Below are 224,589 nucleotides of genomic sequence, written 5' to 3' on the forward strand. Positions count from 1 at the left end.
GATTCCCGCGCTGGTGGGCTTGCTGTTGCTCGTATGCAGCTGGCAAGCGAGCGTTTCCTTGCTGGGCTTGCTGGGCCTGGCGGCGGCCGGCTTGCTGTGGTGGTTGCTGCCGAAGCCGGAAGAGATCCAGGCCAGTCAGAAGAAAGCGGTCAAGCCCGTCACTGGCAGCGGCTCCAAAGCAAGCTTTCGCGCGCTGCTGGCAACGGGCACCCTGGACAGCGCCGTGCGGATGGGTTTTCTCACCTTCTTGCCGTTCTTGCTGAAAAGCAAGGGCGCGGGCACGGCCGGCATCGGCGTGGCCTTGTCGCTGCTGTTCGTGGGCGGCGCCTTCGGCAAGTTGCTGTGCGGCTACCTGGGCGCGCGCATCGGCATGATGAAGACCGTGTGGCTGACGGAATCGATGACCTCGCTGCTGATCGTCGCGGCCCTGTGGCTGCCGCTGGCTGGCATCATGGCCATGCTGCCACTGCTGGGGCTGGCGCTGAACGGCACCTCGTCCGTGCTGTACGGCGTGGTACCGGAACTGGCCGAGTCCGGCAGGCGCGAGCACGCGTTTGCCCTGTTCTACACGGGCAGCATCGGCGGCGGCGCGCTGTCGCCCGTGCTGTTCGGCGCGCTGGGCGACCATACGAGCGTGCCCACGGCCTTGCTGGCGCTGGCGGCCGTATTGCTGCTGACCTTGCCGCTGGCGTGGAAGGTGCAGCGGGGCCTGGCGCATGGCGGCGCCGCATGACAGGATGCCTCGCATGAGTCTGCCATTGCCGCGCGACAAACACGATACGGACAATGCGCAAGCCCTGACCGCCTTGCGCTGGGAAGAACTGCGTCCCGCCATGCCGCAGATCCTCGAGTGGGTGCAGGACGCCAACTGGCCCGTGGCCGCCGTCCTCCTGCCTTACCTGGCCGGCATCGGTCCGCGCCTGGCTCCGTATCTCAAGACGGTGCTGGCCAGTGACGATGAACAATGGAAATATGTTGTTCTGCTGGGCATCGTGCGCCATTCCCCCGGGCTCGCTGCCGCGGTGGACGGGCAATTGCAGCGCTTCGCCCTGTCGCCAACGGCTGCCGAGCTGGAAGAAGGCGTGGCCGAGGTGGCCCGGGAGATTTTGGCGGGCAGCGGCGCTGGTGCGGCGTGACTTGCCCGCCAGCACTTCCATCGTCTACACTCGCCGCATGAAAAATTTTGAAAAGCGGCGCGACCGCTACGATTTGTTCCGCGCGTTTGACAATCCCCTCGTCAACATCAATTTCCAGCTCGACGTGCCCGATTTCCGCCCCTGGTGCAAGGAACGGAACATTCCCGTGTTTCACTTTTTCCTGTTTTGCCTGCTCAATACGGTCAAGGACATCGACAATTTCATGTACCGCATCTGCCAGGGCGAAGTGATCCGTATCGACGATTTTCCCGCGTCCTACACCGTCATCAACAGCGACGAGAACCTCAATTACACGCGTTTTGCCATGACCGACCAGCTCGACGTATTCATCGAACGCAGCCTGGAAGCCAAGCGCATCGCCGAAGCGAGCTGCGCGCTGATCAACACGGGCGAGGGGCAAAGCGAGCGCGAGCAGCGCAACAATATCTTCATTACCTGTTTGCCATGGCTGGAGCTGGCGGCCATCGAGCACCCGGTCTGCCGCCACCGCGACGCGGATATCCCGACCTTTACCTGGGGCAAATTCGGCCCCGCGCAGCCGGACGGCCGCATGCGGATACCGTTTTCCGCGCAGGCCCACCATGGCTTTGTCGACGGCTACCATGTGCAGAAACTGGCGCAGGCGCTGGCACAGCGCATCGCCGCCATGATTGCCTAAGCTAAATAGTCGCTGGGCGCCTGCCCCAGCACGCGGCGGAAGGCGGCCGTAAAGGCGCTGGGGCTGGCATAGCCGAGATCGAGCGCCACGCGGGTGACGGCTTGCCCCTCGGCCAGCCGCGTGATGGCGGCCAGCAGGCACGCTTGCTGGCGCCATTGGGCAAAGCCCAGCCCCGTCTGGGCGCGGAATTGCCGCGTAAACGTGCGCCGGCTCATGCCTGCCTGCGCCGCCATCGCGTCGAGGCCGCTGTCCAGGCTCGGCTGTTGCAGCAACTCCATGCACAGCCGCGCCAGCCTGGCATCCTGCGGCAGGGGCGCGCTCAGGGGCAGGGGACTGGCAGCGGCGATCTCGTCAAGCAGCAAGGCCATCAACCGCCCGGCGCGCGACGCTTGCGCATACAAGGCTTCCACGGTCACGGCCTCGGCCAGCAACTGGCGCAGCAGCGGCGTGGCATCGAGCACCTGGCAGTGGCGCGGCAAGCCGGCCTCGGCGATGGCGTGCGGATCGACAAACACATTGTGCATGGTGACGGCGCCATGCATGCGCATGCCGTGCACCAGTCCGGCCGGTACCCAGCAGGCGCGTTGCGGCGGCACCAGCCAGTTGCCCTGCGGCGTGTGCACGCTGATGACGCCGCGCGCCGCATACGCGAATTGCCCGCGCGCATGGCTGTGACTGGGGAATATCTCGCCGGGGGCATAGTCGCGCGCGATGGCGATCAGTGTTCGCGGCACTTCCGTATAAAAATCATCCATGGCCCGTACTCTACAGTATTTGACCTGGCATCGAAGGCGGGCCGTTGCCTGTGCCATTACCATGCAGACTTTTCCTTCAAGGATGCATATGCACAATAGCTATCATCGCGTGGGCCATGGCCCGCACGCCGTCATCGTCCTGCACGGCTGGTTTGGCGACGCGCACGCGTTTGCGCCGATGGAAGCGGCCCTCGATGGCGACGCCTTCAGCTATGTCTTCATGGACAATCGCGGCTATGGCGGCATGCGCGGCGCGGCGGGCGAGTATTCGATGGAAGAGGTCGCCTGTGATGCACTGGCCTTGGCCGATGCGCTGGGCTTTGCCACATTCAGCGTGGTCGGTCACTCCATGGGCGGCATGGCGCTGGAACGGCTAGCCTTGCTGGCGCCCTTGCGTTTGCGCAAGCTGGTGGCCGTGGCGCCCGTGCCCAGCTGCGGCGTGGCGCTGCAGGGGCCGGCCCGGCAACTGTTTCTCGATGCCAGCGCGAACATCGATGCGCGGCGCGCCATCATCGATCGCAGCACGGGCGGGCGCTTGCCTGCAAGCTGGCTGGACTGGAAGGCGCAGTATTCGTGGGAAAGTTCGGATCAGGCCGCGTTTGCCGCCTATTTTCTCGCGTGGAGCGAAACGGATTTCAGCGGCGAAGTGCAAGGATCAGCGCCGAAACTGCCCTTGCTGGCGCTGGTGGGGGAACACGACCCCCGCTTCGATGCGGACTTGATGCGCCGCACGTATCTGGCGTGGTACCCGCAAGCCCGGCTGGAGGTGCTGGGTAATGCGGGACACTATCCGATGAATGAAGCGCCGCTGGCCCTGGCGGCCAGCATCGAGGCGTTTCTATCGGCGCAGTGACCTTATGCTGCCTTGCTGCGCAGGCGCAGCAAGCTCAGGCCCAGCAGCACGAAGGCGCCGCCCGTGATGCGGTTGAACAGCCTGGCGCGGCCCGGCGTTGCCAGCTGGGTTTTCAGCAGGCGCGCCAGGTTGGCATAGAACAGATGGGCCAGCATGGCGCAGGCGACGAACGAGGTCGTCAGCACGGTGAACTGGATGGCCACCGGCTCGCCCGGCGTGATGAATTGCGGAAACAGGGCCGAGAAGAACAAAATGGCTTTCGGATTGGTCAGCGCGACCGTCAAGCCCTGGCGGAAGAGTTTCCAGAATGAATTTGGATTCGCCGCGCCTTGCACCACGGGCGCATCGGCCACGACGCTGGTCTTGCTGCGCCATTGCTTGATGCCCAGGAACACCAGATACAGGGCGCCGGCCAGTTTCAGCAGCATGAAGGCCGTGGCCGAGGTGGCCAGCACGACGCCCATGCCGGCCATGGCCACGCCGGAAATGATGAACAAGCCAAAACCATTGCCCATGCTGCTGATCATCGCGCGGCGGGGGCCGACGGCGATGGCATTCGAGATGGCCAGCAAGACGGCCGGGCCGGGAGAAAACGTGACGAGCAGGGCGACGCTGCAGAAAAGCAGCCAGTTCGAGAGGTGCATGGATGTTCCTGGGTGGGGCCGAAGCCGGATTGGGAAGTCAAAACACGTCTATTGTACGAAGTTTTCGGCTCCCGTGTCAGCGGCCCCGGCCTGAATCCGGCTCAAGGTCAGGCAAACAGGCTTGCGACCACATGGTTGATGGCCGCGCCGCCGGCGATCAGCCAGCAGAACAGCAGGCCGGCCAGCAACAGGGGCTTGATGCCGGCGCGGCGGATGGCCGACATGTGCGTCGTCAAGCCCAGGGCCGCCATGGCCATGGCCAGCAGGGCCGTGTCGATGTCGGTGATGGTGGCCACTGTGCCCGTTGGCAACAGGCCCAGCGAATTGAAGGCCACCACGGCAATAAAAATGAAGGCAAACCAGGGGATGGCCAGCTTGGCCGCCTTGTCGTGGCCGCCATCTTTGGCCTTGCCGCGCGCCAGCAGGGCCGACAGGATGACGAGGAACGGCGCCAGCATCATTACGCGCACCATCTTGGCGATCACAGCCGCATTCGCCGCCTCCTGCCCGATCGACTTGCCGGCCGCCACCACTTGCGCCACTTCATGCACGGTCGAACCGATGTACACGCCGAAGGCCGTGGGCGTGGCGCCCAGCACTTGCCAGCCTTGATTCAGCTGGTACAGCACGGGGTACAAAAAGATGGCGATGGTGCCGAACACCACGACGGTGGAGACGGCGACGGTGACGTCCTCGCTGCGCCCCTTGACGACGGGCTCCGTCGCCATCACGGCTGCCGCGCCGCAGATCGAGCTGCCCGCGCCGATCAGGATGGCGCTGTTGCGTTCCAGCTTGAACACCCTGGTGCCCAGGAACATGGCCAGGCCAAACGTGGACGCCAGCACCAGCGCGTCGATGGCGATGCCGGCCAGGCCCACCTGGCCGATATCCTGGAATGTCAAACGGAAGCCATACAGGATGATGCCAAGACGCAATAACGTCTGCTTGGAAAAGGCCACGCCGGCGCCGCACGTGGGCGCCAGGCTGCCATACACGCTGTTGCCCAGCACAATGCCCAGCATGATGGCCAAGGTCAGGGCGCTCATGCCGTGGCTTTGCATCCATTCCAGCTTGCCCAGCGCAATGGCGCCCCAGGCGATCACGCCGCTCAACAGCAGGCCGGGCAGCAAACGGCCGTAGCGGTCGCTGAAACTTGTTGTATTGGTGCTTGAGAGGGAAGACATGCCGTACTCCATGTTTTTATGTGTATGACATGACTGTACAGTTCCTCGATTAAATGGTAAAACGGATTGTTTTTGTATGTTTAACCTGAAAAATAGGTAAATAAGATGGCTTTGACTTTGCGGCAACTGCAGATTTTCCTGGCCGTGGCGGACACGGGCAGCACCAGCGCGGCCGGCGAGCTGATTGCGCTGTCGCAATCGGCCACCAGCGCGGCCCTGAACGAGCTGGAAACCTTGTTGGGCGCGCAGCTGTTCGACCGGGTCGGCAAGCGATTGCTGCTCAACGACAATGGCCGCCTGCTGTTGCCGCAGGCGCGGCAGATGCGCGACGCGGCCGCCAGCATCGAGCGCCAGTTTGCGGGCGCCGACCCGTCCGTGCCCGTCAGCCTGCAGATCGGCGCCAGCACGACCATCGGCATCTATCTGTTGCCGCAGATCCTGGCCCAGGCGTCGCAGCAGTACGGGCGCAGCATCCCGCAGGTGACGATTGCCAACACGGCCGACATCGCCGCCGCCGTGGCGGAGTTCCGTGTCGATATCGGCCTGATCGAAGGGCCGTGCCACGAAGCGGGCTTGCTGGTGGAGCCGTGGCTGACGGACCAGATGCTGATCGTGGCCGCGCCCACGCACCCGCTGGCGCAGCTGCGCCATTTGCTCAGCTTTGCGGAGCTGAACCAGGCGGGCTGGCTGCTGCGCGAGGCGGGCTCGGGCACGCGCGAAGCCGTGGAGCAGGCGCTGGTGCCGTACCTGCACTATCTGCGCGCCGCAGGCGAGTTCAGCAATTCGGAAGCGATCAAGTATGGCGCGGCGGCCGGTCTCGGCATCGCCTGCCTGTCGCGGGTGGTGGTGGCCGATTTGCTGGCCAGCGGCCAACTGGTGGAGCTGGAAACCATGCTGCCGCCCCTGGAACGCAATTTCTATCTGATCCGCCAAGCCAAAAAGATCCTCTCGCCCCGTTTGACAGGTTTTCTGGAACTGTGCCGCCACGCCTCGCGCATGGCTTGACGTTTTTCCATATATGGAATAAATTCCCTTATATGGAAAATTCGATACTCACAGAGAGCGAGACGGAACAGCGCCTGGCCGCGCGATTAAAACAGTTGCGCGTGGAGCGGAGCTGGTCGCTGGACCAGCTGGCTCACTTGAGCCAGGTCAGCCGCGCTACCCTGTCTCGCCTGGAAAATGGCGAAGTCAGCCCGACGACAGCCGTGCTGGGCAAGCTGTGCGCCGCGTATGGCCTGGCCATGTCGCGCCTGCTGCGCATGGTCGAGGACGATTTTCCGCCCCTGCTGCTGCGGGCGGAACAAACCGTGTGGACGGACCCGGACACCGGCTTTGTCCGCCGCTCCGTCTCGCCCCCGTCGCGCGCGCTGGCCGGCGAAGCGCTCGAATGCGAGCTCGGCGCGGGCGTGACGATCAGCTATGCCGCCTCGCCCCGGCCCGGCATGGAACATCATCTGCTGCTGCAGGAGGGCAAGCTCAACGTGACGGTCGACGGCCGCTTCCACGATTTGATGCCCGGCGATTGCCTGCGCTACCAGTTGCATGGCGCCAGCGCGTTTACGACCCCGCCGGACAGCGGCGCCCGCTATTTTTTGTTCATCGTCTGAGGTTGACATGTCCGCATCGCTACGCCATTTTTCGCCCGCCGATATTCTTGTACGCCTGCAGGAACTGGGCGCCTTGCTGCAAGACTGCGTGCACGACGGCGCCAGCATCGGTTTTATCCTGCCGTTCGACGCGGCGGCCAGCCAGGCGTTCTGGACGGATAACGTCTTGCCGGCCGTGACGCGCGGCGTGCGCCTGCTGCTGGTGGCCGAAGTGGAAGGCAAGGTGGCGGGTGCCGTGCAGCTGGACTGGGATACCAATCCCAACCAGGCGCACCGGGCCGAAGTGCGCAAGCTGCTGGTCGCGCCCGCTTTCCGCCGCCACGGCATCGCCCGCCAGCTGATGCGGGCGCTGGAAGAACAGGCGCGGCAGCTGCCGTGCAGCCTGCTGACCCTGGACACGCGCAGCGGCGACCATGCGCAAGCGCTGTATTTGTCGCTCGGCTACGTGGTGGCGGGCAGCATCCCCGCCTACGCGCTGGCGCCGGCCGGCGACCGGCTGGACGCCACCACCATCCTGTACAAGCAACTGCAGCAATGACCTGGCAAAGGGAACTCATGCATTGCAAGGACCGCATGTTGCCGCTGCCAGCCAATGTCGGCTGGCTTGTTGCCAGATAAAATCACCCGTCTGATTACAGAACCGTCCTACCTCGATACCCGGCATCGTCCGACTGGCGTGTGCCGGTGCCGCGCCTACACTGTTCTTTGATAGACCCGGCGGCGGGTCCTTTCTTCTTACAGGAGGCTGATATGGCGAATATCCAGGCAGGATCGGACGGTGCGGCAAAACAGGAAATGTCGGCAAAGCGCTTGAACGTGGTGGACTGGATCTCCATGATCCTCTTGATCGTGGGCGGCTTGAACTGGGCGCTGGTGGGCCTGTTCGATATCGACATCGTGGCCCGCATCCTCGGTGCCATGACGGCGGCTTCGCGCGGCGTGTACGTGCTGGTGGGGCTGGCGGCGCTGTATTCCATTTACCTGTGCCTGCGCAAGTTCCCGGCCAAATCCTAGACGGGAGGATACATGCCTGTTGGTGCAAGCCCCAAGCGTGAACGCGAATTCAAGAAGCTGGAACGCGATTTCAAGCAGGAAGGACGTTACCCGGGCCGCGAGGAAGAGGTCGCGGCGCGCATCGTGAACAAGCAAAGGGCGCAGTCGGGTGAAACCAGGCAAGCGCAGGAGCGGAAAAAAGCCGGCGGCGCTGCCCCGGAGGCGTCACCGCCTGACTTGCCCATCGCTGGCTACCAGCAACTGACGGTGGCGCAGATCCGCGACAAGCTGGACAGCCTGTCTGCTGCCCAGCGCAAGCGGCTGCGCGCTTATGAGGCGGCACACAAGAAGCGCAAGGGCGTGCTGCAAGCGCTGGAGGCTTGAGCTGGCGTCATGAGCTGTATGCGGTGTCCGGCTTGTCCATGCATGCGTTATGGGACGGCTTGCTGCGTACGCAGGTAGGCCAGCAAGTCGGCCACTTGCTGCGCATTGCCGATGCCCCAGAAACGCATGTTATTGCCGGGAATGAAATCGCTGGGCGCCTTGAGGAAGGCGGCAAGGTTTTGCTCGGTCCAGACAATATTCGCGTTTTTCATGGCCGCCGAGTATTTGTAGTCGGTGGTGGCGCCGGCCTTGCGGCCGATCACGCCCGTCAGCTTGGGACCGAAGCCGCCGCGCGCCGATGGTCCCACCTGATGGCAGGAAGCGCATTTGCGAAATGCTGCCTTGCCCGCTTCGGCATTGCCGGTGAGGGGGGCGGGAGCGGCAGCCTGCGCTACGGCTGCTGGCGCCAGCAGCAGGGCTGGCGCCAGTAGCAAGGCTGCGGCGGCAAGAGGAGAGGACCAGCGAAAAAGAAATGGGGATGTCATCGGTGAGGCGGAAGTGCGCGATATGGCAAGTAATGACGCATTTTACAGGCGGGCATCAAAACCTGCCCGTCAGCTATGCAACCATGCCAGGCTAGCCATGCCAGGCGGCTAGGCGAGGGCACGGCGCCGCAAGCTGCGGGACAGGCTCCATACCGCTAGCGCTTGCCGCCCTGTGCACCGAGCGCCGCCATGGCCGAGGCAAACACGATGCAGGCGATGGCCAGCCACTGGGTCAGGCTCAACAGTTCTCCCAGCACGGCCATGGCCGCCAGCGCGCTGACGGCCGGCGCCGCGCTGCTGAACATGCCGAACACCCCTTGCGGCAAGCGGCGAAGGGCAAAGATTTCCAGAGAGTACGGCAGGGCGCTCGACAGCATGGCAATGGCCAGGCCCATCAAGGCAATCGACGGCGCCAGCAAGGCTGTTCCCGAGTAGGTGATGCCGATGGGCACCGTCACCATGGCCGCCACCGTCATGCCCCAGGCCACGGCTTGGCCACCTTGCAAGGTCGAGGCCCGCTTGCCGAAGATGATGTACAGCGCCCAGCACAGCGCCGCGCCCAGTGCATACGCCACGCCGACGGGGTCCAGGCTGCCCGGACTGCCTTGCAGCGGCAACAGTAAATACAAGCCAAACACGGCGCACGCGACGGCCAGCAAATCGCGTGGCCGCCGCGACGACAGCATGGCCACGGCCAGCGGCCCCGTTACCTCGATGGCGACGGCGATACCGATCGGTATCAGCGCAAACGCCCGGTAAATCAGCAAGTTCATCAACCCCAGCACGGAGCCGTAGACGAGCAAGTTCAGCACATCCTTGCGCGTCAGCCGGTAGCGCCACGGCCGGAAGATGGTCAGCAGGATCAGCGCCGAGAACCCCACGCGGTACGCCGTAATCCCCTCGACCCCGATGACGGGAAACAGATTCTTCGCAATCGCCGCCCCCAGATTGACGGAAATCTGCCCTCCCAGGACGGCCAGGGAAGGGAGCAGGATGTTGTCGGGGAGGGCGGAGGTCGAGGCGGGGGAGGTCATGGGGCGGTATTTTAATACGGCATCGGATGCACGGCTTTATTTTTAGGAAAGCTCTGATCACTGGAATTCGGGTTTGTGTGCTGAGAAATTAGTGACGCCATAAGCGATCAAGGGGCCCGCCCGCCGATAGTCCTGGCGTCCGGAACGTGTTCCGGTCAGGGATATGGCTGCTCATGCGCGACCCAAACGCGTTGCAAACCGAGGCGGTCGAGCAGTTGGTGTTTCATCTGCTCGTCGCTGAGATTGAATAGCCGTAAAATTAGCAGCACACGCACCATCCGTTTGGTTGAGAACGGTAAACAACCGACGCGTTTGCAGCTGGGGCCTGGAGCAGCGGCATCGACTGCTGCGGCTAACGCGGCGAAGTCAGCACGCTGTTCCAGCAGTCGCAGCGTATCGCCAAACTTGTTGAGCTTTGCTTTGTGCTCCTGGTCGGCAAACAGGCTGTGTTTGATCATCACAGTCGGGGAAATGGTGCCACCGGCTTCATGTCGGAGCTGGAGAGGGTTTTTGAGGCGCGCACGAGGTCAGAGAATGTCCGACTACCTCAAGCGTCACGCATGCAACGAATGCGTGACGCTTCACATAGAATATACCTGTCTAGCTGATCCCGGTTTGTTTATGCAGCTTGTGACGCTAAAACGTCGTAGGCTTCCAAGATCAGGGAGTAAATTCCGGCAGAGTTGTTATATGGGGCTGCACTAGAAAAATAGGCGGTGATACGGGAGTATTCCCCATTCACTGTTCCTGGTTTGTACCAGTCGCTATAGTGAAAATTCGACGCGCCAGCACCGCTCGCAACCTGAGGCAGGGTAAATTTGATCGTTTCGCCAGAAAACATGTTGAAAAGAATTTGCACGTTGCATTGACCACCTGCATTTTCGTCAAAATAGACTGCTTTCAGACGGTACCAGCGCGATGTACCGGGTGCCGGAGCTGGAAATGCTGCGAATGGTGCAATAATGTCTCCCGAGGGGCAAGGTAGCGGACCTGGCGCCTCTTTTGTGAGCTTTACAAACGTTTCGTTACCCTTTGGGAAAATAATTTGGCTTCCAACGATAGTCATCAATTTCTCCATTTTTTGAATTTCGAAAATTACGTTTTTTACCTACCTGCCTTGTCGATATGCAGCGTCACAAGTATGGCAGGCAATAATGACAGATAATCTATCAAATTATAACATTTGCAATATATTGCAAATTATGCATTTCCCAAATTCAACTAATGCTGAGGTACCTCGAACACACAGGGTTACGAGGCAGTGCAATAACGGCATCACCACTGTCCGCGAGCCATTGGCCCGGGCGCGTAGAAGGCGGAAATCGCGCCCGGAGGGTTTGTGGGGCAGACAGACACGATCTCATTCGTTTGCCCCTCTGGCTCAAGCAGGTGTCACGTTGCGAATGCCACTGACCCACGCTCACCGTCTCTTTTACTCCAGCTTCAACGCCTTCGCCACATCCCCCCACGCCACATACTTGAAGTTCTGCGGCCCATCGGGCAAGCGCTTGTAGCCGTCCTGGATCACCAGCATGCCTTGCGCATACGCGCCGCCCAGGTTGGCGGAGGTGACGTCGAGGCCATCCGTTTCCGAGGTGCCGTCTATGCCGGCGGGCAAGTTGAAGCCCACCTTGAAGCGGCCGCGCACCTTGTAGGGCGCTTGCGCGTCGAGCACCACGTAGCTGCTGTCGCCCTGGCTGGAGACGATCAGATAGCCCGTATTGGGCGCGCCATCGGGCTTGCGGTAGATGGCCATGCCTTCCACGTCGGCCGTCAGGTTCGCGCCCACGGGCAAGACCATGGACAGCGCGTCCGGCCTGGCGGCGTCGGCCGAGGTGGTCCAGATGCCGCGCGTTTCCTCGCCCAGGAACAGGCGGGCGTTGGCGTCGTCGGCCACGCAGCCTTCCGGTTGGGTGGCGACCTTGAAGCTGCGCAACAGAGTCGCGCTGAATTTGCCCCCTTCCAGGCCGATGCGGTATTGCTGGAAGGTGCCGTCCTTGTCGTTGATGAACGCTTGCACGCCGCCGCTGGCCGGCTGGTACAAGCACATGCCGTAGATGCTTTTCAGACCGGTCGGGAAGCGGCCCGCTTCCGCCACCTCGCCGCTGGCATTGATGGTGAACAACATCATGCTGTTGTCGTCGCGCTGGGTGGCCACGGCCAGGTCGACCTTGCTGCCGCCCAACTGGATGTTCTGCCGCACGTCGACGTTGTTCAGGCGGCCCACTTCCAGCAGCTGCGTCTGCTTGCCTTGCAGGTCGTAGACGAGCAGTCCCTGCTTCTTGTTGGTACCGAGAATGCGCGCATCGGCTGGATTCCTGGACAGCCAGATGGCCGGGTCGTCGGCCGCGTCGCCCTGGCGCGCCATCGGTTCCGTCTGCGCTTGCGGGGCGATGATGGCCACCGCAGGCTGCGTTTCCGCTTTGCCTGCCCATTTCAAGGGCCGCGCCTGCCAACCGTTCTTGCCGCGCAGCAGCAAGGCGTCCTTGTCCAGCGCCAGCTGGCTGTCGCCCTTGCGCACGTTCAAGGCGACGGACTGGGCTGGCTGTGCCGTCCATCGGCCGTCCTGGTGGGCGAACAGGTGCAGCTTGTCCGCCTTGCCGTCGAGCACGGCCACGCCGCCCGGCAGCACGGCCAGCGCACCGGCGCCGCCGTCGAGCTGGCCGTACGGCTTGCGCAGGGCCACCACTTCGCGCTTGCCCATGCCTTCGGACTCGGCGTCATACGCCCACACGCCCATGTTGGACTCGCTCACCAGCAGGCGCTGCGCGCCATCGTCGGCGCGGCAATGTTTGGCGTGCGGCGGCAGGGCCAGTTTGCGTACCAGGCTGCGCTGCTCGCCCTGCATGACCCATTGTTCCGCCTGGCCATCCTTGCCGATCAAGAACAGGTGATCGAGCTGCTGGGCGTCGCGGTACAGGCAGGACGCTTCCACGGAAAACGTCGGCACGGGAAACGGCGCCAGTTTCACCAGCTTGCCGGCCTGCACATCGACGGAGACGGGCAGCGGGCGCTGCGTGTCCGCTTCCAGGAAGACGGCCAGCACCTTGCTGCCATCGATGCGCGTGTCGAGCTGCTTGGCGCGCACGGCAATGCGTTCTTGCTCCTGGCCGGCCGCATTGAACAGACGCAAGCCGTGCTTGTCCAAAGTCAGCCAGCCGCCGCCGGGCAGGCGGGCCAGTTCCTCCGCTTCCTGCGTGAAGGAGGGGGTGGCGTTGGACGCGACGGGGGCGGCTTGCACCGTGCCGCTGATGCAGAAGGCAGCCAGCAAAGCGCTGCAGAGTACGGTTTTTTTCATGTTATTGACAATCATCAGAAGGCGCTGGCTTTCAGGCTCACTTTGAAAGTGCGGCCGTATTGTTCGTTTTGCACGTTGTATGGCTTCGTGCCCTGGTAGACATAGTATTTCTCGTTGTTCAGGTTGGCCGCCTCGAACGTCACCTGGAACTGCTTGTTGATCTGGTAGGACAGCGAGAAGTCGAGCTGTTTCTGGCTGTCCACGATACGGTCCTGGCTTTGATCGAGGATATCGCCGCCCATTTCCAGCAGGTAAGGCGACTTGTAGTTGAGGGCCAGGCGGGCGCTGACAGGCCCCGTTTCATAGCCCAGCATCAGGTTCATGACCTGGTTCGACTGGCCCGGCAGGCGGATGTCGCGGTTCATCTGCTGCTTGCTCGCCTTGTCGTAGCGGCCGATTTGCGCGCTAGACGTGCTCAAGGTGCCGTTGACGCCGACGAGAAACTTGTTGAATGGCGCCGGCAGCATGCGCAGCGGCTGCATGTAAGCCAGTTCGATGCCCTTGACTTTCGCCGCGTCGCCGTTCGCATACGAGGTGGCCGTCGTGTAGCCCGTCCAGGCTCCCGTGCCGGCCAGGTTCGTCGTGTACGTGAAATTCTTGATGTCCTTGTAGAAGCCGTAGGCCGACATCACGCCGTCGTTGCCCAGGACTCTCTCGATACCGAGGTCCAGGTTGTTGGCTTTCAAGGGTTTCAAGTCCGGGTTGCCGATCACGGCTTCCGTGTTGCTGGCCAGGCTGATGCCGGGTGCCAGCTGGCTGAAGTTGGCGCGCACCACGGCTTGCGTCCAGGCGGCCCGCACGCTGGTCTTTTGATCGACGTCATAACGGGCTTGCAGGTTCGGCAGCCAATTGGTGTACGAACGTTCGCGCGTCAAGGCGGTGGCGACGCCGGCGCTGTCCACCTGCGAACCGGCCGCTTCAAAGCTGGTGCGCTCGGCGCGCACGCCGCCCAGGATGTGCCAGGCGTCGAAATCATAGCTGTTCTGCACATACATGGCGTTGATGTCTTCATGCATGCGGTAATCGTTGATGATCGATTCCGTGGCCAGGCGCGCCTTGTCGCGGTCCAGGCCGGCGACCCTGGCGCGTATCAGCGCCGGGTCCAGCGCCACGCCGATGTTGCCCAGATCGTAATCGAGATTGTGGCCCTGCACGAAGGCGCTCATCGAGGTGGAACCGGCGCCCCAGTAATTGCCGCTGGAAGCCTTGCTGCTGTTATACGCCCATTGATCCGTGTCATTGGTTTTTTCGCGGCGGCTGACTTTGGCGCCGAATTTCAGGGTGGCGATGTCGAACTTGCGCGCCAGGTCGATGCGTGCATGGTGTTCATTGTCCTTCGAATAGCGCTTTTGCAGGGTGATGGCGTTGAGCGCGTAGCTGGCCGGATCGTACAGCGAGGCGGGGCCGCTCAACAATGGTTGCTCGGTGCCATTGAAACTGATGCCGGCGAAATTGCTGAGGCCGCGGAAACGGCCGTCGTTCAAGGATTCCGGCGTGTCTTCCGTGGCGCGGCTCAGGCCGCCTTTCACGTCCAGGGTCCAGTCGCCCGATTTCTGCTGCGTGCCCAGCACCAGCGAGCGCACTTGCTGCGTGTACTTGCGCTGGCGGATGCGGCGTTCGGCGCGCGCGCTGGCCGTCTGGCCTTCGGCCAGGCTGCCGCCGGCGATATTGCTGATGGTCAGGCGGTCGCGCACTTCATCGTCGGAAAATTCGCTCACAAAAGAGCGCAAAAACCAGCTGTTGCCCGCTTCCGGACGGTAATCGAGGTTGACGGCCAGGGCGCCGCGCTTGCGCACGGGCAGGTAGTCGCGCAATTCCAGGCCCGACAATTTGCCCTTGCTCCAGGCGCCGCCCGTTTCCACGTCATCGGAGCCGAACGAGCGCTTTTCCGCGCTCAGGCCGGCGGCCACGCCCAGCTTGCCGTCGAGGAAGCGCTGGGCCCACAGGGCGCCGCCGCTGGGGCTGGTCTTGCCCGTCTTTTCATCATGGCTGGCGGCCACGTTGGCCGACAGCAGCTTGCCCGGCAAGTCGAAGGCGGACAGAGATTTCACTTCGATGGTGGCGCCCAGCGAGTTGGCGTCCATTTCCGGCAGCAAGGTCTTCGAGACTTCCAGCGTGCGGATCAGACCGGCAGGCAGGATATCGAGCGCCACGGCGCGGCGGCCCGCTTCCGGCGACGGCACCAGCGCGCCGTTGATGGTGACGGCATTCAGGTCAGGCCCCAGGCCGCGCACCGTGATGTAGCGGCCTTCGCCCTGGTCGCGCTGGACGGACACGCCCGGCAAGCGGGCCAGCGCCTCGGCCGCGTTTTTATCGGGCAAACCGCCGATATCGTCGCTGCTGATGACGCTGATGATGTTGTCGGCTTTCTCTTGTGCGGCGATGGCGTTGCGCAGGCTGGCGCGCTGGCCGCTGACGACCACGGTGGCGGCCGGCTGGCCAGCCGCATCTTGTGCTTGCGCATGGCTTTGACCGCTGAAGACGGCCATGATGGCCAGGGACAGGGCCGTCAGGCGCAGCGGGGAGGGGAACGATGTGTGCGTGGTTTTCATGAAGAGCTCGGTTAGGGAGGAAGGAACCGGGCGGATTCTAGGCAGCAAATATGACGGTTGCGTGACAGGCAATCGATTGCCACCCTGAAAACAACGGCGGGTGAACGCTTTCCGGCCGGAAATGAACCGTGGTGAGCTGAAATGACCTGCCGGCGCAGGGCGCATGGGCAAAGGCTCGCCGTATTTGCATGGGAGTCCCTGGTAATGATGAGCCGTTTGCACCTGCCGCACGGGAGCGGGGCATGTCATCGTGCCGTCATGGGCGGGCGCTATCGTGGCGGCAGCACCACTTTTAAAGGTTTTCCCACATGCTGCCATTGCACCGTAACAGCCTGATTGCCGCCGCACTGGCCTTGCCCCTGTTCTTGTTCCTGTACGCCACATTGGGCCACGTTAAACCGTTTGCCGTCTGGAAGTGGATGGATATCGTCTGCGAAGGCGGCACGGCCGTCATGGCGGGCATCTGGTTTTTGTTTACCCTCAGCAGCCGGCCGCGTGGACGGGTGACGAGCCTGATCGCCGGCGGCCTGTGCGCCATCATGCTGGGGTCCTGGGCCGATTGCCTCGATGAATTCTTCGCCATCGACAAGCAGGAAGTATGGGATAACTGGCTGGAAGCCTTGATCCCGTTCGGCATGCTGGTGCTGACGATCGGCATGTATTACTGGCGCCAGGAACAGTTCCGCCTGAACGAACATCTGCAAAAGCGCGAACGCCTGTTCCGCGACCACCGCGCCTTCGACCGCATCACGCAGCTGGCCGACGCCAGCTACCTGCGCACGCAGATGCGCCTGGAGCAGGAACGCCGGCCCGGCCTCGATTGCGCGCTGGTCTTGCTCGACATCGACAGCTTTCACCTGATTAACCGCGAATACGGCCACCGCGAAGGCGACCGCGTGCTGCAAGCCGTGGGCCACATGCTGCTGTTGAACTTGCGCAATGACGATCTGCTGTGCCGCTATGCGGGCGACCGCTTCGCCGTGCTGATGCCGGGCGTGTCGCGCGAGGATGCGGCCGTGCGGGCACGCCACCTGTGCGTCATGGTGGGGCAGATGCGCCACCACACCAACGACAACCGCGAAATCCGCCTGAGCCTGCGGCATGCGTGCTCGCTCACCGATGGCGTGCCGGAAGTGGTGCTGGCCGAGCTGAGCCGGGCCGTGGAAACGCCGGGCCGCAGCGCCAGTCCCAGGGCCGGCAGCGCCGCGCCCGCCTGATGCCGCTGATTCAGCAGGGCGACCCCGGCATCGCGGCCCATCACCAGCCGGCGCTGGTGCTTGACTACGCGCGCAGCCGCGACCTGGCCACGGCGCCGCTGCTCAAGGGCACGGGCCTCGATGGCGGCGCGCTGCCGTCCGCGGAAAGCCAGGTGAGCGCCGCGCAATACCTGCAATTGCTGGCCAACGTGGCGCGTGGTCTCGACAGTGCCGACACCAGCTTCATGCTGGGCCAGCAAATGCTGCCCGGCCATTACGGCGCCGCCAGCCATGCCTTGCTGCAGGCGCAGAATCTGCGCCAGGCCTTGACCATCCTGTGCGATTTTCATACCTTGCTGTGTCCGCTGCTGCAGCCGCGCTTGCGCGAGGCCGGCGACATGCACGTGCTGTACTGGGTCGATGCATTCGGCGCGCCCAGCCAGCTGCCTTTTTTGGTGGAAATGCACATGACGGCACTGGCGGCCATGTGCCGCTGGCTGGCGGGAGAGTCCTTGCCATGGCGCTTCTGCTTCAACCGCGCGCGGCCCCGCCACGTGGAGCAGCACGAAGTGCACCTGGGCCAGTCCCTGCGTTTCGATTGCCAGGTGGACGCCATGCTTATCGATTCGAGCTGGCTCGACAAGCCCTGGCCGCGCGGCAATGCCACGGCGGCGGCGTTGGCCTTGCGCGCGGCGGCCCTGGCGCCCGTGCCGGCAGCCAGCCTGCTCGGTGCGCTGTACGACTACCTGCTGCTCAATATCCGCTGCGCACCGACCCTGGAGCGCACGGCGCAGGAATTCGGCGTCAGTCCCGCCACCCTGAAACGCCATTTGGCGCGCCATGGCACGCATTTCCAGGCCGAGCTGGACCAGGTGCGCGCGCACAAGGCGATTTATCTGTTCCAGGCGCATGGCTACGACAACGATGCCGTGGCCGCCTACCTCGGCTTTCATGATGCCACCAACTTCCGCCGCTCGTTCAAACGCTGGACGGGGCAAACGCCGCAATTATTGCGTCACGCGCTGGCCCTGTTCGTTGCTGGATGATCGCCGGCGTTGCGCGCCGGCGCCACGCAAGGTCGTTCCTGAGGGAACAATTGCCCGTTCTGCTACATCCATAGTACACTCGATCAGAGAGCGGACAGACGCGCTTTGAGGCGCTCCGGTACGGCGTCACGCGACGCCACAATACCGCCATCACGATGGCGGGCCGGCGGCAGACAACCGGCGTGCCGTGCCTTAACCCAGCCTGGAAACTGGCGTCACCAGTGTGGTGCGCCGGAAACCGGGCAACTTGATAATGCTCAATCGTGTATTCACAATCGCAGATCGATCCAGTCGTCAGTTTCCGCAACACCCAGGGTGAGGCGGTGCGCGGCACGATTTTCAACTTGCAGCGCAATTCGCTGGTCATGGAAATCTATAATCCATACTCGATTGTGCAGGTCAGCGAGGTGCTCAATGACGTGACCGTGCGCATGGGGGCGAAAAACGCCTACGTCGGCAAGGCCGTCGTCATCAGCAGCGTCAACACGGGCCTGACCGCCATCGTTTCCGTGACCCTGATCGACGAGTGGCGCGAGCTGAGCGATGTGGTCGTCGTCAAGGGCGCCGTGTTGAAAGAGTCGAGCGCCTTTGTCGCCGGCTGGGGCGAGCGCTTCCGCATCCGCCGCGACTACCAGATCGTCGTCAACGAAATGCGCGCCTTCCTGTCGGAAGTGGCGCGCTGGGTCGAGCAGGTCGACTTGTCCGACTCGCTGCCCAAGGAAAACGGCCGCCTGCGCCCCGATATCTTCGACGAGCTGGCCTTGCCGCTGATGGAACAGACCCAGCTTTACCTGCGCCAGCTCGAGGTGGAAGCCTCGCTGGTCGAGGAAGAGCGGGCGCCGGCCCACCGCGCCTTCGCCCAGGCGGCGCTGCACCCGCTGATCCTGCGCGCCCCGTTCGTCTTCCGCACGTTTACCAAGCCGCTCGGCTATGCGGGCGACTACCAGATGGTCAACCAGCTGCTCGACGATCCGCGCCAGGGTCCGAGCACGTACTTTCAGATTGTCAATGCGGCCTTTCTGCAGGCGGCCGTGGCGACGGCGCACCGCAACCGCATCGATATCCTGACGGAATTTTTGTCGCAAAAGGCGGCCGCGGCGCGCGCCGCCGGGCGTGTGTATAAAGTGCTCAACGTGGGCTGCGGCCCCGCCATCGAGGTGCAGCGTTTTCTGGAAACGTGCCCCGATGCGCAATGGCTGGCCTTCGAGCTGGTCGACTTCAGCAGCGAGACGCTGGACTGGACGCGCGCGCGCCTGACCACCATCATGCAGCGCACGGGGCGCGTGGTGGAGATCGATTATGTGCACGATTCCGTGCACAACCTGCTCAAGCGCCGCCACGGTTCGGGCGCCACGGGTTTGCCCGGCAGTTTCGACGCCGTGTATTGCGCCGGCCTGTTCGACTATCTGTCCGACAAGGTCTGTGCGCGCCTGCTGATGCACTTCGCCTCGCGCGTGGGTCCCGGCGGGCGTCTGCTGGTGACGAATGTGCACGCGGATAATCCGGGCAAGTTCGGCATGGAGCATTTGCTGGAATGGCATTTGATCTATCGCAATGAAGCGGGCCTGTCGGCCTTGCTGCCCGAGCATGCAAGGGACCCGAAAATCTATGTCGACGCCACTGGCGTGAATGTGTTTGCGGAAGTGAGCATTCCTTGATCATGGATACCCCAGGCCTGCACGCCGGCTACACGGCCGTTTTGCGCGATTTCCGCCTGGAATTCAGCCGCGGCGGGGCCTACACGGGCATCGTGCTGATCCTGCTGGGCATGGGCCTCGATTCAGCCCTGTATCCGGACAAGCAGTCGGCGTTCACCAGCGCCCGCATCCTCGTGTCCGTGCTGATCTTTTGCGTCGTGCTGGCCATGCGCACGCGCTGGGCGCAAGACCGCATCCAGGGACTGACCTTTGTCTGGCTGATCCTGCCGCAAATCATGATCGCCTGGATGATCGCCGTCACGGAAGGCGCCACCTCGATCTATTATGTGGGCATGACCCTGGCCATCTATTCATCGGGCATCGTGCTGGCCTTCGGCCTGTGGCAAAATATGGTCTTTGGCGCGATTTCCTGCCTGCTGTACGTGGCCGCGTGTGCCTGGCATGCGGGCGGTTTCGACTTGCCGAGCACGTTTGTCGTCAATTGCTTATTTCTCATTATGTCGGCCAGCATCAGCGCCGTATTTACCTATTTTAATGAACGCGCCCGTTTCATGCTGTTCCAGCTGAAGGCGGAAGTGGCGCAAAAGAACACGCAGCTGGAAGAAACGAATAAAAGCCTGGCCGATATCAAGGGACAGATGCTGCAGCAAGAGAAGATGGCCGCCATCGGCACCCTGGCCGCCGGCATGCTGCACGAGGTAAACAACCCCGTGAATTTCTGCATGATGGCCATCGAGGTGGCCATCGAAGACCCGGCCGCCAAGCAAAGCGCGCTGGTCAGCGAATGCCTGGCCGACGCGAAGCAGGGCATGCTGCGCGTGCAGCACATCGTGTCCGATTTGAAAACCTTTGCCTACCGCAAGAGCGGCAACCAGCTGGAAACGGGCCACTTCCAGTTCCGCAGCGCGCTCGAGGCCGCCATCCGCCTCGTGGGCCACGAAACGAAGAACGTCAGCATCAGCCACGACTTGCCGGTCGATACCCTGGTGCGCGGCGACGAGGCGGCCATCGTGGGCGTACTGATCAATTTGCTGGGCAATGCCGTGCTGTCCATGCGCAAGGGCAATGCGCCGCCGTTCGAGATCCGCATCACGGCCCACTGGGATGACAACCGCCTGCGCATCAGCGTGCGCGACAACGGCCCCGGCATCGCCCCGGAAAACCTGGCGCGCGTGTTCGAACCGTTCTTCACCACGCGCGAAGTGGGGCAGGGCCTGGGCTTGGGCCTGAGCATCAGCTATGGCGTGATCGAGCGCCACGGCGGCACCCTCTCCGCCGAAAGCGTGCTCGGCGAATGGGCCAGCATGAATTTCGACTTGCAGCGCTCCGACTGGGAGGGCCGCTAGCATGGATAACGATAGCCGCGCCAGCGTGCTGTACGTGGACGACGAAGCGCTCGCCTGCAAGTATTTTGAGCGCGCTGTCGGTCAGCGCTACCGCGTGCTGACGGCGCAGAGCGTCGATGCTGCACTGGCCTTGCTGGAAGACGAGGCCGGCCAGATCGACGTGCTCGTCACCGATTACCGCATGCCGGACCGCCTGGGCAGCGAATTGCTGCAGGAAGTGGCGCAGCGCTATCCGCACATCGTCTGCATGCTCGTCACCGCGTATGCGGACAAGGACGTGCTGCTCGAGCTGATCAACGGCGGCACCTTGTTCCGTTTGCTGGAAAAACCGCTCGACCTGGCCGCCATGCAAACGGCGCTGCAGCTGGCCGTGCAGACGGGCCGCGAGCGCGCCGCCCGCCGCCAGGGCCTGGTGGCGATGGAGGAATCGCTGGCCTTTCTCGCGCATGAATTGAACACGCCGCTGGCGGCCATCGCCAATTTTGCGCGCGGCATTGCGCGCCGCGCGCAGGCGGACGCCGCACCGCAGGCCGAGATCGGCGAAGCGGCCGCCTTGATGCACGACAATGCGCGCTATTGTTTGTCCGTGCTGGCCAGCTTTGTCGACACGGTGCGCCTGGCCAGCGCCGGGCCCGGCATGCAGGGCGGACGCCGCGCCGGCAGCGCGCGCCAGCTGCTGGATGCCTTGCTCGACAGCTATCCCTTGAGCACGGACCAGCGCGCCGCCATTACGGTGGAAGTGGGCGACGATTTCTCCATTGCCGAGTCGCCCAATTGCGTCGCGCTGATTTTATCGTCGGTGCTGGCGAATGCCTTGCGTTCGGCCGGCGAGCAAGCCCGTCCTGCGATCGGCATCCGTATCGATGCGGGCCGCATCACGGTGCGCGACAATGGCGCCGGCATCGCCCCCGAGATCGTCGCACAGCTGTTGATCGACCCCGTCAGTGCCGGTGGCGGCGAAGGCAAGGGCTGGGGCATGGTGTTTTGCCACCGCATGATGCAGTCGTTCGGCGGCAACCTCGATATCGCCACCGAATTTGACACTTCCACCACGGTAACCCTGAATTTTCCAGTACATATAAGGAACGAGCATGATTGACGCCAATCTGCGTTTACCGGCTCAGCGTGAGCCGGCGCAAGGCTTGCCGACGATACTCTATGTCGATGATGAGGCCAACGCCCTCAAATACTTCCAGCGCGCCATCGCGCCGCTGGCCGACGTGCTGACGGCCACTTCGGTCGAGGAAGGCAAGCGCATACTCGACGAGCAGGCCGACCGCATCGCCGTGCTGGTCTCCGACCAGCGCATGCCCGGCGCCTACGGCAACGAATTGCTGTCGTATTGCTGGGACCGCCATCCGCACATCGTGCGCATCCTGACCACCGCGTATTCCGAGCTCGAGCACACGGTGGAAGCCGTCAACCAGGGGCAGATCCACCGCTACATCCAGAAGCCATGGGATATCGCGGCGTTGCGCATGGAGCTCAAGCAGGCGCTGGAACTGGCGCGGCTGCGCAATGAACACGCCCAGTTGCTGCGCGAAAAGCTGATGGTGCGCCAGCGGCAAGCCGTCGCCAACCGCATCGGCACCCTGTACGCCTTGTGCGCCAGCCTGGCCGGTCCGGAACAGCAGTTGCCTGTGGAAGCGTATCTGTCGGCGGCCCTGACGGCCGGCGTCACGCCGCCCGAGCCGGACTGGCTGCTGATGGATTATGCCGACCTGGTCAGTTCGGAAGCCTTCCGCGGCACGGCCTTTGCTGCCGCCGTGCGCCAGCAGCTCGACACGCTCGAGCGCGAGCATCCGGGGCGCGGCGTGGAGCAGGCGATCGACATGCTGCTGCCCGTGTTTGGCGCGGCGCTGCAAAACCAGGGCGGCACGGCGCTGTTCCTCGATGGCCGGCTGCTGACGGAATTCCTGGAAACGCCGACCACGGCGCCCGTCTCGGCCATCCACTCGTTCTGGCTGGCCAGCTTGCTGTGGCTGGCACGGCGCGGCTGGTCATTGCAGCTCAGCAAGACGGAACTGGGCTTGCAGGGCAAGGTAGTGCAGGCTGAACCGGCGCTTACGCCGGATCACCTGGCGGCCTGGATCGAGCAGTTCTGACGGGGCCCGCAAGGGGGAGCGCCAAATAAAACAGGGCCGCGCGGGCCCTGTTGTCATGTGCTGCGAGCAGGCTTAGCGTTCCGCAGCCGCCTTCAGGTTGTTCAAGCCTTTTTCAAAATCCTTGCCGATCATCCTGTCCATGCTGACGAAGACTGTCATGACCTTGCTGACGTAAGGGCTGGGGCCGGTCATGGTCCAGTTCACCTTGGTGCCGTCGCCCTCGGGAGTCATGGTAAAGGTGGTGGTGTTGTGGCTTTCAAACGGCTTGAGGAAGTCCAGCTTGATGACGGTGCGTTCGGGCTGGGCCGCCTCCGTGATTTCCATGCGGCCCGCGCCCACCTTGTCATTGCCTTGCCATGCATACTGCGCGCCCAGGCCATTGGCCGGGCCTGTAAACGTGCGGCGCATGGCCGGATCGAGCTTTTCCCACGGCGACCAGGCGGCCCAGTAATGGAAGTCCGTGATCAGGGCGGCGATTTTCTCGGGCGGGGCCTTGATGGTGATTTCGCGCTGGACACTGAAGGTGTCGGGCTTGGTGGTGGCATAGCCGAGGATGGCGGCGACGACGACAACGATCAGCAGCAGGGTTTTTTTGATCATATGCTCTCCAAATCTTGAATGGTCGATGCGAACGAATCAAGGCAATCTTAGCAGATATGAATGGCCGTGCGCGGCCTGTTGGCCTTTATTTGCGCCGGCTTTGCGCAGGGCCGCTTGCCCGCCCGCCTGCACGCCAATTTGCCGCCCCGCACAGGCGCGCACGCCAGGCTGGTGCCGGTTTGTGGCGAGGGTCGCCGTCCGCTAGAATGCTGGCCTGCAAAGATTTCAAAGGGAAATATGATTCAAGGAACGATCGCCAGGCTGACCCTGGCGTGCGGCGTGCTGGCTTCCGCCTTTGCCGCGAACCTGGCGCATGCCGATGCCTGTCCCGCCCACTACGTCGACGGCCGCAAGCCGGAAATCACCAACCCCAAGCTGGACGTGGCAACCAAAGAGCTGTGCTACAACGTGTTTGGCGTCATGCACTCGGGTATCACGCGCACGCCGCTGTGGTCGGCCGAGCACTTGACGGCCAACAATCTGGAAGCGGCGCAGGATTTGTCGCGCGAAAACTCCTTTCACGCTGAACGCAAGCTGCCCGCCGCCCAGCGCGCCGAATTGGCCGACTACGCGCGCAGCGGCTTCGATCGTGGTCACATGGCGCCCAACGGCGACATGCCGGACCGCCAGAGCCAGCGCGACAGCTTTACCTTGGCCAATATGGTGCCGCAAGACGCGCGCAACAACCGCTATGTGTGGGCCGGCATCGAAGGCGCCGTGCGCAAGATGGCGAAGAAAGAGGGCGACCTGTACGTGATCACGGGCCCGGCTTTTATCGGCGGCAACCTGCGCAAGGTGGGAAGAGTCATTGTGCCCAGTCATCTGTACAAGGCCGTGTACAGCCCGCGCCAGCGCGCCGGCGCCGCCTACTTCATTGAAAACGTCGATACCAAGACGTATGAAGTGCTGAGCATTGCGCAACTGGAAGACAGGATAGGCATCGATCTGTTACCGTCGCTGACGCGCCAGCAGAAACTGCGCATGCTGAGTTTGCCCAAGGTGAAGAGCAAGTCCAAGAAATAACAAGACCGTCAAAAAGGAAATCCCATGTGCGCAAAAAAATTCGTCCCGTATGCCAATGAAAGCGATGTGCTGGAAATTGGCAGCCTGACCATCGAAAACCGTGTCGACCGCATCAGCATCAGCGGCGACATCGACCTGACCCTGGACAAGCCGGGCCTGGCGCTGGCCAAGCAGCTGCAAAAGCTGCTGGCCGACGTGGTGGCGCAGCTGGAAAAGCGGGAACTGCCCGACCAGCTGCCGCCGCCCGAGGTGACGTCGGTGGCCAATCCCTTCGAGTGAGTTGGCAAGCTCGGGGGCGGTTGATCGTCCCCCTTGCTTACAGTTGGCGCGGCCCCTGCGGCGTATCGATGTGGGCCACCAGGCCGGCGCCGCGTTCCCCTGTCGATGGGTGCACCGTCAGCTGACTATCCAGGCCCAGCGATAGCAGCAAGCGAGCAATGCGTTCGGGTTCGGGATGAAACAGTTCCAGCTTGATGAGGGACAGCCCATGATCCTGCAGTTTGGCCGCGGGGTGCGCCTCTGCCTGCCACTCGATGAGTGCCGGGGCGACGCCGTTCAGGGGCAACGCGCCATCATCGGGGATGGTGATCAGCCAATTCAGGGCGCCTCGGCTCATGGCTTCGATATTTCCAAGCGGCTCCGAACAAGCCGCAACGCTTGCCTGGATATCGGTGGTGCGGGCTACCCAGGTGGCGAGTGCCGGCACCGCATCGGCGGCCAGGGTGTCAAGCGCGAACCAGCGGGGCCTGGACGGCAGCGGCGCCCTGGGGTCGGGCGCGATCACCTCCAGATAGACAGCATCGCCAAGCCGCAACAGAAGGTTGTGCGTCCCCATGCGGGCATGTGCTCCGCCAGCCTGAGGTTCCACCCCCAGCGCCAGCCGCACCAGCTCCGCACCCGCTTCCAGCGTTGGCGCCGTGATGGCGATATGGTCAATGTGGCAGCGTGGCATTGCAGATCCTTCACCGTAAGATCGTTGAGATGTTCATGCCAGGTCATCCTCGGAGGTAACCTCATCCGACATTCTTCGTCAGATGAGGTTGATCCAGCACTAGCTCTTACTTCGCAAACGCCTGCGCCGCCGGCGTCACCGTGACGGCCTCCGGCTTGATGTTCAGCTGCATCGCGCCGATGACCTTGTCTTCATCGAGCAGGGCCTGCGGCTTGTTGCCGTCATACTTGATGGGAGAAAACGCGTCGCTGACGAGCTTTTCCTTCAGGCCGGCCGCATCCTTGGCAACGATCACCACGGACAGGTTCTTCGCCGACAAGTGCTGTTTGATGGCGCGGTTGACGTCTTGCACCGTCAGTTTCGACAAGCCGTCACGCATCAGCTTGGTGAACTCGGGCGTGCCATACCATTGCGAATCGAGCGCGTAACCGAGTTGCTGGTCTTGCGTCGACGTCATGACGAAGACGTTCTTCATCAGGTAATCGCGCGTGGTGGCGAAATCGTCCTGCGTCAGGCCGTTGTCGATGAGCTTGCCCAATTCCGTCAGCGCCACGCGCAGGGCGAAGTGCGCGTTGTCCGGCGCCACGGGGCGGATCCAGATTTCGAACAGCTGCGCCTTGCGGCCCAGGTTCGGATTCGGGAAGAACTGATACATGCCGCGCGGGAAAGCTTCGATGTACGCGTAATCGCCGTAGTTCATGCCGCGGATTTCACGGATGCGCTGGTACAGGTAGGAATTCGAGGCGCGGTGCTCGCCCAGCCACGTCTTCGCCAGCCACAGGGCGGGGAAGTCCGGGTGCGTGCGCGTCACCTCCAAAGGCAGGCCGAACGAGATGGCCGTGGCGCGCGTGTTCTTCTCGATGATTTCCACTTCCAGTCCCTGCGCCTTGCGGCCCGCGGGCTTGACGGTGGCCGGCAAGCCGGGGCCGGCCGGTAGCTTGCCCAGCGCCTGCGTCAGCGACGCCGTCATGGCGTCCGTCACATCGCCGGAAAGGCCCACCTTGACGGCGCCTTGCGCATACGCCGTCTTCCAGAACTGTTTCACGTCGTCCAGGGTGATGGCGTCGATGCCGGCGACCGTGCCCAGCACGGGATGGCCGTACGGCGTGCCCGCATACACATTGGTTTGCAGGCGTTCCTTGGCGAATTCCTCTTCGTTGTTGTCCTTCAGGTCCAGCAGCAGCGCGTTCTTTTGCGCATCCTTCAGGCGGCGGAAGTCGTCTTCGCGGAAACCGGGCGAGAGCAGCAGCGGCAGGGCGATGGCGTTGAACTGGGTCCAGTTATCCTTGTGGATGGAACCCGTAAACGTCGTCATTTCCTTGTCCGTCTGCTGGCTGAAACTGCCGGCGAGCGGGAACAGTGCCTGGTTGACTTCGTCGATCTTGCGCTCGGACGAGCCGCCCGACGCCACCATGGCGGCCGTCAGTGCGGCCAGGCCTTCCTTGCCCTGCGGGTCTTGCGCGGAACCGGCCGTAAATAACAGCTTGTAGCGGATTTGCGGCAGCGCGGACTTTTGCACCAGCACGTCGAATTTCGCGTTCGAGGCGGCCGGCAGCAGGCTGGCCAGCTTTGGCGTGGTGGCGATGGCGGCCGCCATCGGCTGGTGCGACAGGGTGGTCACCACCAGGCCGTCATCCGTCAGGTATTTGCGCGCGGCCGCCTGCAGGTCGGCCGGCGTGAGCGTGTCGATCAGGCGGTAGTACTGGTTGATGGTGGCATACGAGCGGTCGAAGTGCACGAAGGACGCCAGGGTGCCGGCGATCTGCTCCGTGTTGTCGAGCGAGCGGATCAAGCCGTATTTTTCGGCCGACTTGGCGTCCGCCAGGTCTTTTTCGCTCACCGGCGTGTCGCGCAGCTGCGCCACGGTGGCCAATATCGCGTCGCGCACGTAGACGGCGTCATCGATGTTTTTCACGCGCGCGCCCAGCACGGCCAGGGTCGGATCGACGCGGTCCGGCGTCATCTCGAACAACTGGTCGACCTTCTGTTCGTTCTGCACCAGGCGTTTATACAGCGGCGAGGTGCGGCCGAACGACAGCGACAGCAAGGTCGCCAGCGCCGCCTGGTCCTTGTCCTTGACGGAAAACGCGGGCGCGTGGAAGCCCACGGCTACCCACGGCAGGGTCGGCGTGGGCCAGGCCACGTGCTTGTAGACGGGGCCGCGCGGCGCGGGTTCGACGGGCACGGCCGCCTGCTGCTTGCCGCGCTGCCAGCCGCTCCAGTACTTTTCCACCAGCGCGATCGCCTGCTGCGGCTCCACGTCGCCGGCGATGATGATGGTGGTGCGCTCGGGACGGTACCAGCGGTCGAAGAACAGCTTCGAATACGCATACTGGTTCGGCATGTCTTCGATGTCCTGGATAAAACCCATCGTCGTATGCTTGTAGGTATGCGTCGTGTAGGCGCTGTCGCGCATCACTTCGAACAGTTTCGAGACGGGATTGGCGCTGTTCTTGTTGTATTCGCCCAGCACGGCCCGCGATTCCGTCTTGAACGCGTCTTCCGCATAGTCGAGGTGCTGGAAGCGGTCCGCCTCCACCTTCAGCACGGTTTCCAGGTCCTGCTTGGCGAACGTCGTGTGGTAATTGGTCAGGTCGTCGCTCGTATAGGCGTTCTGGCGCGCGCCGGCGCGGGTGATGACTTCCTGGTATTTCTCGGGCGGATAGGCCTTGGTGCCGCGGAACATCATGTGCTCGAAGAAATGCGCGAAGCCGGACTTGCCCGGTTCGACTTCATTGCGCGAACCTGTCTGCACGGGAATCTGCAGCGAGACCAGGTTCGGGAAGCCGGTCGGCACGACGATGATTTTCAAGCCGTTGGCCAGGGTTTTTTCCGTGGCCTTGAACGGCAGCAAATCGGCCTTGGCGGCGGTGGCGCCGTGGGCGGCGGCCGGTTTGACGGGCGCCGCACCCAGGTTCGACGCGGCCATGGCCGACAGGGCCAGGGCGAAAACGGGTAATAAAGCGGGCATGATTCTTGACACGGGGGCTCCTTCTTTTTTGGATGTTATGAAAGTGCAACGCCGCAGCATAGAATATTCATGCCGCCGTGCATAGGGGCAAGGCGTTTTGGCATGAAGGGGGGCGTCAGGGCAGGCAAGGCGTGCCGCAGGGACCGGTGCTCAGGTCAGCGTCGTTTCCGGCAGGCTGATGCGGTTGCGGCCCAGGTGCTTGGCGCGGTACAGGGCGCAGTCGGCCGTGTGGATCAGCTGCCCCAGTTCCGTGCCGGGACCGGGCAGGGCCGTGGCGGCGCCGATGCTGACGGTGACGCAGGCGCCGTCGGGCCGCTTGCGCGGCAGCTGCAGCCGTTCCACGCGCTGGCGGATGCGTTCGGCCACGATGGCCGCGCCCTTGAGCGACTGGTTCGGCAGGATGACGGCGAACTCTTCGCCGCCGTAGCGGGCCACCAGGTCGTTCGTGCGCATTTCGCTGGCCACGGCGCCGGCCACCTTGCGCAGGCACAGGTCGCCGCCCTGGTGGCCGTGGCTGTCGTTATATTCCTTGAAATTGTCGACGTCGACCATCAGCAGCGACAGGGGCTGCTCCTGCCGCTGCGCGCGCTGCCACTCGGCCAGGATGGTGTCGTCGAAGCAACGCCGGTTGGCCAGCCCCGTCAAGCCATCGCGCGTGGCCAGGCGTTCCAGTTCCACCTGCGCGCGTTTTTCATCGGTCATGTCGCGCAGGGTTTCGACCACGGCGATCAGTTCACCGTGATTGCCATGGATGGGACTGGCATCGACGGCCAGGTAGCGCCGCCGCCCCGTGCGCGGCATGTCGCACCAGTTTTCCGCGCACAGGTTGCTGCCCGTGCCGCTGCGATATTGTTGCTGGGCATGCAGGGCGCGCATGTCGCCGCCGCGCCCGGACAGCAGCAGGTCGGCCAGGGTGGGGCGCTCGTCGTTATAAAAGCAGCGGCCCGGCTCGCGCGCGCCCAGCACTTCGGACGCTGGCACGCCCGTCAGCTGCTCGCAGGCGCGGTTCCAGATCATCACCCTGCCATGCACATCGAGTACGAAGGTGGGCACGACCAGTAATTCCATCATCTTGACGGCGAAACCCTGGGCTTCACCATACGGCGATACGCTGGCATGTGCGTGGCTATCCGGCATGAAAGCATCCTTCTTGGGCGTGAGTGGGGGCTGGTTCGTTGGCCATGATGCAGTGTGGCGGGCCGAAGGTGTTGATATTGAGCAATATTTTCAGCGATGGGCCATCGCCTCGTCATGGCGGACCGGCAGCGGCAGCGACAGGCGCAAGGTGGTGCCGGCGCCGCTGCGGCTGGCGATGTGCAGGCTGCCGCCGGCGGCGGCCACGCGCTCATGCATGCCGGACAGGCCGCAACCGAGGCGCGGCGGCGAGCCCGGCAGCCCGATGCCGTCGTCGCGGATGCGGCACTTCACGTTGGCGCCCGCTTGCAGCAGGCACAGCCGGACATGCGTGGCGCGCGCGTGGCGGGCGATATTGGCCAGCGCTTCCTGCACCACGTGGTACAGCAAGGCGCCGTGCGCGCGGCCGGCGGCGGCGTCGAGCCGGTAATCGCAGCGGCAATCAATGCCCGTGGTGCGCCGGAAGTCGGCCAGCAGCTCTTCGCATGCTGCTTGCAGCCCGGCGTCGAGGGCGGGCGGGCGCAAGTCATGGATGACGCAGCGCAGTGCAGCGATGCTGAGGTCGACATTGCGCACGATCACGGCCAGTTGCTGCGCCAGCTGGGGTGCCGTGCCATGCGTGCTGGTCTGCAGCATGGACAGGTCGATCTTCAAGGTCAGCAGATGCTGGCCCAGGTCGTCGTGGATGTCGCGCCCGATGCGCTGGCGCTCCTGTTCGCGCGCCTGCTGCTGCCCGCTGGCCAGGCGCTCCTGCTCGGCGTCCGCGCGCAGCTGTTCCAGCGCCCGCAGGCGCAGCGCCAGGCGGTGCTGGCGCCACAGCATCAGCGCCAGCGCACCGCACAGGATGGCGCAGGCCAGCATCAGGCGCAAGGGCGTGCCGGTCTGCAGTATCGGGCCGGCGGCGTAACCGGCGTGCAGGGAAGCGAGTGCGCCGGCCGCCAGGCAAGCCAGAATGCTCAGGCGACACGGCGGGCGTAGCCAGCGTTGCATCATTTTCTCGCTCCCTAAATGTTTTCCAGCAGGCAATGTTCTTACAGAAAATATATTAACCTTGGGTTATTTATATTGTCTAAACGCAAAAGCTGCGCAGTTTTGCCGGCCGCTGTGGCTTTCTTGCTGCCGGATGCCGCGGCGCCAGACGGCAGGCACGGCATTTGCACGGGAAGTGTCGCGGCGGCATATAATAGAGGGTTGTCAATCGGCTTCACGCCCCCGGCCAGGTGTTTTGCGCCGGGCGCGCCCGCATCCATGCGCGATGTGCCGGCCAGCTCTTAGGAAATACAGTGACTTATAGCATCAAAGAGATTTTTTACACCCTGCAGGGCGAAGGTGCGCACGCGGGCCGTCCGGCCGTGTTTTGCCGCTTTTCCGGCTGCAATCTGTGGACGGGCCGCGAAAGCGACCGCGCCACGGCCGTGTGCCAGTTCTGCGACACGGATTTCGTCGGCACCGATGGCGAACTGGGCGGCAAGTTCAAGACGCCCGAGGAGCTGGCCGCGCTGATCGACAGCCTGTGGCCGGCCAGCTACGCGCCGAGCAAATACGTGGTGTTTACGGGCGGCGAACCGCTGCTGCAGCTGGACACGGCCCTGATCGACGCCATGCACGCGGTCGGCTTTACCATCGCCATCGAAACCAACGGCACCTTGCCCGTGCCGGCCGGCGTGGACTGGATCTGCGTCAGCCCGAAGATGGGTTCGACACTGGTCGTCCACAAGGGCAACGAGATCAAGGTCGTCATCCCCCAGTTCCAGCAAGACCTGGCCGCCTACGAAGGGCTCGACTTCGAGAACTTCTTCGTGCAGGCGATGGATGGCCCCCTGGCCGCGCACAACATGAAGCTGGCCATCGAGACGTGCAAAAGCAACCCGAAGTGGAAGCTGAGCCTGCAAACCCATAAACTCCTGCAAATACCTTAATAAAACAATATGCTGACTATCACACGCAAGCTCGAATTCGACGCGGGCCACCGCATTCCCGACCACAAAAGCCAGTGCCGCAACCTGCACGGCCACCGCTACACGGTGGAAATCACGCTGGTCGGCAAGGTCATCGAAGCGGAAGGCAATTCCGACAATGGCATGATCATGGATTTTTCCGACGTGAAAACCCTGGCCAAGCAGCACCTGGTCGACGTCTGGGACCACGCCTTCCTCGTCTACGAGAAAGACACGGCCGTGCGCGATTTCCTGGCCAGCCTGCCCGACCATAAAACCGTCGTCATCGACCGCATCCCGACCGTGGAAAACCTGGCGCGCATCGCCTTCGAGATCCTGAAAGCGGCGTTTACCGACCATTTCGGCACGGGCTTGCACCTGCATAAGCTGGTGCTGCATGAAACGCCAAATTGCTGGGCAGAAGTGACCGATGACTGAAACGCACGCTGGCGCGCAGGACGCGCGCTACATGCAGCTGGCCCTGGAGCAGGCCCAGCACGCGTGGGACCTGGGCGAAGTGCCCGTCGGCGCCGTCGTCGTCAAGGACGGGGAAGTCATCGCCGTCGGCTACAACCAGCCCATCGGCCGCCACGACCCCACGGCGCACGCGGAAGTGATGGCCTTGCGCGCCGCCGCCGAAAAGCTGGGCAACTACCGCTTGCCCGGCTGCGAGCTGTACGTGACCCTGGAGCCGTGCGTGATGTGCTCGGGCGCCATGCTGCATGCCCGGCTGGCGCGCGTGGTGTACGGTGCGGGCGACCCGAAGACGGGCGCCTGCGGCTCCGTGCTGAACCTGTTCGAGCAGCCCGCGCTGAACCACCAGACGGCAATCGCAGGCGGGGTGCTGGCCGACGAGTGCGGCGCCTTCCTCAAGCGTTTCTTTGCCGAGCGCCGCCGTGCGCAGGCGGAGGCGCGCAAGCTGGCCAATCCGCAGGGCTAGCATCCTGTGCAGCAGGGCAGGGCCCGATGGCCTTGTCCAGGTGATAACCATGCCAGCCATCCGGCTGGCATTTTTATAATTGTTGCGAAATAACATCTGTCTAGACCAATTGCCATTCTCAAATGAGAATGATTCGTGTTACAGTATTGTTTTCGCCAGCAAACTTTCCTTATGCATCGTTAACACTTTCGTTATCGATCCGGGTTCAAGAGCCAGCCTCCACTCTTAAACCGGACCATCATGACTACTGTGCTTCCGCAGCGCACCGCTGCACCCGTCGTATTCTCAGCTCATCTGCCTGCCCGCCGCCATAACCTGGTGCTGCGCGCCGCCTTGCTGGGCCTGTTCGCGGCGCCGATGCTGCCTGCTCTCGCGCAGACGGCCGCCATCAATGCGGGCACGGCCGCTCAGGAGCCGGCCAAGTTGCCTGTCTTCCCGGAAATCGTCGTCAACGCCAAGCAGGACTATGAGCGCCGCGCCGGCACCAAGACGGTCGTCACGGCGGACGACCTGGAGCGCCGCAATGTCACCGAGATGGGCGGCATCGTGCGCTATTTGCCCTTGATCAGTGCGCCGGCGGCGGCCTCGGGCAGCGGCAGCGTGTGGGACGGCTCCGGCAATACCGGTTACAACATCCGCGGCCTGGAAGGCAACCGGGTCAGCCTGGAACTCGACGGCATCTCGCTGCCCGACGCGGCGCCCAAGCCGGACGGCAACACCCTCAACGCTTTTGCCACGGGCCGTGATTATTTTGATCCGGAAACCTTCCGCGAAGTGCGCATCGATTCGGGCACGACGGCCGCCAGCGGCGCCAATCCCGGCCTGGGCGGCGGCGTGGCCTTCATCACCAAGTCGCCCGAGGATTACCTGGGCGAAGGCACGGACCATTACGTGGCCTATAAATACGGCCGCGCCACGGCCGACCGCAGCAATGCGCACACGCTGACGGGCGCCGCCAAGCTCGGCGCCAATCTGCAGGGCCTGGCCGTCTACGTGCACCGCGATGGCGAGCAGATGGACAGCCGCGGTACCACGCCCGTCAACCCGGACGACTGGCATTCGAACGCCTTGCTGTCCAAGCTCGTGTGGACCTTGCCTGGCGAACAGAAGCTGGACTTGACGGTCGACATGTTCGAGCGCAAGAACAAGCGCGACCTGCGCAGCAAGGTCAGCACGTATTATCCGACGGGCGTGCAGCAGGATTCCACCACCAAGCGCACGCGCGTGAGCCTGGGCCACGACGTGGTGCTCAAGGATTTTGCCCTGTTCGACCGCCTGACGTCGAAGGTCTATCTGCAGAACGCGAAAACCGAGGACAAGACGCAAGGCGTCTACACGTTCGGCAGTCCGGCCCGGCGCGCCATCGATACCAATTTCAAGAATGACAGCATCGGCCTGACGTCGGAAGCGTTCAAGCAGCTCAATGCGGACAACGCGCTGCTGTACGGCGTGCAGCTGGAACAGCTGAAAACGCGCCGTCCGTGGCGCGAAGACCGCGTCATCGTCGCCACGGGCCAGCATCAGGTCACCAACAAGAACCGCATGGCCGACATGGACACGAGCAAGCTGGCCCTGTATGTGCGCGACGATTTCAGTTTCAATCTGGCGGGCAAGAAAGCCGTGCTGACGCCGGGCTTGCGTGCCGACTACCGCAAGAACGAACCGAAAAACCTGCAAACCTATGCGATCGCCGTGCCGAACGCGGCCAAGGAAGTGCGCAAAGAGAGCGACACCTATTTCACGCCCAGCCTGAGCCTGTCCGTGGAAGTCTTGCCGCAGATGAACGCCTACGCCACTTTCACGCGCGGCACGCGCCTGCCGACGGCGGCCGAGCGCACGGGCACCTACGACTCGTTCAGCTATACGGGCACGGGGCAGGGCTATGCCGTGCTGGGCAATGCGAACTTGCGCAAGGAAACGAGCAAGGCGTATGAACTGGGCCTGAAGGGCGACGTCACCAGGGGCTTGAGCATGCACGCGTCCGTCTACCAGACGGAATACACGGACATGATCGACTATGTGGTGCAAAAAGATGATCCGGTGAACTACCCCACCATCACGCGCGGCCTGTTCCGCCCGGAAAACATCGGCAATGCGCGCACCTGGGGCGCCGAGCTGACCCTGCGCGCCGAGCTGGGCGCCTGGGCGCCGGCCATGCAGGGCTACCACGTGGACCTGGCCACGGGCGTGGCCAAGGGCCGCTCCTTCAATACCCAGACGGGCGAGAGCGGCGGCCTGAACTCGGTGGCGCCCGCCAAGTCGGCCTTGACCTTCGGCTACGACCATGCGAACCAGCTGTTCGGCCTGGCGCTGACGGCCGTGCATGCGGGCGCCAGGCAGGCACCGGAAAACCTGCTGATCGGCGATGCCGGCCCGCTGTTTACCGTGCCGTCGTACACCATCTTCGACCTGTCGACGTACTGGAACGTGCACAAGAACGCGAAGATCGTCGTCGGCGTGTACAACTTGACGGATCGCAAGTACTGGGACTACGCCGCCTCGCGCAGCCTGGCCGCCGGCACCACGGCCGCCAGCCGCGCCGAGATCGAGCGCTACGCCAAACCGGGCCGCAACGTCGCCGCCAGCCTCAGCGTCAATTTCTAAATTTTTACCGGGGAGGGGCGCCTGCCCCTCTTTTTTTCCATGTTTGATTGAATGGTCTCTCTATGAAGTTATCCAAACTCGTTCTATCCCTGCTAGGCAGCCTGCTGATTGCAAACGCATATGCGGCCCCAGCCACCCTGGCGGAACGCTGGTCCACCTTGCGCACGGAACAGCCGAAGCTGCAGATCCGCGACGCGGCGCGCGCGCTGGGCGTGTCCGAAGCGCAATTGCTGGCAACCAACATCGGCAAGGGCGTCACGCGCCTGCAGGCGGACGGCAACCAGCCGCGCGAAATCATGCGCGCCGCGCTGGACCTGGGCCTCGTGCAAGCGATCACGCGCAATGAAAACGGCGTCATCGAAACGACGGGCGTGGCCAGCAAGTTCAAGCAGGCGGGCGACAAGTCCGAGCAGGCCGACGCCAAGGACCCGGAAACGGAAGCGCGCCAGCGCAATATCGCGGGCGGCTACCTGGGCGGCCAGATCGACCTGCGTTTCCACTTTGAAAACTGGAAATACGCATTTGCCGTGGAACAGCCTGGCCGCGATGGCAAGCCGACGCGCAGCCTGCAATTTTTTGACGCCAACGGCACGGCCGTGCACAAAATCTACCTGCGCAACGAGCCTGGCGTGGCCGTCTACGATAAATTGGTGGCCACCTTCCGCGCGCCGCAGCAAAGCGCGGAACTGAACGTGCTGGCCGTGGCGCCGAAAGCGGCGGAAAAGCCGGACAGCGAAATCGACGTCAAGGAATTCCAGCTGGCCTGGAAAGACATGACGGACGTGCACCAGTTTGCGCAAATCATGCGCGAATTCCACCTGACGCGCGAACAGGCGCTGCGCCTGGCGCCGGCCGGCGTGGTCGAGCGCGTGACGCCGCAAGCGCTGCGCACCCTGCTGGAAAACGCAGCCAAGGACAAGGTCGCCATCATGGTCTTTCTGGGCAATGAAGGCTTGACGCAGATCTACAGCGGCAAGATCGAAAAAACCATGGCGGCCGGCGGCTTCTTCAATGTGCTGGACCCGGACTTCAACCTGCACATCCGCGACACGGCCCTGCGCAGCGGCTGGGTCGTCAAGCGCGGCGGCGTCACGTCCGTCGAGTTCTTCGACAACGACGGCACGCAAGTGGTCTCCTTCTTCGGCGTGCGCGAGCGGGGCAAACCGCAGCCGCAAAGCTGGGTGGATCTGGCCGATAGTCTGCCAAAGGCAAAAAAGGTTTTTGCAAGTTGATGAGTATCAGCACGTGACAGAACCGCAGCGATACGCCGTAGCTGATGTCATGTGCGACCAGAGCAACACTTCAGTGTGGGTGCCGCGTGCCGGTCTCATGTCTGAAGCACAATAGTGGTATGCTGATTGCAAGGCCGCAGCGATCGTGTCTGCGTGCTGGTTCCTGAAGAGAGGCAATCATGGCAACCATCATGGCGAACGGCCTCAACATAGCTTATGAAAGCCACGGCAACCCGGATGATCCGTGCGTGCTGCTGGTCATGGGCCTGGGCATGCAACTGATCGCCTGGCCGGCGGACTTTGTCGAAGGCATCGTCGAACAAGGTTTTCGCGTCGTGCGTTTCGATAACCGCGACAGCGGCCTGTCGAGCAAGATGGCGCAGGCGGGCAAACCGTATCTGCCGCTGGCCTACGTGAAAAACCTGCTGGGCTGGCCCCTCAAAACTTCCTACACCCTCGATGACATGGCGGACGACGCGCTGGGCTTGCTGGCGGCTCTGCGCATTGCGCAGGCGCACGTGATCGGCGTGTCGATGGGCGGCATGATCGCGCAAGTGATGGCGGCGCGCGCGCCGCTGCAAGTGCTCAGCCTGACCTCCATCATGTCGAGCAGCGGCCGGCGCGGCTTGCCCGGCCCCACGCGGGCGGCACGCAATGCGCTGTTGCAACGCCCGAAACGCAATGCCAGCCGCGCCGAACTGATGGCCCATATGGCGGCCACCGTGCGCGTCATCGGCAGTCCCGCCTATCCCGTGTCGGAAAAGCTGCTATACCAGCGCATCGAAGCGGCGTTGCAGCGCGGCAGCTGCCCGGAAGGCGTGGCGCGGCAAATGGTCGCCATTGCCGCCTCGGGCGAGCGCACGGCCTTGCTGCCCAGTATCAGCTGCCCGGCGCTGGTGATCCATGGCGCGGCCGATCCCCTGATCCCCGTCGCCTGCGGCATCGATACGGCGGCGCTGATTCCGGGCGCCACGCTCGAAGTGATCGAAGGCATGGGGCACGACATGCCGCCCCAGCTGATCGAGCGCCTGCTCGCCTTGATCGATGTGCATCTGCAAGGTAAGATGGCGCCCCAGATGCGCTCCCAGCCAGCCTAGGCGCGCCCACCACTTTTGAAGGCATGGGCATTTTGAAGACACCTGAAATTGGCATCGCCATCGTGGCGCCTGGCGGTTGCGCGCCCGATGACGCGGCCGTGGCGCGCGGCATCGCCCGCCTGCAGGCGCAAGGCGCCACCGTCCACAACTACTACGACCCCGCACACAGCTTCCAGCGTTTCGGCGGCACGGATGCGGGCCGCCTGACGCAGCTGAACGCGGCAGCCGCCGACCCCGACGTGCAGGTGGTGATCGCCTTGCGCGGCAGCTACGGCATCAGCCGCATCCTGCCCGACATCGATTTCGACCGCATGGCTGCCAGCCGCAAGCTGTTCGTCGGCTACAGTGATTTTACTGCCTTCCACATGGGCTTGATGGCGAAAACGGGCCGCGCCAGCTTTGCCGGCCCCATGGTCTGCGACGATTTCATCCGTGACGAGCCCGAGCAATTTACGCTCGATCAGCTGTGGTCGTGCCTGGAGGGACCCACGCACACGGTCACGGGCACGTCCGTTGGCAATCCACAGGTTGATGCGGTGGGGAAATTGTGGGGCGGCAACCTGGCCATGCTGGTCCACCTGCTCGGCACGCCGTATTTCCCCGAGATCGACGGCGGCATTTTGTTCCTGGAAGACGTCAACGAGCACCCGTACCGGGTCGAGCGCATGCTGCTGCAATTGCTGCATGCGGGCGTGTTCGAACGCCAGCATGCGGTCGTGCTCGGCGACTTTTCCGCCTACAAGCTGAGTCCGATGGACAAGGGCTACGATTTCGACGTCATGCTGGCCTACGTGCGCGAACGCCTGCCCGTGCCCGTGCTGACGGGACTCGAGTTCGGCCACATCCGCCGGCGGGTCACCTTGCCGTTCGGCGGCCAGGCGCGGCTGCAATCGGATGCCTCGGGTTTCAGCCTGCAGGTGAGCGATTACCCGACTCTGGCGCGGCCCTGAACTCCCTGAACGCTATTCACGCCAAACCCGGCAGGTTGCTGCAGGTCGATGTGCTGCGCGGCATCGCCGTGTTTGGCATCTTGCTGGTGAATATCTGGGGCTTTGCCTGGGGCACGCTGTCCTTGCGCTACGGCACCTTGCCGGCGCAGCCGCCCGTGCTCGACCAGCTCGTCATTTTCGGCGTGGCGGCGCTGGCGCAGTTCAAGTTCTATCCCGTCTTCGCTTTTTTGTTTGGCGCCGGTTTTGCCCTGCAAACACGTTCCCTGAAACGCCAGCTGGGCAGCTGGGAGCAGGCGCAAGCGGCGTACCGGCGCCGTTTGCGCTGGCTGCTCGTGTTCGGACTGCTGCATGGTTTCTGCATCTGGAGCGGCGACGTGCTGACCTCGTATGCGGTCGCCGGCATGCTCGTCCTGCCCCTGGCAGCGGCCAAACTGAGCCGCATACGCAACCGCGCCTGGCTGGTGGCGGCCGGTTTTCTGCTGTTCATGTGCTTGCTCATTCCCGTGGGGCAGCAGGGCGGCGCGCCGGACACGGCGCATGATTTGCAAAACTTCGCGGCCCGCTACGCCACCTATACGCAAGGCAGTGTGTGGGCCGTGGCCAGGCTGCGCGCCAACGATTTCCTCGTCTCTTTGCTGTACGCCGCCGTCATGCTGCCGCACATCATCGTGCTGTTCCTGCTGGGCATTTTGTCCGTGCGCTGCGGCTGGCTGACGCAGCCGCGGCGCCACGAGCGCCTGTGGCGCCGCGTGCGCGCCGTGGGGCTGGGCGTGGGCTTGCCGTTCAACCTGCTGGCGGCGGGGGCCGTCGCGTGGCAGGTGGCCGATCCGTATCAAACCGTGTTCGATACGGCCCTGTTCGAAGTGGGCCTGTTCGCCGGCGGTCCCGTGCTGGCGGCCGGTTATGTGGCGGCGCTGATGCTGGCCGGTCCCTTCCTGCTGCGCTGGCTCGGTGCATGGCTGGCGCCCGTGGGCCGCATGGCGCTGAGTAATTATCTCTTGCAATCCTTGCTTGGCACCTGGCTGCTGCAGGGGCCGGGCCTGGGCTGGGGCGCCACGCTGCGTCCCATCGAGATGCTGGGCCTGGCCATAGTGATCATGGCGGGGCAGGTGCTGCTCAGCCACTATTGGTTGCGGCACTTCCGCCAGGGGCCGATGGAAGCGCTGTGGCGCCGGCTGGCGCGCTTGCCCGGCTGAGTTAGTCGGCGCCCCAGTCGAAGGCGCCTTGCGGCGACACCGGCGGCGCCTTGGGTTTGGCGGACGGCACGAGCGGATTATCGACGGCATGCCACTCGAACAAGTCCACGTCGAGCATGCAGGTGCGCGCCAGGTGCAGCGCCTGCTCGGGCGTGAGCGCGGGGGCTAGCCAGCGGTGCGCGTCTTCCAGGCTGACGGCGACGGGGCGGCGGTCGTGGATATCGACCATGCCGCCCAGGCTGTCGGCCGTCACCAGCACGAAGCCCGCTTCCTCGCGGTTGAATTTGTACGGCCCGAACTGGGCCAGCGCCAGCAGGAACAGGCGCGCGCGGTCCTTGCGGTGGATGTGCCACGGCTGCTTGCGGCCTTTCTCTCCCGTCCATTCATACCAGCCATCGACGCAGACGATGCCGCGCCCCGCGCGCAGCAAGGGTTTCCAGTAGGCGCTTGCCAATTTTTCCAGCCGGGCATTGATGGCGATGGGGATTTTTTTCTTGCCGGGGGCGGGCACGGCTTGGGCGGCCCAGGCAGGGCGGTAGCCCCAGAAGACATCGTCGACCCGGTGCACACCATCCTGGATATGCAGCACGGGCCGGTATGTGCCGGGCGACACGTTCAGGTGCGGCTCGGCCTCGCTGTCGAACACCGCGTCGGTCCAGCCGAAGGATGACGCCAGCACGCGCGCCGTGTCATTTTGATCGAATCGTCCACACATGCCGAAATCATACCCGATCGCCTGTAGGCGCGAGCGCGGCGTGCATCCTTTTCGTGAGTGTGATCAAACGTACAGACTGCTGGCAGCATGTGGCGCACAGTGGAACCCAGTCAGATCCCTGACGCTTTTTTTGCATCGGAGGAATTATGTCTTTTGAAAACCCCACCATCCACAAAGGCTTTATCATCAGCGCCACGGCCAGCCAGCGCCGCGATGGCCGCTGGGTCGGTTCGTACATCAGCCAGAACCAGGCGTGCGGCGCGTATGCGGATACCTGTGATTATGATGATTGCAGCAATGAAAAAGAGGCGCAGCAAATAGCCTTGTCGGTAGGCTGGCGCCTGGCCGATGGGGTGCCGGTACGCTGAAACAGCCTTAGCGCTTGCCCCGCAGCGCCAGCAGCAAGCCTGCTAGCGGGAACAGCAGGACGGTGCCCAGCCGTACGGAGGTCAGCGACGCGGCCTCCACGCCCAGCACATGGGGCAAAGCCAGCAGCAACAGGGGAGCGGGCACGGCAATCGCGAAGAAAAACAGGTACCACGAATAGCCATTCTTTTTGGCCAGCAAGGCGATCAGCGCGCAGCCGACCAGGAAGACGAGCGGTACATTCACAAATTCCATGGTGTTGATTTTTCATCCGGGAAAGCGCGTCATTATACGCGCCACCCCGGATGGCCGGATGCGCTTGCCGGCGTCAGTTGCCGACGAAATCCGGCGGCTGCGGCGCCTGTTTTCCGGCCAGCGGCCCGTCGGCCGGCAGCAGCGCCTTGATGGCGCCGTTATAGATGAGTTCCTGGGCATACGCCGATGCCTCGATCAAGGCCGCATGCACGGACTTGAAACTGCTCGGCGTTTCTATCAGCACGGGCTTGGCGTACACCTGCAGGGTATCGCCGCGCTTGCTGATCAAAATCATGCCCCGGTAGCGCCCATCCTTCTCCAGCGCCCCCGCCACATGAAATTCATAGCCCCGGATCTGGTGTTTTTGTTGCTGATCCATGTTTGCCGCCTCCAGGCCTGATTGTCATGGGCCAGACCATGCCACGCGTATCGAACGGCAGAGTGTTTGATTTGTATCAATACGTCCCTTGAACGCATTCAACTAGCGTATCGACGCTTGTTGCAAGCGTAGCGAGCGGAGGGGATGTGTGGCTGAGAAGCGCAACCGTACATAAGTACGGTGAGCATCGCCAGCCGCAAAGCCCCCCGCGCAGTAGCTTGCGGCAAGCGTCCTCACCCAGCGCGAATGGCGCGGATCTGTTGGGCTGTTTCCTCGATCTCGCGATACGCTTCCTGAATATAGCCATGGATCGGGTGCCCATCCATCCACTCGAAATACGCGCGCTCATCGTGTTTTATGGCAAAAGGGACGTGGTGGTCGCGTATCGATTCGGCCGTTTCGCGCACCAGCGCGGCAAAAAGCAGCTCAATAGTTTCCATGATGGTCACCTTGCGAGACAGGAATGCAGAGCATTGAATGTAGCACAAAGCGCGCTGCCGTCCACGCCGGCGCTTGTGCCGTGCGCGCCCGGGCTTCAGGCCGGGTGGCCGATATGCTCGTACAAGATCACGCAGCCGATGACGATCAGTACCAGGCCGCCCACCAGTTCGGCGCGCCGGCCCGCTACCGTGCCCAGCACGCGGCCCAGCATCACGCCCAGGGTCACCATGACGAAGGTGGAAAAGCCGATGGCGGCCGCCGTGACGACGATATTGGCGCCCAGCAAGGCCAGGCCCGCACCCACGACCATGGCGTCGATGCTGGTCGCCAGGCCCGTGACGGCCAGCACCCAGAACGAGTGCGACTGGGCCGGCGCTTCTTCCTCGTCGGCGTCGGACAGGGCATTGCGTATCATCAACAGGCCGATGATGCCCAGCAGGCTGAAGGCGATCCAGTGATCCCACGCTTCCACGTAGGGCGCTGCCACGCTGCCCAGGGCCCAGCCGATGATGGGCGTGATCGCCTCGATGACGCCGAAGATCAGCCCCGTGCGCAGCGCCTCGCGCCATTGCGGCTTGTGCAGGGCTGCGCCCTTGCCGACGGCAGCCGCGAAGGCATCGGTGGACATGGCGAGGGAGAGGGCGGCGGTGGCGGCGAAATTCATCGTTGGCTTTCTGTAAAACCTGGCTGGGATGGTGAGTGGCAAATGACAAACCCGGCGATTTTACCCTACGTACAGCACCACGGCAGAGGCCAGCAGGCAATACGCGCCAAAGAAATGCCAGCGGCCCTGTTCCAGCCAGCGCGACAGCCAGCGCAGGGCCAGCAAGCCGGCCAGGAACGACAGCAGCATGCCCAGCAGGCTGGGGCCGAGCAAATGCAGCAGGCTGTTGCCGTGTTCCAGATGGTCCAGGCTGCCATTTGCCACGGCCTGGTAGAAGCGCCAGCCTTCCTTGACCAGCACGGCCGGCGTCAGCACGACGGCGAGGGCAAAGCTGAATTCCTCGGCGCGGCGCTGCGGCACGCCCATGGCGATGCCGGCGGAAATGGTGGCGCCCGAGCGGGAAAAGCCGCGGAAGGGCAGGCACAGGCCTTGCACGGCGCCGATCACCATCGCCTTGCCGATGGACAAGGTGCCATGCTGGCGCGCCTGCAGGCGCGACGACACAATGATCAGCACGCCGGCGGCGGCCAGCGCGGCGGCCATCAGTTTCGCGTTGCCAAACAGGTGCTCGATTTCAAAACCGGGTGCATCCTTGCTCATGACATGGGTGATGCCCTTGAGCAAGCCGAAGCCGACGATGCCCGTCAGGGCCGTGGCGGCCGCGAGCAGCAGCACATTGCGTCGGAAGGCGCTGGCCGAACTGAAATAGGTGGCGCGCCAGGATGCCCAGAAATACACGATGACGGCGAACATGGTGCCGGTATGCAACATCACGAGCAGCATGGTCAGTTCGGGCGACGTGGGGTCCAGCCCCATCCATTTTTCCGCCATGATGACGTGGGCGGAGCTGGACACGGGCAGCAGCTCGGCGAAGCCCTGGACGATGGAAAGGATAAATAATTGCAAAAAGTTCATGGCGGACGGGACTCAGGCGGGAAAAGCAGGGCCGCCGATTTTACCCGCCCGACCCTGCGGATGAGCCCCTCACCAGATTACAGTTTGTCCATGTCTTACTGCCTGGCCGGTTCTTGCGGCTTGAAGACGCTGCGGAAAGCCTTCAAGGCTGCGGGATGGTAGACCGTGCCATGGGTCTCTTCCGGCATCTTTTCGACGTGCCATTGCAAGCCGGGCGGCGCCTGCTTTTGCAGCACGTCGGACAGGCGCTGCACTTCGATGGCGATGCCCGCTTCGCTGCTGGACGCCAGGTACAGGCTGTGCTTGCCCGGCTTGCCCTTGGCCAGCAGCGCCGCCGCCTGACGCGGCAGCGCGCCCTGGTTCCACCACAGGCTGGGGTCGAAGGCCAGGTAATGGTCGAACAGCTGCGGTTCCAGCAGGTACGTTTCCACCACGAACAGGCCCGCCAGCGATTCGCCGACGATGGCCGTTTCGCCCGTCGTGCGGTAGCGGCGTTTGACTTCCGGCATCAGCTCGTCGCGGATGAAGGCCCGGTAGGCTGGCGAACCACCCACGACGGGAGCGATCTTGCGGTCTTGCGCATTATCGGTCGGCCCCGTCAGGTCGCGCCGGCGCTGCGTGTTTTGCATGCCGACCAGCATGAACGGGCGCATCGTGCCGTTGGCTACCGACACCTGCAGCAAGCCGGCCACGTGCAGAAAGTCTTCGGCCACGCCGCCGTCGGGCATGTACAGCACGGGCAGGGGCGCGTCGGGCGGCGTATCCCAGGCGCGCGCCACATACACATTGATGTGGCGCTGTTCCTTCAGCGCCTGCGAGTCGATCGTGAAACTTTCGCCGATGACGAGCGGCGTGGCCGCGCTGGCGGCAGCGTTAGCCATAGCGGCGGGCGCGGCAGTGGCGAGGTGGACAGAGCTGGACAGCAGCAGGGCGGCGGTGAGGTGCAGTGCAAGGCAAGAGCGGCGCATGTTTTCCCATAATAAGTAGTGGATAGATGGCATGTACTCGTATAGACATGCCATTAAGCAATTCTATCTTATCTTTGAGGCAGGCTTACTTGATCGTCAATAGCTTGCGCTCGCGCACGATTCCCGCCTTGTCGATCGTGTAGGCAACCAGCAGCGCGCCATCCTCGGCGCAGGCGTGGCAGGTGATCAGGGGCGTAGAAAATAGCACGCTCTGGCCGCCATCGGCGGTCGCCGTGCTGCCAATAAAGTCGGCGGGGGCGAACGGGACAGAGTCTGGGTGGGCGGCGGCAAACGCGCGCCAGGCCGGTGTGGCGCGGTCTTCCTCGCGCACGGAGTCCTCGTCGACGTCGATGGCGGCGCCATCGCTGCCGATCAGCAGGGTGCCTTCATTCGTGTTGGCGCGGAACGGATAGGTGACGGTGGCCAGGGCCGCCTTGCCCAGCGGTCGCCAGGCCGAGATGAAGCCCGCCTTGTTTGCCTTGACCAGCATGTTGGCGGCGGCGATGGCTTGCGGACGGGCGCCCGAGCGCTGCATGGTGCGCAGCAGGCAGACGTCGGGTGCGGTCGACGATTGTTCGCTGCGGCAAGCCGACAGCGAGCGCTCCTGCCACACGGCGCGCGCGTCGATGGGGCCCGTCTCCAGGGCATGGGCCGCCTGCATGGCGGCCAGGCCGCCGACGGCAAGGATGGCGCAGCCGGCTACGTGGCGGGAAAATCGTGTGGACATGGGGATGCCTTTCAAGAGCGGAAACAGGAGAGTCTCCGATTATAGGAGGGGGTTGGCGTCCTTGCCCACACGAAACGGCCTTGCTGGCGGGCGGCTTGCGCCTCGTTCAGCGCTTCTTTGCCGCCGCCTGGCGCAGGGCCTTGGCTTCCTGCTTGTTGGGAATGTGCGGCCGCGTGGCCAGCTCCGCCTTGACGGCGGCGATGGCGGCGCCGAACTGCTGTTCGGCCTGCGCCTGGCTGGCGCCCGCATAATCCTGCTGATTCGATTGCGCGGCACGCAGCCGGCGCAGCAGCGCCAGCAATTGCCTGGCGTGCAGGGCAGGCAAGTCTTGCGCCAGCGCTTGCGCGACCACCGCGCCTTCCACATGGTCGGGGTCGATCAAGCGCAGCAAGGCCAGGCCCTCAGGCTGTGGTACCGGTGTCAATTTTTCCATCCAGCCATTCTAAACGAGGTCGGGATTACAGGTATTCCCAGATTTCATCGAAGGTTTCGCGGGCGAAATCGTTGCGCCAGGCTTCCGAGTTCTTTTCGCGGCTGACGGCGAACACGGCGCGCCACGTCTGCTTCGGCGAACTCGTGTAGGTGGCGGCGATCTTTTGCAGGCCGGCCTTGCATTGCTCGACCTTGCAGCCGCTCTTCGCCAGTTGCTGGGCGGCGGGCGCCCATGCCACGGGCACCTTGACGACCTGGCATTCGAAGCTGACGGCAGCCGTCTGCATGCCGTTTTCCACCGTCACGGGGGCCGCCTTGGTGGCTTGGCACGCGGCGCCATTCATGGCGGCGATGACATTGGCGGCCAGCTGTTCGGCGGCCGGCGTGACGGCCGCGCGCATGGCGGCAGGGAACAGGTCGGCGATCAGCTTGCCCGTCTTTGCAGGGAATATTGCATCCGTTTCCTTCAAGCCGCTGTACGACGCATATTCGGCGGATTGCTGGCCCGCCAGGCGCGTGGGGCGCAGGTAGGCATTGAGCTGGGCGACGCTCGCTTCATCATGGTTGATGATGGTCTTGATGTACAGGTTGGCCACGTCGACGGGCGCCAGTTCCACGGCGGTTTCCGCAGCGATGGCGGGCTGGGCCAACGCCATGGCGGCGGCCAAGGCTGCCGCCAGCAGGGCAGTGCGCGATGTTGCTACTCTTTGGTGCATGTATTTTCTCCACGATTCAATGTCAGGCGCCAAAAAATGCTTTATAGCAACTATGGCGCGCGCATTATAGATGGTAAAAGTCATAACGTTGCGCACATTAGGCGTGCGTCTTGCTCGCCGCTTCCAGCAAGGCCAGCAGCAGCTCCTTGCGCCGGCCTTGCGCCTTGCGCGCCAGGGTAGCCAGTTTTTCCAGCTTGCCCCAGATGGGATACAGCATGTGCTCGACCAGATAGCCTTCCAGCCCTTGCAGTTGCTGGCAGAACAGTTCCAGTTTCTCCACCTCTTCCAGTTCCGCCTGGATCTTGACCTTTGCGTTGTCCGTGCAGGCGCGCAGGCACGCGGCCAGCACGGGGGCGGAGTCGCGCGTGACGCCATATTGCTCGGCAAAGGCCGCCGTGAACTGGTCCTGCACGGACTGGTGTTCCTCGTCGACGTAGGCCATGTAGTGCTGCACCAGCGGAAAATAACGCGCATCGAGCAGGCCCAGGCCGAACGTGGCGTAGCTGCCGGGCATGCAATTCTTTTCGCCTTCCGTGTCCGCATAGAATTCGAATTGCTCGATGGCGGCGCGCGCATACGCTTCCAGCTGCGGCTGCAGGGCGGGATAGGCGAGGGCGTTGGCAAAGAAGCGATGCGTATCGGATTTCGCCAGTCCCTTGATCGGCAGGTACTGCTTGACCTTGGACTTGAGCTTGATCTGGCAGCTTTTCGGGAAACCGTTGTTGAGCAAATGCGTGATGAAGGCCAGCGCCTGCGCATACGCCTCTTCCTCTTCCCGGACAATCGCGATGCTGATCGTGGCAAACACGTCGTTGGCGCGGCATTCCAGCTGCGCATTTTTCAGGTGGACGGCGTCGGGCGCGAAAGTGCCGCTGCCTTCCTTGAGCATGCGCACGGCCCGTTCGCTGCCCAGTTCGCGCGCGATGTCGAGGAATTTGACGCCCGTCGACTTGGCGTAGCTCGGTTCGTGGCGCAAGATCATCACGGCGCCATACAGCAGCAGGTCGATGGACGCCAGCGCCTGCTTGTCAAGCGCCGCGCCCGCCTTCAAGGTGTATTCGGTGCTGCGGTAGCTCGATTGCTGCACGTCATAGAACTGCGGCAGGAACTGTTTTTCCGCCCACGCCGACACGGCCTGGATGATATCGCTGCGGTGTTCGGCCAGCGCTTGCGGGCGCGACTTGTTCAGCTGCTCGATGCGCTCGAACTGGGCGATTGTCCAGGCGATATCGGGTTGGGGAAACAGGTGGGGATCGAGCAGGTGGCGCGCCAGGAAGAAGGTTTCCAGCTTTTTCGTCGGGCGGTTGCCATGCTCGAGCTTTTGCGTGACATACGCGCGTATGTTTTCCAGCAAGCTTGTGCGCTTGCCTGCGTTGACATACTCGAGCAGGTTCAGGTGCAGCATACCCTGCGCCGTCTGGAATTTGCCGCGAAAGCTGAAGCGGTAGTCGATCAGGGGCGTGTCGGCCAGAGTTTCCAGCTTCGCCCGCACGAGCGCTGCCAGCCGGGGCGCGATGGTGTCGCGCGCGACGGCTTCGTCGAGGCGCGAAGGCGTCCTCGGTGCGACATCATCGGCCTCGGCCAGATGGAAATCGTCGGCCGTGGTGCGTCCCGGCTTGTAGTCGAGCAGGAAATCGTTAAAAACGCCCATTTGCAAGGTGGTCCGCTTCACGGCGGCTTCCAGGTCGGTACGCTTGAGGCGCTCGGCAAACCACGCTTCGATTGCCGCCGTCATTTCTTGTGTTGCCTGCTCTACAAGATTGCTCATCTGTATCGTCGTCTTTCCCTGCATTGCACGTGACGGTGCCACCGGCTGCCGTCACGATCATGTTTAATATAAAGCACTATTTTAGGTGGTCGGGTCTGGGCGCAACAAGGGCCGCACGGTTGTCACGAGGGGGCGGTGAGGAAGCGCGCGTCGATCTCGTCGGACTGCGGTCCCACGGTGATCGTGGTGTGCCAGCCCGATGGCTTGTCGTTGCCATCAAACAAGGCGATGCGCGTGTGGACGAACAGCACGGAATACACGCCCGATTTCATGTCGCGGTTCAAGTCCCAGTGCATGAGTTCGATCGCTTCGCCCATGCGCGGCAGATGAGCGCCCGGCGGCAGCAGAATGTTCTGGTTGATGAATTCCCGGCTGGGCCCCGGTTCCTTGTGGCGCGGATCGATGTAGCGGAACGAGACGCTGGTAACGATGTTGCTCATGCATGGCTCCTGCCTGGTGATGTACCTGACGACAATAGCACAGGGGGCGGGCCGGGACGTGCGCCGCACGGCCCCAAGGCAGGCGCGCGGTTGAATATGTACGGTAACAGACGGTAGTTGACGAGCCGTCGCGCTACGCTTGCTTGTTATTGATCATTGAGATTGCCGTACACGTCATGATGCATTTATTCCTAGCAGAAAACCGCGCCGAGCTTGAGTGTCGTTGTTCGGCGATTCCGTCAGTCAGGTGGTGCCGGGGGGCGGCGGACCATACGCACAGCGGGATGCCAGCCCATGCCCTATGAAATTCTGCGCGACAGCATCGCGCTCGAGCCGGCGGGCGATGCCATTCGCTTCCATTTGTCCGTCTTCGGGGCGGAAAAGACCTGCCGCATCACCGTGACGGCCTTGCACAGCCTGGACCAGGAGCAGGGCGGCAACTTGCTGGACATCTTCGACAGCCACCGCCTGCGCATCGGCCAGCGCGCCTTCGCTTACCTGAGCCGCGATCTGCTGGTCAGCAGCGTGGTCTTGCGCGCACTTGATTTTTAGTTACTATTTCTTCTGTCTGCACCCGTGTCCTGACCAGCTATGGTATTTCCGCACAGATCGTCAAGTAAATGCAGGTATGGCTGGACGGAAATGTTACATCTCGGTATTCTGCGCATCTGATACTTATTTCTATACAGAAAAAGGTAAGAGGGCGGTTCGGGCCGGCGGCATCGCGGCGCGCACTGCCACGCAAGGTCCGGCATGCAAAGGTGAAGTCGTCCGCTTGCTGAGCGAAACGGTCATGTTTTGGCTCGCGGCGGGCAGGGAACAGTGCTGTCATCTTTAAAATAGTAGGAGAGGTTGCTCATGGATGCAGAAAAGGATGTTGTGTACGGTACAGAAGATTTGTTGATGAGTTTGTGCAACTCGGTGGTTCGGGTGCTCAACGTGGCCACGCAAAGCAAGGTCAATTATTCGGGCATGGTGCAGCGCATCACCAAAACGGGCCTCAAGCCCGACATCGGCTGCTTCGTGATGTTCGATGGCGGTTTCACGGGCCTGGTGGTGCTCAATTTCGCCGCCGATACGGCGATGGAAATCTACGAGCGCTACATGTTGCACATGGGTATGCCGAAGTCGGAGCTGGCCAGCTTCTACACGTCGGACGAAGTGTCGAATATCATGGGCGAACTGATGAACCAGATCGTCGGCGACTTCACGGGCAAGGTGCGGCGCGAGCTGCAAACGAACATCACCCAGAGCCAGCCAAAGATGCTGGTGCTGAACAAGCAGGTGATGCTCAGCGTCGATACGCCGCTGGACCGCCCGGAAATGCGCCGCGTCACTTTCTATACGGAAAAGAATAATATTTTCTATCTGGAACTGGCGATCGACCGTACCGAGTTCATCAAGCTGCACGATTTCGATTCGCGCGAAATCGACGCCGATTCGCTGATGGATAGCGAGTATGCGAACCGCGAACGCGACGCCGCCCCGGCGCCTGCGGCGGAACCGGAAGACGACGACAACGCCGACCTGCTCAAATCGCTGGGCATGTAAGCAGCGGTATCGGAGAGCGGCTGGCGGCCGGTTTGCCGCCGGCCGCTGCCGTTGACAGCCTACAAGGTCTTGCTCATGAAGATACGGCTCGTGCCTTCGGGACTGCAGGCGATGTCGCCGAAGCGGCGCCAGCCGCGGCGCTCGTAAAATTCGGGCGCCTGGAAACTGATGGTGTACAGCACCGCCGAGGCGCAGCCGCGCCGGCGTCCTTCTTCCTCGAACTGCGCCAGTACCTGGCTGCCCAGTCCCAGCCCCCGCAAGGCGGCGGGCAGATAAAACAAATCGAGGAACAGCAGGCCCAGCGAGGTCCGGCCCATGGCGCCGCCCAGCACGCGCTGGCTGTCGCGGTCGCGCACGACCACGCTCAACACCTGCCTGTCCTGGTATCCCGTGATCGCATCGTTATAGGCGTTCAAGCCGTCGAGGATGGTTTGCTCGACCTCCGCATCGATCGTGGCGCTGACGGAAATGGTGTAGGGCAAGGCGTGGTGCGGGTTGGCGGGCATGGCGGGCAGGAAAATAGCTGATAACTGTATGAATATACAGTATTCCGGCTATTTTTGCCCGTCTTGTTGCGGCAACGTCAATGTTTCCATGCGGCGCATGCCCACCATGCCGCTGTGCTGGCTGTCATCGAGCGACCAGTATTCGAGCGCATACGCATAGCTGCCATCGATGATGGTCAGCGATTCCTTCTGGCGGCCGTTGGGCGCCTTGTAATACAGGCGCCGCGCGGGCCGGCCATCGACCGTGTGCCTGAACGCCTGCGGGTTGAGGGAGGCGCGCTTGCCCGCCTTGCCCGCCATCGACATCGCCGTGATCGTCACGTAAGCGCCGTCCGGGCAGCGCGCCAGCAGGTGGGCGCCGCTCAGCACGGTGGGCTGCGCTTGATCGAGCGGCAAGCCGAACGGATGCACGCCGGCGATATCGTGGCACCCCATCTGCTGCGCCAAGGTACTCAGCACGGCCGGATCGAGCGCGCTGGTATAGTGTTTTTCGGCGGTTTGCGCCTGGCCCAGCGCCAGGCGGCGCTCCAGTTCGGCCAGCGAGATATCGCTGGGCACGGGCAGTGGCGCGGGGGCGTCGGGGTCGGCCGCGCTGGACGTTTCCGCCTGCATGCGCGAGGCAACGGAGTGGCTGCTCCCGGCTGTGCCATCGAGGCCGTGGGCCAATGGCGTGGCGCAGGCCAGGGCCATTGCCAGCGATAAAGCCGTATGTTTCAGCATGAAATTTCCTGCAATCCGAGGCAAAATGACACGCATTGTGTCTCAGATCGCCTGCGCATGCGCGTTCCTTTCCTTTAACGTGCGGCCATCGCCGACGCAATCTCGATCGAACTCAGCTTCCAGCCCCACACGCCATGGCGCTGCAGGACCAGTGCGCCGTCCTGCGCATTGCCGTCTTGTGCGCGCACGACGAAGGTGTTCAGGCCGGCATAGCCTGCGGAATACGCGGCTTTTTTCCGGGCGCCATCGGCGGGCGCGTCCGCGTCGCCTGCGGCTCCCGCTTGCGGGCTGACGGCGCTCTTGTTGACCAGCGCGACGACACCTGCCGGCGAGACCATGGCATCGACCATCTTGCCCAGCATGGCGCCGGCGATCGACTGGCCCAGCGCGGCCAGCGGGTTATCGCTGCCGGCGGTCGCTGCGATGCTGCGCGCCATGCTCGCCTCCAGCTGCGTCTTGACGCTGGCGCGCAGGGCGGGGAAGTCCACGTGTCCGGCCAGGGCGTCGGCATTGCGCTCGGCCAGGGCGGTCTTGATCTGGTGCAAGGCATAGTACGGCGACGCGTAGACGGTGGCGGCGACGGCAATGACGGCCACGGCCGCGGCGATGGTGATTTTTTTCAAGTGAAGCCTGTGAGATGGAGGGGTGGAAACGGATGCCCCGCAGCGTATCCGTTAAATTAAAATACGGCAATCATATTTTCTTGCCATTATTTCTCCACATGTGCTTCGGTCGCCCTCGGCGGACCGCTATAGAGTCATGAGGGTGGGTGCTGTATAATGGGAGAAAAGTATTTAACTAGCTGTTTTAACTGAATAAAGACCCAATATCACATGCTCTCTACAGCAAATATTACGATGCAGTTTGGCGCCAAGCCATTGTTTGAGAATATCTCCGTCAAGTTCGGCGACGGCAACCGCTATGGCTTGATCGGCGCCAACGGCTGCGGCAAGTCGACGTTCATGAAAATCCTGGGCGGCGACCTGGACCCGTCGGGCGGCAACGTCATGCTCGACACCAACGAGCGCCTGGGCAAGCTGCGCCAGGACCAGTTCGCGTTTGAAGACATGCGCGTGCTCGACGTCGTCATGATGGGCCATACGGAAATGTGGGCCGCCATCCAGCAACGCGACGCCATCTACGCGAACCCGGAAGCGACGGACGACGACTACATGCAGGCGGCCGAGCTGGAAGGCAAAGTGTCCGAATACGACGGCTACACGGCCGAATCGCGCGCCGGCGAACTGCTGCTGGGCGCCGGTGTCGCCATTGACCTGCATCAAGGCCCGATGAGCAATGTCTCGCCAGGCTGGAAGCTGCGCGTGCTGCTGGCGCAGGCGCTGTTCTCGAATCCGGACATCCTGCTGCTCGACGAGCCGACGAATAATCTGGACATCAACACGATTCGCTGGCTGGAAGACGTGCTCAACGAGCGCAACTCCACCATGATCATCATTTCCCATGATCGCCACTTCCTGAACCAGGTCTGCACCCACGTGGCCGACATGGATTACGGCACCCTGAAGATTTATCCGGGCAACTACGACGAATACATGTTCGCCTCGACGCAGGCGCGCAACCAGCAGTTGGCCAACAACGCGAAAGCGAAAGACAAGGTTGCGGAACTGCAGGAATTCGTGCGCCGCTTCGCCGCCAACAAATCGAAGGCCCGCCAGGCGACGTCGCGCGCCAAGCAGATCGAAAAGATCAAGGTCGACGACATCAAGCCATCGTCGCGCGCCTACCCGTTCGTGCGCTTCGACGGCGAAAAGAAATTGCACCGTCTGGCCGTGGAAGTCGAGAACATCTCGAAAGGTTTTGATCGCCAGCTGTTCAAGAACTTCAGCATCATGGTCGAAGCGGGCGAGCGCATCGCCATCATCGGCGCCAATGGCGCCGGCAAGACCACCATGCTGCGCTGCATCGCGGGCGACATCGCCGGCCTGCAGCCTGACCAGGGCCGCGTGAAGTGGGCGGAAAACGCCAACGTGGGCTACATGCCGCAAGACCCGACGGAAGATTTCGCCAAGGACACGAACCTGACCGACTGGATCGGCCAGTGGACGAAAGAGGGCGACGACGACCAGGCCGTGCGTTCCATCCTGGGCCGCTTGCTGTTCGGCGGCGACGATGTCAAGAAGGCCGTCAAGGTACTGTCCGGTGGTGAAAAGGGCCGCATGATGTACGGCAAGCTGATGCTGGGCCGCCACAACGTGCTGATGCTCGATGAGCCGACCAACCACATGGACATGGAATCGATCGAATCCTTGAACATCGCGCTGGAAAAATACGCGGGCACCCTGATCTTCGTGTCGCATGACCGCGAATTCGTGTCCTCGCTGGCCAACCGCATCATCGAAATCAAGGAAGATGAAGTGGTCGATTACCGCGGCAATTACGAGGATTACCTGAAGAGCCAGGGTATCGATTAATTTGTACGCTAACGTTGGGTCGGATTACGCGCTGTGCGCTAATCCGACCTACGCTAGTAGGCTGGCCATGTAGGTCGGATTAGCGTAGCGTAATCCGACAATGCCGGCCAGCTGTACCATCGGCCAGCACCACACCGACGCGCCGCGGTTCATTCGTTCCGGCGCACCTGCTTCATTGCAATCGTGCCGGTCTATCCCGTTTTTGTTTGACACAGCCATGCAAACTTTAGCCATCAAATCCGTCGAGTACGAACATCCACAAGACGGAGCCAGCTGCACTGCCCACGCCTGGGCACGCACGCCAGCGACGCCGTCCCCGGCCGAAAAAGCCGAACTGATCACGCGCATCAAGCGCCTGCTGATCGAGCGCGAAGCCGTGCTCGTTGCCCACTATTACGTAGATGCCGACCTGCAAGACCTGGCCGAAGCCACGGGCGGCTGCGTCTCCGACTCGCTGGAAATGGCCCGCTTCGGGCGCGACCATCCGGCCAAGACCCTGGTCGTGGCCGGCGTGCGCTTCATGGGTGAAACGGCGAAAATCCTCAGTCCCGAGAAAACCGTATTGATGCCCGACCTCGACGCGACTTGCTCGCTTGACCTCGGCTGCCCGGTCGATGAATTTACGGCCTTCTGCGATGCGCATCCGGACCGTACGGTCGTCGTCTACGCCAACACCAGCGCGGCAGTCAAGGCGCGCGCGGACTGGATGGTGACGTCGTCGATCGGCCTCGACATCGTGGCCCACCTGCATGCGCAGGGCAAGAAAATCCTGTGGGCGCCGGACAAGCACCTGGGTTCCTACATCCAGAAGGAAACGGGCGCCGACATGCTGCTGTGGCAAGGTAGCTGCCTCGTGCACGACGAATTCAAGGGCATCGAACTCGATTTGCTCAAGGAAGAGTATCCGCAAGCCAAGGTGCTCGTGCATCCGGAGTCGCCCGCCAACGTGGTGGCCCTGGCCGACATGGTGGGCTCGACGTCGCAAATGATTGCGGCAGCGCAAACCATGGACACGGACACGTTCATTGTCGCCACCGACAACGGCATCCTGCACAAGATGCGCGCGGCCGCGCCAGGTAAACGCTTCATCGAAGCGCCCACGGCCGGCAACAGCGCCACCTGTAAAAGCTGCGCGCATTGTCCGTGGATGGCCATGAACGGCTTGCTGAACCTGGCGCAAACGCTGGAAAACATGCACAACGAAATCCACGTCGATCCCGCCGTCGGCCAGCTGGCCGTGCGTTCGATCAATCGCATGCTCGACTTCGCCGCCGCCAAGAAGGCGGGCCTCAAGCCGGGTGCGGACCTGGCAAAAGAAACCACATTGTTCCAAGGAATCGGTCCAGCATGAGTACCCTCGTTAATTCTTTCGCTCCCTTTGACCCGGCCCTGGCGCGCGCGTTCGAGGGCAATCTGCTGGCCGCCTTGCTGGAAGACGTGGGCCAGTGCGACCTGACGGGCGAGCTGGTGCCGCCCGACCACATCGTCACGGCCCGTGTCATCGTGCGCGAAGCGGCCGTGCTGTGCGGCGCGCCGTGGTTCGAAGGCATCATGAAAAGCCTGGACCGCAGCATCGACATCGTTTGGCATTACGCCGAAGGCGACATGATGACGGCCGACAGCGTCGTCTGCACGATTGAAGCGCCGGCGCGCGCCCTGCTCACGGCCGAGCGCAGCGCCCTCAATTTCCTGCAGCTGCTGTCGGCTGTGGCCACGGCCACGCGCCGGTATGTCGATGTGATCGCCGGCACCAAGGCGTCCATCCTGGACACGCGCAAGACCTTGCCGGGCCTGCGCCTGGCGCAAAAGTATGCGGTGCGCGTGGGCGGCGGCAAGAACCAGCGCCTGGCCCTGTATGACGGCATCCTGATCAAGGAAAACCATATCGCGGCGGCCGGCGGCGTCAGCCAGGCCTTGGAAAACGCGCGCAATCTCGACGCGGGCGTGCCTGTGCAGATCGAGGTGGAAACCCTGGCGCAATTGCAGGAAGCGCTCGATGCGGGCGCCGTCTCCGTCTTGCTCGATAACTTCAGCAACGACATGATGCGCGAGGCCGTGGCCCTCACCAACGGCCGCGCCTTGCTCGAAGCGTCGGGCGGCATTAACTTCGACACCGTGCGCGCCATCGCCGAAACGGGCGTGGACCGCATCTCGATCGGCAGCCTGACGAAGGACGTGCGGGCCACCGATTACTCTTTGCGCATCGTCGGCTGATGAGAAGAGCGGGGCGGCGCCTGCTGGCCTTGGCGCTGCTGTGGCCGGCGTTTGCCGTGCCTTTGCCGGCGCCGGCGCGCGAGCTGCTGGCCGTGGGTGCGCAGTTCGAGCGCGTGTTCGAATATCAGGACAGCGGCGAATACGGCGGCCTGGGCGCGGAACTGCTGCGCGTGATGGCGGCGCGCACGGGTAACACCGTGCGTTTTCGCATGGTGCCGTGGGCGCGCGCGCAAGCCATGCTGGTGCAGGGCCAGGCCGATATCCTCATCGGTCCCTACAAGACGCCCGAGCGCATCGCCAGCATGGCGTTTTCCGACAAGCCGTTCTACCAGGACCAGATGGTCTTTTATACGCGCCAGGACGCCAGTTTCGGCTGGGATGGCGATTACGCTGCGCTGAAGAACCGCAGGGTGGTGCTGCTCAATGGCTGGGCCTATGGCGCGGACTGGGAGCGCGTGCGGCCCGGCCTGCAGGTCAGCGTGGCCAACAATGTGGAAAATGGCTTGAAGATGCTGGTGCACAGCCACGTCGACGTGTTCATCAGCAACCGCCGCAATACCGACCCCGTCATCGCCCGTCTCGGCTATGGCCGCCAGGTGAAACCGCTGCCCAGAATCATCGAACTGCAAAACGGCTATTTTGCCTATCCACGCTCACCCGCTTTCGACAGGCTGCGGCTGCAGTTCGACCAGGAACTGAATAACCTGATCGAGACGGGCGAATTGAAACGAATGGGCAAGCGCTACGACGTCAGCATACCCTGACGCTGGCTATCTTTGCCGCGCTTGACACGCCTCAAGCATGCTCCATGGCCCGGTTCTACCCTGAAAGCAGGCAGCACAATACTGCCCATCACGCCGAGGGGAATGCCATGGATACGCACCGCATCAAGCAACTGATCTGCACCGGTTTCGTCATCGCGCTGGCCGCGGCCCTGTTTGCCTGCGGCGGCGGCCATCATCACCATCCACCGGCCGTGAGCGCCTATGCGGCCACCAGCCTGGTGTCGGACACGCCCGCCGTGCCGGCCGCGCACACGGACCCCAACCTCGTCAACGCCTGGGGCGTGGCCTTCAACCCGCGCGGTTTCGTCTGGGTGGCCGTGAATGGCACGGCGAAGTCCACTTTGTACGATGGCAACGGCGTGCCGCAATCGCTGGTGGTCGGCACGCCGGCAGGGCCCACGGGCATCGTCTTCAACGGCACGCAGGACTTCAAGCTGAGCCAGAACGGCGTGACGGCACCCAGCCCCTTCATCTTCGCCAGCGAAAGCGGGACTATTTCCGCCTGGTCGCCCACGGTCAGCCCGACGACGGCCCTGGTCGTGTTCGACGGCAGCGCAGGCGGCAGCGTCTACAAGGGCCTGGCCATTTCGCGCTATGCGGGCGCCAATTACCTGTATGCGGCCGATTTCCACAACGGGCGCGTCGACGTCTTCGATGCTGGCTTCGCCAGGGTCGCCCTGCCTGGCGCATTCGGCGACCCCGCCTTGCCGGCTGGCTATGCGCCGTTCGGCATCCAGGCCATTGGCGAGCGCATCTATGTCGCCTACGCGAAGCGGGAAGCCAGCGGCGACGATGAAGAGGCCGGCGCCGGCCTCGGTATCGTGAACGTGTATGACACGGGCGGCACACTGATCAAGCGGCTGGTGAGCGGCGGCGCCCTGAATGCGCCATGGGGCATGGCACTGGCGCCCGCCGATTTCGGCACGGCCAGCAATATGTTGTTGATAGGGAATTTTGGCGATGGCAAGATCAATGCCTATGACCCCGACACGGGTACCGCCGCTGGCGTGCTGCTCAAGACCGATGGCACGCCGCTGACGATCGATGGCTTGTGGGGCATCGCCTTCGGCAATGGCCTCAACAGCCAGCCCGTCAATACGCTGTTCTATGCGGCCGGGCCGGATGACGAGACGCATGGGCAATACGGGCGCATCGATTTGAAGTAGAAGCAACTTCCCCGTGCGCGCGCAGGGCGGCACGGGGGCGATCTTTACAGCTGGCGTGCCTCGAACGTATTGCACTGGGCAATCTGGCCGCTCTCGATGCCCTTGCTGAACCAGCGCACGCGCTGCTCAGAGGTGCCGTGCGTAAATGAGTCCGGCACGACATGGCCTTGCGACTGGCGCTGCAGCGCATCATCGCCAATGGCCGTGGCCGCTTTCAGGGCCGCTTCCACGTCGCCCTGTTCCAGGATCTTGCGGTCCTGGTTCGCGTGAAATGCCCACACGCCGGCAAAGCAATCGGCCTGCAATTCCAGGCGCACGGACATGGCGTTGGCCTGGCGTTCGGAGGCCGTGCGGCGCGCATTGTCGACCTTCTCGGACAAGCCCATCAGGTTCTGCACGTGGTGGCCCACTTCATGCGCGATCACGTAGGCTTCCGCAAACTCGCCCGAGACCTTGAAGCGCTGCTGCATCAGATTGAAGAAGTCGAGGTCCAGATAGACTTTCTGGTCGCCGGGGCAATAGAAGGGCCCGCTGGCGCTCTGGCCCGTGCCGCAGGCCGTCGGGATGCTCCCGGAAAACAGCACCAGCTTGGGCTTCACATAGCTGCCGCCTTCGGCCTTGAACAGGGCGCCCCAGGTGTCTTCCGTATCGGCCAGCACGGTTTTCACGAAGCGGGCCATCTCGTCCGATTCGGGCGGCTGGCGCGCCGGGGCCTGGCTTTGCTGGGTGCTGACCTGGCCGCCACCGCCGCTGAGCAGGTTGAGCAGGGTCAGGGGATTGACGCCCAGCACATACGAGCCGACGAGGGCGATGACGATGGTGCCGATGCCGATCGAGCGCCCGCCAAAACCAAAGCCGCCCCCACCGCCGCCCCCGCCGCCATCTTCGCCACGGCGGTCTTCCACATTGTCGCTTTCGCGATTGCCTTCCCATTTCATGATATTTACTCCTGCTGTGCTTGTGCGATTGCGCTCTACGGTTGATGGATGACGCCTCAATATGCCACTGGCGACGAATCTTGTTATTATCGCAGTAAACCACGCCGCGACAGGGGCGACAATGTTACCCTTTGCAACTTTCCATCGACTTCACAACAGGTACACGCATGGCGCTTGCCAACGATACACGCATTTCGCCCACGGCGGTGGTCCAGGCGCAACTGGACGCCTACAATGCCCACGACGTGGCGGCCTTGCTGGCCATTTACGCCGATGACGCACAGCAATTCCAGCATCCCGATACCTTGCTGGCCCAAGGCAGTGCGCAGATCGGCCCCCGCTTCACGGCCCGTTTCGCCGCCAGCAAGCCCCATGCGCAGTTGCTTAACCGCATCGCCTGCGGCAAGCTGGTGATCGATCATGAAATCGTCCATGGCGACACGGACGATGGGGTGTCGGCACAGGAACTGGTGGCGACCTATGAGGTGGAGCAGGGCCGCATCCGCCGTGCCTGGTTCAGCTTTGGCGCGTTGACGCGCCTGCGCGTGGCGCTGCCGGCCGACGTGCCTGCAATGAATGCGCTGATCGCCCGTTCCGGCGTGGTGCTGAGCGCGGGATTCTATACATTGGAACAGGCCGAGGCCGTGACGCGCCACGTGTTCGGCGTCGATACGCAGCTCGTTGCCGACCGCACGTATTTCGTCATCGAACGCGACGGCGTCATGCTGGCCTGCGGCGGCTGGAGCCGGCGCGCCACCCTGTACGGTGCCGACCGCGCGAAGAGCGGGCCGGACCCGCTGCTCGATCCGGCCAGCCAGCCGGGCCGCATCCGCGCCTTCTTCGTGGAACCGGCCGCGGCGCGCCAGGGCCTGGGCAGCATGCTGATGCGCCATTGCGAACGGCAGGCGCGGGCCGCGGGTTTTAGTGCACTGGAGCTGGCCGCCACCTTGCCCGGTGTGCCGCTGTACCTGGCCAGCGGCTTTTCCGTCACGGAAGATTTTCACCTCGACTTGCCCAACGCGATCAAACTGCCGCTGGCGCGCATGCACAAGCGGCTGTAAGGCTCTTTACCAGGGCAGCGGCGCCTTTTCGCCATTGGCGTGCTCGCCGTAGTACAGCGACGGTAAAAAGCGCGACAGATAGGTAAATTCGCTGTAGCAATGGCGCAGCAAATTCAGGCCGAGCACGTCGGGCACGTCGCGCACGGGGTCCAGGCTATTGCGGCCCAGCAAGAAGCGGCTGCGCAGCACGCAGCCCGTCGGCGTGTCGCGCGTCAGGTGCAGCATTTCGCCATCGAGCGGGTCGCCCTGCGGGTCCAGTTGCACGTGCTCGCCAAAGCCGATGCGGGCACAGACGGCGGCCGACAGCGCGCCGCTGTCCCTTGCCTGCTGCAGCTGCACCGGGTCGAAGACCTCCTTTGGATCATGGAACTTCAGCTTGGCTTTCACGGGTGGAATATCGCCCAAGGACTCCACTGCCTCGATCGAGGCGCCGTAGTAACTCTCTCCCTTTTTCCACGCGCTGTTCCAGCCGTGATGGGCCACGTGGTCGTGCGGATGCCACCACTTGATGTGCTGCGTCGTCTCGAAAAACGTAAACCACCAGTCCAGCATGCGCCCGCTGCAGCCGTGCAGCTCCGTGCGCGCCGCCACCAGCAGGCAGCCATTTTCCAGGCGCGTGATGCCCGTTTCCAGGTGCAGCGGGAACGGGTCGAGCAAGTCGCCCGTACCGGTGATGCTCCATGGGAATTCAATATGCTTCGTCATGTCGTTCTCCTTTGTTTGGGTGAAGCAATTATATATTAAAGAAACGCATAATGTTTCCTAAATGTGTTTCAGTGTAAAATTGCCCATCGATCAAGCTTGGAGCCGGCATGCAGGAAGAAGAGAGCAAGGCAGAGAGCAAGGCTGTGCGTGGACGGGGCCGTCCGGCGCGTCCGCCCGAAGAAGCGCGCGAGGCGGCCGTGCAGGCGGCCACCTGGCTGCTGCTGAATGAAGGTTATGCCGCCACGACCATGGAAGCGGTGGCGCGCCATGCGGGCATGGCAAAAAAGTCGCTGTATCAGTATGCGGCCAACCGCGAGGAACTCGTGGCGCTGGTGGTGCGCGGCTGGACGGACGCCTTTTTACCGGCCATGGCGCACGATGCGGCCGCGCCCGGTGAAGTGCTGCCATTACTAAAAGAGATCTTGCAGGCGATGGCCGCGCGCGTGTTGACGGCGGACGCCGTGGGCCTGTTCCGCCTGCTGTGCACGGAGTTTCCCGCCCGCGCCGATTTGCTGGCCGTGTATCAGCGCAACGGCATCGAGCGGGGTACGGCCTTGCTGGCCCAGTGGTTGCAGCGCCAGGCCGCGCGCGGCCATCTGGTGCTGCAGGATGGGCACGATGGGCACGAACTGGCCGGCTTGCTGCTGGCCATGGTGATCGCCGAGCCGCTGCGGCAGATGGCGCTGGGCTTGCTGGCGCCCGTGCCGGCCTGGGATGCGGCACCGCGCATCGACGCGGCGCTGCGATTGCTGGGCGGTCAGTCGTTCAAGGTCGCTGGTGCTTTAGCGCTTCGCGGTAGCTAAGGGGAGAGAGCCGTTGGCGGTGCTCTGTGGCAAACGCTAGCACCTCTGTCGGGGCGTGGCGCGCGTAATCGCGCAGGGCCCAGCCGATGGCCTTGCGGATGAAAAACTCGTCTTCGTGGGCCAGCGCCAGCGCCGCGCCGAACAGCCAGGCGGCATCCGTGTCGGCGCGCCAGCCCAGCTGGTGCAGCATGGCGATGCGGCGCAGCCAGAGGTCCTCGTGGCGCAAGGCGCCATCCATGTGCGCATGGCCATCGCCGCCGCGCCGGTGCTCCGCCTGCAGCACCTCGCCCACGATGCCCGCCATGCCGTCGACGCTGTCCCACCACGCGCGCTGACGCGCCAGGCCCAGCAGGGCGGGGAGGTGTTCGACGCCCAGTTGCCGCCGGTGCAGGGCCAGCATGTCGAGCGCCACATGCTGGTATTCACGCTCTGGCTGCTGCCACAGCAGTTGCGCATGTTCCAGCAGCACCTCGGCCCCCACGCCTTTCAAGCCCGCCAGCAAGCCCCTGGCGGCCAGCCGCCGCTGTGGTGCCGCCACGCCCAGGAACACGAACTGGCCGCGCATGTAGGCCTGCATGGGCGCTGCGCGGCCCGGTTCGGCGGCCGCTTCCAGCGCGGCTTTCAATTCTGCATGTAGATTCATGGCATCTCGCTTTCTTTCAGGCGTAAAAAAAGCGCTCACCGGGAGCGCTTTTTCATGCCGATCCAATATTACTGAATCTTGGCTTTTTTCATGAGTTCATCGCGGTAGGCGGCGAGTTTTTTCTGTTGCAGCGACTCAGCCACCTGGCCCTTGACTTCTTCCAGTGCCGGCAGCTTCGTCGGACGGGTTTCTTCCAGCTTGATCACGTGGAAGCCGAATTGCGATTGCACGGGCGTTTGCGTGACCTGGCCTGGTTTCAGGGCGACCATGGCGTCGGAGAATGGCTTCACGTACGAAGCCGGGCTAGCCCAGTCCAGGTCGCCGCCATTGGCTGCGGAACCGTCTTTCGACACTTTCGCCAGTTCTTCGAACTTGGCGCCGCCTTTCAGCTTGGCGATGATGTCTTTCGCTTCCGCTTCGGTGGCCACCAGGATGTGGCGTGCATGGTATTCCTTGTCGCCCGCTTGTGCCTTGAACTTGTCGTATTCGGCCTTGATTTCAGCGTCCTTGACAGGGTTTTTCTTGACGTAGTCGGCCAGCAGAGCATTGATGATGATGCTTTGACGGGCATTGTCGATCTGCGACTTGACTTCCGGACGCGTGCCGTAGCCTTGCTTGTCGGCTTCCTGGATCAGCACTTCGCGGCCGATCAGGTCTTTCTTGATGGCTTCGCGCAATTGCGGCGAATCAGCTTGCTTGCCTTGGGCGACGACTTGCTTGACGACCTGGTCGACGCGCGACGATGGGATGGCCTTGCCATTCACGGTGGCCACGTTTTGCGCGAACGCAGGGATCGCGACGACGGCGACCAGGGCTAAGATCAGGCGGGCTGGCTTCAAAATCATGTTCATTCCTAATAAATATACTAAAAATCGATATACGCGACTGGCGCGCAGTGCGCATTCAGGCGCAGAATACACGACCGGCGCCGAAAAGGGCGCCGGGGAGGTCAGTTCTTACTGAACTTTCGCTTTTTTGATCATTTCTTCCTGATACGCTTGCAGTTTCTTTTGCTGCAGCGCTTCGGCGATCTGTGGCTTGACTTCTTCCAGGGTCGGCAGTTTTGCCGCGCGGGTGTCGTCCAGCTTGATCACGTGGAAACCGTTAGGCGTTTGCACCGGGGTGTCGGTAACCTGGCCTTTTTGCAGTTTCACGAAGGCGTCCGAGAACACTTTCGGGAACGACGACGGGGCTGCCCAGTCCAGGTCGCCGCCATTGTCGGCCGAACCGGTATCTTTCGATTGCTTGGCCAGATCTTCGAACTTGGCGCCGCCTTTCAGCTTGGCGATGATGTCTTTCGCCTCTGCTTCGGTGCCCACGAGGATGTGGCGTACGTGGTATTCCTTGTCGCCCGTCTGCGCCACGAAGCGGTCGTATTCGGCCTTGATTTCAGCGTCGTTGACCGGGTTCTTTTTCAGGTAGTCGCCGACCAGGGCGTTGATGACGATGGCTTGGCGTGCGTTCTCGATTTGCTGCTTGACGGCTGCATCTTTACCGAAACCTTTGTTTTCCGCTTCTTGCATCAGCACTTCACGGCCGATCAAGTCTTTCTTGATCATTTCGCGCAGTTGCGGCGAATCCGGTTGCTGGCCTTGGGCGACGACTTGCTTGACGACTGCATCAACGCGCGACGATGGGATAGGCTTGCCATTAACAACGGCAACATTTTGCGCAAAAACAGGTACCGCGACAACGGCGAGTAGTGCGATCAGCAAGCGGGCTGGCTTAAAAGTCATTATTAAATCCTGTTAGGGAAAGTTTCGTAAAAAACGCATGGGAAGAAAACGCGTGCATGGCGCTTGCGGCAAATGGCATACCAAGTTGCCCCGGTACGCCAAAAACGCCGTCCTTACACTACTTCGGACGGCGCCAGGGCCACAATCGCCAATGCATGTATCTCATTATGCATCATATCGTGCACGGAATCATACACCAGTCGATGACGCATGACGAGTCTGAGCCCCTCAAATTGACTAGAAATTATGCGTAGATTGTAATGGCCTCCGCCCGAGGCGGCGCCCGCATGGCCCCGGTGGCGTGCCGAGTCGTCTTCCAGCACGCATTCCAGAGGGGAAAGTGCCGTTTCCAGGCGGGTACGAATGCGCTGCATGCGCGTTTCCGGCGCGGTGTTTTCAGTGGTGGAGCTCATCATGCGTCTTCCTTGATATGTTTGGCCAGGAACAGGGTTTGCGCCACGATGAAGGCAAAGAAGATGCCCGTCGCGCCAAACGCTTTAAAACTGACCCAGGCGGCCATGTCGCCCTTGTACAGCACGAAGGCGACGAACAGGTTCAGTGCGCCGATGGCGCCGAAGAAGATGATCCATGCGGCCAGCAGCTGGTTCCAGACGGCATCGGGCAATTGCACTTGCGCTTCCATGGTCTTGCGGATCAGGTTTTTCTTGAAACCCACGTGGGCAATCAAGAGGGCCAGGCCGGACAGCCAGTAGATCAGGGTCGGCTTCCATTTCAGGAAGAAATCGTCATGCAGATAGATGCTGGCGCCGCCGAACACGACAAAGATGAACAGCGACAGCCACAGCATGCCGTCCACCTTGCGCCCGCGCAGCAGCAGATAGCTGACCTGGCAAGCCGTGGCGACGATGCCGACGAGGGTGGCAAGTATCCACGGCGCCTGGTCGGCCTTGATCAGGCCGCCAGACACGAAGCCGGACAAATATTGCTGCACGAAATCGTGCGTGGCCGCTTCATACATGCCGCCCAATTTGAAGGCGGTGAAGAAGGCAATCAGGGGGAATAGGTCGAATAGAAATTTCATGGCGAGACTTTACACTGGTCTTATTAGAATCATCTTAGGAATGGCTTAGGAGCAACGCCCAAGCCATCGCCAGATCAAGGCTGCGGATCGAAGCGCAAGGAGGCCGAATTGATGCAATAGCGCAAGCCGGTCGGCGGCGGGCCGTCCGGGAAGACGTGGCCCAGGTGGGCGTCGCAGACGGCGCAGACGATTTCCGTGCGCACCATGCCGTGGCTGCGATCGACGATTTCCGTGACATTCGCCGGGTCCAGCGCCTGGAAGTAGCTGGGCCAGCCGCAGCCGGAATCGAATTTGGTGTCCGACGCGAACAGGGGCGTGTTGCAGCAGACGCAGGTGTAGATGCCGTGTTCATGGTGGTCCCAGAACTTGCCCGTGAAGGCCCGTTCCGTGGCCGCGTGGCGCGTGACTTCGTATTGCATCGAGTCGAGCATGGCGCGCCATTCGGCGTCGGTTTTCTTGACTTTATTCGTGGTCATAATGACTCCTCAGGATGAGCAACTGACTTCAAGGTGGCTGGCCCAGTCGGGCGGCAGGGCCGCATAGTGCTGGTGTTCGGGCTGTTCGTCAAATGGCTTTTGCAAAACTTCCAGCAATGTCGCCACTTCCGTGTAGTCCTGCTGCTGGGCTTTCTCGATGGCCACTTGCGCCAGATAGTTGCGCAGCACGTATTTCGGGTTGACGCCGTTCATGGCCGCTTGCCGTTCGGCATCGACGCTGTTTTCCAGCAAGAGGCGCGCGCGGTACGTCGCCGCCCACGTATCGAAGGCGGGCCGGTCGATGAACATGTCGCGCAGCATGGTGTCATGTTCGGGCGCTGCCACCTGCAGTGTAGACAAGGCGCGGAAGAAGTTCGTGAAATCCACATGATTGGCTTGCATCAGCGCAAACATGTTGTCGAACAAGGCCGTATCGCCGTCCTGGCTCGTTTGCAAGCCCAGCTTGGCGCGCAGCAAGCTATTCATTTTCTCGGCGAACGCGCCCTGGTACGTGTCCAGCGCCGCCTGCGCCAGTTCCACTTCGCCGATCAAGGGCAGCAAAGCCTGGCCCAGCGCATAGCAGTTCCAGTGGCCCACTTGCGGCTGGTTGGCATAGGAATAGCGGCCCTGCTGGTCCGTATGGTTGCAGATGTGTTCCGCGTCAAACGCTTCCATGAAGCCGAACGGGCCATAATCGAGCGTCAGGCCCAGGATCGACATATTGTCCGTATTCATCACGCCATGCATGAAGCCGACGGCTTGCCACTGCGCGATCATGTGCGCCGTGCGCACGCAGACCTCGGCCAGCAAGGCCTGGTATGGATTTGCTGCGACGCGCAACTCGGGATAAAAACTGTCGATCACGTAATCGGCGAGGATTTTCAGTTCGTCCGGCTGCTTGCGGTAAAACCAGTGTTCGAACGAGCCGAAGCGCACAAACGTGGGCGCCATGCGCGTGACGACGGCCGCCGTTTCCACCGTTTCGCGCATGATGCCTTGCTGCGAACCCATGATGGCCAGCGCGCGCGAGGTGGGAATGCCGAGCGCCGCCATGGCTTCCGAGCACAGGAATTCGCGGATGGACGAGCGCAGCACGGCGCGCCCGTCGCCCATGCGCGAATACGGCGTGGCGCCGGCGCCTTTCAGCTGCAGCTCCATGGGGCCGCTCGCTGTGGCGATATCGCCCAGCAGGATGGCGCGGCCGTCGCCCAGCTGGCCGGCCCAGACGCCGAACTGGTGGCCCGAATACACGGCCGACAGGGGCTGCGAGCGCTCGGCAACCGCATTGCCGGCCAGCAGCGCCACGTAATCAGGCTCGGCCAGACGCGCCGCATCGAGGCCGATCAGGGCGGCGGCGGCGGCGCTGGCGGCCACGAAATATGGGGCGGGCAGGGGCGTGGGCATCAAGCGCGTATAGAACGCGGGCGGCAGGGCCGCAAAGGCGTTATCCAGTGGTAAGGTATGAGCGGTGATGGCAATTCCAGTCAAATAAGGTGGACCGGCAAGGTGCGCCAGCCTGGAATGCGATTTTACCGCACCGCGCCAAGGCGCGTGGCGCTTGCCCATGCGGCTGGAAACGGAATCAAAAATTCCATGCTGCAGCGCAATATCGAAATGCGTTGACGATTTCCGCACGACCGTACGAAACTAGGAAAAATCTGTCAATTCCAACAATAACCGAGTAGCCACCCCAGGAGACACGATGTCGGCATTCCCCTTGAGTCCAGTGATGGGCCAGATGATGAATCAGCCCCTGCTGATTTCCAGCATTATCGAGTTTGCAGCGCGTCATTATGGCGGCAGCGAAATCATTTCGCGCCGGGTGGAAGGCGATATGCACCGCTACACCTACCGCGATTGCCACCAGCGCGCGCGCCGGCTGGCCAATGCCTTGCATGGCCTCGGCGTCGGCATGGGCGACCGGGTCGCCACCCTGGCCTGGAATGGCTACCGCCACCTGGAAGCCTATTATGCCGTGTCCGGCTCGGGCGCCGTCTTGCACACGATCAATCCGCGCCTGTTTCCCGACCAGATCGCCTACATCTCAAACCACGCGGAAGACCAGGTTTTATTGTTCGATCTGACCTTTTTGCCCGTGGTGGAGAAAATCGCCGCCGACTGCACCTTTGTCCGCCATTTCGTGCTGATGTGCGACCGCGAGCGGATGCCCGCCAGCAGCACCATCCCCGACCTGCTGTGCTATGAAGACTTGATCGCCACGCATTCGGACGACTACGCATGGCCCTTGTTCGACGAGAACTCGGCCGCCACCCTGTGCTATACGTCGGGCACGACGGGCAATCCCAAGGGCGCCCTGTATTCGCACCGCTCGACCGTGCTGCACGCGTATGCGTCGGCCATGCCCAGCGCCCTGAACGTGCGCGCCTCCGACACGGTGCTGCCCGTCGTGCCCATGTTCCACGTGAATGCCTGGGGCTTGCCGTATTCCGTGCCCCTGTCCGGCGCGCGCATGGTGTTTCCCGGCGCGGCGCTGGACGGCAAGTCGCTGTATGAATTGTTCGAGGCGGAAAAAGTGACGTTCTCGGCCGGCGTGCCCACCGTCTGGCTGGGCTTGCTGAACCACGCCTTGCAGAATAACTTGACGTTTTCCACCTTCCGCCGCACGGTGATCGGCGGCGCGGCGTGCCCGCCGGCCATGATGGATACCCTGATCGACAAGTTCGACATCGAGGTCATCCACGCCTGGGGCATGACGGAAATGTCGCCGCTGGGCACGGCGGGCGGCTTGCAGACCAAGCACCTGGACTTGCCGAAGGACGAGCAGCGCAAGATACTGCAAAAGCAGGGCCATGCGATCTACGGCGTGGACATGAAGATCGTCGACGATGACGGCAAGGAATTGCCATGGGATGGCGTGGCGTATGGCCATCTGCTGGTGAAGGGGCCGTGGATCATTTCCTCGTACTACAAGAACGAGGGCGGCGAAGTGCTGCAGGATGGCTGGTTCCCCACGGGCGACGTGGCCACCATCGATGCGGACGGCTACATGCAGATCACGGACCGCAGCAAGGACGTGATCAAGTCGGGCGGCGAGTGGATCGGCACCATCGACCTTGAAAACCTGGCCATGGCCCACCCGGCCGTGCTGCAGGCGGCCTGCATCGGCGTGTTCCACCCGAAATGGGACGAGCGTCCCGTGCTCGTCGTGGTGTTGCGTCCCGGCATGACGGTCACGCGCGACGCCTTGCTGCAGTTCTTTGAGGGCAAGATCGCCAAGTGGTGGACGCCCGACGACGTGCTGTTCATCGACGCCTTGCCCATGGGCGCCACGGGCAAGATCCAGAAGAACAAGCTGCGCGAGCAGTTCAAGGGACACCAGTTGCCGGGGATGTAAGGAATCCTAGGCCGCTCGCGGCAGCGCCGTCTCCAGCTTTTCCAGCAGATGATCGCACTGGAAGACGGACAGGGTCTGGCGCTGCGCATCCGTACCGATGTCGATCATTTCATCCATTTCGCTGCGTAAGTCGTCATGCTCTCCCGTGCGGATGATTTGCGGCGCCGCAAAGCGCTGGCTGTCGGAAATGGTCATGATGTTGTCGACGTGGTCGACGAGAAAGCCGTAGCGTTCGGCGCCCCGTTCCACGATCAAGATCTTGCCGCTGCTGGCGTCCGGCAGGGCCGGCATCGCATACAGCTGGCGCAGATCGATGATGCTGATCATTTGCTGACGCAAGTTGAGCATGCCGAGCATGCAGGCCGGCATCCCCGGCGGCGTGGTGATGGCGTGGCTGAAATCGATGATTTCGCGCACTTGCCCGATTTCCACGGCGAAGCGGGTTTCCACTGTAAACGTAATGTAGACGCGGCGCCGCGCCTTGTGCGTGGCGGCGCCCATTTCCGTGTCGGCTGGGTACAGGCGCGCGTGGCCGTCGCGCATCTCGACGATCTCCGCCTGCGACAGGATGTCCTTGTGGTTCAGGAAAATGATGTCGCCCAGGCCCTCTTTCGTGATGCAGCCGGCAAACATGGCGGCGCGCGCCTTGCTCAGCAGGGGAATCGGCAACACCTGGTCGCCAAAGAAATGCACGATGCTGTCGACGGAGTCGACGAGGAAGCCCACGGTCGTGCCGTCGAGGCGCACGACGATGACGCGCTGGTCCGGCGTGGCTTCCCTGGCCGCCTTGTCGTACGCAGGCGCCTGCAGCAGGGCGCCGAAGTCGACGACGGCCACCTGGTTGCCGCGGAAATGCATGCGCCCCAGGCACAGTTCGTTGTTCAGCACGGAACTGTGCAGTTCCGGCACCTTGATGATTTCCTGGATGGCCAGCATTTCGAAGGCAAACGTGGCGCCGGCCGCATGGAAGCTGACGCATTGCCGGCGTTCGCTTTGCGCATGGTAGCGGGCCGTGCTCAGCTTGGCGCCCGTCGCCTGCAGCGCCAATACGTGGGGCACGTTTTCGATGCGCAGCAGGGCGTGCGGGTCGAGTATCTGCAGCAGGCGCGCGCCGCCATCGAGCAAAATCGTGCCGGCGATGACGGCCTGGCTGTCGCTGGCCGCATATTGCAGGGCGCTGCGCGCGCTGGCGGGCACGCGCAGGATTTCGCCCGTATCCTGGAAGACGATGCCGATCAGTACTTGCTGGAAATCGAGGATGGCGATCTTGTCCGTGCCCACGGCGCGCGGCGCATCGGCGCGGAACAAGCGCCCCAGGTTGACCACCGGAATGACGCTGCCGCGCAAGGTGAACATGCCTTCCAGATAGGCGGGCGACAGGGGCAGGGCCGTGACTTTCGCGGGGTAGTTCACCACTTCGCGGATGCAGCTGGCGGGCAGGGCGAATTCATCGCCGCCCAGGTGGAAGGAGCCGAACAGTTCGGCGGCCGTGTCGCTTGCGCCATGGGCCTGCAAGCCCGTCGCTTCATGCATATCCATATGCGCCTTCCTTGCGTGGAATCCATTCGGGTGGTGCCACCACCTCGGTGACGGCGTAGCTGTGCCGGGCGCAATCGATCAGCAGCTGGCGGCCGTGGCGGCCTCCCAGCGCGCAAAAACTGACGTGCAAGCCGCACTGGGCCAGGTATTTTTGCGCCGCTTCCGCGTTTTGCCGGCCCACCTGCAGGCGGCCGTGGACGTGGGCGGGGCCGAACATGCTGGCGCCGCCTGCCAGCACCACCTCGATATCGGCATAATCGGCCTGGCGCACGCCCATCAGGCGCAGCAGCGAGGGCACGGCCTGGCTCACATAGCGGGCGCCAAGGGCATGCTCGGCCCCGGGCGCTTCCGGCAGCAAGCAGTGGGCCAGGCCGCAGCAGGGGCCGTTTTTCCAGATGAAGCCGATGCCGATGCAGGAGCCGAGCAAGGCTTGCAGCTGCTCTCCATGCGTACCGACGCTAAGTTGCCCCATGCCAACATGTTGCGGCGCCAGGCCATGTTCGATGATGATGCTCATGCGCTGCCCGCCTTGTAAATCATGGGAAATTCGAACTGATAGCCGGTACCGAGGCGGGCGATGGTTTCCGACTCGCCCAGAATCAGCCGGCCTTCATCCTTGAGACTCAGGCGCGTCTGGCGCAGCACGGTTTCCTGGTGCACCGCGTCGAAATAAATCAGTACATTGCGCAGGAACACCAGGTCGAATTGGCGCGCCGGGCGCAGCGCTTCGAGCAGGTTATGCTGGGCAAAGATGACGTGTTGCCGCAGCTCGTCGTTGACCTTGACGCCATACGGCGCGGGCGAGAAATATTTGCGCAGCAAGTCCGGGTGCGACAATCGGATGCGCTCGACGGAGCGCCCGCTGTACTGGCCGGCCTTTGCCGCCGCGAGGATCTGCTGCGAAATGTCGCTGGCCAGGATCTGGTAGCGGAAGGCGGGCACTTGCAGCTTGAATTGCTCGCACAGCATGGCGATCGAATACAGCTCCTCGCCGCTGGCGGCGGCCGCCGACCAGATGGCGAGGCAGCCGTCGGGATGGGCGCGCGCCCAGGCGGGCAGGTAGCGGTCGCGGAAGTAGTCCCAGACCTGCGGCGTGCGGAAGAACAGGGTGTCGTTGGTGGTCACCAGGTCGATGAAATGGGCGACCTCGTCGCGGTCGCTGGCCACCCGGTCCAGGTAAGCCTGGTAGCTGTGCAGGGACAGCGCATGCAGCCGTGGCTGCAAGCGCCGTTCCAGCAAGACGCTCTTGCGCGCGGTCATGGCGATGCCCGTATGCTGGCGCACCAGGGCGATCAGGGTCGTCAGCACCTCGGGCGTCAAGGTGGCCGCGTGGCTCATGGCTTACACCACGAAGCCGGAGACAGTCTGGTTCAGGCTGCCCGCGCGCTCGTTCAAGCCATCCGTCGAGCGGGCGATGCTGTCGCAGTTGGCGGCCGACTTTTCCGTTTCCTCGGCGATGTACTGGATCGCCGTCGACACTTCGCGCGCCGTCAGCAGCTGCTCGTTGGCCGCCTTCGAGATATCGGAGATGGCCAGCGTGGTCTTGGCCACGCCCGAGACGATCTTGTCGAAGGCGTCGCTGGCCTGGCGCGAAATCTCGCTGCCGGTGGACACCCGCTTGACGGATTCGTTGATCAGCTTGGAAATTTCCTTGGTCGCCTGCGAGGAACGCTCGGCCAGCTTGCGCACTTCGTCGGCGACGACGGAAAAGCCCAGGCCGTGCTCGCCCGCGCGCGCCGCCTCGATGGCCGCATTGAAGGCCAGCATGTTGGTCTGGTTGGCGATTTCGCTGATGACCTTGACGATTTCGCCGATGTCTTCCGACGAGCGGTTGATCAGGTCCATCGCCTCGATCGATTTGGCGACGGCGCGAGCGCCCGATTCCGCTTCCTGCTGCGTGGCTTTCGCCAGCGAATCGGCGTTCGAGGTGTTTTCCGCGATGGAATTGATGGAAAACGTCAAGCCGTCGATGGAGGCGTTCATTTCTTCCACCGTGGCCCCCAGCGCCTGCGTGCCCACGGCTACGCCCGTGGCCCGTTCGGCGATCGTGTGCGAAGCCTCGGCAAAGCCGTTGGCCGCCGATACCACGTTGCCGATGACGCCACGCAAGTCGACGATCATCTTGCTGATGCCGCCGGCCAGCAAATCGATCGGTTCGCCGCCTTCGGGCACGATATGGCAGGTCAGGTCGCCTTGCGCCGCGCGCGCCACCGAGTCGAGCAGGGCATTGACCTTGCGGCTGTCGTTGGCGGCCTTGGCCTGGATGCTGTTTTCCAGGTTCACCTGGTCCGTGATGTCGATGGCGAACTTGACCACTTTATACGGCTTGCCGTTCAGGTCCAGGATGGGGTTGTAGGTCGCTTGTATCCACACCACCTTGCCATGGTTGCCCAGGCGCTTGTAGCGGCCCGCGTCGAATTCGCCCCGGTTGAGTTTTTGCCAGAATTTCTTGTACTCGGCGCTGCCCGCATACTCGGGCTCGCAGAACATGCGGTGGTGTTCGCCCTGGATATCGCTCAAGTCATAGTCCATGACGGCGAGGAAATTGCCGTTGGCATCGAGCACCTTGCCCTGCATGTCGAATTCGATCACGGCCTGTGCCTTGCCGATGGCGCTGACCTTGCCTTCGTATTCGGCATTGCGCTTTTTCAGGGCCGTCACATCGCTGGCGAACTTGACCACCTTGAAGGGGCGGCCCTCCGCGTCAAAGATGGGGTTGTACGAGGCATTGAGCCAGATTTCGCGTCCGTCCTTGGTGAGGCGCTTGTATTCGCCTGCGTCGAACTCGCCCTTGCCCAGTTTTTGCCAGAACTGCGCGTACTCCGCGCTCTTGGCGTACTCGGGCTCGCAAAACATGCGGTGGTGCTTGCCTTCGATCTCGTCGAGCGTGTAGCCGACGGACTTGAGGAAATTGTCGTTGGCGCGGATGATGGTGCCGTCGAGCCGGAACTCGATCACGGCCTGGGCCTTGCTGATGGCGTCGATCTTGCCTTCATAATCGGCGTTGCGGTGCTTGCTGGCCGTGATGTCGGTGGCGAACTTGATGACTCTATACGGTTTGCCGTCCGCGTCGAGGATGGGGTTGTAGGAAGCGTTGATCCACACTTCGCGGCCATCCCTGGCGCGGCGCTTGTATTCGCCCTGGTCGAATTCGCCGCGTGCCAGCTTGGCCCAGAAGTTGGCGTATTCGGCCGTTTTTACATACTCGGGATCGCAGAAGATGGCATGGTGCTTGCCTTGCACCTCGGCCAGGCTGTATCCGACGACACGCAGGAAATTGTCATTCGCATGCAGGATGGTGCCGTCGAGTTCGAATTCGATGACGGCCTGGACACGGTTCAATGCAGTATTTATCGCTTCTAAGTCCAGATCCTGCGTGGGGCTGACATGGCTGGCTGCGTCCATAGTATGTCCTTCGATATGAGAAGAGGAATGGGGGCGATAAGGCTGTTGTTATTATTTTTCTGCTATCCGTATAAGGAAAAAATGTCATTGCATCGGCCGTGATTTGGTGACAATCGGTGAGAATGTGCGCAATGAACTGCCGCCCATGTTTTTTCTGCGCTTGGCCTATAGGAGATAAATTGTAGAGTATTGATTTGAATCAATAATTTTATTATTCCCCAGCGTCTGTCGAAAAACAAGGGGAGGGAATAAATAATGTAAGAATTGTCGTAATTACCCCATGCCGGCATATCACAAACGCATTCCTTCGCAGAATAAAACGACGTTATTATTATTGCGGTTTTGTTATTTGAATGAATATCCAATTGATAGCTTCTGCCGGAGTTTGCTGTCGGCAGCAGAATCGATCCGCAAACGATGTTGTACCATGGCGTAGCATGCTGGCGGCCGTGCGCACTGTACAAAAATAATACGAGCGTTCTTTTATGCGGTATAGTAAAGCTTCATCCCTTGCAACCACCTCATACGTTGAGCAAAACCAATAAGGAAGAGACATGAGTGCTGAATATCAAGTGAACGGCGCCGTTGCCGTCATTACCCTGGCCAATCCGCCCGTCAATGGTCTGGGCCTGGCGACGCGCACGGCCGCCGTGACCGGCATCCGCCAGGCGCTGGCGGACGAGACCGTCAAAGCCATCGTCATCACGGGCGCCGGCAAGGCCTTTTCGGGCGGCGCCGATATCAAGGAATTCAATTCGCCCAAGGCGCTCACGGAACCGACCCTGCACACTCTGATCAACGTCGTCGAACAGTCGACCAAGCCCATCGTGGCGGCCATCCACAGCGTCTGCATGGGTGGCGGCCTGGAGCTGGCGCTCGGTTGCAACTACCGCGTGGCTGCGCCTGGCGCGCAGATGGCCTTGCCGGAAGTCAAACTCGGCATCTTGCCGGGCGCGGGCGGCACGCAGCGCCTGCCGCGTGTGCTGGGCCTGGAAATGGCCCTCAACATGATCGTCTCGGGCACGCCCGTGGCGTCCGAAAAACTGGCCGGCACGGCCCTGTTCGACGAAGTCATCGCCCCCGGCGCCGATTTGCTGGCCGCCGCCGTGGCCTTCGCCACGAAGATAGCCGACGTGCGTCCGTTGCCGAAAGTGCGCGAGCGCAAGGTCGATTACCCGAACCATGAAGCGTTCCTGCAGTTTTCGCGCAATACCGTCAAGGCCATGTCCGGCCCGTTCCCGGCGCCGCTCAAATGCGTGGACGCCGTGGCGGCCGCCGTGACGATGAAATTCGACGACGGCTTGAAATACGAGCGCGAACTGTTCATGCAACTGGTGCAGTCGCCGGAATCGAAAGCCTTGCGCCACGCCTTCTTTGCCGAACGGGTCGCCAGCAAGGTGCCCGACGTGCCTGCCGACACGCCCGTGCGCGCGATCGCCAGCGCGGCCATCGTGGGCGCCGGCACCATGGGCGGCGGCATCGCCATGAACTTCGCCAACGCGGGCATTCCCGTGATGCTGCTGGAAACGAAGCAGGAAGCGCTGGACAAAGGCCTGGCCACGATCCGCAAGAATTATGAAAACACGGTCAAGAAGGGCAAGTTGACGCAAGAGAAGGCCGAGCAGCGCATCGCGCTGGTCAGCGGCACGTTGGCGTATGCCGACATCGCGCAAGCCGACATCGTCATCGAAGCCGTGTTCGAAGAACTGGGCGTGAAGGAAACTGTGTTCAAGCAGCTCGACGCCGTCATGAAGCCGGGCGCCATCCTCGCCTCGAACACGTCCACCCTGGACCTGGACAAGATCGCCGCGTTCACCCAGCGTCCGCAGGACGTGATCGGTACGCATTTCTTCAGCCCGGCGAACGTCATGAAACTGCTGGAAATCGTGCGTGGCAAGGAAACGGGCAAGGACGTGCTGGCCACGGCGCTGGCGCTGTCGAAAAAGCTGAAGAAGACGGGCGTCGTCTCGGGCGTGTGCGACGGCTTTATCGGCAACCGCATGATCGAGCAATACAGCCGCCAGGCCGGCTTCCTGCTGGAAGAAGGCTGCTTGCCGGAGCAGGTCGACAAGGCCGTCGAGAAGTTCGGCTTCGCCATGGGCCCGTTCCGCATGGGCGACCTGGCCGGCAACGACATCGGCTGGGCCATCCGCAAGCGCCGCTACGTGGAAAAGCCGGACGTCACGTATTCGAAGACGGCCGACCTGCTGTGCGAACTGGGGCGCTACGGCCAGAAGACGGGCGCCGGCTGGTACGACTACAAGGCGGGCGACCGCAAGGCGTATCCGTCGGAACAGGTCAACGCCATGATCGTTCAGCATTCCGCCGACATCGGCGTGACGCGGCGCAAGATCGGCGACCAGGAAATCGTCGAACGGCTCGTGTATGCCCTGGTCAACGAAGGCGCGCGCATCCTGGAAGAGGGCATCGCCCTGCGCGCCTCGGATATCGACATGGTGTATTTGACGGGCTACGGCTTCCCGCTGTTCCGCGGCGGCCCGATGTTCTACGCGGACACGGTGGGCTTGCCGAACGTGCTCGATACGGTCGCCGGCTACGCCAAAGGCCGCCATGGCGAAGCGTGGACGCCGGCGCCCCTGCTGGTGAAGCTGGCGGGCGAAGGCAAGGGTTTCAATAGCTAAGCCGACGCCAACAATATTGTCGGATTACGCGCGGCTTTGCCGCGCTAATCCGACCTACCCGGCTCTTGAGCCCTCGTAGAGGCGTAGGTCGGATTAGCGGCGGCACGCCGCGTAATCCGACACCACCACGGACGCCAGCAAGCATGTTTACTTCTTCTTCGCCACCATCTTGACCGCCTCGTTGACGATGACGGGGTTGTCTTTCTGGATGTAATAGCCGGCGCCCGTGATGCGCTCGATGGCCGGCGCGCCGGACAGGCGCTGCCAATCCTTTTCCTGCGCCCGCACCACGTTTTCAAACGAGCCCATTTCCTCGATGCCGAACTTGTCGCGCACCAGCAGCATGGCGGGCACGCGCAGCGGGCTGTTCATGTCGACGTGTTGCAGACATTGCGTCTGGGCATCGAATTCGGCCGATTCCGTACTGTTGAACATGAGTTTGCGCCGCGTCTTCACGAGCATGGCGTAGGTGGACGCGTCCGTCTGCAGGCGGTTCCACTGCTGCGGGTGCGTGGGGTCGAGCAGGACCAGGCCGGCCACGTCCTGCGGGTACAGCCGGGCATACACATACTGGTACAGTCCGCCCAAGCCGTGGCCGACCAGCACATACGGCGGCTTCAGGCCCGCCTGCGCCAGCAGGGCGCGCTGCTGGGCGGCAATGGTGCAGGGATCGCGCGGCGTGGTGGTCTTCTGGCTGTCGCCATAGCCGGGACGGTCGTAGACGAGCACGCGGTGCTGCCGGGCGACTTCCGGCACGACCTTGGCCCATACATCCTTGCCGTCGCCCATGGCCGACTGGAACACGACGGGCAAGCCGTCCTGGCCGCTCAGGGTATACGCGATGCTGGCGTCGGGCAGGGCCGCAGTGGCCGGCACGCCTGGCGTGGCCGGGGCGGATGGAAACAGAGAGCAGCCGGAAAAACAGCCTGCCAGCAGCAAGCCGGCGCTGGAGAGGAGCATGGTGCGCGCGGGGCGGCCGACGAATAGATGATGCATGAATCTCCTTCTTTGTTCACGGACCGGTATGGCGTGCCAGCCATTATAGGCAAATCGTCTCGAAGTGGAAATGCCGAACAGAGCCGGATTTCCCCACCTGTCAGCCGGCCTCGGCGCGGTGGCAGACGGCTTCGATCCGGTTGCCGTCCGGATCGAACAGAAAGGCCGCGTAATAGCTGGCGTGATAGTGGCGCAGGCCGGGCGCGCCCAGGTCGATGCCGCCATGCGCCAGTCCGGCCTGCCAAAACGCTTCCACGGCCGCGCGCGAGGGGGCCTTGAAGCAGCAGTGGCGGCGCGGCGCGTCGTCGGGCTGCGGGCCCAGGCGCACGGAAAAGTAGCTGCGCTCGGGTGCTGTGCATCGCTGCGCTCGCCGTAGCCTATCCAGGCGTTGGCATGGTCGCTGCCTACCTTGGGCACGTCGAGCGCGGCAAAGACGGCGTCGTAGAAGCGCTCGGCGCGTTCCAGGTCGCTGACGGTGAGGGATACGTGATCGAGCATGGGCACTCCGCTGTAAAAAACAGGACGGCCATAGCATAGCCCGGATCAGGGCGGCCGTGGGCGGCAGTGACCGAGTGATACCGTTGCTGGTTGACTGCCGGTTAAGGGTGGCGGGCCAGCCGCGCCACGATGTTGCGGGTCATCAGCTGCACGCGGGGCGCGAACAGCATCACGGCGCAGAAGGCCACGGGCCAGGCGGCAAAGAAGGCATGGCGCCAGCGGGGCAGGAAGTCCGCCTGCAAGCCGATATTGAGCCAGGTGACCCAGGCGCTCATCAGCAGGGTCATCACCAGCGACATCAGGAAGGCAAATACGCAGCGCAGGCGCAGGGCGTCGGACATGGGACACTTTCAAAATGGTGAAGATATGCAGCGTAACAACTTGCAGCAATCTATACTAGAGCCATATTTTTAATTTCAAATTCCGAAAATGCAATCATGCTCGACGAATCATGCTTGATGATCTAGCCCTGTTTGTCGCCATCGTCGAGGCGGGCAGCCTGCATGCGGCGGCCGTCAAGGAAGACTTGCCCGCCGCCACCGTCACGCGCCGGCTGCAAAAACTGGAAAGCCAGCTCGGCTACCGTTTGCTGAACCGCAGCGCGCGCCGCCTGCAGCCGACGGCGGAAGGCTGGCAATACTACGAGCAGTGCCGTCCCCTCGTGCACGCGCTGCGGCAGGCGACGCAGCAGCTCGACGCCAGCCTGTCGGCCGTTTCGGGCAGCATCCGCGTGCTGGCGCCCGTGAACTTTGCCAGCGGCTTGCTGACGCCCGCCTGGGTCAGCTTCATGCAGCAGTATCCGGATATCCGCCTGGAACTGGAACTGTCGAACCTGCTGCAAGACCTCGTGGGCAGCGGCGCCGACCTGGCCATCCGCGTGGGCGCGCTGGATGACTCCTCGCTGATGCAGCGCCGCCTGGGCAGCGCCGCGCTGGTGATGGTGGCCGCGCCCGGCTACCTGGCGCGCGCGGGCGTGCCGCGCGACTTGCAGGACCTCGAGCGGCACGAGCTGATCGTGGCCGAACCGCTGCGCAGCTGGCGCTTGCGGCGGCCCGGCGACGGCGCCGAAATGCTGATCGAACCTCAGGCGCGCCTCCGCGTCAACGAAATGCGCCTGGCCGTGGAAATGGCCGACGCGGCCATCGGCATCCTGCTGTGTCCGCTTTTGCAGTGCCGCGACGAGGTGGCGCGCGGTTCGCTCGTGCGCGTCTTGCCCGACTGGATGCCGCAGCCGCGCCACGTGTACGCCGTGTGGACGCAGCGGCGCTACCTGCCGGCCCGCGTGCGCGTGCTGCTCGAGCACCTGGCGGCGTTTGCGGCGGCCAACCCGCTGTTGAATGAGGATGCCGGTGCTGATTGAGGATGCCGATGCTGATGAGGTGGCTGCCCTGGCGCGCGGCACGCCGGGAATCCTTTCTATTTAGTAATACCGAGCGCTTGTACTTTTCGCCAGGATCGCGTTAAGATAAAGCTGCACGCTTATCCAGCGGGCAATCTGGTGTTTTTTCGCGCAATCCGTCCCTATCCATGAGAGTAGCAATGAAATATCTGATCGTTCCCTTCTTGCTGGCCATCACTGGCTGCGAAGTACTGTATGACGCGAACCGGGACAAGATCGGCGAGTATTGCAACAGCCTCAATAATTTCGACGACCGCAACGCCTGCCGCAAGCGCAACCAGACCAGCTACCAGGAATACGTGCAGCAGCGCGACCAGCTGAAAAAGGGCAAGAGCGAAAAATAGGCTTGCCGCCGCCTGCGCCGCATGTGCTGCTTAAAAAAACAAACGCCGCTGACGAGTCAGCGGCGTTTTGCTTTGCGGGCCCCGGCCTGGCGACCGGGGCATGCATCAGATCAGTCGTCGGCGTAGATATTGTTGTCCTTGGTTTCCTTGACGAACAGGGTGCCGATCACGACAGTCGCCAGGGCGACGACGATCGGATACCACAGGCCGTAATAGATATCGCCCTTGAAGGCCACCAGCGCGAAGGCCGTGGTCGGCAGCAAGCCGCCGAACCAGCCGTTACCGATATGGTAGGGCAACGACATCGACGTGTAACGGATACGCGTCGGGAACATTTCCACCAGCATGGCGGCGATCGGGCCATACACCATGGTCACGTACAGCACCAGGATGAACAGCAGCAAGACGACCATCGGCTTGTTGATCTGGTCCGGATCGGCTTTCGCAGGGTAGCCCGCTTCCTTGATACCGGCGCCGATTTCTTTCTTCAGCGCTGCTTCATGGGCCTTGCTCTCGGCATCGAAGTTCAGGCCGTCCGGCGTCATGACGGCGTTAAACGACGTAAATTCCTTCGTGCCGATGCGTACCTTGGCGATGCTGCCCGCTGGCGCGTCTTCCTTCGTGTAGTTCACCGAGCTGTTCGACAGGAAGCCCGTGGCGATGTCGCACGACGACGGGAACTTCTTGGTGCCGGTCATGTTGAACTGGAAGTGGCAGGAAGCGGGATCGGCCACCACCACCACTGGCGAGTTCTTCAGTGCAGCTTCCAGCTGCGGATTGGCGAAGTGGGTCAGGCCGTTGAAGATCGGGAAGTAGGTCAGGGCGGCGATCAGGCAGCCGCCGAGGATGATGTACTTGCGGCCGATGCGGTCCGACAGGCTGCCGAAGAACAGGAAGAACGGCGTGGCCAGCAGCAGGGCGATGGCGACGAGCACGTTGGCCGTGGCCAGGTCCACTTTCAGGGTCTGGATCATGAAGAACAGGGCGTAGAACTGGCCCGTGTACCAGACGACGGCCTGGCCGGCGGTCAGGCCGATCAGGGCCAGGATGACGATCTTCAGGTTTTTCCACTTTCCGAACGCTTCCGTCAGCGGCGCCTTCGAGGTCTTGCCCTCGGCCTTCATCTTGGCAAATGCCGGCGATTCATTCATGGCCAGGCGGATCCACACGGAAATACCGAGCAGGATGACGGAGACGAGGAAGGGAATGCGCCAGCCCCACGCCTCGAAATCCTTCTCGCCGGTCGCCAGGCGGGTGCCCAGGATGACCATCAGCGACAGGAAGAAGCCCAGCGTTGCCGTCGTCTGTATCCACGCCGTGAACGCGCCGCGCTTGCCTTCAGGCGCGTGCTCGGCCACATAGGTGGCTGCGCCGCCGTATTCGCCGCCCAGCGCCAGGCCTTGCAGGATGCGCAGGATGACGAGGATGATCGGTGCGGCGATGCCGATGGACGCATGGCCCGGCAGCAAGCCGACGATGAAGGTGGAGCCGCCCATGATCAGAATCGTGATCAGGAAAGTGTACTTGCGGCCGATCATGTCGCCCAGGCGGCCGAAGACCAGCGCGCCGAACGGACGAACGATGAAGCCGGCGGCAAAGGCCAGCAGCGCGAAAATAAAGGTGGTGGTGGGGTCGCCGATGAAGAATTGCTTGGCGATGATCGATGCGAGCGAACCGTACAGGTAAAAATCGTACCATTCAAAAACGGTGCCGAGCGAGGATGCAAAGATGACCTTGCGTTCCTCGGGCGTGATCGGCGTTCCCTTGGTGGACATTTTCCGTACGTCGGCCGAGCCGGATGGTGATGCCATGGTTTGTCTCCCTATGTTTTATAGTGAACTGGTGCCGAGGTCTTTTTGACCATTCTTGCAACAGCTTGGGGCGAGTGTGTTCTCCGAACCTTACGTCATGCTTGCTTGAAACTTACACCAAGCTTACAAATTGCCGATCATTCCAACTTTGCGAACGACCGTACTTAAATGTGCTATTCTCATTCCGCAGACACCCCACCCAATAATATCCCCACAAGGAGACACAGCATGAATGAAGCCGTCATCGTATCGACCGCCCGCACGGGCCTGGCCAAGTCCTGGAAGGGCGCGTTCAACATGACGCATGGCGCCACCCTGGGCGGCCATGTGCTGGCGGCCGCCGTCGAGCGCGCGCGCATCGAGGCGGAAGAAGTGGAAGACGTGCTGGTCGGCTGCGCCTTCCCCGAAGGCGCGACGGGCGGCAATATCGCGCGCCAGGTGGCCTTGCGCGGCGGGTGCCCCGTCACCACGGCCGGCATGACCGTCAACCGTTTCTGTTCCTCGGGCTTGCAGGCCATCGCCCTGGCGGCGCAGCGCATCATCGCGGGCGAAGGCGATATCTATGCGGCCGGCGGCGTGGAATCGATTTCCTGCGTGCAAAATGAAATGAATACGCATATGTACAGGGAAGTCTGGCTGCAGCAGCACAAGCCGGAAGTCTACTGGCCCATGCTGCAGACGGCCGAAACCGTGGCCAAGCGCTACCAGATTTCGCGCGAGCGCCAGGATGCCTACGGTGCGCAAAGCCAGCAGCGCGCAGCAAGCGCCCAGGCGGCCGGCCTGTTCGACGCGGAAATCGTGCCGATGACCACCATCATGGGCGTGGCCGACAAGGCCAGCGGCATGCTGGTGTCGCGCGAAGTGACGATTGCCGCCGACGAAGGCATCCGTGCCGACACAACGTATGACGGCGTGGCGAAGATCCGCCCCGCCATGCCCGGCGGCGTCATCAGCGCCGGCAATGCCAGCCAGTTCTCCGACGGCGCGTCCATGGCCATCGTGATGAACGCGAAAGTGGCCGAAGCGAAAGGCCTGCAGCCGCTGGGCGTCTTCCGCGGCTTTGCCGTGGCCGGCTGCGAACCTGATGAAATGGGTATCGGCCCCGTCTACGCGATTCCGAAACTGCTGAAAAAGGCGGGCTTGACGGTGGCCGACATCGGTCTGTGGGAACTCAACGAAGCGTTTGCCGTGCAAGTGCTGTATTGCGCCGACACCCTGGGCATCCCCATGGACCGCCTGAACGTGAACGGCGGCGCGATTGCCGTCGGCCACCCATACGGCGTGTCGGGCGCGCGCCTGACGGGCCACGCTTTGATCGAAGGCAAGCGCCGCGGCGTCAAATACGTGGTGGTGACCATGTGCATCGGCGGTGGGCAGGGCGCGGCCGGGCTGTTCGAAGTGCTGTGATGCTTGCTTGACAGCCAGTCTGCGGGCGGCCTGAGTGCCGCCCGTTTTCTTTTGCCGCTCACTTTCTGCAAGGCGCGCCGATAGCGGGTACAGTAATGCTTCATTAATAAACAAGCAGCCTGCCACCATGCTCAAGCACATCGTTTTCTGGAAACTCAAAGACCACGCCGAAGGCGCCGACCGCGCCACGAATGCCCTGAAACTGAAAGCCCTGCTCGATTCCTGTTCGGATCTGGTCCCCGGCATCCTGAAATTCGAGGCAGCCGTGGCCCAGCCGGGCCTGGAAGCGACCTACGACATCGTCCTGTACAGCGAATTCGCCAGCCGCGCAGCGCTCGATGCGTACCAGAACCATCCCGAGCACGTGAAGATCAAGCCGTTTTTTGGCGCCGTGCGCGAAGCGCGGCAATGCATGGATTACGAAGTGTAAATCCGGGGTCAGACCCGCCGGGTCTGACCCCAGCTCTTGCGTTACGGGCTAAATTCTGAATTCACCCCACAAACAGGAACCCTTATGACCACCTACCAACGCATCGTCCTCGCCTCGCGTCCCACGGGAGAAGTGCAGCCGGATAACTTCCGTCTGGAAACCAAAGAAATTCCAGCCATTAAGGATGGTGAATTGCTGGTGCGTAACCAGTATCTGTCCTTGGACCCCTACATGCGGGGGCGCATGAGCACGAATAAAAGCTATGCGGCGCCGCAGGCGCTCGATGAAACCATGATCGGCGGCACGGTGGGCGTGGTGCTCGAGTCGAAGCATCCAAAGTTCGCCGTCGGCGACACGGTGGTGGGGACCCTGGGCTGGACGGAAGTGGCCGTGTCGGACGGCACGATGCTGCGCAAGGTCGATACGACGCACATCCCCGCGTCGGCCTACCTGGGCGCCGTCGGCATGCCGGGCATGACGGCATGGTATGGCTTGAACCAGATCATGGCGCCGAAAGCGGGCGAAACGGTGGTGGTATCGGCCGCCAGCGGCGCCGTGGGCAGCGTCGTGGGCCAGCTGGCGAAACTGAAAGGTTGCAGGGTCGTCGGCATCGCGGGCGGGGCGGAGAAGTGCGCGTATGTCGTCGACGAGCTGGGTTTTGATGCCTGCGTCGATTACAAGGCGGGCAACTTGGAAGCCGACCTGGCCGCAGCCACGCCGGACGGCATCGACGCCATCTTTGAAAACGTGGGCGGCGCCGTATTCGACGCGGCCCTGGCGCGCACCAACGCGTTTGGCCGCGTGGCCCTGTGCGGCTGGATCGCCGGCTACAACGGCGAACCGACGCCGCTCAACAATGCGCGCTTCATCCTCACCAACCGCCTCACCATGCGCGGTTTCATCGTTTCCGAGCAGCCGGAATTCTGGCCGCAAGGCTTGGCGGAACTGGGTACCCTGGTGGCGACGGGCAAGCTGAAATTCCGCGAATCCGTGGCCGAGGGCCTGGCCAGCGCGCCCGAAGCCTTCATCGGCCTGTTGAAAGGCCGTAACTTCGGCAAGCAGCTGGTCAAGCTCAGCTGATCTCCCTCTCGAAAGGCAGGCCGTGCGACAATAACGGCCTGTCTCTTTCTACCTTACACCATGACCAAGCACACCATCCGCCTCGGCGACTGGGCCACCCTGGGCCTTGATGCCACCGCCATCCGTTTTGAAGTCTTCGTCGATGAACAGAAAGTGCCGGCCGAGATCGAACTCGACGACATGGACGCCGTCTGCCTGCATGCCGTGGCCTATGACGACGCGGGCAACGCCGTCGGCACGGGCCGGCTATTGCCCGATGGCCACATCGGCCGCATGGCCGTGCGCCAGCCGGGCCGCGGCACCGGCGTGGGCGGCGCCATTTTGACCTTGCTGATGGACAAGGCGCGCGAACGCGGCGATGCGGCGGTGGTGCTGAACGCGCAAACCGTGGCCGCGCCATTCTATGCGCGCCACGGTTTCGTGCAGCAGGGGGAGGTGTTTGAAGAGGCGGGGATTGCGCATGTGGAGATGCGGCTGGTGTTTTAACGGTGCTTCCGGTGTTGTCGGATTACGGCCTGCGGCCTAATCCGACCTACGCCGGCCTATGGCGGCTATGGTAGGTCGGGTTAGCGCGAAGCGCGTAACCCGACACCACCAGCACCATCAGGTGTTGTCGGATTACGGCCTGCGGCCTAATCCGACCTACGCCGGCTTGTGACGGCCATGGTAGGTCGGGTTAGCGCGAAGCGCGTAACGCGACACCACCAGCACCATCAGGTGTTGTCGGATTACGGCCTGCGGCCTAATCCGACCTACGCCGGCTTGTGACGGCCATGGTAGGTCGGGTTAGTGCGAAGCACGTAACCCGACACCACCAGCACCATCAGTTCTGCGCGTGGCTCTGACGCCATTTGTCCAGGATCACGGCCAGCACGATCACGACACCTTTCGCCACATACTGCCAGAACGACGACAGCCCCAGGATCGTCAAGCCGTTGTTCATCACGCCGATGATCAGCGCGCCGATGACGGTGCCCCAGACGGAACCGACGCCGCCCATCAGGCTCGTGCCGCCGAGCACGACGGCCGCGATGGCGTCCAGCTCATAACCCGTGCCCCAGTTGCCGTTGGCCGCATACAGACGGCTGGCCGACATGGCGCCGCCCAGGCCCGCGAACAGGCCGCTGATGGTGTAGACAAACATCAGCACGAGGCCGACCTTGATGCCCGTCAAGCGTGCCGCCTGGATATTGCCGCCGACGGCGTAGATATGCAGGCCCAATGTGGTCTTGCGCAAAATAAACCAGGTCAGCAGCACGACGGCCGCGGCCAGCCAGATCAGCCAGGGCACGGCCAGGAAGCTGCCGTTGCCCATCCATTCAAAGCTCGGGATTTCCGTGTTCAGCACGCTGGTGCCGTCGGCCAGCAGATAGGCTGCGCCGCGCAGGGCCGTCATGGTACCCAGGGTCACGACAAACGGGTTCAGGCCGACGAGGGCGACCAGCACGCCGTTCAGCGCGCCCAGCAGCAAGCCGACGATCAGAAACGCGGGAATCGAAAAGCCGGCGAACTGGGCAGACAAGGACATCAGCATGCCTGCCACGGCCGAGACGGCCAGCACGGAGCCGACCGATAAATCGATGCCGCTGGTCAGGATGACGAAAGTCATGCCCGAGGCCAGCACGATGTTGATCGATACCTGGCGGAAGATGTTCATGGTGTTGTTGCTGGTCATGAACGTGGACGTGCCGTCGGCCGAGAAATACACGGTCAGGCCATACATGGCCAGGTACAGCACGACCAGCACGGGCAGCATGCCCAGGCGGCGCATCAGGTTCGAGGCATTGAAGGGTTCGCCGGCGCGTGCCGCGCCGCGGGTGGTACTCGTTGTCATGGTCTATCTCCTGAATGATTATTTAAGGCGTATTCTTAAAACGCCTAACAAAACCGTAGCGAGCGGAAGTGGGTTGTGGTTGAGACGCGGAACTGTGCGAAGCACGGGGACGCCGAGTCAGTGAGCATCGGAAACCGCGACCCGCGACGCGCAGTAGGTTTTGATAGGTGTTTTTATGCCGCTTCCAGTTGGGTAGCGTAAGCGAGGATGTTTTCCTGCGTGATATCGTCGCCCGTCACTTCGCCCGTCAGCCGTCCTTCGCACATCACCATCACGCGGTCGCAGATGCCGACCAGCTCGGCCAGTTCGCTGGAAATGCACAGGACGGCCGTGCCCGCGTCCGCCAGCTGGTGGATGATCTTGTAGATTTCGCTCTTCGCGCCCACGTCCACGCCCCGCGTCGGTTCGTCGAGGATCAGCACCTTGGGGGCGATGGCCAGCCAGCGCGCCAGCAAGACTTTCTGCTGGTTGCCGCCAGACAAGCCTCCAACGATGCCGTCCGGGCCCGAGACCTTGACGTTCAGGTTGGCAATCGCCTCGCGCGTGAGCTGGGTCAGGGCGCCACGGTTGACCACGCCCGCCGTCGCATGCCTGGACAGGATATTCATCGACATGTTTTCCATGGCCGACAACTGCATGAACAAGCCCAGGCTCTTGCGGTCTTCCGGCAGGTAGCCGATGCCGTGGCGAATCGCCGCCAGCGGCCGGTGGATGTGCACTTCCTGGCCGTCGAGCCACACTTGCCCCGATTGTTTCTTGTCCGCGCCAAAGATCAGCCGCGCCAGTTCCGTGCGGCCCGCACCGACCAGGCCGGCAAGTCCCGTCACTTCACCCGCATGCAGGGCGAACGAGGCGGGCTTGACCTTGCCGCCGCCCACGTTTTCCACGCGCAAGCGCTCGGCGCCCCGCGTCGTGCGGCGCTGGTGCGCATAGAAGTCGTCGGCGGGGCGGCCCACCATCATTTGCACGACTTTCTTTTGATCCAGCTCATCCTTGCCCAGTTCGCCCACATAGGCGCCGTCGCGCAGCACCGTGATGCGGCGCGCCAGGCGTTCCACCTCGGCCATGCGGTGGCTGATGTAGAGCACGGCCAGGCCCTTGTCGCGCTGTTCTTCGATGATGCGGAACAATTGTTCTGTTTCCCGGTCGGACAGGGCGGCAGTGGGCTCGTCCATGATCAGGATGCGGCTTTCGTGCACGAGGGCGCGGGCGATTTCCACCTGCTGCTGCTCGGCGATCGACAGGGTAGCTACCATGGTGTCCGCGTCGAAGCGGGAACCGAGGTCGGCCAGGATGGCGTTCGTGCGCGCGCGCATTTCGCCGCCCTTGACGGTCCAGAACGGGCCTTGCGGTTCGCTGCCCATGAAGACGTTCTGCGCCACCGTCATGTTCTTGGCCACGCTCAGTTCCTGGTAAATCAGGTTGATGCCCAGGGCGCGGGCCTCGCCCGGGTTGCGGATCCTGATCGGCTTGCCGTCGAGAAGGATTTCACCCGCATCGGGCGTGTACACGCCCGAGAGGATCTTCATCAGGGTGCTCTTGCCGGCGCCATTCTCTCCCATCACGGCATGGATTTCGCCGCTGCGCACCGTCAGGTGCACGCCGCGCAACGCGCGCGTGGCGCCGAAGCGCTTCTCGATGCCGCGCATTTCAAAAATAATATTGTCGCTCATGACTGTCCTTCCTTGCTGGTGAAACTGGCGCCGCCCGCGAACTGGCCGGCGGCGCCACGTGGTTCAGGTCAGGCAGATCAGTTCTTTACCCAGCCCGTGTAGGTGGCGACGTTTTCCTTGGTGATGGCCGGGGTCGGCAACAGCACCATGGTCTGCTTCGGCGTACGGCCGTTCATGATGTCGTAGCCCATCTGCACGGCATCGGTCGCCATGCGGTACGGATTTTGCGCCGAGGTGGCGGCAAACAGGCCGGCCTTGTTTTTCAGGGCGTTCTGGCCATCGGGCGCGCCATCGACGGCCGTGATCAGTTTCACGTCCGTACGTTTCGATTGCTTGATTGCCAGTTCGGCGCCGATGCCCGTCGGATCGTTGATGGCGAACACGCCGTCGATCTTCGGATGGGCCGTCAGCAGGTTCGACATCACGGTCATGCCGCCGTCGCGGCTGCCGCCCGCGTTCTGGTTGTCGGACAGGATCTTGATATCCTTGAACGCGGCCAGGGTTTTCTTGCAGCCATTGACGCGGTCGATCACGGAGGTGACGGGCGGGCCGTTGAGGATCACCACATTGCCCTTGCCGCCGATCTGCTTGGCCAGGTAGGCGCACGACACGTCGCCGGCCATGGTGTTGTCGGACATCACGGTGGCCGAAGCGCCCACGGCGCCCACGTCGACGGCGATCACGACCACGCCCGCATTGCGCGCTTTCTTGATGGCCGGGGCGATGCCTTTGGAATCGACGGCGTTCAGGATGATGATGTCGGTCTTGTTGGCGATAAAGTTTTCGATCTGGTCCACCTGGGTGTTCAGGTCATACTTGCTGGACACCGTGGTGACTTTCACGCCGGGCCCGCCCAGCTTTTTCGCGCTTTCTTCCGCGCCGCGGCCAATCGCGACAAAAAACGGGTTGGCCAGGTCGCCCACGCTCACGCCGATCGATTTCAGCGGTTTGTCGGCGGCGAAGGCGCCACAGGCGGCGGACAGCAGCAGGGTGGCGGTAATGACTTTTTTCATGAGGATCTCCAAGGGTTTTTATTGTAAAAACAAACGGTGCTACGGGTGAAAAACCGGGTGCAAACTTATTGGCTGCGTAATTTCTCGATCATGGCATCGAGCTTGCCCGCATCGACGGCAAAGCCGCGGATGCCTTCGGCCAGCTTCTCGGTGGCCATCGCATCGTCGTTCAGGGCGTAGCGGAAGGCCGCCTCGTCGTAGGTGACGGCCGGCTGCGCCGCGCCCAGGTCGGCGCCCAGCGCGCGCTCGAACGGTTCGTTGGACGCTTCGAGCTTGGCCAGCAAGTCAGGGCTGATGGTCAGCAAGTCGCAGCCGGACAGGGCCGTGATCTGTCCCACGTTGCGGAAGCTGGCGCCCATCACTTGCGTGGCGATGCCATGTTGCTTGTAGTAATTAAAGATGCGCGTGACCGATTGCACGCCTGGATCGTTGGACAGGCTGCGCGCCGCTTCGTCCCATGCCGCGCCCAGCGATTTTTTATGCCAGTCGTAGATGCGGCCCACGAACGGCGAAATCAGCCGCACCTTCGCGTCGGCGCAGGCGACGGCCTGGCAAAATGCGAACAGCAGGGTCAGGTTGCAAAAGATGCCGTCTTTTTCCAGTTCGCGCGCGGCCTGGATGCCTTCCCAGGTGGCGGCGACCTTGATCAGCACGCGCTCGCGGCCAATGCCGGCTTGCTCGTACAGGGCGATCAGGCGGCGTCCGCGGGCCACGGTGGCGTCGCGGTCAAAGCTCAGGCGGGCATCGACTTCCGTCGATACGCGGCCCGGCACCACTTTCAGGATTTCCAGGCCGAAACGTACGAGCACCTGGTCGACGATATCGTCGAGCGAGGCATGCTTGTGGGCTGCGACCGTGCTTTCCAGCAAGGGCGCGTAATCGGGTTGCAGCACGGCCTTTAAAATCAGCGACGGATTGGTGGTGGCGTCCTGCGGCGCGAAGCGGGCCAGTTGCAAAAAGTCGCCCGTGTCGGCGACGACGGTGCTGTGTTGCTTCAGTTGTTGCAGCTGGTTCATTGCTATTCCTTATCACTGAGTTGGTGCAGAGCTTGCACGGCGGGAAACAGGCTACGGTAGCGGCCGTAGCGGATGCTCAAGGCTGCGCTGTGCGCGGCATCGGGCAGGAAAGTGTTTTTGATGGGCAAGCCCTGCGTCAGCAGGCTGGCGTCGCCGATGGCCGCAAAGCCCAGCTTGGCCGCACCGAGGCTGGCCGACAGTTCGCTGTTGTGCAAGGTGCGCATGTCGCGTCCCAGCACATTGGCCAGCAGCTGCGCCCAGTACTGGCTGCGCGCGCCGCCGCCCACGAGCATGCAGTGTGGCACCACGGCACCGGTCGAGGTGACGGCCGCCATGGCGTCGCGCAAGGCGAACGCCACGCCTTCGAGCACGGCGTAGCCGAGCTGCGCCGGCGTGCTGTCGTGGCCCAGTTGCAAAAAGGCGCCGCGCACTTGCGGGTCGTTATGGGGCGTGCGCTCGCCCGACAGATAGGGCAGGAACAGGGGGGCGGATGGCGTGATGGGCGCGTCGAGCGGCACGGCGCTTTCCACCAGCGCCAGCAGGGCCGCCTCGTCGGGCTGGCCCAGCACGCCAGTGGCCCAGCGCAAACAGCTGGCGCCGGACAGGATCGCCCCCATCGCATACCAGCGGCCGGGCAGGGCGTGGCAAAAGCTGTGCACGCCGCCGGCCGGGTTGCCCAGCGGCTGCTCGGTGACGGACACGATGGCGGCGCTGGTACCGAGCGAAATGAAACTGTCGCCGCCGTTGACGGCGCCGATGCCTACGGCCGAGACGGGGTTGTCGCCCCCGCCACCGGCCACCACCACGTCCATCGGCAAGCCCAGCTGGTCTGCGATGGCGGCCTGCACGGTGCCCGTGGCCGCGTCGCCTTCGGCCAGCGCCGGCATCTGTTCGGGCACCAGGCCGCAGGCGGCCAGCATGGGCGCGAACCAGGCGCGAGCGGCCTCGTCCAGCCACAGGGTGCCGGCCGCGTCGGACATGTCCGTCAGTTTGATTCCCGTCAAGCGCAGGCGCAGATAGTCTTTCGGCGACAGCACGCAGGCGATGGCGGCAAACGCGGCCGGCTCATGCTTTTGCAGCCACAGCAGTTTTGGCGCCGTCAGGCCTGCCATGGGCAGGCTGCCCGTTACGTCCGCGTAGGCGGGATAGTCGCGCGCCAGGCTCGCCGCCTCGGCTTCGGCGCGCGCATCGTTCCACAGGATGGCGGGGCGTATCACCTTGTCGTTGCTGTCGAGCAGCACGGCGCCATGCATCTGGCCCGACAGGCCGATGCAGGCGATGCGCGCGTAGTCCTGCGGCCAGCCGGTGCGCAGCTGGCCCAGCGCGTTGACGCAGGCGGCCCACCAGTCCTGCGGCGACTGTTCGGACCAGCCCGGCTGCGGGCGGCTGGTATCGATGCGCACGGAGGCCTGGCCGCGCACGGTGCCCGTGCCGTCCATCAGCACGGTTTTCAGTTCGGAGGTACCGAGGTCGATACCGAGGGAAATCGCTGGATGCATGTTGATTTACAGTGAAAGGTCAGGGGCAGCCGCAGGAGTTGCGTACGCGCAAGGTCGGCGACAAGCGCTGCACATGCTGGGCGCGGCCCGGGTTGGCGATACGGTCGATCAACAGGTCGACGGCCATGGCGCCCAGCTCTTCGAGCGGCTGCGCCATCACGGTCAGGCGGGGGCTGAAGTAATCGGCCCAGTCGAAATCATCGAAGCCGGCCAGCGCCACGTCTTGCGGTACCGCAATCTGTGCATCGCGCAAGGCGTGCATGGTGCCGATGGTCATCAGGTTATTGCCGGCAACGATGGCCGTAGGGCGCTGCGGCAATGCCAGCAGTTCGCGCGTGGCCGCGCCGCTGCGTTCGAGGTTGGAGTCGCCCGAGCGCAGCAGTGCGGGGTCAAAAACGATATCGGCGCGCTGCAAGGCCAGGCGGTAGCCGTCGATACGCTCGTGCGTCGTGGACAGGCCGGGTGCGCCCGCGATGAAACCGATGCGGCGGTGGCCGTGGGCCGCGATCAGGTGGCTGACCAGCTGGGCCGTCGCCTCGATGTTTTCCACGCCCACCTGGTCGAACGGCTGGGGCGACATGCGGTCGACCAGCACGGAAGCGATCTTGTTGCTGGTCAAGTAGTCGAGGGTGCGATGGTGCGAGTCGCCCGAAGGCGCCAGCACGATGCCGTCGACCCGGCGCTGGTGCAAGTTCTGCACCACCTTGAGTTCCTGTTCGGGATCGTCATGCGTATCGGAAAACAGCATCATCAAACCGTGGCGCGTGCAGGCCGCCTCGATGGCGCGCACGGTTTCACTGAAGTAATGATTGGTGAAAGCGGAAATGGCCACGCCGATGGTGCCCGACGAGGAGCCGGCCAGGGCGCGCGCCAGCATGTTCGGCACATAGCCGATCTGCTGCATGGCCGCGTTGACGGCGGCGACGGTTTTCGGGCTGACCTTGCGGGTGCCGTTGAGTACGTGCGAAACGGTCGACAACGATACGTCCGCCGCCCGCGCTACATCTTCCATGGTGGCCATGGTGTCTCCTGATGGTTTTATTCTTATTGTGTGCTGCGATAGTGTGCGGCTGTGTCGCCGCGTTGGAATCTATCGTAAACAAAAGAAAGCGCTTGCGCAAGCGCTTTCTTTTTTTGTGCGGATGGAGGGATGGTGGGTTTTCGATGAGGATAGGGAAAGCTTGCGTAGGTCGGATTAGCGCGCCAGAGGCGCGCGTAATCCGACATCGGGGACGGTGGTGATGCAGGCTGAGGGCGCTGGTGTTGTCGGGTTACGCGCTTGCGCGCAAATGCAAGCGATTTCTTTTTTCTGCGCGGCGATGATGGATGGGTTTTCGATGAGGATAGGGAAAGCTTGCGTAGGTCGGATTAGCGCGCCAGAGGCGCGCGTAATCCGACATCGGGGACGGTGGTGATGCCGGTTGAGGACGCTGGTATTGTCGGGTTACGCGCTTGCGCGCTAACCCGACCTACTGGATCACCAGCTCATGCAATTCGCCGGGCGAGTCCGGGAACAGTTTTACGACGGTGGACGTGCGCGTGCCGTAGCCCGGCGTTTCGATGCAGACGGCGGACAGCACGCGCTCGAGGTCGAGCGGCACGCCCGTGTCGGGCAAGCGGAAGTCCGGGGCGCGCGTGGTGTCGGCCAGCATGTCGAAGTAGGCCTCGTCGGGGGCGCCCTGGCACAGCAGGCTGGCGAACTGGGCCTTGGTCTTCAGGACCTTCGGCCACGGCGCGTCGAGCAGGGCGTTCGACAGGCCGTAGATGCCTGGCTCCAAAGGCTGGCCATTGCGCGCATCGCCATCGCCGCGGTTGGAAAACCAGATCAGGGTATCCGCGTCACCGAGCACCAGATTGAAACCGTTGTAGGCACCGCTGCCGGGGCGGATTTGCGCGATATAGTCTTGCGGCGACATGTTGCCGGCCAGATAGTCGGCCACCAGGGCGCCGCGCGAGGGGGCGTCCGGGTTGCGGTCTTGCGGGCTGCGGATATTCGTGATGGCGGCAAAGCGCGAGCTGCCGCTGCCGGCCTGGGTGATGCCCATCCAGCTGCCTCCCGCCTGCAGGTCGCGGCCCGCATACACTTGCGGGTGTTCGGGCCAGGCCCCGGCGGGGGCGCTGGCGCGTTCATAGAATTCGTCGCGGTTGGCGGCGGCAATCAGCGGAATGTGCGGATTGACTTTCCAGGCAAAAACGATCAGGCACATGGGGGCAAATCCATGAACACTTCCGTATGGCGCGCGCCGGCCGTCAGGGCCAGCAAGCCCGCCTCGTCGGCGGCAGCGGCCAGCAATTCGGCAAAGCCTTCGCCGACGACGGGATAGATTTCCATCCACGTCTGCAAGCCATCCTTGGCTTCGGGGCGGCGCTTCAGTTGCGGCGCTACGCCGGACGCGGCCGCCAGCTTGGCCTGCAAGGCGCGCACCCTGGCTTCCAGCGCCTGGGCGTGCTCTTCCTTGACCTGATAATAAATGTACAAATCTTTCATGGCATTCTCACAAGTCGAGTGCATCAAGCACGTAAGGCATGGGCAGGAAATGCACGGCCGCACCCTGGGCCGAGCCGTAGCGCACGGCGCCAGCGGCGCTTGAACCTTCTTCGATCGCCCCCAGCTTCATTTCAACGAGGGCGTCGATGCCGCCGCTGCCGTTGGGCGCCGCGTTGACGACCATGCCGCAAGGTTGCTCGGGGTCGCTGACGGCAAACAGTTCGCCACCGGCCACGACGCTTGCGTCAGCGATGCTGACGAGGGTGGTGCGGCGCTTGAGCTTGCCCAGGTACTGGCTGCGCGCGACGATTTCCTGGCCCGGGTAGCAGCCTTTCTTGAAATTGACGCCGCCCAGCAGCTCGAAATTGACCATTTGCGGCACGAATTGCTCTTGCGTGGCGGCCGTGATTTGCGGGATGCCCGCATGGATGTCCGACAATTGCCAGGCGTCATTGCCGCCCTTGGCCAGTTTTTCAGCCAGCTGCGGCCACACGTCGCGCGCCGTGGCGGCCGACGTCAGCCATTCATAGCGGGCGCTGCCGAAGGCGTCGGCCACGCGCAGCACGGTGCCCAGCGCGTGCTCGACCTTGCTGAACGGCGTGGCGGGCAGGGCGGGGAACCAGGCGGACAGGGCCGCGCCGGCTTGCTTGCCACCGAGGCCCAGCATGACCTGGTTCGCTTCATCAACGGACGCATCGTGCAGCTTGGCCTTGGCGCGCAGCACGAACATCTGCAGGCGCTTCTGGATGGCGGGTTGTATGGCGCGCGGCAATTGCAGATAAATGGTGGTGGCGTTGCGCCACATCAAAAAACTGGCCAGCAGGCGGCCCTTCGGCGTGCAGTAGCCGGCCAGGCGCACTTGCTCCTGGCTCAGGTGTTCCACGTCGTTGGTCAGCTGGCCGTGCAGGAAACTGGCTGCCTCGTCGCCGGTCAGGCCGATCAAGCCCTGGTCCGTGATGGCCGCGACAAAACCTTCTTGCAGCTGGGACACTGTCAGGGACTGGCCAAAATCGGCGATAGGGGCGGCGGCGATGGGGGCGGTGCCGTCAGGCGCGCCATCGATGGCAGCGGGGCGGGCGCCTTGGGCGGTTAAAAATTGATTCCAGTTATTCATAATTTCCATTAGATCAGCGATTAAGCATTATCATTACGGGTTCATTATAGTGATGTCGCGCAGATTGCGTCGGCAGCGGCAAGATTGCCAGTGTTGGCGCCGCTTTGCGCGTACTTGCTTCACAAATGAACGATCATAACAAGCGCGCGCTGCCCGCCAGCGAGTGCATCACAAGAATCGGAACAATGGCTTTCTTTAAAAAACTTGTAGTCAGTTCAGTCATCGCCGCCATCGGCGTGGGCGGTACTTTTGTGTACTGGGCGCAGCAGCCCATCACCACGGACGGCGAAGCGATTCCGTTTACGATTGCGCCCGGCAGCGGCGCGCATGCGGCCGGCCAGCAGATCGCGGACGCGGGCGTGCCCATCGTGCCCATCTTGTTCAACATGCTGGCGCGCATCGAAGGCAAGACCTCGAAGATCAAGGCCGGTTCCTACGAGCTGAAGCCGGGCACGACGCCGCAGCGTCTGATCACGCAGCTGGCACGGGGCGAGTTCGCGCAGGAATCCTTGACCATCATCGAAGGCTGGACCTTCAGGCAGATGCGCATGGCCATGGCCAGCCATCCTGGTCTCAAGCACGATACCGTGGGCCTGTCCGACAAGGAACTGATGGCGAAGATCAGCCCCGAATATGTGCTGCCGGAAGGCTTGTTCTTCCCGGACACGTATCTGTTCGCCAAGGGCGCCAGCGAAATGCAGATTTTCAAGCAGGCGCACGCGGCCATGATAGGCCGACTGTCCGAAGCGTGGGACAAGCGCGATCCGGCCTTGCCGTATAAAAACCCGTACGAGGCGCTGATCATGGCGTCCATCGTGGAAAAGGAAACGGGACAAAAGTCCGAGCGGGCCATGATCGCCGGCGTGTTCGTCAACCGTCTGAAGACGGGCATGCTGCTGCAGACGGATCCCACCGTGATCTATGGCATGGGCGACAACTACCAGGGCAAGATCCGCAAACGCGACCTGGAAGCGGACACCCCGTACAATACTTACACGCGCGGCGGCTTGCCGCCCACGCCGATCGCCCTGGCTGGCGCGCAATCGCTGACGGCGGCGCTGGCGCCGGCCCGCACGCAGGCGCTGTACTTCGTCGCGCGCGGCGACGGCACCAGCCAGTTCTCGGCCAACTTGCCCGACCATAACCGCGCGGTGAACCAGTACCAGCGCTAATATCCTTATCAAATCAAGAGCTTCATGACACAACACTATCAACCGCGCTTCATCACCTTCGAAGGCATCGACGGCGCGGGCAAGTCGACGCATATCGGCTTTGTTACCGATTACCTGCGGCAGCGGGGCGTGAGCCTCGTTTCGTCGCGCGAACCAGGCGGCACCAGCCTGGGCGAAAAGCTGCGCGAACTGCTGCTGCATGAAAAGATGCACCTGGAAACGGAAGCCTTGCTGATGTTCGCCAGCCGCCGCGAACACATCGCGCAAGTCATCGCGCCAGCCCTGGAACGGGGCGAGTGGGTCATTTCCGACCGCTTTACCGATGCCAGCTTCGCCTACCAGGGCGGCGGCCGGGGCATGGACTTGCGCAAGATGGAGCAGCTGGAAGCGTGGGTGCACCCGCATTTGCAGCCGGACATCACGTTCCTGTTCGACGTGCCGCTGGCCGTGGCCCGCGCCCGTCTGGATGCCACGCGCGCACTGGATAAATTCGAGCAGGAGCAGGCGGATTTCTTTGCCGCCACGCGCAATGAGTATTTGCGCCGCGCGGCCCAGTTCCCGCAGCGTTTCCGCATCATCGATTCCACGCAAAGCATTGCCGACATCCAGGTGCAGCTCGCGCAATTGCTTGATGTATTGCTTGCACAAAGCACTGTAACGCGCTGATTTAAAAGAAGAAGATATGACAAGTTCTCTGTATCCGTGGCAACAGGACGCGTGGCAGCAGCTGCAAGCCCTGCGTCCGCGCATGCCACACGCCATTTTGTTCCATGGCGCGCAAGGCATCGGCAAGGCCGACTTCATCGAGCATTTTGCGCAGGCGCTGCTGTGCGAAGACGTGCGCGCCGACGGCCATGCCTGCGGCGCCTGCGCCTCGTGCGGCTGGTTTAGCCAGGGCAACCATCCCGATTACCGCCGCGTGCGTCCGGAAGCGCTGGAAGACGAGGTGGCGGACGACGGCGAAGAGGGTGAAGGCGCGAAGAAAAGCGCCAAGACCAAGACGCCGTCGAAAGACATCAAGATCGAACAGATCCGCAACCTGGCCGACTTCATGAACATTTCCACGCACCGGCAAGGCTTGCGCGTGGTCGTGCTGTACCCGGCCGAGGCGCTCAACACGCCCGCCTCGAACGCCTTGCTGAAGACCCTGGAAGAGCCGCCGCCGGGCACCTTGTTCCTGCTGGCCTCGAACAGCCTGGACCGCCTGTTGCCGACGATTTTGTCGCGCTGCAGGAAATTTGCCTTGCCCATGCCCAGCCACGAGCAGGCGTTGACGTGGCTCAAGGCGCAAGGCTTGAACGATGCGGACAGCTGGCTGCGAGAGCAGGGGGGCGCGCCGCTGGCGGCGCTGGCCCAGTCCGAATCGGGTGGTCGCGAGGAAACGGAACAGTTGCTGCAAGTGCTGGCCAATCCCGGCGTGGAAGCGGCCCTGAAGGCGGCCGACAAATTGCAGAAGGCGCCGCTGGCGCCGCTCGTGGCATCGCTCCAGCGCTGGCTGTACGACATGTTTTCCGTTAAATTGTCCGGCACCATCCGCTACTACCCGCGCCACCGGCGCGAACTGGAAGCGCTGGCCGGGCGCATCAACGTCAGCCGCCTGATGGCCGCCATCAAGGCGGCGAATGAGCGCCGCGCGATTGCCGAACACCCTTTGTCGCCCAAGCTGTTCCTCGAAGACATGCTGCTAGACTATGCTTCAAGCTGCCAATGAAATCAAGGGCTTGCGTTACTGAGTTAATGTAAATTATCTCTGTGCCGTTTGCCACGCTTGACCCCCGGTGTTACAGTCAAGGCACTGAACAGCAACGGAGGCGTGCATGCAACGAGTCACTGGCATTGGCGGTATCTTTTTCCAGGCGCAAGACCCGGCCGCGCTGCGCGCCTGGTACCAGCGCCACCTGGGCCTGGACGTGCAGCCCTGGGGCGGCGCCGCCTTCACCTGGACGGATGCCGCTGGACAGCCCACGGCCGGCACCACCATCTGGTCCGTGGCGGCCAAGGACAGCGAGCAGTTCGCGCCCGGCAAGGCGTCCTTCATGATCAATTACCGGGTCGACGACCTCGATGCGCTGCTGCAAGCGCTGCGCGACGAAGGCTGTAATGTGCTGGACAAGGCGCCCGACTCGGCATACGGCCAGTTCGGCTGGGTCATCGATCCCGAGGGCAACAAGGTGGAACTGTGGCAGCCGCCAGAAGGGCAGTAGGCGGGGCAATAGGCGAAACCTGCGCCATTCAGCGATAATACCGGCTCAGATAACGATCCCTATTGATTATGCGCGACATTATTGCTGGATTCCTACGTTTCCAAAAAGAGGTTTTTCCTGAGCGCCGCGAGTTGTTCAAGACCCTGGCCACGGGACAAACCCCGAAGGCCTTGTTCATTTCCTGCTCGGACAGCCGCATGGTGCCGGAACTGGTGACGCAGCGCGAGCCGGGCGAACTCTTCGTGATCCGCAACGCGGGCAACATCGTGCCTTCGTACGGCCCGGAGCCGGGCGGCGTCAGCGCCACGGTGGAGTTTGCCGTGTCCGCCCTGAACGTGACCGACATCGTCATTTGCGGCCATTCCGATTGCGGCGCGATGAAGGCGATCGCCACCTGCGCCTGCCTCGATCACATGCCGGCCGTGCGCAGCTGGCTGCACCATGCGGATGCTGCGCGCATGATCAACGAGTCGGTCGACCATCCGACGGAACAGTCGCGCATCGACGGCATGGTGCGCGCCAACGTGGTCGCGCAACTGAATAACCTGCGCACGCATCCCTCGGTGGCGCTGGCCATGGCGCAGCATCGCCTGACCCTGCATGGCTGGGTGTACGACATCGAGAACGGTTCGCTCGACGCGCTCGACGAATCGACCGGCAACTTCGTTCCGCTCGCGGAACATCCGGCCTCGCAGATGTAATCGGCTGCCAGCATCCGAACCGCCCCGGCAGGGGATGCGCGCCGCCGCCGTTCCCCTGCCAGTTTTTGCTCCCTCCGGTACAATCCCGCCTTATGTATATCGATTCCCATTGCCATATCAATTTCCCCGAGCTGGCTGCTCGCATGCCCGAGATCCTCGCCAAGATGGCCGAGAACAAGGTGACGCACGCACTGTGCGTGTCCGTCGACTTGCCGGACTTCCCGCAGGTGCTGGCCCTGGCCGAGCAGTATCCGCATATCTTTGCCTCCGTTGGCGTGCATCCCGATTACGAGGACACGCCTGAACCGTCGGTGGAAGACCTGGTGCGCCTGGCCGACCACCCGAAGATCATCGCCATCGGCGAGACGGGCCTCGATTATTTCCGCCTGACGGGCGACCTCGAGTGGCAGCGCGAGCGTTTCCGCACTCACATCAAAGCTTCAAGAATCACCCGTAAACCCTTGATTATTCACACAAGAGCGGCCAGCGAAGACACGATACGCATCATGCGCGAAGAGGGCGCGGGCGTGGCCGACGGCGGCGTGGCCGGCGTCATGCATTGCTTTACGGAATCGCTGGAAGTGGCGCGCGCCGCCATCGACATGGGTTTCTATATCTCGTTTTCAGGCATCGTCACGTTCAAGAGCGCCAAGGATTTGCAGGCCGTGGCGCTGGAAGTGCCGCTCGAGCGCATCCTGATCGAGACGGATTCGCCGTACCTGGCGCCCGTGCCGTTCCGCGGCCGAATGAACGAACCGGGCTACGTGGCCCACGTGGCCGAGTACCTGTCGACCCTGAAAGGCATTCCCCTGGACCAGGTGGCGAAACAGACGACGGACAATTTCTTCAAGCTATTCAATCAGTTGCCGTAACTTCTTAAGGTTCGACATGATGAAAAAACTCGCTGCGGCGATGCTGCTGTGCTGGGCGACGGCCGGCCAGGCGGCGCCGGACCCGGATGCCTTCTTCCGCGCCGTCTCCGTCAACAACGACAGCGGCGTGCGCGGCATGCTGGCTGACGGCATGAATCCGAACCAGCCTGACGCGCAGCGCGGCGACATACCGCTTGTGCTGGCCCTGCGCGACGATGCGGACAAGGTGTTCAAGCTGCTGCTCGACGCACCCGGCATCGATATCGAGGCCCGTTCGGCCAACGGCAACACGGCGCTGATGATGGCCGCCTACAAGCACAAGCTGGACGCGGTGAACGCCTTGCTGGCCAAGGGTGCCAAGGTCAACCAGAGCGGCTGGACGGCGCTCCACTATGCGGCCTCGGCGGGTGACTTGCCCATCATGAAGATATTGCTCGACCGCGACGCCGTCGTTGATGCGCGCGCGCCTGCCAATATCACGCCGCTGATGTTTGCCGCCCGCGAAGGACAGGAGGGCGCCGTCAAGCTGCTGTTGTCCTGGGGCGCGGACGCCAGCCTGAAAAGCGACCATGGCTGGACGGCCGTGCAGTTCGCCCAGGCCGGCGACAAGCCGGGCGTGGTGGCCATCATCGAAGCGGCCCAGAAGGCGCGCGCTGCCCGCAAATAGTCGTTCTGATAATATTTTCCATGCCAGCGCCGAAACTGGCATGGAATTGCCTCTCACCTCAGCCCTTTGTTCTCCCTGGCGATTAACGATAATGATCGTGTCGCATTAATCAGGAGATTGTTCGCATGGGCCATCACACCACCGTCAGGCGCCGGCTGTATTGTCGCCGCCCCGCGCGCAGCCCGTGCGATATCACTGCTTTCTGGAATGACAAAACCGATCGGCCATCGGAGCCAGACTCCAAGAGGACAGACATGCTGAATGAACGAGAAATCGAGAGTTGTTACCTGGGGCAATTTATCCCCGTCCATTACCATCACAATATGCTGATGGACCAGAACCGCATGCACGGGTTCAAGTCGGCGATCGATTACGCGGTGAAACCCGGCATGAAGGTGCTGGAGCTGGGCGGCGGCACGGGCGTGCTGTCGTGGTTTGCGGCAGCGCGCGCCGACAAGGTCTGGTGCGTGGAGTTCAATCCGGACATGGTCAAGGAAGCGCGCAAGATGCTGGCGCTCAATCCCAACGGTGAAAAAGTCGAAGTCGTCCATGCGGACGCCTTCGAATACCTGCCGCCCGAGCCCGTCGATGTGGTCATCTGCGAAATGATCCATGTGGGCATGCTGCGCGAAAAACAGGTGGAAGTGATCGAATCGTTCAAGCGCCGCTACCTGGCCCGCTTCGGCGGCCCGCTGCCCATCTTCCTGCCCGAGGCCGTCATTATGGCCGTGCAGCCGATGCAGCAGGAATACGATTTCGAGGGGTTTTATGCGCCCATCGTGCAATTCCAGGAAACCACGGCCATCCACCCGGGCGTGCTGGAACTGGCGCCGCCGTCCGTCTACAGCATCATCGACTTCAGCCAGCCGACGGACAGCGTGTTCGGTTTCGACGGCAAGTTCGTTGTCGAGCGCAGCGGCACCTTGAACGCCTTGCGTTTCGTCACCAAGAATATCCTGGCCGTCGTGCCCGAGCGCTCGACCACCATCGACTGGCTGAACCACTACATGTGCCTGCCGCTGGCCGCGCCGGTGGCCGTGAAGGCGGGCGACGTGCTGCAGGTGAGCTTCCAGTACCGCGCGGGCGGCTCGATCCCCTCGCTGGAAACGTCGATCCGCGCGCAGGTGATCTATGACGTGAATCTGCAGCCAGTGACGCAGAATCCCGTCTACGCCTGATCAGCTGACCAAACCTGCTGCGCGTCGCGATTTGCGGCCTGCGATGCTCACCGTACTAAAGTACGGTTGCGCTTCTTAGCCACAACTCACTGCCGCTCGCTACGGTTTTGTCAGCCGTTCGAAATCAAATTTGGGCAACGCCGCAGCGATTTCATCCTGCGGCGTTTGTCCATTCAGGGTATATTCCGTCTTTTACCACTGGACAGCTTTATTATCATGGAACAGATCGATCAGCGTTACCTCGTGCAACAGAACAAAATCAGCGACGGCGAGACCAAACCGCCCGTGTTTGCCAAGGTAATGCGCAGCAAGGAAGGCGTGTTTGAAGGCGTGTCCTTCATCAAGTCGAAGGACAAGGCCTCCATCCTGACCATCGAAGAGGCCAACCAGGCCATCAAATGGGCCGCCAGCAAGAAGCCGAACGCGCACGAGTACATCACGAAAGTGATTTGCGTCGGCCAGTAAGCCCCCGTTCATTCCCGTTTTTGCACCGTTCATCCCCGTAGCACGCAGTTCGTCGCACGGCCGTTGCCGCCCCCGCGGCGCTTGGCTATAGTGCCGTCACGGTAGCGGGGCAAGCACGGCTTGCTCCGCACATTTCATTCGAGGGGAACGCGATGCTGGGATTCGTGCTGTGGCTGCTGCTCTTGCTGGTGTGCTGGCCCCTGGCCTTGCTGGCTCTCGTGCTGTATCCGCTGGCCTGGCTGCTGTTGCTGCCATTTCGCCTGATCGGCATCGGCGTGGAAGGCGTGTTCGAATTGCTGCGCGCCATCGTCATGCTGCCGGCTCGGGTGCTCGGTGGCGGGCGGCACTAAACTGGATTTCCCATAAAAAATGGCGCCGTCGGCGCCATTTTTTATGCGTGTACTGCTTACAGGTCGACCATGAAACCGGCGCCGATCGATTTCTGCGAATAGTTATAGTCGATCAGGCTCTGGCCATAGCCGGAGAACAGCTGCAGATAGCCTTTCAGGTTGGCTTTCAATGGGAAAGCCCAGCTGGCCTGCATCGAGCCATGCTTCTTGCTGAAATTGCGGCGCGCCGTCACGGCGTATTCATGGCCCTTGTTGCGGTAGCTCACGCGCAAGTCGCCATGTCCCATGTAATCGGTGATGTCGATATTGTCGTTGTCCGTCGCGCTGTTGTCGAGGCGGTGCCAGATGCGGCCCGTGACGGCCAGGTTGTCTTTTTCCACGCCCAGCTCGGCATACACGCGGTTCCAGCTGCGCGACAGGGTCGAGGTCTGGCCATTCGACTGGTGCACGAGGCCCAGGTTCAGGTAATTGAATTCCAGGCCCGCGAAATTCTTGTTGATCGGCAAGATCAGCATCAGCTCCGGCTGGTAATTGGTCTCGCGGAAGGGGCTCGAAGCCTTGCGGTTATACGCCTGCCAGAAACTTTGCTGCGTGTAGCCGAACCACATGTCGATGGGCGTGCCGGCGATGTCCTCCAGCAGTTTCATCTTGAAACTCAGCTGGAAGGTCAATTCCACGTGCTGGCTCTTGATGCCGGCTGGCGTGAAATCCTGGAACGGTTCGTCGTTCGAGGCGTCGCTGTAATTGGCCAGCAACAGATAGGTGTCGCGGTGCGGGCGGAAGTTGAACAGGCCCCGTTTCGATGCGTCGTTCAGTTCCCACGATTGCTGGGTGCGCGAAATCGGTGCTTCCGGCGGCGCCGCGCCAGCCTGCGCGATGGCGGGGATGGCGGCGTTGACGGCGTCCGGCGTGGCCACGCCCGGCGGGCTGACGGGCGTGATGGGAGCAACCTCGGCAGCCGCTGCCAGGGCCACGGCAGCGGTGACGGGATCGCCGCCGGCGGCGATGGTGGCTTTTTCCGCCGCCTTGGCCAGGGTGTCGAAGCAGCCCAGGCGGGCGCTGGCGTCACCAAGCACGGCGCAACGCTGCATTTGCTGTTCCAGTTCGCCGGCCATGGCCAGCGCCGGCGACGCCAGCAGGGAGGAGAGGATTATTTTTCTTAGTTGGATGGTCATAGGCTGAGTGGGGCATGTCATTCGGTGCGCACCTGGGCTGCATGCCGGCGGCGTCGCCTTGCACGGTAATTCACCGTGCGTATTGATTTTGATTAATCTTTGCTGGATTAATAAAGTTGAAAGTATAGCCGAAACTCTTATTTGTCCTGTGCAACGCGCGTGCGCGTTAATGTCAGTGTTGCGCGCATGGTAAAAACCGGTTACCCGCCACTGCCAAAATCGATGTCTGCTACACTGGAAAACCGGCGCAAACACAGTCGTGCCGGGGCTAGCCATGGAGATTGTGATGACCCGCAAAACACCTATCGAGCGCTACCGCAACATCGGCATCAGCGCCCATATCGACGCCGGCAAGACCACCACCACCGAGCGCATCCTTTTTTATACGGGGGTCAATCACAAGATCGGTGAAGTGCACAACGGCGCCGCCACCATGGACTGGATGGAGCAGGAGCAGGAACGGGGCATCACCATCACCTCGGCCGCCACCACCGCGTTCTGGAAAGGCATGGCCGGCAACTTCCCCGAACACCGCATTAACATCATCGACACGCCCGGCCACGTGGATTTCACGATCGAGGTGGAGCGTTCGATGCGCGTGCTCGACGGCGCCGTGATGGTCTACGACGCCGTCGGCGGCGTGCAGCCCCAGTCCGAGACCGTCTGGCGCCAGGCCAATAAATACCATGTGCCGCGCATCGCCTTCATCAACAAGATGGACCGGGTGGGCGCGGATTTCTTGCGCGTGCGCAAGCAGATCGGCGAGCGCCTGAAGGGCGTGGCCGTGCCCATCCAGCTGCCCATCGGCGCGGAAGAGCATTTTACGGGCGTCATCGACTTGCTGAAAATGCGCGCCATCACCTGGGACGACGCCAGCCAGGGAGTGCAGTTCAGCTATGGCGAGATTCCCGCCGAGCTGCTGGCGCAGGCGCGGGAATGGCACGAGCACCTGGTCGAACAGGCGGCTGAAGCGAGCCTCGACATGACGGAGCGCTACCTGAATGGCGACACGTTCACGGAAGCGGAACTCAAGCAGGCTTTGCGTGCGCGCACCATCCGCAACGAAATCGTGCCCATGCTGTGCGGCAGCGCCTTCAAGAACAAGGGCGTGCAGGCCATGCTCGACGCCGTCATCGAATACCTGCCGTCGCCGCTGGAAGTGCCGCCCATCATGGGCCACGACGAGCACGACAACGAGGTGGAGCGCCATCCGGCCGACGACGAGCATTTCTCGGCGCTGGCCTTCAAGATCATGACGGACCCGTTCGTGGGGCAGCTGACCTTCTTCCGCGTGTATTCGGGCGTGGTGAACTCGGGCGACATGGTCTACAACCCCACCAAGAGCGCGCGCGAGCGGCTGGGGCGCATCCTGCAGATGCATGCGAACGAGCGCAAGGAAATCAAGGAAGTGTATGCGGGCGACATCGCCGCCGCCGTGGGCCTGAAAGCCGTCACCACGGGCGACACCCTGTGCGCCATCGACCACATCATCGTGCTGGAAAAGATGATCTTCCCGGAACCCGTGATTTCCCAGGCCGTCGAACCGAAGACCAAGCCGGACCAGGAAAAGATGGGCATCGCCCTGAACCGCCTGGCGCAGGAAGACCCGTCGTTCAGGGTGCATACGGACGAGGAATCGGGCCAGACCATCATGTCGGGCATGGGCGAACTGCACCTGGAAATTCTGGTCGACCGCATGCGGCGCGAATTCGGCGTGGAAGCGAACGTGGGCAAGCCGCAGGTGGCGTATCGCGAAACCATCACGCGCGCGGTGGAAGATATCGAGGGCAAGTTCGTCAAGCAATCTGGCGGACGGGGCCAGTACGGCCACGTGGTGCTGAAACTTGAACCGCTGGAGCCGGGCACGGGCTACCAGTTTGTCGACGCCATCAAGGGCGGCGTGGTGCCGCGCGAATTCATTCCCGCCGTCGACAAGGGCATCATCGAAACCCTGAAGGCGGGCGTGCTGGCCGGCTATCCGGTCGTCGACGTCAAGGCCACGTTGACGTTCGGCTCCTACCACGACGTCGATTCGAATGAAAACGCGTTTCGCATGGCCGGTTCCATCGCCTTCAAGGACGGCATGCGCAAGGCCCATCCCGTGCTGCTGGAACCGATGATGCAGGTGGAGGCGGAAACGCCGGAAGAATTCATGGGCAACGTCATGGGCGACTTGACGGCGCGGCGCGGCATGGTGCAGGGCGTCGACGACATCCCCGGCGGCGCGGGGCGCATCGTCAAGGCCCTCGTGCCGCTGGCGGAAATGTTCGGCTATTCCACCACCCTGCGCTCGCTGACCCAGGGCCGCGCCACGTACACGATGGAATTCAAGCATTATGCGGCCGTGCCCAAGCATATCCTGGATCAGGTGGCCTCGGCCGGCAAGGCCAGGTAGGTCGGATTAGCGGGGCAACGCCCCGCGTAATCCGACACCACCACCGGCCGTGCCAACAATGTTGTCGGCTTACGCGCCTTGCGCTAAGCCGACCTACGCATCAATTCAGTAGGTTTTGCGCAATGATGGCGTCCGCCATCTTCTCCGCCTCGCCCACGGGCTGGCTCAGCGCCTGGGTCGTGTAGACGGTGGACGCCGCCATCGGCTGGTCCAGGGTCGCCCCTTCGCCATGGCGCGTGTCGACCGTCACCGTCGTCGACAGGCCGATGCGCAGCGGGTGGGCGGCCAGCTCTTTCGGGTCCAGCGTGATGCGCACGGGCACGCGCTGTACCACCTTGATCCAGTTGCCCGTGGCGTTTTGCGCCGGCAACAGCGAAAACGCGCTGCCCGTGCCGGCCGACATGCCCAGCACCTTGCCGTGGTAGACGACTTTGCTGCCATACAAATCCGTTTCGATGGTCGCCGCCTGTCCCACGCGGATATTGCGCAATTCGGACTCCTTGAAGTTCGCGTCGACCCATAACTGGTCGAGCGGCACGATGGACATCAGGGGCGTGCCCGGCGTCACGTGCGTGCCCAGTTGCACGCTGCGCTTGGCCACATAGCCTGAAACGGGCGCGACCACGGCATTGCGGCGCACGGCCAGCCACGCCTGCAGCACGTCACCCTTGGCCGACAGCACGGCCGGATGGCTGGCCAGGTTCACGCCGGTCACGCCCGCTTTGGCGGACTCGGCCTGGCGCTGGGCCACGATCAAGGCCGCTTTGGCGTCGTCGACGGCCTGTTTCGCATGAACAAGGTCTTCGCCCGAGATCGTGTGATCCGCCGCCAGCGGCGCGCGGCGCGCCAGGTTGCCCTGCGCCGTGGCCAAGGCCAGGCGGCGCTGCTCGATGACGGCGTCGTACTGCGCCACGCTGGCATAGCGTTCGCGCTCCTGGCGCACGACGTTGCCCAGGCGCGCCTCGGCCTGGCTCAGGGCCAGGTCCGCATCGATGGCGTTCAGCGTGATCAGCGGGGCGCCCGCCTTGACCATCTGCGTTTCGTCGGCGCGGATGGCGTCGACATTGCCCGTCACTTGGGCGGACAGGGTGACGAGGTTGCCGCCTACGTAGGCGTTGTCCGTCACTTCTTCCCTGGACAGCACCAGTTGATAGTAGGCGGTCCAGGCGGCGCCGGCCACGAGAAAGGCGGCCGTGATGGCGATCAGGACGGCCTTGCGTTTGCCCGGCTGTTCGGTGGAGGTGGTTGTGGTGTCGCTGCTCATGATGTATTCCGTAATCGATCGTTATTGTTGAGTCGTCGTGGCGGCAAAGTCGCTGCTGCCCCGGTAGCCGCCGCCCAGGGCCACGGTCAGGCTGATTTCCGCGTTCTGGCGCTGGTTTTGCAGCTGCATGCCCAGGTCCACCTGGCCGCGCACGGTCATTTCCGCGTTCAGTTGCGTGGCGCGGTCGGCCAGCCCTTGCTTGAGTCGCGCATTCGCGTTGCGCAGCTGCGCTTCGCTGGCGCGCAGGTTGTCCTGCTGCAGCCGCAGCTGGTTTTCCACGCCTTGTACCCTGGCACCGGCCTGCGCCACGTCGCGCACGACATTGAAGACGTTCTGGTTGTAGTCCGCGATCAGTTCGTTGCGTTCGCTGCGCGCGCCGGCAAGCTGCGCCTGCAGGCGGCCGCTGTCGAACAGGGGCAAGGACAGGGCAGGGCCGATGAACAGGGTGCGGCTGCCCGATTGCAGCAGCTTGCCCAGTTTGATCGCATCGAGGCCGAACGAGGCCCCCAGGTCGATATCGGGGTAGAACGATGCCTGCGCCGCCTCGATCTTGCTCATCGAAGCCTGTACCCGCCAGCGGGCCGCCTGCAAGTCGGGCCGGCGCGCCAGCAATTCCATGCCCAGCTTGCCGGGCAGGGCGTGCGGCAGGGCCTGGGCAACTTTTGGCTGCAGGCCGGCCAGCGCCGAGCTGTCGCCGCCGAGCAGGGCGCGCAAGGCTTCCCGTTCCGTGACGACCTGCGTTTCCAGCAGGGCGATCTGCTGCTGCAGCAAGCTCAAACGCGTTTGCGCGGACAGATGGTCGTCGCTCACGCCGAGGCCGTTGGCGATGCGCTTTTCCTTGTCCAGCACCAGCAGCTGTTGCAATTTGACCAGCGCATGCAGGTTGTCCATGCGGGCCCAGCCGTTTTGCATGCTGAAGTAGTGGCGGGCGATCTCGGCCGCCAGCATCTGTTCCGCCATCGCATACTCGGCACGGCGCGCGTTGACTTCGCCCAGGCTGGCGGCGATCTGCGCCTTATGCTTGCCCCACCAGTCCAGGTCGTAATGGGCTTGCACGCCCACCGTGACCTCGTTGTAGTAATTGCCGCCGATGGGGGCGGGCATCAGGCCGTTGCCCGAATAGCGCTGGCGGCTGGCGTTGGCGTCCAGGTCGACCCTGGGGCCGCGCTGCGCGTGTTGCGCGTCAAACGCGGCAAGGGCCGAGCCGATGCGGGCATTCGCCACCGCCAGGTTCGGGCTGGCGGCCAGCGCCTGTTCGATCAGCTGGTCCAGCTGATCGTCCTGGAACTGGCGCCACCACTGGGCGGCGGGCCAGCCTTCGCTGGCCAGGTGGATGTCGGCCGCCAGTTGCACGGTGGCCAGGTCTTGTTGCGGCAGCTGTTGCGTGTCGGGCGGAATGCTGGCGCAGCCTGCCAGGGATAAACTTAGCGCCAGGACGCTCAGGGAGAGTTTCATCGGTGTGTGCATGAGGGTTATTCCATGGCCGCGTGGTCGACCACGACAGGCGCATTTTTCTTCGGTGGTTTGATCAGGAGCAAAAGCGGCAGCACGAGGATGGTCAGCCACATCATCAGCCAGAAGTCGTCGAGGTAGGCGATCATCGACGCCTGCCGCGTGATTTCGCCATTCAGCGCCGCGATGCCCGTGCTCGTGCCCAGGTCGAACACCTGTGCGATGCCGGGGTCATGCAGGGCCGGGTTGGCGATAGTGATGTGTTCCGTCAGGGACGCATGGGCGATCTGCGTATTGCGTACCAACAAGGTCTGCACGAGGGCGATGCCGATGCTGCTGCCGATGTTGCGCACCAGACTGTAGATGGCCGTGCCTTCCGCCCGCATCTGCGGCGACAGGGTGGCGAACGTGGCCGCGCTCAGGGGCACGAACACGAGGCCCAGGCCGATGCCCTGGATGATGCCGTTCCATACGACCGTCTTCGGCACGAGGTCCAGGGTGAAATTGGCCATTTGCCACAGCGAAAATGCGGTAATCGAAAAGCCCACGCCCAGCAGGATGCGCGTATCGATCTTGCCCGTCAGCCTGCCGACGATCAGCATGGCCAGCATCGTGCCCAGGCCGCTGGGCGCCGTCACCAGGCCGGCAATGGCCGCCGGGTAATTCATCAAGCCTTGCAGCATCGACGGCGTCAGCGCGCGGGTGGCGAACAGCACCATGCCGACGATGAAGATGAACAGCAAGCCGCTTACATAATTCGAATTCTTCAGCAGGCGGTAATCGAGGAAAGACTTGCCGGCCGGGCGCAGCGCCGTGTGGGCGATGAAGTAACACAGGCTCATGGCCAGCACGATGGCTTCGATCCACGTTTCCGTCGAGGAAAACCAGTCGTTCTGCTCGCCCCGATCCAGCAGCATCTGCAGCGCGCCGATGGACAGGCTGAGCGTCGCAAAGCCGAACATGTCAAAGTTCATGCGGCGGTTGGGCGGGTCCTTGCGGATGTAGCGCCAGATGCCATAGAAGGCCATGGCGCCGATGGGGATGTTGATGAAGAAGACCCAGCGCCAGCTGTAGCTGTCCGTCAGCCAGCCGCCCAAGGTCGGTCCCAGGATGGGACCGATCATCACGCCCATGCCCCAGATGGCCATGGCCGAGCCGTGCTTTTCGCGCGGATTGATGTCAAGCAAGACCGCCTGCGACAGCGGCACGAGGGCCGCGCCGAACACGCCCTGCAGCAAGCGGGCGGCGACGATCTCGGACAGGGTGCCGGACAGGCCGCACAGCACGGAGGCGAGCGTGAAACCGGCGACCGACACGAGAAAGGTGTTTTTCTGGCCGAAACGGTCGCACAGCCAGCCCGTCAGGGGCGTGGCGATGGCGGCGGCGACGATGAACGAGGTCAGCACCCAGGTGATCTGGTCTTGCGATGCGGAAAGGCTGCCCTGCATGTGGGGCAGGGCGACGTTGGCGATGGTGCCGTCGAGCGCCTGGATGATGGTGGCGAGCATGATCGAAATCGTGATCATGCGCCGGTTCAAGGTAGGGTCCTGTGAAGCGGGCAGCGCCGGCGTGGCACTGGCTGTGGCCGAACTCATGCGGATTTCTCCGTGGCCGCCTGTAGCGCTTCCAGCAGTTCGGTGGCGGCCTGCAGCTGACCGGGATCAATGCCCTGCAGCAGTTCCTTGCGGAAACCGTCCGCTTCCTTGCGCACCGTGTCATACACCTGCAGGCCAGCTTCCGTCAGCACGACGAGTTTCACGCGGCGGTCCGTTTCCGACGGCTGGCGCTGCACGAAGCCCGATTTCACGAGCCGGTCCAGCATCGACACCATGGTGGGGTTTTCCACGCCTAGCTGATGGGCCAGTTCGCTTTGCGAGGGCGGCTGCGGCGATTTGGCGATCATGGCGATGCACATCCAGCTCGCTTGCCCCAGGTCCAGGTCTTTCAGGCGCCGGTCGATCGCATGGCGCCAGCCGCGCGCCGTCTTGTGGAGCGCGGCGGAAAAGCGCTCTTCGATAGAAATCATAAGGTGAGTCGTCTAATGGTTAGGTGTCTAACTAATATTTTAGCATGCTGGTTTGACAGGCGTACAGGCCTTTCCGTTTGCCGGCGCCGCTGGTACATTAACAGTCAGCCCACCACCATCAGGAGACAGCATGACGACGGAAAAACAGAAGCAGGACGGACAGCACCGCGACAGCAGCGACTTTGTCATCACGCAAACCTTCGACGCGCCGCGCGAACTGGTGTTCCAGTCGTGGGTGGAGCCCGATCGCCTGGCCCAGTGGTGGGGCCCCGTCGGCTTCGAATTGAGCGTGCTGGCGCTGGACTTGCGGCCGGGCGGCGTCTTCCACTACGGCATGCGCGCCGACAATGGCTACGAGATGTGGGGCAAGTTCACCTACCAGGCCATCGAAGCGCCGGAAAAGATCGTCTCGATTTTGTCATTTGCCGACAAGCAGGGCAATGCCGTGCAGCATCCGGTCAGCGCCACCTGGCCTTTGGAATCGTTCAATGTCATGACGCTTACCGAGGAAAACGGCAAGACGACGATGACCTTGCGGTCGACGCCGCACAAGGCCACGGATGAGCAGCATGAGACGTTCAAGCAGGGGTTTGAGTCGATGAAGGAGGGGTTCAAGGCGACTTTTGCCCAACTGGCACAGTACCTGGCGCGTGTTCAGTGAGCGTATTGTTTTGAACGGCGGGCCAGAGCCGCGAGCCTGAGAAAATGGCCATGGCTGCGTTGCTTGGGCTCGCCGTACATGCGTACTGTCTTCGCCCGCGCGCCTTGCCCTGGCCATTTTTCAGGCCCGCTGGGCCCGGGCAGCCTTCGTTCGAGGCGCGGGCGGGTTCTTGCTGTCGTTGTCTGCTCGCAAAGGCGCGGCCTGCCCCCAAACCGCAGAACCATTGTTCACTGGAAGAATGACAAAACGGAAAAGGATCGCAGTCTTGTTGAAAAATTTATAGTTGAATTAAATTCCAGGCCACGAGTGGCGATCGAACTGGGTGGCGGACAATCTCAGCCGGTAAGTTCGCGACCTTCATTTGCGACGATGAGCGCTAATTCGCTGAAGCGATGATTGTTGTAGGACAGGTGTTTGATAAAGACCTTTGCTTCATCCCATGAAAGGTTTTGAACGACATGTCCGCTATTGCAGCCTTCAAAGTAAATGACGGGAGGGCGGTGCGTGGCGCTCTTATCGTCATCGAACGCAGTGGTTTGCATGAACAACTCGTACCAGTGACCATCATCGGCATCAAAGCAAAAGCCATATGATCCGCCGTCTCGATAAATATCCGCGTCCCAAATTTTCACTACTCTCATGTTGTAGACTTTCGTTCTGACGCTATACGCTATTCCTTCTGATTGTAACTGATCACATAGCACATGCAGGGTGAAGTTTGAGGCGGATGCTGCCCCATTTACTGCACCTTTTCATCCGCCATCTCCAACATCTCCCGCACCACCGGCAAAATCATCCCCCACGCATTCGACGTCGCGGCAATCTCGTCATAATGACTGGCGCCCGGCAAAATCAGCACCTCCGCATGGTCGCCGGTCAGCCGGGCCTTGGCCGCATAGTCGTGCGCGACGCGGGGTGGGGAGATGGTGTCGAGCTCACCCGTGGCCAGGACGGTGCGGCTGCCGTTGGGGATCAGGTCGGCGGCGTTGGTGTCGCTGTAGATGTCGGGGCGCTCAGTGCTGGCGCTGCCTGCCAGTTGCGCGATGTCGCGCTCGCAGCTGGTCTTGATCAAGTCCTTTTCATGGCGGAGGTCGGCCAGGCCGCCCAGGCTGACGATGTTTTTTACCGGCAGGTAGGTGTTGCGGTACAGGGGGCTGGTCCTGGGCAGCTTTTCCCTGCCGGCGATCCATTGCACCAGCTGGCCGCCGGCCGAGTGGCCCATGGCGACGATGCGGCTCGTGTCGATCTGGTACTGGGGCGCGTGCTGCTGCAGGCTGTCGAGTGCCGCGTGCATGTCTTCGTAGGTGCCCGGATAGCCGCCGCCTTCCTCGTCGACGCGGCGGTACTCGACATTCCACACGGCGATGCCTTGCGCGACGAGGGCGCCGGCCACGTTGCGCATCTGTTTGATCCCGCCGAAGGCCACCGTCCAGCAGCCGCCATGGACGAGCACGACGACGGGGAACGGGCCGCTGCCTTCGGGCCGGAACAGCTGCGCGTATTGCGACGGCGCGGGGCCATACGCGATCTGCGCCGTGGGCGCGGGGCCGCTCAGGGCCAGGTAATCGTCGAGGCTCATGGGGGCGGCGACGGCGCCGTGGACGGAGGCGAGCAGGGCGGTGGCGATCAGGGAGGACGGCAAGGTGGTAGGCATGCTGGGATTCGCTTGAGAAGAGAGCAACACTTTAGCATAGGGCCGCGTGGAGGGAGAGATCAAGGGGCATGCTGTTTTCCTCCTGCAAGAGCGTTGCCCCATGGTATATTTCGGGCATCAGTTTTCCCCTTATCGACACGGTGCACGCAAACAACATTCTTTCCTTGCTGGACGCCGAGCATAGTGCGCTGGGCAGCATCGCGGCAGGCGCCGACCTGGCCCATGCATTGGAGCATTTGTTGCTGGCGCTGCAAGACCTGGCCGAGGGCGGCGCGCATGCCTGCCTCGTGCTTATCGACGAGGCCGACCGCTTTTGCGGCTTGTCCGCGCCCAGCCTGCCGCAAGACCTGTGCCTGGCCCTGCGCCACGGCGGCGAACAGCCTTCTCCATTCGGCACGGCGGCCTTTTCCGGCGCGCCCGTATATTGCGGCGATATGACGCGCGACGTGAACTGGAGCGCCGGACGCAAGGAAGCCATGCTGCACGGCTACCGTGCCTGCTGGGTCGCCCCCGTCTTTGGCGCGAAGGGGCATATCCTGGGCGTGCTGGGCCTGTTTTTCCAGGCGACATGCCATCCCACGCAACCGGAAATCGAACTGCTGGCGCTGGCTGCGCGCGTGGCCGCGCATGTCATCGAGCGGGGCCAGCTGGAACAGGCGCTGCACGACAGCCGCGAACACTTTCATTACGCCATCGAGCTCAACACACAAGTGCTGTGGACGGCCGACCTCGACGGCAAGCTCGACTATGTAGCGCAGCGCTGGCGCGACTGGACGGGCGGCAGCGGCCTCGGTACCAGCTGGCTGGACGCCATCCATCCCGAGGACGTGCCCCGCACACTGGCGGCGTGGAGCGAAGCGGTGGGCAGCGGCCAGCCCCTGGACCAGGAAATGCGCGTGCGCCGGCAGGATGGCCAATACCGCTGGGTGCATTCGCGCGCGTATTGCCGGCGAGACGAACGCGGCCAAGCCGTGAAATGGTATGGCTCCTGCGAAGATATCGACGAACACTGGCAGGCGCGCAACGCCTTGCTCGACAGCGAGGCGCAGTTCCGTTCGCTTGCCTCGACCATGCCCAACCAGGCCTGGCTGGCGCATGGCAGCGGCGCCACCTACTGGGTCAACGAACAGGTGTGCGAATACACAGGGCAATCGATGAAGTCGCTTGTATCGAGCGGCTTTCGCCACTGCGTGCATCCGGACGACGTGCAGATCACGCAGAAAAGCTGGGACCGGGCCGTCGCCACCGCCAGCGCCTATGAGCAGGAGTTCCGCATGCGCCGCGCCAGCGACGGCGCCTACCGCTGGTTCCTGGCGCGCGCCTTGCCCCTGTTCGACGAGGCGGGCAAGGTACTGCGCTGGGTGGGCACGAATACGGACGTGCAGGAACAGAAGAACGTGCTGGAAAAGATGGCCTACCTGAATTCCTCGCTGGAAGTGGAAATGGCCAACCGCACGGCAGAACGCGACCGCATGTGGCGGCTGTCCACCGACATTATGCTGGTGGCGGACCTGTCCGGCATGATCATTGCCGTCAACCCCGCATGGAGCAAGATCCTCGAGCGCCCGGAAATCGAATCGCTGGGCATGGACTTCATCAGCCTCGTGCATCCCGACGACCGCATGGCGGCCCTGCAGGATTTGTCGCGCCTGGCCCACGGCGCGCCCACCTTGCGCATGGAAAACCGCTACCGCCGCCGCGATGGCGGCTACCGCTGGATTTCCTGGACGGCCGTGCCGGCGCAAAAGCTGATTCACGCCATCGGCCGCGACGTCACCGATGAAAAAGAGGCGCGTCTGGCGCTCGTGCGCAGCGAGCAAGCCTTGTTGCAGGCGCAAAAGCTGGAATCGATCGGCAAGCTGACTGGCGGCGTGGCCCATGATTTCAATAACGTGCTGCAAATCATCTCCGGTAATTTGCAGTTGCTGAAGCTGACCGTGGCCGATAATCCGCAGGCGGCCAGGCGCCTCGATTCAGCCGCCTCGGCCGTCGAGCGGGGCGCCAAGCTGTCGTCGCAACTGCTGGCCTTTGCACGGCGCCAGCCATTAAAACCGCTGGTGACGGACCTGGGCCGGCTGCTGCGCCGCATGCACGAGCTGATCCGCCGCGCCCTGGGTGAGGCGATTACCGAGGAAACCTTCATCAGCGAAGGCTTGTGGCATACCCTGGTCGACCCGAACCAGATGGAAAACGTGCTGCTGAACATGGCCATCAATGCGCGCGACGCGATGGACAAGGGCGGGCGCCTCACGTTTACCTTGAGTAACGTCACGCTCGACGCCGCCTATGCCAGCCTGCATGCCGATGTGCTGGAGGGGCAATACGTGCTGCTGACCATCACGGATACGGGCCACGGCATGGAGCGCGACGTGATCGACCAGATATTCGAACCGTTCTTCACGACGAAAAAGGAAGGCGAGGGCACGGGCCTGGGCCTGTCCATGGCGTACGGCTTCATCCGCCAAAGCGCGGGCCACATCAAGGTGCATAGCGCGCCGGGCGCCGGCACGACGTTCAAGATATATTTGCCGCGCTCACTGGAAAAGCTGGCCGAACCGCCGCCTGGCCTGACGGGCCCCGTGCTGGGCGGCGGCGAGACCATCCTCGTGGTGGAAGACGACGCGCCCGTGCAGCACACGGTGGTCGACATGCTGCGCGGCCTCGGCTACGACGTGCTGCATGCGGACGACGGCGCCTCGGCGCTGGCCCTGCTGGGCACGGGCGTGGCCATCGACCTGCTGTTTACGGACGTCGTCATGCCCGGTCCCGTCAGCAGCAAGGAGCTGGCGCAGCAGGCGAGATTGCTGCTGCCGGACCTGGCCGTGCTGTTTACCTCGGGCTATACGCATAACGCCATCATGCGCGGCGGGCGCTTGGACGCTGGCGTCGAGCTGTTGAGCAAACCCTACCGGCGCGAAGACCTGGCGCGGCGCATCCGCCATTTGCTGGCCGACCGCCGCCTGGTGGGCGCGCCCGATCCGTCCGGGCGGCGCATCCTGCTGGTGGAGGACAATGACGATGCGCGCGAAATGACCACCGAGATGCTCAATATGCTGGGGCACACCGTGCACGGCGTGGCCAGCGCGGAAGCGGCCATGCCGCTGTTGGCCATGCCGGGCCTGGACGTGCTGGTGACGGACATCAGCCTGCCCACCATGTCCGGCCTGGAGCTGGCGCGCCATGCGCGCGCGCACTGGCCGCAGCTGGAGGTGGTGTTTGCTTCAGGACACGACTGGGGCGCCAGCCTGATGCAGGACGCCAGCGCGCGCTTCCTGCGCAAGCCGTTTGGCCTGGAAGAGCTGGCCAGCGCACTGAAGGCACGCCGGCTCGACGTCTACTGACCTGGCGGCAGCAAGGCCCGCTGTAATTGCTTGACGGTAAATGGTTTCACCAGAAAGCGCGCCTGCGGGTCGAGCACGCCGGAATTGGCCGGCGCATGGCCGGTGGAAAACACCACTTCCAGCTGCGGATAGTCGCGCGCCGCCAGCTCGGCCAGCTGGACGCCCGACATCTGCGGCAGGCTGATATCGGTCAGCAGCAGATCCAGTCCCGGCGTGCCCAGCAGCGGCAGGGCTTCCTCGGCCGTGCCCACGGCCAGCACCGTGTGACCGAGCATGGCCAGCAGTTCGCTCGTCATGGCGCGCGCGTCGGCATTGTCTTCCACCAACAGGATATGCCTTCCCTCCGGCAGCGCCGGCGCAGGCTGCGGCGCCAGCTGCGCACGGTACTGGTGCAGGGCCGTCACATGGCGGCCGTTGGCCAGCAGGTGGCGGATGCGCCGCGCCAGGTCTTCGCGCCGGTAGGGCTTGCTCAGCAGCTCGACGCCCGGCTCCAGGCGGCCGCCCTGCATGATGGCGTCCTGCGTGTAGCCCGAGGTAAACAACACGGCCAGCTGCGGCAGCAGCAAGCGGGCCTGACGCGCCAGTTCCGTGCTGGCTACCTTGCCCGGCATTACCACGTCCGTAAACAGCAGGTCGATGGGCACGCCGCTGCCGACGATGGCCAGCGCGCTTTCGCCGTCGCTGGCGCGCAGCACGACGTAGCCGAGGCCGCGCAGCATGTCCACCACCGTCGTCTGCACCTGCACGTCGTCTTCCACGACGAGGATGGTTTCCTTGCCGCCCAGCACGGGTCCGCCCAGTTGCAGCGGCAGTTCCGTTTCCGCTTCGAGCGAGCGCGGCAGGTAGATGCGGAAGGTGCTGCCGTGGCCCGGCAGACTGTCCACCGTCAGGTGGCCGCCGCTCTGGCGCAGGAAGCCATAGGCCATGCTCAAACCCAGGCCCGTGCCTTCGCCTTCGCTTTTGGTCGTGAAGAACGGTTCGAAAATCTTGTCCAGCAGTTCGGCGGGAATGCCCGTGCCCGTATCCGAGACGGCCAGCTGCACGTAGTCGCCGGGTGCCACGTCCGCATGGCGGGCCGCGTAGCCGCTGTCCAGCACGCTGTTGCTCAGTTCGATGGTCAGCTGGCCCTGGCCATTCATGGCGTCGCGCGCGTTGATGGCCAGGTTGAGGATGACGTTTTCCAGCTGGTGCGGGTCGACCAGGGCGCGCCAGCAGTCGTCGGCCAGCAGCAAACGCGTTTCGATGGTTTCGCCCGTGGCGCGCCGCAGCAGCTCTTCCGTCGAACGCAGCAGTTGCGCCAGGTCCGTCACCAGCGGTTTCAACGGTTGACGCCGCGCAAAGGCCAGCAGCTGGGCCGACAGCTTGGCGCCCCGTTCCACGGCGGACGAGGCGCTGGCGATGCGCTTGGCGGCCAGCGGGTCGCCGTCCAGGGTCATCTGCAGCAGCTGCAGATTGCCCGAAATAATTTGCAGGACGTTATTGAAATCATGGGCCACGCCGCCCGTCAGCTTGCCCAGCGCTTCGAGTTTTTGCGATTGCAGCAGCGCCATTTCGCTGTGGCGCAACGATTCCTGCATGCTGAGCAGGGTGCTTTGCGCTTCCTTTTCCAGGGTGACGTGGCGCCCGGTGGCAAACACCAGGTCGCCTTCGGTCGCCGCCACCCACGACAGCCAGCGGTGGCCGCCATCGCGGTGCCGGTAGCGGTTTTCAAAGCTGGGCATGGCTTCACGCGACACTTGCGCCAGCGCCTGGCGCGTGGCGGCCGCATCCTCGGGCAGCACGAAGTCGAACAGGCTGCGGCCCAGCATTTCCTCGGGCAGCCAGCCCAGGATGGCGCTGGCGGCCGGGTTGACTGCGGTAAAGCAGCCGTCCGCATCGATGGCCACCATCAGGTCTTGCGCGCTGCGCCACAGCCGTTCGCGCTCGCTGTTGCGGGCGGCCAGGTCCGCTTCCAGTTTCTTTTCCACGGTGATGTCGCGCGCGCTGCAATACACTTTCTCGCCCTCGGGCACGGCCACCCACGACAGCCAGTGCCAGCCGCCCAGCTTGTGGCGGTAGCGGTTTTCGAAGCGTAGCGCCGGCTGGCCCTGGTTGGCTGCCTCCCAGGCCGCATAGGTGCGCGGCAAGTCTTCGGGATGGATCAGTTCAAAAAATTTCGTCGTGCGGATTTCCTCGACCGACCAGCCCAGGGTGGCTTGCCAGGCGGGGTTCGAGTGTTCGAAATAGCCGTCGAGGTTGAGCACGCCCAGCAAGTCGGGGCTGACGTTCCATGTGCGGCCGAACTCGCGCGTGCGCTCGGCCACCTGTGTTTCCATGGTGGCGCTGAGGTCGCGCAGGCGCGATTCCGCCCTGGCCCGCAAAATGGTCGACCAGACCCGTTCCGACACTTGCACGGCCAGTTCGATTTCGTCCGCATGCCACAGCCGTGCCGCGCTGCTGTGCACGACGAACAGGGCCGCCAGCCGGCCTTCCTTGGCAATGGGAATGTTCAGGAAGGCACGGATGCCCAGGCGCGCAAACGTGGCCAGCGCGGCCGGCATGGCCGTGCGCGGGTCGCTCGCTACATCGCTGACGGCCAGCGCCTGGCCGGCGGCCAGCGCATCGGCCAGGCGGGCGGCATAATCGCCGAGGAAATATTCGCCGGTGGCGCCCGGCGCCAGGCCGTCGCTCCACGCATGCTGCAGGGTAGGGCATTGCAGGGTCTGGTCGATATCGAAACAGGCCACTTGCTGGGCGCCCAGACGCTGTCCCAGCAGCTGCGCTGACAGGGACAGGATTTCGCCCGTGTCCTGCAGCAGCCGCAGCCGGCGTTCCAGTTGCAGCAAGAAGGCGACGCCGCTGGCGCCGGATTGGCTGCGGGGGGCGGGTGTGCTGCTCATGCCGGCCTCAACTGCCGGCCAGCGGCAGGGTGACGCTGAACAGGGCGCCATTGCCGGGCTGGCTTTGCAGGGTGATGGCGCCGCCATGCGCATCGACCAGCTGCTTGGTGATGAACAGGCCCAGGCCCAGGCCGCCCGTGCGGTCCTGGTGCATGACGCGCTCGAAGGCGTCGAAGATGCGTTCCTGGTCACGCGCATTGATGCCGATGCCATGGTCGCGCACTTCGATGACGGCGCTGTTCTGCGTGTGCGCCAGGCTGATTTCGACGGGCTGGCCCTGGCCGTAGCGCACGGCATTGCTGATCAGGTTGACGACGATCTGTTCGACGCGGAAGGCATCCCAGTAACCCTGGATGGGTTCGAAGGCCAGCACTTCCAGCACGCTGCCCGTGGCGGCCGCATACGGGCCCAGGTCGTCGGCCACCCGGCGCACCAGGCTGGTCAGGTCGACCGATTCGCGGCGGATCGACAGCTTGCCGCTGGTAATGCGCGACACGTCGAGCATGTCGTCGATCAGGCGCACCATGCTGCGGATTTGCCGCCCGTCGCGCGCCACCATCTTGCCCAGCTTTTCAGGCTCGAAGGCGGCCAGATTGCCCCGCTCGAGGTTCACGGTGCGCATCTGCGTCTCGAGGAACAGCGTGTTCAGGGGCGTGCGCAGCTCGTGCGCCACCATGGACATGAATTCGTCGCGCAGGCGCAGCGAGCGCTGCAGTTCAGCCTGGGTGGCGCGCAATTCCTTCAATAACGCTTCCTGCTGCTGGCGGCTGTGCTCGAGCGCCTGCACCTGGCGCCGCGTCTCGCTGCGCTGCTGGTGCAGGGCGACGAACACGTTGACCTTGCTTTGCACGGCATTGATGTCGAGCGGCTTGTGCAGGAAGTCGACGGCGCCGCTTTCATAGCCCTGGAAGGCGAAATTCATTTCCTTGCCGGCCGCCGTGACGAAGACGATGGGGATATGGCGCGTCTTTTCCGTACCGCGCATCAGTTGCGCCAGCTCAAAGCCATCCATTTCCGGCATTTGCACGTCGAGGATGGCCAGCGCGAAATCGTGTTCGAGCAGCAGGGCCAGCGCTTCTTCGCCGGACGAGGCCTGGTAGACGCTGCGGTCGCTCTCGCGGATCAGCGCATTGAGCGCGCGCAGGTTTTCCGGCAAGTCATCGACGATCAGCAGTTTGGTGCTTGTTTCATTCATCATGTTTCAATCCTGGCATGTGCCGCCCAGCGTAATGGGAAGCGGCGTGCGACGGCGCACGCTTGCGGTAGAGCTTTTCGGGACCCGGCAATGGCTCGAAGTCGGCGGCAAAGCGCGTGAAATGCGTGCTTTCCTTGCTGCCCAGGCCCAGGAAACCCCGGTGGCACAGCGAGTCGTGGAACAGACCCAGGGCCCGCTCCTGCAAGGTTTTGTTGAAGTAAATCAGCACGTTACGGCACAAAATCAATTGCGTTTCGATAAAAACGCTGTCCGTGGACAAGCTGTGGTCGGCAAAGTTGATACTGTCGAGCAGACGCTGCTGGAAACGCGCCGTGGCGTGCTCGACCGTGTAGTAGTCGGCCAGCTGGCCCAGGCCGCCCGCTGCCAGGTAGTTGGCGCCATACTCCTCGAGCCGGTGCAGCGGATACACGCCGCGCGCGGCCGTGGCCAGCGCCTGCGGATTGATGTCGGTGGCGTAGATCGTACTGCGTTCGAGCAATCCTTCCTCGTGCAGCACGATGGCCAGCGACAGCGCTTCTTCGCCCGTGCAGCAACCGGCCACCCAGATGGTCGGCGACGGGTAGGTTTTCAGCACGGGCACCACGTGTTCGCGCAAGGCGAAGAAAAACGCCGGGTCGCGGAACATTTGCGTGACGGGCACGGTCAAAATCTGCAGCAGCTTGGCAAAGCTGGCTGCGTCGTGCAGCACCTGCTGTTGCAAGGCAGGCAAGTCGGCGCAATGGAAGCGCTCGAGCGCCTGGTTCAGGCGACGGCGCTGCGAGGGCAGGGAATAGTCGCGAAAGTCGTAGCTGTAGCGCTGATAGATGGCTTCCATCAACGCGTGCAGTTGCTCGTCCGTGTAGCGCGGGGACATTAGCGGCTTTCCATCGCGTGGCGTGGCATCAGATGCGTTCCATCTTCGGCATCCACACGCGCAGCAAGGAATACAGACGGTCCAGGTCGATCGGCTTGGCCAGGTAATCGGATGCGCCCGCCTGCAGGCATTCTTCCTGGTCATTCTTCATGGCCTTGGCCGTAATGGCGATGATGGGCAGCTTGTTGTAGCGGCCATCGGCGCGAATGAGACGCGTCGCTTCCAGGCCATCCATGCCCGGCATCATGACATCCATCAACACCAGGTCGATATCGTCCACGCTGTTGAGCTTGCTGATGGCTTCGAAGCCGTTGCGGCCGATTTCCACCACCACGCCTTTCTGTTCCAGCGCATTCGTCAGGGCAAAGATGTTGCGCACGTCGTCGTCCACCAGCAAAATCTTGCGTCCTTCAAACACGCGCTCGCGGCTGCGCACCTGTTGCAGCATGCCCTGGCGCTCGCTTGACAGTTCCGACTCCACCTTGTGCAGGAAGAGGGTCACTTCGTCGAGCAGGCGCTCGGGCGAACGGGCGCCCTTGATGATGATCGAGCGCGAATATTTCATTAAATCCGCTTCTTCCTCGCGGCTCAGGTTGCGGCCCGTGTAGACGATGACGGGCGGGAACGAGCACAATTCTTCATGTTCCATGCGTTCGAGCAATTCGTTGCCCTGGATGTCGGGCAGCTTCAAGTCGATGATCATGCAGTCGAAAATTTGTGTCTTCAGCAGTTCCAGCGCCTGCTCACCCAAGGCCACGGCCGTGATTTCCACGTCGTTGTCGCTGATCAGGTGCACCACGCTTTCGCGCTGGCGTTCGTCATCCTCGACCAGCAGGATGCGCTTCATCTGCTGCGTGAATTTTGATTCGAGCTTGTGGAACACTTCCTTCAATTGTTCGCGCGTGCGCGGCTTGGTGGCGTAGCCGATGGCGCCCAGCTGCATGGCTTCCTGGATCTGGTCGTTGCCGGAGACGATGTGCACGGGAATGTGGCGGGTTATCGGGTTTTCCTTCAATTGCTGCAAGACCAGCAAGCCAGGGCGGTCCGGCAAGCCCATGTCGAGCAGGATGGCGTCGGGCAGGAATTCTTCCGCCAGGCGCAAGCCTTCGTCTGCGCCGTGCGCCACCAGGCAGCGGTATTGCATTTCATGCGCGAGGTCGAACAGGATGCCGGCAAACGACGGCTCATCCTCGATCACCAGCACGGAACGCTGGCCCGTCTTGGCGGGGGGCACGCTATCGCGGTCATCTTGGAACGTGGGCAGCGGCACGGGCTTGGCGGCGGGGGCCGCCTTCGGTGCGGCGGCCGCGGTTTTTGCGGGCGCTTGCGGCGCGGCGTGGGGCGCTGCCGCCGCCTCCACCGCCCGTTCCGGCATGACGGCCGGCAACACCAAGGTAAACGTGCTGCCCTGGCCCGGCGTGCTGGCCAGCTCGATGCCGCCGCCCAGCAAGGCGGCCAGGTCGCGCGAAATCGACAGGCCCAGGCCCGTGCCGCCATAGCGGCGGCTGGTGGTGCCGTCGGCCTGGTGGAAGGCGTCGAAAATCTTGTGCTGCTGGTCGTCGGCGATGCCGATGCCCGAATCCTGCACCTGGAAGCGCACTTGGCCGGCCGCATCGGCGCTCACGTGCAGGGACACCGTGCCCGCATCGGTAAACTTGATGGCGTTCGACAGCAGATTTTTCAGGATCTGCTCCAGGCGCTGGCGGTCGCTGACGAAGGACGGCGGCGTGTCCGGCGCCACCTTGGCGTCAAATACCAGTTTCTTTTGTTGCGCCTGGGCGCCGAACAGCATCTTCATGCTGCTGAGCAGCTCGTCGAAAGGCACGGCGTCCGGCGTCAACTCCAGCTTGCCCGCCTCGACTTTGGAAATGTCGAGGATGTCGTTGATGAGGGTCAACAGGTCATTGCCGGCCGAATAAATGGTTTGCGCAAACGTCACTTGTTCCGGCGTCAGGTTGCCGCTGCTGTTGTCGGACAACAGCTTCGACAGGATGAGCGAGCTGTTCAGCGGCGTGCGCAGCTCATGCGACATGTTCGCCAGGAACTCGGATTTGTAGCGGCTGGCCCGCTGCAGCTCTTCGGCGCGCGCTTCCAGCTGGGCGTGCGCCTGGACGATCGCCATGTTCTTCTGGTCCAGCGACAGCGCCTGCACGGCCAGCTGCTCGTTCGACTGTTCCAGCGCCGCTTTTTGCTCTTCCAGGTGGGCTTGCGACTGTTCCAGCACGCGCGATTGCTCACCCAGCTCTTCATTGGCCGTGCGCAGTTCTTCCTGCTGCACTTCCAGTTCTTCATTCAATTGCTGCGTTTCTTCCAGTACATTTTGCAGGCGCTGGCGGTACAGGGCCGCTTCCAGCGACGTGCCGATATTGCTGCCAATCAGGTTCAGCCACTCCTTGGCGCGGGCGCTGACGGGATGCGTAAAGCCCAGTTCGATGACGCCGTTGACGACGCCTTCATTGTTGACGGGCACCAACACCAGTTCCAGCGGCGCGCCGCTGCCCAGGCTCGACGTCACGGTCAGATAATTCTCGGGCACTTGCTGCACATGCTTGAGGCGTTTTTCGCGCGCCGTCTCGCCCACCAGGCCTTCGCCCAGCTTGAACACCTGTTTTTCCTTCACGCCCTGTTCGTTGAAGCCGTACACGGCAGTACGGCGCAGGCTGCCATCCTCGTCGACGACGTACAGGGTGGCCACGGCCACGTCGAGGCGGTGGGCCAGGAAGTCCAGCACGTGCCGTCCCAGTTGCGGCAGGCCCAGCTGGCCGCTCGTGTGGGCCGCCAGTTCCGTCTGTCCCGTGCGCAGCCATGCTTGCTCCTGCAGCACGTCGTTGTCCTTGCCGCGCTGCTCGAGCGCATCGTTATAGATATCGGACAGGCGCAGCAGTTCGCGCCGTCCCAGGTAGGCGAGCAAGCCGGACATGCCCAGGCTGAGGATCAGGAACACCACCACGGCCAGCATGGTGCGGCCCTCGGCCGAGTCTGCCCGCTCCTGGCGCAGGCGCTGTTCCATGGACAGGAAGGTGAGGAATTCGCGGCGGATTTCGTCGAATTCCAGCTTGCCTTCGCCCTGGCGCACGCGCGCGAGGAATTCCTGGTTGTTGCGGCGCTGGGCGATCACGGCTTCCGCGTACTCCATCCACTGGCCTTGCAGCGCGCGGATGCGGCGCAGCCGGTCCACCTGGATGGAGTTGTCCGACACCAGCTCGAGCAGCGTGTTCATTTCCACGGCGATCTTTGCCTTGCCCGATTTATACGGCGCCAAAAACGTTTCATCGCCCGTCAGCAGGTAGCCACGCATGCCTGTTTCCAGGTCGACGGACAGCTTCATGACCTCGTTGGCGTTGCCGATCACCCGTTCGGAATGCTCGACCGAGCGCAGGGCCGAGAGCAGGTAGGCGATCAAGCCGACAAAGACGAGGGCCGTGACGATCCCGATAAGCAGCGGCAAGGTAACGTTGCGGGCGAGGATGCGGCGAAAGCTGAAGGAGTCGATCGGGGTCTTGGTATTCATCATGTCCGTGTAAGGCTGTCGCGAAAAAGTCAATTTTAATTGAAATGCAAGGTTTCTGGTGGTCAAGCATAGCGTGCGCTAGCATAACAGTCTTGCGCTAAATTGCCGACGCGTAAGGCGATGCAAAGCGCGCCAGCGCACAGATGATCGTCGGGGAAAAATCAAGCTGGCCGCGATTGAGGCAGATCAAAGAGACAAACGGTTCGCATCCTAAGATGCAGGAGGTGGCGGCGTCCCTGCGACGACCGCCGTGTGCAAACCAACCCATGCAGGAGGACATCATGGCTAATCAATTGATGCGTCGCGATCCGCAAAACCCGCTGGCACGTTTCGACCCGTTCAGCGACATGGAAGATTTCATGCATGACTTTTTCGCGCCCGCCTTGCGCTTGCGCGATGCGGGTTCGTCACGCATGCGCGTCGATATTTCCGAAACCGAGCAAGCCTATCAGGTGCAGGCAGACATTCCAGGCGTCAACAAGGACGATATCAAGGTCTCCATCGACGGGAGCCGCGTCTCCATCAGTGCCGAACTCAAGGATGAAAGAGTGACGCGCGACGGCGGCGGCAAGACCGTGCGCAGCGAACGCGAGTATGGCCAGCAATACCGCAGCTTCGTGCTGCCGCACGAGGTGGACGAGGCCGGCGCGCAGGCGCGCTATGAAAATGGCGTGCTGCTGCTGGACTTGCCGAAGAAGGAGGGCACGGGCGGGCGGCAGCTGGCGATACAGTAAGCCTGGCCAAGGAGCGGGCATGAAAAAACGCCGGACGGTGCCGGCGTTTCTTGGGTATTGTCGGGTGGCAGCACGCTGCCACCCGATTTGCCTCTATATATATGTCAGTCGCGGATTTCCAGCGCCCGGTTCAGGCTCAGCGCGGCCAGCGAGGCGACGGCGCCCGACAGCAGGTAGAAGCTGACATAGGCGAGGCCGAAGTTGGCCGACAGGCCCAGCGCCACCAGCGGGGCGAAACCGGCGCCGACCAGCCAGGCCAGGTCGGACGTCAGGGCCGCGCCCGTATAGCGGAAGCGGGCAGGGAAGTTGGCCGTCACGGCGCCGGCAGCCTGGCCGTAGGACAGTCCCAGCAGGCTGAAGCCCACGAGGATGAACACATTCTGGCCGGTATTGCCGCCGCCCATCAGGGTCGGCACGAAGGCGCTGAAGATGGCGATCAGCACGGCCAGCACGCCCAGGGTGGTGCGGCGGCCCACTTTATCGGCCAGCAAGCCGGAAATCACCACGCCGATGGCGGCCAGCACGGCGCCGAGCATCTGGATTTGCAGGAAGTCCGGGGCCGAACGCGTCTGGTAGACGGAAATCCACGACAGCGGGAACACGGTGACCAGGTGGAACAGGGCGTAGCTGGCCAGCGCGGCGAGGGCGCCGATCAGCACGTTGCGGCCCTGGCCGCGGCTCATTTCAAACACGCTCACGGGCTGCAGTTCGCGTTCGTCGAGCAGGCGCGCATATTCATTCGTCGACACCAGGCGCAAACGGGCAAACAGGGCCACGACGTTGATGGCGAAGGCGACATAGAAGGGATAGCGCCAGCCCCAGTCGAGGAAGTCTTCATCCGTCAGGCTGGTCAGCATGAACCAGAACAGGCCGGCGGCGATCAGGAAGCCGGCGGGCGCGCCCAGCTGGCCCAGCATGGCGTACCAGCCGCGCTTGTTTTCCGGCGCGTTCAGGGCCAGCAGCGATGGCAAGCCATCCCAGGAACCGCCCAGGGCGACGCCCTGGCCGATGCGCAGCACGGACAGCCAGATGATGGCGGCAAAGCCCAGGTGGGAGTAGGTCGGCAGGAAGGCGATGCCGGCCGTCGACACGCCCAGGAGGAAGAGGGCGAACGTCAGCTTGGCGCTGCGTCCCATGCGGCGCTGGATTTCCATGAAGATCACGGTGCCGAACGGACGGGCGATGAAGGCGAATGAGAAAATCAGGAACGCATATAACGTCCCTTCCAGGCGTTCTTCGAACGGGAAGAAGACGCGCGGAAACACCAGCACCGAGGCGATGGCGTAAACAAAGAAGTCAAAGTATTCGGAAGCGCGGCCGATGATCACGCCGACGGCGATCTCACCGGGGTCGATATGCGATTCGACCGTACCGGCCCCGCGTGCGTCGCGCAGGGAGTGGGGGGAAAAGTCGGCGGGTACATCGCCGCTGTGTGTGCGCGTGCTGGACATGATGATCGTCTCCAATATCGTTTCGAGTTCGGCCAACGCGTAACTTACCCCGGGTGTCTCACGCCCGGAGCAGGACTATTCATTAGATAGTTGTAGGAGAAGTCCTCGTCTACCAAGTGAAAGTCCGAGCAAGGGGTAGGACAAAACGTCCAATTGCCAGTGCGCTCCAGTGAGAATACAGTACCATATCTTCATCCCCTGTACTGGACTTTCCTGTATGTTTTCATTAAAAGTTCGTCGCGGACTGCTTCTTTTACCTCTCGCATTGTTGGCTGGTTGCAATACGGTGGTACTGAATCCGTCTGGCGACATCGCAGTTCAGCAAGGCAATCTGATTGTCATCTCGACATTGCTGATGCTGTTGATTATCGTTCCGGTAATCGCCCTGACCCTGCTGTTCGCATGGCGCTATAGAAAAAACAACACCGCGGCCAAATACGAGCCGGACTGGGACCACTCGACTCGCCTCGAGCTGATTATCTGGGGCGCGCCCCTGTTGATCATCATCGTGCTGGGCCTGCTGACCTGGATCAGCACCCACACCCTCGATCCATACCGCCCATTGAGCCGTATCGACGCCAACCGCCCCATTCCCGCCAGCCACAAGCCGATGATCGTCGAAGTCGTGGCCATGGACTGGAAATGGCTGTTCATCTACCCGGAGCAAGGTATCGCTTCCGTGAATGAACTGTACGCGCCCGTCGATCGTCCGATCCGCTTCAAGATCACCGCGTCGTCCGTCATGAACTCGTTCTTCATCCCCGCGCTGGCAGGTCAGATCTACGCCATGCCGGGCATGGAAACGCAGTTGAATGCCGTCATCAACAAGCCGGGTGTCTATAAAGGCTTCTCCGCGAACTACAGCGGTGCCGGTTTCTCGGGCATGCGCTTCAAGTTCCACGGTGTCAATGATGCGGACTTCGACAAATGGGTGGAATCGGCACGTGCCGGTGGCGGCGCGCTGAACCGCGACGACTACCTGTCGCTGGCCCAGCCTAGCGAACGCGACCCGGTACGCCGCTACAGCGCCGTGCCTAACGATCTGTACAAGGCAATTCTGAACCGCACCATCGTTTCCGACGCCCTGTGCGTGACGCCGGTCGAGCCATACAAATTGACGATGGCAAAAAGCCCGGTAGCGGCCGTAACGGCAGTAGTCGCTAGCGATGCAGTCGTGGAAAAGGGCGTTCAAGCCAAGTAACCACTGCATGAATCCCGCAGCGCATCGTAGTGGCGCTGCAGATACTGGCGCCGCTTGCCTGGCGCCTCCCTTTTTTCTCTGAGAGTAACAATGCTAGACCATATTGATCTGACGAAGCTTATATTCGGCCGTCTGACTTGGGATGCAATTCCATTTCACGAACCTATCCTGCTGGCGACCTTTGCAATGGTCGCCCTGGGCGGTATCGCACTCGTTGCGGCACTGACGTATTTCCGCGTCTGGGGTACCCTGTGGCGCGACTGGATCACCAGTATCGACCATAAAAAAATCGGTATCATGTACATGATCCTGGGCCTGGTCATGCTGCTGCGCGGCTTTGCCGACGCGCTGATGATGCGTACCCAGCAGGCGATCGCCTTTGGCGACAATGCCGGCTTCCTGCCGCCGCATCACTACGACCAGATCTTCACCGCCCACGGCGTGATCATGATCTTCTTCGTCGCGATGCCTTTCGTGACGGGTCTGATGAACTACGTGGTGCCGCTGCAGATCGGCGCGCGCGACGTGGCTTTCCCATTCCTCAACAACTTCAGCTTCTGGATGACCACCATGGGCGCCGCCCTGGTCATGGCTTCGCTGTTCGTCGGCGAATTCGCCCGCACGGGCTGGCTGGCGTATCCGCCGCTGTCGGGCATCGTCGGCAGTCCGGACGTGGGGGTAGACTATTACATCTGGTCCTTGCAGATTGCCGGGGTCGGGACGCTATTGTCCGGTGTCAACCTGATCGCCACCATCGTCAAGATGCGCGCACCGGGCATGACCTGGATGAAAATGCCCGTCTTCACCTGGACCGCACTGTGCACCAACATCCTGATCGTCGCCGCCTTCCCGGTGCTGACGGCTGTTCTGGCCATGCTGTCGCTGGACCGCGTTGCCGGCTTTAACTTCTTCACGACGGAACTGGGCGGCAACGCCATGATGTACGTCAACCTGATCTGGATCTGGGGTCACCCGGAAGTCTACATTCTGATCCTGCCGCTGTTCGGCGTGTTCTCGGAAGTGGTCGCCACGTTCAGCAGCAAGCGTCTGTTCGGCTACGCCTCGATGGTGTACGCCACCTGCGTCATCATGATCCTGTCCTACCTGGTATGGCTGCATCACTTCTTCACCATGGGTTCGGGCGCCAGCGTCAACTCCTTCTTCGGCATCACGACGATGATCATCTCGATCCCGACGGGCGCGAAGATCTTCAACTGGCTGTTTACCATGTACCGCGGCCGTATCCGCTTTGAACTGCCGATGCTGTGGACGATCGGCTTCATGGTCACCTTCACCATCGGCGGCATGACCGGCGTGCTGCTGGCCGTACCACCAGCGGACTTCGTGCTGCATAACAGCCTGTTCCTGATCGCCCACTTCCATAACGTGATTATCGGCGGCGTGGTGTTTGGTGTATTTGCTGCAATTAACTACTGGTACCCGAAAGCCTTCGGCTACAAGCTCGACGCGTTCTGGGGCAAGTGCTCGTTCTGGTTCTGGTTCGTCGGCTTCTACCTGGCCTTCATGCCGCTGTACGTGCTGGGCCTGATGGGCGTGACCCGTCGTGTCAACCACTTTGAAGATCCATCCTTGCAAATCTGGACCATCATCGCCTGGTTTGGCGCCGTCTCGATCGCGCTGGGCATCGGTTCCCTGCTGATGCAGTTCTATGTGAGTTTCCGCAACCGTCACGCCCTGCGCGACGTCACCGGCGACCCATGGGGCGGCCGTACGCTGGAATGGTCGACGTCGTCGCCACCGCCAGACTATAATTTCGCCTTCACGCCACAAGTGCACGAACTCGATGCATGGACTGACATGAAGAAACACGGTTACCAGCGTCCGACGTCCGGTTTCACGAAGATCCACATGCCGAAGAACACCTGGGCTGGTTTCGTGATCGCCGCACTGTCCGCACTGGTCGGTTTTGGCCTGATCTGGCAAATGTGGCTCGTCGCCAGCGTTGGCTTCGTGGTCATGATGATTACGATCATCGTCCATACCTTTAACTACAAGCGCGATTACTACATTCCTGCGGAAGAAGTGGTCCGTACCGAAGACGCTTATACTAAATTGCTGAGCAGCCATGTCTGATACCATCGCCCATAACACCGGCGCCGCTGGCGCCGCACCAAGCACGCGCAGCTACTTTGTGCGCGAGCACCACCCGGAAAACGGCAGCTTGCTCGGTTTCTGGCTCTACCTGATGAGCGATTGCCTGATCTTCGCCTGTCTGTTCGCCACGTACGCCGTGGTCGGCCGCAGCTATGCGGACGGCCCGACGGGCGCCGCGCTGTTCGACCTGCCGCTGGTGGCCGTCAACACGGCCATGCTGCTGCTGTCGTCGATCACCTACGGCTTCGCCATGCTGGCCATGCAGCGCAAGCAATTGCGCAGCACCCTGGTCTGGCTGGGCATCACGGGTCTGTTCGGCCTGGCCTTCCTGTCGCTGGAAATGTATGAATTCATTCATCTGATCCACGAAGGCGCCGGTCCGCAGCGCAGCGCGTTCCTGTCGTCGTTCTTTGCCCTGGTCGGTACCCACGGCTTGCACGTGACGTTCGGCGTGATCTGGCTCGTGACCTTGATGTTCCAGTTGAACAAGCATGGCCTGACCCCGGAAAACGGCCGCCGCATGATGTGCCTGTCGCTGTTCTGGCACTTCCTGGACGTCATCTGGATCGGCGTCTTCACCTTTGTCTACCTGATGGGAGTGCTGCCATGAGCGACCACCACACACACGGCGATAGCCACCACCATGACAACCACGATCATGGCAGCCTGAAAAGCTACGCCATCGGTTTCATCCTGTCGGTGATCCTGACGGCCATTCCGTTCTGGCTGGTGATGACGAAAGCCATCACCAACTCGGGCACCATGGGCCTGGTCCTGCTGGCATTCGCGGCCGTTCAAGTGGTGGTACACATGGTGTACTTCCTGCACATGAACACCAAGTCCGAAGGCGGCTGGAACATGATGGCGCTGATCTTCACGATCATGATCGTGGGCATTGCCATGGCCGGTTCCCTGTGGGTCATGTACCACATGAACCACAACATGATGCCGGATCTGATGCCTGAGTACATGCATACGAAAACGGCTCCATGATGAGTCAACCGCGCCCAAGCAACACCGGGCGCGCCCCTGGCGCCGCATCGCAAGATGCCGCGCCAGGCCCACGCGGCATGGCTGTGCGGTATGCGCTAGCCTTGCTGGCGGGGATCTTGTTTGCCGGTTTCTGCGTCCTGGGAACCTGGCAAGTCAAGCGCCTGTTCTGGAAGCTTGACCTGATCGAGCGCGTCGAACAACGCGTACATGCGCCCGCAACGGACGCGCCTGGACCCGCAGCCTGGGCCAGCATCACGCAGCAAACGGATGAATACCGCCATGTGCGACTCTCCGGTACTTATCTCCCCCTATTCAATACCCTGGTGCAAGCAACGACGGCACTGGGCAGCGGTTACTGGCTGGTGACGCCCTTGCGCCTGGCCGACGGCAGCACCGTGCTCATCAACCGCGGCTTTGTGCCGAAACGCGCCAGCATCGCCGCCAGCACGCCGGCCGGCATCGTCGAGGTCGACGGCTTGCTGCGCATCAGCGAGACGGGCGGCGGTTTCTTGCGTGAAAACAGTCCTGCCACGCAGCACTGGTATTCGCGCGACGTGGCCGCCATCGCCGGCTCGCACATGCTGAGCAACGTGGCGCCATATTTCGTCGATGCGAAAGAGAAATCGGAAACGGCCAGTGACGCCCCCGTCGGCGGCCTGACCGTGATCTCGTTCCACAACAATCACCTCGTGTACGCCTTGACGTGGTTCGCGCTGGCCCTGATGGTGGCCGGCATCACATGGTGGATCGTGCGCGAAGACCGGCGCCGCCGCGCGCGCAAGGCGGGCAATGCCGATCGCCAGGAAAGCGACCATGCCGGGCAGGATTGAAATCCTGCCCAACCGCGAGGTACTAGAACGCGGCGCCGTGGCGGCCGAGATGGAACATCCGGCCGGCCACCAGAACATGAAGCTGCTGATCCAGCTGCGCTGGCTCGCCGTGATCGGCCAGATCAGCACCATCTTCGGCGTGGGCGTGGGACTGGGCATCGCCTTGCCCGTGCCCTACATGCTCGAAGTGCTGTCCTGCCTCATCGCTTTTAACCTTGCCAGCCTCTTGCGCTGGCACGAACGCCAGCCCGTTTCCAATACGGCCCTGTTTCTTGCCCTGCTGGTCGACGTCACCGTGCTGACGGCCCAGCTCTACCTGAGCGGCGGCATCAGCAATCCGTTTGCCTTCCTGTATTTATTGCAAGTCATCCTCAGCGCCGTGCTGCTGGAAGTGTGGTCGACCTGGATCATGGTGGCCATTACCAGCCTGTGCCTGGCGGGCCTGGCCTTGCTGCCCGGCCCCTTGATCCTGCCGATCGACCCCGAGCGCGGTTTTTCCAGCCTGTACGTGCAGGGCCTGCTGATCTGTTTTATTTTGAACGCCGCCTTGCTGGTGGTGTTCATCACGCGCATCAACCGCAACCAGCGGGCCGGCGACGCCAAGGTGGCCGACTTGCGCCAGCGCGCGGCGGAAGAGGAGCACATCATCCGCATGGGCTTGCTGGCCTCGGGCGCCGCGCACGAGCTGGGCACGCCGCTGGCAACCTTGTCCGTCATCCTCGGCGACTGGCGCCGCATGCCGGAATTGAGCAGGAACAGCGAATTGCTGGAAGAAATCACGGAAATGCAGGCGCAATTGCAGCGCTGCAAGAGCATCGTCAGCGGCATTTTATTGTCGGCGGGCGAGGCGCGCGGGGAATCTTCCGTGAAGACGACGATCAATACCTTCCTCAACGACCTGGTCGACGAGTGGCGCACGAGCCGCCCGATCCAGGATTTCGAGTACGATAACCGCATCGAGCACGATGTGCCCGTCGTCTTCGATTCGACCTTGAAACAAACCATCTGCAATGTGCTCGACAATGCGCTGGAAGCATCGCCCGAATGGCTGCGTTTTGAAGCGACGCGCGAAGCGGACGCCTTGCACCTGGTCGTTACCGATGCGGGCCCCGGCTTCGAGCCGTCGATGCTGACGCACCTGGGCAAACCATATCAAAGCAGCAAGGGCAAGCCCGGCGGCGGCCTCGGCCTGTTCCTGGTGGTCAATGTCGCGCGTACCCTGGGCGGCACGGTGACGGCGCGCAACCGGGTACAGGGCGGGGCGGTGGTGCACCTGGCCTTGCCGCTGGCTGCCATCAAACTGGAAAGAGAAAGCGACCACCATGCAGGATGACCGTCTGTTACTGATCGTGGAAGACGATGCCGCGTTTGCCCGCACCCTGGGCCGCTCGTTCGAACGGCGCGGCTATCAGGTCATCCTGGCCACCAATTTCGATGAGGCGAGCGCCTTGCTGGAACAGCATTGCCCCGACTACGCCGTCGTCGATTTGAAACTCAATGGCAATACGTCCGGCCTGGCCTGCGTGCAGATGCTGCACCAGCACGACCCGGAAATGCTGATCGTCGTGCTGACGGGCTACGCCAGCATCGGCACGGCCGTCGAAGCCATCAAGCTGGGCGCCTGCCAGTATTTGGCGAAACCGTCGAACACGGACGACATCGAAGCGGCCTTCGGCCACGTGGCCGGCAACGCCGACATCGAACTGACGAACCGCGCCACCAACATCAAGACCCTGGAATGGGAGCGCATCCACGAAATGCTGGCCGAGACGGATTTCAATATTTCCGAAACGGCGAGAAGACTGGGCATGCACCGGCGCACCTTGGCGCGCAAGCTGGAAAAGCAGCGGGTGAAGTAGGGTACTGCGCTGGTCACTGCGCAGCCTGATCGTTGTCGAATGCCAGTTCGATCATACTGTCATCGCTCCAGTCCTGCTCCCGCAACGGCGGCGTGAAAGCATGGCCGCTGAAGGGCACGGACGCGCTTTTGCCGTTGAAACTGATCGTCGCAGCCGTGATGCGCCGCCCTTCGGCAAAGCTGTAGGTGCCTTTTTGCGACACAAAATTGCAGGGCCCGCCCATTGCGCTCATCATGGTGCGCATGGCGAAAGGCAAGGTCTCCTTGTCGATGGCCCAGTGGACTTCGCACGCAAGCCGCAGGTCGCCCAGGCGGCGCGTCCGCAATTACGCCCATGCCATCAGCAAGCCGGAAGCAATGACTATTGCAGTAAACAGGGCGACGGCAAAATGATGGTGAGGAAGCCCTCTTGCCGGAGGGTAATGGCCCAGGGTGAGCAGCCGTAGCATTGCCCAGCCCGGCCAATGAACAGTTTTTCGATGACCGTTCCTACTACGTTATAGACCAGCAGGCGAACGACCCAGACGATGGCGTCGAAAATCCAGTCATACACGCTTCATCCTCGGGGTGTGCCAACTGATTGCGCTCATGCCGGCGCTATCGACTCCATCTTTTGCACCCGGATAGCGCTGGCGGATGATGATGTGACTCAAATCTGCGCCATTCCTTAACTAGTCGGTGCGGCCGTGGAGGACGAAATCTTTTTGTACGCTTCCGCCAGCGTCTTGACGGTCGCCACGTCATTCACGCTGCGCGCTTCGATGATGGTCTCGCCCGCAGCGATGGTGACGTCGCCGTTCGCATAGCTGGCGGGAAAGCGCCGCTCGGTGATCTTGTTGGTCAGCACATTGCGCGAGTAGCGCAGCGCCACGAGCCGCTCGCCTTCCTGTTTGATGACGACATAGTTCGGGACGGTGGTGCGTTCCAGTTTCCAGGTACCGATGAAGTCTTCGACAGGGGCGGCGCCGGCATGCAGCGCGCAGCAGGCGGCGAGGGCGCCCAGGAGCAGTTTTTTCATGGTGTTGACAGTCTATGCAAGAGTGGCCTGCGGGGCAGGAAAATACATCCGTCATGCTTGAATGGCGTGGCACTTGTCCGTCGGATGGCGCCAGTCATTTAAGTATTTGGCAATATTAACAGGATCATTGCGTCGTTTGCTGCCGTCCCCACAATTTTGCTCACATCGTGTTGTATGCGCGCCCCGACAGTTCCAGCGGTGTCAGGGCCTGGGCTACTATCAGCAAACTACCGGCTAGCCGGCGCCAGCCACTCCATCTTCTGCACTCGGATATCCGGATGGCTTTCCAGCGCTTCCCATTCGGGCAAAAAGACAAACCCCTGCTTCTGGTAAAACGCCGCCGCACGGGCGTTCCCGGGCGCCACGTCGAGCACCAGGCGAACGTGGCCGTTGTCCACGGCGTATTGTTTTACGGCCTCGACCAGGCCTTGCGCCACGGCCAGGCCCCGATATGCGGACTGTACCCACATGGCGATCAAATGGCATTCGCCGTTGCCGGCCACCACTTGCGCGGCCAGGCCGATGGCTTGTTCTCCGTCAAAGGCAAGGAAAAACGTGCGCTGCGGCGTGCTGGTGGCGCGCTGCTGCCAGTCGGCATCGGAAAAGCGGACCGCGCTGGCGTGGCTGGCGCCAAAGGCCGTGGGGGCGTCGAGCAGGGCGGCCAGGCGCGTGGCTTTCAGCGCCGGCCAGTCGTTGGCGGCGGTGGGGCGTATCAGCAGGCTCAATTGAAGACGATCGCCGTCTTGTGTTCGATGCTGAGCCTGCATGCCTCATACGCGGCCAGCCAGGCGATCAGTTCGCGCTCGAGGCCGTCTTCGGCGTCGATACGCGCATTGATGCGCGCCGCTTCTTCATCGCTCAGCTCGTCGCCGAGCAGGAAAATGCCCAGCGCGGGCGCCACCGTGACGAGTTCTGCGCGCAGGCTGTACGAGGAACCGAGCATGCCGCCCAGCAGCGGATGTTCATCATCGGCAAAAATGACGTCGTCGAAGACGAGGGGGAAATAAAAGCCCTCGCAATCGGAATGGCAGAGCAGATGGCTGTCCAGGTCATCCTGCGCCGCTTCCAGCACCGGATCTTCGCTTGGATCCTCGCCTTCGGCCAGCGGCGTGGCCCGCCATTGCCCATCCTGGACCGCATGCGCATACGCGCGGCGCAGATAATGCAGATAGCTGTATGGAAAGGAATCAAGCGCTGCGCGCGACTGCAGTTGCGGCAAGACCAGCGGTTCGCCATGGTGCGGCAAGCCCGCTTTTTGCAGCAGGGCGTTCGCTTGCGCCAGGGAATCGGCCAACCATTGCGCGCCTTCCGGGTCTTCTTCGTGCAGGTCGGCCAGAGCGCCGACTGTTATTGCCAATCCCATGCATGGACTCCTTTATTGTTCAGCTGCCAGTGTAAATCATTTGCCTCTGATCATCATTTACGATTGGTCCCACACTTCGATGGTCAGCAACTGTCCAGGTCTGCAGGCGGTGATGCGCTCCCCGTGCACGGTAATGCTGCCGGGCCAGCCCGTGGGCTTGTCTTGCGGAAATTCCCCATCCTGCGCTTCGGCGATGCCCGCCAGCAGCAGGGGCGCGATGACGTCCGCCGAGGCCGTGTAGCGGTTGGGGAAGCCGTTGAAGGCCAGCTGGGTCGCCTTGCCTTGCTCACACAGTTGCGCGATCCAGTCGGCGCCGAACAGGCCCGCTTCCCACGTGGCGAGAAACGCTTCCTTGTTGACCTTCGTCATATCGGCCATTTGTTCCGGCGTTTCTGCCGAGATAATCGTCCACCAGCCTGACATGGGCATTCCTTGTGAAAAGTGAAAATTAGCGGGTCATGGCGCGGCGCAGCAGGTAGCTGAGGCCATCGACGGCGGCCACCATCAGCAGCATGGCGACGATGACGGTGGCGGCGTTCTGCATCTGGAACAGCGACAGATGGTATTTCAGCATCTGCCCCAGGCCGCCCGCACCGACGACGCCGAGGATGGCGGCGGCGCGGATATTGTTTTCCCAGCGGTACAAAGTGTAGGACATCATCTGCGGCCCGCACTGCGGCAAGGTCGCGTACAAAAAGGCCACCGCAGGCCGGGCGCCGTTGATGCGCAGGGTGGCGGCCGGCAAGGGCGGGCAGTTTTCGAACGCTTCGGCAAACAAGCGGCCCAGCACGCCCACCGTGTGCAGGGCCAGCGCCAGTGTGCCCGCGAACGGGCCCAGGCCGGCGGCGATCAGCAAAATTGAGGCCCACACCAGCTCCGGGATCGAGCGCAGCACATTCAACACGCCACGCGTCGCGTTGCGCGCCAGGCTGCCGAAACGGCCGCTGGCGGGCAGGGCCAGCAGCGCGCCCAGGATGGCGGCGATCACCGTGCCGATGGCCGACATGGCAAGTGTTTCAAAGGTGGCAATGCCCACTTTCATCAGGAAAGGGCTGGCCAGCTCGGGCGGGGCGAAGCCGTGCAGGAAATCGGCCGTCGTGCGCACGGCATCGGCACTGAAGAATTCTCCCCATTTCAGGGGCAGGGTGGCGAAGCTGGCGATGACCAGCAGCAGCAGACCGGCCAGCAAGGCCCAGGTCGACCAGCGCACGGGGGCAGGGGCGGGCAACATCGGTTCAGTCTTCATGCCAGCCTCCGGCGCAGCATGGCGGAGACGGCGTCGGCGCCCGCCACCAGCAGCACGAACACCATCAGCATGGTGGCCAGTTCATTGCCTGCCATCATCTTCATCGATTCATCCATGCGCTGGCCCAGGCCGCCCGCGCCGACAAATCCCATGACGACGGAGCCGCGGATCGCGCATTCCCACCGGTAGATCGTGTACGACACCAGTTCCGCGGCCGATTCGGGCAGGGCGCCGTACAGCAAGGCTTTTAATCTGCCGCTGCCGTTGTGCAATAGCGCGTTGCAGGCGGCGGCGTCCGATGATTCGAGGATTTCCGCATACACCTTGCCCAGCATGCCGCAATACGTGAGCGCGATGGCGATCACGCCCGCCGTCGGCCCCAGTCCCACGATGCGCACCAATAGCAATGCCCAGACCAGTTCCGGCACGCTGCGCAGCAGCACCAGCAGCGCGCGCACGCCATGGCGCACGCTGGCGGCCAGCGGCGACACTTGGCCGCTGCCGATGCGCGAGATCGACAAGCGCTCCGTCACCAGCAAGGTCAGGGGAATGGCGCCCAGCATGGCCAGCGCCATGCCGGCCGTGGCCATGGCGATGGTTTCCCAGCTGGAAATGGCCACCAGCTGCAAAAATTCCAGCGAGTGGGCGGGCGGCACGAAGCTGGCGATGAATTGCCAGGTGGCTGCCAGGCTTTGCGCATCCCAGAGTATCCACGGTTTGAACTCAGCCTGCACCAGCATCGGCCACAGCACGAGCAGCACGATGGCAGCCCCGGTCAGGCGGCCGCGCCAGGCGGGGTCGCGCGGCATGGCGGCGTCGGCGCTCTTCAGCAAAGGGGCCTCGCGGCGTCCAGGTTCGCTTCCACCGATTCGAACTGGGGCGCGGCGTCGGCCTTGTTGCGGTACAGCTCGGCGATCATGGCGTCGCTGACCTCGGCGCCAGGCAAGTCGAAGACGATCTGGCCGTCGCGCAGGGCGACGATGCGCGTAAAGCAGGCGCGCGCGATCTCCACCTGGTGCAGGCTGCAGATCAGGGTGGCGTTGCGCGCCGTCGCTTCCGCCTGCAGCACATGGATCGTCTGCAAAGCCAGGGTGGGGTCGAGCGCGGACAGCGGTTCGTCGACGAGAAATACTTGCGCATCCGACACGAGCGCGCGCGCCATGCCGCAGCGCTGGCGTTCGCCGCCGGACAGGCGGTCGACCCTGGCGTACAGTTTATCCTGCAGGTTGAATTTGCCCAGCGCTTCCCATGCGGCGCGCGGATCGACGGGCACCAGCAGCGAACGGATGGCCGTCCACAAGCTCCATTGCGGCAGGCGGCCCGCCAGCACGGCGTTGACGACGCGCTGGCGCGGCGGCAGCGGCGGCGTTTGCGGCGCCAGGAATAATCGAGCGCGCAAGGCGTGGCGTTCGCCGCTGCCGACTTGCCAGGGCGACGTGCCAAGGATGTGCAATGTGCCCGATGCCGGGCGCAGCGCGCAGGCCAAGGTGTGCAGCAGGCTGGTCTTGCCGGCGCCGGACGGGCCGATCAGGGCGATCTGTTCACCCTGGGCCACGTCCAGGTCCACGTCGCGCAGGGCCAGCGCATTGCCGGCGGCACCCGCGTGGTGGACGCTGACCTTGTGAAGTTGGAATGTCATGCGATGTTCGGTATGGGGGCGTTGGTGTGTCGGATTACGCCATGCGACGGCAGCGTAGGTCGGATTAGGCCGGAGGCCGTAATCCGACAACATTGTTGGCATTATCGCTTGTGTCGGATTACGCGGCTTTGCCGCTAATCCGACCTATGATAAAACGCGACGACGTAGTTTACTTCAACAGCTTCGCATCGCGCGCGGCCGCTTCGATATCCTTGTAGTTCTCGGCCTTGGTCGGGATGAATTTGGTCGCGCGCTGCAGCTCGAGGATTTCCTTGCCTTCGGCCGTCGATGGGTCCAGCGCCAGGAAGGCGTCCGTCAGCTTCTTGCGCACGACGGGGTTCATGTCGGCGCGCACGCTCCAGTTGTAATCGTAGTAGCCGGGTGTCGTGTAGAACACGCGCACCTTGCTTGGATCGACCTTTTTCGCTTCGACCAGCTTTTCCCATACGGAAATGTTTAAGGTGCCCGCATCGACCTTGCCGCCGGCCACGGCCGCCACGGTGGCGTCATGCGCGCCCGAGAATGCGATGCGCTTCATGTCCGTATCCGGATTGATCTTGGCGGCCAGCAAGTAGTAACGGGGCATCAAGTGGCCCGAGGTCGACGATTCCGAGCCGAACGTGAAGTTCTTGCCTTTCAGGTCAGACAATTGGTTGATGTCCTTGCTGGTGGTCACGAACACGGAGCGGAACTTCGTGTCTTCCTCGCGCTGCACCAGCGGCACGATCTTGCCGCCGCTGCGCACGTTGGCTTGTACAAACGTGAAACCGCCGAACCAGACCATGTCGAGCTTGTGATTGATCAAGCCTTCCACGGAGGCCGCGTAATCGGTGACGGGCGTAAATTCCACCTTCATGCCCAGCTTTTTCTCCAGATAGCTGCCCAGCGGCTTGAACTTGCGCTGCAATTCCGTCGGCGCTTCGTCGGGGATGGCGGACACGCGCAATACTTGCTGCGCCTGCGCCAGGCCGCTGTGGATGGCCAGGGTGGCGGCGACGGTGGCCAGGATGGCGGGGAACTTGTTGGAGAATGTGGTCATGGGACTGCCTTTGAAAGATTGTTCATTAATATACGGAAACCCCGGTATTGCCATCCTGCATCTCGCCGATGACGACGGCGTCGCCAAAGCCTTCGGCGCGGAAAATCGCCAGCACGTGCTCGACGGCTTCCGGCGCGCACGCCACCAGCAGGGGGCCGGCCGTCTGCGGGTCCGTCAGGATCGCCTTGTCGATGGCGCTGAGGCTGTCGGCCAGCGCCACTTGCGCACCGTAACCCTGCCAATTGCGGCCTGAGGCACCCGTGATGTTGCCATTCTGCGCCAGTTGCTGCACTTGCGGCAGCAGCGGCACGTCAGCCATGGCAATGCGCGCCTGCAACTTGGCGCCGCGCGCCAGTTCCAGGGTGTGGCCCAGCAAGCCGAAGCCCGTCACGTCCGTCAGCGCATGCACGCCATCGAGCAGGGCCAGTTTCTTGCCTGGGGTATTCAATTTGGTGGTGTTGTTGATCAAGGAAGCGTAGCCATCCGCGTCCAGTGCATTCTTCTTCAGCGCGGCTGACAGGATGCCCACGCCGATCGGCTTGCCCAGCACCAGTTTGTCGCCGGCGCGCGCGCCCGCATTGCGCTTCACTTGCGACGGGTGCACGAGGCCCAGCACGACGAGGCCATAGATCGGTTCGACGGAATCGATGGTGTGGCCGCCGGCGATGGGGATGCCGGCCTGGGCGCAGATGGTTTCGCCGCCTTTCAAGATGAGGCCGATGGTTTCCACGGGAAGCTTGTTGATCGGCATGCCGACCAGGGCCAGCGCCATGATGGGCGTGCCGCCCATGGCGTAGACGTCGGAAATGGCGTTGGTGGCGGCGATGCGGCCGAAGTCGAACGGGTCGTCGACGATGGGCATGAAGAAATCCGTCGTGGCGATCAGCGCCTGTTCGTCGTTGAGCTGGTAGACGGCCGCGTCATCGGAGGTTTCTATGCCGACCAGCAATTCTTTCGGCAGGGGAAAGCCGCCGCTGCCCTTTAAAATGTCGGCCAGCACGCCGGGCGCGATCTTGCAGCCGCAGCCGCCGCCATGGGCAAATTCGGTCAATCGGATGGGGGTATTGGATGTTGCTGCGCTATCTGACATGGAAATTCCTGCTGATGTTGTGTACAACGATGATCATTTTTACCCCAAACGCAAGGTCTGGGGTCGGACTCTCAGGGGCCGACCCCGGCACTGCGTCTTTAGGGGGAATTAGTGCCGACAATACCACACAACGCGCGCGCGGCTTGCTCAAAGGCATGTTCTGAAATATCGGGCAAGACCAGCGGCGTCGCCTGGGCGTAGCGGCTGAAGTTGCGGGCGATCGATTGCCGGTAGACGGGGTCGTAGTGCTGGACCAGCAGCTCTTCCACCAGCTCGGCCATCTGGCCCGCCGTCGCCAGCTGCTGCCAATGGGCGATTTTCTCCTTGCCATGCAGCTGCGTCAACAGGGCCAGCTGCACATTCAGGCGCTCCGGGTCGCCGACGAAATGTTCATAGTCCTGCATCAGCAATTGCACGCGCTGGTCCGTGGCCAGCCGCACGTCGGTGCAGGCGGCCGCGCGCATCTTGTCCATCAGCGCGTCGGGCACGCGCACGCGGCCCACTTTCTTGCTTTCCGATTCGATGAAGACGGGCAATGCCGGGTCGAACTGGCGCAACTGCTGCCACAGCGCGCTTTCGAACGATTTTTGCGAGGGCTGCTCTTCCTCGGGCAAGCCGCCCAGCACGGAGCCGCGGTGCGCTGCCAATCGCTCCAGGTCGATCACCTGCGCGCCTTGGCGGTCCAGCACTTGCAGCAAGCGGCTCTTGCCGCTGCCCGTGGGGCCGCACAGCACATTGATGAAGTCGAAGCGCTCGGGCAGGGTGGCCAGCTCGGCGTTCACGTGGCGCCGGTAATCCTTGTAGCCGCCGTCGAGCTGCGTGACGGGCCAGCCGATGCGCGCCAGGATGTGCGCCATGGCGCCGCTGCGGTTGCCGCCGCGCCAGCAGTAGACGAGCGGCTTCCATTCGTGCGGGTGACCGAGGAAACCGTCTTCGATATGCCGCGCGATATTCTTCGCCACCAGCGCCGCGCCCAGCTTCTTCGCTTCGAAGGCGCTCGTCTGCTTATATAGCGTGCCGACGCGAACGCGCTGCTCGTCGTCGAGCACGGGCAGGTTGATGGCGCCCGGCAAGTGGTCTTCCGCGAACTCGGACGGGCTGCGCACGTCGATGATGGCGTCGAATTCATGCAGGCGTGGCAGGATGTCGCTGAAGGGAAGGACTGCGGGGTATTTCATCGTGGCGCGGCTGCTTGGAATGGGGAAAGACGTATTATCCCCGATAAAGGCCGCTGGCGTGGGGCTTTGGCGCCGCCTTTCACACTGTGCGTGCCGGGCCGGCGTCCCGCATGCCTGTGAAGAACCGCACCAGGCTATGCGGCGCGTCGTCGTCAAAGCACAGGCGCAGGATGCGTTCCGACTCCACCGCGGCCGCGCCGCTGCGCGCAAACAGCGCCGTTTCATATGCCAGCAAGGCCGCTTCCACGTCGCTTGGGTGCGCGGCAAGCGCCTGCGCCAGCTCGGCGCCGTCCAGCATGGCCAGGTTGGCGCCTTCGCCGGCCGGCGCCATCAAATGGGCCGCGTCGCCCAGTAAGGTCACGCCTGCCACGCGTTGCCAGCGGTGGTCGACGGGCAGCAGGTGCACGGGACGGGGCACGGGCGGCGTGTCCGCGTCCGTGATCAGGGCCGTGAGCGCCGGCGCCCAGCCGGCAAACTGGGCGGCGATGGCTGCCCGCGCGGCGGCGGGATCGGCAAAATCGATGCCTGCCAGCCACTCTTCGGGTTTACTCAGGGCCACATACGCATGCAGCACGCCATCGGCTTCGCGGTGAGCCTGGATGCCCTTGCCCGGCGCCAGCGCGAACAGGGCGCCGGCGCCCACGGCTTGCGCAGTGGCCCCGTGGCGGCGGTCGCTGTCGAACAGATACGTTTCAATGAAGGCAATGCCGCTGTAGGCGGGCTGCGCGCTGGAGAGCAGCGGCCGCACCCGGGACCAGGCGCCATCCGCGCCCACCAGCAGGTCGCTGGCCGCCGAGGCGCCATGCGCAAAGTTCAGCATGTGCCTGCCGCCGTCCAGCGTCGCGACGCTGGTCAATTTGTGGCCCCAGCGCACGCAGCCGTCAGGCAAGGCATCGAGCAAGATGCGGCGCAGTTCGCCGCGCGGCACTTCGGGACGCCCGCCCGTGCCATCGTCGCCCTCGTCGTGCAGGACCGTGCCATGCTGGTCGAGCACGCGGCTCGCTTCGCCGCCCGCATGGATGAGGGCGCGGAAGGCGTCGTGCAAGCCGGCCGCCCGCAGCGCTTGCTGGCCGCTTTCCTCGTGGATATCGAGCATGCCGCCCTGGCGGCGCGCTTGGGGCGACGCGTCCGCTTCATACACGGTGGCGGCGATGCCGTGGACGTGCAGCACGCGGGCGAGCATCAGCCCGCCCAGCCCTGCGCCGATGATGGCGATATGCATGGTGACCCTTCAGGTGGTGTTCAAAATAACAATGGAACGACGTTCCAGAAGAATTTTGCGGCAAGCCATCATCTGTGTCAAGATAAGCGATGCCCCATACCGTAGCGAACCCACCACGACGCGCCGACTCGCTGACGCGCGACACCATCATCGACGCCGCCATCGCCCTGCTCGACACAGCGGGCGAGGGCGGCCTGACCTTCCGCGCCCTGGCCGCGCGCCTGGCCACAGGGGCGGGCGCCATCTACTGGCACGTGGCCGACAAGGACGACCTGTTCACGGCCGCCAGCGACGCCATCGTCGCCCGCGCCATGCAGGCCGCCCCGCCTGGCGATACGCCGCAGGCGGGCATCCGCGCCGTGGCGCTGGCCATGTTCGAGGCGATGGATGCGCATCCGTGGCTGGGCTCGGCCCTGTCGCGCGCGCCGGGCCAGCTGCCCACCGTGCGCATCCTGGAACGCCTGGGACGGCAGGTCGATGCGCTGGGCGTGCCGCAGGACCGGCAGTGGATGGCGGCATGCGCCTTGCTCAATTATCTGCTGGGCGTGAGCGGGCAGAATGCGGCCAATGCCGTCATCGCCCGGGAACAGGGCCTGGAACGCGCGCATTTCCTCGACACCCTGGCGGGCGCCTGGTCACGCCTCGATGCGCAGGCGTTTCCGTTTGCCCGCAAGGTGGCGGGTCAGCTGCGCGCGCACGACGACCGCGAGGATTTTTTGGCGGGCATCGACCTGATCGTGCTTGGCATGCAGGCGCTGCAAGCGGGCCGCTAGCCCAGCACATGTCCCAGCAGCGGCGCCAGCAGCACCGTCACGATGCCGGAAAAGATCATCGTCAGGCTGGCCACGGCGCCTTCTTCCGTGCCGACCCTGCGCGCCACGGACAAGCCAAAGCCGTGCGCGGCCGCGCCATACGGAGCGCCACGGGCGATGCGCATGCGCAAGGGCAGCAGTTTCAGCAGCGGCTTGCCCAGCATCAAGCCGAACAAGCCCGTCATCACCACGAAGATGCCCGTCAGCTGGGCCGAGCCGCCCATGTGGCGCGACGCTTCCAGCGCGAACGGCGTCGACACGGAACGCGCCAGCAGGCTGCGCGCCATGTCGCCGTGCACGCCAAATACCCGGTCCAGCAGCAAGGTGGCGGCGACCGATGCCACGATGCCGGCGCAGCTGCCCAGCGACAAGGCCAGCCAGTGCTTGCGGATCAGCTTGCGCTCCTGGAAGATGGGCAGCGCAAACGCGATGGTGGCCGGGCCCAGCAGCCACGGCAGCCAGCGTGTCTCGCCGAAATACGTGGCGAACGGCGTCGACGTGGCCTGCACGATGACGATCAATATCGCCGAGGTGCAGATGGCGGGCGTGAGCAGAAAATGCGGATGGCGGCGGTGCACGGCCTGGTTGGCATAAAACAGCACCAGGGTCAGCAGCAGGAACAGCAGGGACAGCAGCAGGGTGCTCATGCTGGCGCCCTCGCGGCGCGCTGGCGCAGAAGCTTATTCAGACGCAACTTGCGTTCATGGCGGCACACCCCTTCCACCGTCAGCGCCGTCGCCAGCATCACGCAGGCAAAGCCCAGGCCGATATTTACGAACAGCATCAGACCTTGCGACTTCAACAGTTGCGTAAATTGCACCACGGATACGACCAGCGGTATGAAGAACAGCAGCATATTGGCCAGCAGCCAGTTCGCGCCCAGTTCGATGGCGGCGGGGCGCACCCAGCCCGCCAGCAGCAGGGCCACCAGCACGAACAGGCCCACGACTCCGCCGGAGAACGGCAAGTGCAGGGCGGAGGCGGCCGCGTCGGCCAGCCACCAGGCGGCAATCAAAATGCCCACTTGCCACGCAGTCTGCGCAGGCTGGCGCCAGACGGGGATGGAAAGTGGGGCGGCGGTGGAACAAGGGGCGGCTTTCACGGCGGGCTTTCAAACGGATGGGGGAGGTTTTCATTGTAGTGAGCCCACATCAAAAGATAAAATGACTTAAACTCATGATTATCATTCTATTTTGGAATGCATCATGGATATCCGCTCCCTGCGCTACTTCGTCGAAGTGGTCGAACAGAACAGTTTTACGCGCGCGGCCAGCAAGCTGCACGTGACGCAGCCCACCGTCAGCAAGATGGTGCAACAGCTGGAGCAATCGCTGGACCTGGCCCTGCTGGACCGCGCGGGCAAGCGTTTTACGCTGACGGACGCGGGCGAGGTGGTGCTGTCGCGCGCGCATGAACTGCTGGCCCTGCATGCGGAACTGAAGGTGGAATTGCGTGACCTGCAACATCTGGAGCGGGGAGAATTGCGGGTCGGCGTGTCGCCGCAGACGCATTCGACCCTGGCGCCGTGGCTGGCCGAATACCACCAGCGCTATCCGGGCATCGAACTGAAGATGTATGAAAGCGGCACGCAGGCCATCGAACGCGACTTGCGCACCGGCACGGTGGAACTGGGCACCATGCTCGACTATCCGGGCAATGCGGCCACCTGGCAGGATTTCGAAGCCTTGCCCCTCGTGCGCTCGCCGCTGTGCCTGCTGGCCGCGCCCGGCTCGCCGTGGCAGGGCCGCGCCTCGGTCGCCCTGGCCGAGCTGGCCGACAGCCCCTTCATCTTCTATGGCGCCGCATTTGCCTTGAACGACATCGTGCAGGACGCCTGCCAGCGGGCCGGTTTCGCGCCGCGCATCACGGGCCGCAGCGGCCAGTGGGATTTCATTGCCTCGCTGGTACGCCTGGGCGTGGGCATCTGCCTGCTGCCGAAGATGTATTGCGACACGCTTGATGCCGCGCAATTTGACGTCATCCCCCTGGACGGCCCGCCCGTGGAGTGGAATTTGATGCTGGCCTGGCGCCGGGGCGGGCGGCTGTCGTTCGCGGCGCGCGCCTGGCTGGAGCTCGTCAGGGCGCGCATGGCGGACTCGGCACGTTTACAATAGGCGCTCGCCAACTTCCGCCCGACCCGATGAACATCAACGTCAATACCAGACTTAAACGCACGGCCGGCTCATTGCTGCTGGGATTGTTATGCACCGTGGGCCTGATGAGCGAAATGGGCTACGCCCAGGCCGCCTTGCCCGTGTATGGTTATTTCGTCAAGAACACCTATCCGCACGACCCCCAGGCGTTCACGCAAGGCTTGCTGTTCAAGGATGGCCATCTGTATGAAAGCACGGGCCAGAATGGCCAGTCCTCCTTGCGCAAGGTGGAATTGACGACGGGCAAGGTGCTGCAGAAAAGCATGCTCGACAAGAATGTGTTTGGCGAAGGCATCACGGATGTGGGCGATGAGCTCCTGGGCCTGACGTGGATTTCGCAGACCGGCTATGTCTTTGACGTGAAAACCTTTAAATTGAAACGTAAATTCAGCTACCCGGGCGAAGGCTGGGGCCTGGCCAGCGACAATCAATTCGTCTACATGAGCGACGGCACGTCGGCCATCCGCGTGCTCAATCCGAAAACCCTGAAGGAAGTGCGCCGCTTCGAAGTGAAAGCCGAAGGGCGGCCCATCGACCGGCTGAACGAACTGGAAATGGTCGATGGGCAACTGTTCGCCAATGTGTGGGGCGCGGACGTGATCGCCCGCATCGATCCCGCCAGCGGCAAGGTCGTGGGCTGGATCGACCTGACGGGCTTGCTGCCGCCCGAGCAGCGGGGCACGGCCAATCCCGATGCTGTGCTTAACGGCATCGCCTGGGATGCACGGGGAAAACGCCTGTTTGTCACGGGCAAACTGTGGCCCAAGCTGTTCGAAATCGAGCTGATCGAAATCCAGCGCCGTTGATGTTTCCTATTGGACAGTATTGCTGGCGACGAATCGTTTATGATGGCGACCCTTCGCCCAGTGCGACCTTTACAGGATGCCATGCTGTTCTTTTCTTTACACCGCCTGGCGGCCGCCGCCATCCTGGCCGCCGCCATCGTACCCGCCGCGCAGGCGCAAACATCATACGTGCCGGTGATGCAGCAATACGGCGACTTTGTCGTCACGCGCGACCGCCACGACGCGCTCGTTACCTTGACTTTCCGCAAGCACGGCTACTGGCCCGGCGGCGCGCGCGAAGTGGTGGAGGTGCGCCCGCTAAAAGCGACGCGCGAGGGCCAGCCCATGCTGCTGGCATTCACCAAGGGCTATACGGGCCAGGGCACGATACTGATCGGCGTGCAGAATGGCGAACCGCTGATGCGTCCCGTCAGCCCCCTGCAGCGCGACAGCATGGTGCGCACGGAGCGCGACCCCGAATGGGGCGTGCCGCAGCCGGGCCGTCCCGAGATGCTGTTGTTTCCCCGCGACGGCCGCGCGCTCGATACGGGCTCGGGCGAGCTGCTGTGGTTTGACGTGGCTGGCGGCGTCACCGGCGATTACGCGTCCGCCATGCTGGTCTCCGTCTCGCCCGACGGGCGGCGCGGCGCCTATCTGACGAATACGCTGACGAATGCGCTGACGAAGGTGGGGATCATCGTCGCCACGCGCGACGACGGCGTGGCCGGCGTGCTGGCCTTGCCGCCCGACACGTATCAACGGTGGCTGAAACCCTTGTCGCAGGCCGCTTCCGCGCAGGCGCGCGCCGCCATCAAGGCGCGCCAGGGCCGCACGGATAGCAACCGCATCCGGCGCGAGCTGGAACTGGCCTGGTTCGGCCAGCAATTTCAATGGAAACAAGGCAAGGGCGGCTGGCAAGTGACGGGCTTGGGCCTCAGTTCCGCGCCGCCGGAAGGAAAACAGCCATGAGCTACCCTCAATTCATCGCCGGCTGCCTCGCCGCAGTCCTGCTGGCCGGCTGCGTGCACAGCGAGATCGCCCCCAGGGATTATCTGGCGCAAGACATCGACAAGAGCCAGGCCCTGGTGGAAGTGGACGTCGTCTTCGGGCAAGCGCCCGACGACAAGCTGACGTCGCGCATGACAGCGCGCAACAGCGTGGAATACGCGGGTGCGCCGCATATCGTCGTGCCGTTCTACCAGAAGGGCCTGGGCTTCGACCAGGGTTTCGCGGGCACCTACATGTTTGCCGTGCCTTATCCGATCGCCAAGGTGGAAACGGCCACGGCCAGCAGCCGCGTCTTCGGACAGAAACTCGAGGGCCAGCAGCCGGGCAGTCCGCGCTATCGTTTCCGCGTGCCGGGCAAGGCGCAGTGGAACAGCAATGAAACCTTCATGCTGAGCTTTACGCGCAAGGGCCGCCGCGAAGAAATCACTTTCCGCTTCAGCAATGAGCAAAGCTGCCCGTCCGCCTTCCTGGCCACCACGCCACTGTATGGCTTTCCCATCAAGGTCGTCGCCACGTTCAAGGGCAATCAAGGCTGCCTGAAAGTGTGCGACAGCCGCGACCAGTGGCCCGGCTTTTGCGCCTTCCAGCCGCCGCCAAGTGCCTGACTATCATCATGCAAGCGACGCGTCGGCCTTGGACGGTGCGGCGCTTATACACGCGCGCGTTTCGCCGATTCTATTCAATTGTCATCGAATGACAGCCTGAAACGCTTATTTTCATGGTACAAGGCCGGCTGCATAGGCGCAGTTCAATGCGTCGGCCGGCATATAAATATTGCCACAAAAATATCTTTCTCAGGCGTATGATTTCCGTGCCGTGAGCAGCGCACGCAGATGGTGCGGCCCGGCCCGATATCCGAAACGCATCGTTCCTGTGGAGAGACAGAATGAAAATGCCCGTTTTAGGAAGCACCCAGGCCGCCATCAGCAACCGTCCGCTCGATATGCTGGCCACCGATACGGCGGCAGTGCGCGCCATCGCCCAGGCGGCCGTCAGCGTGGAACTGTTCACGATTCCCCTGTACATGGCCACCATGTATTCGATCCAGGGCACGCACCAGATCAACTCGAAAGGCATCACCTACTACGAAGGCCGCCAGTGGCCGGGCATGGGTACCACGGCGCGCCCCGAACTGAATGAGCAGAAGGCCTTCAATATCATCTTCAGCGTCTTCATCCAGGAAATGCTGCACCTGCAGATGGCGGCCAACCTGGCCACGGCCATCGGCACGGCGCCATGCTTCACGGGCTCGGAGCTGCAGTCGCAGGACCACGGCTGGACCTGCTACGGCAAGGATTGCACGGTGATCCCGCACATCGTCGACTTGCAGGACACGGCCGGCTACCGCCACGTGCGCGTCAACCTGGAAGAGCTGAACGATAACCAGTGTGACCTGTTCCTCGCCATCGAGCAGCCGGAACAGCAGGCGCGCGCCCAGCTGGCGAAGTTTGACGAGCACAACCACACCAAATATTTCCCCGAGGTGCCGTTCGTGGGCTGGACGCCGGGCAAGCACGTGCATGACCTGCCCCTGTTCGGTACCATCGGCTACATGTATGAGTGCTACGCGCGCTATATCAGCATCGCATACACGGATGGCCAGACCTTGTGGCACAAGCTGTTCGTCAACGGCTCGGTGCAGCAGGACATGTTCAACAGCCAGGTGCAGGGCCATGCGCGGGCCGAGTTTCCCAAGTTCGACACCTGCTTCGGCCCGCAGGACCAGGATGGCGGCCAGACGGGCTCGTTCAACAAGGCCATCGACATGATGGCGGCCATCACGGACCAGGGCGAGGGCAGTGCCACGGCCATCCAGCGCTACCGCCGTGACGCAGGGCAGCGCCTGATGGCCGTGCAGCCCGACTACCGCGAAGACCTGGCCGCCTTGAAGTGCGATTACCCGTCGTACGCGAACAATGGCAAGGACGCCGAATCGCGCGATGCGGCCGCGCGCCACGACAGCGCCCCGTTCGATCACTATGAGCGCTTCGGTCAGGTCAAGGCCATGCTGCCCGTGCAGACCTGGGCCGGCTGGCACAAGGAAGGCGGGCGCTGGAGCGAAGCCATGCTGACCAACGAGCGCTACAATCCGGCCACCGCGCCGAAGAACATCCCCGCGCCCGCTGCCGTGGCGGGCGCCCTGAACCGCCTGAAGGATACCAGCGGCACATTGGGGATGCTGAGCACGGTGGCCACGGGCGCCATCTATGGCATCACTTCCGTGCTGGACAAGTACTGGCTGAACCAGCAACTGGAGTTTCCGTATCCGTCGATGGTGGGCGCGGGCGACCGCATGGCCATTTGCTGGGCCGTGCTGGGCCAGGCGCCGAACCTGGCGACGGGCGTGCCGCTGGCCGAGAAAGGCGTGCTGTACCACGCCTGCCAGGGCATGCATCTGGAGGGCGAGGCCTTGTCCACCTGCGCCGCGCTGGCCGTCTACCATACGTGCCGCGGCTCCAACGGCTGCCACGCCCAAGGCGGCTGCGGCTTTGCCCAGGCGGACACGGGCGGCTCGTCCTGCGGCCATTCGGTCAAGGCTGCCGCGGCGCCTGGCAGCGAGTGCTACGTGCCGCCACTGCCGCCGCAGGACGATAAAGTCTACAGCGCGCCCAGCGACAACAAATGCGGCGGCTTCGGCGGCTGCGCCGTGCCGATTTCGGCATCGCAGCTGTATCCGAACACCACGAAGAAGGATCCGCCCGAGCCCGCCACCATGACCCTGTACGATTTCGGCCCCGCGCCCGACCACCACAGCATTCCGCTGGACCAGAGCATGCGCTTCGCGCCCGGCGACAATGTCTACGACAAGGCATGGGAAGCCTACGGCAAGGTGATGGCGGCGCGCGGCACGCCGGTGGGCGCGCCGCCGGCGCCCACCGACCTGCGCCTGGCCTTGCCGCCGTCGACTTGATGGCGGCCGTCAAGCCAGCGGCGCTTCCGCGCCTGGGCCTGCCGAACCTGGGCCTGGGCGTGGGGCTGCGCCCGCCCCATTACGCGCACATTCTGGAACACGGGCCGCAGGTGGACTGGTTCGAGATCATCAGCGAGAATTTCATCGACAACCACGGCTATGCGCGCCATGTGCTCGAGCAGGTGGCGGCGCAGGTGCCCATCGTCATGCATGGCGTGTCGCTGTCGATCGGCAGCAGCGATCCCCTGAGCCTGGCCTACCTGCGCAAGCTGCGCCAGCTGGCCGCCGAGATCCGCCCCGCGTGGATTTCCGACCACCTGTGCTGGACGGGCGCCGCCTCGCTCAACAGCCATGACTTGCTGCCCTTGCCGCTGGACGAGGCCAGCCTGCGCCATGTGGGCGCGCGCGTGCGCCAGGTACAGGAATTCCTGGGCCGGCCCCTGATCCTGGAAAACCCCAGCAGCTACGTGGAGTTTGCCCAGTCCAGCATGCCGGAATGGGAATTCCTGGGCCGCCTGGCGGTGGACACGGGCTGCGGACTCTTGCTCGACGTTAATAATGTCCACGTCAGCGCGCATAACCATGGCTATGACGCGGCAGCCTACATCCGCCAGTTGCCGCATGACCACATCGTGCAAATCCACCTGGCCGGGCCCACCGTCTGCGGCGACGTGCTGATCGACACGCACGACGCCCCCGTGCCGGCCGCCGTCTGGCGCCTGTACGCGCTGGCGCAGCAGTTGACGGGGGGCGTGTCGGCCCTGCTGGAATGGGATGCGGATATCCCGGCGTACCCGCAGCTGCTGGCTGAACTCGACAAGGCGCGCGCGGCCGGGCGGGGAGAGTTTTCCGATGCCGTGCCAGCCACGGCCACGGCCACGGCGAGCCTGGCCGCCGTCTCGGCGCCGCTGGGCTTTCACCTGAAGGCCGCCCATGCCCCGTAGCGCCGACGGCGACGCGCGCGCGGACGCACCGCTGGCGCAATTGCAATCGTGGTTTTTGACGGCGATGACGGCGCCGGGCGGTGCGGCGCGCGGCGCGCAGCTGGCCAGCGAGCGCCACGGCTTGACGCAGGAGCAAGTGTTGAAGCGGGCGCGGGGCGGGCCGGCGCCGCTGCACATCCATGCGGACGGCTACGTGCAGCGTCTGCTCGAATGCCTGCAGGCCGACTATCCTGTCTTGCGCAAGGTCATGGGCGACGAGCTGTTCGCCTTCTTTGCCCGCGCCTATGTCTGGCGCCACCCGTCCGCTTCCCCGACCTTGTACGACCTGGGCGGCGGCTTTGCCGATTTTCTCGCCGCCAGCCAGGGTGCCGCCGGCGCGCAGGGGGACGTCTTGCGCTTTCCCGTCGAACTGGCGCGGCTGGAGCGGGCGCGCAGCGAGGCGGGCAGGGCGCCGGGGCTGGAAAAACTGGCGCAGCCCGTCCTGCCGTCCGGTCTGGACTTGCTTTTGGGAAATGCGCCGGCCTGGCGCCTGGCGCCGTGCACGCGGCTGCTGGCCCTGTCATTTCCCTTGTGTGCATTCTGGCAACAGGTGCAGGTGGCGCCGGACGCTGCCGTGCCGGCTCAGCCGCAGGCCAGTCCCGCCTTTGTTGCCATTTCACGCATGCATTACCAGCTTGCCATGCACGAGCTGCAGCCCTGGCAATTTGACTGCCTGCAGGCGCTGGCCGGCGGCGCGACGCTGGCGCAGTGCGCGCAGCAGGCGGCGCGGTCCAGCGGCAGGGCGCCGGACGAGGTGCTGGCCGACGCCATGCTGTGGCTGCCCTTGGCGGCCGCGGCCGGGCTGGTCACCAGCGCTGCCTGAGCGGAAAGCGGCGGACGCAAAAAAGGCCGATGAAAATCGGCCTCGATGACAACTGCAGGTGTTGCTTAGCGGTAAAACGCTTCGACTTTGCCCTTCAGCTTGATCTGCAGCGGACGGCCGCGGCGGTCGAGGGACTTGGTGGAAGCGACCTTGATCCAGCGTTCGCTGATGCAATATTCTTCCACGTCAAGACGTTCCTTGTCGTTGAAGCGGATGCCGACGTCGTTCTCGAACACGGCTGCAACGTGGTAAGGGCTGCTCGGGTCGATCGACAGGCGATCGGGCAATGGGGGTAAGGTAGTGGTATCGTTCATGGGCGTAATTATCGCCCAGAATGCCGATCCAGACAACGGCCTTTCGCACGCCGTCTATCTGGCTGGACGCGAAATGGCGGGCGCGGCCGTGTGCGTGGATGGCGGCGGCGGTGATGATGAACTGTGCGGCATTCCCGTCGGGTCGGCCAGCTGGATGACCGTGCCGTGCTGCCAGGCGTCGGCACCGGCAACGATGGCGGGCGCGGCGATGTCGGTCCGCTGGCGGCGTTTTTCGGCCGAATCGATGCCGAAGCGGTGGTCGCGCGCGGCGACCATGGCGGCGTCGGCCTGACCGTCGGCTGTAAAGCCCATCATCAGTTGCGGCACGCCCAGCGGCAAGGTCTTGTGCAGATCCGTGTGCCAGGTATGCCAGGTCTTGCCGTAGGTGCCCATCAGCTTTTGCATCAGCGCCTTTTCCGCCACGGCCGGTATGCCGGGCGCGATCAGCTGGCCCGACTTCACTTCATGCACATGGCTGTGCCACAGCGCTTTTTCCGCCGCGGGCAAACCTTGGTACAGCCTGGCGCTGACGATGTATTCGACGCCCATCAGCTTGGCATCCTTGACGTTGCCGTCGTAAATCACGCATTGAATCAACTCTTCATTGACGATGGCGCAATAGTGGTGCGCCTCCATCTGACCGCGCAGATTGCCGTTGTAGAAATGAAAACCGTCGAGATAGGCATTGAGGGCCGCAATGGGCGGCCGGGCTTGCAGGGCGTCGGCGCCAGCATCGAGCACGCGCGTGGAGACCCCGGCTGGCGCGCCCGGGGCCTCCACGTTCGATGCCGTATTCCTGGCGCCGCAGGCGGCCAGGCCCATGCCCAGCCCGGCGCACAGCATGGCCTTCAGCGCTTTCATGTCGACCAGCAGCATCGGGCCGTGCCTGCGAAATCAGGATTTGTCGTCATTCTTGTGGCTTTGACGTCCCGCTTCCACGTGCTGCTCATGCGTGCCGCCGCGCGTGCCGGAGCCGGAACCCGATTGCTGGCTGCCGCCGCCGCTCTTGCCCTGGCCCGATTGCTGGCCCGACTGCTGCGAACCTTGTGAGCCTGATTGCTTGTCGCCGTCATTCTTGTGGCTTTGGCGGCCCGCCTCGACGTGCTGCTCGTGCGTGCCGCCCTGGGTGCCGCCCGACGATTGGCGGCTGCCGGACTGTTTGTCCGACTGTTGGCTGCCCGATTGCTGTTTGTCCGATTGGCTGCCGGATTTGTCGTTGCTGTTCGAAGTCATGATCATGTCCCCTAAGGTTAGTCTGCGTCGTCATCCGCTCCAATATTGGGTCGGATGTTCCTGCTGAGCTCCGGCGCCGTGCAGCACCGTTGAGACCATTCTCGTTGCAAGCGTCGGGCTTAACCATAGGGACACTCCTTGTCGCCACGTAGGAAAACTCCGGCGTAGCTGACAACCATTTCTACATTTGCATTGTTTACAAGTGCCCTGTTTCCTGCGGCGGCCTGTCCCAGTCGTCATGCCAGCCATCGACAAAGGTGACGGGCACCCGGGCCAGCTCGGCCGCCGCCGCATCGTCGAGGCAGTTCACGCCAATGCCGACAAATGGGCCGCTGCGGGGCGAATCGCCGTAGCCAAACGGGTGTACGCCGCAGTGGCGGCAAAAATAGTGGCGTTCGCGGCCGGCGCCGAAGCGGTATGCGCTCAAGTCGCCTTCGCCGGCCAGCAGCCGGAAGTCGGCGGGCGGCACCTGGCTGGCCCAGCAGCGGATTTTCAGGCAATAGGAACAGTTGCAGCGCAGGCTGGGGGCCGCCAGGTCGATCTCGGCCGCGAAGCGCACGGCGCCGCAGTGGCAACTGCCATGGTAGGTTTTTTTCATCTGGCCCACTCTACAGGGTGGCCGTACTGTCATGCAACTGCTGGAATTGCGACAGCTGCTGCTGCATCAGCCGCGCATACTGGCCGCCCGCGCGCAGCAGCTCGGCGTGCGTGCCTTGCTGGCAAATCCGGCCCTTGTCCATGACGATGATGCGGTCGGCCTTGACGATGGTGGAAAAGCGGTGGGCGATGATGATGGTGGTGCGTCCTTGCATCAGCGCGTCGAGCGCGCGCTGCACCAGCTGTTCGCTGGCCGCGTCGAGCGCGCTGGTGGCCTCGTCCAGAATCAGGATTTTCGGCGCGCGCAGGATGGCGCGGGCAATCGCGATGCGCTGCTTCTGTCCGCCAGATAATTGCACGCCCCGTTCGCCCACGAGGGTGTCGTAGCCGTCCGGAAAGGCCGCGATAAAATCGTGGGCATGGGCCAGGCGCGCCGCCGCCACCATCGCTTCGCGCGCCACGACCCGGTCCGGCACGGCAAAGGCGATATTGTCGGCGATGCTGCCGGAAAACAGGGCCGGCTCCTGCTCCACCACGGCCATCTGGCGCCGCAACTGCGTCACGCCCAGCACCTGCGCGTCGATGCCGTCGAATTGCAGGCTGCCCGCGTCCATCTTGTAGTGGCCCAGCACCAGGCTGGCGATGGTGGACTTGCCCGCACCCGAGGCGCCGACGAGGGCGATCTTTTCGCCTGCGCGGATGGACAGGCTGACGCCGTCGAGCGCCGCGACCTGTACGCGCTCGGGATACGCAAAACGCACGTCGCGCAGCGCGATGTGGCCCGCCAGCGGCGGCTGCGGCGGCGCCTCGGGCACGGCACGGTGGCTGCGCAGGATCTCGAAGATGCGGTCGGTCGAGCCCATGGTGCGCATCCAGGTGTTCCAGAACTCGCTGATGGAGCCGGCCGTGTCCGTCACCATGCTGGCATAGATGACAAAGGCCGTCAGCTCGCCCACGCTCAGGCGGCCCTGGCCGATCAGGTGGGCGCCGAAGCACAGGGTGGTCAGCAGGGCAGCAAAAGCGAGCAGCCCCTGCGCGCCCTGGAACACGGCCAGCAGCCGCGTGCCGGCCAGCGACACCTCCAGCAGCTCCCGCATGGCTTGCGCGTAACGGGCCATGGCGCCGCCTTGCTGGTTGAACGCCTGCACCAGGCGCGCATGGGCAAAATATTCCTGCGCCACCTTGCCGCTGGCGGCCAGGGTGGCCGAAATGGCCCGCGCGCGCTGCCGGTAATTGCTGCCGGATAACTTGCCGAGATACAGGCTGATGGGAATGAACAAGGCCAGCGGCAGGCTCAGCATGGGCGACAGCTGCAGCAGCATGGCGATGCCGCCCAAAAACACGCACAGCGAGCGCAGGGCGTTGGCCGCGCCGATGGTCAGGCTTTCATGCAGGGCCGACACGTCGGACGTGAGCCGGCTGTTCAGCTCGCCGCCATGGTGCTTGTCGAAGAAGGCGATGGGCTGGTTGATCACCACGTCGAACAGGCGCCGGCGCACGCCCATGACAACCATGTGGCCGCTCGATTGCAGCAGGTAGAAGCGCGCGGCCGAGGCCAGCGCATACAGCACGCTGAAGGCCAGCATGGCGGCGACCATGCCCGGCGTGACGCCGTGCCGGGTGAGGGCGGTCACGTTGTCGATGAAATACGCGATGGCTTGCGGAAAGGCCAGCTGCGCGCCCACGGTAAGGGCCATGCACAGCAGGCCGGCGGCAATGCGCCAGCGCACGGGGTACAGCAGGCGCAGGCGTTCAAAATGCGGGCCGAAGTTGATATTGCTCATGCGGCGCGCTCCTGTGACGGTTCGGCGTTCAATTGTCCGACGAGGGCCAGCCAGTCTGCGTCGCCGATCAGGCCGGCCGCTTCCACGCGTCCCTGGTGATTGACAAAGACATAGGACGGCGAGCTCATTTGGGGATTGACGCGCCGGTAGTCGCGCAGGCTGACGCGCGCCGCCGCCGCACGCAAGGCGTCGCCGGGCAGGAAGGCGCGCAGCCGGCGGGCCGGTTCTTCGCTGAGCAGCCACACGGCCAGGCCCGCATTGCGCGCCAACGGCAGCAGCCGTTCGATGCCGGCCAGCTTATCCGCGCATTTCGGGCAGCGGCTGGCGAGGAACAGCAGCACGGCCGCCTGGCCGGGGGCGCCCGGCTGGAAACGCGCGCCGCCAGTCAGCGGGCGGGCTGGCACGGCGGGCAGGGGCTCGCCCGGCGCCAGCGCCGTGGGCGCCAGCCTTTCGCGGCGGCTGGCGCGCAGCACGGCCAGGGTCAGCCAGAGATTGCCGGCGATGGCGAACGCCAGTGCCGCCAGCACCAGTTGCAAGGTCGCGGCATCCATCATCCGGCCTTTGCCAGGGTGGCGATGTCGTGCAGGGAAATGATGGCCACGCAGGCGATGGCCGCCAAGCCGGCCGCCAATACAGTGGTGGCGACGGGCAAGGCCGCATCTTGCGCCAGCGCAAAGTAGCTGCCGTTGATGCCCACCGCCAGCGCGTTGCGCAGCAAGTCGTACTGCGAGACGGGCCGCGCCGCTTCGCCGAAGCAGCTGCAGCGCACCACGCTGTGCGTGAAGTAGCGCCAGGCCAGCACGGCAGTGAGGGTGCTCAATAGCAATAACGACAGCAGCATCGGCAGCCGGGCGCCGCCGGCCAGCAGCCAGCCGGCCAGCAGCAGTTCTGCCGCCACCAGGGCTGGCGCGGCCCAGGCAGCGGCGGCGGGCGGCAGGCCGAACGAGGTGGCCAGGTTGCCGCGAAATTCCCCGTAGCTGCGCAGCTTGCCCACGCTGGCCGCCAGCAGCAGCAAGGCGATGCAGCAGCGCGCAATATCAGACAGTAATGCCGTCAGCATGCTGCCCCCGTTTGCGTGGTCCACAGCGGTGCGAAGCCGCCCGGACGCTGGCGCCGCAGCTGCACGCCGTCGCGCGAGGCCAGCAGCGCATCGTTCCACGGTTCGTCGGGGGCGCTGCGCAGGGCGCCGCCTATGTGCGCCTGCAACTGGGTCGAGATGGCCCAGCCCAGCCGTTCAGCCTGGGCATCGCGCGCCATGTTCAAGCCCAGCCGGGCCAGCTCTTCGCGCGTCAAGGCATAGTTATGCGAGTGGTATCCAGTCACCAATTGCGCGACGATGGCACGCCGCGCCTCTTGCGTGGCATCGGGCAATTGCCACGCCAGCAATTCCTCGCCGATTTGCGCCAGTTCCAGCGTGGTGCGGTAAAAGGCCGTCAGGGACGGGGGAAAGATGCTGCCGCACAGCAGGGACAAGGATTGCTGGCGCGCTTCGCCGGCATCGACGCCGAACCACTGCTGCGCCATGTCGCCGAAGACCTTGATGTCCAGGCTGGACATGGAGCCGCCGTCGGCGCCATCGAGCTGCGGGTCGATGGGCGAGAACAGGGCGAGGTCGCCGGCGATGATCTCATCGGCGCCCAGGGCCAGCAAGGTGGCGGCCGACTGGCAGTGGAAGGGCACGATAAAGCTCAGGTGGCGCGCATGCCGGCGCAGCAGAAGGGCGATGCGCCGCGCCGCGTTGACGATGCCGCCCCGTCCGTGCAGCACCACGTCGAGGCGCGCCACGGGGCCGATGTCTTGGCACAGTTCATACAGGGCGGGCAGCAGTTCCATGTCCAGGTGCGAGGCGGCCAGGACGATGGCACGGCTGTCGCGCGCCAGTTCCAGTTCGCGCAACTGGTGGGGAATCTGGCTCAGGTCTGGCTGCGGCATAAGGCTCCTTCGATCAGGGTAGTGGCCACGCTTTCCAGCAGGGGCAAGGCGGGCACCAGTTGTTGCACATATAGAAATTGACCAACAGGATTGTTTTCCAGGAAAACATATTCGCCTTCGGGCGTGACGATGAGATCCAGCGCGCCATATTCGAGCCCATAGCTGTGCACGAAAGCGAGGCAGCGCTGCCGTATGTCATCGGGCAAGGTCGCGGCTTCATAGCGGATGGGGGCCGACATGTCGCGTGAATCGATGGCCGTGCGCGCATCGTCCTGGGAATACAGGCGAGCGGCAAACAGTTGCTGGCCGATTACGGTGACCCGCAATTCATATTGCTTGGCGATATATTCCTGGAATTGGCAGCTCAGCTCGCTAACGGCGTCCAGGCTGCCTTGCATGGCGTCGTCGACGATGGTGGTGCCGAGGCCGGCGCTGATTCTGTCCACGTCTTCGACGGCTTCGGCTGCCAGGCTGGGCGTGGACATGCTCTTGAAAATGATGGGGCCGCCGACGGTGGCGCGGAAAGCGCGCACGTCGTCGGGCACGTTGGTAATCACGGTGGCGGGCACGCGAAAACCCATGCGCGCGGCCCGCGCCAGCTGTTCGCCCTTCCATTGGGCGCCGCGCAGGGCCAGCGGGTGGCTGAGCCAGTAACAATCGAGGCTGTACAGCACGCTGAAGATGGCTTGTTCCGTTTCCAGCCGGGCATAGGCGCGTTCCTGCGGCGTCAGGTCGGCGCTGGCATAGGCGTAGTCGGCCGCCTTGCGCAGCCAGACGGCGCCCACCTGGCGCAGGTCCAGCCAGTCGCCGTCGGGCAGGCGGCGCAGCCGCGCGCTGGCCTGGCCGCCCAGCATGCGCTGGCACAGCTGGTAATCGCGGGGAAAGGCGTCGAGATCGATACGGAAGGGGGCATGGCCGCGGTCGGCGAGAATCGTTGCCACCAGGTCGGCGTGCAGATCGCCGCTATGGCTGATAATCAATACCTTTTTATGCATGTCGGGGAGCCTGCAGTAGCGGAAAATCGGGAAGATGAAAAAGCCTTGCCGCGGCAAGGCTTTCAGTTGGCGCAGCGATCAGCAGAATTCTCCGCCGTCACTCGAGCCGACGCGCGAATAGCGGTATTGTTCCTCGCTGTCGACCGCCGTGCAGCCGGCCACGGCGACACCGTCGCGCACTTTCCAGGGCGCAGGACGCGCCGGTTTTTCCTCTTCCTTTTTTTCCGCCAGTTTGAATGCGAACAGCTTGGTTTTATCGTGCATGAGATCCTCTGTTAATGGTTATGTTTCGATTTTTACCGATAACTGCTTTAAAGAATGGCATCTCCAATTGAGAGGGGTTCATATATTCATTGCGCGCGGAAAATCCGCGCCGCACGGCGCCGGTTTGAATATGGGGAATATATGCAACCCCGCGCCGGGCGGGGTTATGGCGTGCCGGAAATCAGCAATACTGGCCGCTGTCGTTCGGCTTGAGACGCGAAGAGTCGCGATATTGATCATTGGTGCCGACGGCGGTGCAGCCGGCCACGGCGACGCCGTCGCGCACTTTCCAGACGGTGGCGGGCGCCGCCTGTTTTTGAACTTGTTTTTCAGCCAGTTTGAATGCGAACAATTTGGATTGGTTTTGCATTGTACTATCCTCTTGTGATGGTTAAGTACGGCTTGCGCTGTGTGCCATGGTATATGGCCGTTCGATATTAGCGCCGGAATAAATAAGCGTCAATTGGAAATCAACCGTATTCGCGATTATATGTCCGAGATACTCACCAAATATCACGCCGGCCATTTATGTTATTGCAGTGCGATAAATAATAAAGGCGGCGTTTTAAATGATCGGCAAGCCGTTTGATTATGGATGGCAAACGGATCGACTATGCGCCCGGCCACGCACTATAATGGCGCCTGTTGAATGGAGAAGGTGGAGTCGCTATATGGAAATGACAGTTACTGACAGCCTGCGAGAGCTGGCGTACGCGCAGGCCGCAGCGTTCGTGCAGACGCTGAACGGGCGCGATCCTGTTGCGCTGCAACGCGACTGGGGTCTGTCGCCGGCCGTGGCCGCGGAGATCGTCGACATGCTCGACAGCTACTTTGCGGCCAACGAGGCGCTGTCCCTGACGCCGCTGGCGCACGCCTTTGTGCCGGGCAAGGGCGGCCGGCCCGGCGTCGATGTGTACGCCACCGGCGACGGCCCGTTGGGCCTGGAATGCCTGTTGCTGGCCGACGGCAAGCCCGGTGAAGCGATTTTGCACCTGGAAATGTCCGGCCACGATGGCGCGCTGCGCCTCCATTACCGCTACATCGGATCCTGAGAGCACCATGACTGAACTGATCAGCGAAACACAGCAACGCATCTGCGACAAATTCGGCTTGCCGGCGCAGGCGCCCGAAACTATGGTGGCCCTGGCCATCGGCAGCCTGGCGCAGTCGCCCATCTATGGCACCCGCATCGTGCTGCCGGAAAACGGCACCATCAGCTGGTTCATCCACTGCGGCGAACACGACGACGCCAGCGGCTTTTACCAGGCCCTGCATGCGGAGCACCTGCACGAGATGCTGCCGCAGGTGGTCGATTACCTGGCCTTGCCCAGCGGCGCCAAGTTCATTCTCGACCGGCAAGGGTATGAAGATGTGTGGCTGGAAGAGTAACTTTCTAGTCGGCAAGATTGTCGTTGACGTTGACAAATAGGTATGGGATGCTGCGGTTCCGTTTTCAACTGTCGAAAGCCGCATCTTGAAGCCACGCCTCCCGTCCGTCCTGCTCGTCATGGCGCTTGCCGCCGTGGCAGCTCCCGTCACCTCGCTCGCCATCGCCGCCCCCGCCAGCCCATCGCAGGCATCGCGCGCGGAACAGGAGATTGCCGCCTTTGTGCGCAGCGAAATGCGGGAGCGCCAGATTCCCGGGCTGCAGCTGGCCGTGATCCGGCACGGCAAGGTCGTGCTGAAGCGCAATTTCGGCCTGGCCAGCCTGCAATACCAGGTGCCGGTGACGGACGCCAGCCTGTTTTCCATCAACTCGGCCACCAAGGCGTTTGCGGGCGTGGCCGTGATGCAGCTGGTGCAGGAGGGCAAGATCGACCTGGCCGCGCCCATCGGCCAATACCTGACGGGGCTGCCTGCAGCCTGGCAATCCGTGACGGTGACGCAATTGCTCAACCATACCTCGGGCTTGCCCGACGTGCTCGACCAGCGCAGCGGCAAGCTGGTGGGGCCGCAACCGGACGACGCCGCTGCGGCGTGGAGCGCCGTGCAGGCGCTGCCCGTGGAAGCCCCGCCAGGCCAGCGCTACCGCTACAACCAGACCAATTACGTGTTGCTGGCGCAATTGATTGAGCGCCAGAACGGCCAGCCCTTTACCGACTTCATCCGGCACCGGCAGTTCGACGTGGCCGGCATGCGGCACAGCGGCTTTGGCGATGCGAAGGACGTCGTCGCCAACAAGGCCAGTTCCTACGTGCTGGACCGGGGAGGCAACGGCTACCGCAACGTGATCGAGGACTTTCCCGTCTTCATGCGCGCCGGGGCCGGCATCAACAGCAATGCGGGCGAACTGGTCAACTGGCTCATCGCCCTGCAGTCGGGGCGCTTGCTGGCGCCCGCCAGTGTGGAACGGCTGTGGCAGCCGACCAGTTTGAACGACGGCAAGCCGGCGCCGTGGGCGCTGGGCTGGCCCACCATCGGCCGTGATGGCCACCGCGCCGTGGCCGGCATCGGCGGCGGCCGCTCGGCCTTCTATGTGTATCCCGACGATGGCCTGGCCGTCATTATCCTGAGCAACCTGGCCGGCGGCCAGCCGGAACAGCTGATCGATACCATTGCCGGCTTTTATGTTCCCGGACTGCGCCAGCAGCGGGGCGGCGCGTATGCCGCGCATTTATTGCGCAACAAGGCGGCCAGCACGGGCTTTGAAGGGCTGGAGCAGAAACTGGCCGCCATCCGGCGCCAGCATGGGCTGCCCGCACCCGCCGACGACGACCTGAATGCCTGGGGCTATCGCTTGCTGGGCCGGCAGCAGCCGAAACAGGCGGTCGCCGTCTTCCAGCTGGGTGTGCAGCTGTATCCGCAAGGGGCGAATGGCCACGACAGCCTGGCCGAAGCGTACGAGGCCGATGGCGCCACGGCGCTGGCCGTCACGCATTACCGCCGTTCGCTGGAGCTGGACCCGGGCAACACGCACGCCGTGGCGCGTTTGCGCGTGCTTTCCCCGGATTAGCGCGCCGCTGCGGCCTGGCCGTGCTCGGACCCATGCATGGCCAGGTAGGCCGTCAGGTTGTCGTCGGCGATGCCCAGGGCGCGCAAGACTTCCTTGGTGAAGGTGACGGGCGCCGTGCCGGGCGCCGTGATGATGCGCTGGTCGGCAACGGCCCACGGTACGTCCTGGTACAGGGCGGCGCCAGCATAGCCCGTTTCCAGCAAGTTGCCCGCGCTGTTGGACGTATGGCGCACGGTGTCGAGCACGCCCGCCTGCGCCAGCACGCGCGTGCCGTCGCAAATGCCGGCCAGCACGACGCCCTTGTCGCGCGCGGCGCGCAGCAACGGGCCCAGGTCGGGCGCCTTGCCGCTTTGCCAATGGCTGCCGCCGCACACCATCAGCAAATCGAGCTCCTCGAGCACGATATCTTCCAGCGCCAGTTGCGGCGTGACCAGCATGCCGCCGGACGAGGTGACGGGCAAGCCGCCCGGCGTGGCGAACTGCGTGTAAAAACCGTAGTACAGGCGCGCCGTGGAATTGAGCAGGGCGGTTTCCCAATCGGCAAAGTTTTCGGTCAGTATGGTAATGGCACGTGTCATGAAAAGTCCTGTCGCAGGTGGAGATATCAATAGTACTGGCTGGCTGGCCAGCTGGTGCCGAAATCATAATAAAAAGCACTGACAATTTCTGTCAGTAGCATGCGTGAATCAGCAGCGCGCAGGAAACGATGGTACAAGTTGCAACAGACTGCGCTACAATCGCTGGCCCGTCCGCGCGGGCTTGTCCTTGTTCAATGCTTACTCTCCATCGCCTCCATGCTGATTCTGCTTTGCCGTGTCCTGTTCAGCATTGCTGGCCTGTTGCTGTTCTTCCTCTTCGATCAGTTAAGCGCGAACGAATGCCTGAAATTGAGCGTCTTGCTGGCGGCCTTCCTGCTGGGTGTGGGCGGCGTGCTGCACGCATGGCGTGGCAGTTGCGGCGCGATCACCGTGCTGGTGCGCGTCGTCGTGCCCGTGTTTTACCTGGACGCCGCCGTAAAAGGCTTCTTGCGTGGCTATTTTGGCATGCGCCCGAACCCGAATGCGGTTTTGCAGGCCATGTTTGCTACAGATCAAGCGGAAACGGGAGAATTTCTCCTGCACAACAGCGTCGCCCTGGCGCAAGCGGCTGGCTGGTTTGTGCTCGTGACGGCGGCCGTGCTGCTGGCCGACCACCAGCTGCAGCGCTGGCAGGCGTCGCGCGCCGGTACCGCGCCGGGCTGGCCGCACAAAGCCTTTGCCGCCGGTATGGCCGTGTTTCTCGTGCTGCTGCACGTCAATACCACCATGCGGCGCGAAAATCCGGCCCTGTTCTGGCCGCTGCGCTACCAGCAGTACAGCGCGCAGCTGGACGCGATGAAATCGATGCAGCATGCGCTGACGGCGGCCATGGCCGCGCCGCGCGACTGGAATGTGCGCTATGCGGGCGAGGAGGCGCGCACCGTCATCCTGGTGATCGGCGAGAGCACCAACCGCGCCTCGATGTCGCTGTACGGCTATCCGCGCGCGACCACGCCCCAGCTCGACGCCATGCGTGCGAAGCTGCTGGTTTTTAACGATGTGATTTCGCCCGCGTCCAGCACGGTGGAATCGATGATGACCATGCTCACGCCGGCCGATATCGGCAACCCCGATGCGTGGATGGCCAAGCCGAATCTGCTGATGCTGGCCGAGGCGGCCGGCTACAAGACGTTCTGGGTTTCGAACCAGACGCGTAACGATGGCTGGATCGGGCTGCTGGCGGGCGAGGCCGATGAAAGCGACTTCATCAACTACGGCACCGGTCGTGGAGAAAACAATTTTGACGGCAACCTGTTCCAGCCATTCGCCCACGCGCTGCGCGACGCGGCGCCGAAAAAGCTCATCGTCGTGCACTTGCTGGGCGCGCATCCCAGCTATGACATGCGCTATCCCAGCCGCTTCGCCCATTTCGACCGGGCACAGGACGCCGTCAGCGCGCAGATGGCCAGCCAGGGCAGGTCCAGCTGGATACGCAACCAGCGCGACGAATACGATAACGCCATCCGCTATGGCGATTACGTGCTGGGCACCCTGATCGGCATGGCGGAAACGGCCAAGACCGGCCGGGCCGCCTCCTTGCTGTTCGTCTCCGACCATGGGCAGGAAGTGGGCTACAGCCGCAATCACGCGGGCCATTCCGCGTCGGACAAGAGCGGCTATGAAATCCCCATGTTGATCTGGGATAACCAGCAAGCGCCGCAGTCGACGGCCGCGCGCGCCGCGCTGGAAAGCCGGCCGTATCAGACGGACAAGCTTGATGCGACCGTGCTGGGCCTGCTGAAGATCGAGACGCGCTATTACGCCGCGCATGACGATATCCTCAGCAGTGCCTTTACGCCCGTGCAGCGCTTCATGAATGGCTTGCAGTACCAGCGCGGGGCTGCGCCGCTGAGCCGGCAATGAAAAGGCCCGGCGCCGCCGCGGGAAGCGGCGGGGCCGGGCCCCTGCATTTGCTGCGGATTTGCTCTCGATTACTTCTCGGCGAATGCGCGCTCGACAACGAAGTCGCCAGGCGTCGAGGTATTGCCTTCCTTGAAGCCACGCGCTTCCAGCATGTCTTTCAGGTCGCGCAGCATCTCGGAGCTGCCGCAAATCATCACGCGGTCTTCGGCAGGATTGAGTTCCGGCACGCCCAGGTCTTTGGCCAGCTTGCCGTTCTCGATCAGTTCCGTGATGCGGCCCATGTTGCGGAAGTCTTCGCGCGTCACGGTCGGGTAGTAGCGCAGCTTGTCGCTGACCATTTCGCCCAGGAACTCATGCTTCGGCAGATGTTCTTCCAGCAAGTCGTGGTAAGCCAGTTCGTCGACCTGGCGCACGCCGTGCACGAGGATCAATTCGTCGAAGCGTTCGTAGATGTCCGGATCGCGCACGATGCTGAGGAAAGGCGCCAGGCCCGTGCCCGTCGACAGCATGTACAGGCGCTTGCCCGGCAGCAGGTAGTCGGAGACCAGGGTGCCGGTCGGCTTGCGGCCGACGATGACGGTGTCTCCCACTTGCAAGTGTTGCAGACGCGACGTCAGGGGGCCGCCCGGCACCTTGATGCTGAAGAATTCCAGGTGGTCTTCGTAATTGGCGCTGGCGATACTGTAGGCGCGCAGCAATGGCTTGCCGTCGACGCGCAGGCCGATCATGGTGAAGTGGCCATTCGAGAAACGCAGCGACGGGTCGCGCGTGGTGGTAAAGGAGAACAGGGTATCCGTCCAGTGGTGCACGCTTAAAACGCGCTCTTCATTCATCGAACTCATAGTATTTGTTGGCTGGTCAAAAAAATGGTTAGTTGCTGGCAACTGCTGGCAAAAGTGAAACCCTGTGTAGGCCCAGACGCTATTGTACTGGCCTCCACACGAAATTGTTACCGTCTATCGCCGCCAATGCTGCCGCACGCGGTGCCGACATTATAGTGCGAACGGCAAGGCGGGGCTGAAATTCGCCCGGAAACGGGCGGTGGGCATGCGGTCTCTTGACCTGGCTCAGTTTTTCGCCGGCGGCATCAGGACGCGGCCCGGCGCTGCCAGAATGGCGCCTCCGGCCAGCGCTGTTCGGCGCCGTAGAAGCCGCGCCGCATCTGCAGATAGGTTTCAAACGAGGCGAAGACGCTGCGCCGGTAACCCGCCGCCATGCCCCGGTCGCCCGCCAGGCAGGCTTCCGCGACCCGCGCCGCATGGATGCCCGACGCCATGGCCTGACCGATGCCCAGCGATGAGATGGGGTCGAAGCAGGCGGCCGCGTCGCCCGCCGCCGTCCAGTTGTCGTCCGCCGGCAGCGAGGCCACGCGGCTGTGGATCGCATAGTGGCGCAGGGCGTTCGGCGCGGGCAGGCGCGGCATGATATCGCGCACGTGCTGCGTGCCCATGGCGGCATCGCGCCAGGGCGCTTCCTCTTTCAGCCGCAGGCGCTTGAGGATGTCGGCATCCGTGATGAAGGCCAGCGCCACGCGGTCGCCGGGCAGGGGCGCCGCATAATACCAGCCGTGCTCCGTCGTTTCCACCAGGGTGCGGTGGGGCAGGAATTGCGGTTCTTGCAACTGATAATAGGCGTACAGCGCCACCAGCGCGTCTTGCGTGTGGATGGGGCGCTTGCGCTGGCGCACGATGGCCGCCTGCTTGCCGCTGCAATCGATCAGGTAACGGGCCGTCAGGTCCACTTCCTGCCCGCCGGCCGCCACGCGCAAGCGCCATGGGTCGCCGTGTTCCAGCTGCACCAGTTGGGCGGGACGCCACAGCTCCACGCCCGCCTGGCGCGCCTGCTCCAGCAGGATGGCGTCGTAATGCCGGCGGTCCAGGTGCAAGCCGTGGCCATGGCTGCTGAAGACGGCGTCGCGCGACATCAGTTCCGCGCTGCCCCAGGCGGCCGCGTGGGAAAACGCGGGCAGCTGGGCGCCGTCCAGCAGGTCGCGGCCCACGCCCAGAAAGTCCAGCATCGAGAAGATGGACGACGAGACCGTTTCGCCGGCCCGGTAATCGTCGAACAGCTGCTTTTCCAGCAAGGCGATGCGCAAGCCCGTGTAGCGGGCCAGGGTCAGGGCGGCGGCCGTGCCGGCGGCACCGCCGCCGACAATGACGACGTCGTAGTCGGGCGATGAAGACATGCTCAATGGGAAAACCGGCGCCGGTTGGCCGGCATGATTTTCTTCGGCGTGTCATGCAGGGCCACTTGCGCGCCGCCGCTGGCAAACAGCTGCGAGGCCTTCTCGGGCGCCGTCTGCGGATCCTCGTCCTTGAGGAACCACGCGGGCAGGTAGTTGGCATCGTCGCCCGTGATGAAACTGCTGGCATTGCCGACCCCCACGCTGGCAGCCACGAATTTCGCGTGATTGCGCTCCTTTTCCACAAAGTACGGGTACTGGCGGCCCGATTCGGCATCCTCGTTCTGGTTCACGATGAAACCCAGGTAGTGCCAGGAGCTGATCATCTGCGAAAAACTGTTCATGCCGCGGCTGTACATCACCTGCATGCCGGCCGGCACGCCGGCGAGCGCCTGTTCTTCCTTGGTTGTGGCGCCATTGATGACGTTCCACGGGCTTTGCGGCGGCCACCAGTAGGCGTAGTAGGTGGGCGGCACGGGGATCATCGTATCGGGATTCTTGACGATATCCGGATTGTCGAAGTTGATCATCTGTACGGAGCAGTCATAGAAGTCGGCTTGCCATGGAATCGCCATGCGCTTGGTCAGGTCGCCCGGTTCGCAGCCGGTGCCGACGGTCGGATCGTTCCAGTCCAGCGGTTCGCATTCGTCGCGGCCCGGCGAGAGGCCGTTTTTGGCGTAGTCGGCATCCACGCGGTGCAGGATGGCGTACGGTTTTTCATAGATGATGGGGTTGCGCACGCTCCACGTCACTTCGATGCCAGGGCACATGGGTTCGCCGACGCAATTGCCGATGGTCGCGTGGTCGAGCGGGTCGATGCCCGGTAAGGCCAGGCCCGGCGCGTCGGGGGCGAATTTGCCGGCCGCCCATTGCTGCAAGGCAAAGTATTGCGTATCCGTCAATACCGAAAACTTGCTGATGACGTTGTTGCGCACGGAATTGCTGCCCGAATTCAGGGGCACGAGGGGTATGCCCGCGCCGGGATTGTCCGTGGTGGCGACGCTGAACAATTGCCCGCCCTGGCCGCCGGTAAAACCCGGCACCTGTTCCTTGGTCCCGGGCCGGATGGCCGATGGCTTGCGGAAATAACTGAGGAATTTCTCCCGCTGGGGCCGGTTCGCTTCCGAGGCATCGGCCACATCGAAGTTGGGGCGGATGAAGGCCGTCATCGACGGCACCGTCGCCACCCACTGGTAATCGCCTATCCTGGCGAGGAATGGCTGAATGTCCTGCGCGTAATTGACGACATAGTCGGGGTTCCAGCCATCGCTGCCGCTCCAGCGGGCCGCGTCATAGGCCTCGGGCAGCGCGTTCTTGTATTTGATGGCCATGTCGGCCACGACGTCATCCCAAGTGGAAATATTCACCAGTTCTGGCGCGAACTTCGGCGAACCGATGACCACCCAGGCTTTCAGCTCCACGGAGGGGCTGCCATCCTTGAAATGGATGGTTGCGCTGACGGGGCCGTCGGCCACGTCGTCATTCCACGTATCGCCGCCGCCGAAGCCCGTGATGCTTTCCGAGCCGCCGGCGCGGCCATAGGCGCCGATCACCAGCAGGTTGCCGCGCGAATCCGTGCGCATTTCGCCCAGGGTGCGCACCGGATAGCCTTGCGTGATGGCTTGCGGATCGGGGAAGGACACATGCTTGTACGCGCCGGCGCCGTCCTTGTCGAACTGGGCCTTGCCCAGCGGCGCGTCGAGGGTGCGCGGTCCCGGATCGACGATCAGTTTTTGCCGTGCCGCCTCTCCCGTGACGTCGCTGTTGCGCAGATTGGTCCAGGACGTGGGCGTGAGGTTCCAGGCGGGCGGCGTATTTTCCCAGGTTTCATAGCTGTTGTACGGGCCAAACATCAGGTCGCCCAGCAGGGGAATGAAGTTCCACCAGGCCGCCTTCTTGTTAGCCACGTGCACTGTCCACTCGATTTTGGCAATGCTCGGGTCTTGCAGGTCGACCAGGACTTTTTCCCCGGGACGTCCCGCCACGGACTTGTAGATGCGGAAACTGGCCGCCTGGCGCCGCACGCGGCCGGCCGCATCCTTGAACTGGGCAACGTGGACCGGCTTGCCGCCGGACAGCAACGGATCGTTATTGCCGTCCGCTTCGATCGGCAACCCGCCGATGGTTTCCGGCGCCAGATAGAACGAATCATGGCTGTTGCCCACGCGGGCAATGCCGATGGATGGGTGGATCGAGTACTGTTCCGTGCTATTCATCAAGTTTTCCCCTGAAAGGTTGGCAATCCTGGTGGCATATCTGGCGGCAGCTACGGGGAAAGATACAGAGAAAAATTGCCAAAAAAGTCACCCATTGTCACTGGCCGTCAATATATTCCGCTCCTGTGATAGCGCTCAAGTCAACGATTCGGCAATTTCCTGGCACGCGCACGCGTAATGGAGCGGGGCGGTTGCGTATGAGCTTGTATGATGTTGCTAAAAAGAATTATCACAAGCCGAGCGGGCGCCACTGCCCGTCCGGATGCCTGTCCAGTAAAGGAAATCATGATGTATAAAACAGTGCGCGACCTGTTCCTGCATTTCAAGGAAGCCGTCCCATTCCGCCTCGTCCCCGCCCTGATCTGCACCGCCTTGCTTGTCGGCATGCTATTGCTACCGGCGCCCGAAGGCTTGACGCCGAAGGCCTGGGGCCTGGTGGCGATCTTCCTCACCACGATACTGGCGATCATATTAAAAGTCATGCCGATTGGCGTGATGGCGATGATGGCCATCGTCATCGTGTCCTTGTCGCAGGTGACGTCGACCTCGTCCAAGGGCGCCATCACGGATGCGCTCAGCAGTTTCTCGAATCCTCTGATCTGGCTGATCGTCGTGGCGATTCTGATATCGCGCGGCCTGAAGAAGACGGGGCTGGGCAGCCGCATCGGCCTGCTGTTCATCTCGCTGCTGGGCAAACGCACCATGGGCATCGGCTATGGCCTGGCGATTTGCGAACTGGTGCTGGCGCCATTTACGCCCAGTAACACGGCACGCGGCGGCGGCATCGTCCACCCCGTCATGAAATCGATCGCCAACGCCTTCGATTCGGACCCGGCCAAGGGCACGGAAAAGAAGGTGGGCACGTATCTGGCCCTCGTCAACTACCATGCCAACCCGATCACCTCGGCCATGTTCCTGACGGCCACGGCGCCGAACCCGCTGGTGGTCGATTTCGTGGCCAAGGCCAGCGGCCAGAGTTTCCACCTGACGTGGACCACCTGGGCCCTGTGCATGCTGCTGCCGGGCCTGGTCTGCCTGCTGGTGATGCCTTTGATCATCTATTGGCTGTCGCCGCCGGAACTGAAAGCCACGCCCGACGCCGTCACCTACGCCAAGGCGCAATTGAAAGGCATGGGCCCGCTGTCGCCGCCGGAAAAAGTCATGCTGGGCACCTTCGCCCTCTTGCTGCTGCTGTGGGCCAACGTGCCCGCCATGCTGTTCGGCCCCGCCTTTTCGCTCGACGCGACGGTGGTCGCCTTTGTCGGCCTGTTCGTGCTGATCATTACCGGCACCATCGACTGGGACGACGTGCTGTCGGAAAAGAGCGCCTGGGACACTCTGGTGTGGTTCGGCGCCCTGGTCATGATGGCCGAGCAGCTGAACAAGACGGGCGTGATCGCCTGGTTCTCGGCCGGCATGAAGGCGGCGATTGTCGCCAGCGGCATGGACTGGCTGCCGATCGCCGCCGTGCTCGTGCTGGTGTTTGTCTTCTCGCACTACTTCTTCGCCAGCACGACGGCCCACATCAGCGCCATGCTGCTGGCCTTCCTGACGGTGGGCCTGCACCTGATTCCCGCCGAATACCACGTGCCGTTCATGCTGATGATGACGGCCGGCTCGGCCATCATGATGACCCTGACCCACTACGCGACGGGTACCTCGCCCATCATCTTCGGCAGCGGCTTCGTGACGATGGGCAACTGGTGGCGGGTCGGCTTCATCATGTGCGTGGTGGAACTGCTGATCTTTGCCGTCGTCGGCACGACGTGGTGGAAGGTGCTTGGTTACTGGTAAGGCAGCTCGCCGCGCACGACTTGCAGCAGATAGTCGCGCGCCGCGGCCTGTTCCATGCCTTTTTCCTGCAGCAGCGGCAGCAGGCGCTCAAACAGCTGGCGCCGCCGCAGCGATGGTTCGGACTTGTCGCGCCGGTCCGAAAAGAAATCCATCAGGGTCGAGCCGCACAGGCAATTGCGATAGACCTCGACGATGGCCACGTTGTTGTCATCGAAACTTTGCTTGAGCCCCGAGACATCCTGTCGCATCGCCCGTGTCTGCCCGATGAACTCGTGCGCCGTGGCGAAGACGCGCCCGCAGCAGGCGCAATGCTTGGGAAAGGCCGCTTCGGCCAGGGCGCGCAAGCCTTCGAAGAACAGCTGCTCCTGCATGATGGCTCCTGGCGGCGCGCTAGGCGGCGCGGTTGCTGATCTCGATGCCATGGGGGCCCCGCGGCGGCCGCTGCACGCCCGATTCGAAACGCTGGAAGGCTTCCAGCAAGTGGTCTTTCAGCAGGGTTTCGTCCCACGGCTTGGTGATGAATTTGTACACCGAGCCTTCGTTGATGGCCGCCGTGACCGAATGCAATTCAGGGTAGCCGGACAGCATCACGCGCACGATCTCGGGATAGACGCCCTTGATGCGGCGCAATAGTTCGTTGCCCGACATGCCCGGCATGCGCGCATCCGTGAGGATCACGCCCACCGCGTGCGAGGCGACCAGTTCCAGCGCTTCCTGCGGATTGGTGGTGCTGAGTATCTGGTAGCCTTCCTTGCGCAGCGAGCGGCGCAGGGCGGACAGGATATGCTCCTCGTCGTCGACCAGCAGCAGCACGCGCTGGGGCGCCACGGCATGGCAGCTCTCGGGCGGCAAATGGGTACCTGCATGCAGCATCAGATCCATCTCGGCGCCGGGCAGGGGGCGGCTGAAGTAATAGCCTTGCATGGCGTCGCAGCGGTTAGTATTGAGAAAACCCAATTGACCCTCCGTTTCCACGCCCTCGGCCACCGTGGTCAGGTGCAGGGACTTGGCCATGGCGATGATGGAGCGGGTCAGCGAAGCGCCATCCACGCTGTCGGTCACGTCGCGGATGAACGATTGGTCGATCTTGACCACGTCGATGGGGAATTGCTTCAGATAGGACAGGCTGGAATAGCCGGTGCCGAAGTCGTCCAGCGACAGGGTGACGCCGATTTCCTTCAGCTGCTCCAGCGCCCGCACCACGAGGTCGCGGTTCTGCATCAGCACGCTCTCCGTCAGCTCCAGTTCCAGGCAATGCGCCGGCAGGCCGCTGTCGTCCAGCACTGCGCGCACCAGTTCCGGCATGTCGACCTGGCGGAACTGGCGTGCCGACACGTTGACGGCCATCGTCAGGTGCGTAAAGCCGTAGGCATGCCAGACGCCCAGCTGCGCGCAGGCCGTGCGCAGCACCCATTCGCCGATGGGCACGATCATGCCCGTTTCCTCGGCGAGGGGAATGAAGCGGTCCGGCGGCACCAGCCCGATGCCGTCGCGGCGCCAGCGCAGCAGCGCTTCCATGCCATAAATCTTGCCGCTGGTGAGGTCGACCTTGGGCTGGTAATGCAATTCCAGCTCGCCCAGCGCCAGCGCCTGGTGTAGCGCGTGTTCGATTTCGGCCCGCTCTTCCACCAGCACGCCCATCTTGTGGTTGTAGAACTGGCAGCCATTGCGGCCCTTGTCCTTGGCGCTGTAGAGGGCCGCGTCGGCCGTCTTGAGCAGCATGTCGGCGCTGTCGCCGTCGGAGGGAAAGACGCTGGCGCCGATACTGGTGCTGACGTGCAAGGTATGTTCGCCCAGCACGACCGGATCGGCGAATAGTTCGAGTACTTTTTTCACGATCTCTTCGGCCGTCCCGATGTCGGGCAGGTCCGTCAGCAGGACGACGAATTCGTCGCCGCCCTGGCGGGCCACGGTGTCGCCTTCGCGCACGGCCAGCTTGAGCCGGCGGGCCACTTCCTGCAGCAGCGCATCGCCCACGGGGTGGCCATAGCTGTCGTTGACGAACTTGAAACGGTCGAGGTCCAGCATCAGGGTCGCCAGGTGCAAACGGGTGCGGCGCGCGTGGGCGATGGCCTGGCCGATGCGGTCGTTCAGCAACTGGCGGTTGGGCAAGTCCGTCAGCGCATCGTGGTTGGCCAGGTATTCGATGCGCCTTTGCTGCAGCTTGCGTTCCGTGATGTCCTGCACGGTACCGCGCATCAGCAGCACCTGATGGCCTTCGCGCACGGCTTCGGCCTGGTGAAAGACGATGCACTCGCCGCCATCGGGCTGCCGCACCTTGTGCTCCAGGCTGTAGCTGGTGCCGTTGGCATGCAGTTCCATGAAGGCATCGAGCAGCAGGGGCCGCTGGTCTTCGGGCAGGCATTGCAGCAAACGGTCGAAGCTGGTGGGGCCGGAATCGGCGGCCAGGCCCAGGATGCGCAGCAGTTCCGGCGACCAGTAGCCGTCGCCGCCGGTGCCCCGGTATTCCCAGTTGCCGAGGCGGGCCAGCGCCTGCGCGTGGCTGAGGCTTTCCTGGATGCGGCTCAGCTCGGTTAATGCGCTGCTGGCCCGCAGCAGGTAGCGCAAGCGGTGCGCCAGCAGCCGCCATTGCATCGGCTTGGAGATGAAATCGCTGGCGCCCGCTTCCAGTGCCTGCTTGATGGAGTCATCGTCATCGTTGCCTGTCAGTACGACGATGGGCACGTGCGCGCCGCCGGGCAGCCGGCGCAGCTGGGCGCAGCATTCGAAGCCGCTCATGCCGGGCATGGCGACGTCGAGCAGGATCAGGTCGGGCGCGCCGCGCTGGAAAGCGGCCAGCGCTTCCAGGCCGCTGGCCGCTTCCTCGATGCGGAAGCCTTCCGGCTCCAGCGCTTCCGTCACGAGGATGCGCGTCATGGTGTCGTCATCGACCACCAGGACCAGTGCTTGCGGGGGCTGTGCTGTATTCATGGGGTTTCCTTCTCAATGGCCAGGGCGGCGAGGACACGGTCGAGTTCTTGCTGGATGCCGCGGATATGCTGCAGCGCGCTGCCGACGTCATTGCCGCGCGCATATTGTTCGATTTCACGGCAGGTGGCCGACAAGCCCAGCGCGCCCACGTTGGCGCAGCTCGACTTGAGCGTGTGCGCCGCCAGCTGCAGCGCCGCGGCGTCGCTGGCCCCGGCCGCCACTTCCAGCTGGCCCAGCAGGCGCGGGGCGTCGCTGTAGAATAGGTCGATGATGCGGCCCAGCACGTCGGGACGGCCGGGGCGCCGCATGGCGCGCAGGTTTTGCAGGGCGGCCGCGTCGAGGATGGCGCTTGTTTCAGCCGGCGCCGCCGGGGCAGCCTGCGCCGGGACGGCTTCCGCCGCCGTCTCCACCGTCTCCGCTGCCGCCGACGGGCGCCAGCGGGCCAGCATGGCCAGCAGGGCGGCGCGCGTGTACGGCTTGGCGAGGTAGTCGTCCATGCCCGCCTCCAGGCACAGTTCGCGGTCGCCCAGAATGGCGTTGGCCGTCAGGGCAATGATGGGTGTGCGGCTGCGGCCTTGCTGGGCTTCCATGCGGCGCAGGCGCCGGGTCGCTTCGAAGCCGTCCATTTCCGGCATCTGGCAATCCATCAGGATCACATCGAACGGGTAGCGCTCCCACAGGGCCAGCGCGCGCCGCCCGTTGTCGGCCGGCGTGGCCTCGTAGCCCGTGTCTTCCAGCATGGCCAGGGCGATTTCCTGGTTGATCGCGTTGTCTTCCACCAGCAGCATGCGCAGCGGGGCCTGGCCCGGGGCTGCGCCAGCCGTATCCGGCGCGGCGGGCGGGGCCGACGTGGCAGGTATCGCAGCCGTCGCTGGCGCCAGGGTGCCGAAGCCGCCGACGGCCTCGATGCAGTGGCGCAATTCCAGCGCCCGCACGGGCTTGGTCAGGCAGTATTCCACGCCCAGCGCCGTCACCTGGCGCAGATCGGCCGAGGCGTCGATCGAACTGAGCATGATGATTTTCAGCGCCGCCATGCGCGCGTCGCCCTTGATTGCCCGCACCAGCTCGGCGCCATCCATGACGGGCATGCGCATGTCGATGATCGCCAGATCGAACGGGCGCCCGCTACGCAGCGCCCCTTGCAGCAGGTCCAGCGCTTCGGCGCCGTCGGCGGCGCTGGCGGCGGCCATCTGCCACTCGATCGCGTGCTGCAGCAGGATACTGCGGTTGGTGGCGTTGTCGTCCACGATCAGCACGTTCAAGGCATCGAGCGACACGCGCGGCGGCGGCGCCGCCGGCGCATCCTCGGGCGCCACCTCGCCCACGACGACGGTGACGGCGAAGCTGGAGCCCTGTCCCGCCACGGACTGGAGCACAATGTTGCCGCCCATCATTTCCGCCAGCTGCTTGATGATGGCCAGGCCCAGGCCCGTGCCGCCGTATTTGCGCGAGGTGGTGCTGTCGGCCTGGCGGAACGGCTGGAAGACGGCCGCCGCCGCTTCCGGTGCCATGCCGATGCCCGTGTCGCGCACTTCCAGGCGGATCTGGCCGGCAGCGGGACAGCCGACATCGACGGAAATTTCGCCCCGTTCCGTGAACTTGGTGGCGTTATTGAGCAGGTTGGTGAGGATCTGGCGCAGGCGCACGGGATCGCCGCGCACGTGCTGCGGCACGTCGGAGGCAACGCGGCAGGTAAATTCGATGGCCTTGCGCTGGATGCCGTTGGCAAACAGCGCCACCACATCGTCGATCACCTGGCGCAGGTCGAAGGGGATGTGTTCGAGCACCAGTTTGCCCGCCTCGATCTTGGAAAAGTCGAGGATGTCGTCGATGATGCTGAGCAGACTTTCGCCCGAACGGTGCACCGTGTGCACGAAACGCTGCTGCTTGGGGCTCAGTTCCGTGCGTTGCAGCAATTCCGTCATGCCCAGCACGCCATTCATCGGCGTGCGGATCTCGTGGCTCATCTTGGCGAGGAATTCCGATTTGGCGCGGTTGGCGGCGTCGGCCTCGGCCTTGGCCTGCGTCAGCGCCAGGTCGCGCTGTTCGACGTGCTCGAGCATGCCGTTGAAGCCCGTGATCAGTTGCCCCAGCTCATCGCTGCCGTGCTGCGCCACGCGCACCGACAGGGCCTTGCCGTCGCGGATATGCGCGATGGCGTAGGACAAACGCGCCAGCGGCCTGGCGATCGATGCGCTGATCAGGCCCGTGATGGCCACGCAGGCCAGCAGCAGCACCAGCGCGATGCCGAGGATCAGCACGAAGGCATGCCGCACGCCGTCGCGCACCTTGGCCACCGCCTCCTGCTGCTGCCCCGTGATGCGCGCCACTTGCTGCGCGGAATAGGCGGCCTGTTCGCGCTCGAAGGCGCGCACATGGTCGATGACCTCGTCGAGCGCCGTCTGGCTGTCCAGCACGCTGCCCTTGGCCTGCACCAGCCGCTGTCCCGAGCGCTCCACGGCGTCCAGGTAGGTGTTGACGACCCTCGTTTCGGCCAGCAAGCCCAGCTGGCCTATGCTTTGCTGTAGGGCCTGCATGGTGGCCATGTCGCGGTGCAGGGCGCTGATGCGCCGGGCGATATCCTGGCCCAGCCGGGTGACGTCGGCGGCGGCCGTGGCGAGCATGACTTCGCCCACGTCGATGCTGATGGCGTCGACGGCAAGGTTGATTTCACCGCTGGCATCCTCGATGCGGGCCGAGGTGCGCATGTAGCGGCCGGCCTCGGCCATCCGGGCGCGTCCGATGGCCAGCTGCAGTTCGATGGGATCGAGCTCCTCGGCCAGGCGCAGGTGGGCAGCGGCCAGGGCGGTGCTGGTCTGTTCCTTGAGCGCCGCATATTGCGCCTGCTGCGCCGCGCTGGCGCCGCCCTCGGCCAGCAGGCCGGCGCGCAGGGCCAGCAAGCCGGCGGCGGGATCGAGCATCTGGCGCGCCGTGGCCAGCAGGGTCGCCCGTAGCGTCTGCTGGGCGGGGCTGATGTCGCGCTCGCTGGTTCCCGCCAGGTGCGCGACGGCCGCCGTCAGCCGCTCGCGCAGGGGAGCGATGCGGAAACGGTTCTTCACGGCTTCCGTTTCGGCCAGCGCAATCTGCATGTCGTGGATGCTCTTGCGCAGGTCGGTCAGGTAGCGGGCATTCTGGTTCAGGCGCTGGCTTTGCAGCTGCACTTCGGCGGCCGTGGCCTGGGCCTGGCTGTCGACGACGCGGATCTTGCTGCGCGCGCCCTTGGCGGCGGCCTTGATCTGCGCCAGCACTTGCCGCATCTCCGTTGCCTGAGCCTTGTAATAGGCCTCGTTTTCCAGGCGCTTGCGCACGGCGACGCGCATGCGCTGGAATTCCCGTTCGAAGGCCGCGTGGTAGCGGGGCGCCTGCGATTCGCCATGGCGCCGCAAATCGTCGCTGATGCTCTCGGCGGCCTCGATATTGGCGCCGATCTTGTTCGATACCTGCTCCAGCTGCGCCAGGTCTTCCGCCTTGCCCAGCTCGAAAAAGTCCGACGCCATGTCCTGCACGGTATAACGCAGGCGCAACACATCCGTGTACAGCGGCACCGTCTCGTCGGTCAAGCCGTGGACATGGGTTTCGATGCCTTTCACCAGCAGCAGGCCGGCCGCCGCCATGGCCGCCACGCCGGCCAGCAGGACGGTGGTACTGATGATCAGCTTGGTCCTGATTTTCATGCCAGGCTCCAGGGCGGGCCGCAAAAATGGGCGCGCATCACTTCGCGCCAGGCGCCATATCCGCCGGAACGATCCTGCCGTCGGCGATGCGGGTCAGGAAAACGGCCGTCGACGCCTGGTGATTGTCCGGCCGCAGCGTTACCAGCATGCCGCCCAGATCGAGCCGGTCGAACGTTTCGAAACTGCGGATCAGGCGCTCGCGCGTGAGGTCGGCGCCCGTGCGGCGCAGCGCCGCCACCATCAGGGTGGCCGAGATGCAGCCTTCGAAACTGACGAAAGACAGCCTGGCCGCCGGCACGTGCCGGGCCAGCAGGGCGGCGCAGTCGGCGGCGATCGGCAACTGGCGGTCTTCCGGCAGGGGCACCACTTGCGAAATCACAATGTTGTTGCCTTCCGTGCCCAGCAGCTGCAGCAGGCTGTCGGTACCGACAAACGATACCGTGGCCAAGGCCGCCTTCAGCCCGGCCTGGCCCGCCTCGCGCACGAATGCGGCCACCGGCGTGTAGGGGCCGGCCATGATCACCGCTTGCAGGTCGTGGCCGATCAGGGCCGCCAGCCCCGCCTTGACGGCCGTCGTGCCGCGCTGGAACGATCCCTTGGCAACGAGTTCCATGCCGCGCCGCTGCAGCGCGCGCACGGTGCCGTCGAGCACGGCATTGCCGAAACCGTCGTCCTGGTACAGCACGCCAAAGCGCTTGATGCCCCGGCTGGCGAAGTACTGCACCAGGGCATCGGACTCATCGTCGTAACTGGCGCGAAAGTTGATGATTTCATGCACCACGGGGCGGCGCAAGGTCATCGCGCCCGTAAACGCGCCCACCAGCGGCACCTTCATTTCCTGCACAATCGGTATGACGGCGTTGGTGGTGGGCGTGCCCACGTTGCCGAACAGGGCGAATACCTGTTTTTCCTCGACCAGCCTGAGCGTTTCGCTGATGGCGCGGTCCGGATCGTAGCCATCGTCGGCCACCACCAGCTCGATGCTGCGGCCGTGGATGCCGCCGCTGCGGTTTGCTTCCAGGAACACGGCCGTCGCGCCGTCGAGCATGGCCCGTCCCAGGCCCGAGGCCGCGCCCGTTTGCGCATTGACCATGCCCAGCCGGATGTGCGTATCGGTGACGCCCGGTTCGGCGGCATGGACTATGCCGGCCACGAGAGCGATAGCGAGCCAGCAGCATTCCGGGGAAAAGCGCATGAGCTACCTTTATGGAGGTTGACCGGTATCAATAGGCATGGGGTTGACAACGAGTATGGAGGAAATTGCCAACAAAAAACTCACACATAGTCACGGCGCCCGAAGCCGTTGCGGCGCAGCTCGTTCAAGGCACGGTCAGCTGTATTACCACCTTGCCCCGTGCGCGTCCCTGCGCCAGGTAGGCCAGCGCCTGTTTGGCTTGAAGAAAAGGAAACACCTGGTCGATGACGGGGCGGATGGTGCCCGCCTCAAGCAGGGCGGCGATCTGCGCCAGCTGGCCGCCGTCGGGACGCACGAAGTGGAAGGCATAGCTGCTGCCGCGCCGCCGTGCCAGGCCCATGATCTTGCGGCTAAGCAAACCGAACACCAGTTTCAGCACCACGTGCATGCCGCGCGCGCGGGCAAAGGCCGCATCCGGCGGGCCGACCAGCGAGACGACGCGGCTGCCGGGTTTGACGATGCGCAAGGCTTTTTCCAGCCCGTCGCCGCGCACCGTGCCCAGCACGGCGTCGTAATCGCGCAGCACATCCTCGAACGGCTGTTGTTTATAGTCGACCACCTCATCGGCCCCCAGGCTGCGCACCAGTTCCACGTTCGCCGTGCTGGTGGTCGTGCCCACGCGGGCGCCCAGGTGCCTGGCCAGCTGGATGGCGAACGTGCCGATGCCGCCGGAACCGGCCGGGATGAACACTTTCTGACCCGGCCGCAGCTGCATGCGCTCATGCATGGTTTGCCACGCCGTCAAGCCCACCATCGGTATCGACGCCGCCTGCACAAAATCGAGGTTGGCCGGTTTCAGGGCGGCCGCCTGTTCGGGCACGACGGCAAATTCGGCCAGGCTGCCGTGCGGCGTGTCGAAAATGCTCGCATACACGGCGTCGCCGACCTTGAAGCGCGTGACGCCGCTGCCGACTTCCACCACCACGCCGGCCAGGTCGCTGCCCAGGGTGGCCGGCAAGCGCAGTTTTAATATGGGCTTGAAGTCGCCCCTGGGAATCAGGTTATCGATGGGGTTCAGGCCGACGGCGTGCACCCGCACCAGCAGTTCGCCGGGGCCGGGCGTGGGGCGGGGCAGGTCGGCAAACGCCACGTGATCGAGGCCGCCGTATTTTTTAAGTTGCAATGCTTGCATGATGTTCTCTCTGAATGCGGGAAAAAATGCTGGCGTTCAGGCCAGGCGCAGGTCCTTGCGCAAGCCGGCGTCCATCAGCGCGGCGGGCAGGAAACGGCGCATCAGGCGCAAGCGCGCCGCCAGCGGCCCGGCCGTGTAGCGCAATGTCGGCTCGCTTGCCTGGGCCGCCGCCAGGACCGTGTCGGCCACGACGCCAGGGTCGTCGGCGCCGGCCATCAGCGCTTGCAGCCGGCTTGTGACGGCCGCGCTGACTTGCCGGTAGGCGGACAGCGGCGTATCGGGCGCCAGCAGATTGGCTTCGAACGTGGTTTTCGTATAGGCCGGTTCGATGACGCTGGCGCGGATGCCCCAGCCGCGCACTTCATGGTCGAGCGATTCCGTGTAGCCCTCGATCGCGTGCTTGGTGGCCGAATACAGCGCGCCGTAGGGCATGGGCAAAAAGCCCAGGACGGAACCGATGTTTAGGATGCGCCCGCCGCCCTGGGCCCGCATGTGCGGCAGCACGGCCAGGGTCATGCGCACGACGCCGTAAAAATTCGTGTCGAAGATGGCTTGCGCCTGCGCCACGCTGCTTTCCTCGGCGCCCGCCGGGGCCACGCCGAAACCGGCGTTGTTGACGAGCAGGTCGATGCGGCCTTCGCGCCGCATCAGCTCGGCCACGGCGGCAGCGACGGACGCGTCGCTGGTGACGTCGAGCGCCAGCATCGTGTAGCCGACCGCATCGGCTTGCGCGCCGCGACGGCTGGTGCCGTACACCGTGTAGCCCGCCTGCGCCAGGCGTTGGGCCGTGGCCGCGCCGATGCCGGACGAGGCGCCGGTGACCAGGGCAATCTTGTTATTGTTCATGGCAGTTCCTTCAGTGGTGGATAGTGTTGAATATGATGATCGTCATATTTTTGTTTGAAAAAAAGCCCGGGACGGACCCGGGCCATGGGTGTTACGGCTGGTTTATGTCCTGAAACTGCGCCAGGGTGGCGGCGCACAGGGCGTCCGACAGCGCCGGTTCGTCGACGGCGCGCGCCAGGATGGTGGTGCCGATCATGGCGCACACCGTCGCCATGGCTTGTGCGTGCGCTTCCGGCTGGCCCCAGTTCGGCAGCTGGCGCGCGAACAGGTCGATCATTTCCTTGATGTGGATGGTGGCGGCGCGCCGCACCTCGGGCGCCTGGCGCGGCATTTCCGAACCCAGCGCCGAGACGGGGCAACCCACCTCGATGGCGGCGATGTGTTCGGGCGACAAGTAGGCGGCCAGCATGGCCTGAAGCGCCTGGCCGGGCGGGGCGGCGGCCGCCACCCTGGCCGCCAGCGCCACCGCTTCGGCGCCCGCGCGGTCGCCCGCTTCGGCCAGCAGGGCGTCGCGCGAGGCGAAGTGCGCATAAAAGCCGCCGTGCGTCAGGCCCGCTTCCTTCATGATGTCGGCCACACCCGTGCCCGCATAGCCGCTGCGGCGGATGGCGCGCGTGGCCACCTCGACGATGCGTTCGTGGGTGGCTTCCTTGCGGCTTTGCGCCGAAGGTTTCTTGTCAGATGATTTGTTGGATGAGTTATGCATGATGGTCATCATATCGCAGTTTTCAAAACCGTGCAGGGCCTGTGCCGACAAAGGCGTTACGATGCACGCTATCGACATGCGACCAGGAGCGACAGATGGCAACTATTCAAATGGCAACTATTCCAGCGGCAGCGACGGAACACCTGTTTTCCTACGGCACCTTGCAGCAGCCCGAGGTGCAACTGGCCACCTTCGGGCGCCTGCTCGACAGCCGGCCCGACCGCTTGCCCGGCTATCGTCTGGCGTTGCTGGCCATTGACGATGCGCAAGTGGTGGCGACCAGCGGCAAGACGCATCATCCGATCGCCTCGCGTGGCGCTGCGACCGATAGCGTGCCGGGCGCCGTGCTGGCCGTCTCGCTCGAGGAATTGCGGCAGGCGGACGGTTACGAGGTGGCCGACTACCGGCGCGAACGCGTGACCCTGGCGTCGGGCCTGCAAGCCTGGGCCTACGTGGATGCGCGCGATGCCGCTCCTTGAGCGGCATCGCAACAGGTGAATGGGGGAAAAGTGCGGAAGTGCCGGCACGGGCGGCTTACCCATGCCGGCTATTGCAAGGTCAGGCCAGCTTGCGCTTGCCTGCGGAGACGCGGTTCCAGCCATAGCCGGCGATGATGATGGCCACGATGGCCGCCTGCGCCAGCAGGGTTTCCGCCGTCGGCAGGATGCCCAGCAGGTCGATGCGCATGAAATCGACGGGGGTCACGCCGACCCAGCCCGCTTCCTGCAGCGCGGCCACGCCTTTGCCCATCAAAATCACGGCCAGCACGGCCACGAAGGCCGACGTCCACGAGAAGAACTCGCCGATCGGCATGCGGGCGCTGGTGCGCAGCAAGGCCCAGGCGATGACGACCAGCAGCACGATGGCCACCAGGAAGCCGCCCAGCAGGGCGCCGCCGTTGCCGTCCGCCGCCAGGGCGGAATAGAACAGCACGGTTTCAAACACTTCGCGGTAGACGGCGATGAAGGCCAGGGCGAACAGGCCCCAGGCCGAGCGCCGCGTCATGGCCGCCGTGAGTTTCTCGTGCAAATATTCCTGCCAGCGCCCGGCGCTGCTCTTCTGGTGCATCCACAAGCCCACGCTGAGCAGGACCAGGGCCGCGAACACGGAACCGAGACCCTCGCTCACCTCCCGGCTGGCGCCGCTGATGGTCACCAGATACGTCGCCGCCACCCACGTCAGGCCGCCCGCCACCAGGGCGCTGGCCCAGCCCGCATGCACGTAAGGCAGCACGTCGTTGCGCTTGGCCTTGCGCAGGAAGGCGATGATGCCGATGACGATCAGCAGCGCTTCCACGCCTTCGCGCAGCAGGATCGTCAGGGCGCCGACAAAAGTCGTCATCGGATCGGCCTTGGCATCGCCCAGTTCCGCTTCCACGTGGGTAAACAGTTGCTGCAGCTTGTCGCCGGCCGCCTCGGCGTCGGCCACCGTGCCCTTGGCAACGGCGGAGCGGTAGGCCAGCATGGCGTTTTCCACGGCCAGCAGCAGGGATTTGTTGCGCGCGCCGACCATCGGCTCGATCGGCTCGAAACCGTCCAGGTAGGCGGACAGGCCCAGGCGGGTGGCGGCCGCGCGGTCCCCCGCATGCATGGCGGCCAGGCTTTCGGCCAGGCGCATACGCGACAGGGCCAGGCCGGCAGGCTTGTGCGCCTCGGCCTTGTCAGGATGGCTGCGCAAGTATGCCGTCAAGGCTTGCGCCTCGTCCGCGCCCAGCTTGGCGGCCACGGCTTCCTGCGTCAAGGTCGTCACGGCGGCCAGGTCCGCGTACAGTTTTTTGCTGCGCGGATCGTCCTGCCACAGTTTTTCGCCGCGCGCGCTTGCCGCCGCATCGTGCGACATGCCGCCGATATAGAAGGCCAGGTCCCAGCGCTCGTTTTCGGACAGCTGGCCGAAACTGGCCATCGAGGTGCCCGCCACGCCCTGCGAAATGACCTGGTACAGGGCCATCAGGCTGCGCGACTGGGCCCGTTCGCCATCCGTGAAGGCGATCGGTTTCGGCTCCAGGCTGGCCGCCAGCGGACCATCGCCGCCGCCGGCCACGCCGTGGCAAGAGGCGCACTGGGCCGCATACAGGGCCGCGCCGCGCGCCAGGTTCGGCAGCACTTTCGGCGCCACGGGGATCGGGTAGGCGGCAATCAGCAAGCCGTTCGCGTGGTGCGCCAGGCGCTTGACTTCCACGCCATCGGCCTTGGCCACGACGGCTTTGCGCAGGTCGGCGATGGCGGCGGCGATGGCCGCCTGTGACGCGTGGGCGGGCAGGGCGGCGATCTGCGTCGTCGCGTTGTCGGTAAAGTCGAGCATTTCCGCGTATTCCGCCTCGCTGACCACCTTGCCGTGCTCGACGGCGCCGCTGTAGTCGACGGCAACGTAGTCAATCAATTGCCACAATTGCTTGGCGCCGGCGCCAGGATCGGCCGCTTGCGCCTGCGCGCCTCCGGCCAGCAACATGCTGGCAGCCACGAGCGGATAGCAGACCAGCCATCTCTTGATAGAAGTGAACATGATTCTCATTCTCATTTGTCGTTAACCCGGCGACTATAGGACAGACGGCGCAGGGTGTCAACGGCGCACGGGCGTGCGTGGGCGCAAAACAGCGCTGCCCTGGCCGATATTCCTGGCCAGTTGCCGCGTGTTTGCGCAATGGAACGAGGTAAATTGAGGGCTACTGCTTCGATGCCGGTTTGGCGTACAGACCCCTGGACAGGCCATTGTCCGCATCGTCGACTTTCAGGCCGCCATCGACGACGCGCAAGGCCAGCTTCTGGAATGCCTGGCCCCGCAGCCACTGCGCGTCGGTGACGGCGAACGCGGCGATGCGTTCCTGCGCGCGCACCGCCGGCACGGCCAGCCATTGATAGTCGGCTGTTGAACCCTGGCGGCGCAAGCCGGCGCGCACCCAGCGTTCCGACGCCGGCATGCGGACGATGGCGTCGCCGTTCGCCACGCTCACCGCCGTGGCCGTCTTGCCGCTTTGCGCTTCGAATTTTACCTCCACGCCGGCCATCGGCCCCACTTTGGGGAAGCCGACGATGGCCACCCACAGGCCCGCTTCGGCAGGTTTCTGGATGCGCATTTCCGCTTCCTCGAACACGCGGAACTGCGGCTCCTTGCCGCCGTTGCCCGTCACCAGGGTCACCGTGTCGCCGGCCACGCGCCATTCGCCGCTGGCTTGCTGGTCGGTATTGCCGTAGCTGAGCACCCATTCGAAGGTGCCGTCCTTTTTCAGCAGCAGCTCGGAACCCGTTTCCATGACGCCTTGCAGGTAATAATGCCCGGGCAGCGCGGATGGAGCCTGCTCGGCCGCGCCGGCGGCAAGCGGCCAGGCGAGGGCGGCGCAGGCCAGCAGGCCGGAAAGGGATTTTTTCATCGCGGTGTCCTTGTTGTGTCTTTTATGAAATGCCATCATAACAACGGCAATTGCTTGCCGTCGCACCATAGGACACACCGGCCGCGCGGCGGCATCGCGCTCAGCTGCCGCTGAAATCGAGCACCACGCGCGAGGCGACCTTGCCATGCTCCAGGCGGCTGAAGACTTCGTTGATGGCCGACAGCGGCTGCAATTCGATGCCGGCCGTGACCTTGCCGGTGGCGGCAAACGCCAGCGCCTCGGCCATGTCCTGGCGGGTGCCGACAAAAGAGCCGCGTATCGTTACGCAGTTGGCGACGACGTCGAACAGCGGCGTCGGGAAGTCGCCAGGCGGCAAGCCGACCAGCACGCAGGTGCCGCGCTTGCGCGTCATCGCCACGCCTTGCTGGAAGGCATCGATCGACGGCGCCGTGATGAGCACGCCGTGGGCGCCGCCGCCCGTCGCTTCGCGCAATGCCGCCACGGGGTCGCCCTGGCGCGCATTGATCGTCACTTCGGCGCCGAGGGCGCGGGCGTGCTCGAGCTTGCCTTCATCGATGTCGACGGCCGCCACGCGCAAGCCCATCGCCACCGCATATTCGATGGCCAGGTGGCCCAGTCCGCCGATGCCGGACACGGCCAGCCACTGGCCAGGCCGCGCGCCCGTTTCCTTGATGCCCTTGTAGCTCGTTACGCCGGCGCAGATGATGGGCGCCGCCTGCACGGCGGAAAGACCGGCCGGAATATGCGCGACGTAGCGCGGGTCGGCCAGGATGTATTCGGCAAAGCCGCCATTCTTCGTGTAGCCGCCGAACTGCGCCTCGGCGCACACGGTTTCCCAGGCTGCCAGGCAATGTTCGCAATGGCCGCAAGCGGAATAGAGCCAGGGCACGCCGACCCGGTCGCCCAGCCGCACCTCGGTCACGCCCGTGCCCAACTCCACCACCACGCCGATGCCTTCGTGGCCGGGAATGAATGGCGGCGACGGCTTGACGGGCCAGTCGCCGCGCGCCGCATGCAAGTCCGTGTGGCAGACGCCGCATGCTTCCGTCTTGACGAGGATCTGGCCGGGACCGGGCACAGGCACGGGTACGTCGCGCAGCACCAGCGGCTGGCCCAGTTGCTCGACAACGGCGGCTTTCATGGTAGTGGGGATCATGGTATTCCTTTGAAGTGGGTACGGAGTAGTGCGGGGCGCAGACGCGGACCATCGTCTATTGGATAGCGACTTGCGCATGATCATATTCTGCTGCACACGATACAAAAATTGATTGATATACATCAACTTATACGGGGAGAGGGGAATCCGTTCTGCTATAAACAGGCTTACATTAATTCCATAATTCGACTATCATGGAATTATTAAACAAGGAAACCACCATGCATGACTTGCCCAACATCAGCGCAGCCCACCTCGATACGCCGACCCTCGATAAACTGGCGCCGCCGGCGGTGGCTACGCATCCGCCCCGCATCCTGCTGCTGTACGGTTCGCAGCGTGAACGTTCATTCAGCCGCTTGCTGACCCTGGAAGCGCAGCGGCTGCTCCAGCATTTCGGCGCCGAGACACGGGTTTTCGACCCGCATGGCTTGCCCATGGTCGACAGCGTCGGCCCCGACCATCCCAAGGTGCAGGAGCTGCGCGCCTTGTCGCTGTGGTCGGAGGGCCAGGTCTGGTGCAGCCCGGAACGCCATGGCGCCGTGACGGGCGTGTTCAAGTCGCAGATCGATTGGCTGCCGCTGGAAATGGGCAGCGTGCGTCCCACGCAGGGGCGCACCCTGGCGGTGATGCAGGTGTCGGGCGGCTCGCAATCGTTCAACGCCGTCAACGGCTTGCGCGTGCTGGGCCGCTGGATGCGCATGGTGACGATCCCGAACCAGTCGTCCGTCGCCAAGGCCTACCAGGAGTTCGACGACAATGACCGCATGAAACCGTCGCCATACTACGACCGCCTGGTCGATGTCATGGAAGAATTGTATAAATTCACCCTGATCGTGCGCGACCGCTCGGATTACCTGACCAGCCGCTACAGCGAGCGCAAGGAATCCATGCCGCTCGATGCGCGCGCCCTTGCCGCGGCGGCCATGGAACACGAGACGCCGGGCAAGTAGCTTATTAATTGTCTATTAATAAGGGTTTCGGCGCATACAGCGCATTTTGAAATTCCGGCACATATTCATATTTCATCATCTTCCCCAGCTTCAATGACTTGAGATAGCTGGAGAAGCTGCCGTCGCCCAGTGTCAGGCCGACCGCTTCCGCGTTCGTGCTCGTTGCATGGCTGAGCTGGCGCGAAACGGCATAGCCATAAGTGAGCTGGCCGGCGCCATCCTGGTTGGTGAAGCTGTTCGTCACCAGCTCGGCCTGGTGCGACAGGCCGTCCAGCTTTTTCCCCGCGAAGACAAAATCGAGCTTGCCCGTTGCGCTGTCCATGACTTCAAAGGAGACGGCGGCGTCCGTTTCCTTGCGCTCGATGCCGGTCAGCCACTTTGGCAAGTTGTAGCCAACGACACCGCGCACCCTGGCCAGTTCCGTGTTCACGGGCAGCTTGAGCACATAGCCCCAGAAATCCTTCGACAGCGATTGGCCCAGCAAGGTGAAAGGGCCAAAACTGGTACTGCCGGGCTTGTTGGTCACGATCGCCAGGGAAATTTCATTGTAGCTGTCGTTGTCGCAATACTCGTAGGCGTAGGCCGTCAATGCCACCGCGCCCCGGCCCGGCCATACTTGCAATGGCTGCACCTGCTTCAGTATGTCTTCCGGCATCAGTTCCTTCAGCCTTGCCAGGTCGGCCGTAAAGACGGCCGTGATTTTATTGTTTTTATAATAGAAATTCGGTGAATACGAGTCAAAGCCGATGGCGACCTTTTCTTTTTTGATTCCCTTGAACCAGCTCAAGTCCACGTCTGGCGCTTCCGCCGCGATCACCGACAAGGGCGGATTCGAGCGATAGCGGTCGTACAGGCCGCCGGCCGCCACCGGCACGTCATGGCCGGCGATATCGATGATGACCGGCTTGTTGTCAACAGGACTGTCGGCCCGCGACGGGGCTGCGGCAATACTCAATACCAATGCGGATACCGCCGCGGCAATTTTCATGTTCATTGCTTGCACCTTTTATGTTGGATTTAAAAAATTCAATTCACACGCCGCTATTCATCCGGCGGCGATACTGCCGGTTCCTGATGGCGGTTTCCCATTGCTGCATCGCCAGCGCCAAGGCGGGCGCCACATTGGGCCGCGTTGGCTTGCCCTGGCTCAGGCGCCGCAGCTGATACTTGACCATCGCCATATAGCCGATCGACGACAGCACCTTGTTTTTCCAGGTAATGGCCCTGAGCAAGGGGCTGGCCGATTGATCGGCACGCCATGCTTTCGGCAAGTGCGGGTCGATGGCCAGCGCCGTTCCCATCCCTGCCATGGCGATGCCGCTGCCCAGCACTTGCTCGACCACCGGGTAGCGGCGTATGCCGCCCGTCACCATGATGGGCATCGTGGCCACGGTGGCGATGTCCTTGGCAAACTCCAGGAAATACGCTTCGCGGGCCAAGGTGCGGCCGTCGCGGGTCTGGCCATGCATGGCAGGGGCTTCGTAACTGCCGCCGGACAATTCGATCAGGTCCACGCCCAGGCTGTTGAGCATGGAAACCACCTGCCTGGCGTCCTCCGAGCTGAAGCCGCCTTTCTGGAAATCCGCCGAGTTGAGTTTGACGGCGACGGCAAAGCCTTTGCCCACGGCTTGCCGCACCCCGTTGACGACGTCCACCAGCAGCCGCGCCCGGTTCTCGAGCGAGCCGCCCCAGCGGTCCGTGCGCTTGTTCGTGATAGGGGAGAGGAACTGGCTGAGCAGGTAGCCGTGCGCCGCATGGATTTGCACGCCCGTAAAGCCGAACTGTTCCGCCAGCTTGGCGCTGTTGACAAAGCGCTGCTTCACGTCGGCAATGTCGGCTTCCGTCATTGCACGCGGCGCGGAAAACTGCTTGGAGAAGTTGCCCATATCCATGGGCACGGCCGAGGGCGCAATGGTTTCCTGTCCCATGGCGGCCGGCATCTGGCGTCCGGGATGGTTAATCTGCATCCAGATCTGCGCCCCGCGTGAACGGGCAGTGCGCGACCATTGCTCGAAGCGGGCGCCAAATTGCGCAGAATCGAGTACCACGCCGCCCGGTCCCGTCATGGCGCGGCGGTCAATCATCACATTTCCCGTGATCATCAGGCCAACGCCACCGTCGGCCCATGACTGGTAAAGGCGGATCAGCTCCTGTGAGGGCGCGTGATCGTTGTCAGCCATGTTCTCTTCCATGGCGGCTTTGGCGAGGCGGTTCGGAATGACGCTTCCATTGGGCAGCGTCAGTGGGGTAAAAGGCTTCATGCTTATCTCCAGGGTTGCGATGACCTCACGATAAGCTTTAAGCTAACTTGAAGGTCAAGCTCTAAAACGCACTTTTTTTGCCTGTGTAGCGTTCGCAACACGGGCTGGAAGAAATGCAGCAGCCTGAGACAACAAAATCCTGTCACCGCCCATCTGCCGCTTGACATTCAAGTTGGCTTTAAGCTTATAGTGGATCACATGGCGCAGGCCACTCAACCATCAGGAGGACGATCCCATGTCAGTTTTCAAGCAGCTTTTCCTCGCGCTCATGCCCTTGCTGTTCATGCAGATCGTTGCTGCGGAACCGGCGTCGCCAAAGCGGGAACCGGGCACGGTACTCGTGGTCATGACCAATCATTCCCAGTATCCGAGCAGAAACGACCATACCGGGCTCTGGCTCACGGAACTGACGCACGTGTATGACGCGCTGAAGGACGCCGGCTTTGGCGTCGACTTCGTCAGCCCGAACGGCGGCGCCGTGCCGCTCGATGAGCGCAGCCTGGGATGGCTGTATATGGATGCCGCCGCAAAAAGCCACTTGAAAGATCGCGCTTTCATGGCGGCTTTGGCGTCGACACGAGCGGCGGCCGACATCGATCCTGCTGGCTACCGGGCTATTTTCTACACGGGCGGCCATGGCACGATGTGGGATTTCAAGGGCAACCAGGACCTCAAGCGCATTGCCGAGGCGATCTACCGCAACGGCGGCATCGTTTCTTCCGTCTGCCATGGCGCCGCCGGCTTGCTCGACCTGCAGGACGACAACGGCAAGCCGCTGATACAAGGGCGCCGCGTGACGGGGTTTTCGAATACGGAGGAATCGCTGGCCGGCATCAAGGATCAGGTACCCTATCTGCTGCAAAGCGAGCTCGAGGGCAGGGGAGCGCTATATGATAAAGGCTTCATCCCGTTCGGCAGCTTCGTCATGACCGATGGCCGCCTCGTCACGGGCCAGAATCCCGGATCGGGCAAGGAAGTGGCGCAAGCGCTGCTCGCGGCCCTGCGGAATAACACACCACAATAAGGGAGCAGGAAAAAAGATGAAAATCGGCGAACTGGCCAAGCGCAGCGGCCTGGCGGCGTCCACGATACGCTTCTATGAAGCCAAGGGCTTGCTGAAAGCCGTGGACCGGCAATCGAACGGCTACCGCGACTATCCGCTGGAAGCGGTGGCGGTACTGTCCATCATCACCGACGCCCAGCAGGCGGGCTTTTCCCTGGACGAAATCAGGCAGGTCTTGCCGGAGGATATTTCATCATGGAAACATGATGAGCTGATGGTGGCGCTCAGGAAGAAGATCGCCGATATCGAGTCCCTGGAAGTGCGGCTGGCGCAGAACAAGGCCCACCTTTTGTCGCTGATTCAGCTGATCGAGGCAAAACCCGATGAGCTGGACTGCAAGGATAATACAGCCAGGATCATGGAAAGCATGGGGATAGCCAGCAAAAACTGAAGACAAAACTGCTTGTGCGTCAGGTCAAACGCGCCGGGGAATGGATGCGCTTGTCCAGCGGCCTCTCGTTGAGCGCATCGGCGGCCCGGTCCACGAATTGCCTGACGTCTCCCACCTCGGCAAACAGGCCGGCATAGGCCGCCCGTATCAGCACCGTGCACTGCTCGAATTTCGCGAGCTGCGACAAGCCTTCCTCCGTGGGCTCCAATAGTCGTCGCCGGGCATCATTGTCATCGTTCCGATACCGTACGAGGCCCAGGCGGAGCAGCTTTGGTATCTTTTGCATGACCAGCTGGTGCGAATGTCCGAGTTCGCGCGCCAGATCCGCAGCGGAGGCCGTGCCGAGCGTTGCCAGGACAGTCATCAGCGAACACGAACGAACCGGGATGACGATCCCCATCGTATCGAAGACAGTCTTGGATTGCTCGGCGATCAGGACGCTCAGCCGTTCGACAGCGCGGCCGAGAAACACGGCGTCATCGATCGGGGCCGGTTGATGGGTTTTTTTAGTCAAGGCGCTTGTACCTCTGGATGCTGCCATCCTTGTTCACGCGTTCCAGCTCCGTCACTTTTCCGCGCAAGGTAGTCAGGCGGTATCGAAAATCCGACACGCCTTCCACCGCAAACAGATTGGGACCGATCGGCTCAAGCGCAACCCGGAACCGTTCGCGCCAGAGATAGTACAGTGTGCCATTGTCCAGGATGATCTGGCGGCCTTCGTATTTTCCGGCCGCTTTCGCCAACACCGCGGCATCGACGTGCGGGCGCTCGATCGCTGCCGTCAGGCTCGGGAGCAGCCAGGCAAGTTCGGTTCGCCTGGCGTCATCGGTCTTGGCCAGATGTTCAAGCGCCAGCTTGTGCGCCAGAGGAAGCGCGCGAATAGAGGGGCTAGGGATATCAGGTTGCACGCCAACACCTTCGAAATCGCCATGGTCCACGGGGTCCTGGATCTGGCCGATCGGCACTTGCACGAAAAAATCGTCGTTGAGCGGCTTGCGCGCAACCGGATGCGCACCGCCGGCGGTCCGCTCCCCGATCAGCGTCGCCCGCCCGAGCTTTTTCATCGCATAGGAAAACCATTCTGCGGAGGAAAACGACGTGGAGCCGGTCAGGATATAGACGGGCTTGTCCAGCATGCGCTTGCCCGGCAGGCCCGGCAGCACCCATTGCCCTCGCTGGATACGCTTGCCATCCTCATTGTAATAATAGTCGAAGAGCAGCTGGTCTTTCTCGCTGGAGAAGAAATAGCTGGCCAGGAATTGCGCCATTTCCAGATGTCCGCCATTGTTATAGCGCAAATCGATGATGACGGCATCCGTATTGCCGACGAAGCGCATAACGGACGCGGCCGTATCATAGGCAAGCTCGGGATCGGCAAAATAGCTGAACCGTATATAACCGATATTGCCCTTCAGGCGAGCGACCTCGTCGAAACCGAAATTGCTCTCTTCCAGCCTGCTCAATTCTTCTTTTCGTATCTTGGCCTTGAGCGCCGGGTTGGCTTTCGCCTTGAATTCCGCGATCCATTTTGCGTCGGCACCCACGAAGAAATGCAGGTCGCCGCTGACTTTGATGAGATCGTCGGTCAGCTTGCTCGCAAACTCTGCCTTCGTCGCCGCCGAGTCATAATCTCCCTTTTTCAGACGCTCCTGAAGCACCGGCGCAATTTTTCGCGCGATGTCCGGAAACGCGTAGTTCGTATTCAAGGTGCTGTTGAGGGAGGCGATGATCGCGTCTTTTTCGTCTCGCGAGATGCCCGGCACCTCGGCAAAAGCGCCCGATGCGCAAATGACGGACAGCGCCGACAGCGCTTGAAGCAGACATGAGTGATAGCGCATTCTGATGTTTCTCCCCGATGAGACTCAAGAATACAATATATTGCGCAATATGTTGTATAAAAAATTGAACAACATCGGGCGGGCGGCTTCCAGCTGGTGCCTGACGCACTGCGTGCTGACGGCCGCGTCAATCCGGTATCCAGTGCGCGTGTCCTGGGCGATGAAGCGGAACACTTGTTGCCCGCGTTGCTCGAGCCGTAGTGTTAACGTCTTGCCATCAGTACTGTATGCATGTACAGTTAACGTGCTTCAATCGCATACAACAATCTACCTCGGGAGTAACTCACCATGCTTGACCACATGACTTTCCGCGTGACCGATATTGGTCGTGCTAAAGCGTTTTACAGCGCGGCCCTTGCGCCATTGGGCTACAGCCTATGCTTCGAAGGCAACTACGGCGCGAACATGCTGGGGTTTGCTTACCCTGACGCCTCTGAGCCTGACGGCAAAAAAGCCGATGTATGGTTCATCGATGGCCCATCACCATACGGGGGCCCGCCAGCGTCTACCGGCTGCCACCTGGCATGGCGCGCAGAAACTCGTGCGCAAGTGGATGCTTTTTACTTCGCAGCGATCACCGCCGGAGGAAAAGACAATGGCGCCCCCGGCCTCCGCCCAGACTATCACCCTCACTACTATGGCGCCTTTGTCATTGATTTAGAAGGCAACAACATCGAAGCCGTGTGCCACCAAGCAGGATGAGTAGCGCACAGTGATGACGAGTGAACGGCCGGATACTCAGACCGCCGAAACGCCGAGCGCATGCGGGCCGCAGGAAGTGCAGAGATGTAGGAAGGGCGGCCTTCGCGAAGGTATGACGCACCAGAGTGAGACGCCCGATGTAGCTGTTCAGCTTGACCCATATCGCCGACTTTATCCAAAGAATCAGCAGGGCCGGCGCGGCGAGTTTTGAGGATCGGATAGAGGCCGCCGCATCCTGGGGCGTGGCCCGAACGGTGAGCAGATGGGCCAAGTTTGCGTCCGCGACCCGCACCGTTTCGGCTTCGGCGTGGTCGGTGCGCACAAGATCGCCAGTTACATAGATTACATGCTCGGCGTCGTGTACCTGGCGACCGCACAGGGATTACCACAGGTGGTGGACGATTGTCCGTTTTGACAGTTACTCCACCTTGATTGACGGGGGAGGAGGGGCGTGATATGGCAGATTTTGATGCTAATTCACTGCGGATACATGCGCAAATAGAGGATGAATTCCGCAATTAGTACTGGATCATTCGTAACTCTAGGCGAAGCAACTGGCGGGAGATCAACCGAACCAGCGTTCTAGGCGACTTTATATATATGCTTGTGGTGCCGAAATGGGCAGTGCAACAGGCGCGATACTACCTAAAACTACGGGCATGCGAACGCTGCTTTAAGTATGAATTCGTTGTTATGGGCTATGCGAGCGGGCAAAGCGTGGAGACTATTATGCGTGAACATGGTATTGTGCATATGATTCGCCTGATAATTTTATTTTCTATTTAACGCCTCGAAATATTATATGCAATCATATTACCTTAATAGAGTAGTTATCGATGATGCACGAATTAAAATTGACATTACCGAAAAGGAGTTCGTTGCCTTAAGGTTCTCCATGGATTGTCTTGTGAACATATTGTACATTGAAGAAAAATATGATTTTGTTGTTAAAAATAAAATTTCTCTTGACTCAGCATTAGAGTATCCAAATAAAATTGATAGGAATATGCAATCGCATAGATATGCAAAGAGCGAAATTAATCGTCATTTTGCAAACGTTTTAACGACTACTCGTTTGTATGTCGATCAGGGAGTGAGGTATGGGAAAAAGCTTGATAGGCTATTCGGTGAGCCGTTAGTCAGCTTCGAGCAGTGGTTCGCTCAGGAATACGACGCTAGATTGGGGTATCGAGTAATGGAAGCCTTACGCAATTTTGTACAGCATCGTGGCGATGCAATCCATCATGCATCATTTGGCACGTACAAAGAATACATTGAAGACCGGATGGTAATTGTAAGACGTATTGACACGTATCTCGATCCATTGGAGCTACGTAAGGAGAAAAAATTTAAGGCGTCGGTTCTTGATGAGTTAGAAACTCAGGAAATTCGCATAACTGCTCAAAGTTTTTTGGGTGACTATCTTGAGGGGCTTCAGGTGGTTCATGAAAAGTTTCGTGCAGCGACTAAAGCAAAGTATATCGAGGCTACAGACTGTATATCCAACGCATTCGTTCGCTATAGTGGAAGTGCTGAAGATGTAATTGGTTTGCAGGCTGTTGAAGAGTATGGCCCTGGACAAGTTAAGCGCTCGTTTTCGGTTCTTAGAGACCCGATTTACATGCGAGATTTTTACGAGTCAAAAAATCCTACTCGGATGACAATCGGATAGAAGAGATAATTTAATGGTAGGGAAAATAAGATTGAGACGCTTGCCCACGTGGCGAGTACGCCGACAGCATTCTAGGTACTCAAAAATATCCACGTCTCCCTCTTAGCTCCCAACGAAGTGACCTAACTTACTGTCGCGATTCTTCGACAGCAAGTTGATATTTTTGGACCTAACCGTCAAACGACAGCAATTTGATCTTTTTCTGCCGAAATTCCCTGCTTCTAACAAAGTGTCAACGTGCTGTCGCGAGAGTACTCAAAATGTCGTCCTACGATCAAGTAATTATTAACCCGTAAGCCTTTCTTCTTTGGCCGCAAAATTTCCCGTCGCTGATAATCTCTGGGATCACTGCGTTGCCAATGGTTTTTGGGATGAAACCGCTATCATGGGACAATTTGCCGTTGAAGGTTCCTTGGTGGTGCCGGCGGCCAGATGAAAGCCCATATGACTACCGACCAACCATCACTCGATACCTCCATAACTGTCGATGATTTCCGTGCCAGTGGCTACGATAACGTCTTGCGGGACGAAGTCGGCACAGACAGCTGGGTACTGTCCCAGCGCCTTGGTATTGCCGCTAAAGCGGCAGAAGAGGAGGGCCGAACCAAAGACGGCGACGTCCTGCATCTCTTGGCTCGCGTCACTTCAATGATGTTGACACCTGCGGACAAGACCACTCCCTTCCAGCCTTGGGCGCACTTTGGCGATCGCCGATCGCCGATCCCAACAGACTTTACTGACGACGACGTCACACTGTTCGCCAGCGTTGTTGCCACTGTTGAGCAACCGCAGTTGCGCGCGCGTCTTGCCGATCTGGTCTGGGTACGTAATCGCAAGCTCGGTATCGCTACGGTACCGCTGGCCATTGACGCCTATTGTGAATCGCCACTGGACGCCGATACGTGGTTCGCCGGTGGTCGCGAAGGCTGGAGCCGGGCACTGTCATTGGCCCTGACGATTCGGGACGCGGCGCGTATCACCTCCATCGAAGCTGCACTCGTCGGAGCTGCGCTGGCAGACCACGGGCACGGCTATGTTCCGCTGGAGATCTCCCGTATTCTGCTGGATAATCGCTTGGGTGCGGCCATGCATGGCGACATCGCTGCCCGCCTAGAGGCGCTGGCCGAGGCCAATGCAGCATCCGCCCGGTATCGCCAGGCCGTCAATTATTTCGGAGCAGCAGGAAAGTGGTATGCGCGTGAACGTTTCCGTGAAAAGGCAATATCTATGACAGTGCGCGCCGCAACCTGCTGGGAAATAGAGGGCGACGCGCTAGTTGGACTGGGTGCGCTGCACTCGTACGAAAATGCGATCAAACTCCTCCGAACCGTGCCTGTTCCAGACCGCGCCGTACGCGCGGCCGACACTACAATTACCTCACTGATGGGCAAAGTCAGTGTGGCCGGACAAGCCGCTTTGGCCCAGATGCAGACGGTTCAATCTGGTAGTCAGGACATCACTGAACTGGTCAACATGGCTATTGCGGCTATTTCCAACAAGGATCCATTGGACGCGCTCGCCGCCTTCGCCCAAATTTATGGCGGCGCCAGTGTACAAACGATACGCAAAAATGCACAGGTGCATCTTGACAAGAGCCTGTTCGGGCGACTTTTCAGCAGCTCCGTGATTTCCGCGCAAGGCAACACGATCGCCCGCCAGCCGGCGGCCGACGGTGACGTCAGCGGGGCAGCGCTGTGGGCAGATATGGTGCGCGACTACAAGATATTGATCGGTTTAGTCGTTCACTCCGCCATCGCTCCGGCTCTCTCAGCCATGCAGATGCAGCACGTGTTCACCATCTGGGATATGGAAGCGCTTTGCGACGCGTCACCGTTTGTGCCGCCCGAGCGGGCAATGCTCGTGGCCCAAGGCCTCTACGCCGGCTATTGTGGTGACTTGGTCCAGGCGGTACACATTCTGGTGCCACAGGTTGAACACATCGTCAGGACACACCTGCAATACGGTGGCGCCATCACCACCACCACATCGAAAGAGGGAATCGTCATGGAAAATGGCATGAGCACCTTGGTAAAGCTGCCACAAATGGCCGAGGTGTTCGGCGACGATCTTACGTTCGAGCTGACGGCCCTGTTCTGCGATCAGAACGGTCCGAATTTGCGTAATGAAGTTGCACACGGACTGATCACTAGGTACGCTTGCGAATCGGACGCAGGCTTGTATGCCTGGTGGTTCGTTTTCTCACTTATGTTTAAAACCTTCTGGCAGGCGCAGCAAGAGCTCGCGCCAGTGGCGTCAGGTGCCCCAGTTGCAAGTTCAGATAAACCGGAACATATCAGTTCGGAGGGGGATTGAAGCATTCATCGATAGCCGCGCGTCCTATCAGCGACTGCGGGAGCCAGTGGCAGCATGAGGAAGTAATTGAGGAACGCTCGCAAAGTTTGTTGACGGCATTCTGGTAACGCTAACGATAACTATAAGTACCCTGCGCCCACCATCATCAATTTTACATAATATAAATTATGCGAAGTTATGGATGAATTTGTCAAATCCCCCGTTTTGCAACTTATACAATCGCAAATGCGATTTTGGCCCTTTGCGCGCCGCTGTTGCCGGCGGCGCACCAGCTACATGAAATACGGCTTGTCCCCGTCCGTGTTCGGTTTGTTCACGCCCAGGTTGGCGTGCCGGTGCAGGTCTGGCGTTTCGATGATGCTGGCGATCAGGTCTGCCACGCTCCGGCGCGAGACCACGGTGCCTTTGAATGACGCGTGGCGCGTGGTCAGTTCGTAGTCGACTTCGTCTTCGTTCGTCATCCAGGCTGGGCGCACGATGGTGTATGCCAGGCCCGATGCTTCGATGGCGTCGGCGGCGCGGCGGAATGGTTTCAGGTCTTCGGCCAGCATGGCGTTGTTCCACTCGCCGAATTTGCCGGGAACTTCATCGTAGATGCCCATCGACAGGACGAAAATCAGGCGTTCGACGCCCGAGGCCCGCATGGCGGCAATGATGCTGTTGGCCTGGTGTTCCATGTCGTCGCCCACCAGATTGGCGTAGACCACGTCGTGACCGGGCATCGTTTGCCGCAGCAAAGCCTGGTCCAGCACGTCACCGGCCAGCACGCTGCTGTTGGCCGGGACTGGCGTTGGCAGCTTGCCGGGATTGCGCAGCAACAGTGTCAAGGCGAAGTCTTTACGGCCCGCGAAGGCGCGGATGACCCACTGCGCCACCTGTCCGCCTGCACCCAGTATCAATATCTTTTTCATCGTTATCGCTTTCGTCATGGCACGCTGACATGCAAGAAGTTACAGGCTTTCTTTAACGAAAGGAGCACGGCGCGCTTGAAAAAAAGACAAAAACGCGCCATGAGCGCCAGCCCATCGCCTTGTCCAGCGGTAGATTGCTGGCCTTGTAATTTCAATGAAATCAGGTGCTTGCCGACTATGTTGAATAAGAAGTCTCAACATTGGATAAGCAATCAGGAGACCCGCATGGGCCGCTCGCATCTACGCCCGGCGCTTCTTTTAGTGCATTGCCGCCGTTTTCTGTCGCTGCTGGACGTGTCGCGTGCCGCATGCCGATTTGCGCCAGGAAACAATACCGCAGCCGCTGAGAGAGTCATCCTCCCTTCCCCGCCCTGCTCCCGGCACCATTCCTGGCACCATACCAGCGCACCGGAAAACAGGCACTGGTATGGCCCGCATCGCCCATCCGAAGGGGAAAGTCCGCAACTGGTATTGTGATCTTGCACAAACAATAAAACCAGTTGACTACCACCTGCAATGCTTGCACTCTGAAAAATCGGACGGTGATAAACCGGCTCGGCCATGAAAAAAATACACAAGGAGACGCAATGAACCGGACAGTCATGAATACCCTCATCCTCACCCTCTTCGGCGGGACGTTGGCCGCTTGCGGCGGCGGCAGCGACGGCTCCAGCGCAGGCGCAAGCCAGCTGCTGGCCGGCGCCACCGAAGCGGTCGCCTGCTACACGCCGTGGAACAGCGGCACCGCCTACAATGGCGGCGGCAAGGCCAGCTACAACAACGTCAATTACACGGCCAACTGGTGGACGCAAGGCAATAACCCGTCGACCAGCAGCGGCGGCGCCGGCAGCGGCCAGCCATGGACGGTGGTGGGAGACTGCGGTACGCCGACACCGACACCGACTCCTACCCCGACGCCTACGCCCACCCCGACACCGACGCCAACACCTACCCCGACTCCAACGCCTACCCCAACACCGACTCCAACGCCGACACCTACACCTACACCTACGCCGACCGGCCTGGCCAAGCACGCGCTGATCGGCTACTGGCACAACTTCACCAACCCCAGCGGCGCCACCTATCCGATCAGCCAGGTCAGCGACGACTGGGATGTGATCGTCGTCTCATTCGGCGACAACGCGGGCGGCGGCAATGTCAGCCTGACCATCGATCCGGGCGCGGGCACGGAAGCGCAATTCATCGCCGACGTGGCCGCCAAGCGGGCCAAGGGCAAGAAAGTCATCCTGTCGCTGGGCGGGCAAAACGGTTCCGTTTCCGTCGGCAACACGGCCGAAGCGACGAATTTCACCAACAGCCTGTACGCCATCATCACCAAATATGGTTTCGACGGCATCGACCTGGACCTGGAAAACGGCGTGGCGCAAGGCGCGGCCATCCAGACCTACCTGCCGATCGCCGTGAAAAACCTGAAAGCCAAGGTCGGCAGCAGCTTTTATTTGTCGATGGCGCCGGAATGGGTGTACGTGGAAGGGGGCTACACGAGCTACGGCAGCATCTGGGGCGCCTACATTCCCATCATCAATGCCTTGCGCAGCGAGCTGACGGTGCTGCACCCGCAGTACTACAACAACGGCGACATCTACACGCCGTACGCCACGGGTGCCATCAAGGCGGGCTCGGCCGACCAGCTGGTGGCCACGGCGCGCATGCTGATCGAGGGTTTTAACTATGGCGGCAACACCTTCGCCGGCTTGCGTCCGGACCAGGTGGGCTTCGGCGTGCCATCGGGCCGCAGCTCGGCCGGTTCCGGTTTCACGACGAATGCCGACGTCAGCAACGCCCTGAATTGCCTGACGCGCCTGCTCAACTGCGGCACCATCAAGCCTCTGCAGGCGTATCCGGACTTCCGCGGCGTGATGACGTGGTCAATCAACTGGGACCGCCACGACGGCTATAACTTCTCCGTGCCGACGAAGAATGTCCTGAAAACCTTGCCGTAAGCGGCATTGCCCGACTGTGCATGCGGGCTTTGCCGCTCACATGCGCAGCAGCGCCGCGCCCAGCACGCGCATCTGCAGCGCAATGCCGTGGCGAAACGCCTCCCCTCCCCCCTGCGTGTGCTTGATGCCATCCATGGTGGCCACCAGCAAGGCGGCCACTTGCGCGGCAGTCGCGTCCACCCGGCGCAGCGCGATGTCGCCCGCCGCTTCGGCCTGTTCCAGCGCGCCGGCCAGCGCCGCCACCAAAGTTGCCCGCGCCGTCAAGGTGATGCCGGCGGCCAGGGTCATGTTGGCGTCGAATAACTCCTGTCCGTGGGCGCTGGCGGAAATTTCCGCCATCAAGCCTTGCTGGAATGCCAGCAAGGCCGTTTCGATGCGCGCAAGAACGGGACCGGGCTCGGCCAGCGCCGCCGCCACGTGCGCCATGACGGTCGCATGGGCCCGTTCGGAGCCGGCGCGGAACACGTCTTCCTTGTTCTTGAAGTGCAAATACAGCGCCGCGCGCGACATGCCGGCCGCCTGCGCGATGTCGAGCATGGACGTCTTGCGGTAGCCGTAGCGGCAAAACACGGCCAGGGCGGCATCGAGGATGAGCTGGCTTTTCAGGGTATCGGTCGTCATCCAGTCATGTTGACACTTTGAGTATATAGTGTCAACATGACTTTTGGACAAAAACCGTCAAAATGTCAATCACCTACCCGAACAGGACTGCCATGCACGATTTCAATGCCGCACCGACTGAAGAACAGCAGATGGACCTGCTGCGCCATACGGAACGCAGCCGTTTGCGCGCCCTCGTGGCCGCCGATACGCAGGCGGCGCGCGCCCTGCATGCCGACGAGTTCCAGCTGATCACGCCCATCGGCAGCATGCTGTCACGGGAACACTACCTGGGCGCCATCGCCTCCGGCCACATGCGCTATCTGAGCTGGGAGCCGGACGCGATCAGCGTGCGCCTGTACGACACGGCCGCCATCCTGCGTTACTCGGCGCAACTGGAAATCGTCTTTGGCGGACACGCCGTGCCGCGCGCCCGCTACTGGCATATGGATAGCTATGAGTGGCGCGATGGACGCTGGCAAGCCGTCTGGTCGCAGGCGACGACCATACGCTGACGGTGATGCCTGCAGCGAGATACGCCCGAAGTATGGGCAATTGATATTTTCAAATCAATAGATGAAATCTATCGATCCGGTTGAAATATTTCACTTCCTTTTGTAAATGAGAATCGTTACTATCTAAATCAAGGATAAGCGAATTCAACAGAAAGGAGCGTCCCTTGTTCACAGCCATCAAAACATTCAGCCAGGTGTGCACGCACATGTCGATCGCCTTCGGCCTTGCCTATTTGCTGACGGGCTCGCTGGCACTCGGTGGCCTGGCCGCAATCATCGAACCGATCATCAATGTGGGCCTGCTGCCGTGGCATGAAAAAGCCTGGCACGCGTTCCGCCGCCGCTACGCGGCCAGCCGCCTGGGCTTTGCCGCCCTGGCTGGTGAAAAGCTGAGCCAGACGGCCATGCACATGGGCGTCGCTTTCAGCGTCATGTACTGGGCCACGGGTTCCATGGCCTTCGGCGGCTTGCTGGCCGTGGTCGAGCCGATCTGCAACGTGATCGTGCTGCCCTTCCACGACCGGCTGTGGGAACGATTTCGTTTTCGCATGGAAGGCCGGGGCGCGGCGCAGCTGACTACGATACCCACCTGATACTTTTCACCCAAGAACAAGGACTGGGGTGGGACCCGGCGGGTCCGACCCCGGCTTCTTGTCGCTGGCCAAAGCCGCGATGGTGGCCGGTTTCAGCCGTCCGCAAGGCGTGCCTGCACCTTGCCCGCCCACACAGGCGGCCGCCTTGGAAGCCATGGCGCCGCCCGCTCCAGCTGGCCCGCCAGGCGCAGCAAGGTCCCATCGTTTCCATACCCGGCCATGAACTGCATGCCGATCGGCAAGCCATCATTGGACATGCCCAGCGGCACGGACATGGCCGGCAAGCCCGCCACGTTGGCCAGCGGCGTGTACGGCGAATGCTCGAACAGGCGTGCCGTCCAGCCCAGCCCATCGAGCTGTTCCTCCTTTTCCCCGTAGCGCCCCAGTTGCCAAGGCATATCCGGCATGGTGGGCGTCAGCAGCACGTCGTACTGGCCAAACAGGGCGCCGGCCTGGCGCGTGACGGTGTTGCGCACGTCGAGCGCGGCCACGAAATCGACGGCCGACACCGTCTGCCCGTACCGGTAGCAGGCCAACGTGGACGGTTCCAGCGTATCGAGCGACACGGCGCGCCCGCTTTCCCGCGCCAGGCCGTCTATCCACGGCACCAGGTTGGCGCACCAGATTCCGGCATTGGCGTGTACGAAGGCTTGCCACGACACGCCCAGCGCTGGTTGCACTTCTTCCACGTGGTGGCCCAGGTTTTCCAGCAGGCGCACGGTGTCTTGCAGCGCGGCATCGACGGCAGGCACGGGCCGGGCGCCATTGCTGGCGGTCCGCTGCACGGCGATGCGCAGCTTGCCCGGTGCCACGCTTACCTGCGACAGCCAGGTGAAATTGTGCGCGCTCGTCACATACGGTTCGCCCGGCATGATTGCCTGCACGCAGTCGAGCAAGGCGGCGCTGTCGCGCACGCTGCGGCTCACGCCCAGCTGCACGCCAAGGCCGCTGAAGATTTCGTCCATGGCGGGGCCGTTCGACACCCGTCCCCGGCTGGGCTTGAAGCCGAACAGGCCCGTCGAGGCGGCCGGCACGCGGATGGACCCGGCCGCGTCCGTCGCGTGCGCCAGCGGCACGATGCCGGCCGCCACGGCCGCCGCCGCGCCGCCGCTGGAGCCGCCCGCGCTCAGGTGGACGTTCCACGGGTTGCGCGTGGCGCCATATAGAACGGGTTCCGTGGTGGTGGCAAACGCCATTTCCGGCGTGCTGGTGCGGCCGAACGTCGCCAGGCCGGCGGCGCGGAACTGCGTCATCAGATGGGAATCGGCGGACGCGACATGGCCGGCGCCCAGGCGGCTGCCCGCTTCGCTGCGCTGGCCCGCCATGGTGACGGCCACATCCTTGATCAGGAATGGCACGCCGGCGAATGGCGCGGTGCCGTCCACCTGCGATACATCGGCCGGCCACAGCTCGACCACGGCATTGATCTGCGGATTGACGGCGGCGCAGGCGCGCTGGGCGGCGTCATGCAATTCGGCGGCGGAAACGGCGCCCTCGCGCAGCAGCTGGGCCAGTCCTAATCCATCAAAGCTTGTATATTCATGGAGTTGCATCAGCTAGTTCCTGTAAAAGGTGAAAAGTAAAAGTCACAGGAACCACTGTAGGGCTTGCGCTATCATAGCGGAAATGAATAGTTGTTATACAAGGTATAGCCATGAACAATTTGCGCAAGCTGGACCTGAACCTGCTGCTGACCCTCAACGCCCTGCTGATCGAGCGCAACGTCACGCGGGCGGCCGCGCGGCTGCACCTGAGCCAGCCCTCCGTCAGCGTGCAACTGGGCAAGCTGCGCGCGGCCTTTGACGATCCGCTGCTCTTGCCCGGTCCGCGCGGCATGCTGCCCACGGCGCGGGCGCTGGCCCTGCTGGCGCCCTTGCAAGCCGTGCTGGCCCAGCTGGAACAGGTCTTGCAGCCCGAAGCGGCCTTCGATCCGGCCACGGCCCAGGTGCGCTGGAACCTGGCGGCGGCCGACGCCGCCGAATATGCGATCCTGCTGCCCATGCTGCCCGCCCTGCGCGCGCAGGCGCCGTTGTCGCGCATGGCCGTGTTCGAAGCCGTGCCGGCGCGCATGGCGCAGGACCTGGAAACGGGCCAGGTCGACCTGGGTTTCCTGGCGCAGGAAGAAGCGCCGCCCGGCTTGCGCCACCGCACCTTGTTTACCGAGCACTACGTGCTGGCGGGCCGCCACGACCACCCGCTGCTGCAATCGCCGCCCAAGCTCGACCAGTTCTGCGCGCTGGAATTCATCGTCGTCTCGCCCAACGGCGGCGGTTTCCGCAGCAACGTCGATACGGCACTGGAAAAGCTGGGGCGCACGCGCAAGGTGGTGCTGTCCGTGCCGCACTTTCTGATCGTCCCGCCCTTGCTGGCAGCGTCCGACATGGTGGCCCTGCTGCCGTCGCGCCTGCTGAAGAATGCGCTGGGCGCCCTGCGCACATGGGAGCCGCCCGTCGCCCTGCCCGACTACGAAATGGCCATGGTCTGGCACGAACGCATGCACCTGGACCCGGCGCACCGCTGGCTGCGCGAACGCATCCTGGCCAGCTTGCAGGCGCCGCTACACGATTTCCCGCTATAAAACACTAGGGAAGATTACCTAGTTGCTCGAAAGAAATTCCCAATGTTCGCCGTGGTGACGACTGCGTAAGCTTGCGCGTAATAATAAAGGGTCACCATGAACTCCATTTCCATCCTGCACCGCGGTTCGCGCCGCCCTCCCGCTTTTTCCTTTTCGATCACTGCCTGGCTGGCGGCAATGCTTCTGGGCATGCTGGGCTTCTGCGCCAACGCCAGGGCGGCACCCGCCGCCGCGCCCGCCAGGATGCCCGCAGCCTCGGCCGAGCTGATCAAACGCGGCGAATACGTCGCCCGCCTTGGCGACTGCGTGGCCTGCCACACGAGCCCGAACGGCGCCGCCATGGCCGGCGGCCTGGAACTGAAAACGCCGCTCGGCACCATCTACAGCACGAATATCACGCCGGACGCGAAGACGGGCCTGGGCACGTACACGTTTGCCCAGTTCGACCGCGCCATGCGCAAGGGCGTGGCGGCGGACGGCCACAATCTGTACCCGGCCATGCCCTACCCTTCCTACGCGAAGATCACGCCCGACGACATGCAGGCCCTGTACGCCTATCTGCAGCGCGGCGTGGCACCCGTGGCGCAGCAAAACCGCGAAACGGACATGAAATGGCCGTTCAGCATGCGCTGGGGCTTGTCGCTGTGGAACGCCGTCTTCCTCGACGACGCGCCATTCAAGCCCGACAGCGCCAAGTCGGCCCAGTGGAACCGGGGCAGCTACCTGGCCCAAGGGCTGGGCCATTGCGGCTCCTGCCACACGCCGCGCGGCGTGGCGTTCCAGGAAAAAACCATGGGCCAGGATGGCGGCAGCGGCAAGCATTACCTGTCCGGTTTTACCTTCGACGGCTGGCATGCGGTGAACCTGCGCAATCTGTGGACGCCGGGCGACATCGTGCAATTGCTGAAAACGGGCCGCAACAGCTTCGGCACGGCGGCCGGCAGCATGACGGAAGTCATCACGCACAGCACGCAGTACTTCACGGATGCCGACCTCGACGCGCTGGCGCACTACCTGCACGGCTTGCCCGCCAAGGACGGGGCGGCCGCGCCACCCAAAAAGACGGCAGCCCTCGCGGCGGCCAGCAACGATGCCCTGTACAACACGCGGGGCGGCCTCGGCTACCTGCAGTTCTGCGCCACCTGCCACCGCCGCGACGGCCGTGGCGTGGAAAACATCTTCCCGCCGCTGGCGCAGAACGACTCGGTGCAATCGAAAGACGCCACCTCCGTCATCCATATCGCGCTGACGGGCTGGCAGTCGGCCGTCACGCAGCACTCGCCCCGCTCGTTCGGCATGCCCGCGTATGACCGCCTGGCGGACACGGAACTGGCGGAAATCCTCACCTTTGTGCGCGGCAAGTGGGGCAACCAGGGCGCACCCGTGACCCCGGCGCAGATCGCCAAAGTGCGCAAGGAGCTCAAGCTCAAGGCGCCGGACGCGGGCGGCTTCGTCACGCCCCGCTTCGCCGCCCTGACGGCCGATCCGAACGCCAGTCAATTGATTCACGGCATGCAGCTGATGACGGAAACACGGGCCCGGCTGCCGCAAAACGTGGGCAACGACCTCAATTGCAGCAGCTGCCACCTGAATGGCGGCACCGTGGCCAACGGTTCGCCCTTCCTCGGCATTTCCGCCTTCTTCCCGTCGGAAGCACCGCGCGCCGGCAAGGTCATCAGCCTGGGAGAGCGCATCAACGGCTGCTTCCGCCGCTCCATGCACGGCAAGCCTCTGCCCGTGGACGGCCCCGACTTGCAGGCGATGGTCGCCTACATCGACTGGATGAAGGGCGCCACGCAGGCGGGCGACAAGGTGGCGGGACGCGGCGTGGCGAAGATCGACCGCGCTCTGCTGCCCGATCCCGTGCATGGCAAAAAAGTGTATGCCGAGCAATGCGCCGTCTGCCATGGCGCGAATGGCGAAGGCATCCGTGGCGCCAACGGCGTCGTCGCCTTCCCGCCGCTGTGGGGTGACCGTTCCTTCAACATTGGCGCCGGCATGGCCCGCACCTACACGGCGGCCGGCTTCGTCAAGGCCAATATGGTGATGGGCCACGGCCAGAAATTCCCGCTGGGACAAGGCAACCTGTCCGACCAGGACGCCGTCGACGTGGCCGAATATTTTACGCACATGCCCCGTCCGGACTTCCCCGACAAGGTCAAGGATTGGCCCAAGGGCGGCAAGCCGAAGGATGCGCGCTACTGACGCGTGAATTTTCCGGGCGGCGCCCTTCTGGACGCCGCCCGCCTGTGATACGCTGCTCGCTCCATCACGCAGGAGCGACGCATGCAGACCGACAGCGGCCGGGCCGACCCATCCGACACCTGGCTGGGCAAGCTGGGCCCCGGCCTGATTACGGGCGCGGCCGATGACGACCCCAGCGGCATCGCCACGTATTCGCAGGCGGGCGCCCAGTTCGGTTTCGGCATGCTGTGGACGGTGTGCCTGACGTTTCCCCTGATGCTGGGCATCCAGGTCATCAGCGCCAAGATCGGGCGGGTCAGCGGGCATGGGCTGGCAACGAACATCCGCCGCCACTATCCGAAATCCTTGCTGTACGCCATCGTCAGCTTGTTGCTGCTGGCCAATGTCATCAATATCGCCGCCGACGTGGCCGCCATGGGCGATGCCCTGACCCTGATCATCGGCGGCCCCACGCACCTGTACGCCGCCGGCTTCGGCCTGCTGTCGCTGCTGCTGCAAGTTTTTATTCCGTATCAACAGTACGTGCGCATCCTGAAATGGCTGACCCTGGGCTTGCTGGCCTATGTGGCCACCGTGCTGACCGTGCACATTCCCTGGGGTGAAGTGGCGCTGCGCACGGTCTGGCCCCGGTTCGCCTGGTCGGCCGCCTCGGTGACCATGATCGTGGCCGTGTTCGGCACCACGATCAGCCCCTATTTATTCTTTTGGCAAGCCTCGCAGGAAGTGGAAGACTTGCAGGCGGACGCTGGCGCGCAAGCCTTGCGCCGTGCGCCGGAACAGGCGCCACGGCAATTCCAGCGCATCAAGATGGACACGGCTATCGGCATGGGCTTTTCCAACCTGGTGGCCTTCTTCATCATGCTGACGACGGCCGTGACCCTGGGCGCGCAAGGCATCACGCACATCGATACGTCCGCCCAGGCCGCTTCCGCCCTGCGCCCCATCGCGGGCGACTTCGCCTTCGCGCTGTTCAGCCTGGGCATCATCGGCACGGGCTTGCTGGCCATTCCCGTGCTGGCCGGCTCGGCCGCCTACGCCATGGCCGGCGCCTTTCACTGGAAAAACAGCCTGGAACTGGCGCCCCGGGCCGCCAAGAAGTTTTACGCCATCATCGTCACGGCCACCGTGATCGGCGCCGCCCTGTGCTTTTCGCCACTCGACCCCATCAAGGCCCTGTACTGGAGCGCCGTCATCAACGGCGTCATTTCCGTGCCGATCATGGCCCTGATGATGGTGATGGCCTCGCGCCCCGCCATCATGGGCACATTGACCATTTCGCGCCGCCTGCGGGCGCTGGGCTGGCTGTCGACCATCGTCATGGCGACGGCCGTGCTGGCCATGTTCGCCACCATGATCTTTTGATGCCTAGGCCGCCTTCGGCTTGAGCATGCCTTCCACGATGCCCAGCACGGTCTGGCGCGGCAGCAAGCGCGGCAACCAGGCCAGCAGCCGGTTCGGGCGGCCCGCCACGTGGCTGCTGCGGCCCCGGTCCAGCGCGCGCAGCGCTTCGTCGACGACGGCTTGCGGCGCCATGCGCTTGCCCACGGCCGCTTCGGGCGCGGCCACGACATCGAAGAAAGCCGTGTCCGTGGCGCCCGGGCACAGGGCCAGCACGCGCACGCCGCGGCTGCGGTTTTCCGCCCACAGCGCTTCCGAGAGCGACAGCACGAAAGCCTTGCTGGCGCCGTAGACCGCCATGTAGGGATCGGGCTGCAGGGCCGCCGTGGACGCCACGTTGATGATGGCGCCCCGCTTTTGCGCCAGCATGTGCGGCAAGGCGCAGTGCGTCATTTCCATCAGGGCCGTGCAATTGACGGTCACTTCATCGACTTGCCGCGCCAGGGCGATGCTTTCGAAGCGGCCATGCGTGGCGAAACCCGCGTTATTGATCAGTACGTCGGGCGGCATGCCCAGCGCGCAAGCCTGCGCATGGGCTTGTGCGGCGGCGCCAGGCAGGCTCAGGTCGGCCACCAGCGCGTGGGCGCGGATGCCGTGGCGCTGGGACAGTTCCTTGGCCAGGCTGTCGAGCACGGCGCCGGAGCGGGCCAGCAGCAGCAAATGGGCGCCGCGCGCGGCCAGGGTTTCCGCAAAGACGCGGCCGATGCCTGACGAGGCGCCCGTGATCAGCACGGTCTGGTTGGTGTAGTTGATGGCGGTCATGGCAGCGGTGTGTAGTTGAAAGTGTTTCTACTGTAAACTGTAGACTTTAGTCCACGGTCAAGGGGAATCGATGCGTATCGGAGAAATCACCCGCCTGACGGGCGTCAGCAAGGATACGGTGCGCTTTTACGAGCGCCAGGGGCTGCTGGACGAAGCGCCGCAGCCGGGCCTGACGAATAACTACAAGGAATATTCGGCGCAAGCCTTGCGCCGCATCGAGCTGATCGGCCACGCCAAGGCGCTGGGCTTTACCTTGAAGGAAATCGCCGAGGTCATTGCCGTATGGCAGGAAAATGCGCTCGATGCGCAAACCAAGCGGGCCATGCTGGAAACGAAAATCGCGCAGATCGACGACAAGGCCCGCTCGATGGCCGTGCTGCGGGCCGGACTCGTCGATGCGCTGGCCAAGGTGGAGACGGGCTGCAAGGATAGCGTGGCGGCCGCAGGAAACTACAAGGATAATCAATGACTTATTACACGCAATACCGCCACCTGGCGCTCGAGGGCGCCAAGCCCGCCCCCACGGCGCAGCAGCTCGCCGCCATCGAAGCCCTGCTGGAAGCGCCGTTGCCGCCCGCCTTCCTGGCGTTCTTGCAAGTGGCCAACGGCGCCTGGTTTGATTACACCTGCGATGTGCCGGACGGCAATGGCGGCGTGGAAAAAATGGGCTTCAATACCTTTTTCAGCGCCGACGAAGGCGATTTCTGCGACGAAACCTTGGTCGGCGAAATCCGCGCGGCGCGCAAGCATACGGACATGCCGGTGCGCATCCTGCCGTTCGCCCGCGATGGCGGCAATTCCATGGTTTATCTGGATCTGACGGAGGAAGGCGGCGGCCGCGTGCTGGCGTATGTGCAGGAGTTGCCGGAGTGGACGGGCAAGCGCGCCCATGGCCTGATGGAACTGGCGCCTTCATTCGACGCGTGGCTGGATAGCATGTATATCGACCGCGACACGGTGCTTGACGAACTCGAACACAGCGTCTCGGAACCGTCGCACCTGGACGCGATGGCGGAATGGCTCGATATCGGCATGCCCGCGTGGCGCCGCGATGCCGGTATTGCCGCCTTATTTGCCCTGAAGCAAGTCGAACTGTGCGCTAACGAACAGGACTAATCCTACGGGCATGATCGCGACTGTCCTATGGGTGTGCGCAGGCTGCTGGCTTAACATTGTCATCAGCTTGTAGAAAAAACCACACTCGAAAGGATTTCCCATGCCTATCCCGACCACCAGCTCCCGTGCCCCGTCCTTCAAAAGCGTGGCCATCGGCGCCGCCGTTGCCTTATTGAGCGGCATCGCCATCAACAGCATCGCCGCCGCGGCGCCGGGCGCGTACGACAAGCAATTCCTCAGCAAGGCCGCCGACGCTGGCAGCACGGAAATTGCCGCCAGCAAAGTCGCGCAAAGCAAGAGCAGCAATGCGGAAGTGAAGAAATTCGCCGATGCCATGGTCACCGATCACACGAAAGTGGCGGATGAGCTGAAACAGCTGGCCAGCAGCAAGCAGATCGAGATCAGCGACCAGCCCGGCAAGAAGCACCGGGCGCAGATCGACAAGCTGAGCCGCCTGGAAGGCGCGCAGTTTGACAAGGAATATGCGGCCACCATCGGCGTGGCGGCGCACAAGGAGGCGGTGAAACTGTTCACGGATGCCAGCCAGAAGGCGAGCGATCCCGACATCAAGGCCTTTGCCGCGAAGACCTTGCCAGCGTTGCAACATCATCTGGACATGGCCAATACCCTGCACACGGCGGTGGGCAAATAGCCAAGTCAATAGCCAAGTTACCGGCAATTAGCGGGGATATGCTTGCTGTACGTGCCGTACGGCAAGCATATCTGCTATTGACATACAATGCGGCAACTTCGTTTTTGGCCATGCCATGACCTCATGCAGCTACTCAAGAAAACCGGCCTGATCGCCGCCGCCTTCCTGCTCATCCTCGTGCTGGCAGGCTGGCTCTTCATCAAAGTGAGCGCGGCGCGCAATGCCAGCGTATATGCCCAGGAATGGAACGATCAGCGCACGTGCGTGATCAATACCTACGTACCCCACTACGGCAACGGCGTGCCGCAGAACATCGTGCGCGCCCTCAGCACTTCCACCTTCTTCCGCGTCTACCACAAGGATGGCACCTTGCTGGAAAGCACGGAATGGGTGCTGGACATGCATGAAGACGGTATCCTCGACCATGCGCGCTGGGGCCAGAACCAGACCCGCGCCATCTACCCGACGGACATGGGCGACGAAAGCTGGACCTTGCCCGAATGCGCGTGATCATTTAGCAATCAAACGAAAGAGTCCCATGCTGCGCGGCCCCTGGAGCGATGCTCCCTACATTCCTACACTCCACCATTTTCTCGGCCCCTTCGACGTGTATGACCGCGAAGAAACCTTGGGCGTGGAACTGGACCTATGGGACATGAACGACCCGCTCCAGCGCGCTGCCCTGATACGGCGCGACATCACGTCGCAATACAAGGAACTCAGCTATCGCCACCGCCATGCGCTGGTGGCCGTGCTGGCGCAGGCGCTGCAAGACCCCGGCTATGATTTCCAGGCCATCCTCGAACATGACCCGGAAAGCACGAATGCCCTGCCTGCCTTGTGGGATGAGATGGCCGATCCGCGCGCCTTCTTTGCCGATATCTACCGCCTGGTGCAGCAAGATTGGCACGACGACCTGGCGCGCGCGGCGGCGGAAGACCCGGCCAGCTGGTAACGCGGCGCCCGCACCACACTATCGATACGCTAGTCTGCGCTCTCACTTTCCCTCTGTGGATGCGATTGCGGCCGTGTGCACGCAACGTTGCAAAAACGCCCCATTCAAAAAAAATCTGTTGCACCAGCGCATGTCTGCTGGCATCGCGCTACTATGAAACGTCGGCACTTCGATAGGCGCCGCCTCACCGCACCGGTTCCCCGCCGGCTTTCCCCTGCCGCAATGTGAAGGAGATTCTCATGCCCAAGTTCGCCCCTGCCATTTGCCTGTCGGTCATGCTTGCCGCCGGCATGCTGCCCTGTATCGCCAGCGCTGCCGAAGGCGGCGCCACGCGCGCCGACGCGGAAGCCATGGTCAAGAAAGGCGTGTCCTACATCAAGAGCGCCGGCGACGCCAAGGCGTATGGCGACATCACGGCCAAGTCGCCGCAATTCATCCTGCACGACCTGTACCTGGTCGTCTATAAACTCGACGGGACGGTGGTTGCGCATGGCGCCAATCCGAAAATGGTCGGCAAGAACTTGATCGAGCTGAAGGATATTGATGGCAAGGCTTTTGTGAAGGAACGAGTCGACCTGGCCAAGAGCAAGGGCACGTTCTGGCAGGAATACAAATTCACGAATCCGGAAACCAAGAAGATCGAGCCGAAGGTAATGTATTGCGAGAAACTCGCCGAGACCGTCGTCTGCGGCGGCATCTACCTGTAGCCGCCGCCGCGCCGCCAGCGCCGGGATGGCACACCGATCTCTCAACGAATTTCTCAACGATATGGGCCTCATGTGAAAATCGCACAGAAGATGTTGATCGTCCCGGTGGTCGCGCTGGCTTGCCTGCTGGCCATGGGGGCCTTGTCCTATTTCGCCATGCAGCAAAACGAAAGCCGCATGCGCGACTTGAAAGACGTGACCTTGACGGCCGAGCGGCTTGCCAACCAGCAAGCCATTGCCCTGGGTCAGGTACACGCCGACGTGTATGCGAAGATCGCCATCGCCGCCAGCCTGTCGGACGAACAGTTCAAGCAGTTCGGCGCGCAAACGGATCGCCAGCTCAATGCCATCGCGCAAGGCTTGAAGGAACTCAAGCAATTCTCGGGCGCCGCCACGGAAGCGGGCCAGGCGCTGCCCGGTGTCGAGCGCTACCGTGCCAGCGTGGCGCAGGCGCTGGACCTGGCCTCGATGGACCCGAATACGGGCGTGGCGGCGATGCAAAATGCCGCCGGGCACTACCAGCAAGTGAGCGGGCAACTGCGCCAGGTGCTGCTCAACCTCGACCACCGCACGGTCGACGCGCTGCAAGAGACAAAAAATGCGGGCCAGCGCGCCGGCTGGCTGTCGCTGGGCACCATGGCTGTCGGCTTTGCCCTGCTGGCCCTGATTGCCACCTGGGTGGCGCGCTCCGTCGTGCGCCCCATCGACGAGGCGTGCCGCGCCGCTGAAAGCCTGGCGGCCGGCGACCTGACCACGCACATCGACGCCCGGAGCGACGATGAGGTGGGCAAGCTGTCGCGGGCGCTGGCTACCGTCTTGAAAAACTGGAACACTTTATTGGGCGAGATACGCCAGGCAGGCTCCACCATCACGGTGGAAGCGAGCGAAATCGCCCTCGGCAATGCGGACTTGTCGGCCCGTACGGAGTCGCAAGCGCATTCCTTGCAGGAAACAGCCTCGTCCATGCATGCGCTGACCGATACCGTGAAGGAAAACGCCAGCCATGCGCACCAGGCCAACCAGATGGTGCTGTCGACCTCGAACGTGGCGCTGGAAGGCGGCCGCGTCGTGGGCCAGGTGGTTGAGACGATGGGCTCGATCAAGGCCAGTTCCGGGCGCATCGTCGACATCATCGCCGTCATCGACGGCATTGCCTTCCAGACCAATATCCTCGCCTTGAACGCGGCCGTGGAAGCGGCGCGCGCGGGCGAACAGGGGCGCGGCTTCGCCGTCGTCGCCACGGAAGTGCGGGGCCTGGCGCAGCGCTCGGCCACGGCGGCGCGCGAAATCAAGCAGCTGATCGAGGATTCCGTTGCCAGAATAGAAACGGGCAGCGAGCTGGCCGACAGCGCGGGGCGCACCATGGGCGATATCGTCGCCTCCGTTCAGCAGGTGACGGAGATCATGAACGACATCACGGCGGCCAGCCAGCGCCAGAGCAAGGGCATCGAGGAAGTCAACAATGCCATCACGGAAATGGACGAATTGACCCAGCGCAATGCTGCCCTGGTCGAGCAATCGGCCGCCGCCGCGCAAAGCATGCAGGACCAGGCGCATGATCTATTGCGCGTGGTCGACGCCTTCCGCCTGGGCGACGGCGGCCCGCCGCTGCTGCCGCGTTAGCGCGGCGACCGCATGGCCGCTGCCGCGCAGTCGAGCATCCGCTTGCCTGCCGCCGCCAGTGCCGGATCGTCCTCGTCCTGCAGCAGCGTCCCGACGACGCTCTGATCGGCAACGCTGCCCTGCATGGCGGCCAGGCGTGCCACGCGGTCTTGCGTGGCACCATCGCCAAGGGTACGGGCGCTGAAAAAGCTGTACAGGCCGGCGATTTCGCGTTGCTGCAGCCATTCCATCAATTGCACCAGGCGCGCCTGCTCCACATAGCTCAGTTCGCTCACCTTGCGCTCCGCCAGCGCCTCATACACTTCCAGGCGCGCCATCCAGTTGCCCTGCGCGGCAGCCGCAAGCAGCTGGTCCCAGGCGGCACCGGCGTGCGGCACGGGCCGCGGCTGCAGCTGATAGGCCAGCACAGCTTGCTGCTGCGGCAACGCGCCGTAGGCCGTGGGCGCCTTGCAGACAAACTGGCGCGCATCGGGGCCGCCTTGCCGCAAGCCGCTGGCGATATGCCGCTCGATCTTGTCGCCGATGGCCAGCAGGCGTCTGGCGTGTTCCTGTACGGACCACTGCGGCGGCAATTTGCCCAGCCAGGCCAGCGCATCGTCGTTGGCCCGCACCGCCAGCTCGTAGGCTACCGCCTTGGCCTGTTGATCTTTCTCTCTGGCCAGTTTTTCCGCATCGTGCTGGATATCGTATTGGCTGGCGCTTTGCTTGAGTTTCAGGCATGACTGGAAGGCGGCAGGCGCTTCTTGCCAGCAGCGAGCCGGCACCGTGAACGTCCAGCGCATGCTGACCGTTTCCAGGACATACGTCTCTTCGCCCTCTTCTGCCTTGAGATAGGCTCGGCCGTCCGCCTTGGTCACGCCCTTTGTCAGTTGCTTGCCGCCCACCGTGCTCCAGGTGTACGGATCATCGTCTTGCGGCACGCCGGGGGCGGCGTACAGGGTCAGGTAGTGGCCGGCGGCGGCGGGAACATCTGCCGCATGGCTCAGCGGCGACAGCAGGGACAAGGTGAATAAAGTTCTTGCAGGTAACAGTTTCAACATGAATCAATGGGATTGTGGGAGTTCGGTATGGCAGGCGCAGTCGTGGCCGCTGGCGGCCTCGGACAGGTTTTGCAGAATCGCGCAGTCTTGCGACGGCTGCGGCTGGTCGCACTGGTGGCGCAAGGTCACCAGCTGCTGCTGCAGGGTTTGCAAATTTGCCATCTGCTCGGCGATGCGCAGGATATGGTGGTCGAGCAATTCGTTGACGCTCTGGCAGCCTTCGGCCGGATTGTTCTTAAATTCCAGCAAGGCGCGGATATCGGTCAAGCCGATCTGCAAGGAGCGGCAATGGCGGATGAATTGCAGCCGTTCCTGGTGTTCTTCGCGGTATTCGCGGTAGCCGGCGCTGTTGCGCCCCGGTTCCTGCAGCAAGCCCGCCTTTTCATAGTAACGCACGGTTTCCACGTCACAATCTGTCCGTTTGGCCAGTTCTCCGATACGCATGGCATCCCCTTTTTCATTCTTTCGTGCAAATTCCGCTTGACCCTGTAGCGGCTACAGGGTTTCTAATGGAAGCATACACGAAACCGGAAGGACGAATGCGATGCCGCACGATAGCCACGATCATACCCACGAGCACAAGCACGACCATGAGCATCAGCATGCACCCAAGGCGGCCAGTTGCTGTTCCAGCCAGCATGCGTGCTCGTCCACGCCTGCGGCCCCGTCTGGTCCAGCGCTGCCCAGCGCGGCCATCGCGGGCGCGAGCACGGCCAAATACCGCATCGCCAACATGGATTGCCCCACGGAAGAACGCTTGATCCGCAACAAGCTGGCGAATATGGCGGGCGTCGTGGGCCTCGATTTCAACCTGATGAACCGCGTGCTCGACGTGCACCACACCCTGCCCTCGCTGGCCACGGTGGAAGCGGCCCTGCACGGCATCGGCATGCAGGCCATTCCCATGGAAGCGGACGCGGCCGTCGCGCGCGACCCGGACGAAGGCAGCCTGTCCGGCCTGCAAAAAGGATTGCTGGTCGTTTCCGGTCTGGCTGCTGCCGGCGCCGAAGCGCTGGCGTGGACCACGCATGAAGACAGTTCGCCCCTCGTCATCGCCCTGGCCCTGCTGTCGATCGCCACGGGCGGCTGGCCGACCCTGAAAAAGGGCTGGATTGCCCTGAAAACCTTCACCCTGAACATCAACTTCCTGATGAGCCTGGCGGTTTTCGGCGCCATCGCCATCGGCCAGTGGCCGGAAGCGGCCATGGTCATCTTCCTGTTCGCCATCGCCGAGCTGATCGAGGGATTGTCCCTGAACCGCGCGCGCAACGCCGTGCACAGTCTGATGCAGCTGGCGCCCGACTCGGCGACCGTCGCCGACGCCAGCGGCGCCTGGCAGCAAGTATCCGTCGCCACCGTGGCCATCGGCGCGACCATGCGCGTGAAACCGGGCGAGCGCATCGCCCTCGATGGCGTCGTGGCCAGCGGCGAATCGTCCGTCAACCAGGCGCCGATCACCGGTGAAAGCATGCCGGTGGACAAGGCCGTGGGCGACGTCGTGTATGCGGGCACCATCAATGAACGGGGTTTGCTCGACGTCACCGTGACGGCCAACAGCGGCAACAGCACCCTGGCCAAGATCGTCAAGGTGATCGAGGAAACCCAGGGCAAGCAGGCGCCCACGCAGCGCTTTGTCGACAATTTCGCCCGCTACTACACGCCTGCCGTGGTCGTCTTCGCCATCCTCGTGGCCGTGCTGCCGCCCTTGCTGCTGGGCCAGCCCTTCATGGCCTGGGTCTACAAGGCCTTGGTGATGCTGGTGATCGCCTGCCCTTGCGCGCTCGTCATTTCCACGCCCGTCACCGTGGTCAGCGGCCTGACAGCGGCCGCGCGGCGCGGCATTCTGGTGAAAGGCGGACAATTCCTGGAAACGGGTTATCGGATCAAGGCCATCGCCGTCGACAAGACGGGCACCTTGACCATGGGCAAGCCGGCCGTCACGGATGTGGTGGCCCTGGAGGGCAGCGACCGCGACACCATCCTGCTGCTGGCCGCCAGCCTGGACGCCAACTCGGCCCACCCGCTGGCCGCCGCCATCGTCAAGGCGGGTCCGCCCGCCGGCAGCCACTTGCCCGTCACCCAGTTTGCCGCCCTGCATGGACGCGGCGTGCAAGGCAATATCGATGGCCAGACCTATTATCTGGGCAACGCACGCCTGATGACGGAATTGAAAGTCTTGACGCCGGCACTGCAAGCCATCCTGGCACGGCTGGAACAGCAAGCCTACACGGCCATGGTGCTGGCCACCTCAAGCGGTGCGCTGGGTGTGATCGCCGTGGCCGACGTGCTGCGTCCGACGGCCGCGTCCGCCATTGCCCGCCTGAATGCGCTGGGCGTGACGACCGTCATGCTGACGGGAGACAATCTGCTGACGGCGCAGCGCATCGCGTTTGACGTCGGCGTGAGCCTGGTCAAGGCGGAATTGCTGCCTGAAAACAAGCTCGATGAAATCAAGGCCTTGCAGCAGCAGTTTGGCGTGGTGGCCATGCTGGGCGACGGCGTCAACGACGCCCCGGCCCTGGCGCAGGCCGACATCGGCTTTGCCATGGGCGCGGCCGGCAGCGACACGGCCATCGAAACGGCGGACGTGGCCCTGATGGACGATGAACTGGGCAAGTTGCCTGAATTCATCAGCCTGAGCCAGCGCACGCGCAGCATCCTCGTGCAAAACATCAGCTTTGCCATCGGCATCAAGGCCGTGTTCTTCGGCCTGGCCCTGGCCGGCATGGCGACCCTGTGGATGGCCGTGTTCGCCGACGTGGGCGCCAGCCTGCTGGTGGTGGCCAATGGCTTGCGCCTGTTGCGCAATAAGAAGCAAACATAGTCCCGTGTAGAAATATTTCCATCTGGACAATTGGTGTAAAAAACGCTACTTTGGCGGCTGATCTTCACCTTCGCCAAAGTAGCCGATGACCTTGCTGCCCCGTTTGACCCTGCTGGCCACGCTGCTGGCAGACACCTCCCTGCACGCCGAACCGATGTTCTTCACGCCTTGCTCCGATACGGCCGTGTCCGGCAGCCTGTGCTCGGGCTTGAACGTGCCCGGCAGCTACGATGCCCAGGGCCGCGCCGTCGGCGACGCGGATGCCATGCACGTCTTCGTGCGCAAGTTTGCCGCCGATGTGCCTGCCGGCAAGCCCGCCAAGGGCACGCTGTGGCTGGTGGCGGGCGGCCCCGGCGAATCGGGCGCTGCGTTCTACAGCCTGCTGCCCACCCTGCGCCGCAGCTTTCCCGGTTTCGAATTCCTGATCCCCGACCACCGCGGCACGGGCCACTCGTCGCGCCTGTGCAAGGTGGAGGAATCGGAACAAAGTCCCGGCGGCCGCGCGCTGGCCGGCGCCGAATGGGCCAGCTGCTTCAAGGGCATCAACTTGACGCCGGAATACGCGGGCCAGTTTTCCATCACGACGGCCGCGCTTGACTTGAAAGCCTTGATCGAGGGCGAACGGAGCAAGCACAAGCAGCCGCCCGCGTATGTATACAGTGTGTCGTACGGCACGCAGCTGGTCTTGCGCACCTTGCAGCTGGGGCCGCTGCCAGTCAAAGGCGTGATTTTCGACTCCTTGGTGCCACCGCAAACGGATGCGCGTTGGGACTTGAGCCAGCGTTCGCAGGTGGTCAACCAGGTCGGCCTGCAGGTGCTGGCCCGTTGCGATGCGGATGCGGCTTGCCATGCGGCATTGGGCGAGCCGGCCGAAGCCTTGTACCGCCGCGTGCTGGACAAGGCGCAAGCCGATCTCGCCCTGCTGGCGAAGATTCCCGGCAAGAACCTGAAAAACTTCCTGGGCGGCATGCTCGACGTGCCGGCCGCCCGCGCCCGCATCCCCTACCTGCTGCACGACCTGGACCGGGGCGGCGAGACGGAACTGGCTGCCGTGCGTGCCACATTGGCGGACGCGGCGGCCAGCCTGGGCAGCTATCCCCAGTCGCCGCTGTCGATTCCGCTGGTCAGCATCATCAGCAATTCGGAAAACAATCTGCAGCCTTCCTTGCGCCCCGACTGGACAGCCGCCGACCTCGAGCGCGAAGAGGCGGACTTGCTGTTGACCAGTCCCCTGCCCCGCATCCTGCTGGGCGGCGGCTTGCCCACCTACCCCCGCGACGCCTATTTCGGCGCCCTGCCGGCAAAAGTGCCGCCCACCCTCGTGCTGCAGGGAACCCTGGACCCGAAAACGCCGTACGCTGGCGCGCAGGCGCAAGTGCAGGCTTTGACGCAGCGCAAGGCGGGCAAGGTGGCCCTGTCCACCGTGCAGAATGCCCCGCATTTCATCCTGTGGACGGCACCGGCCTGTTTCGAGCAAGCCACTACCCGCTTTATTGCCGGCAAGCAGGCACAGGATTGCACGCTGTAGTTCCCACGGCCGTTGCTGCGCTGAGCAAGCCATCAGTCTCGTGCTTGTCGCGCCGCTGCCAGCGCCGCGACAAAAGTGGCGTCGCCATCGACGCACTGGCTGGCCGTGCAGCTATCCAGGTCTTCGGCGATGCGGAAGCCTTCGCCCAGGCTGCTGGCATTGCCGCGTCCGCCATGTCCGCGCGCGGCGCTGCGCAGCACCTGGCGCGAGGACGAATAGCTGCCGCCGCGTGTCATAAAATAGTCGCCTTCCACCTCGCAGCCGCTGCGCCAGGCCGATCCATCGGCGGGCGCACCCCGGTAGTCGGGATGCTGGCAATCGGCCACCCATTCCGCCACGTTGCCCATCATGTCGTGCAAGCCGTAGCCGTTGGGCGCATAGCTGCCCACGACAGCCGTGTACTCGGCGCCATCGTCGCAATCAGTGACGAGCATGTCGAGGCCGTGATCGCGCCAGGCCGCGGCCTTGAAACGCCGGTCTTTCATGTTGGCGTAGCTACACAATTGTTCAGGAACATCGCCGGACGCGTATTTCGTGCTGGTGCCGGCGCGCGCCGCGTATTCCCATTCCGCCTCGCTGGGCAGGCGGAATGGGCGGCCCGTTTCCCGCGCCAGCCATTGCACATAGGCCGTCGCATCGTTCCAGCTCACGCACATGACGGGGTGGTAGTCCGTTGGCGCATGCGCGGGGGCGTCCCAGCCCGACTCCTTGAGCGCGATGCCGTCAGTGCGGTCGAAATCCCAGCATTCGCCAGCCGCCCGATAGCCGGTGGCGGCAACAAATTGCCGGAACTGCGCCACCGTCGTCTCGTATTTTGCCAGTCGGAATGCGGCCACGCGCACTTCGTGGGGCGGCCCCTCGGCCGGATTATGGCTGCCATCGCCGATACGCGGCTCCGTGCTGCCCATGGTAAACACACCGGCGGGAATGCCGGCCATGGGAGGGAGGATGGCCGCGGCGGCTGCCTGGGCGCTGCAAAAGATGGCGCAGGCAAGGGAAATAATGCTGTGCTTCATGTGGCTCCTGGTAATCGGTGGGTGAGAACACAGATTGACAGCCGGGCCAGCGGATGGCCGGGCGCATGCGACGAATCGACAATGGGGCCGACGAACGGCAAGCCATGTTCTGGTCAACAAGACAAGCGGCCGCTACACTACGCCCATGACCAGACAAACGACCCTGCTGCAGGGCTGGCGCTCCCTATGGGAACTGCGCCCCCGGCACGAAGTGCCCACCCTCACCCGCCTGCTGCTCATCTCCCTGATCGGCATCGCCCTGGCACTGGGCCTGATGGCCGTCGTCGCCATCTTCGGCCGGGTCGACCGGCCGCACTGGTGGTGGGCCTCGCTGCTGCCGAATATCGGCATCTGCCTGTGCATCGTGCATACCCTGTTCGGCGTGCTGCGCCTGGCCGGGCGCTGGCTGCCGACGCCGCTCGTCGAGCGCATGTCGCATGTGCGCGACATCCGCGCCGGCATGGGCCTGGGCGCGCTGTCCCTGGCCGCCATCATCCTCGGCATGAGCATCGGCTTCACCATCGTCCCGATACTGGTGGGTTTCAAGCTGTGGGGCATGTTCGTCTCCCTGCCTGCCGCGCTGACCAAGTTTGCCGTCTTCATCCTGTTTGTCATGGGCGCCAACTGGGCCTGGTGGCGCTCGCGCCTGCGCCAGCAGCAGCTGCAAAGCGAGGTGACGGAGGCGCGCCTGCGCCTGCTGCAGGGGCAGATCGAGCCGCACCTGCTGTTCAACACCCTGGCCAACATCCAGAGCCTGATGGACTACGATCCGCCGCGCGCGAAACGCATGCTGGAAACGTTTTCCGGCTACCTGCGCGCCAGCCTGTCGCAGCTGCGCCAGGGCGACAGCACGCTGGAAGCGGAACTCGACATGGCCAGCCAGTATTTGTGCCTGCTGCAGATCCGCATGGACGAGCGCCTGCGTTTCCGCATCGACGCCAGCGCGCAAGCGCGCCTGGCCAGCATGCCCACGCTGATGCTGCAGCCGCTGGTGGAAAATGCCATCGTGCACGGACTGGCGCCCATGTTGGACGGCGGCAGCGTCGTCGTGCATGCCGAGGTGCGCGCGGGCCGTCTTGAAATCCGCGTGCTTGACGACGGCATGGGCTTGACGGCCCCAGGCAAGCCACCGCGTCCGGGCAGCGGCATGGCGCTGGCCAATCTGCGCTCGCGCCTGCAGGCCCAGTTCGGCGCGCAGGCCAGCCTGCTCCTGTGCGGGCGCGAGCATGGCACCGAAGCCGTGCTGGAGCTGCCGTACCAGCGCGCCGCCAGCGCATGCCCAGTGGAGGCCGCATGACGCGCGCCCTGATCGCGGACGATGAACCGCACCTGGCGCTCTACCTGCGCGACCAGCTGCTGGCCCTGTGGCCGGACTTGCAGATCATTCATATGGCGCGCAATGGCGTCGAGGCCGCCGCCTGCATCGCCGAGCTGGAACCCGATATCGCCTTTCTCGATATCCAGATGCCGGGGCTGTCCGGCCTTGAGGTGGCGCAAGGCATCGAAGGCCCTACCCGCGTGGTGTTCGTCACCGCCTTCGACGAGTTTGCCCTGCAAGCCTTCGAGCAGGCGGCGCTCGATTACGTATTGAAACCCGTTACCACCGAAAGGCTGGCCCGTACCGTGGCGCGCTTGCGGTCGGTGGCGCCCTTGCCGCCCGCCAGTGCGGCCATGGCACTGGCGCTGCAGCAACTGACGGCCGCGCCCGGACCTGCCCGCCCCCGGCTGCGCTACATCCTCGCGTCCAGGGGCGAGCGCACGCACCACCTCGACGTGGCCAAGGTGCGCTTTTTCCATGCCGACGACAAGTACACGGTCGTCGCCAGCGTGGATGGCGAATTCCTGATCCGCACGCCCATCATGGACCTGGCCGCCCAGCTTGATCCGGAACAGTTCTGGCAAGTGCACCGCTCTACCCTGATCAATCTGGCCTGGCTGGACGGCACGCGCCGCGACGACGCCAGCCGTTTATTCGTGCGCATGCGCGGCCACGCGGGCGAGCTGCCCGTGAGCCGCGCCTTCGTCCACCTGTTCCGGGCCATGTAGCGCGTCCTGCCCGCTTGCCTTCCGTCGCCCTGGCTGTCGATTCGTCGCAAGGCCCGTGCGGCGGGCGTCGCCGTTGGCCATGCTGGCATTTTTATTGCCGGAGACGCCCATGTTCAAGCTATTGCCGATATGTTTACTGTGTGCCGCCACCGCCCAGCCCGCCCTTGCCACCCTGCCCGCCCCCGTCATCGACAAGGTCGACGGGCGCCTGGTGGAATCGCTGATCCTGCGCCATCCCACCTCGCGGGACGTGGTGGTGTTCGAGAATGGTTCGCGCGCAACGCTGGACAAATGGGGCGTGGTGCCCGAGCGGCTGGCATTGGACACCTCCGTGTTCGCGTATCACCGGCCCGGCTATGGCAACAGCGAAGCGGCCGCCGCGCCGCGCGACGGCCGCACCATCGTCGAGGAGCTGCGCGCCGTGCTGCGCTTCAAGGGCTTGCATCCGCCCTATGTGCTGGTCGGCCATTCGCTGGGCGGCCTGTACCTGCAGCTGTTTGCCCGCACTTACCCTGAGGAAGTCAAGGCCCTGGTGCTGGTCGATGCGCTGTATCCGCGCATGGTGAAGCCGGTACAGGATTTCCCATTGCTGACGCGCATCGTGGGCCAGTTGGCCTTTTCACGCGCCATCTGGCGCGAAATCGAACAGATCGATGCGACGGGCAAGATGGTGTTGAGCCTGCCTGACATCGACAAGCCCGTGGTACGCCTGGAAAACCGGCCCGTCTCCAGCACGGCGATCGCCGTCGACTTTGGCGCGTTCAGGATGGATAAAACCACCCGCGACGGCGTCAACGCGCTGTACCCGCAGGCGGTCAGGATGGTGGCCGATTCCAGCCACCAGATGGCATTGACGACGCCCGACATCGTCGAGGCAGCGATCCGGCAGGTGTTGCCCGGCCCCGGCGGGAAGACGGTCGCCGGGCAATGAGGCCGGCTGGTGCCGGTCTTTGCGGTCAGTTGCTTGCGATCAGGCCGGCATGCAGGCCGCGCGGCGTGCCCGCAGATGCAGGTGGCGGATGGTGGCGGCGGCCGCCATCAGGATGGCGGAAGCCGTTGCCAGCACGACAATAAATGCCTTGTCGAAGGCCGAACGGGCCAGTTCCGATACTTGCAGGCCCAGTTCGGCCGGCAATTGCTCGGCGGCCAGCAGCGCCGCGTCGAGCGTGTCGTGGGCGTTCGGCAGCAGGCCCGCGCTTTCCGGGATCACCAGGGTGGCGCTGTAGACGGCCGACATGATGGTGCCCAGCACCGTCACGCCGATCACGGCGCCCAGCTCGTACGACACTTCCTCGATCGAGGCGGCCATGCCGGCTTGTTGGGGAGCCACGTTGAGCATCACGGCGCTCGATGCGGCCGTCATGACGGCGCCCAGGCCAAGGCCCAGGATAACCAGGCTGGCCACTTGCGCCGAGACGGCGGCGTCATGCAGCACCAGATACGATGCCATGCCTATACCGGACAGCAACAGCGAACCCCA

At 63.2% G+C, this 224,589-nt stretch carries 222 protein-coding genes (2 of these 222 only partly in view); 103 read left to right on the forward strand and 119 right to left on the reverse strand.

Annotation, left to right across the window (positions count from 1 at the left end):
- The 3 genes in view from OX462_RS13090 to OX462_RS13100 are tightly spaced (at most 37 nt apart) and all read left to right on the forward strand, a layout consistent with a single transcriptional unit that may run on beyond the window.
- A protein-coding gene (locus tag OX462_RS13090) for an MFS transporter (protein ID WP_409028632.1) crosses the window boundary here: on the forward strand, positions 1-733 show its 3' portion. Its footprint begins 488 nt before the window's first position; the window shows 733 of its 1,221 coding nt (coding positions 489-1,221); its start codon lies off the left edge, out of view; the stop codon is at positions 731-733.
- 13 nt (positions 734-746) lie between these two features.
- Positions 747-1,136, forward strand: coding sequence for a DUF5071 domain-containing protein (locus OX462_RS13095; protein ID WP_409028633.1), 390 nt, complete (start codon positions 747-749; stop codon positions 1,134-1,136).
- 37 nt (positions 1,137-1,173) lie between these two features.
- Complete coding sequence (locus tag OX462_RS13100) at positions 1,174-1,815, forward strand: CatA-like O-acetyltransferase (protein WP_409028634.1); 642 nt, start codon at positions 1,174-1,176, stop codon at positions 1,813-1,815.
- Here OX462_RS13100 and OX462_RS13105 read toward each other — a convergent pair.
- Positions 1,812-2,570, reverse strand: a complete 759-nt coding sequence (locus tag OX462_RS13105) for an AraC family transcriptional regulator (RefSeq protein WP_409028635.1) — start codon at positions 2,568-2,570, stop codon at positions 1,812-1,814. The genes OX462_RS13100 and OX462_RS13105 overlap by 4 nt on opposite strands.
- A gap of 88 nt (positions 2,571-2,658) precedes the next feature.
- Between OX462_RS13105 and OX462_RS13110 the strand changes: the two genes are divergently transcribed.
- Positions 2,659-3,423: an alpha/beta fold hydrolase gene (locus tag OX462_RS13110; RefSeq protein WP_409028636.1), complete on the forward strand. Its 765-nt coding sequence runs from the start codon at positions 2,659-2,661 to the stop codon at positions 3,421-3,423.
- A 2-nt stretch (positions 3,424-3,425) separates the two neighbouring features.
- On the opposite strand, the gene OX462_RS13115 is transcribed toward OX462_RS13110, so the two are convergent.
- Positions 3,426-4,067, reverse strand: coding sequence for a LysE family translocator (locus OX462_RS13115; protein WP_409028637.1), 642 nt, complete (start codon positions 4,065-4,067; stop codon positions 3,426-3,428).
- Between the two features lie 107 nt (positions 4,068-4,174).
- Positions 4,175-5,251, reverse strand: coding sequence for a YeiH family protein (locus tag OX462_RS13120; protein WP_409028638.1), 1,077 nt, complete (start codon positions 5,249-5,251; stop codon positions 4,175-4,177).
- 105 nt (positions 5,252-5,356) lie between these two features.
- Between OX462_RS13120 and OX462_RS13125 the strand changes: the two genes are divergently transcribed.
- The 5 genes from OX462_RS13125 to OX462_RS13145 all read left to right on the forward strand — a co-directional run bounded on the left by OX462_RS13125 (position 5,357) and on the right by OX462_RS13145 (position 8,238).
- Complete coding sequence (locus OX462_RS13125; protein ID WP_409028639.1) at positions 5,357-6,256, forward strand: LysR family transcriptional regulator; 900 nt, start codon at positions 5,357-5,359, stop codon at positions 6,254-6,256.
- 32 nt (positions 6,257-6,288) lie between these two features.
- Positions 6,289-6,861 (forward strand): helix-turn-helix domain-containing protein, encoded by a 573-nt coding sequence (locus OX462_RS13130; protein ID WP_409028640.1) that lies wholly within the window; start codon positions 6,289-6,291, stop codon positions 6,859-6,861.
- Between the two features lie 7 nt (positions 6,862-6,868).
- Positions 6,869-7,399 carry a GNAT family N-acetyltransferase gene (locus OX462_RS13135; protein ID WP_409028641.1) on the forward strand — a complete coding sequence of 177 codons (531 nt, stop codon included), beginning with the start codon at positions 6,869-6,871 and terminating at the stop codon, positions 7,397-7,399.
- A 212-nt stretch (positions 7,400-7,611) separates the two neighbouring features.
- The gene (locus tag OX462_RS13140) at positions 7,612-7,875 is read left to right on the forward strand and encodes a DUF378 domain-containing protein (RefSeq protein WP_083287945.1); all 264 of its coding nucleotides are present in this window, start codon (positions 7,612-7,614) and stop codon (positions 7,873-7,875) included.
- A 12-nt stretch (positions 7,876-7,887) separates the two neighbouring features.
- A complete protein-coding gene (locus OX462_RS13145; RefSeq protein WP_070310599.1) occupies positions 7,888-8,238 on the forward strand; it encodes a hypothetical protein in 351 nt (116 codons plus the stop codon).
- Between the two features lie 47 nt (positions 8,239-8,285).
- Here the strand turns inward: OX462_RS13145 and OX462_RS13150 are convergent, their stop codons facing one another.
- The 6 genes from OX462_RS13150 to OX462_RS13175 form a co-directional block, all read right to left on the reverse strand.
- Positions 8,286-8,723 (reverse strand): c-type cytochrome, encoded by a 438-nt coding sequence (locus tag OX462_RS13150; RefSeq protein ID WP_083287946.1) that lies wholly within the window; start codon positions 8,721-8,723, stop codon positions 8,286-8,288.
- Positions 8,724-8,878: 155 nt separating this feature from the next.
- The gene (locus OX462_RS13155) at positions 8,879-9,757 is read right to left on the reverse strand and encodes an EamA family transporter (RefSeq protein ID WP_409028642.1); all 879 of its coding nucleotides are present in this window, start codon (positions 9,755-9,757) and stop codon (positions 8,879-8,881) included.
- A gap of 155 nt (positions 9,758-9,912) precedes the next feature.
- Positions 9,913-10,215 carry a transposase gene (locus OX462_RS13160; RefSeq protein WP_070218419.1) on the reverse strand — a complete coding sequence of 101 codons (303 nt, stop codon included), beginning with the start codon at positions 10,213-10,215 and terminating at the stop codon, positions 9,913-9,915.
- Between the two features lie 161 nt (positions 10,216-10,376).
- The gene (locus tag OX462_RS13165; protein WP_139143683.1) at positions 10,377-10,823 is read right to left on the reverse strand and encodes a hypothetical protein; all 447 of its coding nucleotides are present in this window, start codon (positions 10,821-10,823) and stop codon (positions 10,377-10,379) included.
- A 366-nt stretch (positions 10,824-11,189) separates the two neighbouring features.
- Positions 11,190-13,055 carry a phytase gene (locus tag OX462_RS13170; protein ID WP_409028643.1) on the reverse strand — a complete coding sequence of 622 codons (1,866 nt, stop codon included), beginning with the start codon at positions 13,053-13,055 and terminating at the stop codon, positions 11,190-11,192.
- 14 nt (positions 13,056-13,069) lie between these two features.
- Positions 13,070-15,607, reverse strand: a complete 2,538-nt coding sequence (locus tag OX462_RS13175) for a TonB-dependent receptor (RefSeq protein WP_409028644.1) — start codon at positions 15,605-15,607, stop codon at positions 13,070-13,072.
- 308 nt (positions 15,608-15,915) lie between these two features.
- Here OX462_RS13175 and OX462_RS13180 point away from each other — a divergent pair, with 308 nt between their 5' ends.
- The 6 genes from OX462_RS13180 (at position 15,916) to OX462_RS13205 (ending at position 22,958) form a co-directional block, all read left to right on the forward strand.
- Complete coding sequence (locus tag OX462_RS13180) at positions 15,916-16,824, forward strand: GGDEF domain-containing protein (protein WP_070218417.1); 909 nt, start codon at positions 15,916-15,918, stop codon at positions 16,822-16,824.
- Positions 16,824-17,849 (forward strand): AraC family transcriptional regulator, encoded by a 1,026-nt coding sequence (locus OX462_RS13185; RefSeq protein ID WP_070218416.1) that lies wholly within the window; start codon positions 16,824-16,826, stop codon positions 17,847-17,849. Before OX462_RS13180 ends, OX462_RS13185 begins: the two co-directional genes overlap by 1 nt.
- 263 nt (positions 17,850-18,112) lie before the next feature.
- The gene (locus OX462_RS13190; RefSeq protein WP_121669576.1) at positions 18,113-19,507 is read left to right on the forward strand and encodes a class I SAM-dependent methyltransferase; all 1,395 of its coding nucleotides are present in this window, start codon (positions 18,113-18,115) and stop codon (positions 19,505-19,507) included.
- A 2-nt stretch (positions 19,508-19,509) separates the two neighbouring features.
- The gene (locus tag OX462_RS13195) at positions 19,510-20,853 is read left to right on the forward strand and encodes a sensor histidine kinase (RefSeq protein ID WP_409028645.1); all 1,344 of its coding nucleotides are present in this window, start codon (positions 19,510-19,512) and stop codon (positions 20,851-20,853) included.
- Between the two features lies 1 nt (position 20,854).
- On the forward strand, positions 20,855-21,952 hold the full coding sequence (locus tag OX462_RS13200) for a hybrid sensor histidine kinase/response regulator (RefSeq protein ID WP_409028646.1): 1,098 nt from the start codon (positions 20,855-20,857) through the stop codon (positions 21,950-21,952).
- Positions 21,945-22,958 carry a response regulator gene (locus OX462_RS13205; protein ID WP_070218412.1) on the forward strand — a complete coding sequence of 338 codons (1,014 nt, stop codon included), beginning with the start codon at positions 21,945-21,947 and terminating at the stop codon, positions 22,956-22,958. Before OX462_RS13200 ends, OX462_RS13205 begins: the two co-directional genes overlap by 8 nt.
- A 72-nt stretch (positions 22,959-23,030) precedes the next feature.
- Here OX462_RS13205 and OX462_RS13210 read toward each other — a convergent pair whose 3' ends face one another.
- Positions 23,031-23,558 (reverse strand): SRPBCC family protein, encoded by a 528-nt coding sequence (locus tag OX462_RS13210; protein WP_034755971.1) that lies wholly within the window; start codon positions 23,556-23,558, stop codon positions 23,031-23,033.
- A 237-nt stretch (positions 23,559-23,795) separates the two neighbouring features.
- Here OX462_RS13210 and OX462_RS13215 point away from each other — a divergent pair, with 237 nt between their 5' ends.
- Together OX462_RS13215 and OX462_RS13220 are read left to right on the forward strand one after the other, a co-directional pair.
- Positions 23,796-24,581 (forward strand): DNA/RNA non-specific endonuclease, encoded by a 786-nt coding sequence (locus OX462_RS13215; RefSeq protein ID WP_230502997.1) that lies wholly within the window; start codon positions 23,796-23,798, stop codon positions 24,579-24,581.
- Between the two features lie 24 nt (positions 24,582-24,605).
- Positions 24,606-24,860, forward strand: a complete 255-nt coding sequence (locus OX462_RS13220; RefSeq protein ID WP_121669572.1) for a nucleotidyltransferase family protein — start codon at positions 24,606-24,608, stop codon at positions 24,858-24,860.
- 37 nt (positions 24,861-24,897) lie between these two features.
- On the opposite strand, the gene OX462_RS13225 is transcribed toward OX462_RS13220, so the two are convergent.
- The 4 genes from OX462_RS13225 to OX462_RS13240 form a co-directional block, all read right to left on the reverse strand.
- Complete coding sequence (locus OX462_RS13225; RefSeq protein WP_409028647.1) at positions 24,898-25,533, reverse strand: VOC family protein; 636 nt, start codon at positions 25,531-25,533, stop codon at positions 24,898-24,900.
- A 106-nt stretch (positions 25,534-25,639) separates the two neighbouring features.
- Positions 25,640-28,516 (reverse strand): M16 family metallopeptidase, encoded by a 2,877-nt coding sequence (locus tag OX462_RS13230; RefSeq protein ID WP_409028648.1) that lies wholly within the window; start codon positions 28,514-28,516, stop codon positions 25,640-25,642.
- Between the two features lie 138 nt (positions 28,517-28,654).
- Complete coding sequence (locus OX462_RS13235) at positions 28,655-29,641, reverse strand: sensor domain-containing diguanylate cyclase (RefSeq protein WP_070218408.1); 987 nt, start codon at positions 29,639-29,641, stop codon at positions 28,655-28,657.
- Positions 29,642-29,731: 90 nt separating this feature from the next.
- Entirely contained in the window at positions 29,732-30,631 is a 900-nt protein-coding gene (locus OX462_RS13240) for a sensor histidine kinase (protein ID WP_409028649.1), read from the reverse strand.
- Positions 30,632-30,921: 290 nt separating this feature from the next.
- Between OX462_RS13240 and queE the strand changes: the two genes are divergently transcribed.
- The 8 genes from queE (at position 30,922) to OX462_RS13280 (ending at position 39,594) form a co-directional block, all read left to right on the forward strand.
- Positions 30,922-31,557 (forward strand): 7-carboxy-7-deazaguanine synthase, encoded by a 636-nt coding sequence (queE, locus tag OX462_RS13245; RefSeq protein WP_070218406.1) that lies wholly within the window; start codon positions 30,922-30,924, stop codon positions 31,555-31,557.
- Between the two features lie 9 nt (positions 31,558-31,566).
- Complete coding sequence (gene queD / locus OX462_RS13250) at positions 31,567-32,013, forward strand: 6-carboxytetrahydropterin synthase QueD (RefSeq protein ID WP_035819191.1); 447 nt, start codon at positions 31,567-31,569, stop codon at positions 32,011-32,013.
- Positions 32,006-32,515, forward strand: a complete 510-nt coding sequence (gene tadA / locus OX462_RS13255) for a tRNA adenosine(34) deaminase TadA (RefSeq protein WP_409028650.1) — start codon at positions 32,006-32,008, stop codon at positions 32,513-32,515. Before queD ends, tadA begins: the two co-directional genes overlap by 8 nt.
- Before the next feature lie 240 nt (positions 32,516-32,755).
- Positions 32,756-35,119, forward strand: a complete 2,364-nt coding sequence (locus tag OX462_RS13260; protein ID WP_409028651.1) for a TonB-dependent hemoglobin/transferrin/lactoferrin family receptor — start codon at positions 32,756-32,758, stop codon at positions 35,117-35,119.
- Positions 35,120-35,181: 62 nt separating this feature from the next.
- Positions 35,182-36,351 carry a hemin-degrading factor gene (locus tag OX462_RS13265; RefSeq protein ID WP_409028652.1) on the forward strand — a complete coding sequence of 390 codons (1,170 nt, stop codon included), beginning with the start codon at positions 35,182-35,184 and terminating at the stop codon, positions 36,349-36,351.
- Between the two features lie 179 nt (positions 36,352-36,530).
- Complete coding sequence (locus OX462_RS13270) at positions 36,531-37,448, forward strand: alpha/beta fold hydrolase (protein WP_070218402.1); 918 nt, start codon at positions 36,531-36,533, stop codon at positions 37,446-37,448.
- Positions 37,449-37,480: 32 nt separating this feature from the next.
- Positions 37,481-38,398 (forward strand): muramoyltetrapeptide carboxypeptidase, encoded by a 918-nt coding sequence (ldcA, locus tag OX462_RS13275; RefSeq protein ID WP_409028653.1) that lies wholly within the window; start codon positions 37,481-37,483, stop codon positions 38,396-38,398.
- Between the two features lie 35 nt (positions 38,399-38,433).
- Positions 38,434-39,594: a DUF418 domain-containing protein gene (locus OX462_RS13280; protein ID WP_409028654.1), complete on the forward strand. Its 1,161-nt coding sequence runs from the start codon at positions 38,434-38,436 to the stop codon at positions 39,592-39,594.
- A gap of 1 nt (position 39,595) precedes the next feature.
- On the opposite strand, the gene OX462_RS13285 is transcribed toward OX462_RS13280, so the two are convergent.
- Positions 39,596-40,309 (reverse strand): SOS response-associated peptidase, encoded by a 714-nt coding sequence (locus OX462_RS13285; protein WP_409028655.1) that lies wholly within the window; start codon positions 40,307-40,309, stop codon positions 39,596-39,598.
- Positions 40,310-40,455: 146 nt separating this feature from the next.
- Here OX462_RS13285 and OX462_RS13290 point away from each other — a divergent pair, with 146 nt between their 5' ends.
- Positions 40,456-40,677 (forward strand): hypothetical protein, encoded by a 222-nt coding sequence (locus OX462_RS13290; protein ID WP_070218399.1) that lies wholly within the window; start codon positions 40,456-40,458, stop codon positions 40,675-40,677.
- Between the two features lie 7 nt (positions 40,678-40,684).
- Here OX462_RS13290 and OX462_RS13295 read toward each other — a convergent pair whose 3' ends face one another.
- The 11 genes from OX462_RS13295 to OX462_RS13345 all read right to left on the reverse strand — a co-directional run bounded on the left by OX462_RS13295 (position 40,685) and on the right by OX462_RS13345 (position 48,380).
- Positions 40,685-40,930 carry a hypothetical protein gene (locus tag OX462_RS13295; protein ID WP_070292288.1) on the reverse strand — a complete coding sequence of 82 codons (246 nt, stop codon included), beginning with the start codon at positions 40,928-40,930 and terminating at the stop codon, positions 40,685-40,687.
- Between the two features lie 73 nt (positions 40,931-41,003).
- Positions 41,004-41,309, reverse strand: a complete 306-nt coding sequence (locus OX462_RS13300) for a hypothetical protein (RefSeq protein ID WP_070218397.1) — start codon at positions 41,307-41,309, stop codon at positions 41,004-41,006.
- 233 nt (positions 41,310-41,542) lie between these two features.
- Entirely contained in the window at positions 41,543-41,749 is a 207-nt protein-coding gene (locus tag OX462_RS13305; RefSeq protein WP_070300249.1) for a hypothetical protein, read from the reverse strand.
- A 95-nt stretch (positions 41,750-41,844) separates the two neighbouring features.
- Entirely contained in the window at positions 41,845-42,414 is a 570-nt protein-coding gene (gene mntP, locus OX462_RS13310; RefSeq protein ID WP_070218395.1) for a manganese efflux pump MntP, read from the reverse strand.
- A gap of 60 nt (positions 42,415-42,474) precedes the next feature.
- Complete coding sequence (locus OX462_RS13315) at positions 42,475-43,329, reverse strand: undecaprenyl-diphosphate phosphatase (protein WP_070218394.1); 855 nt, start codon at positions 43,327-43,329, stop codon at positions 42,475-42,477.
- 95 nt (positions 43,330-43,424) lie between these two features.
- Positions 43,425-44,210 carry an alpha/beta hydrolase gene (locus OX462_RS13320; protein ID WP_409028656.1) on the reverse strand — a complete coding sequence of 262 codons (786 nt, stop codon included), beginning with the start codon at positions 44,208-44,210 and terminating at the stop codon, positions 43,425-43,427.
- Positions 44,211-44,382: 172 nt separating this feature from the next.
- Positions 44,383-45,024, reverse strand: coding sequence for a hypothetical protein (locus OX462_RS13325; protein ID WP_409028657.1), 642 nt, complete (start codon positions 45,022-45,024; stop codon positions 44,383-44,385).
- A 106-nt stretch (positions 45,025-45,130) separates the two neighbouring features.
- Positions 45,131-45,457 carry a hypothetical protein gene (locus OX462_RS13330; protein ID WP_409028658.1) on the reverse strand — a complete coding sequence of 109 codons (327 nt, stop codon included), beginning with the start codon at positions 45,455-45,457 and terminating at the stop codon, positions 45,131-45,133.
- A 25-nt stretch (positions 45,458-45,482) separates the two neighbouring features.
- Positions 45,483-46,172, reverse strand: a complete 690-nt coding sequence (locus OX462_RS13335; RefSeq protein ID WP_409028659.1) for a hypothetical protein — start codon at positions 46,170-46,172, stop codon at positions 45,483-45,485.
- Between the two features lie 97 nt (positions 46,173-46,269).
- Positions 46,270-47,940, reverse strand: coding sequence for a DUF6138 family protein (locus tag OX462_RS13340; protein WP_409028660.1), 1,671 nt, complete (start codon positions 47,938-47,940; stop codon positions 46,270-46,272).
- A gap of 122 nt (positions 47,941-48,062) precedes the next feature.
- On the reverse strand, positions 48,063-48,380 hold the full coding sequence (locus OX462_RS13345) for a hypothetical protein (protein WP_409028661.1): 318 nt from the start codon (positions 48,378-48,380) through the stop codon (positions 48,063-48,065).
- Positions 48,381-48,674: 294 nt separating this feature from the next.
- Here OX462_RS13345 and OX462_RS13350 point away from each other — a divergent pair, with 294 nt between their 5' ends.
- Together OX462_RS13350 and OX462_RS13355 are read left to right on the forward strand one after the other, a co-directional pair.
- A complete protein-coding gene (locus OX462_RS13350) occupies positions 48,675-48,932 on the forward strand; it encodes a DUF1488 family protein (protein ID WP_070218388.1) in 258 nt (85 codons plus the stop codon).
- Between the two features lie 306 nt (positions 48,933-49,238).
- The gene (locus tag OX462_RS13355) at positions 49,239-49,931 is read left to right on the forward strand and encodes a DUF3334 family protein (protein WP_070218387.1); all 693 of its coding nucleotides are present in this window, start codon (positions 49,239-49,241) and stop codon (positions 49,929-49,931) included.
- A 59-nt stretch (positions 49,932-49,990) separates the two neighbouring features.
- Here OX462_RS13355 and OX462_RS13360 read toward each other — a convergent pair whose 3' ends face one another.
- The 3 genes from OX462_RS13360 to OX462_RS13370 form a co-directional block, all read right to left on the reverse strand.
- Positions 49,991-50,437, reverse strand: coding sequence for a GNAT family N-acetyltransferase (locus OX462_RS13360; RefSeq protein ID WP_121669554.1), 447 nt, complete (start codon positions 50,435-50,437; stop codon positions 49,991-49,993).
- A gap of 48 nt (positions 50,438-50,485) precedes the next feature.
- The gene (locus OX462_RS13365; RefSeq protein WP_409028662.1) at positions 50,486-51,157 is read right to left on the reverse strand and encodes a hypothetical protein; all 672 of its coding nucleotides are present in this window, start codon (positions 51,155-51,157) and stop codon (positions 50,486-50,488) included.
- A gap of 74 nt (positions 51,158-51,231) precedes the next feature.
- Positions 51,232-51,780, reverse strand: coding sequence for a DUF2939 domain-containing protein (locus tag OX462_RS13370; RefSeq protein ID WP_070310572.1), 549 nt, complete (start codon positions 51,778-51,780; stop codon positions 51,232-51,234).
- 210 nt (positions 51,781-51,990) lie between these two features.
- On the opposite strand from OX462_RS13370, the gene OX462_RS13375 reads away from it, so the two are divergent.
- From OX462_RS13375 to OX462_RS13395, 5 genes are all read left to right on the forward strand, one after another.
- On the forward strand, positions 51,991-53,589 hold the full coding sequence (locus OX462_RS13375) for an ABC-F family ATPase (RefSeq protein ID WP_034756044.1): 1,599 nt from the start codon (positions 51,991-51,993) through the stop codon (positions 53,587-53,589).
- 217 nt (positions 53,590-53,806) lie between these two features.
- Complete coding sequence (gene nadA / locus OX462_RS13380; RefSeq protein ID WP_070218383.1) at positions 53,807-54,940, forward strand: quinolinate synthase NadA; 1,134 nt, start codon at positions 53,807-53,809, stop codon at positions 54,938-54,940.
- Positions 54,937-55,803 (forward strand): carboxylating nicotinate-nucleotide diphosphorylase, encoded by an 867-nt coding sequence (gene nadC, locus OX462_RS13385; RefSeq protein WP_070218382.1) that lies wholly within the window; start codon positions 54,937-54,939, stop codon positions 55,801-55,803. The genes nadA and nadC overlap by 4 nt, the downstream gene beginning before the upstream one ends.
- Positions 55,803-56,567: a substrate-binding periplasmic protein gene (locus OX462_RS13390; protein WP_070218381.1), complete on the forward strand. Its 765-nt coding sequence runs from the start codon at positions 55,803-55,805 to the stop codon at positions 56,565-56,567. The genes nadC and OX462_RS13390 overlap by 1 nt, the downstream gene beginning before the upstream one ends.
- Positions 56,568-56,674: 107 nt before the next feature.
- Positions 56,675-57,754 (forward strand): TIGR03118 family protein, encoded by a 1,080-nt coding sequence (locus OX462_RS13395; RefSeq protein WP_409028663.1) that lies wholly within the window; start codon positions 56,675-56,677, stop codon positions 57,752-57,754.
- Between the two features lie 44 nt (positions 57,755-57,798).
- Here OX462_RS13395 and OX462_RS13400 read toward each other — a convergent pair whose 3' ends face one another.
- Entirely contained in the window at positions 57,799-58,692 is an 894-nt protein-coding gene (locus tag OX462_RS13400; RefSeq protein ID WP_121669549.1) for a KPN_02809 family neutral zinc metallopeptidase, read from the reverse strand.
- Positions 58,693-58,859: 167 nt separating this feature from the next.
- On the opposite strand from OX462_RS13400, the gene OX462_RS13405 reads away from it, so the two are divergent.
- Entirely contained in the window at positions 58,860-59,753 is an 894-nt protein-coding gene (locus tag OX462_RS13405; RefSeq protein ID WP_409028664.1) for a GNAT family N-acetyltransferase, read from the forward strand.
- A gap of 6 nt (positions 59,754-59,759) precedes the next feature.
- Here OX462_RS13405 and OX462_RS13410 read toward each other — a convergent pair whose 3' ends face one another.
- On the reverse strand, positions 59,760-60,458 hold the full coding sequence (locus OX462_RS13410; RefSeq protein WP_409028665.1) for a DAPG hydrolase family protein: 699 nt from the start codon (positions 60,456-60,458) through the stop codon (positions 59,760-59,762).
- A gap of 107 nt (positions 60,459-60,565) precedes the next feature.
- On the opposite strand from OX462_RS13410, the gene OX462_RS13415 reads away from it, so the two are divergent.
- Entirely contained in the window at positions 60,566-61,261 is a 696-nt protein-coding gene (locus OX462_RS13415; protein ID WP_070311885.1) for a TetR/AcrR family transcriptional regulator, read from the forward strand.
- On the opposite strand, the gene OX462_RS13420 is transcribed toward OX462_RS13415, so the two are convergent.
- The 7 genes from OX462_RS13420 to OX462_RS13450 form a co-directional block, all read right to left on the reverse strand.
- Positions 61,224-61,904, reverse strand: coding sequence for a DNA alkylation repair protein (locus OX462_RS13420; RefSeq protein ID WP_409028666.1), 681 nt, complete (start codon positions 61,902-61,904; stop codon positions 61,224-61,226). The genes OX462_RS13415 and OX462_RS13420 overlap by 38 nt on opposite strands.
- A gap of 68 nt (positions 61,905-61,972) precedes the next feature.
- A complete protein-coding gene (locus OX462_RS13425) occupies positions 61,973-62,749 on the reverse strand; it encodes a peptidylprolyl isomerase (protein WP_034756072.1) in 777 nt (258 codons plus the stop codon).
- Positions 62,750-62,860: 111 nt separating this feature from the next.
- The gene (locus tag OX462_RS13430) at positions 62,861-63,640 is read right to left on the reverse strand and encodes a peptidylprolyl isomerase (protein WP_070218374.1); all 780 of its coding nucleotides are present in this window, start codon (positions 63,638-63,640) and stop codon (positions 62,861-62,863) included.
- A gap of 113 nt (positions 63,641-63,753) precedes the next feature.
- A complete protein-coding gene (locus OX462_RS13435; RefSeq protein ID WP_225317325.1) occupies positions 63,754-64,056 on the reverse strand; it encodes a BolA family protein in 303 nt (100 codons plus the stop codon).
- Complete coding sequence (locus OX462_RS13440) at positions 64,053-64,682, reverse strand: septation protein A (RefSeq protein ID WP_099411909.1); 630 nt, start codon at positions 64,680-64,682, stop codon at positions 64,053-64,055. The genes OX462_RS13435 and OX462_RS13440 overlap by 4 nt, the downstream gene beginning before the upstream one ends.
- Positions 64,683-64,756: 74 nt before the next feature.
- Positions 64,757-65,158: a peptide-methionine (R)-S-oxide reductase MsrB gene (gene msrB, locus OX462_RS13445; protein WP_070218372.1), complete on the reverse strand. Its 402-nt coding sequence runs from the start codon at positions 65,156-65,158 to the stop codon at positions 64,757-64,759.
- Between the two features lie 9 nt (positions 65,159-65,167).
- Complete coding sequence (locus OX462_RS13450; RefSeq protein ID WP_227741972.1) at positions 65,168-66,646, reverse strand: protein adenylyltransferase SelO; 1,479 nt, start codon at positions 66,644-66,646, stop codon at positions 65,168-65,170.
- A 214-nt stretch (positions 66,647-66,860) separates the two neighbouring features.
- On the opposite strand from OX462_RS13450, the gene OX462_RS13455 reads away from it, so the two are divergent.
- A complete protein-coding gene (locus OX462_RS13455; RefSeq protein WP_070218371.1) occupies positions 66,861-68,513 on the forward strand; it encodes a 3-(methylthio)propionyl-CoA ligase in 1,653 nt (550 codons plus the stop codon).
- A 6-nt stretch (positions 68,514-68,519) separates the two neighbouring features.
- On the opposite strand, the gene OX462_RS13460 is transcribed toward OX462_RS13455, so the two are convergent.
- The 4 genes from OX462_RS13460 to OX462_RS13475 are packed head-to-tail and all read right to left on the reverse strand — an operon-like array spanning position 68,520 to position 73,394.
- The gene (locus OX462_RS13460; protein ID WP_409028667.1) at positions 68,520-70,052 is read right to left on the reverse strand and encodes a chemotaxis protein CheW; all 1,533 of its coding nucleotides are present in this window, start codon (positions 70,050-70,052) and stop codon (positions 68,520-68,522) included.
- Positions 70,039-70,569 carry a chemotaxis protein CheD gene (locus OX462_RS13465; protein ID WP_121669543.1) on the reverse strand — a complete coding sequence of 177 codons (531 nt, stop codon included), beginning with the start codon at positions 70,567-70,569 and terminating at the stop codon, positions 70,039-70,041. The genes OX462_RS13460 and OX462_RS13465 overlap by 14 nt, the downstream gene beginning before the upstream one ends.
- Complete coding sequence (locus OX462_RS13470; RefSeq protein WP_409028668.1) at positions 70,566-71,390, reverse strand: CheR family methyltransferase; 825 nt, start codon at positions 71,388-71,390, stop codon at positions 70,566-70,568. Before OX462_RS13470 ends, OX462_RS13465 begins: the two co-directional genes overlap by 4 nt.
- 3 nt (positions 71,391-71,393) lie before the next feature.
- Positions 71,394-73,394 (reverse strand): methyl-accepting chemotaxis protein, encoded by a 2,001-nt coding sequence (locus tag OX462_RS13475; protein WP_409028669.1) that lies wholly within the window; start codon positions 73,392-73,394, stop codon positions 71,394-71,396.
- Positions 73,395-74,011: 617 nt separating this feature from the next.
- Here OX462_RS13475 and OX462_RS13480 point away from each other — a divergent pair.
- Positions 74,012-76,099, forward strand: coding sequence for a 3-hydroxyacyl-CoA dehydrogenase NAD-binding domain-containing protein (locus OX462_RS13480; RefSeq protein WP_409028670.1), 2,088 nt, complete (start codon positions 74,012-74,014; stop codon positions 76,097-76,099).
- 147 nt (positions 76,100-76,246) lie between these two features.
- On the opposite strand, the gene OX462_RS13485 is transcribed toward OX462_RS13480, so the two are convergent.
- The 3 genes from OX462_RS13485 to OX462_RS13495 form a co-directional block, all read right to left on the reverse strand.
- Entirely contained in the window at positions 76,247-77,095 is an 849-nt protein-coding gene (locus OX462_RS13485; protein WP_230503029.1) for an alpha/beta fold hydrolase, read from the reverse strand.
- Between the two features lie 100 nt (positions 77,096-77,195).
- Positions 77,196-77,423 (reverse strand): VOC family protein, encoded by a 228-nt coding sequence (locus OX462_RS13490; RefSeq protein WP_409028671.1) that lies wholly within the window; start codon positions 77,421-77,423, stop codon positions 77,196-77,198.
- A 271-nt stretch (positions 77,424-77,694) separates the two neighbouring features.
- A complete protein-coding gene (locus OX462_RS13495; protein WP_409028672.1) occupies positions 77,695-77,934 on the reverse strand; it encodes a DUF2798 domain-containing protein in 240 nt (79 codons plus the stop codon).
- 110 nt (positions 77,935-78,044) lie between these two features.
- Here OX462_RS13495 and OX462_RS13500 point away from each other — a divergent pair, with 110 nt between their 5' ends.
- Together OX462_RS13500 and OX462_RS13505 are read left to right on the forward strand one after the other, a co-directional pair.
- Entirely contained in the window at positions 78,045-78,953 is a 909-nt protein-coding gene (locus OX462_RS13500) for a LysR family transcriptional regulator (protein WP_409028673.1), read from the forward strand.
- Positions 78,954-79,132: 179 nt separating this feature from the next.
- Positions 79,133-79,336, forward strand: a complete 204-nt coding sequence (locus OX462_RS13505) for a hypothetical protein (protein ID WP_070218363.1) — start codon at positions 79,133-79,135, stop codon at positions 79,334-79,336.
- Between the two features lie 110 nt (positions 79,337-79,446).
- Here the strand turns inward: OX462_RS13505 and OX462_RS13510 are convergent, their stop codons facing one another.
- Positions 79,447-81,147 (reverse strand): MFS transporter, encoded by a 1,701-nt coding sequence (locus OX462_RS13510; protein WP_070288491.1) that lies wholly within the window; start codon positions 81,145-81,147, stop codon positions 79,447-79,449.
- 228 nt (positions 81,148-81,375) lie between these two features.
- Here OX462_RS13510 and OX462_RS13515 point away from each other — a divergent pair, with 228 nt between their 5' ends.
- The 4 genes from OX462_RS13515 (at position 81,376) to OX462_RS13530 (ending at position 84,550) form a co-directional block, all read left to right on the forward strand.
- Complete coding sequence (locus OX462_RS13515) at positions 81,376-82,554, forward strand: acetyl-CoA C-acyltransferase (protein WP_409028674.1); 1,179 nt, start codon at positions 81,376-81,378, stop codon at positions 82,552-82,554.
- 127 nt (positions 82,555-82,681) lie between these two features.
- Complete coding sequence (locus OX462_RS13520; RefSeq protein WP_070218360.1) at positions 82,682-82,984, forward strand: Dabb family protein; 303 nt, start codon at positions 82,682-82,684, stop codon at positions 82,982-82,984.
- A gap of 84 nt (positions 82,985-83,068) precedes the next feature.
- Positions 83,069-84,064, forward strand: coding sequence for an NADP-dependent oxidoreductase (locus OX462_RS13525; protein ID WP_230503034.1), 996 nt, complete (start codon positions 83,069-83,071; stop codon positions 84,062-84,064).
- A 60-nt stretch (positions 84,065-84,124) separates the two neighbouring features.
- Positions 84,125-84,550 (forward strand): GNAT family N-acetyltransferase, encoded by a 426-nt coding sequence (locus OX462_RS13530; RefSeq protein ID WP_070218358.1) that lies wholly within the window; start codon positions 84,125-84,127, stop codon positions 84,548-84,550.
- A gap of 337 nt (positions 84,551-84,887) precedes the next feature.
- Here the strand turns inward: OX462_RS13530 and OX462_RS13535 are convergent, their stop codons facing one another.
- From OX462_RS13535 to OX462_RS13575, 9 genes are all read right to left on the reverse strand, one after another.
- Positions 84,888-85,898, reverse strand: coding sequence for an ABC transporter permease subunit (locus OX462_RS13535; protein ID WP_070218357.1), 1,011 nt, complete (start codon positions 85,896-85,898; stop codon positions 84,888-84,890).
- 173 nt (positions 85,899-86,071) lie between these two features.
- Positions 86,072-87,571 carry a sugar ABC transporter ATP-binding protein gene (locus OX462_RS13540; protein ID WP_409028675.1) on the reverse strand — a complete coding sequence of 500 codons (1,500 nt, stop codon included), beginning with the start codon at positions 87,569-87,571 and terminating at the stop codon, positions 86,072-86,074.
- A gap of 77 nt (positions 87,572-87,648) precedes the next feature.
- Positions 87,649-88,584 (reverse strand): ABC transporter substrate-binding protein, encoded by a 936-nt coding sequence (locus OX462_RS13545; RefSeq protein WP_121669532.1) that lies wholly within the window; start codon positions 88,582-88,584, stop codon positions 87,649-87,651.
- Between the two features lie 65 nt (positions 88,585-88,649).
- On the reverse strand, positions 88,650-89,600 hold the full coding sequence (tal, locus tag OX462_RS13550; protein ID WP_409028676.1) for a transaldolase: 951 nt from the start codon (positions 89,598-89,600) through the stop codon (positions 88,650-88,652).
- A gap of 2 nt (positions 89,601-89,602) precedes the next feature.
- Complete coding sequence (gene xylB, locus OX462_RS13555; RefSeq protein ID WP_409028746.1) at positions 89,603-91,087, reverse strand: xylulokinase; 1,485 nt, start codon at positions 91,085-91,087, stop codon at positions 89,603-89,605.
- Between the two features lie 31 nt (positions 91,088-91,118).
- On the reverse strand, positions 91,119-92,120 hold the full coding sequence (locus tag OX462_RS13560) for a LacI family DNA-binding transcriptional regulator (RefSeq protein WP_409028677.1): 1,002 nt from the start codon (positions 92,118-92,120) through the stop codon (positions 91,119-91,121).
- A 448-nt stretch (positions 92,121-92,568) separates the two neighbouring features.
- A complete protein-coding gene (locus OX462_RS13565) occupies positions 92,569-93,306 on the reverse strand; it encodes an NRDE family protein (protein WP_046682751.1) in 738 nt (245 codons plus the stop codon).
- Positions 93,297-93,587: a DUF4936 family protein gene (locus OX462_RS13570; protein WP_070311863.1), complete on the reverse strand. Its 291-nt coding sequence runs from the start codon at positions 93,585-93,587 to the stop codon at positions 93,297-93,299. The genes OX462_RS13565 and OX462_RS13570 overlap by 10 nt, the downstream gene beginning before the upstream one ends.
- Positions 93,588-93,594: 7 nt before the next feature.
- On the reverse strand, positions 93,595-94,710 hold the full coding sequence (locus tag OX462_RS13575; RefSeq protein ID WP_409028678.1) for a CAF17-like 4Fe-4S cluster assembly/insertion protein YgfZ: 1,116 nt from the start codon (positions 94,708-94,710) through the stop codon (positions 93,595-93,597).
- Between the two features lie 176 nt (positions 94,711-94,886).
- Between OX462_RS13575 and mltG the strand changes: the two genes are divergently transcribed.
- From mltG to OX462_RS13625, 10 genes are all read left to right on the forward strand, one after another.
- Positions 94,887-95,873, forward strand: a complete 987-nt coding sequence (mltG, locus tag OX462_RS13580; RefSeq protein WP_070288479.1) for an endolytic transglycosylase MltG — start codon at positions 94,887-94,889, stop codon at positions 95,871-95,873.
- A gap of 24 nt (positions 95,874-95,897) precedes the next feature.
- Positions 95,898-96,539, forward strand: a complete 642-nt coding sequence (gene tmk, locus OX462_RS13585) for a dTMP kinase (protein ID WP_409028679.1) — start codon at positions 95,898-95,900, stop codon at positions 96,537-96,539.
- A gap of 16 nt (positions 96,540-96,555) precedes the next feature.
- Complete coding sequence (locus OX462_RS13590) at positions 96,556-97,584, forward strand: DNA polymerase III subunit delta' (protein WP_409028680.1); 1,029 nt, start codon at positions 96,556-96,558, stop codon at positions 97,582-97,584.
- Between the two features lie 106 nt (positions 97,585-97,690).
- Positions 97,691-98,077 carry a VOC family protein gene (locus OX462_RS13595; protein ID WP_121669524.1) on the forward strand — a complete coding sequence of 129 codons (387 nt, stop codon included), beginning with the start codon at positions 97,691-97,693 and terminating at the stop codon, positions 98,075-98,077.
- A gap of 68 nt (positions 98,078-98,145) precedes the next feature.
- Positions 98,146-98,778: a carbonic anhydrase gene (locus OX462_RS13600; protein WP_099408551.1), complete on the forward strand. Its 633-nt coding sequence runs from the start codon at positions 98,146-98,148 to the stop codon at positions 98,776-98,778.
- A gap of 92 nt (positions 98,779-98,870) precedes the next feature.
- Positions 98,871-99,650 carry a TatD family hydrolase gene (locus OX462_RS13605; RefSeq protein ID WP_070288475.1) on the forward strand — a complete coding sequence of 260 codons (780 nt, stop codon included), beginning with the start codon at positions 98,871-98,873 and terminating at the stop codon, positions 99,648-99,650.
- A gap of 16 nt (positions 99,651-99,666) precedes the next feature.
- Positions 99,667-100,317, forward strand: coding sequence for an ankyrin repeat domain-containing protein (locus OX462_RS13610; RefSeq protein ID WP_409028681.1), 651 nt, complete (start codon positions 99,667-99,669; stop codon positions 100,315-100,317).
- Between the two features lie 254 nt (positions 100,318-100,571).
- Positions 100,572-101,495: a class I SAM-dependent methyltransferase gene (locus OX462_RS13615; RefSeq protein ID WP_070218343.1), complete on the forward strand. Its 924-nt coding sequence runs from the start codon at positions 100,572-100,574 to the stop codon at positions 101,493-101,495.
- Between the two features lie 216 nt (positions 101,496-101,711).
- Positions 101,712-101,960, forward strand: coding sequence for a hypothetical protein (locus OX462_RS13620; RefSeq protein ID WP_070218342.1), 249 nt, complete (start codon positions 101,712-101,714; stop codon positions 101,958-101,960).
- Positions 101,961-102,112: 152 nt separating this feature from the next.
- On the forward strand, positions 102,113-102,310 hold the full coding sequence (locus OX462_RS13625; RefSeq protein ID WP_070218341.1) for a hypothetical protein: 198 nt from the start codon (positions 102,113-102,115) through the stop codon (positions 102,308-102,310).
- A gap of 56 nt (positions 102,311-102,366) precedes the next feature.
- Here the strand turns inward: OX462_RS13625 and OX462_RS13630 are convergent, their stop codons facing one another.
- Entirely contained in the window at positions 102,367-103,485 is a 1,119-nt protein-coding gene (locus tag OX462_RS13630; RefSeq protein ID WP_070218340.1) for a phospholipase A, read from the reverse strand.
- A 286-nt stretch (positions 103,486-103,771) separates the two neighbouring features.
- On the opposite strand from OX462_RS13630, the gene fusA reads away from it, so the two are divergent.
- Complete coding sequence (fusA, locus tag OX462_RS13635; RefSeq protein ID WP_070288564.1) at positions 103,772-105,880, forward strand: elongation factor G; 2,109 nt, start codon at positions 103,772-103,774, stop codon at positions 105,878-105,880.
- A gap of 100 nt (positions 105,881-105,980) precedes the next feature.
- Here fusA and OX462_RS13640 read toward each other — a convergent pair whose 3' ends face one another.
- Genes OX462_RS13640 through OX462_RS13655 form a run of 4 tightly spaced genes read right to left on the reverse strand, consistent with a single transcriptional unit; the run spans position 105,981 to position 110,622 of the window.
- Positions 105,981-107,144, reverse strand: a complete 1,164-nt coding sequence (locus OX462_RS13640; RefSeq protein ID WP_070288473.1) for an HlyD family secretion protein — start codon at positions 107,142-107,144, stop codon at positions 105,981-105,983.
- A 21-nt stretch (positions 107,145-107,165) separates the two neighbouring features.
- Complete coding sequence (locus tag OX462_RS13645) at positions 107,166-108,611, reverse strand: efflux transporter outer membrane subunit (RefSeq protein ID WP_409028682.1); 1,446 nt, start codon at positions 108,609-108,611, stop codon at positions 107,166-107,168.
- A gap of 5 nt (positions 108,612-108,616) precedes the next feature.
- Complete coding sequence (locus OX462_RS13650) at positions 108,617-110,191, reverse strand: DHA2 family efflux MFS transporter permease subunit (RefSeq protein WP_099408545.1); 1,575 nt, start codon at positions 110,189-110,191, stop codon at positions 108,617-108,619.
- Entirely contained in the window at positions 110,188-110,622 is a 435-nt protein-coding gene (locus OX462_RS13655) for a MarR family winged helix-turn-helix transcriptional regulator (RefSeq protein ID WP_070218336.1), read from the reverse strand. Before OX462_RS13655 ends, OX462_RS13650 begins: the two co-directional genes overlap by 4 nt.
- Before the next feature lie 130 nt (positions 110,623-110,752).
- Between OX462_RS13655 and OX462_RS13660 the strand changes: the two genes are divergently transcribed.
- Complete coding sequence (locus OX462_RS13660; protein ID WP_409028683.1) at positions 110,753-111,283, forward strand: SRPBCC family protein; 531 nt, start codon at positions 110,753-110,755, stop codon at positions 111,281-111,283.
- Between the two features lie 335 nt (positions 111,284-111,618).
- Here OX462_RS13660 and OX462_RS13665 read toward each other — a convergent pair whose 3' ends face one another.
- Positions 111,619-111,924, reverse strand: coding sequence for a hypothetical protein (locus OX462_RS13665; RefSeq protein ID WP_121669518.1), 306 nt, complete (start codon positions 111,922-111,924; stop codon positions 111,619-111,621).
- Positions 111,925-112,022: 98 nt separating this feature from the next.
- Positions 112,023-112,937: an alpha/beta hydrolase gene (locus OX462_RS13670; RefSeq protein ID WP_409028684.1), complete on the reverse strand. Its 915-nt coding sequence runs from the start codon at positions 112,935-112,937 to the stop codon at positions 112,023-112,025.
- 68 nt (positions 112,938-113,005) lie between these two features.
- Here OX462_RS13670 and OX462_RS13675 point away from each other — a divergent pair, with 68 nt between their 5' ends.
- Positions 113,006-116,278, forward strand: a complete 3,273-nt coding sequence (locus OX462_RS13675; RefSeq protein ID WP_409028685.1) for a PAS domain-containing protein — start codon at positions 113,006-113,008, stop codon at positions 116,276-116,278.
- Here the strand turns inward: OX462_RS13675 and OX462_RS13680 are convergent.
- Genes OX462_RS13680 through OX462_RS13695 form a run of 4 tightly spaced genes read right to left on the reverse strand, consistent with a single transcriptional unit; the run spans position 116,272 to position 124,737 of the window.
- On the reverse strand, positions 116,272-119,157 hold the full coding sequence (locus tag OX462_RS13680) for a hybrid sensor histidine kinase/response regulator (protein ID WP_409028686.1): 2,886 nt from the start codon (positions 119,155-119,157) through the stop codon (positions 116,272-116,274). The genes OX462_RS13675 and OX462_RS13680 overlap by 7 nt on opposite strands.
- 7 nt (positions 119,158-119,164) lie before the next feature.
- Positions 119,165-120,355 carry a hybrid sensor histidine kinase/response regulator gene (locus OX462_RS13685; protein ID WP_409028687.1) on the reverse strand — a complete coding sequence of 397 codons (1,191 nt, stop codon included), beginning with the start codon at positions 120,353-120,355 and terminating at the stop codon, positions 119,165-119,167.
- Positions 120,345-121,226: a CheR family methyltransferase gene (locus OX462_RS13690; protein WP_409028688.1), complete on the reverse strand. Its 882-nt coding sequence runs from the start codon at positions 121,224-121,226 to the stop codon at positions 120,345-120,347. Before OX462_RS13690 ends, OX462_RS13685 begins: the two co-directional genes overlap by 11 nt.
- A gap of 28 nt (positions 121,227-121,254) precedes the next feature.
- Complete coding sequence (locus OX462_RS13695; RefSeq protein WP_409028747.1) at positions 121,255-124,737, reverse strand: response regulator; 3,483 nt, start codon at positions 124,735-124,737, stop codon at positions 121,255-121,257.
- 281 nt (positions 124,738-125,018) lie between these two features.
- Here OX462_RS13695 and OX462_RS13700 point away from each other — a divergent pair, with 281 nt between their 5' ends.
- Positions 125,019-125,471 (forward strand): Hsp20/alpha crystallin family protein, encoded by a 453-nt coding sequence (locus OX462_RS13700; protein WP_070218889.1) that lies wholly within the window; start codon positions 125,019-125,021, stop codon positions 125,469-125,471.
- Between the two features lie 104 nt (positions 125,472-125,575).
- Here OX462_RS13700 and OX462_RS13705 read toward each other — a convergent pair whose 3' ends face one another.
- A complete protein-coding gene (locus tag OX462_RS13705) occupies positions 125,576-126,922 on the reverse strand; it encodes an MFS transporter (protein ID WP_070288561.1) in 1,347 nt (448 codons plus the stop codon).
- A gap of 217 nt (positions 126,923-127,139) precedes the next feature.
- Between OX462_RS13705 and cyoA the strand changes: the two genes are divergently transcribed.
- The 7 genes from cyoA (at position 127,140) to OX462_RS13740 (ending at position 133,920) form a co-directional block, all read left to right on the forward strand.
- Positions 127,140-128,123 carry a ubiquinol oxidase subunit II gene (gene cyoA, locus OX462_RS13710; RefSeq protein WP_175444764.1) on the forward strand — a complete coding sequence of 328 codons (984 nt, stop codon included), beginning with the start codon at positions 127,140-127,142 and terminating at the stop codon, positions 128,121-128,123.
- A gap of 90 nt (positions 128,124-128,213) precedes the next feature.
- Positions 128,214-130,217: a cytochrome o ubiquinol oxidase subunit I gene (gene cyoB / locus OX462_RS13715; protein ID WP_070288466.1), complete on the forward strand. Its 2,004-nt coding sequence runs from the start codon at positions 128,214-128,216 to the stop codon at positions 130,215-130,217.
- Positions 130,210-130,848, forward strand: coding sequence for a cytochrome o ubiquinol oxidase subunit III (cyoC, locus tag OX462_RS13720; RefSeq protein ID WP_034788486.1), 639 nt, complete (start codon positions 130,210-130,212; stop codon positions 130,846-130,848). Before cyoB ends, cyoC begins: the two co-directional genes overlap by 8 nt.
- Positions 130,845-131,231, forward strand: coding sequence for a cytochrome o ubiquinol oxidase subunit IV (cyoD, locus tag OX462_RS13725; RefSeq protein WP_034788483.1), 387 nt, complete (start codon positions 130,845-130,847; stop codon positions 131,229-131,231). The genes cyoC and cyoD overlap by 4 nt, the downstream gene beginning before the upstream one ends.
- A complete protein-coding gene (locus tag OX462_RS13730) occupies positions 131,228-132,061 on the forward strand; it encodes an SURF1 family protein (protein ID WP_409028689.1) in 834 nt (277 codons plus the stop codon). The genes cyoD and OX462_RS13730 overlap by 4 nt, the downstream gene beginning before the upstream one ends.
- Complete coding sequence (locus OX462_RS13735) at positions 132,045-133,394, forward strand: ATP-binding protein (protein ID WP_141749869.1); 1,350 nt, start codon at positions 132,045-132,047, stop codon at positions 133,392-133,394. Before OX462_RS13730 ends, OX462_RS13735 begins: the two co-directional genes overlap by 17 nt.
- A complete protein-coding gene (locus OX462_RS13740; RefSeq protein WP_034788474.1) occupies positions 133,384-133,920 on the forward strand; it encodes a response regulator transcription factor in 537 nt (178 codons plus the stop codon). Before OX462_RS13735 ends, OX462_RS13740 begins: the two co-directional genes overlap by 11 nt.
- A 13-nt stretch (positions 133,921-133,933) precedes the next feature.
- Here the strand turns inward: OX462_RS13740 and OX462_RS13745 are convergent, their stop codons facing one another.
- From OX462_RS13745 to OX462_RS13805, 13 genes are all read right to left on the reverse strand, one after another.
- On the reverse strand, positions 133,934-134,164 hold the full coding sequence (locus tag OX462_RS13745) for a hypothetical protein (RefSeq protein ID WP_409028690.1): 231 nt from the start codon (positions 134,162-134,164) through the stop codon (positions 133,934-133,936).
- A 116-nt stretch (positions 134,165-134,280) separates the two neighbouring features.
- The gene (locus OX462_RS13750; RefSeq protein WP_070310429.1) at positions 134,281-134,472 is read right to left on the reverse strand and encodes a hypothetical protein; all 192 of its coding nucleotides are present in this window, start codon (positions 134,470-134,472) and stop codon (positions 134,281-134,283) included.
- Positions 134,473-134,586: 114 nt separating this feature from the next.
- Positions 134,587-134,937 (reverse strand): hypothetical protein, encoded by a 351-nt coding sequence (locus OX462_RS13755; protein ID WP_070288460.1) that lies wholly within the window; start codon positions 134,935-134,937, stop codon positions 134,587-134,589.
- 227 nt (positions 134,938-135,164) lie between these two features.
- Positions 135,165-135,662 carry a GNAT family N-acetyltransferase gene (locus OX462_RS13760; protein WP_256267156.1) on the reverse strand — a complete coding sequence of 166 codons (498 nt, stop codon included), beginning with the start codon at positions 135,660-135,662 and terminating at the stop codon, positions 135,165-135,167.
- Positions 135,659-136,300, reverse strand: a complete 642-nt coding sequence (locus OX462_RS13765; protein ID WP_409028691.1) for a putative DNA-mimic protein — start codon at positions 136,298-136,300, stop codon at positions 135,659-135,661. The genes OX462_RS13760 and OX462_RS13765 overlap by 4 nt, the downstream gene beginning before the upstream one ends.
- Positions 136,301-136,357: 57 nt before the next feature.
- Complete coding sequence (locus tag OX462_RS13770) at positions 136,358-136,723, reverse strand: hypothetical protein (RefSeq protein ID WP_409028692.1); 366 nt, start codon at positions 136,721-136,723, stop codon at positions 136,358-136,360.
- Between the two features lie 25 nt (positions 136,724-136,748).
- Positions 136,749-137,546, reverse strand: a complete 798-nt coding sequence (gene phnE / locus OX462_RS13775; RefSeq protein ID WP_070310425.1) for a phosphonate ABC transporter, permease protein PhnE — start codon at positions 137,544-137,546, stop codon at positions 136,749-136,751.
- The gene (locus tag OX462_RS13780; RefSeq protein WP_070288559.1) at positions 137,543-138,355 is read right to left on the reverse strand and encodes a PhnE/PtxC family ABC transporter permease; all 813 of its coding nucleotides are present in this window, start codon (positions 138,353-138,355) and stop codon (positions 137,543-137,545) included. Before OX462_RS13780 ends, phnE begins: the two co-directional genes overlap by 4 nt.
- A gap of 17 nt (positions 138,356-138,372) precedes the next feature.
- A complete protein-coding gene (locus tag OX462_RS13785) occupies positions 138,373-139,185 on the reverse strand; it encodes a phosphonate ABC transporter ATP-binding protein (protein ID WP_409028693.1) in 813 nt (270 codons plus the stop codon).
- A 169-nt stretch (positions 139,186-139,354) separates the two neighbouring features.
- Positions 139,355-140,224, reverse strand: coding sequence for a putative selenate ABC transporter substrate-binding protein (locus OX462_RS13790; RefSeq protein WP_070218836.1), 870 nt, complete (start codon positions 140,222-140,224; stop codon positions 139,355-139,357).
- A 25-nt stretch (positions 140,225-140,249) separates the two neighbouring features.
- A complete protein-coding gene (gene selD, locus OX462_RS13795; RefSeq protein ID WP_070310421.1) occupies positions 140,250-141,314 on the reverse strand; it encodes a selenide, water dikinase SelD in 1,065 nt (354 codons plus the stop codon).
- A gap of 98 nt (positions 141,315-141,412) precedes the next feature.
- Positions 141,413-142,492: a tRNA 2-selenouridine(34) synthase MnmH gene (gene mnmH, locus OX462_RS13800; protein WP_070310419.1), complete on the reverse strand. Its 1,080-nt coding sequence runs from the start codon at positions 142,490-142,492 to the stop codon at positions 141,413-141,415.
- Positions 142,493-142,571: 79 nt separating this feature from the next.
- Positions 142,572-143,714 carry an FAD-dependent oxidoreductase gene (locus OX462_RS13805; protein WP_070310418.1) on the reverse strand — a complete coding sequence of 381 codons (1,143 nt, stop codon included), beginning with the start codon at positions 143,712-143,714 and terminating at the stop codon, positions 142,572-142,574.
- A gap of 89 nt (positions 143,715-143,803) precedes the next feature.
- On the opposite strand from OX462_RS13805, the gene OX462_RS13810 reads away from it, so the two are divergent.
- Positions 143,804-144,487, forward strand: coding sequence for a TetR/AcrR family transcriptional regulator (locus OX462_RS13810; protein WP_070310416.1), 684 nt, complete (start codon positions 143,804-143,806; stop codon positions 144,485-144,487).
- Here the strand turns inward: OX462_RS13810 and OX462_RS13815 are convergent.
- Both OX462_RS13815 and OX462_RS13820 read right to left on the reverse strand, forming a co-directional pair.
- Positions 144,484-145,173, reverse strand: coding sequence for an LrgB family protein (locus OX462_RS13815; protein ID WP_070310414.1), 690 nt, complete (start codon positions 145,171-145,173; stop codon positions 144,484-144,486). The two genes, OX462_RS13810 and OX462_RS13815, sit on opposite strands and share 4 nt — an antisense overlap.
- Complete coding sequence (locus OX462_RS13820; protein ID WP_083293432.1) at positions 145,170-145,628, reverse strand: CidA/LrgA family protein; 459 nt, start codon at positions 145,626-145,628, stop codon at positions 145,170-145,172. Before OX462_RS13820 ends, OX462_RS13815 begins: the two co-directional genes overlap by 4 nt.
- 103 nt (positions 145,629-145,731) lie before the next feature.
- Here OX462_RS13820 and OX462_RS13825 point away from each other — a divergent pair, with 103 nt between their 5' ends.
- From OX462_RS13825 to OX462_RS13855, 7 genes are all read left to right on the forward strand, one after another.
- Positions 145,732-146,640 carry a LysR family transcriptional regulator gene (locus OX462_RS13825; protein WP_409028694.1) on the forward strand — a complete coding sequence of 303 codons (909 nt, stop codon included), beginning with the start codon at positions 145,732-145,734 and terminating at the stop codon, positions 146,638-146,640.
- A 26-nt stretch (positions 146,641-146,666) separates the two neighbouring features.
- Positions 146,667-147,485, forward strand: coding sequence for a glutaminyl-peptide cyclotransferase (locus OX462_RS13830; protein WP_409028695.1), 819 nt, complete (start codon positions 146,667-146,669; stop codon positions 147,483-147,485).
- Positions 147,486-147,566: 81 nt separating this feature from the next.
- Positions 147,567-148,433: a hypothetical protein gene (locus OX462_RS13835; RefSeq protein ID WP_409028696.1), complete on the forward strand. Its 867-nt coding sequence runs from the start codon at positions 147,567-147,569 to the stop codon at positions 148,431-148,433.
- Positions 148,430-149,077, forward strand: a complete 648-nt coding sequence (locus OX462_RS13840) for a hypothetical protein (protein ID WP_409028697.1) — start codon at positions 148,430-148,432, stop codon at positions 149,075-149,077. The genes OX462_RS13835 and OX462_RS13840 overlap by 4 nt, the downstream gene beginning before the upstream one ends.
- A gap of 281 nt (positions 149,078-149,358) precedes the next feature.
- Positions 149,359-151,383, forward strand: a complete 2,025-nt coding sequence (locus tag OX462_RS13845) for a ferritin-like domain-containing protein (protein ID WP_409028698.1) — start codon at positions 149,359-149,361, stop codon at positions 151,381-151,383.
- The gene (locus OX462_RS13850) at positions 151,383-152,327 is read left to right on the forward strand and encodes an MNIO family bufferin maturase (RefSeq protein ID WP_409028699.1); all 945 of its coding nucleotides are present in this window, start codon (positions 151,383-151,385) and stop codon (positions 152,325-152,327) included. The genes OX462_RS13845 and OX462_RS13850 overlap by 1 nt, the downstream gene beginning before the upstream one ends.
- A complete protein-coding gene (locus OX462_RS13855) occupies positions 152,317-153,189 on the forward strand; it encodes an HvfC/BufC family peptide modification chaperone (protein WP_409028700.1) in 873 nt (290 codons plus the stop codon). Before OX462_RS13850 ends, OX462_RS13855 begins: the two co-directional genes overlap by 11 nt.
- A 65-nt stretch (positions 153,190-153,254) precedes the next feature.
- Here OX462_RS13855 and OX462_RS13860 read toward each other — a convergent pair whose 3' ends face one another.
- The 11 genes from OX462_RS13860 to OX462_RS13910 all read right to left on the reverse strand — a co-directional run bounded on the left by OX462_RS13860 (position 153,255) and on the right by OX462_RS13910 (position 160,678).
- Entirely contained in the window at positions 153,255-153,503 is a 249-nt protein-coding gene (locus OX462_RS13860) for a DUF3297 family protein (protein WP_010398340.1), read from the reverse strand.
- Positions 153,504-153,557: 54 nt separating this feature from the next.
- Positions 153,558-154,379: an OBAP family protein gene (locus tag OX462_RS13865; RefSeq protein WP_141749868.1), complete on the reverse strand. Its 822-nt coding sequence runs from the start codon at positions 154,377-154,379 to the stop codon at positions 153,558-153,560.
- A gap of 18 nt (positions 154,380-154,397) precedes the next feature.
- The gene (locus OX462_RS13870; protein WP_205602360.1) at positions 154,398-154,736 is read right to left on the reverse strand and encodes a hypothetical protein; all 339 of its coding nucleotides are present in this window, start codon (positions 154,734-154,736) and stop codon (positions 154,398-154,400) included.
- Between the two features lie 196 nt (positions 154,737-154,932).
- Positions 154,933-155,334: a GFA family protein gene (locus tag OX462_RS13875; protein WP_070310406.1), complete on the reverse strand. Its 402-nt coding sequence runs from the start codon at positions 155,332-155,334 to the stop codon at positions 154,933-154,935.
- 10 nt (positions 155,335-155,344) lie between these two features.
- Positions 155,345-157,117 (reverse strand): ABC transporter ATP-binding protein, encoded by a 1,773-nt coding sequence (locus tag OX462_RS13880; RefSeq protein WP_070310404.1) that lies wholly within the window; start codon positions 157,115-157,117, stop codon positions 155,345-155,347.
- Positions 157,114-157,671, reverse strand: coding sequence for a hypothetical protein (locus OX462_RS13885; protein WP_070310402.1), 558 nt, complete (start codon positions 157,669-157,671; stop codon positions 157,114-157,116). Before OX462_RS13885 ends, OX462_RS13880 begins: the two co-directional genes overlap by 4 nt.
- Entirely contained in the window at positions 157,668-158,177 is a 510-nt protein-coding gene (locus OX462_RS13890; protein ID WP_070310401.1) for a MauE/DoxX family redox-associated membrane protein, read from the reverse strand. Before OX462_RS13890 ends, OX462_RS13885 begins: the two co-directional genes overlap by 4 nt.
- The gene (locus OX462_RS13895) at positions 158,171-159,049 is read right to left on the reverse strand and encodes an SDH family Clp fold serine proteinase (RefSeq protein WP_070310399.1); all 879 of its coding nucleotides are present in this window, start codon (positions 159,047-159,049) and stop codon (positions 158,171-158,173) included. The genes OX462_RS13890 and OX462_RS13895 overlap by 7 nt, the downstream gene beginning before the upstream one ends.
- Positions 159,031-160,044, reverse strand: coding sequence for an ATP-grasp domain-containing protein (locus OX462_RS13900; protein WP_070288555.1), 1,014 nt, complete (start codon positions 160,042-160,044; stop codon positions 159,031-159,033). Before OX462_RS13900 ends, OX462_RS13895 begins: the two co-directional genes overlap by 19 nt.
- A 78-nt stretch (positions 160,045-160,122) precedes the next feature.
- Positions 160,123-160,308, reverse strand: a complete 186-nt coding sequence (locus OX462_RS13905) for a hypothetical protein (protein WP_070288440.1) — start codon at positions 160,306-160,308, stop codon at positions 160,123-160,125.
- 181 nt (positions 160,309-160,489) lie between these two features.
- Entirely contained in the window at positions 160,490-160,678 is a 189-nt protein-coding gene (locus OX462_RS13910) for a hypothetical protein (protein ID WP_070288439.1), read from the reverse strand.
- 307 nt (positions 160,679-160,985) lie between these two features.
- On the opposite strand from OX462_RS13910, the gene OX462_RS13915 reads away from it, so the two are divergent.
- The 3 genes from OX462_RS13915 (at position 160,986) to OX462_RS13925 (ending at position 163,261) form a co-directional block, all read left to right on the forward strand.
- Positions 160,986-161,360 carry a hypothetical protein gene (locus tag OX462_RS13915; protein ID WP_070310436.1) on the forward strand — a complete coding sequence of 125 codons (375 nt, stop codon included), beginning with the start codon at positions 160,986-160,988 and terminating at the stop codon, positions 161,358-161,360.
- A gap of 7 nt (positions 161,361-161,367) precedes the next feature.
- Positions 161,368-161,697: an immunity protein Imm33 domain-containing protein gene (locus tag OX462_RS13920; protein WP_070310397.1), complete on the forward strand. Its 330-nt coding sequence runs from the start codon at positions 161,368-161,370 to the stop codon at positions 161,695-161,697.
- Positions 161,698-161,782: 85 nt separating this feature from the next.
- Positions 161,783-163,261 (forward strand): serine hydrolase domain-containing protein, encoded by a 1,479-nt coding sequence (locus OX462_RS13925; RefSeq protein WP_141749867.1) that lies wholly within the window; start codon positions 161,783-161,785, stop codon positions 163,259-163,261.
- Here OX462_RS13925 and OX462_RS13930 read toward each other — a convergent pair.
- A complete protein-coding gene (locus OX462_RS13930) occupies positions 163,258-163,839 on the reverse strand; it encodes a type 1 glutamine amidotransferase family protein (RefSeq protein WP_070288436.1) in 582 nt (193 codons plus the stop codon). The two genes, OX462_RS13925 and OX462_RS13930, sit on opposite strands and share 4 nt — an antisense overlap.
- 216 nt (positions 163,840-164,055) lie before the next feature.
- On the opposite strand from OX462_RS13930, the gene OX462_RS13935 reads away from it, so the two are divergent.
- Positions 164,056-165,702 (forward strand): phosphoethanolamine transferase, encoded by a 1,647-nt coding sequence (locus tag OX462_RS13935; RefSeq protein ID WP_409028701.1) that lies wholly within the window; start codon positions 164,056-164,058, stop codon positions 165,700-165,702.
- A gap of 68 nt (positions 165,703-165,770) precedes the next feature.
- Here OX462_RS13935 and OX462_RS13940 read toward each other — a convergent pair whose 3' ends face one another.
- From OX462_RS13940 to lodA, 3 genes are all read right to left on the reverse strand, one after another.
- Positions 165,771-166,544, reverse strand: a complete 774-nt coding sequence (locus OX462_RS13940; protein WP_070218815.1) for a ferredoxin--NADP reductase — start codon at positions 166,542-166,544, stop codon at positions 165,771-165,773.
- 245 nt (positions 166,545-166,789) lie between these two features.
- A complete protein-coding gene (locus tag OX462_RS13945; protein ID WP_070310390.1) occupies positions 166,790-167,887 on the reverse strand; it encodes a tryptophan 7-halogenase in 1,098 nt (365 codons plus the stop codon).
- Between the two features lie 2 nt (positions 167,888-167,889).
- Entirely contained in the window at positions 167,890-170,100 is a 2,211-nt protein-coding gene (gene lodA / locus OX462_RS13950) for a CTQ-dependent lysine 6-oxidase LodA (RefSeq protein WP_070310388.1), read from the reverse strand.
- 288 nt (positions 170,101-170,388) lie between these two features.
- Here lodA and OX462_RS13955 point away from each other — a divergent pair, with 288 nt between their 5' ends.
- Entirely contained in the window at positions 170,389-171,894 is a 1,506-nt protein-coding gene (locus OX462_RS13955; protein ID WP_070310386.1) for an anion permease, read from the forward strand.
- Here OX462_RS13955 and OX462_RS13960 read toward each other — a convergent pair.
- The 7 genes from OX462_RS13960 to OX462_RS13990 all read right to left on the reverse strand — a co-directional run bounded on the left by OX462_RS13960 (position 171,885) and on the right by OX462_RS13990 (position 182,390).
- Positions 171,885-172,265, reverse strand: a complete 381-nt coding sequence (locus OX462_RS13960; RefSeq protein ID WP_070310384.1) for a hypothetical protein — start codon at positions 172,263-172,265, stop codon at positions 171,885-171,887. The genes OX462_RS13955 and OX462_RS13960 overlap by 10 nt on opposite strands.
- A 19-nt stretch (positions 172,266-172,284) precedes the next feature.
- Positions 172,285-174,825, reverse strand: a complete 2,541-nt coding sequence (locus OX462_RS13965; protein WP_409028702.1) for an EAL domain-containing protein — start codon at positions 174,823-174,825, stop codon at positions 172,285-172,287.
- A complete protein-coding gene (locus OX462_RS13970; protein WP_409028703.1) occupies positions 174,822-178,499 on the reverse strand; it encodes a response regulator in 3,678 nt (1,225 codons plus the stop codon). Before OX462_RS13970 ends, OX462_RS13965 begins: the two co-directional genes overlap by 4 nt.
- 37 nt (positions 178,500-178,536) lie before the next feature.
- Complete coding sequence (locus OX462_RS13975) at positions 178,537-179,694, reverse strand: ABC transporter substrate-binding protein (protein ID WP_409028704.1); 1,158 nt, start codon at positions 179,692-179,694, stop codon at positions 178,537-178,539.
- 124 nt (positions 179,695-179,818) lie between these two features.
- Entirely contained in the window at positions 179,819-180,826 is a 1,008-nt protein-coding gene (locus OX462_RS13980; protein ID WP_409028705.1) for an NADP-dependent oxidoreductase, read from the reverse strand.
- A 36-nt stretch (positions 180,827-180,862) separates the two neighbouring features.
- Complete coding sequence (locus tag OX462_RS13985) at positions 180,863-181,672, reverse strand: oxidoreductase (protein ID WP_409028706.1); 810 nt, start codon at positions 181,670-181,672, stop codon at positions 180,863-180,865.
- Positions 181,673-181,763: 91 nt separating this feature from the next.
- Entirely contained in the window at positions 181,764-182,390 is a 627-nt protein-coding gene (locus OX462_RS13990) for a TetR/AcrR family transcriptional regulator (RefSeq protein ID WP_409028707.1), read from the reverse strand.
- A gap of 83 nt (positions 182,391-182,473) precedes the next feature.
- Here OX462_RS13990 and OX462_RS13995 point away from each other — a divergent pair, with 83 nt between their 5' ends.
- A complete protein-coding gene (locus tag OX462_RS13995) occupies positions 182,474-182,857 on the forward strand; it encodes a gamma-glutamylcyclotransferase family protein (protein WP_409028708.1) in 384 nt (127 codons plus the stop codon).
- A gap of 79 nt (positions 182,858-182,936) precedes the next feature.
- On the opposite strand, the gene OX462_RS14000 is transcribed toward OX462_RS13995, so the two are convergent.
- From OX462_RS14000 to OX462_RS14010, 3 genes are all read right to left on the reverse strand, one after another.
- Positions 182,937-184,889: an FTR1 family protein gene (locus tag OX462_RS14000; protein WP_409028709.1), complete on the reverse strand. Its 1,953-nt coding sequence runs from the start codon at positions 184,887-184,889 to the stop codon at positions 182,937-182,939.
- Positions 184,890-185,040: 151 nt separating this feature from the next.
- The gene (locus OX462_RS14005; protein WP_409028710.1) at positions 185,041-185,745 is read right to left on the reverse strand and encodes a hypothetical protein; all 705 of its coding nucleotides are present in this window, start codon (positions 185,743-185,745) and stop codon (positions 185,041-185,043) included.
- A 100-nt stretch (positions 185,746-185,845) separates the two neighbouring features.
- Positions 185,846-186,883: a zinc-dependent alcohol dehydrogenase gene (locus OX462_RS14010; RefSeq protein WP_409028711.1), complete on the reverse strand. Its 1,038-nt coding sequence runs from the start codon at positions 186,881-186,883 to the stop codon at positions 185,846-185,848.
- A 221-nt stretch (positions 186,884-187,104) separates the two neighbouring features.
- Between OX462_RS14010 and arsH the strand changes: the two genes are divergently transcribed.
- Positions 187,105-187,836 carry an arsenical resistance protein ArsH gene (arsH, locus tag OX462_RS14015; RefSeq protein ID WP_409028748.1) on the forward strand — a complete coding sequence of 244 codons (732 nt, stop codon included), beginning with the start codon at positions 187,105-187,107 and terminating at the stop codon, positions 187,834-187,836.
- A 4-nt stretch (positions 187,837-187,840) separates the two neighbouring features.
- Here arsH and OX462_RS14020 read toward each other — a convergent pair whose 3' ends face one another.
- Positions 187,841-188,824 (reverse strand): acetoacetate decarboxylase (ADC), encoded by a 984-nt coding sequence (locus tag OX462_RS14020; protein ID WP_409026305.1) that lies wholly within the window; start codon positions 188,822-188,824, stop codon positions 187,841-187,843.
- Positions 188,825-188,867: 43 nt separating this feature from the next.
- Entirely contained in the window at positions 188,868-190,097 is a 1,230-nt protein-coding gene (locus tag OX462_RS14025) for an NADH:flavin oxidoreductase/NADH oxidase family protein (protein ID WP_070310724.1), read from the reverse strand.
- Positions 190,098-190,332: 235 nt separating this feature from the next.
- On the opposite strand from OX462_RS14025, the gene OX462_RS14030 reads away from it, so the two are divergent.
- Both OX462_RS14030 and OX462_RS14035 read left to right on the forward strand, forming a co-directional pair.
- Positions 190,333-191,121 (forward strand): type 1 glutamine amidotransferase domain-containing protein, encoded by a 789-nt coding sequence (locus OX462_RS14030; RefSeq protein WP_409026306.1) that lies wholly within the window; start codon positions 190,333-190,335, stop codon positions 191,119-191,121.
- A gap of 16 nt (positions 191,122-191,137) precedes the next feature.
- Positions 191,138-191,551, forward strand: a complete 414-nt coding sequence (locus OX462_RS14035; protein WP_409026307.1) for a MerR family transcriptional regulator — start codon at positions 191,138-191,140, stop codon at positions 191,549-191,551.
- 19 nt (positions 191,552-191,570) lie between these two features.
- On the opposite strand, the gene OX462_RS14040 is transcribed toward OX462_RS14035, so the two are convergent.
- Together OX462_RS14040 and OX462_RS14045 are read right to left on the reverse strand one after the other, a co-directional pair.
- Positions 191,571-192,065 carry a MarR family winged helix-turn-helix transcriptional regulator gene (locus OX462_RS14040; RefSeq protein WP_409026308.1) on the reverse strand — a complete coding sequence of 165 codons (495 nt, stop codon included), beginning with the start codon at positions 192,063-192,065 and terminating at the stop codon, positions 191,571-191,573.
- On the reverse strand, positions 192,058-193,389 hold the full coding sequence (locus OX462_RS14045) for a S41 family peptidase (RefSeq protein ID WP_409026309.1): 1,332 nt from the start codon (positions 193,387-193,389) through the stop codon (positions 192,058-192,060). The genes OX462_RS14040 and OX462_RS14045 overlap by 8 nt, the downstream gene beginning before the upstream one ends.
- A 288-nt stretch (positions 193,390-193,677) precedes the next feature.
- Here OX462_RS14045 and OX462_RS14050 point away from each other — a divergent pair, with 288 nt between their 5' ends.
- From OX462_RS14050 to OX462_RS14065, 4 genes are all read left to right on the forward strand, one after another.
- Positions 193,678-194,091 (forward strand): VOC family protein, encoded by a 414-nt coding sequence (locus OX462_RS14050; RefSeq protein WP_409026310.1) that lies wholly within the window; start codon positions 193,678-193,680, stop codon positions 194,089-194,091.
- A gap of 262 nt (positions 194,092-194,353) precedes the next feature.
- Positions 194,354-194,506, forward strand: coding sequence for a hypothetical protein (locus tag OX462_RS14055; RefSeq protein WP_409026311.1), 153 nt, complete (start codon positions 194,354-194,356; stop codon positions 194,504-194,506).
- Between the two features lie 492 nt (positions 194,507-194,998).
- Positions 194,999-195,763, forward strand: coding sequence for a hypothetical protein (locus OX462_RS14060; protein WP_409026312.1), 765 nt, complete (start codon positions 194,999-195,001; stop codon positions 195,761-195,763).
- 444 nt (positions 195,764-196,207) lie between these two features.
- Positions 196,208-198,076 carry a DUF7380 domain-containing protein gene (locus OX462_RS14065; protein WP_409026313.1) on the forward strand — a complete coding sequence of 623 codons (1,869 nt, stop codon included), beginning with the start codon at positions 196,208-196,210 and terminating at the stop codon, positions 198,074-198,076.
- A 272-nt stretch (positions 198,077-198,348) separates the two neighbouring features.
- Here the strand turns inward: OX462_RS14065 and OX462_RS14070 are convergent, their stop codons facing one another.
- A complete protein-coding gene (locus OX462_RS14070; RefSeq protein ID WP_409026314.1) occupies positions 198,349-198,987 on the reverse strand; it encodes an SDR family oxidoreductase in 639 nt (212 codons plus the stop codon).
- A 602-nt stretch (positions 198,988-199,589) separates the two neighbouring features.
- Here OX462_RS14070 and OX462_RS14075 point away from each other — a divergent pair.
- Positions 199,590-200,951 (forward strand): chitinase, encoded by a 1,362-nt coding sequence (locus tag OX462_RS14075; RefSeq protein ID WP_409026315.1) that lies wholly within the window; start codon positions 199,590-199,592, stop codon positions 200,949-200,951.
- Between the two features lie 36 nt (positions 200,952-200,987).
- Here OX462_RS14075 and OX462_RS14080 read toward each other — a convergent pair whose 3' ends face one another.
- On the reverse strand, positions 200,988-201,572 hold the full coding sequence (locus tag OX462_RS14080; protein ID WP_409026316.1) for a TetR family transcriptional regulator: 585 nt from the start codon (positions 201,570-201,572) through the stop codon (positions 200,988-200,990).
- Between the two features lie 92 nt (positions 201,573-201,664).
- Between OX462_RS14080 and OX462_RS14085 the strand changes: the two genes are divergently transcribed.
- Both OX462_RS14085 and OX462_RS14090 read left to right on the forward strand, forming a co-directional pair.
- On the forward strand, positions 201,665-202,066 hold the full coding sequence (locus tag OX462_RS14085; protein ID WP_409026317.1) for a nuclear transport factor 2 family protein: 402 nt from the start codon (positions 201,665-201,667) through the stop codon (positions 202,064-202,066).
- A 164-nt stretch (positions 202,067-202,230) separates the two neighbouring features.
- Positions 202,231-202,659 (forward strand): DUF2061 domain-containing protein, encoded by a 429-nt coding sequence (locus OX462_RS14090; RefSeq protein WP_409026318.1) that lies wholly within the window; start codon positions 202,231-202,233, stop codon positions 202,657-202,659.
- A 92-nt stretch (positions 202,660-202,751) separates the two neighbouring features.
- On the opposite strand, the gene OX462_RS14095 is transcribed toward OX462_RS14090, so the two are convergent.
- On the reverse strand, positions 202,752-204,212 hold the full coding sequence (locus OX462_RS14095) for an amidase (RefSeq protein WP_409026319.1): 1,461 nt from the start codon (positions 204,210-204,212) through the stop codon (positions 202,752-202,754).
- 101 nt (positions 204,213-204,313) lie between these two features.
- Between OX462_RS14095 and OX462_RS14100 the strand changes: the two genes are divergently transcribed.
- From OX462_RS14100 to OX462_RS14110, 3 genes are all read left to right on the forward strand, one after another.
- Positions 204,314-205,237, forward strand: coding sequence for a LysR family transcriptional regulator (locus OX462_RS14100; RefSeq protein ID WP_409026320.1), 924 nt, complete (start codon positions 204,314-204,316; stop codon positions 205,235-205,237).
- Between the two features lie 177 nt (positions 205,238-205,414).
- Entirely contained in the window at positions 205,415-207,442 is a 2,028-nt protein-coding gene (locus OX462_RS14105) for a c-type cytochrome (protein WP_409028749.1), read from the forward strand.
- Between the two features lie 81 nt (positions 207,443-207,523).
- The gene (locus OX462_RS14110) at positions 207,524-208,804 is read left to right on the forward strand and encodes an NRAMP family divalent metal transporter (RefSeq protein WP_409026321.1); all 1,281 of its coding nucleotides are present in this window, start codon (positions 207,524-207,526) and stop codon (positions 208,802-208,804) included.
- Positions 208,805-208,807: 3 nt separating this feature from the next.
- Here OX462_RS14110 and OX462_RS14115 read toward each other — a convergent pair whose 3' ends face one another.
- Positions 208,808-209,602, reverse strand: coding sequence for an SDR family NAD(P)-dependent oxidoreductase (locus tag OX462_RS14115; protein WP_409026322.1), 795 nt, complete (start codon positions 209,600-209,602; stop codon positions 208,808-208,810).
- Positions 209,603-209,672: 70 nt separating this feature from the next.
- Between OX462_RS14115 and OX462_RS14120 the strand changes: the two genes are divergently transcribed.
- From OX462_RS14120 to OX462_RS14150, 7 genes are all read left to right on the forward strand, one after another.
- Entirely contained in the window at positions 209,673-210,071 is a 399-nt protein-coding gene (locus tag OX462_RS14120) for a MerR family transcriptional regulator (RefSeq protein WP_121669420.1), read from the forward strand.
- A complete protein-coding gene (locus tag OX462_RS14125; protein ID WP_409026323.1) occupies positions 210,068-210,718 on the forward strand; it encodes an SMI1/KNR4 family protein in 651 nt (216 codons plus the stop codon). Before OX462_RS14120 ends, OX462_RS14125 begins: the two co-directional genes overlap by 4 nt.
- Before the next feature lie 100 nt (positions 210,719-210,818).
- Positions 210,819-211,370 (forward strand): DUF4142 domain-containing protein, encoded by a 552-nt coding sequence (locus OX462_RS14130; protein WP_121669418.1) that lies wholly within the window; start codon positions 210,819-210,821, stop codon positions 211,368-211,370.
- Positions 211,371-211,493: 123 nt separating this feature from the next.
- The gene (locus tag OX462_RS14135) at positions 211,494-211,880 is read left to right on the forward strand and encodes a hypothetical protein (RefSeq protein WP_070310750.1); all 387 of its coding nucleotides are present in this window, start codon (positions 211,494-211,496) and stop codon (positions 211,878-211,880) included.
- 28 nt (positions 211,881-211,908) lie between these two features.
- Positions 211,909-212,325, forward strand: a complete 417-nt coding sequence (locus tag OX462_RS14140; protein ID WP_409026324.1) for a hypothetical protein — start codon at positions 211,909-211,911, stop codon at positions 212,323-212,325.
- 239 nt (positions 212,326-212,564) lie between these two features.
- The gene (locus OX462_RS14145; protein WP_083287192.1) at positions 212,565-213,032 is read left to right on the forward strand and encodes a cache domain-containing protein; all 468 of its coding nucleotides are present in this window, start codon (positions 212,565-212,567) and stop codon (positions 213,030-213,032) included.
- Positions 213,033-213,122: 90 nt separating this feature from the next.
- A complete protein-coding gene (locus tag OX462_RS14150; protein WP_070218782.1) occupies positions 213,123-214,655 on the forward strand; it encodes a methyl-accepting chemotaxis protein in 1,533 nt (510 codons plus the stop codon).
- Here OX462_RS14150 and OX462_RS14155 read toward each other — a convergent pair.
- Entirely contained in the window at positions 214,652-215,695 is a 1,044-nt protein-coding gene (locus OX462_RS14155) for a hypothetical protein (protein ID WP_409026325.1), read from the reverse strand. The genes OX462_RS14150 and OX462_RS14155 overlap by 4 nt on opposite strands.
- A 3-nt stretch (positions 215,696-215,698) precedes the next feature.
- Positions 215,699-216,139 carry a Cd(II)/Pb(II)-responsive transcriptional regulator gene (cadR, locus tag OX462_RS14160; RefSeq protein ID WP_070218780.1) on the reverse strand — a complete coding sequence of 147 codons (441 nt, stop codon included), beginning with the start codon at positions 216,137-216,139 and terminating at the stop codon, positions 215,699-215,701.
- A gap of 100 nt (positions 216,140-216,239) precedes the next feature.
- On the opposite strand from cadR, the gene OX462_RS14165 reads away from it, so the two are divergent.
- Both OX462_RS14165 and OX462_RS14170 read left to right on the forward strand, forming a co-directional pair.
- Positions 216,240-218,519 (forward strand): heavy metal translocating P-type ATPase, encoded by a 2,280-nt coding sequence (locus tag OX462_RS14165; protein ID WP_409026326.1) that lies wholly within the window; start codon positions 216,240-216,242, stop codon positions 218,517-218,519.
- 85 nt (positions 218,520-218,604) lie between these two features.
- Positions 218,605-220,047 carry an alpha/beta fold hydrolase gene (locus OX462_RS14170; protein WP_409026327.1) on the forward strand — a complete coding sequence of 481 codons (1,443 nt, stop codon included), beginning with the start codon at positions 218,605-218,607 and terminating at the stop codon, positions 220,045-220,047.
- 32 nt (positions 220,048-220,079) lie between these two features.
- On the opposite strand, the gene OX462_RS14175 is transcribed toward OX462_RS14170, so the two are convergent.
- Positions 220,080-221,063, reverse strand: coding sequence for a formylglycine-generating enzyme family protein (locus tag OX462_RS14175; RefSeq protein ID WP_070310754.1), 984 nt, complete (start codon positions 221,061-221,063; stop codon positions 220,080-220,082).
- A 145-nt stretch (positions 221,064-221,208) separates the two neighbouring features.
- Between OX462_RS14175 and OX462_RS14180 the strand changes: the two genes are divergently transcribed.
- From OX462_RS14180 to OX462_RS14190, 3 genes are all read left to right on the forward strand, one after another.
- The gene (locus OX462_RS14180) at positions 221,209-222,360 is read left to right on the forward strand and encodes a sensor histidine kinase (RefSeq protein ID WP_409026328.1); all 1,152 of its coding nucleotides are present in this window, start codon (positions 221,209-221,211) and stop codon (positions 222,358-222,360) included.
- Positions 222,357-223,109 carry a LytR/AlgR family response regulator transcription factor gene (locus tag OX462_RS14185; RefSeq protein WP_409026329.1) on the forward strand — a complete coding sequence of 251 codons (753 nt, stop codon included), beginning with the start codon at positions 222,357-222,359 and terminating at the stop codon, positions 223,107-223,109. Before OX462_RS14180 ends, OX462_RS14185 begins: the two co-directional genes overlap by 4 nt.
- A 109-nt stretch (positions 223,110-223,218) precedes the next feature.
- Positions 223,219-224,040, forward strand: coding sequence for an alpha/beta fold hydrolase (locus tag OX462_RS14190; RefSeq protein ID WP_409026330.1), 822 nt, complete (start codon positions 223,219-223,221; stop codon positions 224,038-224,040).
- 39 nt (positions 224,041-224,079) lie between these two features.
- Here OX462_RS14190 and OX462_RS14195 read toward each other — a convergent pair whose 3' ends face one another.
- Positions 224,080-224,589, reverse strand: partial view of an MFS transporter gene (locus OX462_RS14195; protein WP_409028750.1) — the end only. The gene runs 981 nt beyond the window's last position; only the last 510 of its 1,491 coding nucleotides appear in the window; its start codon lies off the right edge, out of view — the gene reads right to left on this strand; its stop codon occupies positions 224,080-224,082.

Origin of the sequence: Janthinobacterium aestuarii, from assembly GCF_046113285.1 — a bacterium.
Taxonomy (GTDB): Bacteria; Pseudomonadota; Gammaproteobacteria; order Burkholderiales; family Burkholderiaceae_D; genus Janthinobacterium.

Excerpts from the sequence above, each read along its gene's own strand:
- OX462_RS13095 (WP_409028633.1), top strand. The coding sequence starts at position 747 with ATGAGTCTGCCATTGCCGCGCGACAAACACGATACGGACAATGCGCAA.
- OX462_RS13100 (WP_409028634.1), top strand. The coding sequence starts at position 1,174 with ATGAAAAATTTTGAAAAGCGGCGCGACCGCTACGATTTGTTCCGCGCG.
- OX462_RS13105 (WP_409028635.1), bottom strand. The coding sequence starts at position 2,570 with ATGGATGATTTTTATACGGAAGTGCCGCGAACACTGATCGCCATCGCG.
- OX462_RS13110 (WP_409028636.1), top strand. The coding sequence starts at position 2,659 with ATGCACAATAGCTATCATCGCGTGGGCCATGGCCCGCACGCCGTCATC.
- OX462_RS13115 (WP_409028637.1), bottom strand. The coding sequence starts at position 4,067 with ATGCACCTCTCGAACTGGCTGCTTTTCTGCAGCGTCGCCCTGCTCGTC.
- OX462_RS13120 (WP_409028638.1), bottom strand. The coding sequence starts at position 5,251 with ATGTCTTCCCTCTCAAGCACCAATACAACAAGTTTCAGCGACCGCTAC.
- OX462_RS13125 (WP_409028639.1), top strand. The coding sequence starts at position 5,357 with ATGGCTTTGACTTTGCGGCAACTGCAGATTTTCCTGGCCGTGGCGGAC.
- OX462_RS13130 (WP_409028640.1), top strand. The coding sequence starts at position 6,289 with ATGGAAAATTCGATACTCACAGAGAGCGAGACGGAACAGCGCCTGGCC.
- OX462_RS13135 (WP_409028641.1), top strand. The coding sequence starts at position 6,869 with ATGTCCGCATCGCTACGCCATTTTTCGCCCGCCGATATTCTTGTACGC.
- OX462_RS13140 (WP_083287945.1), top strand. The coding sequence starts at position 7,612 with ATGGCGAATATCCAGGCAGGATCGGACGGTGCGGCAAAACAGGAAATG.
- OX462_RS13145 (WP_070310599.1), top strand. The coding sequence starts at position 7,888 with ATGCCTGTTGGTGCAAGCCCCAAGCGTGAACGCGAATTCAAGAAGCTG.
- OX462_RS13150 (WP_083287946.1), bottom strand. The coding sequence starts at position 8,723 with ATGACATCCCCATTTCTTTTTCGCTGGTCCTCTCCTCTTGCCGCCGCA.
- OX462_RS13155 (WP_409028642.1), bottom strand. The coding sequence starts at position 9,757 with ATGACCTCCCCCGCCTCGACCTCCGCCCTCCCCGACAACATCCTGCTC.
- OX462_RS13160 (WP_070218419.1), bottom strand. The coding sequence starts at position 10,215 with ATGATCAAACACAGCCTGTTTGCCGACCAGGAGCACAAAGCAAAGCTC.
- OX462_RS13165 (WP_139143683.1), bottom strand. The coding sequence starts at position 10,823 with ATGACTATCGTTGGAAGCCAAATTATTTTCCCAAAGGGTAACGAAACG.
- OX462_RS13170 (WP_409028643.1), bottom strand. The coding sequence starts at position 13,055 with ATGAAAAAAACCGTACTCTGCAGCGCTTTGCTGGCTGCCTTCTGCATC.
- OX462_RS13175 (WP_409028644.1), bottom strand. The coding sequence starts at position 15,607 with ATGAAAACCACGCACACATCGTTCCCCTCCCCGCTGCGCCTGACGGCC.
- OX462_RS13180 (WP_070218417.1), top strand. The coding sequence starts at position 15,916 with ATGCTGCCATTGCACCGTAACAGCCTGATTGCCGCCGCACTGGCCTTG.
- OX462_RS13185 (WP_070218416.1), top strand. The coding sequence starts at position 16,824 with ATGCCGCTGATTCAGCAGGGCGACCCCGGCATCGCGGCCCATCACCAG.
- OX462_RS13195 (WP_409028645.1), top strand. The coding sequence starts at position 19,510 with ATGGATACCCCAGGCCTGCACGCCGGCTACACGGCCGTTTTGCGCGAT.
- OX462_RS13200 (WP_409028646.1), top strand. The coding sequence starts at position 20,855 with ATGGATAACGATAGCCGCGCCAGCGTGCTGTACGTGGACGACGAAGCG.
- OX462_RS13205 (WP_070218412.1), top strand. The coding sequence starts at position 21,945 with ATGATTGACGCCAATCTGCGTTTACCGGCTCAGCGTGAGCCGGCGCAA.
- OX462_RS13210 (WP_034755971.1), bottom strand. The coding sequence starts at position 23,558 with ATGATCAAAAAAACCCTGCTGCTGATCGTTGTCGTCGTCGCCGCCATC.
- OX462_RS13215 (WP_230502997.1), top strand. The coding sequence starts at position 23,796 with ATGATTCAAGGAACGATCGCCAGGCTGACCCTGGCGTGCGGCGTGCTG.
- OX462_RS13220 (WP_121669572.1), top strand. The coding sequence starts at position 24,606 with ATGTGCGCAAAAAAATTCGTCCCGTATGCCAATGAAAGCGATGTGCTG.
- OX462_RS13225 (WP_409028647.1), bottom strand. The coding sequence starts at position 25,533 with ATGCCACGCTGCCACATTGACCATATCGCCATCACGGCGCCAACGCTG.
- OX462_RS13235 (WP_070218408.1), bottom strand. The coding sequence starts at position 29,641 with ATGCCGGATAGCCACGCACATGCCAGCGTATCGCCGTATGGTGAAGCC.
- OX462_RS13240 (WP_409028649.1), bottom strand. The coding sequence starts at position 30,631 with ATGATGCAACGCTGGCTACGCCCGCCGTGTCGCCTGAGCATTCTGGCT.
- queD (WP_035819191.1), top strand. The coding sequence starts at position 31,567 with ATGCTGACTATCACACGCAAGCTCGAATTCGACGCGGGCCACCGCATT.
- tadA (WP_409028650.1), top strand. The coding sequence starts at position 32,006 with ATGACTGAAACGCACGCTGGCGCGCAGGACGCGCGCTACATGCAGCTG.
- OX462_RS13260 (WP_409028651.1), top strand. The coding sequence starts at position 32,756 with ATGACTACTGTGCTTCCGCAGCGCACCGCTGCACCCGTCGTATTCTCA.
- OX462_RS13265 (WP_409028652.1), top strand. The coding sequence starts at position 35,182 with ATGAAGTTATCCAAACTCGTTCTATCCCTGCTAGGCAGCCTGCTGATT.
- OX462_RS13270 (WP_070218402.1), top strand. The coding sequence starts at position 36,531 with ATGGCAACCATCATGGCGAACGGCCTCAACATAGCTTATGAAAGCCAC.
- OX462_RS13285 (WP_409028655.1), bottom strand. The coding sequence starts at position 40,309 with ATGTGTGGACGATTCGATCAAAATGACACGGCGCGCGTGCTGGCGTCA.
- OX462_RS13290 (WP_070218399.1), top strand. The coding sequence starts at position 40,456 with ATGTCTTTTGAAAACCCCACCATCCACAAAGGCTTTATCATCAGCGCC.
- OX462_RS13295 (WP_070292288.1), bottom strand. The coding sequence starts at position 40,930 with ATGGAATTTGTGAATGTACCGCTCGTCTTCCTGGTCGGCTGCGCGCTG.
- OX462_RS13300 (WP_070218397.1), bottom strand. The coding sequence starts at position 41,309 with ATGGATCAGCAACAAAAACACCAGATCCGGGGCTATGAATTTCATGTG.
- OX462_RS13305 (WP_070300249.1), bottom strand. The coding sequence starts at position 41,749 with ATGGAAACTATTGAGCTGCTTTTTGCCGCGCTGGTGCGCGAAACGGCC.
- mntP (WP_070218395.1), bottom strand. The coding sequence starts at position 42,414 with ATGAATTTCGCCGCCACCGCCGCCCTCTCCCTCGCCATGTCCACCGAT.
- OX462_RS13315 (WP_070218394.1), bottom strand. The coding sequence starts at position 43,329 with ATGAACTTTTTGCAATTATTTATCCTTTCCATCGTCCAGGGCTTCGCC.
- OX462_RS13320 (WP_409028656.1), bottom strand. The coding sequence starts at position 44,210 with ATGGCTAACGCTGCCGCCAGCGCGGCCACGCCGCTCGTCATCGGCGAA.
- OX462_RS13325 (WP_409028657.1), bottom strand. The coding sequence starts at position 45,024 with ATGTCCACACGATTTTCCCGCCACGTAGCCGGCTGCGCCATCCTTGCC.
- OX462_RS13330 (WP_409028658.1), bottom strand. The coding sequence starts at position 45,457 with ATGGAAAAATTGACACCGGTACCACAGCCTGAGGGCCTGGCCTTGCTG.
- OX462_RS13335 (WP_409028659.1), bottom strand. The coding sequence starts at position 46,172 with ATGCACCAAAGAGTAGCAACATCGCGCACTGCCCTGCTGGCGGCAGCC.
- OX462_RS13340 (WP_409028660.1), bottom strand. The coding sequence starts at position 47,940 with ATGAGCAATCTTGTAGAGCAGGCAACACAAGAAATGACGGCGGCAATC.
- OX462_RS13345 (WP_409028661.1), bottom strand. The coding sequence starts at position 48,380 with ATGAGCAACATCGTTACCAGCGTCTCGTTCCGCTACATCGATCCGCGC.
- OX462_RS13350 (WP_070218388.1), top strand. The coding sequence starts at position 48,675 with ATGCCCTATGAAATTCTGCGCGACAGCATCGCGCTCGAGCCGGCGGGC.
- OX462_RS13355 (WP_070218387.1), top strand. The coding sequence starts at position 49,239 with ATGGATGCAGAAAAGGATGTTGTGTACGGTACAGAAGATTTGTTGATG.
- OX462_RS13360 (WP_121669554.1), bottom strand. The coding sequence starts at position 50,437 with ATGCCCGCCAACCCGCACCACGCCTTGCCCTACACCATTTCCGTCAGC.
- OX462_RS13365 (WP_409028662.1), bottom strand. The coding sequence starts at position 51,157 with ATGCTGAAACATACGGCTTTATCGCTGGCAATGGCCCTGGCCTGCGCC.
- OX462_RS13375 (WP_034756044.1), top strand. The coding sequence starts at position 51,991 with ATGCTCTCTACAGCAAATATTACGATGCAGTTTGGCGCCAAGCCATTG.
- nadA (WP_070218383.1), top strand. The coding sequence starts at position 53,807 with ATGCAAACTTTAGCCATCAAATCCGTCGAGTACGAACATCCACAAGAC.
- nadC (WP_070218382.1), top strand. The coding sequence starts at position 54,937 with ATGAGTACCCTCGTTAATTCTTTCGCTCCCTTTGACCCGGCCCTGGCG.
- OX462_RS13390 (WP_070218381.1), top strand. The coding sequence starts at position 55,803 with ATGAGAAGAGCGGGGCGGCGCCTGCTGGCCTTGGCGCTGCTGTGGCCG.
- OX462_RS13395 (WP_409028663.1), top strand. The coding sequence starts at position 56,675 with ATGGATACGCACCGCATCAAGCAACTGATCTGCACCGGTTTCGTCATC.
- OX462_RS13400 (WP_121669549.1), bottom strand. The coding sequence starts at position 58,692 with ATGAAATGGGAAGGCAATCGCGAAAGCGACAATGTGGAAGACCGCCGT.
- OX462_RS13405 (WP_409028664.1), top strand. The coding sequence starts at position 58,860 with ATGGCGCTTGCCAACGATACACGCATTTCGCCCACGGCGGTGGTCCAG.
- OX462_RS13410 (WP_409028665.1), bottom strand. The coding sequence starts at position 60,458 with ATGACGAAGCATATTGAATTCCCATGGAGCATCACCGGTACGGGCGAC.
- OX462_RS13415 (WP_070311885.1), top strand. The coding sequence starts at position 60,566 with ATGCAGGAAGAAGAGAGCAAGGCAGAGAGCAAGGCTGTGCGTGGACGG.
- OX462_RS13420 (WP_409028666.1), bottom strand. The coding sequence starts at position 61,904 with ATGAATCTACATGCAGAATTGAAAGCCGCGCTGGAAGCGGCCGCCGAA.
- OX462_RS13425 (WP_034756072.1), bottom strand. The coding sequence starts at position 62,749 with ATGATTTTGAAGCCAGCCCGCCTGATCTTAGCCCTGGTCGCCGTCGTC.
- OX462_RS13430 (WP_070218374.1), bottom strand. The coding sequence starts at position 63,640 with ATGACTTTTAAGCCAGCCCGCTTGCTGATCGCACTACTCGCCGTTGTC.
- OX462_RS13435 (WP_225317325.1), bottom strand. The coding sequence starts at position 64,056 with ATGATGAGCTCCACCACTGAAAACACCGCGCCGGAAACGCGCATGCAG.
- OX462_RS13440 (WP_099411909.1), bottom strand. The coding sequence starts at position 64,682 with ATGAAATTTCTATTCGACCTATTCCCCCTGATTGCCTTCTTCACCGCC.
- msrB (WP_070218372.1), bottom strand. The coding sequence starts at position 65,158 with ATGACCACGAATAAAGTCAAGAAAACCGACGCCGAATGGCGCGCCATG.
- OX462_RS13455 (WP_070218371.1), top strand. The coding sequence starts at position 66,861 with ATGTCGGCATTCCCCTTGAGTCCAGTGATGGGCCAGATGATGAATCAG.
- OX462_RS13460 (WP_409028667.1), bottom strand. The coding sequence starts at position 70,052 with ATGGATATGCATGAAGCGACGGGCTTGCAGGCCCATGGCGCAAGCGAC.
- OX462_RS13465 (WP_121669543.1), bottom strand. The coding sequence starts at position 70,569 with ATGAGCATCATCATCGAACATGGCCTGGCGCCGCAACATGTTGGCATG.
- OX462_RS13470 (WP_409028668.1), bottom strand. The coding sequence starts at position 71,390 with ATGAGCCACGCGGCCACCTTGACGCCCGAGGTGCTGACGACCCTGATC.
- OX462_RS13480 (WP_409028670.1), top strand. The coding sequence starts at position 74,012 with ATGAGTGCTGAATATCAAGTGAACGGCGCCGTTGCCGTCATTACCCTG.
- OX462_RS13485 (WP_230503029.1), bottom strand. The coding sequence starts at position 77,095 with ATGCATCATCTATTCGTCGGCCGCCCCGCGCGCACCATGCTCCTCTCC.
- OX462_RS13495 (WP_409028672.1), bottom strand. The coding sequence starts at position 77,934 with ATGTCCGACGCCCTGCGCCTGCGCTGCGTATTTGCCTTCCTGATGTCG.
- OX462_RS13500 (WP_409028673.1), top strand. The coding sequence starts at position 78,045 with ATGCTTGATGATCTAGCCCTGTTTGTCGCCATCGTCGAGGCGGGCAGC.
- OX462_RS13505 (WP_070218363.1), top strand. The coding sequence starts at position 79,133 with ATGAAATATCTGATCGTTCCCTTCTTGCTGGCCATCACTGGCTGCGAA.
- OX462_RS13510 (WP_070288491.1), bottom strand. The coding sequence starts at position 81,147 with ATGGCATCACCATCCGGCTCGGCCGACGTACGGAAAATGTCCACCAAG.
- OX462_RS13515 (WP_409028674.1), top strand. The coding sequence starts at position 81,376 with ATGAATGAAGCCGTCATCGTATCGACCGCCCGCACGGGCCTGGCCAAG.
- OX462_RS13520 (WP_070218360.1), top strand. The coding sequence starts at position 82,682 with ATGCTCAAGCACATCGTTTTCTGGAAACTCAAAGACCACGCCGAAGGC.
- OX462_RS13525 (WP_230503034.1), top strand. The coding sequence starts at position 83,069 with ATGACCACCTACCAACGCATCGTCCTCGCCTCGCGTCCCACGGGAGAA.
- OX462_RS13530 (WP_070218358.1), top strand. The coding sequence starts at position 84,125 with ATGACCAAGCACACCATCCGCCTCGGCGACTGGGCCACCCTGGGCCTT.
- OX462_RS13535 (WP_070218357.1), bottom strand. The coding sequence starts at position 85,898 with ATGACAACGAGTACCACCCGCGGCGCGGCACGCGCCGGCGAACCCTTC.
- OX462_RS13540 (WP_409028675.1), bottom strand. The coding sequence starts at position 87,571 with ATGAGCGACAATATTATTTTTGAAATGCGCGGCATCGAGAAGCGCTTC.
- OX462_RS13545 (WP_121669532.1), bottom strand. The coding sequence starts at position 88,584 with ATGAAAAAAGTCATTACCGCCACCCTGCTGCTGTCCGCCGCCTGTGGC.
- tal (WP_409028676.1), bottom strand. The coding sequence starts at position 89,600 with ATGAACCAGCTGCAACAACTGAAGCAACACAGCACCGTCGTCGCCGAC.
- OX462_RS13560 (WP_409028677.1), bottom strand. The coding sequence starts at position 92,120 with ATGGCCACCATGGAAGATGTAGCGCGGGCGGCGGACGTATCGTTGTCG.
- OX462_RS13565 (WP_046682751.1), bottom strand. The coding sequence starts at position 93,306 with ATGTGCCTGATCGTTTTTGCCTGGAAAGTCAATCCGCACATTCCGCTG.
- OX462_RS13570 (WP_070311863.1), bottom strand. The coding sequence starts at position 93,587 with ATGAAAGATTTGTACATTTATTATCAGGTCAAGGAAGAGCACGCCCAG.
- OX462_RS13575 (WP_409028678.1), bottom strand. The coding sequence starts at position 94,710 with ATGGAAATTATGAATAACTGGAATCAATTTTTAACCGCCCAAGGCGCC.
- mltG (WP_070288479.1), top strand. The coding sequence starts at position 94,887 with ATGGCTTTCTTTAAAAAACTTGTAGTCAGTTCAGTCATCGCCGCCATC.
- tmk (WP_409028679.1), top strand. The coding sequence starts at position 95,898 with ATGACACAACACTATCAACCGCGCTTCATCACCTTCGAAGGCATCGAC.
- OX462_RS13590 (WP_409028680.1), top strand. The coding sequence starts at position 96,556 with ATGACAAGTTCTCTGTATCCGTGGCAACAGGACGCGTGGCAGCAGCTG.
- OX462_RS13595 (WP_121669524.1), top strand. The coding sequence starts at position 97,691 with ATGCAACGAGTCACTGGCATTGGCGGTATCTTTTTCCAGGCGCAAGAC.
- OX462_RS13600 (WP_099408551.1), top strand. The coding sequence starts at position 98,146 with ATGCGCGACATTATTGCTGGATTCCTACGTTTCCAAAAAGAGGTTTTT.
- OX462_RS13605 (WP_070288475.1), top strand. The coding sequence starts at position 98,871 with ATGTATATCGATTCCCATTGCCATATCAATTTCCCCGAGCTGGCTGCT.
- OX462_RS13610 (WP_409028681.1), top strand. The coding sequence starts at position 99,667 with ATGATGAAAAAACTCGCTGCGGCGATGCTGCTGTGCTGGGCGACGGCC.
- OX462_RS13615 (WP_070218343.1), top strand. The coding sequence starts at position 100,572 with ATGCTGAATGAACGAGAAATCGAGAGTTGTTACCTGGGGCAATTTATC.
- OX462_RS13620 (WP_070218342.1), top strand. The coding sequence starts at position 101,712 with ATGGAACAGATCGATCAGCGTTACCTCGTGCAACAGAACAAAATCAGC.
- OX462_RS13625 (WP_070218341.1), top strand. The coding sequence starts at position 102,113 with ATGCTGGGATTCGTGCTGTGGCTGCTGCTCTTGCTGGTGTGCTGGCCC.
- OX462_RS13630 (WP_070218340.1), bottom strand. The coding sequence starts at position 103,485 with ATGACCATCCAACTAAGAAAAATAATCCTCTCCTCCCTGCTGGCGTCG.
- fusA (WP_070288564.1), top strand. The coding sequence starts at position 103,772 with ATGACCCGCAAAACACCTATCGAGCGCTACCGCAACATCGGCATCAGC.
- OX462_RS13640 (WP_070288473.1), bottom strand. The coding sequence starts at position 107,144 with ATGAGCAGCGACACCACAACCACCTCCACCGAACAGCCGGGCAAACGC.
- OX462_RS13645 (WP_409028682.1), bottom strand. The coding sequence starts at position 108,611 with ATGCACACACCGATGAAACTCTCCCTGAGCGTCCTGGCGCTAAGTTTA.
- OX462_RS13650 (WP_099408545.1), bottom strand. The coding sequence starts at position 110,191 with ATGAGTTCGGCCACAGCCAGTGCCACGCCGGCGCTGCCCGCTTCACAG.
- OX462_RS13655 (WP_070218336.1), bottom strand. The coding sequence starts at position 110,622 with ATGATTTCTATCGAAGAGCGCTTTTCCGCCGCGCTCCACAAGACGGCG.
- OX462_RS13660 (WP_409028683.1), top strand. The coding sequence starts at position 110,753 with ATGACGACGGAAAAACAGAAGCAGGACGGACAGCACCGCGACAGCAGC.
- OX462_RS13665 (WP_121669518.1), bottom strand. The coding sequence starts at position 111,924 with ATGAGAGTAGTGAAAATTTGGGACGCGGATATTTATCGAGACGGCGGA.
- OX462_RS13670 (WP_409028684.1), bottom strand. The coding sequence starts at position 112,937 with ATGCCTACCACCTTGCCGTCCTCCCTGATCGCCACCGCCCTGCTCGCC.
- OX462_RS13675 (WP_409028685.1), top strand. The coding sequence starts at position 113,006 with ATGCTGTTTTCCTCCTGCAAGAGCGTTGCCCCATGGTATATTTCGGGC.
- OX462_RS13680 (WP_409028686.1), bottom strand. The coding sequence starts at position 119,157 with ATGAGCAGCACACCCGCCCCCCGCAGCCAATCCGGCGCCAGCGGCGTC.
- OX462_RS13685 (WP_409028687.1), bottom strand. The coding sequence starts at position 120,355 with ATGATGAATGAAACAAGCACCAAACTGCTGATCGTCGATGACTTGCCG.
- OX462_RS13690 (WP_409028688.1), bottom strand. The coding sequence starts at position 121,226 with ATGTCCCCGCGCTACACGGACGAGCAACTGCACGCGTTGATGGAAGCC.
- OX462_RS13695 (WP_409028747.1), bottom strand. The coding sequence starts at position 124,737 with ATGAATACCAAGACCCCGATCGACTCCTTCAGCTTTCGCCGCATCCTC.
- OX462_RS13700 (WP_070218889.1), top strand. The coding sequence starts at position 125,019 with ATGGCTAATCAATTGATGCGTCGCGATCCGCAAAACCCGCTGGCACGT.
- OX462_RS13705 (WP_070288561.1), bottom strand. The coding sequence starts at position 126,922 with ATGTCCAGCACGCGCACACACAGCGGCGATGTACCCGCCGACTTTTCC.
- cyoA (WP_175444764.1), top strand. The coding sequence starts at position 127,140 with ATGTTTTCATTAAAAGTTCGTCGCGGACTGCTTCTTTTACCTCTCGCA.
- cyoB (WP_070288466.1), top strand. The coding sequence starts at position 128,214 with ATGCTAGACCATATTGATCTGACGAAGCTTATATTCGGCCGTCTGACT.
- cyoC (WP_034788486.1), top strand. The coding sequence starts at position 130,210 with ATGTCTGATACCATCGCCCATAACACCGGCGCCGCTGGCGCCGCACCA.
- cyoD (WP_034788483.1), top strand. The coding sequence starts at position 130,845 with ATGAGCGACCACCACACACACGGCGATAGCCACCACCATGACAACCAC.
- OX462_RS13730 (WP_409028689.1), top strand. The coding sequence starts at position 131,228 with ATGATGAGTCAACCGCGCCCAAGCAACACCGGGCGCGCCCCTGGCGCC.
- OX462_RS13735 (WP_141749869.1), top strand. The coding sequence starts at position 132,045 with ATGCCGGGCAGGATTGAAATCCTGCCCAACCGCGAGGTACTAGAACGC.
- OX462_RS13740 (WP_034788474.1), top strand. The coding sequence starts at position 133,384 with ATGCAGGATGACCGTCTGTTACTGATCGTGGAAGACGATGCCGCGTTT.
- OX462_RS13745 (WP_409028690.1), bottom strand. The coding sequence starts at position 134,164 with ATGCGCACCATGATGAGCGCAATGGGCGGGCCCTGCAATTTTGTGTCG.
- OX462_RS13755 (WP_070288460.1), bottom strand. The coding sequence starts at position 134,937 with ATGAAAAAACTGCTCCTGGGCGCCCTCGCCGCCTGCTGCGCGCTGCAT.
- OX462_RS13765 (WP_409028691.1), bottom strand. The coding sequence starts at position 136,300 with ATGGGATTGGCAATAACAGTCGGCGCTCTGGCCGACCTGCACGAAGAA.
- OX462_RS13770 (WP_409028692.1), bottom strand. The coding sequence starts at position 136,723 with ATGTCAGGCTGGTGGACGATTATCTCGGCAGAAACGCCGGAACAAATG.
- phnE (WP_070310425.1), bottom strand. The coding sequence starts at position 137,546 with ATGAAGACTGAACCGATGTTGCCCGCCCCTGCCCCCGTGCGCTGGTCG.
- OX462_RS13780 (WP_070288559.1), bottom strand. The coding sequence starts at position 138,355 with ATGCCGCGCGACCCCGCCTGGCGCGGCCGCCTGACCGGGGCTGCCATC.
- OX462_RS13785 (WP_409028693.1), bottom strand. The coding sequence starts at position 139,185 with ATGACATTCCAACTTCACAAGGTCAGCGTCCACCACGCGGGTGCCGCC.
- OX462_RS13790 (WP_070218836.1), bottom strand. The coding sequence starts at position 140,224 with ATGACCACATTCTCCAACAAGTTCCCCGCCATCCTGGCCACCGTCGCC.
- selD (WP_070310421.1), bottom strand. The coding sequence starts at position 141,314 with ATGTCAGATAGCGCAGCAACATCCAATACCCCCATCCGATTGACCGAA.
- mnmH (WP_070310419.1), bottom strand. The coding sequence starts at position 142,492 with ATGAAATACCCCGCAGTCCTTCCCTTCAGCGACATCCTGCCACGCCTG.
- OX462_RS13805 (WP_070310418.1), bottom strand. The coding sequence starts at position 143,714 with ATGCATATCGCCATCATCGGCGCAGGGCTGGGCGGGCTGATGCTCGCC.
- OX462_RS13810 (WP_070310416.1), top strand. The coding sequence starts at position 143,804 with ATGCCCCATACCGTAGCGAACCCACCACGACGCGCCGACTCGCTGACG.
- OX462_RS13815 (WP_070310414.1), bottom strand. The coding sequence starts at position 145,173 with ATGAGCACCCTGCTGCTGTCCCTGCTGTTCCTGCTGCTGACCCTGGTG.
- OX462_RS13825 (WP_409028694.1), top strand. The coding sequence starts at position 145,732 with ATGGATATCCGCTCCCTGCGCTACTTCGTCGAAGTGGTCGAACAGAAC.
- OX462_RS13830 (WP_409028695.1), top strand. The coding sequence starts at position 146,667 with ATGAACATCAACGTCAATACCAGACTTAAACGCACGGCCGGCTCATTG.
- OX462_RS13835 (WP_409028696.1), top strand. The coding sequence starts at position 147,567 with ATGCTGTTCTTTTCTTTACACCGCCTGGCGGCCGCCGCCATCCTGGCC.
- OX462_RS13840 (WP_409028697.1), top strand. The coding sequence starts at position 148,430 with ATGAGCTACCCTCAATTCATCGCCGGCTGCCTCGCCGCAGTCCTGCTG.
- OX462_RS13845 (WP_409028698.1), top strand. The coding sequence starts at position 149,359 with ATGAAAATGCCCGTTTTAGGAAGCACCCAGGCCGCCATCAGCAACCGT.
- OX462_RS13850 (WP_409028699.1), top strand. The coding sequence starts at position 151,383 with ATGGCGGCCGTCAAGCCAGCGGCGCTTCCGCGCCTGGGCCTGCCGAAC.
- OX462_RS13855 (WP_409028700.1), top strand. The coding sequence starts at position 152,317 with ATGCCCCGTAGCGCCGACGGCGACGCGCGCGCGGACGCACCGCTGGCG.
- OX462_RS13860 (WP_010398340.1), bottom strand. The coding sequence starts at position 153,503 with ATGAACGATACCACTACCTTACCCCCATTGCCCGATCGCCTGTCGATC.
- OX462_RS13865 (WP_141749868.1), bottom strand. The coding sequence starts at position 154,379 with ATGCTGCTGGTCGACATGAAAGCGCTGAAGGCCATGCTGTGCGCCGGG.
- OX462_RS13870 (WP_205602360.1), bottom strand. The coding sequence starts at position 154,736 with ATGACTTCGAACAGCAACGACAAATCCGGCAGCCAATCGGACAAACAG.
- OX462_RS13875 (WP_070310406.1), bottom strand. The coding sequence starts at position 155,334 with ATGAAAAAAACCTACCATGGCAGTTGCCACTGCGGCGCCGTGCGCTTC.
- OX462_RS13880 (WP_070310404.1), bottom strand. The coding sequence starts at position 157,117 with ATGAGCAATATCAACTTCGGCCCGCATTTTGAACGCCTGCGCCTGCTG.
- OX462_RS13885 (WP_070310402.1), bottom strand. The coding sequence starts at position 157,671 with ATGATGGATGCCGCGACCTTGCAACTGGTGCTGGCGGCACTGGCGTTC.
- OX462_RS13890 (WP_070310401.1), bottom strand. The coding sequence starts at position 158,177 with ATGCTGACGGCATTACTGTCTGATATTGCGCGCTGCTGCATCGCCTTG.
- OX462_RS13895 (WP_070310399.1), bottom strand. The coding sequence starts at position 159,049 with ATGCCGCAGCCAGACCTGAGCCAGATTCCCCACCAGTTGCGCGAACTG.
- OX462_RS13900 (WP_070288555.1), bottom strand. The coding sequence starts at position 160,044 with ATGCATAAAAAGGTATTGATTATCAGCCATAGCGGCGATCTGCACGCC.
- OX462_RS13905 (WP_070288440.1), bottom strand. The coding sequence starts at position 160,308 with ATGCACGATAAAACCAAGCTGTTCGCATTCAAACTGGCGGAAAAAAAG.
- OX462_RS13910 (WP_070288439.1), bottom strand. The coding sequence starts at position 160,678 with ATGCAAAACCAATCCAAATTGTTCGCATTCAAACTGGCTGAAAAACAA.
- OX462_RS13915 (WP_070310436.1), top strand. The coding sequence starts at position 160,986 with ATGACAGTTACTGACAGCCTGCGAGAGCTGGCGTACGCGCAGGCCGCA.
- OX462_RS13920 (WP_070310397.1), top strand. The coding sequence starts at position 161,368 with ATGACTGAACTGATCAGCGAAACACAGCAACGCATCTGCGACAAATTC.
- OX462_RS13930 (WP_070288436.1), bottom strand. The coding sequence starts at position 163,839 with ATGACACGTGCCATTACCATACTGACCGAAAACTTTGCCGATTGGGAA.
- OX462_RS13935 (WP_409028701.1), top strand. The coding sequence starts at position 164,056 with ATGCTGATTCTGCTTTGCCGTGTCCTGTTCAGCATTGCTGGCCTGTTG.
- OX462_RS13940 (WP_070218815.1), bottom strand. The coding sequence starts at position 166,544 with ATGAGTTCGATGAATGAAGAGCGCGTTTTAAGCGTGCACCACTGGACG.
- OX462_RS13945 (WP_070310390.1), bottom strand. The coding sequence starts at position 167,887 with ATGTCTTCATCGCCCGACTACGACGTCGTCATTGTCGGCGGCGGTGCC.
- lodA (WP_070310388.1), bottom strand. The coding sequence starts at position 170,100 with ATGAATAGCACGGAACAGTACTCGATCCACCCATCCATCGGCATTGCC.
- OX462_RS13955 (WP_070310386.1), top strand. The coding sequence starts at position 170,389 with ATGTATAAAACAGTGCGCGACCTGTTCCTGCATTTCAAGGAAGCCGTC.
- OX462_RS13960 (WP_070310384.1), bottom strand. The coding sequence starts at position 172,265 with ATGCAGGAGCAGCTGTTCTTCGAAGGCTTGCGCGCCCTGGCCGAAGCG.
- OX462_RS13965 (WP_409028702.1), bottom strand. The coding sequence starts at position 174,825 with ATGAATACAGCACAGCCCCCGCAAGCACTGGTCCTGGTGGTCGATGAC.
- OX462_RS13970 (WP_409028703.1), bottom strand. The coding sequence starts at position 178,499 with ATGAAAATCAGGACCAAGCTGATCATCAGTACCACCGTCCTGCTGGCC.
- OX462_RS13975 (WP_409028704.1), bottom strand. The coding sequence starts at position 179,694 with ATGCGCTTTTCCCCGGAATGCTGCTGGCTCGCTATCGCTCTCGTGGCC.
- OX462_RS13980 (WP_409028705.1), bottom strand. The coding sequence starts at position 180,826 with ATGCAAGCATTGCAACTTAAAAAATACGGCGGCCTCGATCACGTGGCG.
- OX462_RS13985 (WP_409028706.1), bottom strand. The coding sequence starts at position 181,672 with ATGAACAATAACAAGATTGCCCTGGTCACCGGCGCCTCGTCCGGCATC.
- OX462_RS13990 (WP_409028707.1), bottom strand. The coding sequence starts at position 182,390 with ATGATGACCATCATGCATAACTCATCCAACAAATCATCTGACAAGAAA.
- OX462_RS13995 (WP_409028708.1), top strand. The coding sequence starts at position 182,474 with ATGGCAACTATTCAAATGGCAACTATTCCAGCGGCAGCGACGGAACAC.
- OX462_RS14000 (WP_409028709.1), bottom strand. The coding sequence starts at position 184,889 with ATGAGAATCATGTTCACTTCTATCAAGAGATGGCTGGTCTGCTATCCG.
- OX462_RS14005 (WP_409028710.1), bottom strand. The coding sequence starts at position 185,745 with ATGAAAAAATCCCTTTCCGGCCTGCTGGCCTGCGCCGCCCTCGCCTGG.
- OX462_RS14010 (WP_409028711.1), bottom strand. The coding sequence starts at position 186,883 with ATGATCCCCACTACCATGAAAGCCGCCGTTGTCGAGCAACTGGGCCAG.
- arsH (WP_409028748.1), top strand. The coding sequence starts at position 187,105 with ATGCATGACTTGCCCAACATCAGCGCAGCCCACCTCGATACGCCGACC.
- OX462_RS14020 (WP_409026305.1), bottom strand. The coding sequence starts at position 188,824 with ATGAAAATTGCCGCGGCGGTATCCGCATTGGTATTGAGTATTGCCGCA.
- OX462_RS14025 (WP_070310724.1), bottom strand. The coding sequence starts at position 190,097 with ATGAAGCCTTTTACCCCACTGACGCTGCCCAATGGAAGCGTCATTCCG.
- OX462_RS14030 (WP_409026306.1), top strand. The coding sequence starts at position 190,333 with ATGTCAGTTTTCAAGCAGCTTTTCCTCGCGCTCATGCCCTTGCTGTTC.
- OX462_RS14035 (WP_409026307.1), top strand. The coding sequence starts at position 191,138 with ATGAAAATCGGCGAACTGGCCAAGCGCAGCGGCCTGGCGGCGTCCACG.
- OX462_RS14045 (WP_409026309.1), bottom strand. The coding sequence starts at position 193,389 with ATGCGCTATCACTCATGTCTGCTTCAAGCGCTGTCGGCGCTGTCCGTC.
- OX462_RS14050 (WP_409026310.1), top strand. The coding sequence starts at position 193,678 with ATGCTTGACCACATGACTTTCCGCGTGACCGATATTGGTCGTGCTAAA.
- OX462_RS14055 (WP_409026311.1), top strand. The coding sequence starts at position 194,354 with ATGGGCCAAGTTTGCGTCCGCGACCCGCACCGTTTCGGCTTCGGCGTG.
- OX462_RS14065 (WP_409026313.1), top strand. The coding sequence starts at position 196,208 with ATGACTACCGACCAACCATCACTCGATACCTCCATAACTGTCGATGAT.
- OX462_RS14070 (WP_409026314.1), bottom strand. The coding sequence starts at position 198,987 with ATGAAAAAGATATTGATACTGGGTGCAGGCGGACAGGTGGCGCAGTGG.
- OX462_RS14075 (WP_409026315.1), top strand. The coding sequence starts at position 199,590 with ATGAATACCCTCATCCTCACCCTCTTCGGCGGGACGTTGGCCGCTTGC.
- OX462_RS14080 (WP_409026316.1), bottom strand. The coding sequence starts at position 201,572 with ATGACGACCGATACCCTGAAAAGCCAGCTCATCCTCGATGCCGCCCTG.
- OX462_RS14085 (WP_409026317.1), top strand. The coding sequence starts at position 201,665 with ATGCACGATTTCAATGCCGCACCGACTGAAGAACAGCAGATGGACCTG.
- OX462_RS14095 (WP_409026319.1), bottom strand. The coding sequence starts at position 204,212 with ATGCAACTCCATGAATATACAAGCTTTGATGGATTAGGACTGGCCCAG.
- OX462_RS14100 (WP_409026320.1), top strand. The coding sequence starts at position 204,314 with ATGAACAATTTGCGCAAGCTGGACCTGAACCTGCTGCTGACCCTCAAC.
- OX462_RS14105 (WP_409028749.1), top strand. The coding sequence starts at position 205,415 with ATGCTTCTGGGCATGCTGGGCTTCTGCGCCAACGCCAGGGCGGCACCC.
- OX462_RS14110 (WP_409026321.1), top strand. The coding sequence starts at position 207,524 with ATGCAGACCGACAGCGGCCGGGCCGACCCATCCGACACCTGGCTGGGC.
- OX462_RS14115 (WP_409026322.1), bottom strand. The coding sequence starts at position 209,602 with ATGACCGCCATCAACTACACCAACCAGACCGTGCTGATCACGGGCGCC.
- OX462_RS14120 (WP_121669420.1), top strand. The coding sequence starts at position 209,673 with ATGCGTATCGGAGAAATCACCCGCCTGACGGGCGTCAGCAAGGATACG.
- OX462_RS14125 (WP_409026323.1), top strand. The coding sequence starts at position 210,068 with ATGACTTATTACACGCAATACCGCCACCTGGCGCTCGAGGGCGCCAAG.
- OX462_RS14130 (WP_121669418.1), top strand. The coding sequence starts at position 210,819 with ATGCCTATCCCGACCACCAGCTCCCGTGCCCCGTCCTTCAAAAGCGTG.
- OX462_RS14135 (WP_070310750.1), top strand. The coding sequence starts at position 211,494 with ATGCAGCTACTCAAGAAAACCGGCCTGATCGCCGCCGCCTTCCTGCTC.
- OX462_RS14140 (WP_409026324.1), top strand. The coding sequence starts at position 211,909 with ATGCTGCGCGGCCCCTGGAGCGATGCTCCCTACATTCCTACACTCCAC.
- OX462_RS14145 (WP_083287192.1), top strand. The coding sequence starts at position 212,565 with ATGCCCAAGTTCGCCCCTGCCATTTGCCTGTCGGTCATGCTTGCCGCC.
- OX462_RS14150 (WP_070218782.1), top strand. The coding sequence starts at position 213,123 with ATGTTGATCGTCCCGGTGGTCGCGCTGGCTTGCCTGCTGGCCATGGGG.
- OX462_RS14155 (WP_409026325.1), bottom strand. The coding sequence starts at position 215,695 with ATGTTGAAACTGTTACCTGCAAGAACTTTATTCACCTTGTCCCTGCTG.
- cadR (WP_070218780.1), bottom strand. The coding sequence starts at position 216,139 with ATGCGTATCGGAGAACTGGCCAAACGGACAGATTGTGACGTGGAAACC.
- OX462_RS14165 (WP_409026326.1), top strand. The coding sequence starts at position 216,240 with ATGCCGCACGATAGCCACGATCATACCCACGAGCACAAGCACGACCAT.
- OX462_RS14170 (WP_409026327.1), top strand. The coding sequence starts at position 218,605 with ATGACCTTGCTGCCCCGTTTGACCCTGCTGGCCACGCTGCTGGCAGAC.
- OX462_RS14175 (WP_070310754.1), bottom strand. The coding sequence starts at position 221,063 with ATGAAGCACAGCATTATTTCCCTTGCCTGCGCCATCTTTTGCAGCGCC.
- OX462_RS14180 (WP_409026328.1), top strand. The coding sequence starts at position 221,209 with ATGACCAGACAAACGACCCTGCTGCAGGGCTGGCGCTCCCTATGGGAA.
- OX462_RS14185 (WP_409026329.1), top strand. The coding sequence starts at position 222,357 with ATGACGCGCGCCCTGATCGCGGACGATGAACCGCACCTGGCGCTCTAC.
- OX462_RS14190 (WP_409026330.1), top strand. The coding sequence starts at position 223,219 with ATGTTCAAGCTATTGCCGATATGTTTACTGTGTGCCGCCACCGCCCAG.